This is a genomic window from Dyadobacter bucti (assembly GCF_005869225.1).
Taxonomy (GTDB): Bacteria; Bacteroidota; Bacteroidia; order Cytophagales; family Spirosomataceae; genus Dyadobacter; species Dyadobacter bucti.
Genome location: NZ_SWFP01000004.1, coordinates 115,344 through 346,029 on the forward strand (window position 1 = coordinate 115,344; position 230,686 = coordinate 346,029).

Here is a 230,686-nt window from a genome sequence, read left to right on the forward strand (position 1 = left end):
AATATGATAGGTATAACTGGACGGCCAGCCCGGCTGAAGTGCAGCGAATGTATGATCAGATGGCCGCCACCAGAGCAGCAGTAGGTCCTAAAATTGACATTTGTGCCGACATGCATGGCCGATACGACGCTCCTACAGGTGAGAAAGTTGCAAAAATCCTTGAACCTCTCAATTTGATGTGGCTGGAAGAGCCAATACCCGCAGAAAATGCGGAAGCATACAAAAGAATAGCGGATTCGACAAGTACTCCCATTTGTGCAGGTGAAAATCATTATTTAGCCTTGGGTTTCAGACCACTACTGGAGATCGGAGCTGTGGATATTATTATGCCAGATCTTCAAAAGGCAGGCGGACTGGGCGAGGCACAACGGATAGCCAACCTGGCCAATTTGTACTACGTCCCATTTGCACCACATATGGTGGCGTCATATCTGGGTGCGATGGCGTCAACTCACGTGTGCGTTTCAGTTCCTAATTTCATGATAATGGAGTGGCAAATTTACTTCCACAAGGATCCTATGTTTAAAGAGATTGTTACGTTCGAAGGAGAAATGGTGACCAAAGGATTTATCAAAGTTTCTGAAAAACCGGGGATTGGTGTTGAAATAAATGAGGAAGGTATGCGTAAATATGCAACCCCCGGCGTTCCTTTCTTTGAATAAATAGGGATTGAACCGTCCATATCCCTCTTTTGATCAGAAGGTTATGTCGAAATTCACTAACTTTTAGGCTAGTTTTGCAACTATTTCCCCGCTGGTCCGGGCATGACTCCCAGCTGCTGTAATAACCCAACAGTATCCATTATTATCCTGCTTTCGGAAAACAACTTATCGGTAACAACATCAATAACCACTCCCCAAACTTCAACTTGCTTATTTGTTGGAGGTATGCCCATGAATTCACCTGTTTGGGTTCCTGTCCAGGTAAACCTGGTTACGACCTTTTCACCTTCTGCAATTTGTTCATTCACCGTCCAATGCATATCAGGAAATCCGGTAAACATTGAATTCAAAGCAAATTTCAATCCCTCTCGCCCGGGTCCTTGCCCAGGGAAAGGTATATGTTCGATAAAATCTTCGTATACCAGATCATTGACTGCATCCAGCTTTTTTTTATTTATAACTTCTTCAATAAAAAAAGTCATAAATGTCTTGTTTTCCTCCAAGGTCATAGAACTTATTTGGTTTAGGTAAAATAATAAATACGGATCATTGTTTAACAACGAGTTAAACAGTTCTAAAATGGTAAGCTCATCATCTTTACCCAGTCTGTGACATAATATATAGTCGATTATCAGCTGTCGCTGGGGTGCTCCGGTTGCCGGCACACGTAAACCACACTAGCCAGAATCGGGTGCTTTGTCCCGCTTTTGACTCTCTGCGGAGAGTGTAATCTGGTTAAGAGTAAAATAGTGGTTCTATTTTAGTTTGTTGGCATCACGGATTTGATATAGTTACGTAAGGATAATCTCTTCATCGGGACTGGCACAAAGGAACCGAACCTCACGGCAAATCACAATAGCAAATTCTTGCTATCCGCACGGACCCATTCCGTTAAAAGCCACATTCTCGTCTTTGCTAATGGAAGGATTCCTGGCATTGCTCAGGCTATTGCCGGCAAAGATAGCGGCGGTATTTAATTGACCTCTGACTATTCTTTCATAACGGATATAAATGTCCAATAACGGACACTTTCAGTTGTTCACTTTTTCGTTAAAATATTGATTATCAAAAATATAATTAAGATTTCTTATTCCGGCAAGCTATTTGCTCAGCAAACATGTAAATAATAAAAAATCATGAATCGGACCTATTTAGGAGAGTTTGAAGAAATTGTACTATTGGGCGTGGCCGTGATGCAGGGACAGGCATATGGCGTGGTGCTCATGCATGAAATCATCGAGCAAACTGGCCGTTCCGTTAGATTGAATCAGGTGCATTCAGCTCTGCAACGATTGGAAGAGAAAGGCATGGTCAAATCTGAGGTAGGAGGATCTACGGCTGAACGCGGAGGCCGCCGAAAGCGCTTGTATACGGTGACAGCCTACGGACAACGCACCTTGCAGCAGATTCAGGAAGTAAGGGATAATTTTTGGTCAAGACTGACGAGTCTTCTTAAACCAGCATTCGGCTAATGAAAACTTCCGACAAATATCCCATAAAACCACCATTGGTTGCCGACCGGCTTCTTAAATGGATTCTCGCTTCTCATCAGTACGAAATTATACAAGGCGATCTGCATGAAGAATTCAATTATCAGGTTAAAAAGGTAGGGGAAAGAAACGCCCGCTGGCTTTACTGGCAGCAAGCTATGGGATTTATTAGGCCAAGATATCTGAGAAGACAACGAAACCTTTATTCATCAAGCTCTTATTTTAGCCATAACATGATACGTAACTATTTTAAAATCGCTTTCAGAAATCTTATTAAGCAAAAAGGATATTCTTTGATTAATATTGGCGGGCTCGCCATGGGCATGGCCGTAGTGATGCTCATAGGACTTTGGATTTATGATGAGTTGTCCTTCGACAAATATCACCAAAACTATAATCGGATCGCGAAGGTCATGCAAAGCGCATCCGTCAATGGAGAATTTGGAGCTGGGGAACACATGCCGATTCCATTAAGAGACGTGTTGGTAACGGAGTTTCAGGATGATTTCGACCGTGTTGTGATGTCGTCCTGGACCAGAGAACATATTCTGGCTTATGGCGACCGTAAATTTACCAAAACCGGCAACTATCTTGGAGCGGAGGCTCCTGAAATGCTTACATTGAAGATGATGAAAGGGACACGCGGCGGGCTACGGGAGCCAGCTTCGATTTTGTTGTCCGAGTCGGTCGCGCAAGCACTTTTTGGCCAGACCGACCCGATGGGCAAAATAGTGAAGATTGACAATAAGCTTAACGTTAAAGTGACCGGCGTTTACGAGGACTTGCCATATAATACTGCGTTTCGGGAAATGACTTTTATTGCACCCTGGGACCTGTATGTTTCATCTGAACCGTGGATTAAGAGCAATGCAAACTGGGCTAATAACTCTTTCCAGATGCTGGCTCAGATTTCACCAAACTCGGATTTTGAAGTTGTTTCGAAAAAAATTAAAAATCTGAGATTAATCCATGTACCGGAAACCGCGTCCTTCAAGCCGGAAGTTTTTTTGCACCCAATGAGCCGATGGCATTTGTATACAGGATGGGATAAAACTGGTAAAGTGGAAGGCCGTATCCAGTATGTATGGCTATTCGGGATTATCGGGATATTTGTGCTGCTGCTGGCCTGCATCAATTTTATGAATCTGTCGACGGCCCGGTCCGAAAAAAGGGCTAAGGAAGTTGGGATCCGAAAGGTAGTCGGCTCGGTACGGTCTCAGTTAGTTGGTCAGTTTTTAAGTGAATCGCTACTCGTGGTCGCGTTTGCTTTTGTTCTGTCGCTGCTCCTCACACTCCTGATGCTTCCTGTTTTCAATGAAGTTGCCGACAAGAAATTGGGTTTGCCATGGAGCGAGCCGTTGTTCTGGTTTGCCGGGTTAGGTTTTAGTTTGTTTACCGGACTGATATCTGGCAGTTATCCGGCCCTCTACCTTTCTTCCTTCCAACCTATAAAAGTATTGAAAGGCACATTTCGAATTGGCCGCTTTGCTACTATTCCCCGGAAAGTATTGGTTGTCGTCCAGTTCACAGTTTCAGTTACGCTGATTATCGGTACAATTATTGTTTTCCGCCAAATCCAGCATGCCAAAAACCGTCCGGTCGGTTACGAGCGCAATGGACTGATCACTATCGATATGAATACTCCGGAGTTGTATGGCCATTATAATACACTGCGGAGCAAGTTGAAGGAAACGGGTGCGGTTGAAGAAATGTCGACGTCCTCGGCACCTGCAACCAGTTTGAATTCGCAGAATAACGGGTTCGAATGGGAGGGCAAAGATCCGAATTTCAAAGAACAATTTGGGACAGTCGCCGTAACCCATGACTTTGGCAAAACGGTAGGATGGCAATTCGTTGCAGGGCGAGACTTTTCGCGGAGCTTTGCGACTGATTCTTCCGGAATGGTCTTGAATGAAAAGGCAGCCAACTACATGGGTTTAAAAGACCCGGTAGGTAAAATTGTAAAATGGAACGGTAAACCCTACCAGATAGTGGGTATTATCAAAGATATGCTGATGGGTTCACCCTTTGAGCCGGTTTACCAGACCGTTTTTATGTTGGATTATAACTGGGCAAATGTCATCAATATCAAATTAACCCCAGAGCGAAGCACCAGCGAATCATTAAGGAAGATTGAGTCCGTATTTCGCGAGTTCAACCCAGGAAGCCCGTTCGATTACAAGTTCTCCGACCAGCAGTATGCTCTGAAATTTGCGACCGAAGAGCGGATTGGCCGACTTGCCTCCGGCTTTGCTATCCTGGCGATTTTCATCAGTTGCCTGGGCTTGTTTGGGTTGGCGTCTTTCATAGCCGAGCAGCGTACCAAAGAGATGGGCGTTCGAAAAGTACTGGGCGCGTCGGTATTCAATCTTTGGCGCTTGCTCTGCAAAGATTTTGTTTTGCTGGTCATCATTGCTTTCATCATTGCCACACCAACGGCTTATTATTTTCTGGATAACTGGCTCAGTAAATACAAATATCGTACTGAAATTTCCTGGTGGATTTTTGCCGTATCAGGCGCAGGGGCATTACTTATTACGTTGCTGACGGTTAGCTTTCAGAGTATCAAAGCTGCCTTGATAAATCCTGTCAAAAGTTTGCGTAGTGAATAAATGGGAGGCCAAACAGATGCCTGCCAGGCTATTAAGTGATATTCTCTAATTTCAAACTGTCTGCGGTTTTGGGATACTTACACAAAGAAGGAGGATTCATCAGGCTGTATGTCAATAAAAAAAGTAAGTCCGTTATTGTTGATAAAAAATTTCCAAGGGTGAGTTTACCACCAGCAAGGTCAGGTTGAATGGAGTGCATTAAGTGAGCAAATGCGGATCTGGCTTGGCGCAGCCCGATAAAAATTTTACCACTCCTGGCTTTGCAATTGAACTAAACCCTACCTTACAACTGTAACTTGTAAGTGATTCACTTTAACTAACATCAATGGCGTCGGGTTTCTTTGCAGTTTTGGACGATATAACTGCGTTAATGGATGATGTTGCTCTGGCTACTAAAGTAGCAACGCGGAAAACGGCCGGTATTCTCGGGGATGATCTGGCGGTGAATGCCGAAAAGGCAACCGGTTTTCTGGCCGAACGAGAATTGCCGATTTTATGGGCTATTACAAAAGGCTCGCTAATCAACAAGCTCATTATTGTTCCAGTCGCACTGCTGCTGAATGCTTTTTTTCCAGTCGCGATTACATACATTCTGCTGCTCGGCGGCTGTTACCTCGCCTACGAAGGCGCCGAAAAGATCATTGAATACTTTTTTCACAAAAGCGATAAACACGCGGAAGTTCCTGCCGCCGAGCACGATGCCACCGTGGTCGTTGACGAAAAAGCGAAGGTAAAGGGGGCTATTACGACCGACTTTATTCTTTCCGTCGAAATCGTGATTATCGCCCTGGAATCGGTGGCGACCGAAAACCTGACCATACAGATCATCACCATCGCGGCGGTGGCTTTGCTGGCGACCGTAGGTGTGTACGGCCTTGTCGCTTTGATTGTCAGGTCAGATGATGCCGGTTATAAGCTGATCAACCGTTCGGATAAAAAAGGATTTCTTTTCCAAGTGGGAAAAGTACTTGTGGGCGCGCTGCCTGTGATCATTAAAATCCTGACCGTAGTGGGTACCCTAGCCCTGTTGCTGGTTGCCGGCGGAATCTTTGTTCATAACATTCATTACATCCACGATCTGTTCCCTGCTTTGCCTGCCACATTAAAGGAATTTATCGTCGGGCTGGCCGTAGGATCGGTTGTAGCCGGGATTGTTACGCTGGTCAAAAAGCTTGGGTTTTTCAAGAAACAAACACCGGCTGCCTAGTTCCTGAATGTTCCCCATCGCATATCATCCGTGCTATAAATATCCTGTTCATGAACAGCATCGTTTTCCGATGGATAAGTATGAGCTTTTGCCACAGCAGCTGCTGCGGGAAGGTATCGCCGAGCAAGCTGACTTTTTCAGCTCCGAGCCGCTGGATATGGAATCCGTCTACGCCGTTCACGAGCGCGAATATGCGGACCGCGTTGTGCAGGGAAAGCTGACGCTCCAGGAAATGCGGCGGATTGGATTTACACAAACGCCGATGCTCGCCGAACGCGAGCTGCGGATTGCGAACGGAACGGTCCGTGGTGCATTAATGGCATTGGAGACAGGAATTGCATTTAACATTGCCGGCGGCACACACCACGCGGGACCGGCCCAGGGAGAAGGATTTTGCATGCTTAATGACCAAGCTATCGGCGCGCAATACCTGCTCGATCACGAGAGAGCAGCCAAGGTACTGATCGTTGACCTGGACGTACATCAGGGAAACGGCACAGCGGCGATTTTCACGCACGAGCCGCGCGTATTCACATTCTCCATGCACGGGAAGAATAATTATCCTTTCCGAAAAGAAGCAAGTGACCTTGATATTGGTCTGGAAGATAAAACAAGTGACCGCACCTATCTGCAGATCCTTTCCGAAATCTTGCCTGCCTTAATCGCCGATGTAAAACCTGATTTTATCTTCTATCAGGCTGGTGTCGACATTCTGCATACGGACAAAATTGGAAGAATGTCGTGTACGCTCGAAGGTTGCCGGCGGCGCGATGAAATGGTCCTGCAACTTGCCCGAGAGCATAATATTCCCGTTCAATGCAGTATGGGAGGGGGCTATTCGGAGCAGCTCCGATTGATTATCGAGGCGCATGCGAATACATATCGCGTTGCTAAAAGAATTTTCTGATTGGTTTGATTTCTGAGACTTTTTACCGTTCGCCGGCAATAACAGTTCGGCATCTAAGTTCTTCGTGCAAGTACTTCCGCTTTCCTCCTCATTCTGAACGAAGCGTCTTGATCGGATTGATCGTTGATGCTTTCAGGCTTCGAAATCCAACCGTCACCAGTGCAACAAGCAACGTGATCAAGATGGCCAAGGCAAAAATGCCTGCTCCGGGTTCAAAATGATAGGCAAAATCACTTAGCCATTGTTGCATAATCCACCATCCCAGCGGGGCAGCCAGAAAAAACGCCATGCATAAGAGCATGAGGAATTCTTTGCCAAATAACCATAAGATACTGGCAGTGTCTGCACCCAAAACTTTGCGAACGCCGATTTCCTTTGTTCGTTGATTAGCCATAAAAGACACCAGCCCGTATAAACCAAGGCAGCCGACGAAGATGGCCACAGCAGCAAAGCCTTGAATAAGCCTGAGCAGCATGTTATCCAGCTTGTAAAACTGGGCGATATCTTCGTCCAGGAAGCGGTAGGTGAAAATGGACGAAGGGTAAATGCCAGTCCATGCTTTTTCAAGCTTTTCCAGTGTCGGCGCCAGATTTGCCATATTGATTTTGACACCGCAGCTGCGATAATTCTCGCTGTTCGTGGTCAAACACAACGGCTCAATGCCTGACCGCAAGGATTGAAAATGAAAGTCCCGCATTACACCGACTACCGTCCCGCGCCTGCCGTTTACATTAACCGGTTTACTGACTACTTCGTCGATCGAAGCTAATCCAAGCGATTTTACGGCAGATTCATTCAAAAGATATTCACGGACAGTGTCTGACTGATTCAGGTTTCTGCCAGCCAAAATTTCGATTTTGAAAGTGGGAGCATACTGATTGTCTGCAGCCTTGAGTGAAATTGCAAAGTCTTCCGCTTTTGGGCGTGAATCAAATTGGATGCTTGTATTTCCAATGGTTTCGGAGGCGGGCGGTGTGCTGAAAAATGTTACCCCTTCTATGCCGGCGGACTGTTGCAATTCGGCTCGCAATGCGGATATCTTCGCTATTTTATTGTCAGGAATGGGCAGGATCATAACGGCTTCTTTTTCAAAACCCATGTCGGATTGCTGAGCGTAGCGCAGTTGATTGGTTACGAACAATGTGCCTATAATCAAAAGCTGTGAAATCGCAAACTGTCCCACAACCAAACTTTTTCGAAGGGAAAAACCGCCCTGAGATTTTTGTGATAACTTTCCTTTGAGCGCCATGATCGGCTGCATTTTCGCGAGGATAAGACCAGGATAAGCTCCGGAAAAGAAAATGACAGTTACCAGCAGAACTACCACAAAACCAATCAGATATTTGTCCTTCAAGAGGTCAATGACCAATTTTATTTCAAACCATTGGTTAACAAATGGCAGCACCAGGTATGCCAGCAAAATTGCGATCAATAATCCCAAAGTCGCGATAATAGTTGTTTCGGTCATGAATTGCCAGAAAAGTGAGCCTTGCTGACTGCCCAATGCTTTCCGTACGCCAATTTCCCTGGAGCGACCAACTGCCTGTGCTGTGGCTAGATTTACAAAATTCACACATGCCGTCAATACGAGGAAAAACCCGATCCAGGCAAAGGTGCCAAGTGTTTTCTTATCTGTTTTTCCACGAAGCGTTGTGTTAAAATGAATGTCGCTGAGTGTTTGGAGCTTAAATCGGAAGTGTTTGGCATTCTCTTTATCATAGTGTGTTTCTGAGATTTTTGGCAGGACTGTTCTGGCGACCCTATCTCCGGATACGCCGGGTTTCAGGCGCACATAACATTGCATATCCTTATTGACGCTATACCACCAGTCTTTTTCGACCATCCAGGGACTGTGATTTTCCAGATTGTCAAACGGGATGAAGATCTGGGATTGAAAATCGGTGTTGGACGGAAGATTGGCCAGTACTCCGGTCACCCGAACCATCAGAGAGTCATCGATCCGCAATAATTGGCCGACTGCGTCTTCCGTTCCGAAATACTTTCTTGCAGTTTGTTCAGTGATCAGAGCTGTATTTCTATCCTTTAACATGTGGTGTGCGCCTCCTTCAATAAGAGGGAAATTGAAAATTTCCAGGAATGCCGGGTCTGCAAATGCAATGTCTTCTTCAAACTTTTTTTGGTCAGAAAGCGAAACGATCCTTTTGGACAGGAATGCAATGCGACCCACTTTTTCAGCCACACCAAATTCGGTCTGGAAAGCACGCCCCAATGGATTAGGGACGCCCGTGTTATAGTTAATTTTATCTCCATGTGTTTCAGTGTACACGCGGTAAATGCGTTCTTTAGCTACATGGAAATCGTCAAAGCTGAGATGGTATTTTATCAGGGAAAAAATCAGTATGGCGGAGCAGATTCCCAAGGTCAGGCTAATTGTATTGATGATCGTGTAGGATTTGTGACGACTTAGCTTCCTGTAAGCTACCTTGAAATGATTATTGAGCATGGCTATTGGATTGGATTTTGAATAAATAACTTCCTTTTTGTACGTTCGTTTTGCATCCTTGCGCCATAGCCGGGGATGGATCAGTAGCAGCATTTCAAGTACATATAAAATACAGGATAAAACATAGCCGTATCGCCTGCTGCGTTTTTGGAATAGTTCGGACATATCCCCCAAAATTTCCTCTCTTAGATGCCCGGCCGTTATCTGGGTTACCACCCACTCAGCCCAGCGCGGTGGCTGGGATTGATGATCACCCTGTTCGGGCTGACTTTTATTATTTTTATTTTTACCGGCCATATCAGTTTCCAAAAGCGGTTTCAGAAATGCCGTCCCAAAGCTCATTGCGAATACGCCTTGATTCACGCAGAGCCTGCTCACCTGCAGCAGTCACGATGAACAATCGTTTACGGCGACCGCCGCGTTCGGCAGAGGCCTCTCCGAAATGAGAGTGAACGAGTTTCTTTTCTTCCAGCCGCTGCATGGTGCGGTGTACAACACCTAAACTCATCGGCCTCCCAAGCCTGTCGTCGAGAGACTCCAGCACTGCTACGCTATAAGCATCGTTATACAGCAGCGCAATGGTCAGTAGAACGATCTCCTCAAATTCACCCAGATGTGTACCCTTCATCAGCAAGTTGGTCTGTTTTTCTATATCTTACCGTTTTGCATAGCAAATGACGCGCCAATACCATTAAAGCACTTTGAAATGGTTTGCTTGCACTTTTAAGAGCTTGAAGGTTTATTTAGTGTTCATATTTGAACAATTAACCGTTCAAATATGAACGACATATTTCAGTATCAGGATATCCAAGCAGATGTTAGGCCGCTCAAAATTGCAAATCAGTTACGCGGAAAATTCGCTTAACAAGCGATGCTGACATTCATAAATATTCCTGGCCTTTGTGCCAAAAAGGTTCAAAAGTGGTAGAGGTGATATAGGGCCGTTTGGGAGTCTGAATATCGAAAAGATACACACGGTGCTCAACGACAATACGGGTAAAACAGGAAAATCGATTGTTGAAGCTATAATTAGCGGAGAAAGAACTGCTATTGAATTTCCTTTCGTTAATACGAACGCGTCAAAGCAAGTTCAGACACGATATGTAAATCCTTACAAGGAAACTGGCGCGCTGAGCATCGTTTCCCGCTTAAACAGTCCTATACTATGTACAAATTTATCCAAGAGCAGATCGCCCAAATGATTCTCTGGACAGACTAATTTTTTGTTGCTCATTCCATGCATTAAGATCATTTTCATCATCAATGTCTGAAAGCTCTTTGAGCAGTGTATAAGTAAGCTTATTCCTGACACATTTTTGAAGCGTCAATTCCAGCACTTCTGAAGTGCTCCATGGTATATCTTCGAATAGACATTGCTGGAATTTTTGCATTCCAAGGAGATAATATCCACCATCCGTTGCTGGCCCTATCACCACCTGATGCGTATCAAGTGCACGAAAAGCCTCATCAATAATGGAAGAATCGAGGCCAGGGCAATCAGTCCCGATAATCAGTGCTTTCTCGGCTGACGACCCGAACACTTCTTCAAACGCATTCAACATTCTTTCTCCCAAATCGTCCCCTTTTTGTAGTCGAAGGGAGGACCGGCTTTCGATGATCGGCAAATCGTTGTGCAGACTATCTGAGAAGTAAAGGAATATATCATGTTCAGGCATGTTTACCTGCTTTAAAGTATGTGTCACCAGGCGGCGATAGACTTCCAGGGCTTGCTGGTCGCCGATGGTAGCCGCCAATCGGGTTTTAACCTTGCCCAGGGTCAGATTCTTTAAAAAAACGATTACCGTGTTGGTCATAAAAAAGATTAGATCGTATTGCCGCCACAACTTGAACCTGCGCCGGCAGTACAGCCATAGCAATGTTGACCAGTTAAAATTTCCCGGTTGTCTATCAAGCCCTGGTCATAGCGGCTGATGTGGTTATAGGCGGGATCAAATTCCATATCCAGCATTTGATTAAAATCACAATCGTACAAACGACCGTCCCAGCCAACCGAAACCATGGATCTGCACATGACGCCGGTCGCCGCTGCGGGATTGAAGGCGTTTACCAGTTTTTCCATGTATCCGTCATAATTACCCGAGCTGATTAAATAATCAAGATAACGGCTGACAGGAATATTGGTGATTGCAAACAACTCATTGAATACAATACCAAATTCGTCGTGGAGTGCCTTTTTGAACTGGCGCTGCAAGCCCTGCTGTGGGCCAGGCATGAATGCTCCGTTTGGATTGTAAACCAAGTTAAGGACAAGCCCGGTGCCTTCTACACCATAACCCACCGCATTAAGCATTTTGAGCGCCTTTACGGAATCTTCAAAAACGCCTTTGCCCCGCTGCCGGTCTGTTTTATCCGCATTATAAAATGGCAGCGAGCTGACCACTTCAATCTGATGCTGCTTAAAGAAGTCAGGCAAGTCATTATATTTTGGGTTTGCTACGATAATGGTCAGATTGCAGCGGACAATCACATGCTTGCCAAGTGCAGTCAGTTGTTCCACAAACCAGCGGAAATCCGGATTCATTTCAGGAGCTCCGCCTGTGAGGTCGACGATGGAAATGTCGGAATCCGTCAGCGTATCCAGACATTGCTGCATGGTCTGTCTGGTCATAATTTCCTTCCGGTCGGGGCCTGCATCCACATGGCAATGTTTGCAAACCTGGTTGCACATTTTACCCACATTGATCTGCATGGTGGTGGTGCGTACTGGTTTCAAAGGAAAAAGATCCGCGCTTTCCAGCTTTTGTTCAAATAGGGGCAGATGCAGATGATCGAAAACCTGGTCGTGCAATGACTTGATCTGCGATGCTGCATCTGCCAGCGCATGCCCGCTTGCTTTGAGTGATTTCATAAGGTTATCGGATTTCTAACTGCCTATCGCGCGATTACATCGAAAGATCTTTCGCTTTGTTCATCATCTGGACACCATGTACCAAGGTCGCTCCGCCTCTGATAGCCGCCGCGACGTGCACAGCTTCCATCATTTCTGCCTCCGAGCATCCTTTTTCCAGGGTATCTGTGGTGTAGGCATCGATGCAATAGGGACACTGGACGGTGTGGGAAACGGCCAAAGCAATCAGCGCTTTTTCGCGGGCGGTCAGCGCACCTTCTGCAAATACGTCGCCATAGTAAGAGAAAAATTTATCAGCCAGTTCCTTTTGAAATTCACCAATTGAACCAAATTTTTTCAGGTCTTCCGGATTATAGTAGGTGTTCATATTTGTAGGATTAAGGTTATGGTCATATACGGTAATCAGGATAATAAAGATTGCGCGGGGCCTCGTTTTACCGGTAATCCAGCATTGATTTATATTTCAACGCAATGTGCCTGGGGTCTTTTTTCAAATAAAACATGGCAAACGCAGTTAGGTTGGCAACCTGCACGCGCAACCAGCTGTTGTTTTCATACTTACGGGCAGAAACCGTTACGTTTTTGGGTATGATACTGAACCGCGCTATTTTACGGATCCTGATAATGATGTCATAGTCTTCCATAATGCTATAGTATTCGTCGAACCCATCGAGCTGGTCAAACAGTTTTCGGGTAACAAAAAGGGTCTGGTCGCCCCCGCGGCACATGAGTCTGTCAAAACGCGTAAAGTAGCTGTTGATCTTGAGGATCGCCCGGTCCGTGTCAAATTGAAAGCGGTAACAGCCGGCACCGAACCCTTCGGATACTGCATTTTCAATGTCTTTAAAATAGTCAGGATGAATACTCACATCCGCGTGGACGAAATACAGCACGTCGCCACTGGCAAAGCGGGATGCATAATTCATTTGTGCTGCCCTGCCTGGGTTGGGAGATTTGAGCACGACGGCCCCGGCTTTCGCAGCCACTTCCATCGTAGCATCTTTGCTTCCTGCGTCCGATACTATAATTTCGATCTGTCGCCCACGGGCATGTTCGGACAAGTCGTTGATCAGACCTGCAATGTTGGTTGCTTCATTATAAGTGGGAATGATGATGCTGAGCTTCATAGGCATGTGCGTACGGTGGCATTGATACGATCTAAATATTTTCACTGAACGTATGTACGGAGGCAAGTAGTAAAAAGTTTTTGTAAAAGAACCAAGACCTGGAAGTTAAAATGCGTAAGGTTGCATCCTGCGTATTTTTGATATCGATTGACGAACAAAATGAAATGGATTTTGATGATAGCTGGCCTTTTTTTAGCGCTTTGGGGAATCGGGTTATTGCCTGTGACGGATCAAACTCATACAGAGCCTGACCGCAAACTGATTGAATTATCCGGAAAACTGCTCCTGCAGGTAAAAAAGGATGAGCCTGTGGATAGCCTTCGTCAGGTTTTGGCCAATCTTAAAACCGAAGATTTAATTTCAGGCCTGCCCAATGATGACGCGCGTAAAACCTTCTGGATCAATATATACAATGCATATTTCCAGATCCTTGCCACAAAAGAGCAGAAAACCAGGCCGGCAATTTTTACAGATAAGCTAATCAACATTGGTGGCATAAAACTGAGTCTTGACCAAATCGAGCATGGAATTTTGAGACGCTACCGATCCAAATTGAGCCTGGGATATCTGCCACAGTTCTTCCCGGGGAAGATCATTAAGCAGCTGGCCGTATCTGAAATAGATTATCGTATCCATTTTGCCCTCAACTGCGGCGCTACCAGCTGTCCGCCGATCGCTTTTTATGATTACGGAAAAATCGACCAGCAACTGGGCATCGCCGCATCATCGTTTTTGAAAACGGATACCGAGGTCGATACGGTTAAAAAAGAGGTTAGGGTCAGCAAAATCATGCAATGGTTCAAAGCCGATTTCGGGGGAAATAAGCGTATAAAAGAAATTTTACAAAAATATCTGGAGCAGGATTTTTCTGAATACTCCTTAAAGTTCAAAGAATACGATTGGACGCAGAAAATGAAAAATTTTGATTCATAGTAATCATTTAAATTCACTCAAAATGTTCACTCTGGATGCAAATTTCGGGCAGCAGGGGATACATCCTGCTACGCCACAATACGATTCGATCGGCGTTAGTTCCTCACGATTTTAAAGCTAGCCGGACTTTTACAGTTGTGGCTGAAAGACAGATCGCCATTCGCATCGGATGTTACCCACTTTTTGCGATCGTTGATCAGAAGGGAATATGGTGTTTGAGGTGATAATCCTTTTACTGTAAAATGGTAAGTGTCTTTGGACGCTATTGACCAGGCCAGTTCTTCTTTTGACGTTTTTTCAAGATTGCATTTTAACTGACCACCTTTAGTCGCCGCTACCTGTAATATCAGATCTTCCCGGTTGTGCGGATAGATGACAGTCAGCTTACAGGCACTACCTGCTCCGAAGCTTTGTTTACTATTGATAAGAAAACGATCGGTGCCAAGCCAATAATCATCCACATTCAATTTTACCTGGTAAAGGGTGTCGCGGAGGCGGTAGCTGAATGCCGTGCCGTTCAGTTGCGGGCTGAGATTGGGTTCAAGCCCCATTCGGTTCCACTTGGGACGTATGCCGTAAATATCGCGGTAGAGTGCGGTAATACTTGTGCAAATTCCCGCCAGAATATCGTCGCCCAGGCCCATTTGGGTTGTGCGGCTGTAACGCTGCGACGACAGACCGTCTTTTCTGTATTGGGCAAGCAATTTGTTGATATATTTCAGGGCAATGCTTTTATCATATTGGGTGTAAGCACGGACCCCCAAGTACCCCCAGGTAGGAAATATATCGCCGTTCTCGTATTTAGGGAATGGCCAGTTGCCGGGCGATACCTCTGCCTGGGTAAATGAATCAAAACACAAAGGCCAGTGAAACAGATCTTCCTGCTTTGTACGCTGTTCGATCTGGTCGAGCAGTAAGGTGATGCGTTCCTGATCGTCACAAATACCAAATGCGATAGCCGCGAAATTAACCGGTGTAACAAGGTTGTCACCATGAACCGAGCCGTCGTTGTCGCGCCAGTAAACGTATTGCTTCTTTTCCGCCGACCAGAAGCCGCCTTCTTCAACCGGTTTATTAAATGCGGCTTTGAGTTTTGTCGCGATGGAACGGTACTGTGCTGCTTTGTTCTGATCTCCCAATATTTTTTCACAATTCGCCCATAAATTCAGGGCCTCATACATTTGTGCATTGACAAAAGCATTTTCATAACTCGCCCACACAATATCCAGCCAGTCACTGGCTTTCTTCTCGGCGATATTGTTATTCATCATTTCAAAAATACCATTCTGGTCGGCGTCGCGGCGAATAAGCCAGTCCAGCGCCTTTTCGCAGGAGACTTTGTGGGAACGCAGCCAATCGAGGTCGCCGCTAAGGTCAAATTGCTCACTCGTGTTGATCACATAGCCGGTCTGCGAATCGATGGTATAGCCCCACATGGCTTCGTAATAACCCGTTTCTGCATTGTAAGTGCCGGGTATTTCATCTCCGGGGGCGTTGTGCCAGCGCGACAGCACGCGGCCGTCCGGCTCCATAGCCAGGTCGCGTTCCTGGTTGAGTGTGGCGGCCATATTGGCGGTGTAATTGCTGTCGTAAAGCGCCATTCCTATTTGTGAAAAGAAGGGTTCATGCAGACATTTCCAATTCGTAAGCCAACCATTCGCGCCGACAATATTATTGTCAACAACACCATAGCGCCCCGTCGTATTCATCAACTCCCGGACAGCTTCTGCGTCAATCCCGGGTAAGGTCCCCCTTGAATGTTCCCTGAAATAATCAACATATTCCAATGAAAAAGTAGCTTTTACCGTACCTGCCGCCACCTGAAATGGAGCAAAAACATCCGCCTTGCCGGCCACAAACCGGCTGAGGTGATGCTGTTGTTTCAGCGGCGCCTGGCTAAGCTGCTGCGTGCAGGTGAAAACATTGTTTTCGTTTGAGAATTTGGTCGACAAATTCTGATTTCCTTTTGCCGGTGCAGCGATCCGTAATCCGCTACCCGTTTGGTCGTTCCAAAAGGTTACACCACCCGTGTGGACACCGTATGTATCGTTATTTTGTCTTAAATACTTACACCAGACCATACCGCCGTTATCCAGAATACCACCTTTCCAGACATTCAATCCTGCGAAATTCCATTTCGGAAAAGCTACTTCCTGAACCCGGGCGGCATTGCTGTAATTGCGGGTAATCGTCCAATTAATGATATTACCTACAATCCTGAAATCCCAGGTTTCATCAACCGTCAGAGTTTTGTTGCCATAGGTTATATGGGACAATGAAATCCCATCGGATTTACGCGCGAGCTTGACATCGTGAGCCGATGCTGAACTGAAAGTGCTGTCTCCCAGTTTCACCCCCGTAAATACGCCGCCCGGCGATAAGGTTTGCACGCCATGCACTGTCATTTCCCTGACCAAACATCCGGCTCCATATTCTATTACGAGTGATAGTTTCTGACCTGGAACGCTCAGGGTTACCGTTTTTTCTTTTTGCTGAAAAACAATATCCTGCCTGTGCATTTGGGCAAATGAGGTGCTGTTCGCAAAAAGAAGCAGGAGTGAAAGCAATGCTGGTTTCAAATACATATCCGGATTGGGATTTATTCAACTTAAATTTTATGCTATTATTCATGGTAAGTGCAGATGCCTTTACCCGATATATCTTTTTCTTAGTAAATCTTTCATGTAACAATTGATTTCAAATTGGCTGGCAATAGCCTGATCCGTGAACGGAATCTTCTGCATATAGGGGAATGGTCCGAATTCTGTGGTGAAAGTCAATATTTTCCTTTCCTTTTGCCTGTTAACCACTACGATTGCATCCCACCAAGTTAAAAACCGTTCAAGCGCGTACGCCCATTCCGGTGACCTGGGATCGGTGACCTGCGGGCCCTGCTCGTAGCCCACACGGGCGTGAACGTGCCGCGTCCTGGTAATGGCTTCTTGTAAAACGGGTTCGAAATGGCCCAGCATGCTTTCTGTCACACAAACCCAATGCGATAAATCAGCGGTGATTTCCAATCCCGGCCGCCGGGCGAAAAGTGGTGCCGTAGCCTGTGGCGAATAGCCCATCCGCCCACGGTGCGTTTCGTGAACGATCGGAATATTTGTCCTCTCTGCCACTTCGGCGGCAATATCGATCAGGGAAAGAAACTGATCCTGCGAAAAATGGTCTCGGCCTGTATGCGAATTGATCAGTACGGGCGACGTTTCTGCGCAGGCTATCAGATTGTTTTTGAAACTCGTTCGAAATGCTTTAAAATCATTTCCCGTCGCTTCGTGCTGATGCGCAACAAAAACGAGCCCGTTTTTTTCGATAAGATGCAAAAGTTCTTTTTTCACTGTTGGGTCCGGGGGGAGCCAGGTATCAATGCCATCAAAACCGGCATCTACAATTTTCGCAACAAAGTCATTGATACGCAGATGCTCGTTCCCCCATTGCGGACTCAGTATTTTAATATCCATTTGTTAATTGCTAACCTTGACAGGCAGTGCGATCCACGCAAGCCCGATGTTTCTTTTCATGTGGCTGATACTCTCGCCAGGCGCCGCATCGTACAGCAACGCAAGCTTGTTACCGGTTTGAATAACAGTCGGCATACCAATGGCGCCTTTCGACCAGCTGCAATTCTGTTTGTCGAGTACAATGGCCTTGTTTTCTTTTTGCCAGTGATAAATATCCTTTGTCCAATACACCCAAATCGCATCCGTGAATTCAGTCCCTTTTTCATTGATGCCAATGTGGTTGGTGAAGAGGTACCAAATCTTCTGGTCTTTATCAAAATACAAGCTTGAATTCTCGATCTGCTCGTCCAGCGGGACAATGGGATTTTCCATGACATCCCAGCTGCCGTCGAGGTTTTTGGTCCGGGCAATACCCACGGTGCGCTTGACAACCTTGCCATCCTGAGCTGATCCGCTGAAAAACTGCAAGTACTCATTGTTGTGTTTTACAATAAATCCCGGACTGGCTGTAACTGCGTAAAATGTATTGGGTTTTGTTGTAAACGGCTGTACATCATACTGTTTCGCCCACGGGCCTTCCAGCGATGCTGCTTTGGCCTTCATGGTCAGGTACGGAAAAGCAGGAACGCGGTCCGGCGCGGGCGTTGCATTTGGCGTGCCCAGATAGAACATGTGCCAGGTATCTTTATCCTTGATCACCCAGGGCGACGACGCACTTTTCGCGTCCATTTTAGTCGGGTCGCCCAGGTCGAGTATAGCGCCCTTTTTCTGCCAGTTTTGCAGGTCGGTACTCGTGGCCAGGCAGGCTTTCCAGCCGTCTTTTCCAGCGCCGTCGTAAAATAAATAATAGGTATTGCCCACTTTATTCAGAACAGCCTCCCGCGCACCGTACACATCGCAGCTATCTTTTCCATCGCCGTATTGAAGTACAATGCCCTGATCCCGGCATTCGATCCGGCGGGTCGCCGCCGGCCTGCCGTCCGGGTAGTTTTCATGCTGCGCATACGCACTGATCGTGCTGATTAGAAAGGCAAGAAGACCATATAGTGTTGCGAGATTTTTCATTCGGACGAAGGATTAGGAACGCGAATAAATCAAAGGGTTGACCGACTCTTTATTTAATAAGCTGCCAATGGATAAGGTAGCAACTTCTTCGTCGCTCAGGATATTCTGTGTGCCGTTAAATGTATTTCCATCGGGCATATATGCGCAGGTCATCGCACGCCGGTAACCCGGTGTCATGTTTGCATGCGCGCCGTGAATGGTCAGTCCGTTATGAAATGAACAGCTGCCTGCTTTCATTGGGACTGCCACGGATTTTGCTTTGTAAAACTGGGGGTAAGTCTTAAAAATAGCGCCCATATTCTTGCCGATACCAGGGTTTTCAAAAGTAGTGACCTGGTGTGACCCGGGAATAAAAAAAAGGCAGCCGTTTTCCAGGGTAGCATCGTCAAGCGCTACCCAGATCGACAATGCCCGGCGGTCGGTAAACGACCAGTAGGGGGTGTCCAGGTGCCAGGAAGTTGGATTCGCCCAGGGTTTTTTGATCAGCGCCTGATCGTGCCAGATGCGTATCCCGTCCACCTCGGCCAATTGCGCGGCCATTTTTCCAATGCGCTCGTCGAGCATCAGTTCCCGGATCCCGGCATTGTCCTGCCAGAGGTTGAGGAGCTGATCAAATACATTATCGTAATAGGATTTATCGGCATCATCGCCCTTCCCGTACACTTCTTTTCGTCCGGGCAATTTGTTACCGTTCCGGTTAGCCAAAGCTTCGTCCAATGCATTCCGCCAAACCGCCAGTTCTTGCTCGGATAAAAAATCTTCAATAACGATAAAGCCATTTTGTTGGTAACTGGTTATATCCTGAGGTGTAATTTCTGTTTTCATATTCGTAATCGACAATTAGATTGGATAATATAATTTGTTAGGTATCAATCAGGGTTTTGGATAGTGTTTCAATTAAAAAAATGAAATTGTATTTGTCTTTTTGATAGTTATTTTAAAACAATAATTTAAATGGATTTTGATAATATCTTTTCTAAAAAAAATGGTTGGCTTTATGTAAATCAGCCTTACTAAAAACAAACTATTGTTTGGTAATCTTATATTCAGAAATTGACTTAATAGTATTCTTTCCGGCGGATTGAAATTCGAAGAAATATGCAAAACTTATTTCTTCATTTTTGCTTTTCAGGATTCCGTTACAGGCACCATATTTACCGTGACTCAACACATTATCGATTGTCAGTTCGATAACGTAGATATCCCTATCCAGGTATTGTCTAAGTTCTTCGTTAGTTTCAATAGCTCTATTACCAATAATTTTAAATGCAAATTTATCTTCAAGTTTCTCGTGAATGGTTTGCCAGTCGTATTGATAACAGGCAATTATAAAATCAATAATAATTCTTCGCTTAGGGGCATTATCACAATCCTGGGGAATATTCAGTATAATGTTTTTTTTCATTTTAATAGTAGTTTTGATAAGACGCTTTGGTTATTACTAAATTAAAAAAAAGCGCTTGCCAATCACTTCGGTCAGGTAATATATTTATGGGGGTACGGAGTTTTTATTCATGCACTTTAATACAAAATCAGGATGAATGTTGCCATCCAAATACCTGTTTAATCAATCGAAAAAAATCCCCGCGAGAGCGGCATTCGGGCCCCGTACGTGATTAATCCGCACGCGAACAGAGCGGTCTACTTTCAATCGCAGGTATTTCCCATTTTGATAATGGTCAATTACCTGAACCGGTGACAGTAATTCCAATGTATGCGCGTCGAATACTTCAATGGCCGACCGCCTTTGTTTCCGATCGGGATCGACAAAATAGAGTGTCAGATCGTAGGGCCGGGGATCGCTCTGGAATATATCCAGCGTAAATGTTTGCAATGTCGGCTTGGGGTCTTGTGTGACGAACGCACTGGTGGTTTTCCATGTCTGATTGACCGCCCTGTCGATCCGTAGCGAATCAATATAAGCGGGCTTTTCAAGTATATTCTCGCTCATGCTGCGGCCGGCCAGGAAGCGACCGTCTTTACCTAAACGGGATTGCCGGTCAGGGCCGCTGGTGGAGTCGGCCGCGAGTGCTGTCAGCGCATATTCCAACTTACTTTTGTCGGTATCGGTAACCCCGGGCGTTGGTTTTCCGTAGTGGATCCTGATCCGATAATCTCCTGGCGAAAGATCCAAAAGGTAGGCGTACTGCGCGTCTTCACCCGCGATTTTTACCGGGCTACTATTGACCGTCACTTTTTTAACAGACCTGCCATTTTTAGGAAGTCCCACTTTTGTCGCGGTAGTTCCAGTTGGGATATGTACCTCGCAATCACCCGTTTTGGAATTAAAAGATGCTGAAATAACCCCCGACGGCGTGGGTACATCGCCTTTTACCCAGGTCAGTGATTTGTTCAGAAAAGGAATAATGCTGAATGTTTTGAAACCGGGAGAAAGGGGACGCACGCCCAGGATTTCATCGGACAACCACCTCGTTACACCGGCACCCCAGGGGTGCGTCAAGCTCGTGTAGCCGCATTGGTTATTGACTGGCGCACTGTTGGGTGCCAGCGCGGTATTCCACGATGGCCGGAATACTTCAAAAAATGTGGTGCCGCCGTACATCAGCTGCCCGCCCCACTGATCTCTGACCGTGGTGAGGGCTTCTTCCTGATAGCCGGCTTTGCCCATTCCTTGTAAAATGAAATACTGGTTAAAGGGCGAATAGGAGAGGCGGGCATTCCGGTCTTTGAACCATTTCAAAGCCAGTTGCATTGCCGCTGCTGTACTATCATTTCCAGCATTAAAAACTTCCGCAAGGGCGTGTACGCCGTATCCGGAAAGCTGCTCACCGGATAATTGTTTCTTTTTGGCTTCCGCATATCGGCGGTATTTATCGGAAAGGGCTTTGTTCCCGATCACCGACAAGCATTCTGCAAACTTCGACCACGCATTGATACACAACCAGCGATAGGCCCGCTGACTTTCCGGAAGGTTCGGCCGCTCAAATCCTGCCCCCAGCCGCTCGTCCCAGCCCATAAAGGCCAAGTCTGGTAATTGGTCGAAATGCGCATAGGCGGCGTCGAGGCGCCTTGCGGCGTTGTCCAGGTATGCTTTGAGCAATTCGGTATCGCCGGTATACCGGAAATAATCCACCAGTCCCAGCACCCAATACATCGAATAGGCGGCAATACCATTGTCCTGGGGTGCAGTAAATGCGATGTTCTTTTTTACAAAATCAAAATTGCCGAAAGCTGCCAGGGAAGCTGCCTGCGAAGGATAGGCATCGCCGGTCCACGAATGCCGGTCGCTGCGTTCCATCAGGATCGCGCCGAGATAATCCTGCAGCAGGTTGAGCTTGACGGTATAAGCGCCGGTGTACCAGATGCGGTTGAGCAAGGTGTCATTGCAGGAAAAGCTGCCGAGGTAGTTGACGGGTTTTATCTGGCAAACCAGCCGGAAGTTGGTAAGCTTCCACGGTTTCGAGAATGTTTTCACATGCAGCCACGCAAACCGTACCCCTTCGTACAATTGCTGGTTCAGTTCGAGCCGGTAAGTATTTCCGTAGCGGAGGGGTTTGAGTGTCTTGACAGGATGCTGCGCGCCCGCGTTCAGAATGGCGGGTTCGTTGTATTCACTGATGCTTACCTGCACGTCACCATTCAAATCTTCCGAGTCGAATTCAATCCATCCCGCATTCACCTGGCCGAAATCAAACTGCAAATCGCCTGTACCTGAGACGGTAATATTTGAATCTGCTATTTGAAAAGCATTGGAGGGACCGGGAGTTATTTGCCTGGGAAACAGCGTATAGATCTGCAAGCTATCGTCGGCCCCGGGACTCTTCCATTGATAGTTAATGATCGGATCAGGAGAATTTCTGACTGACTTTTGTTTGAACTCCCCGCCGTGCAAAGGCAGATAAGGCTCCTTTGCCTGACCTTTTCCCTGTAAGCTGCATAAGCAGAGGACGAACGCCAGCAAGTGGTTAAACGCATTCGCTCTTTCCAACATCTTTACGCTGATATGCATGTCAATGCTTTTATGTTAATTGAGGCGACAAATTAGGCTTATCCGGCGGATCATTTCAGCCGGATAAGCGATGGATATTGCATTCATTCGTTTAAAACTCATCTAGTATCCCGGATTCTGCTCCAGTTGGGTATTGATCTGCGTTTCCCTGAACGGAATCGGATCGAGCAATTTCTCGGGAGTGACGTTGAAGGCTGCCGGAAGAATCCAGCCGTACTGGGCTTTGAGCCGGTTTCCTTTGGCAGTTGCAACCTCAATTGCCTTACCGATCCGGATCAGATCCTGCCAGCGGTGATTCTCAAACGCCAGTTCGTGACGCATTTCATTGGAAACTGCTTCCAATGTAGCGGTACCCAGTGCCGGCAATCCTGCCCTGAGGCGCACCTGGTTAAGATAAGGAAGCGCTGCTGCGGCTTTGTTTTGCTGTACCAGGCACTCGGCCAGCAGCAGTAATGCCCCCGAATAGCGGTAAACCGGAAAATTGTCGGGCGTGTTGAAGGCGATATCGTAAGGCGGATGGAAGTATTTACGGATCATGTACCGGAATGCTTTTCCTGCTTTGGGGGTGTAATTGACGGGAGAAGTAAGCAGTTCGGCTGTGAAATCCTCCACGCCGCTGATGGTTCCCTCGACCACGGCAATCGACGCAGGCAATCGTAAATCACCCTTTTCGTACGAAGCTGCCATTTCATCGGTAGGGACATTCCAGCCGCTGAAAATATTCATCCGGCCACCGTCAAAACCCATCAGGAACTGCGGGTTGGTCACCTTCGGCATAAACTGCCAGGCGAATGCGCTTTGCTGCCCGCTCACCCGGTCGGCCATGTATTGCACGTCGAAAATTGACTCCTGGTGATTCTTGTTCACCGGGTCAAATACTTTGGCGTAGTCGGGCAGGAGCGCATAATTCATCTTTGTGATATCCAGCAGCTCTTTTTCGGCTGCGGCATAATCCCTGTTGTCTCCCGACATCAATGCATAAGCGAGCAACATTTTGGCTGCCCCCTTCGTCGCGCGCCCGTTTTGAGGAAAAGTGCTGGCAACAGGAAGCAGGTCAATCGCACCTTTCACATCGGTTTTGATCTGTGCATACACTTCGGCGGTCGTATTCCGTGGCTGGAAAGATTCATCCGGACTGGTAACTTCTTTCAGTAACAACGGAACGCCGCCAAAATGGGTTACGAGGCTGAAGTAATAGTAGGCCCGCAGGAAAAGTGCTTCTCCCTGTATCGCATTCTTCGCCTCAGCAGAAATGCTCGTGTTGGCTGCCAGCCGGTCGATAATCGTATTCACATAGGCGATCCCCCGATAGCTGGCGCGCCACCGGCTGCCGGGCGTATTCGGGATGGAGGAGGCGGTTGCGTCGATCAGGAACTGAGGATAGGCTTCACGCGCTTTGTCCAGACCTCTGTTGGCCTGATAAATGGTGAAGAAAGTATTATCCGACCGCATTTCATCGTCATACACACCTACATCGGTTAATTCACGCAGGGGTGTATACGCACCGTTGATCGCCTGGCGGAATTGTTCTTCATTCTGGAAGTAGGTAGCAGAACTCAGGCTGGTCGGTGGGGTAAGATTAAGAAAGTCTTCCTTGCAGCCGGACAAAATCACGGCTATGATTCCGATTAAAAATGTCTTTTTCATAATTACCATTGGTTTTTCAAAAGTGCGGGTTTAAAAATTAACGTTAAGTCCAAGTGAGTAAACCCTTGCAATTGGAAAAGCTGTAAAGTCGCGACCGAGATTCAAGCCGTTCAATCCTGCCAGGCCCACCTCGGGGTTCATGCCCGGATATTTGGTAAACATAAATGGATTTTGCGCACTGAAATACGCTCTGACGCTTTTTACGGTGGTTTTACTGCCAATAGGAATCAGATATCCGAGCGTGATATTTTTAACAGCCAGATAAGTACCGCTGAATACCTGACGCGTTGAGAAATTCCGGAAATCGGCTGTCGTACCCGCCCGCGTTCTTGGATAAATACCGTCTCCCGGATTCTCCTCCGACCGCCACCGCTGCGCTACACCTTTGCGTACATTGAAAACACCGTCTATATTCTCAGTGGATTGAAATGCATCATCGGCAATATCGTTTCCTACGGTCCCGGCAACGACCATCGAAAAGTCAAACTTCTTGTAGCTCAGCGTATTGGTCATTCCATATACGAAATCGGGATTGGGGTCGCCGATAAAGGCACGGTCGTTGATATCGATTTTTCCATCCGGTGTTCCGTCCGGCCCGCTGATGTCCGCAAAACGTGCGGTTCCCACCATGGATGTGGCACCATGCGGCTGGCTTTCGAATTCCTGCTGGGTCATGTACACGCCTGTATTGATGTACCCGTAAAAAAGTCCGATCGGATTGCCGACAGCCGTGCGGTTATCGTCCCAGTATTCCTGATACCCGCCAATTGGTGCGTCATTCGTGCCGAGCTTACGGACCAGGTTGCGGTTAAAGGAAATATTAAAGCTGGTACTCCAGCTGAATTTTCCTTCGATGTTCCGCGTGTCAATGGCAAATTCATGTCCCCAGAAATCAAACCGTCCGATATTCGAGGTAATAGCCGAGTAGCCCGACTGCACGGGAATGTCGATGGCGTACAGCAGGCCATCGGTTTTCTTTTTGTAATAATCGTAAGTGAAATTGATGCGGTTGTTCAGCAGTGAAAGGTCCAGACCGAAATCATATCCGGTGGTCGTTTCCCATGTCAGATTCGAGTTACCGATACCTGCCAGTACCCGCCCGGAAGCCAATGCATTATTAAACACATAGTTGGCGGGGCTAACGCCAGCCAGGTAAGTGTAGTTACCGATGTTGTTGTTGCCGACCTGTCCGTAACTCGCCCGCAGTTTGAGAAAATTAACAGACTTGAAGCGTTTCATGAACTGCTCATCCGAAACCACCCAGCCAAGCGAAGCCGACGGAAATGTGCCGTAACGGTTGTTGGGGCCGAATTTGGAAGAACCGTCACTGCGAAAAGCCACTGAAAGGAGGTAATTTCCTTTAAAATTGTAGTTCAGCCGGCCCAGGTAGCTGATCAGTGAATAATCGCTGGCGCCAACATTACCGATCCGGTTGGCGGCTACATTCAGCCATTCAATGCTATTGTCGGGGAACTGGCTGCCGTTGATATTGCTGTTTTCATTCGTCACCTTTTGGGTTGTGTAACCGACCAGCGCTTCCAGGTTATGACTGCCAAAAGATTTGTTGTAAGTCAGTGTGTTCTCTGATAACCACGACATATAATTAGCTGTATTATAACTCCCACTCGCCGATGCGGCAGGTGTGGGGCCTCCGAGGATCGTGGAGGGTTGGAACAGCCGGTTGATGTCATTGCTGGTGTTGATATTCATGCTCGACTTGAATGTCAATCCTTTCAATATCTGATAATCCATATAGGCATTTCCCATCAGGACCATGTATTTGGCCGGGTTTACCGTCTGCTTAAGTACCTGGTAATAGTTGGGCGTTGAAAACATGCCCGGAGGTGCAAAACCGATCGGATAAGTACCATCGTCGTTTTTGTATTTCAAGGTAGGGTCCGACAAGTAGGCGACCTGTATGATATTACGGCCTTCGCCCAGATTAGGGGTAATTTGCGTAGTGTAATGCGTAGCCCCTAAATTGAGACCAAATCGGAGCTTTTCAGAGATCGAGAAAACATTGTTCGCACGGACAGTAAACCGGCTGGCCGAGTTGTTGATCATCACGCCGTCCTGTTTGTTATAACCCAAATGCACGACCGACTGCACGGTTTTGGCATCGGTAGAAAAGGACAGGTTGTAATCCTGGATGGCGGCTGTACGCAGCAACACATCGAACCAGTTGGTACCATCATTCGGGCCGTATTGTTCGGGATTCCGGTACTGTTCAGGAACCCCGCCTGTGTAGCCCTCGTAAATGGCGGCGTCTTCGTAGTATTCCTTTTTGAACTGTGCGAATTCCCGCGCATTCATCAGGTCGGGTTTTCCGCGGTCAGATACCGACTGTACGCCGACAAAGCTGCTGAACTGAACATTCCGTTGCCCGTTCTTGGCCTGCTTGGTTGTAACCAGAATGACTCCATTGGCAGCGCGCGATCCGTAGAGCGAGGCCGCGGCCGCATCCTTTAACACCGTAATGGATTCGATGGCATCCGGGTTGATCACGTTCAGGCCGCTGGTTGTCGGAAAACCGTCTACAACGATCAGCGGATTGTTTCCCGCATTAATGGACGCGGCACCACGTATCCTGATGCTCAGTTCTGCCCCCGGCTGGCCGGTATTCTGGTTGATCTGCACGCCGGCCAGTTTTCCCTGAAGCCGCTGGCTGATATTGGTGGCGGGAATATCTTTCATCTCGGCCGCTTTGATGCTGGTCACGGCCCCGGTGAGCTCCCGCTTCGTCTGCGTACCGTAGCCGACCACCACCACTTCGCTCAAATTGGTTTCATCGGTAACTAACTGGATATTCAGAACATCCGAACTGGTGATTTTTGCGGTCGTGGTCTGATAACCGATAAAGCTGAAAGTAAGCGTGCTTCCTTCCGGAGCCTGAATGGAAAATTTTCCATCGACATCGGTAATGGTACCGGTTGTTGCATCTTTCACGACTACGCTGACACCAGGAAGCGTGGCGCCTTGTACATCACGGACGGTACCCGTAACGGTCTGGCCTTGTGCAACCAGGTTTAGGTAGCTGAAAAGGAAAAGAAATGTCAGAATGGCCGAACAGAGCGTCGAGCCACGGAGGTAATTTTTTTTCATAGGGCAAAGGATTATGGTCCGAAAATCAAATTACAGAACAGTAATTTTTCGATTCTAAATTACATTTTGCCAATATGGGGAGCCCCGGAGTGTAGTGTAATATTGTCAAAAAGTACAAAAAAATGTTTAATAATGGCAATTCCGGCGGCGCCGGAGGCGGCATGAGCGCACCGACCTCCCTGTCAACAGGAGATTTTGATGTGGTTTATACTTTTTGATATTGGCGACTGCTGATCGCACAGAAAGCACCCGCCTTTTTCCGGTAAATAACCATTCAGATGAGCAGATGATGACGAACAATTTTATCAAGTATTTGAACGTCAGCCAGACCGAGGAATTGTGGGGCCTGTACGTCACCACGGCAGGTTACTCCAAAGTTGAACCCAACCAGCAATATCCCAATGAACCGCATCCGGACAGCCACAAGCTGACCTGGAACAGGGGGCGGATCCTGAATGACTATTACATTATTTTCATCACCCGGGGAAAGGGAGTGTTTGAAGCAGAAAACCTGCCACCTACGGAAGTGAATGCAGGACAGTGTTTTTTTCTTTTTCCCGGTGTGTGGCACCGCTACAAACCGGATGTAAAATCGGGCTGGGAAGAATACTGGGTGGGTTTCAACGGATATTATATCCGGCAACTGATGAACAATCTGATCTTTAATCCGATCCGGCCTTTTGTAGACATTAAATCTAACAAGGACATCCTTGTGTTACTGCATCGGATATTTGACCAGCTGAAAGCCGCCAATGTGGGTTATCATCAGCAGATTGCCGGCATTACACTTCAGATACTGGGCATATTAAGTACAATTTCGAAATTCAAAGACTATGACAATGATCCGGTAGGAAGGTTGATTGCCAAAGCCGAGTTCATTTTGCAGGAATCCTATGAAAAACAAGTAGACGTGGAAGCACTGGCAGAACAGTTACCGATGGGCTACTCTGCATTTAGAAAAGCTTTTAAAAGGATAACGGGTGTATCGCCAAATCAATACCATCTCAATCTCCGCTTGGCCCGCGCCCGCGATCTGCTCATCAATACGAATCTCAATATCAGTGAAATCACGCACCAGACAGGATTTGAATCGGTTTTTTATTTTTCAAAGCTATTCAAGAAGAAAAACGGACTTTCGCCTGTTGCATTTCGACGGAAGGAAATATGACCTTGCGTTGCTTACACTAGAATTGCCCTGTCTTTGCCTGTTTGTACATTTTGACAACGTAATGCCATGCAACAGATGGTTTCTTATCTCATTCTTAATGCTTTTAAATTTTAAAATGAAGTACTAAGTTCTTCCATCTATCCAGGGAAATTGCACGCCGCACGACTTTTGAAGGCAATCAGACAAGCGAGTTGAATTTTCTTGCTGAACACTTGCTGATCCTTCGCTTGACTTGTCGTTCTTCATGTCGCCAATAACTGGCGAACTCTGCATGGATATGATCAGGGCCTTGCACGTGTTTTGATTGAACCGAACCCTGGGCAGGCGCGTGCCTCCTTCGGCCAGGATACTATCGATTAACCCAAACCGGTCTTTATGTTCCCGGTTTGTTTTCAGTACCCGCAATATGACCACCCATCCAGCCGCCCGCAGCTCAGCGATCAACTGGGAAAAGAATGTTGTGTTTGCCCCTGGCTTTTTCTTGGTGCCTGCGTTTTTGGGATCGGTTGTAGTGTTTCCCGAAGCATCAAAGGTCGGCAGCCAAGTACCGTCCTTGTTTTGGTCATAGTTGACAGTATTGCTGATGCAGATTCAGGCTAATTTATCAGACGTAGTGATTTTAGCCATTCCCTGCTATCCTGTAAATTTCAATGACTGTATCAATTCATCTGCAATTTTCATATGATACGTCAATACAATCGGGCTCCCTTCAAAATTTCCAGATGTTTCAGCCATCAAAAGGCTTTCCGTATCGTTTTCTTCAAAGCTGAGCGGTTTGATTGTCGCCTTGTAACGCTCGTTAGAATCCGCTATCCAGCGCTCTATTTCTTTTTTTCCATTGTGCTTTTGTCCTTCATCAAAAACGACGGCTGTCTCAGAAAAACAATCGGCATACGCAACGCTGTCAAAGCTGTTTTGCGTTTCTATCAAATCGGATACTACTTTGGGTAAGTTCATATTTTTAAGTTGTTAAATAGTTGGTACGGTTCCACCGTCAATGATAAATTCTGTCCCTGTGAGATAGCTTGCTCTTGGCGAAACCAAAAAGCCGACAAATTCAGCAACTTCTTCAGGTTGAGCAGGTCTTCCGAATGGTATTCCACCCAATGCATCCATTACACCCTGTTGCGCTTCTTCCACCGTACTATTCGCGTTTCTTGCAAGTTCGCCCAGCCATGCTTCCGATGCTGTCGTATTGATCCAGCCTGGCGAAACCGTCAGCACCCGGACACCCTTAGGAGTAACTTCGTTAGATAAACTTTTGCTGTAGTTTCTCAATCCTGCCTTTGCAGCTGCGTAAGGCAAAGTAGAATCGTATAAAGGCAGCTTACCCTGTATTGACGCTATGTGAATGATAACACCACTTTTTCTTGCAACCATCTGTGGCAAAAAACCTCTGTCAAGCCTGACAGGAGCGAGCAAATTAGCTTGTAGGGTTGATTCCCAATCCTGATCAGATAACACGCTAAAACCACCGGCGGGTGTTACCGAAGAACCAAGATTGTTCACAAGAATATCAAGCCGCCCATAAGTCGATAACACTTCACTGACTACTTTTTGTGATTCTTCCGCCTTGCTTAAATCGGAAGGGATGAAATGCAATTTGTTGTTTTCTTTTTCCATTGCGTTTCTTGCGGTAATAATCACTGTTGCACCAGCTTGCAAAAGTCTTTCTGCAATTGCCCTTCCGGCTCCTTTTGTACCTCCCGTTACCAGAGCAATCTTGCCCGATAACTCATTGTTGAAATTAAACTGTTCCATTTTATTGTCCCTCTTTTAAGAATTAAACTATACGACAAAATTGGAGCATAAAAGAAGTTTGGACAAGTACGGCATTACGATTCATATAGGGATAAATTTATCCCCTATTGTGCAGATAGGAACATACGTTTAATTTTGAAATATGTATGAAAGAAAGATAATCCCGAACCTGAATTGTGGGCTCGATTTGATCGGTGAAGTACTCTATGGCAAATGGAAAATCCGCTTGCTGTGGTTTATCCATATCGGTCATAAACGCCCAAGTGAATTGCAGCGCAAGATCCCCGATGCCTCACGCAGGGTATTGAACATTCAGTTGAAAGAATTGGAAGAACACGGACTGGTTACAAGAAAAATTTATCCTGTTGTACCGCCAAAGGTTGAATACAGCCTTACCGAATTTGGTGAAACGGTAATCCCCGTGATTGCCGCACTAGGGCAATGGGGCGATGAGCACCAAGAACGCCTGCGTGAAGTGATTTTGAAACAAACTGTAAGTTCTGATTTGGACGTACCACTAATTATTTAGTCTCACCAAACGAGCCTTTTCTGGAATTGGCAAATCTAATTCAGGATTACTAATCATTTTCCTGAATCCATTTTAGCAATTGAGAATCTTCTTTTTGTGGTTTTGGTCCTATGTCCAGGACGACGGGATGCACATTTTAACAACCCTCTTCTGATGTTTGATCTTTCATACTATCCTATCCGCAACTACAAAAGGAGGTAGTTGCGGCAAAAGAACTAGCTCCGCGAAAGATCAGGGTAAACAAGGTAAATCCCGGGCCGACCAAGACCGAGATGCATGGGACATTTGGCATGGATGAAGCAACATTACATCAATTGAAGCAATCTTCCCAAAGCCTTCTTGCGCAGATCACAGCAACTTGTCCGGCAAGATGGGCAGCTCTCTGATCCGTTTTCCGGTCGCGTTAAAAACGGCATTTGCGACTGCGGCAGACACGCCCACAATCCCAACTTCGCCCAATCCTTTTATGCCAAGCTTGTTCGCCAGTTTGTCATCTTCTTTGATAAAAATAGCCTCCATTTCTCCTATGTCAAGATTTGAAGGCACATGGTAATCCGCAAACGAGCGCGTGACGAAGTGGCCGAAACGCGGATCGACGACAGACTCTTCCGTAAGCGCCATGCCGATTCCCCAAACATTACCGCCAAAAATCTGTGAGCGAGCAGTTTTTGGATTAAGGATTTTTCCCGCGCCGGTTACGGCCAGGAAACGCTTCACCCGCACCATTCCTGTGGACTGATTCACCCACACCTCGGCGAAATTGGCATTGAAACTGTGAGAAGAATATTGCTCCGCGCTTTCCATCGGCTTGGAATCGGCACGCGTTTGAATGTTCGCTATTTTTTCAGAAACCATTAATTGCGCCGCAGTCGGACGCGCAAAAAACTGTTTGCCTGATCTGGCAATGAGCTCATCGGTAATCTTCATGCAAGCATCATTCACCACATTGGCGTAACTGGTTGCACCCACCGAACCGACGGAGCCAGCTGCGGGCGGCAGGTCAGAGTCACCGATTCGAACAGTGATTTTATTTATAGGTAAATCCAGTGCATCAGCGGCAGTTTGGGCAAGAATGGTGTAGGTGCCCGTTCCCAGATCAGCAGCCGCGAGTTCGATGATGGCCGTAACATTGCTGCCCTCACGGTTCAGTTTTATAATGGCAGAACTGTCGCGCTGATGGGCCGGGTAAGTGCCGCAAGCGACGCCGTATCCAACCCAGTAATTGCCCTGCACGTTCTGCATTGGCTCCATTTTTCGCTTTTCCCAGCCAAATGCTTTCGCACCTTCTTTTAAACATTCCACAACCTTCCGGGAAGACCACGGCTTACCATTTGAAGGATCTTTTTCAGGTTCGTTTTTGAGGCGAAATTCAATCGGGTCCATTTTTATTTTGTATGCCAGTTCATCCATCGCCGATTCCAACGCAAAGCTTCCGGTCGATTTTCCCGGCCCGCGCGTGTAGGTGGGCAGGATCAGGTTCATAGGCGTAACGCGATAAGTAATGAGCGAATTAGGCGTGTCGTACATGATTTTTGAACAGTCGCCGCAAGGCTCAACAAACTCATCCTGGATTGCCGCGTGTGTGGCTGTTTCGTGCACTAATGCGGTCAGTTTTCCGTCTTTGGTTGCAGCCAGGCTTACTTTCTGATAGTTCCGCTGCCGCAGCCCCACCGAATTGAACATTTGCTGTCGCGCCAATGCCAGCTTCACAGGCCGTTTTACCATTTTGGCTGCCACCGCAGCCAGCACCAAATTTCCCCACTGTCCGCCTTTTGAGCCAAATCCGCCGCCAATGTAAGGCGACACAATGCGCACATTTTCCGGTTTAAGATTCAATGTTGAAGCAGCTGCATTTTGTGCGCCATTTACGATCTGTGCACTGTTATAGAGGATCAGATTTTCACCTTGCCATTCGGCAATCGTCGCGTGCGGTTCAAGCGGATGGTGGTGATAAATGGGCGTCGCGTAGGTTTCTTCCACTTTAAATGCTGCATTTTCCAGGGCTACTTTCACATCCCCACGCTTTTCGTCCTCCTTATCCTTCGGTTTTACACCATTCCGATGCAGTTTTTCAAAATCGATTTTTGCTTCTTTTTGGTCATATTCCACTTTTACCAAATCCGCAGCATGCCTGGCCTGCTCAAAAGTTTCCGCCACAACAACGCCGATATGCTGCCCAAAAAACAGCACGTCCGCACTTTGTAACATAGCACCGCCGCGGATGCCGCCTTTTGTATTCAGTTTCGGGGCATTTTTATGCGTGATGACGGCCAGCACACCAGGCGATTTTTCCGCAGCCACGCTATCAATGTTCCTGATTTTCCCAGCCGCAATGGTGCTTTTAAAAATCACTGCATATGCCGGATCCTTGACGGGATGATCGGTGGAATAATCAGCTTTTCCAGTCACCTTCAGGATTCCGTCGATGCGGCTGACGGGCGAGCCTACATTTGTATTTTTGTCTTTCATGGAGTTGATGATTAAATCAGGATTTACCGCCGTTCAATGCCATTTGCAATGCTCTCACGATGCTACGACTTCCAAGTTCAACCTTAAATTTGTTGTGTTCCAATGGTTTGGCATCCGCCATTTCGGCGTTCGCTGCCAGTTTGAAATTAGCTTCCGTAGGCTCTTTCCCGATCAGCATTTGTTCCGCTTTCATTGCACGCCAGGGCTTATGAGCCACGCCGCCCATTGCTATCCGGACTTTTGAAATCAAATTCCCTTTCATTTCAAAAGCCGCCGCCACTGAGACCAAAGCAAAGGCGTACGAAGCTCTGTCGCGGACTTTGAGATAATAAGAATGGTCAGCCAGATTATTTTTCGGGATTTCAATGGAAGTGATCAGGTCGCCATGGCTCAGGTTTGTGTCTTTTTCGGGCATATCACCGGGCAAACGGTGAAAGTCCGCAAAATCAACCACACGCTCCTCACCACTCGCATTCGTGATCTTCACAACTGCGTCCAGCGCCGCCAGCGCCACCGCCATATCGGAGGGGAAAACGGCAATGCATTTTTCAGACCATCCAAAAATGGCATGCATCCGGTTAATGCCCTCCATCGCACCGCAACCCGAACCTGGCTCGCGTTTGTTACAGGGCATTGCCACATCATAGAAATAGGGGCAGCGCGTCCTTTGGAGCAGATTTCCACCATTGGTCGCCATATTCCGGATCTGCCCCGAAGCACCGGCCAATATCGCCTGTGACAGCAATGGGTAATGCTGCCGGACGAGCGGATGGTTCGCCGCATCCGTATTCCGCCCCAGTCCACCGATGGAAATTCCGCCGGAACCAGTTGCTTTAATCTGCGTGAGCCCTAACCGCGTAATGTCGATCAGCTCGTCCGGTCTCTCCACATCTTCCTTCATCAGGTCCAGCAGGTTCGTCCCACCGGCCAGGAACCTCGCATTCGGATTGCCTGCAGCCAGCTTGAGTGCCGAAGGGACATCTTTGGCATTGGTATATTTAAATGGTCTCATACAAGCAGCCAGTTTTGTTCAACAGCCTTACCACTATGCACTTCCTGGATCGCCGCAACGATATTGGGGTATGCGCCACACCTGCAAATATTGCCTGACATCCGCTCCCGGATTTCTTCCTTGGAAAGCATAGCCGGCCCCGACTTTTTGCGCAGATCCTCCGTCACGTAACTTGCATCACCATTTTTTGCTTCGTCCAGCAACGCCACGGCCGAGCAGATTTGCCCTGGCGTGCAGAAACCGCACTGAAAACCGTCGTATTTAATAAATGCGGTTTGTACCGGATGCAGCTGATTACCCTGGGCAATGCCTTCGATCGTCTTCACCGATTTTCCTTCACAACTGGCGGCAAGCGTTAGGCAGCTTAAAACCCGTCTGCCATCCAGGATTACCGTACACGCGCCGCATTGACCGTGGTCGCAACCTTTTTTCGAGCCTGTCAGATCCAGCTTTTCGCGAAGCGTGTCCAGTAATGTCATACGTGAATCAACCGTTACTTTTTGGGGAGCGCCATTGATCTTCAAAGCAACATTGACCCCATTCTCAATGGTTTCGGGATTGAATGTGACGGGTGGTGTCGGCGCCAGCGGGCGGGTTAGCACTTGCTCAGCAACCGCAGACTGCCAGGCCAGCATTCCGCCGCCGGTCAATGTCATTAATTTCAAAAAATGCCGCCTGTTAACACCCGCATCTATAATCTCCGCCAGGTCTTCCGGCATAAGATCTTCAAACAGCTTTTTCTCATCTTCGGTGAGCTGCGGTGATTGGTCGTCTTCGTTCATGGTGATGTCTGAGAAGAATTGAATGATTTTAGGTCAGGAATTGGAAAGAAGAACATTGCATACCAGCCAAAAAAGAAAATGTCTTCACCGATTGCAAAGCCGAAGACACTTCAATAACTATACCAAGAATTGGCCATTGTTTTGCAACCGTTAGTTTCCTAGCCATCAAGGCCGCATATATCAACCCATCCCAACCATTACGATCGGAGTGTCGCGGAATATTTTGCGACTATTTTCTGAAATTTTTCTGATCAATTGAATTGCGAATCGCATCCAGTGCACGGTAAACCAGCTTGTAAGCAGCGCGCGGCGTAATGTCCATGAGAAGGCTGATTTGTTCAAAATCCATATTCTCGAAAAAACGAAAGAAAATGATCTCCCTCTGGCGGACGGACAGGTTCGTGAATGTTTTGGATAAAGCTTCATTTCGGACGTGCTCTTCTTCTGTTCGGATCCAAAGGTCTTCCAATGAAGGTTCGTCGCCGGTAAATGCTTCCAAGTCGTGATACTGAAAGGCTTTCATATCGTTGCCTTTGCGAAATATTTCCCGCCGCAGCGAGCGAAAGAGATAGAATTTGATAGAGTTCGTTGCGCCAAGTTTGTATCTGGATAGCCACAGGTTTAAAAAAAGGTCCTGAATACAATCCTTTACCAGATCCTCATCCTGGGAAATTCTATACCCGTAGTGAAAAAGAACAGGCGCAAATTTTTCATAGATGAATGCGTATGCATCCTCAGATCCATCTCGAAATTTCTGCCATAATTCAGAATCGCTATCGTTAGAGTGGGCTGATTTCATCAAATAACACAAAAGCGGTACGGGAAAGCAAAAAAAGCGAAAATCGGCTAAGGAACTACTAAGGATTTTAAAAATATAAAAAAAATGGTAATCGTGGGTCACTTCTTCATTCTGTTTCCTTTTACTAAATAACGGAGGGTGGTTTGAGGCAATTGACGGCAGATAGGAGCGTAATAGAAGTGGTCCGACGACACGTTTTACGAAACAGGATTAACAAATGGATTATAAAGAATTCAGTGCAAATGATTTTGCACTCGATCATTATTTTAATGAATGGGTCAGATTCCCGACGCCGGAAAAAAATCAATTCTGGGAATTGTGGCTTGCTGAGCATCCAGAAAAAAAAGAGGAAATTGAAATAGCACGTGAGATTATTTATACTATTTATCTGCCGGCCCCGCAATTGGATTCAGATCAGTCCAGGCAATTATGGGAGAATATTCAACGTAGAAACAGGGAAGAGGAGCAAGTGATTGATGATACTCGGGTTCTTCCGATTATCCGGAAAAGGGAATGGTTTGGTTTCCAATATGTGGCCGCATCGATTACATTGCTGATCGGATTATCTGCTCTGTTTTGGTTTTATAGTTCCAATAAAGAAAATAAGACGGTAAGCTATCACACACCATTTGGGGAGATTAAAATATTGACTTTGCCTGACAGTTCAAAAGTATTTTTAAATGCAAACTCCACACTCACTTTTGGAAGTAAATGGGACAAATCTGCTGACCGTGAGGTTACTTTGAAAGGAGAAGCTTTTTTTGAAGTGACCAGGAAGCATGGCCGGGGTAATGCAAAATTCCGGGTGCACTCCGGCGGGCTCCGGGTGGAAGTGCTGGGCACGCAATTCAATGTCTACAACCGCCATGAGAAGGTGAAGGTTGTTTTGGAAGAAGGTTCGGTACAACTTTCTGCACCGGAAACGAATGGTAAAGTCCGTATGAAACCCGGCGAGCTTGTGGAATATACTGCCTCTAATACCGGCCTGATACCAACGCAAATTGACCCTTCAAGATATTCCGGATGGATAAAACATGAACTCGCATTTGATGATGCGCCATTAATGGAAGTGGCACGGTCGATTGAAGATATATTAAACCTGAAAATCAAATTTGAAGATAATTCGTATCAGGTACTTCCTTTTACAGGTACTTTATCATTTGCCAATCCGGATGAATTATTAACGGTATTGTCAAAGTCATTTAATATTAAAATAACCCGATCGGAAAACGTAATCCTATTTCATAAAAAATAGTCTTTCTAACCTAATTCCTTAATCAAATATTTATGGATCTAATTTTACGGCCCAAAAGGCTGGTGTGGTTTCTTGTGCCCATTCTTTTAGGAACATCACACGCATTTTCACAACAAATGTCAATGCTATCCGGAAAGCCAGGTTTTGCCGGAAGTAAAGTGATAAATCAGGGCAAAAGCCTCAAAGATTTTTTAAATCAGGTTGAAAAGCATCTTCATGTTCAATTCAATTACAATAGCAATATTGTTAAGAACAAAACAATCGTACTGGATGCTACTTCCTTACAGCAGGATAACATTCTTGATAAACTCAACGCTGCATTGAAACAGCAGGGTTTAATGGTGGAGAAGTTCGGCGAAAGGAAATATGTGATCAGCTTGTATCAAATTCCTGCGATTAAAGAGTTGCCGGATAAAGACAATTCGAAAGTTGAAGCAACAGAACAAAAAAACGTCATTGAAACCACCGTCAAAGGCCAGGTTACTAGCGAAGACGGCACTGCCTTGCCCGGCGCAACGGTCATGATCAAAGGAACTGCGCAGGGGACCAGCACCAACGATGAAGGCCGGTTTTCCATTGATGTGCCGGACGGGGTGACGTTGATTTTCAGCATGGTAGGTTATAATACCATTGAAAAAGAAGTCACAGATAGCGGCCCCCTGGATGTGGTACTCAACTCTGCAAACCTTAAACTGGATGAGGTGGTGGTGGTAGCTTACGGTTCGTCGACCAGAAGGAACACAAACAGTGCGGTAAGTACGATCAACATGCAAACCGTCGCGCAGTTGCCCGTCCAGTCCATCAACGATGGGGTCGCAGGCCGCATTCCCGGCGTGATCGTCACGGCCAGCAGCACAGCAAATCGATGTGACGGATTTCGGGGTTGTTCCTATCAGAGGCCGAGGACGGGGGAAGTTGAAATTAGTGGTATGAAGGCAAAGGACATCAGGTCTGGCTTGAAGTTTTTCATCTTTGGGGAAAGGGCTGGGTTACTATGCCTTACAACCACATATTAATGTGTACAACTCAACTGAAAACGTTTGTTTCAGCTAAAAATTAAACTCATAGTTTTCTGGTAGAGGGGGACTGTTGGGTACTGCTCACGCAAGTGGTTGTTTCGCATATTACCAGGTAGTGAAGCTAGAGATCCCACTCGCTAATAAAGCTTGAATCTTTGCCTTGGGCGGGATAATAGTAGAATCCGAATAGCAGCTTACTCCCCGGGGGGACTTTATTTTTCCATCCCCTGTCACTGACCCAATGTGCTTCCTTCAAAATTGTCCCAAGTTGGTTATCCAGTTCGGGACTGAAACCAGTTATGGTTTTGACAGAATCGACATGAAGACCGGTTGCAAATGTAATTTCGTAGATGGCAAATGTTTTACTGACATTGATATCGCGGAGCGTATTCAGCTTATCATGCAGGTTTGCCCCATAAAATGTCTTATCGGTGGTCTTGATGTTGTTCTTATCCAGAAAATCCAGCATTTCAAGCTCTCGAAGTTCACCTTTGAGATTTCCGTTGTTAAGCACACAATAGCCCGAACAGGAATTGAAAGTGTATTGTCCAGAGCCGTTCAGTTGAGCGTATACGAGCATTTCGGTCCCTTCTTTAAAATAAATATCACAAGAGGTACGCTTTTTACCGTCGCTGCTACCCTCGATGAGGATGGATTTTACGCTATCACCTTTGAAAAGCTGCTTAATGACAATGTTTGCCTTGTAAAAAAATGAGGAATCTTGATTAGGAAAATTTTTCACGATAGTCACACGCGCTACAAAATCAGAGCGAACATATTTCTCCATAAACTTATAGTGACTGCAGACACAAGCATACCCTTGAAATGAGCAGAACAAGCCGATCAAAATCAGCGTAAATTTTACTTTGATTATTTGTGACATTTGTTTCAGGCTATTTCTCGCTAATATATAATAAAATTATATATTGTGGTAGGTATTATTTTTCACATATATCTCTTGCTACCTGGACCTGCATTCTATATTTTGTATGCTGATCTTGCTAAACGCAAGCAATTCCTAAATGTCTTTCAAAATGACCGAGATAGAAATGCTGGTAAACCAGACTTCAAATGCCTATGAATGGGTAAACAAGCTGCTCGCCGAAATCCCGCTCAACAAGTGGGAAATCGTCCCTGATGTGATCGAATCGAATGTTGACTGGCAAGTCGGACATCTGATAGTCAGTCATTACTTCCATTCCGTTATGGTCATCAAAGGACATCAAATGGATATACTGCAAACGATACCTATGAGGGAATACAGCGATTTGTTTACTGCGTCGGCCCCCAAATCGGCACTTGGAAAAACAAGTTCAGAAACACTTTTGGTAAACCTGAAAATGATGCAGCAAAAGTCGATAGATATCCTGCGGTCTGTTTCGATATCGGAACTTAACAGTCCTCTGGAGCCAACTCCGACACCACACCCGATCGCAAAAACCAAGTTTGAGGCAATCGACTGGAATATTAAGCACACGATGTACCACTGCGGGCAGATTGGTATTCTGAGTCGGGTGGTCGGGAAACGTTTCGATTTTGGGCTAAGGGTAGCCGAGTGAATGTGCAATCAAACAATGCTCACTATCATCTGAACATCCGTTGACTGTTGCTGCTTCACCATTGTTGAATCACTACACCTAGCTGTGTGTCTTTGACAGCAAACTCCTGGGCTCCCCATGGACGTAAAGTGACTTTGTTTAGGTTAGGGTGCAGGAATTGAGGATGGCTGGCAGCGATCTTGTTATAAACCAAATGTATGTCATCCGTTACCAGCCGAAACTCCGGATGGTGTTCCTCCGCATACTTTTTATCCTGAAATAAGTTGATGCGTAAACCATCTTTTTCAATCACGCAAAATGGCTTATGTGTTTTCAGTTCATTATGCGTAATTGTGAATTCCAGACAGTCCAGCCAAAATGGGAGAGCGTCGTGGATATCTGCGTAAAATAAGTTTGGGACGAGTTTGCTGAATTTCATATTTGTAGCGTATTCTTTCTTCAAAAATATGTTCTGAACTTGATTTGACCTATTGATCCAAATCAAGAAATTGTGGTCTTCATGATAGATTTCCTGACCCTGCTCAGTGTTTCAGGGGTGAGTTTAAGATAAGACGAGATCATTTTTAAAGGAAATGCCTGGATCAGCCGTGGGCGGTTTTTCAGAATGAATGCATATTTTTCGGCAGGAGTCATCGATTGATCAAAGAACCTCAGTCTTTCTGATGCGCCTTCCAGAACTTTGTTCAGCTGCAAAAAAGCAATCGACCTTCCAGTCAGGTAATGCACGGTATCCAGGCTCAGTTCGAGAAGATCGCAGTTGGTGAAAGCCTGGATGTAAGTTTCAGAAGGGCGTTGGGAAATCAGGCTTTGGTAATCAAAAAACCACTCATTTTGAACGCGCAAATCAATGATTTTTTGATCCAGCTCAAAAACCTGTTCATATTGATAAACAGATCCACTCAACAAATAGTAAATGGATTGAGATACCTGGCCTTTGTGGAGAATGACTTCGTTTCGGTTAACATGCCGCGTCGCAACAGCTTCTTCAAAAAGCGCAACCTCTGCGTCTGTATAAGTGCCGGTTGCCCGTAATATTTCTGAATACATGGGCTCTAGATCTATATATGTGAAATTACAATAATTGTAACATTTTGTTGATGCGGGCGTTACACTTAGCAACAAATTCAGGTAGATGTCCGCTGCAAACAAGGTCGGTTTAGGAGGAAGTTGCCATTGGTGCACAGAGGCTATATTTCAATCATTGAAAGGTGTCCTCCATGTCAGCCAGGGGTGGATCGCGTCCGATGACCATCCGGCCCGATTTTCTGAGGCTGTCGTGGTTGAATTTGATGCAGTCCGGATTTCCCTGCCGACACTGATCGAAATTCATCTTCATACGCACAGTTGTACGTCCGACCATGCCATGCGATCCAAGTATCGGTCGGCTATTTATACATTCTCCGACGAACAGTTTTCCTGCGCAAACCAGGCGATTGACAAGTTGCAGACGGATTTTGATCAGAGCATTATTACCGAGGTGATCCCATTCGGAAGGTTCAAACTGAATGATGAAAAGTATCTGGGCTATTACTCAAAAGATCCTGACAAGCCTTTCTGCAAGACATTCATTGAACCCAAGTTAAAGATTTTGCTGACGAGGTTTTCTAACGAAGTCGACAAGGATAACGCTATCCGCCTTTCCCAAACTACGCCTATCCGATGAATCTGCCACTAGTCGTTACACTGTCCATCTCTGATACTGCACAGACCTATTTTGATGATTTGCGAAGGCAGCATTTTCCGAAAGAAAGGAATTACCTGAATGCACATCTGACTTTATTTAATGCGTTGCCCGACGAGCCGTGGATCTTTGAAGAGATGCAAATGCTGGCTGCGGATCAGCCCGTATTTGAGGTTAAGGTCGATCAGATTATTTCACTTGGTGGCGGGACAGCCTTTAAAGTCGTTGCGCCAGAACTGACCGTGTTGCATAGGAATTTGCAAACACATTTTCAGGAGTCCCTTACCAATCAGGATAAACAGAAAAGGAATTTTCATATAACTGTTCAAAACAAGGTGGAGCCCTCTAATGCGAAGGACTTGCAAGCCGCGCTCAGATCGACCTTCGAGCCATTTTGCTTTACGGCAGATGGCATCCATTTGTGGAGATACCTTGGCGGGCCGTGGGAGTTTATCAGGACTTTCCCCTTCAACAGCTAGCGTTGGGCAAATTGCGCCAAACTTGTGAGGATGGAGTTTCCTTTTGATCGCATCTTTTCACCGGCATCGCGGCCCATTAATTGTGTCGGGATCCGAAGTTGGCAAAATCATGCGAACTGGCGATCCTCTTATTGGAAGCGGCTGCGCTCAGATTACAATGGTTTCCATGCAATGCCGGCCTTCAATTTCCCGAATTGCAGTCGGATATCGGTTTTGTTACAGACCAAAATTTTTCATACTAAAATAATAAGCGATTTTTATAATATAACTAGATGTGGTTTTCCTTTTGAGGCTAGACTATTTTTCTATATGTTCAAATGTCAAAGGGAAAGGAGTTACTCACGGATGATGGGGTAACATGGGATGCATTCCGAAAAGGTGATGAATCAGCCCTTGGACAGATTGCTCATAAGTATTACCGAAGTTTGTTTCGTTATGGTATCAAGTTTTCGCGCGACCGTGAATTTGTAAAAGACTGTATCCAGGATTTGTACCTCGAATTGTGGGCCAAGCGCGAATCCTTAGGAGACACGGATTTTGTGAAGTTTTATCTGCTGAAATCGCTGCGCCGAAAAATACACCGGGAAAGTGTCCGCAGGCATTGGGCAGCAGAAGATGACGAGCCCAACTGGGAAATTGAAATGCCCGTCGACGACTCCATAGAAGACAGGCTGATTGAGTTAGAAACCAACGAAGCGCAATGGCACGAGCTCAACAGGGAGCTGGCTTCGCTACCTAAACGGCAGCAAGAGGTGATCCACCTCCGTTTTTTTGAAAACCTCGATAACGAGGCTATTGCCGAAGTGATGTCGATTTCGAGACAAGCCGTCGCCAACCTGATTTATCGCACCATCCGGGAACTACGGGAAAGGTTATAAGAGCGCCGGGATACGCCGTCAGCGCTTTTTTTTGGATACTATAAAAAAAAGAAGAATATTTTTGGTTATTCTTCTTGTGGCGTTGCCTATGTATATATAGGAAACAATATTTACATGAATAAGTACAAGGATTACGTCGTCGAAGATTTTGTGCTGGATTTGAATTTTCAAAATTGGGTAAGAAATCATTCGCCTGATCTGGATGTATTTTGGGAAAATTATAAAAAAGCCAATCCCGGACAGCAAAATGATATTCATAAAGCCCGGTTGTTGTTGAGTGCCGTATATTACCGGTACGATAGTAATATCAGTGAGGAGGAGATTGAAGGTGAAATTTCTGCATTGGTACAGCAAATCCGTAATGAGAAGGAGACTGTCCTGCTCACCGCGAATCGTCCCATATCCCGGTCTATTCTCACATGGTTGGCCGCGGCCGTGGTTATAATAGTCGGAGGCTTGGCCGTCTGGCTGAACCTGCGCGTGGCAGATAACAATGAAACAGCTCTGACGGATTCCAGAAAAACACTGTTTGAAAAAATAAATCAGTCAAATTCAAGCCAGACGTTAATCCTGGAAGACAGCAGCATAGTGGTGCTGGAGCCGGGTGCCCGGCTACGTATGCAGCCCAGCTTCGACACTGATAAACGTGAGGTGTTACTGACCGGGACGGCTTTCTTCAAAATACGCAAAGATGTAAAGCGGCCCTTTCTGGTGCATTCCAAAATGCTGACCACCCGTGTGTTGGGCACAAGCTTTACTGTAAAAGCCAACAGAGGGTCGGGAAAAGAGATCATAGAGGTGAAGGAAGGGAAGGTATCTGTGTATAAAACAGCGGATTTCGGGAAATCAAATGCTACGAGAGAGTCGTACGGAATGGTGGTTACATCCAATCAGAAAGTGATATTTGATGCACGGGAAGGCATATTGCTGAAAGCGCTTTCCGATAACCCGGAGATCTTGCCTGGAAAAGCGGGACGGTTCCAGTCGGGTTACGTTAACACGCCAGTCACCAAAGTATTGAAAGACCTTGCCAATGCCTATCAGGTAGATATCATTTTTGATGAGAAACTATTGGCGGATTGTCCCCTTACGGCCACGTTAGCGGATCAGCCGCTCAGGGAAAAGCTGACAATCATCTGTGAAGCCATCGAGGCCCAATATGAAATACTGGACGGAAAAGTAATGATTTACGGAAAGAGCTGCACGAACTAATCTTTATTTACAACCCTTTAAACCCAAGCTTCTATGGTAAAATAGATCTCCTAAACTCTTACAAAAAAGAGACCGGTAAGGCTTCCAACACTACCGGTCTCAAATTAACCCACCTGATGTTGTTTGCGTCAACATTCTTCTTTTCCAGAGAAAAATGGGGGGTGTTCTATCAATTCTAATTCATAAAACGTATCAAATTTATGCAAAAATGGAATATTAACCAACGGTTGATAAGGCTTATGCGGTTGTCGGTTATCCAATTGTTAATGGTTACCTGCTTTTTGGGGAATGTGCATGCCATCGACGGATATGCACAGGCTGCTCTTGATCAGAAGGTAAACCTTTCGGTAAAAAATCAACAAGTGGAAAGCCTGTTTCGGGAAATCGAGAAGCAATCTGATGTACGGTTCGTTTTCAGTGCGTCGCTGATAAAAGCCGGCCGTACGGTAAGCATTCGTGTGAAAGGCCAGCCGATCCACAAGGTCCTGGATGAAGTACTGGCGCCTCTGGATCTGAAATACCGTGCTTCGGACAACCTGGTGATCATCAGCCGTATCGATAAAAAAAATGAATCGCAGCTAAAGGATTTGCTGGAAGACGCGGCGCCGGGACTGACCAGGGCGCCTGCCGCGGCAGACCTCGCAGTGGAAGGCAAAGTATCAGATGAAAGCGGCGGAGGACTGCCTGGCGTGAACATCCTTGTGAAAGGGACACAACTGGGTACTGTCACCAATGCCGAGGGAAATTTCATTATCAATGTTCCCGATGAGAAAACAATACTGGTGTTTTCGTATATAGGCTACGTTAGTCAGGAAGTCTTGATTTCCGGCAGGACGAAGCTGGACGTAACCATGCGGATAGACGATAAGAGTCTGGAAGAAGTGGTGGTGGTAGGGTATGGGACACAGAAAAAACGTGACGTGATCGGAAGCATTTCCACCATCAGATCGGAGGTTTTCGAAAAGCCGTCGAGCTCCACTAACTTCAATTCCTTATTGCAGGGGCAGGCTGCTGGTGTAAGCGTTCAGTCGAGTTCCGGCAGGCTGGGAGCTCCGGTCGATATCAAGATCAGAGGTTTGAGCTCGGTCAGTGCCAATACGAGCCCGTTATGGGTTATTGATGGTGTGCCGATAGTTACCAGTACTGGTATCACCAACAATGGTTCTTCGGAGCAATCCCCTATGAATTTGATTAACCCGGCTGATATACAATCCATTGATGTATTGAAAGATGCCGCCGCTACCTCTATTTACGGATCCCGGGGTTCCAATGGAGTAGTGATTGTAACCACCAAATCCGGAAAAGCCGGTAAGCCTTCCCTGAGTGTTGGCTACAATACCGGGCTATCGCAGCTGCCTCTCCAGAAAGTTGATTTCCTTCTTGATTCAAAAAAATGGTTTGAGATAAAAGATGAGGCAAAAGGATCATTTGGGTTGGGAGCATTTACGATGACCGATTTTTATTCCAAAAAAGTATATGCAACAGAGTTCCTTACGCGTGAACAGGCCGAAGGGATCAGTGTCGACTGGCTGAAAAAAGGAATGCGGCAGGGCAATTTTCTGAGCGCCGATTTTTCGACCAGCGGCGGCAATGAAGGCGCCCGGTATTTTGTATCGGGTACATACCGGAAGGACAAGGGCGTGATGCTCGGTGAAGACCTTCAGCGTTACGGATTACGGGCAAATGTGGATCTTAAACCGTTGCCTTCTCTTTTGATCGGCACCAAAGTAAATGTATCGCTATCTAAAGGAAACCGCGGCAAGAACTCAGCGGGAGGCGTTGAAGATGGAAATAAAAGCGGAACAGCAGGCGGTTTTAGTTCTTTAAATACCGTAAGGGTTCCTTTTGATCTGGTTTACAGTCTGGCTGATCCCGCAAAATACTATAATCCGTTCCTGGGCAATCCGATCGCCACCAGTGATCCGGACAACCTGGTAGAAAGCCTGGACCAGTATCGTGCGCTGGTCAGCCTGTATGGAGAATATTCAATTCCTTTTGTTACGGGACTTTCCGTCAGAAGTGAATTGTCGGCGGATGTTATACAGGCAAACAGGAATTTTTGGGTATCGGATGCTATTCGCTGGGACGGCAAACTGGGCGCGGATGATGCAACCACAACCAAAAACATCAACTATAATCTGTATCTAAAATATAACAAGAGTATCGGGGACCATTCACTGGATATGGTGGTGGGTACAGAGTCTCAGCGGGGCAACAGATGGATCCGTACCATGCAGGGTCGGGGACTGGTGGGTACCTATCAGCAATTAGGCTCTCCGGCTTTGAAAGACAATATGTTTTCCGGTTTGTCCGATGAAAATATGCTGAAGTCCTATTTCGGGCGGGCCAATTACAAGTTCAAGGACAAATACATTGCAGGGATCAGCCTCCGGAGAGATGGCTCGTCGGTGTTCACCTCAGACTATAGATGGGGCAATTTCGTAGCGTTTTCAGCGGGATGGATCGTATCCGATGAAGCCTTTATGGGCAGCTTCGGGGCCAATAACCTTTTGAAAATCAGGGGAAGTTATGGGCAGACGGGAAATGCCAGCATACCCAGTAAACTGGACGTGACAAATTACAACAGCGGTTACGGCTATGGAAGCGCAGATATCCTGGGCACGGATGGTACGCTTGTATCCTCTATCGGCGTTAAAAACCTGGTTTGGGAAAAAACAAACAACCTGGATTTAGGGCTCGATTTTGGTTTTTTCAATCAACGCGTTAATGGTTCTATCGCTTATTATAACAAGTACGTACATGACCTTCTTCTACAAAGCGCCCTGCCTTCATCTGCGGGAATCAGTACCATTTGGGGAAATATCGGTGACCTCGTCAACTCAGGTATCGAATTGTCTGTCACCTCTTACAATCTTCCTCAAACGCGGAAATTCGGATGGTCAACATCCCTGAATATTGCCTTTAACCATAATGAGGTTAAGAAACTGACGCCTCAGGTTGATAAAGCCGGAACAGGCATGGTGTCTTCCCCATTTATCACCAAAGTTGGTTACGGGATCAGGGAATATTATCTGGCAGAATCTGCCGGCATTGATCCGCAAACCGGTTTAAGAATGATTTACGCCCGTGACCAGGATCATTATAATGCTACCGGCGAAACCACACGTTTGATGGGCGCGGATGGTAAGGAGGTTACCCTTTTAGCCAACAATGCCAACATGAACACGAATTTTTTCCACCAGAAAGGGAAAAGCGCAATGCCGACCTACTATGGTGGTATTACCAACAGATTTACTTACAAAGCATTTGATCTCAGCTTCCTGGTGACATTTTCAGGGGGCAACTATATTCTCGATCATGCCTGGCGCGGGCTGATTCAGGGTGGGGGAACAGGCTATGGCGCGATACCTGCAGATTTTGTAAATAATTATTGGAAAAAGCCGGGAGACAACGCGAAATATCAGCGACTGGACTGGCTGAACAATATCAAACTGGAGGATGGAACAATCGTAGGTATGGGCGACCCCCGGGTACCGTTGGATCAGTGGATGTTCAAAGGGGACTTTGTTAAACTGAAGTCTGTCAATATTGGCTACACGATTCCTTCCTCACCCAAATTCCGCAAGGTATTCCAGAATATGCGGCTGTACTGCTCTTTAGAAAATCTGTATACGATCACAAAATACCCCGGCTGGGATCCGGAAGGACAGGGTTTTGTAAATGAGTGGGATTTGCCCCAGCTATTTGCGGCAAGTGTAGGTGTAAACGTCAGATTTTAATATTGAAACAACATGAAAAAAAATACATTTTTGATCTGCATTGTACTATTGGTGATCAGCTCATGCAAAAAGGACTTTTTTGAACTGCAGAGACCTCCCGAAAGTCCCTGGAACAATATAACCGAATTTGACAGGGCTCCGCGGGGCGCATATACCCAGCTTTTCGCCCTGGGTGATTGGGGAAATATATTCAACTACTGGTATTTGTACAAAAACGCCGTGGGCGACGATGTAGACTGGTCCACACCCGGTGACGCCGCCTGGGGATGGTACCGCGATACCGAAAACAACAAAGACTGGGTGGACCAGGTGTTCACTACCTCATACCAGGTCATTGCGTCTATTAACGATGCATTGTATTTTGTGGAGGAGAAAGGAGGCGAACCGTACCCCGGTCTGAGCGCCGACGACAAAACCAATAATCTGGACAGGATTATGGGGGAACTGTACTTTCTGAGGGGATACGCATACTATATGAATGCAACCCTTTTTGTCAATGCCTATGTTCCCGGCGGACCTAATGATGCCAGGCAGATTCCGTTACGGACGGCACCGTCAAGCAGCTACGACGTTGCGGTAAAGTCCAAAATTGGTACTGTCAAAGAAACGTGGGAACAGATTCTGGAAGATTTTAAAAAAGCACATGACCTTTTGCCCGAACGCTTTATTGCCGGCAAAATGCATCCGGCGTACCAGGCGGGAAGGGCCAATAAATTTGCAGCGGCCGCGATGCTGGCACGTACCTATTTTGCCATGGGCGACTATACCAGTGCAATGCAATACGCCAATGAGGTAATTGAGGAAAACGGCGGGGACTATGATTTGAGCGAAGATCCGATCCAGGCGTTTAATAAAAGTGTTCTGGGCCGGGGTAAAGAAACGATCATGTATATTCCTTGTTACGATAACGTTGTCGGCAGACAAAATTTACATGCGACTACGTTCAGCAATCTGTTTAACGGCAATCCGTGCGACTGGACAGCAACCTATCTTGATCCCACGGTACTGAAGAGGCTTGGTTGGATGACCAATCCTAAAACCGATACTACCATCAATGCAGCCGCAAGAATTGACAAGCGGTTCACCCAGCTGATGTTTGTGCGGGAACCTGGGAACATCCCTCCTGCGCAACAACTGCCGGGCCGTTATTATGACAAGCGGGTAAACATGGGCTGGCGCAGCATTATTAACAATAAATATTTCAGAGGTCCCGGCGGTAACTATACCAACGTCCCTCAGATCAGGCTCGCTGAAATGTATCTGACCAGGTCTATCTGCGCGTTCCTGGCCGGAAATAAAGAAAGTGCTGCAAAAGATCTGAATATCGTGAGGAAACGCGCCTGGAATGCAAGTGCGGCCGGGGTGTCTTACGAAGCATCTTCCCACTTTATCACTGCTGCCACCATTACCAAACAGATCATCGGAGACGAAAGGCTTATTGAAATGTACGGCGAGGGCGATCGTATTGATTATTTAAGGGGCTTAAAAGAGGATGTCCCCAACGGAGATCGTGGGCCGGGAACGGTTCCGTATACTGATAAGGGTTTTGTCTGGAATGTACCTATCAATGAAAAGCTATTGAACGAGGGGTACGAGTAGGCAGGTAGTTGATCTTGATTATGAAAAGAAGGAAGTTCTTGACATCTGTGTCAATGCTGGCTGCTGCCTCTGTTGGTGAAAGTCCGTTATTGTATGGCGGTGAGGGTGCATATCAACCGCTGATTCCTGTTGTCGACACGCACCAGCATCTGGTTGATGTCGAACGGTTTGGGAGAGATTGGTCGCATCCGCCGGTTCCGGGAAACTACGGGGTCAAAGCGTACAAAGAAGCAATCAAGGGCCTGAATGTTGTTAAAGCAGTTTATATGGAGGTCGCTGTACCTCCATATAAACGCTTGGATGAAGCGCGTTATGCCATGGAGCTTTGCGGGGACAAAAGTGGCCCCACGGTTGGAGCTGTTATTTCGGCAGATCTGTACATGGATGACTTCCGGGGGTATATGTCGCAGTTCAGGAACTCGTCTTGTATCAAGGGTATCAGGGCCGGATTTAAGTCCAGGGAATCGCTGACGGATAGCCGTATTCTTGACAATATCCGTTTTTTGGGCGACATGGATATGAGGTTTGACTTTATTGTTCCCTCTGCCTGGTTCCCCGATATGGTAAAATTGATCCGGGCCTGCGACGGTACACAGTTCCAGGCGGATCATTGTGCAAATGCTGATCCAAAAGCGTTTTTCGACCACGATAAGCTACATAGCAAACCGGACCACGACCGCGATGAATGGATCGATGGTATAACCGCCCTGGCATCTGAAAAAAATGTAGTGTGTAAAATTTCCGGACTTGTGTCCCGCTTGTCGGGCTATCCGGTCACGGTCGAAAACCTTGCTCCTGCAATTCATCATTGTCTCGACATTTTCGGCGCGGATCGGGTGATGTTTGCCAGTGACTGGCCCTGGTGTCTCAGGGGTACGACATTAAGCGGCTGGGTAAACCTCTTGAAAGAAGTGGTAAAAAACCGGTCTCTTGAAGATCAGGGTAAATTATTCCATGATAATGCCATAAGACATTATAAAATCTAGCGATGCTTTTTTTCAAATATTTGGCTTGCCTGCTGATTTCGCTCAGTCTGCATACGGGCATCTCATTTGCACAGGATTCCCGAACGTTTAAAGTATTTCAATTCCCTCCGGATATGATTCCCGTGATGGACGGGAAAACAATCGACTGGGATATCGTCGGGGAAGAATACAGTGTTGGAATGGATCAGCTGACCGACAATCGGGACAGCATTGCGCACAAGACCCGTAATCCGAAGGACCTGGATGTGCAGGTGAAGGTAGGGTGGGTGAAAGGAATGAACAGACTGTATTTCCTGTACGAGGCTTATGACAATTACTGGGATTTTTCACTGCCCGATTTGCACAATGATATTTTTGAACTGGTGGTTGATGGTGATCGTTCGGGCGGGCCGTTGATCAGTCCTTTCCACGTGTTTAAAGATCTGGACCCTATGGATGCATACTTCTCGTTCCAGGGAGTGCATGCGCAAAACTATCACATCTATACGCCGGCCGAAGGGAAAGAATGGACGTTTGTATGGGGAAGTCAGTCCTGGATCAAAAATCTGCCTTATGCCAATGCGGCCTGCGATTTTAAATTCAAACCGGGAGAACCGGGCAGGTTAACACTGGAATTCTGGATCACACCTTTTGATTACGCAGGCCATGAAGGCCCTTCCAGGGCGGTAGAATCGGTACTGGCCGAAGACAAAACCGTCGGGCTGAGTTGGGCGGTTATTGATTATGATAATGTGAACATGAAGGGCAACCACAATAACAATGGATTCTGGACACTGAGCAAGGAACGTAAAATGTATGGCGATGCCTCCTTTCTGCTTCCTTTCCGCCTGATGCCATTGGAAAACAGATTCCTCAAACCTATCGAAGCGAGATGGTCATTTTCGGTAACAGACATGAGCCGCCGTATGGTCGCTTTTACTGACGAATCCATCGGCAAGATTACATCCTGGAAGTGGGATTTTGGCGATGGTCAAACATCCACCGAACAAGATCCCATACATAGGTATACCGAGCCGGGTATGTACGTGGTCGTTTTGTGGGTGGAAGGCCCTTCGGGCAAATCGCGCATGGCGAAAGTATGGGATGTAGCCCTTAAATGAGCTCGCGTTCAGTTGTTTATTAACTAAAATCAAACCCCGTTCAACAATTAATATGAGATACAGCAACCTGGCTTTTGCAGTGATTTTTATACTTTCCGGCCTGTCTGCGAATGCGCAGAATATGACACTGAGCAAAGATGAATTAATAGCAATAACTCCAAAATGGGAAGGTGAACGCTTCCCGGACGGGCGGCCAAAAGTGAAGGACAACATTCTGGAGCGCATGAAAAAAGTATCCCTGGAACAGGCCTGGTCTGTGTTGCGGGGAGAAGGCTACAGTCATCAGTATGAAGAGAACTGGAAAAATATCCACGCCGGTGAAACCCTGGTAGGCCGCGTACTGACTGCCCAATACATGCCGCTTCGGCCAGAAGTCAGGGAATTACTGGAGAAAAAAGGAGCAAAGGACGGCCGGATCGGGGATATGGTATCCTGGCCGATTGATATGCTGGGGAAAGGCGATGTGTATGTGGCGGATTCTTATGGTAAGGGCGAAAATGGCCCGATCATCGGCGACAATCTGGGTACTTCGATTGCTGCCAAATCAGGAAATGGTGTGATCATCAACGGGACAGTTCGCGATCTGGACGGTTTATCGGAACTACCGGGATTTACCTCTTTCATCAGGGGGAGTCATCCTTCTTACCAGCAAGAGATGATGCTCACCGGTATCAACATCCCCATTCGGATTGGTTCTGTAACGGTACTACCGGGCGATATCGTGCTGGGAAAAGGCGATGGAGTCATATTCGTTCCTCCCCATCTGGCAGAAAAAGTGGTTAAAACGGGGGAGCTGGTACTTCTGAGGGATCAGTTTGGTCACCTGCGGCTTCGGGAAGGCAAGTATACCCCGGGTCAGATCGATCGCAAATGGACCGCTGATATTGAAAAGGATTTTTCGATGTGGTTAAAAAAGAACATTGGTGAATTGCCTGTCCCCAAAGAAGAAATCGAGGAATTATTGAAAACCAGGACCTGGTAAACTTTGTCCAAACCGAGCTCGAAAATGTTTTTAAATAGCCCAAGCAGCAAGGGTACTTCACCCAAATCACTGATGTGGTTTCTTTTTTTGGTAACCGGTATTTCTTTTATCACCTGCAATTTCATGGAAAAATTGCCGGAAGGCGACGTTGACAACGGAGGTCTTGTCTTACCGGGCGGATTCGATGCGGTGGTGGTAGTGGATAGTATCGGCAATGCAAGGCACCTTGCCGTGAATAAAAACGGCGATATATATGTGAAAATGACCACCGGTGCGCGCAACACGGGCAATATCGCACTTCGGGATGTCGACCATGATGGTAAGGCCGATAGTATTGCCCGTTTTGGCGACTACCAGGAAGAGAACGGTTATGGCCCCACCAGCATGCGGATATACAACGGTTATCTTTATTTCAGTACGAAGGGGGCGGTTTATAGAAACAAATTAACGCCCGGCCAACTGGTACCCGAAAGCAAAATCGAACGCATATTGAGTGATAAATACGAAGTCGAACATATTGCCAAGACCCTCGCATTTGATGGTGCCGGACACATGTATGTCAGCTTTGGATCTACCAGTAATGTTTGTCAGGAAGTGAATAGACAGCCAGGGAGTGTGGGACAAACACCCTGCGCGGAACTTGCCGGACACGCCGGAATATGGCGCTTCGATGCCAACAAAACGGATCAGACCAAAAAGGACGGCATGCGTTATGCCACCGGTATCAGAAGTGCCATCGCGATGGAATGGAGCCATGCACACAACTCTTTATTTGCTTTGCAGCACGGGAGGGACGATCTGCAGAGAACCTGGCCTTCGTTATACACGGAGTGGCAAAGTGCAATGCTTCCCGCTGAGGAATTTTTTAAAGTGGGAGAAGGGATGGATGGGGGATGGCCCTACTACTATTTTGATCAGCTGCAAAACAAAAAACTGTTGAGTCCCGAGTACGGTGGTGACGGTAAAAAACAGGGCGACGCTGCGTCATATGCACAGCCATTGATAGGGTTTCCTGGTCACTGGGCACCCAATGACTTGCATTTCTATACCGGCGATCAGTTTCCGGAACGCTACAAAAACGGGGCTTTTATTGCTTTTCACGGTTCGGCAGGCCGCACGTCCTACCCGCAGTCCGGCTATGTTGTTTGTTTTGTTCCTTTCAAAAATGGCGCACCGTCGGGTCCGTGGGAAGTATTCGCAGATGGTTTTGCGCAGCGGGACACCATTGTAAGTTCCAGCGACGCTGTTTATCGCCCCATGGGCTTAGCAGAAGGCCCTGATGGTTCCCTGTACATCGGTGATGATGTGAAAGGGAAAATATGGCGTATCATGTTCAAAGGGAATAAAGAAGATTTTGGCGCTGATCAGTTAGCCGAAATGGAAAAGCGAAAAACGGGAACAGGGATTAAAACACCCGATGAGGTGAAGGATAACCTGGCCATCGGGATGACTGGTGGCGGCGAAAAACTGTATAAAACTTATTGTATTTCATGTCATCAGGGCGATGGGAAAGGCGACGGAAATCGTTTCCCGCCTTTAAACGGATCGGAATGGGTCAATGGTAATAAAGAAAGGCTGATCAAAGTATTATTGAAAGGTCTCGAAGGCCCGATTACGGTAAAAGGCAAGTCGTTTGAAGGGGTGATGCCGAAGCACGACTTTATGCCCGATGCTGACATTGCAAAAGTGCTGTCTTACCTCAGGTCGAATTTCACGAACAACTCGGGTCTCATTCGCGAAGCAGAAGTAGCGGCCGTCAGGAAGCAATCAAGTCCCGCGCACTGAGGCGACAGGGAATACAACTGTACGGAAATAACTCAATCAATCATTTTTCAAGCTGTATGATGATAATGCAGCACAAAAAGATATTCAAATGAGCAATGGAATTCATTTAAGAATAACGGTATTCGCTCTATTGAGCACTGTTTTTTTTACCACACGCGCACAAACAAACACCGCGGATCGCGATCAGCCGGCAAGGTTGCGGGACCATGATAAAGCAATAAATGCAATGGCTGTTGTGAAGGCCAGCAACGTACAGCTTCCTCCCGAATGGGCCATCATGCAGCGCCAACTCATTAGTGTCATGGAGCAGGGAGCACCTTATTATCTGAAAAGATTTACACGTACCGACGGCTCCACTTATGGAAAAGGGCCATACGATGACGTGTATGAGATGTTTTACAACTGGCCGGAACTCTACGCGATATCCGGAAACGAATTTCTTTATACCACGGCACAGAACGAATATAACGCCATCACCAGGAACAATACGAATTACCTGACGGATTATATCGATTACTACCATCAACTGTATAAGGAATATCCCAAAAACGACGATTTTTTCCATATCAGCGAGGGCCTGACCGCCTTCTATAATCTTGCATTGGGCGATCCTTCCCTTCCCGAGAACATCCGGCGCGCGAAACGCTTTGCAGGATTGTATCTGAATGAGGATCCCGATGCCCGGAACTTTGACGCAAAACACAAGATCATCAAATCCATATTCACAGGAAGTAAAGGGCCTTTGACCACTTCGGAAGCAACCTACAACGTCCGGTATGGGCACGCTTCCCTTTATCCTAAAATTGACATTCTTGAACCGGAATGGATTGAGAACCCGAAGAGGAAAAAACAGATACAAGACTTATACGACCAGATGATTACCCGTACCGATGTGCCCGTGAACCTCGCAGCCACCGGACTGATGACCAACGCCTATCTATATACCGGTGAAGAAAAGTATAAAGAATGGGTCCTGAATTATGTAGATGCCTGGATGAAACGTATAGAGGACAACGGCGGCTTGTTACCGGACAATATCGGGCAGACGGGAAAAGTAGGGGAATATCGCAATGGTCAATGGTGGGGTGGATTGTATGGATGGTACGGCCGGTATGGCCTGATGATGATGTTCTCTCAATTGTCCGTAGCAACTGAAAATGCTTACCTGCTTTCCGGGGATCCCAAGTACCTGAATTTGTTAAGATCGCAGATTATCAGCTTGATGCAAAGAAGCAAGACCACCAAAGAGGGGCAGCTGCTGGTACCATTCCGTTACAAAAAAGAGGGCTGGTACAGCTATCGCCCCATGATGATACAGGACCTTTCCCATTTGTGGCATGCTTCAATGGACCAGGCAGATTGGGAAAAAATAGAAGTGCTCATGAAAGGAAATAAATACCACCCGTTGTGGGACGAAGGTATTTGGGGGCAGAATACGCTCAATGAAGGCGATAACAAAGTATGGGAGCCAGCCGAGCCTTTTGACTGGAGCAAGGAAATGAGCAATGGCGACAGGACCTTCGGCAGTGCCGAGCACGCACGATTGATGTATTATGCAGGGAACAACCCCGACTGGCCCCTGGAATCTTTAAAAGCAGATTATAAAGAAGTAGTCAGGCGGATGAACTTCATGCAGAATGATCCCCGGGATATTTCTAAAATCAATTCAGATGATTTATATCCCAATAATCCGGTGATCACCAAAGCTTTGATACAAACCACGATGGGCACGCCCCAAACCATTTATAACGGCGGCCTGCTTCGCGCTACCGTGAGGTATTTTGATGCAAATAAAAAGCAACCGGGCCTACCGCAAGACGTGGCGGCTTTGGTGGAAGGTTTGAAAGCAGACGGTACCATTGTCAATCTGGTCAATCTGAGTGTTACAGAAACGCGTCGGGTTATTATACAGGCCGGTGCCTTTGGCGAACATACATTCACGACCCTTTCGTACGGAGGACAAGAGGGAGACAAGGCCAACATGCAGGCAAAGGAGGTAGTTAAGCTCGATGTCAATAAGCCCTATTTTGTTGTACAGCTACCACCAAGCGCTTCCATAAAACTGGATATCGGTATGCGGAGGTTTGCAAATAAACCCTCGTATACTTTTCCATGGGATCTCTGAAAAAAGTGAGTTCGCCGGGATTCGAATCCAAGATTGCGATACCGGGGAAAAGGTATGTTTCCTGCTTCTGCGAACATTGCGGACAAAAGCTATCTTAATCGTCGAATTTAATCTCATTTATAAGATTCAGAAGCTTTGTTGGGAAGTTGGTATTTTCGTAGAACAGAATCATGAAAGAGATTCTTCGACTGGTTTGGCAGCTGCGTGCGGTCTATCTTCGCAGTGCCTTCCAATCCTCTTCGAACTTTTGACCCGGCTTTCGATGAACGTGTAGTTGCATTCAACTCCGAATCCCGACCACAAACCACGTAGGAACTCTGAACGCCGGACTGATACCTGCCTCACATCCAGTGAGCGAAGCATTCCGGAGATTTTTGCTTTTGTCACCAGATCATCGCTGCCTTGTATACCTGCATGCGCATAAATGAGGCTGCTCTGAATAGGGCAGCCTCATTTTAATTTAAACTATATTTAATATCCCTGATTTTGTACCAAAAACCCTTCCTCGCTGGAAGCCCCGTCAATGGCTCTCTGGGGGATTGGGAATAGTCTTTTGTTGACGTTATTATCCGTTTTTCCCGTCCAGGTGCCTTCGTATTTTCCAAACCGGATCTGGTAATTTCTTCTGAATGCTTCCCAGTACAGCTCAAATCCCGACTCACGGAATAATACATCGAGATTAATGCTGGTCAACGCTTTCGGCGTCTGGGCCGGGCGGGCGTTTCTTGAAGTTCTCAATGTATTGATATCGGCCAAAGCCCCTGCATTGTCGTCATTTCTCAGCTTTGCTTCGGCGCGCATCAGATAGATCTCGCCAAGGCGTATCAGCACCAGATCGACACTGCTGTAAGCGCAGCAATTGTTACCGGTATGGCTGAACTGATACTTTGAAAACCGGTAACCTGTGTTGTGCAAACTGCCGGGACCTGTAAAGTCGACATTGCGTGTATGGTTTACATAAGTCAGGTTAGCGCCACTGGTTCTCCTGTTGATCACCGGGTAGATCCTTACCTTGCCATCGGAAGATCTTAAAATATTGCCGCTTCCGTCTTTTCTGGGCCCCCAGATGATCCCACGCAGAATTCCCCTGTCCATTTCAAACTGGGTGGCTTCTACGGAATAATAATGCTCGGCGTCATTCAATGGGGTCACTCCCGTCAGGTCTTGCAGGTTCGCAGGTATGTTTGTTTCTTTTTTGAAAAAGCGCGCATCAGCATCAGCCGGATCGACATTACCATAAGCGTCCACCCAGGTTTGATAATAATCAGAAGTGGCCGCAACCGCATCTGTTCCGCGGGTATTCGGGAACTCTGGTCTCGGGATCTGGTCACCGGAGATCGACCAGTAGGCCCAGCGCTGCTGATCGGTTTCCAGTACGCCACGCTGGTCAAGTGCAAAAATAAGTTCTTTGTTGGTATGGTTATCGTCGCTGAACAAATCGAAGTATTCAGGCGACAGTGAATACGGTCCGGCAATGATTTCATTTGTATATTGAATCACTTTATCCATATCCTCTTTTCTGAATTCTGGCGTACCATAAGGATTGCGGTAGACGGCCGCATTCAAATACAAACGCGCTAGCAAAGCCTTCACCGCACTTTGGTTCAACCTGCCCGGGTCATTGTCTTTTCTGATCAAATCAACCACCGACAAAAGCTCGCTTTCGATATAACCGATTGCTTCCTGCCCTCTCAGGATCTGAGATACGTCAGCCGAAAGCTCTTTCTTGAAAACCAGGCCCCAGTTGTCCAGTGCCAGCATATTCAGGTATGCCTTCATGGCAACCATTTCGTAATAACCAGCCTGCGCATTGGTGTTACCGGTTTCAGCGGCTTCGTTCAGTCTTTCCGCAGCAATCACGGCCCTCGACAAAGTAAGGGTAATCTGCGTCCAGGTATCGGTTACGAGGCCATTGCTCGGGGTCATCAAATGCTGGTGAACAGCGATGAACTTACCGCCATCATACCAGTCGGTACCTCCGCGATAAGGAAGGATACCTTCGTCAGAAGCTACCTCCTGAAGTCCGAATTGGTTTGTATGCAGCCATACACCCGAGCGGAGAAGACCATATACCGGGGCTATAGACCCGCTTACCAGTTCAGCCTGCCCTGTTCCCGTGAGGGATTCATCCAGGATTTCCTCTTCCAGGTTGGTACAACCGATAAAAGACATTAGAAATGCCGTTATCGTCAGTGCTTTATAAAGTCCTTTATTTTTCATTATAATTTGATTTTAAACGAATCGTAGATAATCGTTTATGTTCTGTTAAAATGTCACATTAAGCCCAAGCAGAAAAGTTCTCGCCCTTGGATAGGTAAAGCGGTCGATTCCGAATGTCTGAATTCCGCCAGAAGCTGATCCTGTATTTACTTCGGGATCAAAGCCTGAATAGCTGCTGATGACAAATAAATTCTGACCGGTTAATGTAAGACTGGCGCGTTGAATGGCATTTCCCAGCTTCGTTCCCGCAAAATTCAGGTTATAGGCCAGCGTAGCGTTGTTCAGTCTCATAAAAGAGCCGTTTTCCAGGTATCGGGTAGAGACAACATTGGCATTGCTCAACGCTTCGTTTGGATATTGAATGGCAAAGTCGGTGGTGTTGTTGGATTTGGCCAGTAATGCCCTGCTGAACAAGCTCATCGTGGTGTGGTTGTACACCTTATTGCCAGCTACACCATTGAAATTCAGACCCAGATCAAAAGCTTTGTATTTCAGGTTAAGGTTGTATCCGTAGATGACTTTAGGGATCGCACTGCCTACTACCACCCGGTCATTGTCGAGTATCGCGCCGTCCCCGTTTGTATCCCTGAAATTATTCTGACCGTTCTCCGGATTAATTCCGTCAAACTGGAACATATAGAATGCGCCCAGCGGTTGACCATTGATATAACCGTTAATCGTCGCGCCCGATTGGCCCGCACCCTGCGCCGCGCCGGTTGCCAGCACTGCGTAAGGCGATTTCTGCACCTTATTCTGGATGTAGGTGAGGTTACCTCCGATGTTGTAGGAGAAGTCCCGTTTCGGATCGCTGCCGTAATTTAATGTCAGCTCCACACCATTGTTCTGGATTTTCATATCCGGGATGTTGGTCCAGTAGGCGGAAGTAGGCTGAACGGGATCGGAGGGAACAACTTCCAGAAGGATGTTGGAAGATTGTTTGTTAAAATAATCGAGCGTGCCGGTCACCCTGGATTTGAACAACGCGAAATCAATACCCAGATCCACCTGTGTGGATACTTCCCATTGCAAATCAGGATTTGCCAATCTCGTGAAAATAATCCCGTACGGATAACCTTGCAATGAAGTAGCGTCGGTATCAATAGGATAAGTGCTTACGCTTCCCGTGCCTGTCTGCAACCGCTGCTCAAGATAGCTTGCTTTCGTGATCTTGGACGGTATCTCCTGATTACCTGTCTGTCCCCAGCTTGCGCGTAATTTGAGGTTATCGAAAGCAGAGCCTTTCATGAAATTTTCCTTGCTGATATTCCATCCCAGGGCGAACGAAGGGAAATAACCGTATTTGTTGTTCTGTCCGAACTTGGAGGATCCATCGGCACGAAACGTACCCGTGAACATGTATTTATCAGCATATATATAGTTGACCCTTCCGAAGAAAGATTGCAGCTCGTTTTTCAAAGCTTCCGAATTTACCGCCGTCGGAAATGCTGTCGTGCTGGTGTGGTCCTGATAAATAGGCTCGATATTATTATTTGCAAAACCGCGGTAGGTCGTTATTCTGGTTTCATCCAAAAACTTTTGGTAGGAATGACCCGCCAATAGCGTGACATTGTGATCATTACGTACCCAGTTATACGTCAGCGTGTTTTCAATCAGTTGATTGGTATTTCCACTTACCGCATTGTCGAGCACACCATTGGAAACGTCCGACTCATTGACAACCGCCGGGAAGGGCTTGTACTGCTGATTTCTGGTAGTTGCAGAATAATCGACACCGTAATTCAATTTATAAGTAAGTCCGTCGATGATTTCTACCGATGGTGAAATGTTCGCCAGAATACGGTGGTTAATAGCCCTGTCGCTGAACAGATCATACCGGGCAAGCGGATTTAATGCATTTGTGTTCAGCAGGGTAGGCACACCATTCGTATACGGAGCAATCGTAGGATTCAGCGTGAGCATATCGCTCATGGTGGAACCGATCTCGGGGCGCAGGTTTTCCGTGCGGGAAGCGGTCAGGTTATAGTCAATCTTTAACCGTCCGTCAAACGCCTTTTGATTTAGATTCAACTTTCCGGAATAGCGTTTGAGTCTGCTGTTTTTCAGGATACCTTCCTGATCCTGGTATCCTACGGAAGTGAAATAGGAGAAATTTTCGCTGTTGGCCCCGCTCATCGATAAGTTGACCGTGTTGGATACGCCTGTTTGCGTCAGTTCGTCCTGCCAGTTCGTATTTGCACCAAAATCCTGCAAAGTCCCGCCCGTGGCCACCACTTCCCGGCGGAAAGCGTCGGCATCGAAAACTTTTATTTTCTTAGCCATGGAAGATATTGCCGTAGACGCCGACAAAGTCATCTGTGGTTTTCCCTTGCCTTTTTTGGTGGTAATCACCACAACTCCGTTGGATGCCCTGGATCCGTATACGGCTGTCGCACTGGCATCTTTCAGCACATCAATGCTTTCAATGTCACTTGGGTTAATGAAGTTGAGCGGATTAGTGGGAACACCGGTGGAGGAATTGTCCAGCAAAAATCCGTCGACCACGTAAAGCGGCTGAGTGCCGGATCGCAAGCTGCCGATACCTCTGATAATGATGTCTTGTGCAGCCCCCGGTTCTCCACTATTGGCAGCAATGGAAACACCGGCCAATTTACCTTGCAGCAATTCGCCCGGGTTCGTGACGACGCCCCTGTTGAAGCTTTCACTGTTAATGGAAGAAATGGCGCCGGTAATGTCCGACCTTTTCTGTGTGCCGTAACCCACTACAACCACCTCATTCAATTGCGAAAGATCCTGGCTTAACTGGATGATGATCAACGATTGTCCATTTACTGGAACCTGTTTTGTAGCATATCCGATAAAAGAAACTGAGAGAACTGCATCGGCATCGGCCTCTATCACGAATTTTCCTTCGGCATTCGTGGATGTACCTCTTGTTGTGCCTTTGACGACCACGGTCGCACCTGGCAGCGGCGCCCCGGCTTCATCTGTAACCGAGCCTGAGACGGACTGTGCGACAGACTCAGAACCTGAAAGAAAGTTCTTTGCCTGAAACGAAAGCTTGGTATTGAAAAGCGCAGGGAATGCCTGGGTTGGATTAGCACTAAGTACAACCCAAGGCAAACATGCGGAAAGACATACGAGCTTTGATAGACGTAATTTTGAACGCATAGATTTAATTTTTTACTTATGATCAGGGTTCAAAGTTACCCTCAAGCAGGTAGGATGGCAGTTAAGGCGTATTACCATTTCGTTAACAAAATGTTACCTGGTTCCGGCCTCAGATGCATTTATCCCTGGTAACATAAATTTAATACTGTAGTCTTTTCTGTCCGGCCTACCTTTGCGCCGTACAAAACCATCGTCAATGAAAGCGCTATCAGTTCTGTTGCTTGCCTGCTGTCTCCCTGTTTTTGCCCAAACGGATGATCATATAAAAATCAACAAAACGCAGGTAATCGGTTCTCACAATAGCTATAAACAAGCCATCGATCCTGTGCTGTTTCAGGCATTTTTACAAAAAGATTCCGCTTCGGCAAGCTCACTCGACTATGAACACATTCCGGTCACCGCACAGCTTGACATTGGCTTGCGCAACCTTGAAATTGATGTGTATCCCGACGAGAATGGTGGAAAATATGCCAATCCGAAGGGCCTGGAAATGGTCGCCGGCCAGAAACCGTTCGATCCGCAGGGTAAAATGAAGCAGCCGGGCTTTAAGATCCTGCATGTACCCAACCTCGATTTCCGAAGTCATTACCTGACGTTAACTGATTGCCTCGACGACCTCAAAGCCTGGTCGGAGGCGCATCCTGACCATACACCTGTTTACATTACCCTTGAGGTTAAAGGAAAGGCAGCCAACGCGGGTGAACCGGAAGGCATTGCCCCAAGGCATTTTGACGAACTTGACAAAATACTTCTCGCACACCTGAACAAGGCGCATATCCTTATGCCTGACATGGTAAGGGGTGAATACGAAACCTTGGAAACTGCAGTGTTGCATGATAACTGGCCGACATTGAAGGAAGCAAAGGGTAAGTTTGTATTTGTACTGGACGATTCCGGCGCCAAGCGGGAAATGTATGTTGCCGGGCATCCATCGCTGCGCGGCAGGACAATGTTTGCCAACGCATTGCCAGGTACACCGGAAGCCGCTTTTCTGATCAGAAATAATGCCAAAGCGTCCGAAATACCGGATCTGGTAAAAAAAGGCTACCTGATCCGTACCCGTGCGGACTCGGATACGCGCGAAGCGAGAAGGAACGACAAAACTACATTCGAGGCGGCATGCGAATCGGGCGCGCAGATTATTACTACCGATTATTACCGGAAAAGCACCCGTTTTAATTCCGATTACTCCGTGAGCTTCGAAGGCGGCACCTATTTTAGGAAGAATCCGCTATTCTGAACGCAGCAAAAAATTATCTGATTGATAATTTAGATATAAGTTTCCAGCCGCTTTGGTAATTTACGGATAACGGTCCACTCATATTTTTTTAGTGAATTGTTTTGCAAATAAGGTGTATGATTTCGTTACAATTTTCCATGCATACCTACTGATTCGACTGACAGCCAATCGACAGCATTAAAAAAAATAAAAATTAATTCTACATTATTATTGTAACTTTGACACGTAACAGCGACAGTCGTTATACCATATTTACCCAAATTACTCGAATGAAAAGATATTACTATCGATTGAAGACTATCTGTTACGTTACAAGTGATGATTAGTGGGGCAGCAAGTGTTGGAAACAGCCAGATCGGTTGCTTTGCTCCCCAAACTTTATACCGGGATTTGTTTGAATCAAATCCCCAGCCCATGTGGGTGTATGACCTGCAGAGCCTTTGTATACTGGACGTGAACCGCGCAGCGTCTCTGCATTACGGATATACAAGAGAGGAATTCTTAAACCTTAGTCTGAAAGATCTTCGTCCAGCGGCTGAGATTCCCAAAATGCTTACCGCTGTAGCAAAGCTAACCACTGAAAATCTGACATCCAGCTCAGGTACTTACAAGCATAAGAAAAGCAATGGGGAGGTTATAGATGTACAGCTTCAGGGCAATATTATTTCTGTTAACGGGAACAATGCAGAGCTGGTTATCATTACAGACATTACGATTCTTCTCAGGGCACAGGAAAACAATTTTATATCCCTTGAAAGGCTCCGTGACGCACAAAAAATTGCAAGAATTGGTTACTGGAGCCGGAATCTAAATGAGGATGTGTCGAATTGGTGCAGGGAAATGTACAGCATATATGGACGAAGTCCTGAAAGTTTTATTCCGACCCACCAGAATCTGATCAACTGTTTTCATACGGATGACCGGTATCTGTTAGGTGAAGAGGCTCTGGCCAAGCTAACCAAGAACCCCAAAACTGACTTTGAGCACCGTATCATTACTGAACACGGGGAGGTGAGATGGCTATTTCAGCGGCTCGAACTTCAACTCGGACATGATGGGACCGCCATTGCAATCAAAGGTGTCGTTCAGGACATTACCGAGAAGAAAAAGACGGATGAAAAATTCAAAGCAATTTTCGACCAAACCAGTGATGGCATCATTTTAGGAAACCGCGACGGCAATTTCTTGGATCTCAATGATGCTGCGCTGATGTTGCTGGGTTACAGCCGGGAAGAATCGGCTGGATGCGCTTCCTATGAAATATTGCAGAAGATTTCAGCAGGAAGTCAAAACGTCATTTGGGACCAATTTAAGGCAAGAAAAGCAAACAGCGGCAAAACGGAGATCAGGCGAAGAGATGGCTCAGTTATCATTATCACCTTTAATTTTCGGCCTGATATCCTGCCAGGAGTTGATCTATGTGTAATAACCGACATAACAGATCGTGTTCAAAAGCAAAACCAACTTGTGGCTAGTGAAAGAAGATTTAAAGCCTTGGTGCAGGAAGGGGCAGATTTAATTGGTATTCTGGACCTTGAAGGTAATTACAAGTTTGTAAGCGAAAGTGCATACCAGATTTTGGGCTTACGGCCTGTCGAGTTTATCGGAAAAAATGCGTTTGACTTCATTCATCCAGGTGATCGGGAGGAAATCAAGGGTCAGTTTTCAAAACTTTTAAAAACGAAACAAGTAAGGATAAGTCCTTTCAGGTTCAGAGATTCAAAGGGAAACTGGCGATGGATCCGTACGGTAGCGACAAACTTGATCAGCGACCCTGCCGTGGACGGCATTGTCGTCAGTTCCAGGGATATTACCGAAACAGTACTGAAATCCAACGCATTAAAGCGGAGTAACGACCGATATAAAATGATTGTAAAAGCCGCAAACGCAGCTATTTACGATTGGGATATCGAAAAGGACAAAATAGAATTGGGATCTGGATTCCACGCTATATTTGGATATCGGTCCAGTATTGAGACTCGCGGGAAATGGTATGAAAATATCTACTGCACGGACAAACCCCAAATGCTGGTTGAATTGAAAAGCAGCATAGAAGATAAAAATATAGATACGGCCGTATCAGAGTTTAGATACACAAAAGCGAATGGTGAGGTCGTACAGGTGGAGCACAGGATAGTTTTTTTGAGAAATCAGCAAGGTATTGCGATACGGGCGGTGGGATCTTTGAAAGACATTACAGATTACAAACAAAACTTAATCACGATCCAGCTTCAAAACAAAAAATTAAGGGAAATTGCCTGGACACAGTCCCATATTGCGAGGGCACCGTTAGCCCGAATGATGGGACTTGTTGACCTGATCAAAAATTATCCCAATTCGGATATTGAGAAAAGTAATATTCTGGATCTCTTTCTGACATCCGCCTCAGAATTTGATCGGATAATCAAAACGATATCAGAACAGACTATTTGCGACAACTGAGATTCCCGGGTTCGGCATCTATATTTTAAAATCCAGTGCACCCGGTACGGCCATCTCTGAGACAACGTGATCATAGTACCACGTTGTCCGGCCATCTCGGCTGCGATTACCGAGCCGGCGTCTGCCTCCAGCCCGTATAGGTTGTCGCCCATGACCTGTACCAGGCCATGGTGTTATTGCCTTGGCTTTGCGCAACCAGCCCATTTTACCTACTTTTTCAGTAAACAAACAACGCTAACGCCAAGCGCCATCCGCCTTGTTTGAATTTCGATAGCATCCGTCTGATTGAGGTAACGTGCCGGTGAGCCAAATTGCCAAATTGTTGACCTGATACGCCAGGACTCTCTAATGCATTTGTTGCAACTTTGTATTGTCAATATCGGCAGTAAAAATCAACAGATATCAAAATGCAACGTAAAGCAAAAGCACATTGGGCGGGAAGCGTAAAAGAAGGAAAGGGTGAGCTAACCACGCAAAGTGAAATCCTGAACAAAACGAATTATAGTTTCCGGACCCGTTTCGTGGGAGATGAAAAAGGAACCAATCCGGAAGAACTGCTGGCAGCAGCTCATGCAGGATGTTTCACAATGGCTGTAAGTTATGCACTGACAGAAAAGGGAATAACCCCAACATCCCTGGATACTGAAGCGATTGTATCAATGGATGCAACAGGCATCACCGGAGTGCATCTTTCAATAACCGGAATTGTTCCGGGTGTCGGTTCAGAAGAATTTGGTTCGATCGCGAAAGGCGCAGAACAGAATTGTTTAATTTCGAAAATATTGAAGATACCAGTAACATCAGAAGCGGTACTTGTTGACGAATGATCACAGACTATAAAAAATTCGATTTGTTCGGGAAAACGCTTATTCAAAAGGTGGATTTAAAGCCGCCTTTTGAATTTTCATTTCCGGTGGCAGAGCAGGCTTGCTTCTTGTATATGTTGAAGGGTGAAATGGATTATCAATCAGGAGATGATCATTTGAAAATCAAGACCCATCAATCCTTGTTGCTGAACTGTTTAAATTCTGGCAAACAAATTCAAAGCAACGATTCAGACAGGAATGGTGAAATAGTCATTGTTACATTTCACAAGGATATACTGAAAAGAATTTATGACAGGGAGATACCTCAGATTTTTAAGCCAAACAATCAGGCATCCAATCAATCCAGAGGTGCAATCAACAATGATTTCCTTATTCAAAAATACATTGATGGGCTTCTCTTTTATTTTGAGAATCCAACACTGGTGAATGACGAAATATTGGTCTTGAAGCTGAAAGAGATCATCCTGCTTTTGGCACAAACGCAAGATGCGGAGACGGTGCAAGTCATACTGTCCCAGCTTTTCTCTGCAACAACTTATACCTTCAAACAGGTCATAGAAGCGAACCTGTTTTCTCAAATCGGCATAGAAGACCTGGCACAAAAAAGCAATCTGAGTGTTTCCTCCTTTAAGCGGGAATTCAAGAAGCTGTATAATGATTCACCCGCCAATTATATCAAAAACAAGCGTCTGGAAAAGGCGGCGGAGCTGCTTCGTGTTTCCAGCGGGCGTATTACTGATATCGCTTTTGATTGTGGTTTCAATGATCTGGCAAATTTTACCAAAAGCTTTCACGGCAAGTACGGTGTCGCTCCTTCCAATTACCGGTTAAAAGTAGAGGAATAGCTACACGTACATTCGCCAGCTGGAAGGTGTTTTTTCTTTGATCCGAATTGCCAAAAATCTGATCCTATCCACAAAACCATTCTTTTCTGATTAGCCCAACTTTGTGTTATTAACAAAACACAAAAATTATGGGACTGTCGCATTTAGGTATTTTTCACACCATTATTGGTGTCGTTGCTATTATCGCCGCATTGGTATCTCTGTTCAGAAGCGCCAGGATAGATTTAGGAAAGCTGTCCGGAAAAATATACTTCTACTTCACACTGATTGCTTCGCTAACAGCCTTGGGGCTTTCCAGTGTCAAAGGTGTCAATCCAGGACATATTCTTGCACTCTTCATTGTGATCCTGATTGCATTGGCTTACTATTTACATGTCGGGAAGCCGGGAAACAACCGATCACGTTTTTTTGAGAACTTCTTTCTGTCGCTCAGCTTTTTTCTTTCGCTGCTCCCAACTGTAAATGAGACATTCACTCGTGTGCCCGTGGGACATCCTTTGGCAAGCGGACCAACAGATCCATTGATTGCCAAGACGTTACTTACACTATTCGTGCTATTTATAGCAGGTTCCATTTTGCAATTCAGGAACCAAAGGAAAATAAACCGGTTAGCTGCCAACACTTTGCCTTGAAAGAATTGAACATTCCGTGCAACGCCGACTTTCTAACTACGAAAGATGGCATACTTTCAGAGTTGAGGATTCAGAAGAAAGATCTCAAATCGTGCCGAAAAACGTAAACTTGCACTTGCCTCAGATCTGAATGAAATTGTGAAACCAATGTATTTCGAAGGCACATTGGATTTTGAGGTAGTATGTGCCATGTGGAAAGGGTGTTTGTTGAAAAAAACAATTTATATAAATCTCCCGGGAACTGCTCGGATCTCTTACATGCTTTGCAATCTATTTTAGCGGCGGCCCGCGCAGGGCGGCCCGCGCAGGGCGGCCCGCGCAGGGCGGCCCGCGCAGGGCAGAGGTGTGGCATACTGTTTTCTGACTGAAAGAAAGCGGATAACAAAACAATGGATTCAGTTGAGAGTAAACCAGAACCACAGATATGAATAACCAAAAGATTCTGATTACCGGCGCCAGCATTGCCGGCCCGACCCTCGCTTACTGGCTTAATCGTTACGGATTTCATGTAACGGTTGCCGAGCGCGCCCCTGAGCTGAGACTGGGCGGACAAAATATTGATGTAAAAGGCCCGGCGCAGGAAATTGCCCGAAAGATGGGCATTGAAGAGATCATCCGTGGAAAAAATACAACCGAGGTCGGATTACGCTTTGTGAACACCAGTAACGAAACTGTAGCCGAGTTTCCAAAGGAAAGTGCCCTGAGCATGACCCAGGAGCTTGAAATTCTTCGCGGTGACCTGGTTCAGATCCTCTATGACCACACAAAAGACGTTGTCGAATACCGCTTCAACGAGTACATTACCAGCCTGTCACAAACGGAAACTGGTGTCGATGTCACCTTCGCCAGTGGCAAAAAGGCGCAGTTTGACCTGGTAGTCTCTGCCGAGGGAATTGGTTCGTCCACGCGCAAGCTGGCATTCGACAACCAGCCTGCATTTAAGTATCTGGGATTGTATACCGCCTATCTGACGATCGCGAAAGCTTCCACCGACAGCAGGTGGGCCCGGTGGTGCAACACAGAACGCGGGATCGTGTATATGATGCGTCCCGATAATTACGGCGGAACGAGGGCTTCCATCACTTTTACCGCTCGTGAGGATGAATATCAAGGTATGTCACTGGAAGAGCAGAAAACCGCGCTTATTAACCGCATCAAAGGCAGCGGCTGGGAATCTGAGCGTTTGATCGGGGAGATTAGAAAAACTGATGACCTATATTTTGACAAGATCAGCCAGGTGAAGGCACCGAAATACAGCGAAGGCAGGGTTGCCATCGTGGGTGATGCCGCCTATTGCGCAACGCCCATAGCGGGAAAAGGCACGGACCTGGCGATGTCGGGAGCTTACATATTGGCAGGTGAATTGTCTGCTGCCAAGACTTACCGGGAAGCATTTGAATCTTATGAAAATAAAATGAGGCCATACGTGGAAGAATGTCAAAAGCTGCCGCCCGGGATACCCAACCTGGTTTATCCGCAATCAAAATTCGGAGTAAGTATATTAAACAAAGTAGTGTCGTTAGCCTGCAGCAAGCCGGCAAAATGGGTGATGGGGCTTTTTGGAAGCAATAAAAAAACACCCAAACAGGAGATTGTTCTGCCCGACTACCATCATTAGCTGGCCTGACAGGGTAATTGCGTTAATATCGGTTTGGGTAAACCAATTTTCGAGTCACGTGGATGAAGGTAGGTTAATTGCGTTTCATTTCATCTTTTCGCATCGGCATTGCGTCAATCAGCCCAAATAACTTTTCCGCACTCACTACCTCGCTGGATCGTAACTTTTCACCGCCATCACGGCCGACTAATATAAAAGTGAATGAACTGGCGCTATCGATTTTCCACTTCTTCCATTCAGACAAATTTTTCCCTGAGGAAGGAAAATGTTGCACGGTGATATCTCGCTCGATAATGCCCTTTTGATGCGCGTCCAGGATCGCCATTTGCGCTTTCTGCTTTACTAAACCGCTGTCTGTATATAAAAGCAGTACCCGTCGAGGAGACTCAGCTGCGATGAATGTGATGATCATTATTCCCAATAGTGTTTTCATGCCACTGCATCTCAAATACTTTGCCAGAAGGATGTATCTTAGTAAATGCTATCCGAGAGATAATGAGGGACAAATTCAAAAGACAATGATAGTTTTCCGCGCAGCTACAATTGATGATCTGGCGCTTCTACGGTACTGGGATGAGCAGCCCCACACAGTTGCGTCAGACCCGAACGATGATTGGGGGTGGGAAACCGAATTGTTGCGGTCGCCCGAATGGCGCGAGCAACTAGTCGCCGAACTGGATGGTCGCCCGATTGGTTTTGTACAAATTATTGATCCTCTGCTGGAAGACAGCCACTATTGGGGCGAAGTGCCAGCGAACCTTCGTGCGATCGACATCTGGATTGGTGAAGCCAGCGATCTCGGAAAAGGCTATGGCACCGAAATGATGAGGCTGGCAATCGGGCGCTGTTTCTCATCGCCACAAGTGACCGCAATCATTATTGATCCGCTCGCCTCAAATGTCAAAGCGAGAAAGTTTTATGAAAGACTTGGCTTTTCTTTTGTTGAGAACCGTACGTTTGATGAAGATTTCTGTGCGGTTTACAAACTTTACCGCAACGATTGGGAGAAATTCCGGCACCAGGTTTAGCCCGCATTAGCTAAGTTTACCAGTCAACGCATTAATCACTTCACCGCAAATCAATTGGATTCACAGCCACTGATCAACCATCCTGAATGTTACATTGACGGAAGACGAAAAACACGACGGCGTCAGATGGGAGAAAAGACAAAAGAGTTTGTAAATAATGGCAACCAAAGCGGTTACATTTGTGTCAGCTAAACAAACTAAATCCCTTGGTTATGAGATTATTTGCAGCTACTCTTCTGCTACTATTGTCTTTGAATGCGTGCAAGGATAAAGAGATTAAGAATGTTCCCGGTGAGCTGGTTGGTAAATGGAGACTAACTTCCATGCAGGTTACAGAAAACGGGACAACCCTGTGGCAGGATGTCCAGCCTGGGAATCACTCTTTCCTGTATTTTAGCAACTATGGCGAACCAGTCAATTCCGAAGGATCACTTCTGTATTGTGGCCCGACCACTTTGAACATTAACGGAAGGCCGCTAAAAATTGAATTTCACGCCGACTTTCCTAAAGACGGCCCTATTCCTATGTGTATAGAATGTTCAACGTGGAACCTGGACTTGCAAGAAACAAACCTAGAAATCGAAAAATGTTCGCCAGATGGAAAAATGAGGTTTGTTAAAGAAAAATAGCTTCCGATTTTCATTTTTGAACCTGGATGGGTCCTCAGCTCTTTGTGGGTACAAAGACGATCCTGGTAGACAAGTGTTGTCATGCATTCCACTATCCAGCTGATAGCGCCGTGTATTACTTAAATGGCAGACGGGTTGAAAGCTGAAATGGCGCGAAAATTAGACAAGCGTCAGGTGGTAGGTTCGTCAGATTCCAGGGATGAACACGTCTGACTCAATTTACTAAGGAGATACATTAAAAAAAGCTGCCCCTTTGTAGAGCAGCTTTCCCGTATTTATTCACATAGTTAAGCCTTCGCTGTGTCACGTAATGCTTTGATCCTGTCGTGTGCCGCATTGATTAACTGTGCCTGGCTACTGACAATTTCCCGCGCCTCGAATGGAAGTTCATTGTTATTCAATGCATCCTGATAGGCTTTTTTAATAGCATCTTCACCACGTTCGGCTTCTGACAGTATGCTAGCCCGGTCACTACCACCGAACAGCGACTTTACGTCTATCCATACGCGGTGGAGCGTGCCGCTCACGCTTTTATCGTCTTCCAGGTGCGGGGCAGAGCCTGCGATCGCCGAAAGCTCCTGTACATTTTTACGGCTTTGCTGGGCATACTCTGCAAAAACGCTTTTCAAATCTACGTTTTCGTCGTTAATGTCTTCAATCACTTTCTCAAAGCCGGCTACCCGGTCATTGTTGATTTCTATCAGATCGCCTATAAGCCCATTTACACTTTCACTTGTTGCCATGTTGGTTTCTATTTATTTGTTTGTTTGTACGGCATCGCTTCCAATACCGTGCCAGGCACATATCACTTGCAACCTGACTGAATCGTTCAATTTTAAAAAACCGGTGTCAATACCCTTCCGAGAGCTTTACTTCATCCTTTAACTTAGCTCCTTTCAGAAACTGCTTCACATTTTCGGCAAACTTTTTCACTTTATCCCGATCGCGCTCCTTATGGGCCGCGCCTGTGTGCTGGGTAAGGATTACATTTTCCATTTTCCACAACTTTCTGTTCTTCGGCAGCGGCTCTTTTTCGGTCACATCCAGTACCGCGCCCGCCAGTTTTCCGCTTTCCAGTGCCTGGACCAGTTCAGTTTCGTCAGTGGTGTTCCCGCGTCCGACATTGGCGTAAAGCGATCCCTTTTTCATCGCATCAAAGAATTCAGCGGAAACGTATTTATCCAGATTACCGGGCAGGGTGTTCACAACGAGATCGGTTTCCGCCAGTTCCTTCAACAGGTCTTTAAAGGAATGAATATCTGCCTCCGGATCGCTCTTGGCGGTCATTTTCACGCTGCAACCAAACGCTTTCAATATCTGCTCAACATGCTCGCCAATGGCGCCTGAACCGAGTATAATCACGTTTTTCTCACCTAATATGGAAAGTTCCTGCTCTGCTTTTTCTCCAACCCAGCGCTGCTTCAACTGGTTTCGCACCATCAAATGCACGCCCCGGTAAAAGCCCAGTATACCGGCCACGATCGTTTCAGCACAAGCGGCGGCTGACATATCCCCGACGTTCGCCACCGTACCTTTGAATTTGACATCTTTATAATTCTCAAAACCCACCTGTTCCAACTGCCAGAACTTGAGAGAGGCAGGTAAATTTTCCGCCATCTCAACCGGCAGGTTGCCGATCACGATTTCTGAGGATGCAACCGCGCTCTTTAGTTCGGCCTCCGACAAATCGTCCCTCAAAACACATTCCGCATCCTTTGGCAATTGCTTGACCAGCTCTTCCAGGTACCGGGGCTGCAAATCGGCATATATTAAAATTTTCATAAATCTGTGGTTAAATCCGAAACGCAGTTCTCAATCCTCATTTTTCGGCATCTTCTTCCGCAGCTGCATCGGCGTGTGACTCGGCCTCAAAGCTGTCTGCGTACTTGATTTCTTCCAGCCAGTAAGTCGAGCTTACTATGTCAAAAGTGACGGCGTTCGCGCTCTTGGAAACCACATTCAGTTGCCAGAGTATATCCTTTGCCTCCTCAAATTTCTCACCAGCAAGCTGATCAGAAAACAGGCGGTGAATCAAACTTCTGTCGGACATCCCGGCGGCGAGTATCCTCACGATAGGGGCTTCCGGATTTTCTTCGAAAATGCTCACATCTCCTTCCACTTCAATGCTGAACCGGACCGCTTCCGCACGCGGAAATTTGCCGTTGAATGCATCATAAAGCAGTTGTGTGGACCGGAACAAATCGGGGTGCAAATGCAGCTCTGGATATTCTTCCCATAGTTTTTCACTCAAAATCTCGTGTGAAAGATTGTTGATCTGCCCCTCCGTCAACCGGTCGGCAATGGTGTAATCCAGTACTATTTTCGCGGCTTCTTCCGGCTCGAAATCGGTGAGCGACATCATACACATTTCCTTCAATTCCGCATCTTTGATCTCGCCGGGATTATCATAATCCATCGCATTCAGCAGGTTGATCAGATCACTTTTTTCCCAGGATCCGGGCAATTCGTGTATTTGCTCGAAGGACAAAACTTTAACTTTGAACTGGCTCATTTTAATGAAGATTAAATTGGAAAACCTGCAAAGTGAATTTCAGATGCTGAAAGTCAGCATGCGAAACTGCACACAGGTTATCCGGGTCTCTAACATAACCATGCCCGTGAAGTGTAATCTGAGCAACAATCGCACTTCCAAAGTTGTCGTGCAGGTACAGGCTGATTTTTCAGATCAAATAAGATACATTAAAATCCGGCGGAGGTAAAAATTCATTTATGAAAACATTCAGACTACAAAGGCAGGGTAGCAATAAACCAGAGGGACTTCCTGTTGATGTGAACGATAGCAAAGGGCCGGTCCGCATTCATTGAGGGATTTCTTCCACCAGAATTTCATTTCCTGTTTTATCGTAGTAAATACAGTTCATCTTCTCCAGGCAGACCTTCCATCTTTCGACGCCCGTACTTGCACATGTTTTAATGAATGCAGGGTAACTGGTTTTGCCTTGCTGATGGCTTCTTAATTCTGCTTTAAACTGCTCACTATCACATCGACCGGCTATTGTAAGCGTTTCATGCTTTACAGCTGAAGTTACTAAATAACCATTCGACCCGTAATAGTTTGTATGACCGTCCGATACAACGGTTTCATAACAGGTCACACCCAATTTTTTAATGTCCTGGATGTAAGCAGGGAAGTCGGCACCTGATTGAACTTTGCTGTGGGCTTCTTGAATTTGTTCCAATGAAAACATTTTGTTTTTCTGATTTGCTTTGATCAAACGATTTCTTGAATTACGGTCTCCGAAATGCTCCGCATTGCAGCAGCCAATTGCTATGTTAAGATGAGATTACTGCCGCATATGGGATAGGATTCCGTTGCAAATGTGCAGGAATGAAATTCCCGGTAATTGTAAAAAATCGTTTTTCCGACATTCGGGACTATACAATTTGTAATCTACATTTGTGAGGCCAGGGTAATCAACTGAGACAAAAAGATAATGGACAAGAAACTAACGGAGGACCTCGTCCTTGAACAAGAGAACAAACTTTGTAAGGCGATCAAAGATGGTAATGTATCCATGCTGGACGAATTACTGCATAAGGATTTGTTGTTTATCATTCCCAGTGGGGAAGTGATTACAAAGGAGGTTGATTTGAAAACCTATCGGGATGGGGTGTTAAAGATCGATGAGCTGGCGCCCGTGATTGAAAACCTGAACATTATTGATGATATGGCAGTCATCACCTTGACCATGACATTGAAAGGGAAGTATAATGAGGTAGCATTTGAGGCCACATATCGCTATATCCGGTTTTGGAAAAAATTCGACGGAGGGATCAGAGTGGTTGGCGGGAGTGGAATAGCAATTTGATCAGTATTACAACGAACGCTTAAAATCTTCAGGCGTTTCACCCGTGAATTGTTTGAAGTCTTTTGTGAAATGGGCCTGGTCGAAATATTGGTTCTCGTAACCGATTTCGGTGAGGGATCTGGCACTGTCCAAACTCTCGAGAACTGTATTAAAGCGAACAATGGATGCAAACTTTTTGGGCGTTGTACCAACGATTTTTCTAAATCTTTTTTCAAGCGGACTTGGGCTGATGAAAAGCCTGTCGTTGAGCTCCTGTATTCGGATCGTCCCTTTACTCTGACAGATAAGCTTTACTGCTTCCGCAATTAAATGATCTGGATTTTGATCTCTAAGCTGAGAAAATAAAAACTGCTCAACAACACTTATCCGCTGTCTGTCTGTTTCTGCAAGCGCCAGTCTCTCCTGGATTGCATTGATATGGTTTCTGCCAAAAATATCATCTAGGGACAAGCTGCGGTTGAACAATTCATCGGCCGGGGGCGATGCAAAGTGCGGAAATCCAATTTCTGTCAGATAAACCAGTATTGTCCCAATATCAGGGTAGTTTTTAAATATCTTGTAGCTATCTGAAATCCCGGTAATACCGGCCGTAGCGAGGCTAATTTCTGTCCCTCCTTCGATTGCTGCAAGCCGACCTTTGTACTGAAATCCGATTACCAATCCCGATGATGAGAAGACCTTATACTCGCCTCCCAGTTCATTCTCCGACACTACAAAATATTTAACGTAGGGTCGCAGTCGCTCGGTCGGGAAATATTTATCAAATTTCATCGATCATCATCTTTGGTTCAATACACTGATTCACAAGGATCTCAAATATACAAAAAGGTTCTTGACAGGTCTTGTGGACAGCCCATCTGAACAGAATTTCACATAACAAAATGCACCTGTAGATGGGACAGATTATTCCATTAGGAAGAGCATTTAAAACTCAGGATATGGAGAATGTTTTGAAATTCACAGGTCTATAATGTCTGGTATTCGTTCACCAGCATTTAAAATATAGGCGAAAGGTTACATAGCAACGGATAATCGTAATTAACTTGCATCGGGTTTACGCTACCGGATGTACATCCTGCTTCGCTTTTGGCCCGAAATATTTTAATCATCCCTCTCATGATCAGAACATTTACCCTTCTCAAACTCGTTGTATTGAGTTTGTTTATTGGAAGCGCATCTTATGCGCAGAAAGAATCTTTCACTTGCGGTACAATTGACGGAGACCGCCCCGCCGAGGTCGCGGAGAAACTTCAGAAGCTGCCGCAATTACTCGCCAAGTATCGTGCCCGCACTTCAGCTCCCGAAACAAGGGTTTGCCGGATAGCGGTCGATATTGATTCCGAAACCTATATCAAATACGACCGCGACACGTCAAGCATCATCTCGGCGATATACCGGAGCGTGGAGAGAGCCTCCGCTTTTTTCGGGGCTGAGATCGGTGTAAAGCTGGTCATAACCCAGATCAGGGTTTTTAAGGACAGCGAACCTGATCCTTATGCTGGGCAGAACAATATCTTCGCGCTTTTCAATATCTTGATCAATCGGAACAACGACGGGACAGGTTTTGACAAAAGAGTTTATTTCTACACCAAAACGGTGACGGGCGGAGCTACCGGTATTGCCCAAATAGGGGGCAGGTTCAATGTATCACCCCTCGAATATGTTGATACGTTTCTCCACGAGCTCGGGCACAATTTCGGGTCGATGCACACCAGCAGCTGCGAATGGCCGGGCGGCGCGCTTGATTATTGTTCATCCGTGGAGGGATCATGCTACGACAAAGCATTGGAAGTCACAGGTATGGGTAGTTTCATGAGCAGTTGTGGGAGCAGTTACAATGTGCTTCCCGCCGTGAGGGCTGTAATGATGGACCACGCTACGAATACGTTCGCAAAAGTCAGCACCACACCCACGGCACCAACTCTTTCCGGCGATCTGACCGCAGCCAGAGGCCATTTTTATACCTGGCCTGCCTCAATGGCCGCACAGTCTTACGAGATCAACTGCTCCCCCGTACCCGACTTTGCCATAGATACTACTGAGCGCTCGGGTTACAATGGCCTTTATCTGCATAATATGGCGTATGGGGGCGTATATTACGTTCGCGTAAGGGCGGTGAATGCCTTTGGCGAATCGCCTTGGTCGAATACGGCCAGGATACAGATTGATACCAGTCAGCCCGACATCCCAAGGCCTTTCGATGCTGCGCCGAATTCCTTTGTAGTGGCTAACAGGCCGGTTACCCTGCAGTTTGCGCCTGCATACGGTGCCACCGTTCACCAGATCCATATTACCTCCTGGAACGACGTCAATTTTCAATACGGTGCACCGGAGACTATCTTCAACGGAAGCAATTCCTACGTATTCTTTCCTCCCAAGGGTGGATTTCGCTGGCGGGTAAGGGCTGTAAATGGTGATAAAAAGGGCCAATGGTCAAAGCTTTCCTATCTGGCAGCCAATCCTGCTATTCACATGGCTGATCTTTTTGCGCCTATCCCGCTTAATCTGGAAAACGTTCCGCGAACGTTCCCGTTCATGTATCAGGCAAGCTATGAATCATCCACTCATATATCAGTGGCTGACAACCCAGATTTTAAAAACCCGATTTTCGACCAGAATTACACCTGGGCCGGCGGAAGTATAACGGACGTGATCCAAAACCTGCCGGCCAATTCGGAGTTGTACTTCCGGCTGCAAGACAGGAGCATGAGCTTTGATCCTGAATACAAAGATTTTAAGCTGGCCGATATGACATTCAGATTTAAAAGTGGTACAGACAATGTGCCGCAGGGACTTACCTACCTCAGCAGCGTCAACCAGGATGTGTTTGGCAGGAGTTTTCCAGAAATGACCCTGACCAGCGATTATTTGTGGACGGCGGCAGTGGGGCATGGCTTTATCAAACTCAACCAGAAATCACTTTTATTCGAAAGTTTTGACCGCGCCGGTACGAACGGGATGATCGGCGTAGGTTTGCAGCCTTCTATACGGACAGACAAAGCCGGAAACGTCCATATTCTTAGCCAGGGAAGCAACAATTCATTCTGGTCTGTGAAGTTGAAGAACGAGGTTCCTTCCGAAGAGGCGGAGATTAACCGTTTTTATTTATACGATTATGTTAATGATTTTAACCCGGAATACAAACTTCACTGGTCGGCCCATGATATTTGGAAAGAAACAACCAATGGTCTTACGTTTTTGAAACGTTTCCCGGATAACAAGGTCATCTCACAACTTCGTGTGCATGAAAACAAGGCATGGATCATTTTGCAAGACGGTACAGCGCCCTTCGAGATCAGGGTAATGGACCTCAATAACCCGGACGACACGCAGCAAATTGACATGACCAATAATCCGTTGCTGAAAGAATATCCTATGCGGCTCGAAATCCAGCCGGACGGCACGGTATGGGTATTACAAAGCTCAGTCGGGAATCAGTACTCTCTTGCTTGTTTTGACGGAACAACCTGGAAGTCTTTTGACGCGAACAACTCGCCTTTTGACCGCAGGATTGCGAGTATATCGCTCTCGCCTCAGGGAGCAATCTATGCGATGACTTCGGGTAGGGAGTCGCAGATCTGGAAGTTCGTTAACAATGCCTGGGAAAAAGCGGCGGATCCGTTGCCATATTTCAATTTCAATATGGATTTTCAGGTGGATAAGAACGAGGGTTTCTGGCTGACCGGTATGTATGGGATTGCCCGGCTCGCAGCGCAGGATGCATTACCTGTGAAGCTTATTGATTTTGGGGGAATGGTTGAAAACAGTAAGGTCCAACTTAAATGGAAAGTTCAGGAAGAAGTGGAAATGGCCGAATATGTGGTAGAACACAGCACCGACGCAAAAAGCTTTTCGCCGATCGGACGGACTGCCGCCAACGGGCAGGTGCAGTACGGGCTCGTACATACCACACCCGCCCCGGGTAATAACTATTACCGCCTCAAATCCATCGAGGTCGACGGTGACTTTGCATTGAGCAAAATGATACGGATGCTCGTACCGGCAGCACACGAACTGTCCGTATATCCCAATCCGGCCAGTCGCGAACTGGAATTCAAACCGGCTGTAAATACAATCGGACAACCAGGCAGGCTGTCGGTGTTGGGTACCGACGGAAAAAATTTACTGACCCGGGAAATCGGCGCCTTCAGGGAGAAAGAACAGATTGATATCAAAAACCTGTCCCCCGGCGCATACATTATCAGGATCGAAACCAGCGCTGGGGTGACTGTCAGGAAGGTACAGATTATGAAATGATACATGAGATTTTAGCAATTTTCACTTAGTCAATACGACTTCGTCGCTGTCTGATCTGCGATCTGAATATCTCTGGCACGGGATTTCTATAAGTGTCCTCTAAATTCACTTAAATAGATGAATCATGAAAAAGCATCATGAAAATGAGAGACGGGGCATAAAAAACGTAAATGAAGTTTACGACAACGATAGGGACGGAACATATGCAAAAGCGGGGTCAGAAGAAACGGGGTCCCTTCCCAATGACCCAGCTGAAAATGCTAAAAAGACTTCTCCCGAAGAGGACGCAGGAGAAAAGGAGGATACCAGATTATCAGCCGACAACCGTGGCTAACCGCAGTTATCCGCAACCTGAAACGGATTGATATGAATTAAAAATTTACCACTCGCACTCAGCCCGGCATTTTTGATGGGTATTCATTCTTGCCTGCGCTGAGGCGATATGGTGTGCCCTTGCTTGCGATCGACCTTTCCCTATCTGACACCCATCACGTAAACTCCATCCCCCGGTTAGAAGTACAGCTCAAACTGCGAGCTTTTGTAACTTATTGCTTACTCGGGGGAATGTAAAAAAGGATATAAATCTGATAGAAGCGAACACTAAAAGCCTTTAATAAAAAACGTGTTTTTGTTTTACTTTTTTAGGCTGGCATCATTCCCATCGCATTGTAATATCTAATCTATCAGTTTATGTATCGGAGAAATACAAAATATAAAATAAGGATTCGCTGGTCGACCATTGCGCGCGTCCTGTTGTTCGTCGTACTGATGACCCCCGGAATTTTCGCTCAGGATAGCTGGACCAATCCAATCGTGAAACAAGGTCGGATGGGCTCACCACTTGTGGAAACTTCTCCTTTTGTGTTTAAAGACCAGCTGTACGTTCTCGAAAATAATCAACGGTTCTGGGATGTAAAAGGCGCGAAGCCGGGCGACCACTTTCACGACGACGAGATCAGGATACGGGAAGTGAAGTCGGGCAAGCTGGTTTCGGTTCCGTTAAAAAATCACGGTTTTGGTACCGTGCTGGTGCACAACAACCAGGTCTATGTATTTGCCGGAAGCTACGGTGACGGGAAACCCTGGCGCCGGATGACAGAAATTACCATGACCAGTTCCTCCGACCTGAAAAACTGGACCAAGCCTGTGACCGTGCTGAAGGCGCACGAAAAGGAGCATTTTTTCAATACCGCCGTATGCCGGGGCAAAGATAAATTTGTCCTGCTTTATGAAACCGATGATCCCCGCTGGAAGGCGTTCACTTTCAGGTATGTGGAGTCAGATGACCTGGTGCATTGGAAAGGAATTCCGGAAGCTATCTATGGAAAAGAAAAATACGTTGGAGGCCCGGCCCTTTATTATGAAGGCGGATGGTATTACACATTGTATCTGGAAGACCTCAAAAAAGGGTATGAAACGAGAATCACGCGTTCGAAAGACCTCGTCACCTGGGAAGACGCTCCGGCAAACCGTCCTTTCGTAACTTTTGACCCGTCGATACGCAACATCCCGCTGCTGGACCCCGGAGTTCCCGAGAGCAATGCATCCGATGTGGAATTGTGCTACTACGGCGGGCAGACGATTTTGTACTTCACCGGGAGCGATCAGACTACCGCCGGAGACCTCCAGTGGGCAACGTACAAAGGTACCCCGAAGCAGCTTTTTGAACACTTTTTTATCAAACCAACCGCTGCCGAAAAACCGCCGAAACATGAAGGCAACTGGACGCCCGTGCTGATTGCTCCCGACCAACAGAGTTCAGCAGGAGGCAGAAATCCTTCGATCGATGAGGACGTACCTTCCAGGCAGCAGCTCGAATTTCAGCAACGTCAGCTGGGGGCATTTATCCACTTCGGTCCTGCTACTTATGTTGCGTCCAATATGATGACGGTGCCAAAGGCCGACGTTTTCAACCCCACCCGGTTAGACGCCGAGCAGTGGGTTAAAACCGCTGCATCTTTTGGAGCAAAGCACGTTGTACTCACCGCCAAACACCATAACGGTTTCTGCCTGTGGCCGACGAAGACAACCGACTACTCTGTAAAAAGCTCGCCCTGGAAAGATGGTAAGGGGGATGTAGTGGCTGAATTTGTGGCTGCCTGCAGGAAGTACGGGGTCAAGCCGGGCCTTTACATTTCGGGTGGGGACAAAAATGAGAATTGCACAAGTACTCCCGACCCGATGGGAAAACGCAAGGTCGTTGGGGATGTGGATGCGTATTTCCCTAAGTTCATTACACAGCTTCAGGAGCTTCTCAGCAACTACGGCGAAATTGATTATATCTGGTTTGATGGTGCTTACGACCCTTTTGGCTGGGATGTAATGAATGCCAAAACGATGGAGCGCAATGGATCCGGCTATGGAGATGCGATTAAAACAATGGTGCGCAGTCTCCAGCCTCAGGCGGTGGTGTTCGGCGGTACAAGGCCCGATGTGCGTTGGTCGGGAAGTGAACAGGGATGGGCATCTTATCCGCTGTGGAATAGCGTAGGGAAGGAAACCTGGGCCGATAATTGGGTGGGGCCTGAAAATACGGGGTGGCTGCCCGCCGAGGCAAACATTCATACCCGTGACAGATGGTTCTGGTATCCAGATTCTGACAAGACACTGAGGAGTGTGGACTTTCTGACCAAGGTTTATCTGGAATCAATTGGTCGGGGCGCCAACCTCCTGATCAATATGACACCCGATACCAGTGGATTGATCGTGCCCGCAGAAACGCAACGCCTGGCCGACTTCGGCAAGCAAATAGAGACTATGTTTTCCAGGGAAGTGAAAGCCATGCATTCCGTCAGCGCGGAAAAGGAAACGATCGTCGATTTACGGGGGAAGACAAAACTGGGATGGTTTGAAATGGAGGAGGATATTTCCAAAGGCCAGCACATCAGCTCCTACAAGCTGGAAGCCTGGACAAACGGCAAATGGACACCGGTAGCAACAGGTAGCAGCGTGGGGCGCAGACGGATTCAGCAACTTGAAAATCTGGAAACCGACCGCCTCAAATTCAGTGTCACTTCTGACAAGCCCGACATTCCCGTGAAAAAGCTTGCCGTGTACGGGATTTAAACATCGTAAAGACAAATGCTCTGTATTAACTAATCAGGAGGCTTTGTTTCAGGGCCTCCTTTTTTGCGGCATGCTTTTTGTGAAATTAATTCGCCGTTCAACGCGGTGCCAATTGTGGAGGGTATTTCGAAAGGCAGTCCGATTCCGGGCTGCCTTTTTGTGTTCCGAAATTCCCGGCCTGATTTTAGTAACTCACTGTTATTAAGTATAACAGCAGAAGTGGATAAATCGAAAGTGAGGGCGGAATTCGGCTCTCACTTTTTATAAAACCATAATTGAATCAGGACATAGTCAATGATAGATTTTAAATCCGCCGTACTTTTACAGGAAATAGATGTATATGCTTCACGTAAAATTACTGGCCCTCCTGATTTTCGCTTTTAAGATTTGTCAGGGGCAGGAGGTTGATATAGATCGCATCAAAATTGCCATCCGGGACACTGCTCATCAATATCATTATCCAAAGCTGATCGCGGAGTTTGTCAGCCAACCGCAGTACTTTTCAATGGAAAAAGGGATTAACCTTTATTACGGTAATCTTTACGCACCGAACTATAAAACCTTCGACTTTAAAGCAATGACGGAGTTCACGCCCCTTGTTAAAAAAGGTCGTTTACGAAAAGCCATTTCCGTAGGAGAAGAGCTCTTCAAGGAAAATCCGGTCAATCTTTACTTGTTATTGGGATTAGGGTATTGCTACAAGCAAAGTAACCAAACTGACAAGGCGGAGCTTACAAGAGAGATGGCCGCCGTTCTTATTCGCGCAATTGAGGCAAGCGGAGATGGTAGCAGCACTGAGAAAGCGTACAAGGTGATTTCTGTTAATGATGAATATACATTGATGGAGAAAAATAATTGGACGGGCAAAACCCGCACATCAAAAAAAACTCAAAATTCAGTTTTTGATGTTTGGGAAATAAAGGAAAATACGTCCGCACTATATTTTGAGGTACTCTACAATCTACAAGAAAAGTTTATTTTTCCTGAGTAAATATTACTATGCATGTATTCTGGCCCTGGAGTGTGAAATGATTGCTTTGTTGGTGAGTAAATCAGGAAAATATTCCAAAATGCATGGGTAAAACGGGGAAATGCGGAGCCGGCTTTGTTGATCCGTCATTATGGGTCAGCCGGGAAACGGATCCAACTACACTGCGGCAGGACTTTGACGGGCTGAAAAGGCGGAGCTGGCTGATGAAATGGCTGCCTGCGCGCGCCTGTGACAATGCGGTTTACGCCGTGTTTTCCAACTCCATCGGTATGGACGATGATCAGCTCAAAAATGGCTGTTCGATGATCCTGGATCTGTTTGGGGATATTATTGCAGAGTGCCGCAAGCTGGACAATGACATCACGATCGCCACCCTGACGCCTGAAAAGCTACAAGTAGCCGGAGGAACCAGATATATCAACGCAGGCAAACTGGCTTTGTACAGCGACATCCTTAGCCAGGCGCATGTTTCAGAGCAAAAAGGTGGTCTGGCTGTAAAATGCATTGGGTTCTTTCAACTCTCGATTGCTTTAAAAAAGTCTTTCAGTTTTTGCGCATCGAGCTTTCCGTCCGTCCGGACGCCGCTGCAAAGGTCGAGGCCGAAAGGTTGAACTGCTTCAATGGCTTGTTTAACATTGTCTTTGTTTAATCCGCCAGCCAGGAATAATGGAATCTGAATCGATTCCCTGATTTGTTTACTGACCTCCCAGTTATGTGTTCGGCCTGTTCCGCCTAGTTCCTTAATGGATAGATTCGGGTTTCCGCTGTCAAGTAAAATAGCGTCAACATATCGAGCAATTTCAAGGGCTTCTTGCTTTGAATTCTCATCGATGACATGAATGACCTGGACCAACTTGACGTTTGGCAATGCTTGCCGAAGCGCTTCATATTCCCGTTTCTCCAGCGCATCCACAATTTGGATCGTGGTTGTGTTTACCCTTTTGTAATGTGCAATAATGTCTTTCGGTTTGGTCTCACTGGTTAACAAGAAAGTCGAAACAGGCGGTGGGACTTTCCTGGCTATTTGTTCGATAAGCGCATCACTGATGACGCCTGGGCCGCTCGGCATGTGGCCTACCAGGCCCAATGCAGAAGCGCCATGTTCAATTGCGGTCATTGCTTCGTCAATACTGCTGATGCAACAGATTTTTACCCGGGGTTTAATCATCATCCAGTCAAATTTTTAGTGGTATCATGCAGCAGCTGCGGTACAAATTTTCGGATTTAGAAAGTATTTCCTATCTATTTCGGACAAAACTAATATCAAACCGGTATTCAGGGCTATTGCTATCGCCCCAAAAGCTTGCATGATGGTTTTGCCATCTGCACCTGAGGAAAAAATCGATAGGGCAATTCTGCCAGGGCGTTACTTGTTATTTTTAATCGCGTAGCCTGCATAGAGCAGGTTCATGTCGGAATCTTTTATAGAACAAAAGTTTTGTTCAGGCTCAACAAACGACCATTCGCCCTTGGCACGCTTTCCAAATATCCAACCCATTTGGGCAGCGTGAAATGCCTGGCCCGGGAGCCCATGCTTTTTTGGTCAAACTGTGTTTTCAGCAGCTTCTTCATACTTCGTTTGCCACAACCGGCAGTTCCTGGCGACGAATACGTATCATCAGTTTTGTCGTCAAATTTGTCTCGCTCCTCCATCTTTCATATTAGTCCTTTGCCAGTCAGCGGTTTATAAGTTTCCCAGGAGTTAAAATATTTGTCACTGATTGTTATATATAAAGATTATTTATAACTAATTTAAAATGCGTAAACCATACTTTGAATGCATTCCTCTCCGCTGAATTTGTCACATTTTCATCTAACACAATCTCAACGCATTCATGAAAACACTTTTCGCGCAACCTGTTTACGGACTTTCGGGTAAAATACTGCTGCTCTTCTTCCTCGCTCTCTCTTATTCACTTTTTTCAAAAATTATTGCGCAACCCACAGTTGCATGGGACAAGACCTTCGGTGGCTCAAACGTCGACGAGGCCAAAGCCCTTAGTCCTACCAGCGATGGCGGCTTTATTGCAGGCGGAATTTCCTACTCGGGCGCTGGTGGCGATAAATCGCAGGTTGGCCGGGGAAATGCAGATTACTGGGTCGTAAAAATGCGGGCAGACGGTACCAGGGAATGGGACAAAACTTTTGGAGCATCGGGTTTCGATTACCTGGTTACGGTAAAACAAACCTCGGATGGCGGTTACATCCTCGGCGGCTGGTCGCAGTCGGATGCCGGTGGTGACAAAACCGACAATGACCGTGGCGCTGCTGCTTCTACCCGGGGTGACTACTGGCTCGTGAAGCTGAATGCGGGCGGGGTAAAGCAGTGGGACAAAACACTGGGCGGGACTTCTGCTGAAATACTTAAGTCAGTGATACAAACATCCGATGGCGGGTATATTGTCGGAGGTGTGTCGGACTCACCTGCGGGGAGCGATAAGACAAATCCACGTCTTGGTACGGTCAATATGCAGGATTACTGGATTGTAAAGCTCGCTGCCAATGGGTCAAAAGTCTGGGACAAAACCCTCGGCACTGCCGACTGGGACGAACTCGGCGGCCTGGATCTCAATCAGGAGGGCGGATATACGCTGATTGGAACCAACATCGGCTCAGGCTCGCCCAATCGCAAGTGGCAGATCATCAAGCTGAATACCACGGGGGCCGTACAATCCCAGCAATCACTTACACGCAGTACCAACGGTACCATTTCGGAGATCCATAATACAGCCGATAATGGCTATATTGTCGGTGTCAAAACGGAACCGCTGAGCCTCGGTTATCAGGCGGTCAAGCTCGATGCGGCGGGCAACCCGGTTTGGGAAAAGTTTTTCCGAGGGGTTAACAATCAGGGTACCGCTAACTCTGAGGAGCTGACATCCATCGTCCAGACACCCGACGGCGGGTACCTGCTTGGCGGCGATACTTTCAGCGATGCCGGGCGGGACAAAAGCGAAGACAGCCGGGGCCAGGAAGACTACTGGCTGGTGAAGCTGGCACCAGACGGCTCCAAGCAATGGGACAAAACTTTGGGCGGCAGTCGGCTGGACGTAGCCAACGCGGTAACTACACTCGCCGACGGAGGCTACATTGCGGCGGGTTATTCATTTTCGGGTTCGGAAAACGAAAAGAGTGAAAATGCCCGGGGTGAAAGCGACTTCTGGATCGTGAAGTTGGATCCTAATGCAAACAAACCAGCATTGTCATTTTCGGCCAGCCAGCTGAATTTTACCGTAACGCAGGGTGGCTCCACCCAGCCGAAAACATTGCTGCTGGCCGCTATACCGGGCCAGCCGCCGGTCACGCTGTCCAAAACTGCCAACAGCAACTGGCTTGTGCTGCCTACGCCAAGCCCCGGTGCGCTCTCTTTCGGGATCAATACCGCAGGGCTCGCGCCTGGGGTCTACACTTCGGAGGTGACCGCTTCGGCGGCGGGCTACACGAGTACCCGGCTTTCCGTAAGCCTGACCGTTCTCAACACAACCATGGGCACGACCGTGCGTATCAATGCAGGCGGCAATGCATTTACAACGAGCGATGGCCGTGCATTCAGCTCGGATATGTATTTTGGGGGTATCAACCGCGTGCATTCGATACCATCAGGCGATATAAAAGGAACGGTCGATGATGAGCTGTACCGCACCGAAAGGAGCTCGACGGGTTTTACGTACAATATTCCAGTCAAGAACGGGGACTATATGGTAGTACTCCATTTTGCCGAAATCTGGTTTGGCGCACCCGGCGGACGGCCACTCGGGCAGCGTCAGCGGTTGTTCAACATTGATTTGGAGGGAACCCGAATTTTTACGGAATTCAATGTGGTGGCCCGCGCAGGCGCGCCGATGAAGATGACCCGCGAGATTTTCCCGGCGACTATCAGTGATGGTGTAATGAACTTTAATTTTTCCAAAGGCTCCGCCGATTTGCCAACATTGGCCGCTATTGAAGTAATTCCATTGTCCGAGTTTTCCGGCGCGGTGGAGCTCCCCGTGTTGGCGGATGCTACCGTCCGGGATGGAAGTTTTGCAGATCAGAACGCAGGTTCCGCGCCGCTCCTGGATGTGAAGAACGGGGCGGAAGACGGGATTACCCGCTACACGTATCTGCAGTTCTCGACCCAGGCATTTAACGATATATATGAAGCCCGGCTGCGCATTTACGGGAATAATGTGGAAGCGAATGCGAGCGTGAACTTGTCGGTGTATGGTGTGGACAACGACGCCTGGACCGAAAGCGGCATCACATGGAACAACGCCCCGATAGGCACAGCTGCCGCGGACGGTTACGTGAACGTAAACAATACGCTCGGTTATTACGAAGTGGATGTGACCCGGTACGTGCGGAGCCAATCCGCTACCGACAGGCTGGTAAGCCTTGTCTTGAAAAATCCCACTGCTAAAAACCGGAAACTCGCTTTTCACAGTAAAGAAAACCCTTCCGGAAACGCTCCGAAACTAATCGTGGTGACCAGGGAAGGATTTTCCGATACGCATAGAAAAGGGGCCGCGGAAGAAATAGTGGCAAAAGCTGCGCCGTTGGAAGGCGGGTCGGTGATTTTCCCGAATCCGGTATCCGGTTCCTTTAATATCCATGTTTCGGCAAGTCACCACGGAAAAATTTCGCTCGCGACGGTAAGCGACCTGGGCGTTGACACCGCAATTCGATTTGAAGAAGTGGGCACCAGTGCTTCACCCAATGAGATCAGCGTAGCAAACCAAAAGCTGGGAGCCGGACTGTACCTGTTGAAAATCCAGTCCGAGTCGTTCACGGAAGTTCTAAAAATGGTCGTTGTGGAATAGGTCACGTTTTTTGATCACCCCGAAATTTTTGTACTGATCCGAAATTGAATCTTTTGGTAAAATAGGGCAAGAAACGCCTGTTAATCATTGATTTGCAGGTTTTTCTTGTGTTTATACACCGCACCGATTATCGGAATTATCAAAAAGCTTCACATATGGACCGGCATTGATCCTGTTTAGATAAAAATTTAAAAAAGAATAGTATTTAGTGAAATAAACTAATTTTACCGGTCAAACTTTCAGAATATTGTGACCATTCATTCCACACATGATGCAGAGCAATGGAATGCCTTTCGTCTAGGTGATAAAAGTGCATACGCACAGATTTATGAGCGTTATTTTGACGCTTTGTATGCTTATGGCAAGAGATTTGTGTTGGATCATACGCAGGTGGAAGATGCCATTCAGGATCTGTTTATCAACCTGTGGCGCACGCGTGAGAAATTATCTGCTGTCGACAATATCAAATTCTATCTGTTCCGGAGCCTGCGCCGTGATATTCGCCGGTTGTCAGAAAAGGAAAAGTTCTCAGAGACAATCGATCTCGAAAATCTGTTATTGATAAATGAGTATCCAGCTGAGGAACAGGCTTCACCTGAAAGCCAGGAGGAATTAACGCAGCGGTTGATCGCTATCCTCAAAAGTCTTCCCAAGCGCCAGCTGGAAGCCATCATGTTAAGATATTATGAGAATTTCGGTATCGACGAGATTGCTTCCATCATGAATGTATCCGAAAAAACAGTCAGGAATACACTTCATAATTCGATTACACTGCTTCGCAAAAATTCAAATCTCTTTTACCCGCTCCTGAAACTGGCCGCCATTTACTTCTGGTGGTAGCGGTCCTTTTCCCATGCCGAAATTGATTTATTAGTTTTTTTGAAAAAAATATCAAAATTCTTTGGGTGAAATTGGATAAAGCCTCCTTTGTATATATATAATGCAACTGTCGCTACTATTAACGATCCGGATTTGAATAATTACAACGAATATAGTTCGGAAGATTTTCTCCTGGATGAGGACTTTGTCAAATGGGTGAAGTCGGGAGGGAATGAAGGCGCCTTATTTTTCGAAACTGTCAGAACTCAGTTTCCAGACAAAATCAGTGAGCTTATGCTTGCGAAAAGTATTTACAGCTCGCTGCATACGATTCAGGAAAATCCGGACTCCGGAACAAAGGCGAAAATCTGGATAAATGTTGAAGATGCGATCGGTGAGGATCAGCCCGAAGAACAGGCGGATCACCCGGTGCGTCTGCTGCAAATATGGTGGAGGGTGGCGGCCATCCTGGTTATTGCCGGCGGATTATCCTGGTTGGCTAAATCAACGTTTATGCGTGTACCGGTAGTTTACCAAAAGCAGGTTGCTCAGGCGGAGGTTAAGTTGGATGAGAAGATCAATGCCGATAAGTCACCGCAAACAATTTCGCTGTCAGACGGGTCGACTGTCAGGCTTGTCTCCGGGAGCAAACTGAGTTATTCCGATTTTTCAGGTGCACAAAGAGTGGTTTATTTAGATGGAGAAGGTTATTTTGATGTGGCGAAGGACACCTCAAAACCCTTTGTCGTTTATGCAGGGCAGATCAGAGTGCAGGTCCTGGGTACCAGTTTTAAAGTAGTGTCCCATACCGGTCAATACAAAAGTAATGTGACAGTTACAGCAGGAAAAGTGAAAGTGTCCGCTGTTGATAAAAACAGTAAAATGATGGACGGGCAAGAGGACGAAATATTTTTGACCCCCAATCAGCAGGTGGTTTTCGATGCTAAAAAGCGGTCTTTTTCGAAAGGTCTTGTTGCGCAGCCTGTTCAACTTGCAGGAGTAGCGGCTGAATTTGATTTTACCAACACCACGATCAAACATGTTCTTTCCACCATCGCAACCGCCTATGGGGTGACGATACGTTTTGAAAACACTGCATTTGAATCCTGCCTTTTCACAGCACCTTTGGATGACATGCCGTTGTTCCGGAAGCTGGATATCATTTGTCAGACGGTGGGAGCAACTTATGAGGTCTTTGGTACCGAAATCATTATTTCAGGAGGAGAGTGCAGTATCTAAACTATGTTTCACGAAATTTCAATGTATGCGTAAAATTATTCAGAAATAAAAAAAGCTGGAAGCGCGGCCACGCTCCCAGCTTTAAATAGCTCCCACAAACATCGACTTAAGACATTCCTGCAAAAAACAGGAGGCGGGAATTGTATGTCCAATTTTAAAATCAATTAAAACAAAACATGGGTTAAAATTATGGAAAAGTTTTGCAATACTGGTCCTAAACTAACGCTAATAATGAAAATTCTAGGTGTTCCTATCCTCCTCATTCTGATGCTTGCAACTTTGGGTTTTGCCAAAAACAGCCATGCACAGGACTTGATGAAAAGAACGGTTACAGCTCAATTCAATCAGAAAGAAATTACCCGGGTGCTTACCATGATTGGCAGTAAGGCCAACGTACGGTTCACCTATTTGCCGGGCATTTTTCCTGCGAACACCAAAGTTTCAGTCAAGTTTAAAAACGAGCCGCTCGAAAATGTGCTGCGGCAATTGCTGGAACCTCATCGTATCGGCTACGAGACAAGCGGGCAATTTATCATTCTGAAAAAAATCAGTTCCGGTCCTAAATCTTCCACACTCGATTCGAGGATGAATGTGCCGCCCGTGAATGAGGAAATAACGATATCCGGTAAAGTCACTGATGATAAGGGTGAAGGACTTCCTGGTGTAAGCATCATCGTGAAAGGAACCCAGCGCGGAACTGTAACGGATGTGGAAGGCGCATTCGTGTTCAACGTTCCTGACCAATCTGCCGTGCTCATTTTCAGCTATGTCGGATACCTTCAGAAAGAAGTTGTCGTAGGTAGCCAATCCAACATGACGGTACAGTTACTGGTAGACAATAAGACGCTGGATGAAGTCGTCGTTGTGGGTTATGGAACCCAGTCAAAACGTAAAGTGACGGGCGCGGTGAGCAGTCTCGACATGTCGGTGCAGGAAAGCAGTCCTTCCGTAAATGCGGGCCAGGCTCTGCGGGGCAGGGTAGCGGGTGTTCAGATTCTCGATAATGGTCGTCCGGGTCAGGATCCCAGCATTCTGATCAGGGGACAGCGGTCGCTGAGTGCCAATAATGCACCGTTGATCGTTCTGGACGGGATCATATTTGGCGGAACACTCAGCGATATTAACCCGAACGATATCTTATCGATGGATGTACTGAAGGATGCAAGTGCCGCTTCCATTTATGGGTCCAGGGCTGCTAACGGCGTAATTCTGATTACATCTAAAAAAGCTGATAAAGAGGGTGTTGTCATAACGGTCAATACGAGCATTTCTTCCTATGGCTGGGGAAAGAAAATGAATACGTTCGGTCCGGAGAGGTATCTTCAGAGTAAGCTGGACTACAGGGCACAGTCAGGGCTGGATGCCGATCCGTCCAAAATACTGACTTATCTGTACCGCACGGAGGCAGATAATTATGAAAAAGGCCTGATCACAGATCCGTACCAGCAGGTTTCTCAGAATGCCGGACTGTTCAATTATGATGTTAATCTGGCAGGACGAAGTGCGAAGACTAATTACTTCCTTTCCAGTTCGTTTTCAAAAGAAAAGGGCTTGCTGATAAATGATAATTTCAAGCGTCAGACTTTTCGTGTGAACCTGGAAACAGAAGTTAACTCCTTCATCAAAGTGGGTTTAACTTCCACCTATGGGCATAGGGATATGTCGGGCGTAGCGGCATCGGTGGCAAGCCTTTATACGAGCAGTCCTTACGGTACATGGTTTCATGCGAACGGAGACCCTACCCGTTACATAGTGGAAGAAGATCAGGTAGCTTCAAATCCGTTATACAATTCGCTGATGACGACCAACGAGGAGGTTTACAATAACCTGCTCAGTAATTTCTACACCGATATTACGGTTCCGAAAGTAGAAGGTTTGAGTTTCAGGATAAACTTTTCTCCTAATATTAGGTGGAACCGCAATTATAATTTCTTCCGACAGGATCAGTTTTTGCCGAACAATACCACGTTTGCCAACAAGCTGAATCAGAATGGGTTTGACTGGGTGTGGGAGAATATTGTAAAATATAACCGAAACTTCAACGAGCATCATTTTGATGTGACGCTTTTATTCGGGAAAAACTATATGCGGCAGGAGCAGACACTGGCCAATGCCAATCAGCTGAGTGCCGATGCCCTGGGTTTCAATGATCTCAGCCTGGGTACCATTCTGACCAATACCTCTTCTGCATTTGTGATCAGAGGCGTTTCGTCTATGGCCAGATTAAACTACGACTATGCCGGAAAGTACATGGTTACCCTCACCACAAGGCGCGACGGAAGTAGTGTTTTTGCAGCCAATAATAAATATGCTCTGTTCCCTTCAGTTGCTCTTGGCTGGAATATGGCCAGTGAAGATTTCATGCAGGATCAGCAACTGTTTAATAACCTGAAGGTAAGATTATCTTACGGGTCGGTAGGAAATCAGGGAATTGATCCTTATCAGTCGCTTAGTTTGTCCGGCATCACTCAGTATGTGTACGGAAATGGCGCAAGCATGTCTATCGGGGCTTTTCCAAACATCATGGGCAACGATAACCTGCGTTGGGAAACCACCTATTCAGGAAACGTGGGGATTGATTTCGGCATGCTGTCCAACCGCATTTCGGGTTCGGTCGAACTGTACAACACCCGGACGAAGGACCTTTTGGTAAGAAGATCCATTCCGGCCATGAACGGTTACCTCAACGTATTGACCAACATCGGAGAGGTACAGAATAAGGGAATAGAAATTACGCTGAATACTACCAATGTACAAACCAAAAAATTTAGCTGGAATACAGGATTGAACTTTACCTTCAACCAGAACAAAATCACAAAACTATATGGTCAGGATCTGGACAAAGACGGCGTGGAAGATGACGATATCAGCAACCGCTGGTTTATCGGGCAGCCGATTATGTCCTATTTTGATTATGTTTTTGATGGAATATACCAGCAGGGCGACGAGCTTCCCAGCGGATTTCGCCCGGGTTACGTCAAGCTTAAAGATCTGAACGGCGACAAGAAAATAGATGCAAATGATCGTACGATTATAGGCTCCGGCGGTCAGCCGAGATTTAAGTTCGGACTTTCTAATGATTTCCACTACGGTAATTTCTCGGTTTCTACTTTCATCAATGCGATGACAGGATGGATGAGCAATTTTCCGCTGTTGAACACAGCTGTGAGCCCGAATGCTCCCGGAAGAGGGCTTAATCAGCTGGACGCCGGATACTGGACACCGGAAAACGCCTCAAATACCCGTCCTTCTCTCCTTTATACCAATCCGCAGGGACATGGATGGTACGTAAGCAGAAACTTTGTCCGTCTTCAGGATATTTCTGTTTCTTATCAGGTGCCGGCATCCGTCCTGAAACGGGTGATGTTAAAATCGCTTCGGGTATTTGCCAATGCAAAGAATCTGGTAACGCTCAGCGACTGGCCTGGTACAGATCCTGAAATCGGGGGAACAACATCGGATCAGCTGTATTCGTTGCCGCGGATTTATAATGTGGGATTGGGTTTTAGTTTTTAATCATTAATGATTCATACATGAAACGCATTTTAATATTATTGACAGGAATAGTATTATGGGGGTGTAATGAGAACGACCTCAAAGAAACTCCGTTGTCCAACCTGAGTGCCGAGCAGATTCTGACTTCGCCCAACGGGTTCAGAATGTACCTTACCGGACTTTATGCGGCTTCCAGAGAAGAAATGTCCATGGGAGACAATACTTACTTTGCTCTCAATATGGCATCCACTGATATTGGCTCAGATGCGGGTGTGGAATATGTAGGTCTGCGCAATTATCTTACCACGTTTACACCTACGAACAACAACCTTAATATCCTGTGGAACTGGGCCTATACGGCGATGATCGTACGGGCCAACACGCTGATCCACTACGGAGAAGCCCGCCCCGAGGTATGGGTTACGGAAAAGGAAAGAAATCAGGTGTTGGCCGAAGCCAGATTTTTCAGAGCCTATACGTATAATCTGCTCGTAAATTCCTTTGGCGGGGTGCCTTTGGTAGATCAGATAAGCAGCTCTCCGAAAAATGATTACGTGAAATCCAGTAAAGAAGAGGTGCTGAATTTTGCGAAAACTGATCTGGAGTTTGCCGTGCAATGGCTTCCTGCGGTAAGTGAAGGCAATTTCGACGGAAAACTAACGAGAGGAGCCGCTCAGCATCTGCTTACAGAAGTTTACCTGAGTTTAGGCGATGCCGAGAATGCTGTTCGTATTTCTTCCGAATTAATTTCGTCGGGTAATTACAAGATCATGACCGGCAGATTCGGTTCCAAAGCCACTCAGCCCGGAGACGTATTCGCTGATTTGTTTTTAGATGGAAACCATAACAGAGCCTCTGGCAATCAGGAATCGATTCTGGTATGGCAGTTTGAAAACAACGTTCAGGGCGGAGGAAGCAGTTTGAACGGAAATGTTCAGATCCGTAACTGGGCTCCTTTTCTCAGCAAAATCACCGATCCCGATGGAGTTGCCATGCTGGTCGTGGATACACTCGGAAGAGGTGTGGGAAGGGTGAGGGGTACCAATTACTTCCTGTACGATATATGGAGAGAAAACCCGCAGGATATGCGGAACTCTTCCTATAACATGAGAAGGAAGTTTTATTACAACAATCCACGGTCTAAATACTATAATCAGCTGGTAGAACCTAAGGTAGTTTACGACGACACCATGCGGAATATTTATCCGTATTCAAGAAAAATAGACGGTACGCCCTGGGCAAATAATCCTACCTCGGGACGTACAGCCAAGGATGTAATGGTTTTCAGATTGGCGGAAACATATTTATTAAGAGCGGAAGCCTACTTCAAACTGGGGCGCACCGGTCTGGCGGCAGATGATATCAACGTCATCCGCAAAAGGGCCAATGTCCCCGTCATTGCTGCCGATAAAGTAAGCATTGATTTTATTCTGGATGAAAGAGCCAGAGAGCTAACAGTGGAGGAACCGCGGAGAAGAACACTGGTACGGCTTGGGAAACTGGTGGAGAGAGTCAGAAAATATAACCTGCTGGAAGAGACCAGAAGTTCCATTCAGGACTATCATCAATATTTTCCGATCCCGCAATCGGTTATTGACGCAAATTATGGACAAGTAATAGAACAAAATCCGGGATACTAACCAACAATTAATTAAAAATATGATTAGCTTATTGAATGTCAAGAAGATAGCAGGTGTAGCCATGCTGATCTCATCTGCGTATTGTTCTTTCGGACAGGATTTTAAAATTCCCGAATTAGCAACAGCAGGAAAACAGGGTGTGGTAAGTTCAGAGCTGGTATATGGTATGGACCAGAAACCAACCGCCCAGTGCCATGCATCTACCATTATTGAAACCAGTGAGGGACTTATGTGTGCTTTCTTTGCGGGTACAAACGAAAAAAACCGGGATGTGGGAATTCGGGTGGCACATTATAAAAACGGACAGTGGAGCTGGCCCGTGGAAGTAGTCAATGGCTTTCTGACAGATTCGGTTAAGCATCCGGCCTGGAACCCGGTACTGTTCCAGCCGAAGGGCGGTCCTATCTACCTGTTTTATAAAGTCGGGCCGGATGTTGACAACTGGTGGGGCGTGTATACTACCTCATCGGATGAAGGCAGAACCTGGACAAAACCGGTAACCATGGGCAAGCATAAACTAGTTGGTGACTTACTGGGCCCGGTGAAAAACAAAGCGGTTCAGCTGGCAGACGGTACGATCATCTCTCCGACAAGTCTGGAAAGAAGAGGTACACCCAATGGAAGGGATTGGAGAATTTATTTTGAAATCTCCAAGGATAACGGCAAAACCTGGCAGGTGATTCCGCCGATAAACGATGGAGTGGAGTACGATGCCATTCAGCCGAGCGTACTTATTCACAAAAACGGAGATCTGCAGATTATGGCAAGGACTATCCAGGACGTACTGGTGACGAGCTGGTCAAAAGACAATGGGCAGACCTGGTCCAAGTTGGAAAAATCCGGCTTGCCGAACCCAAATTCAGGGACCGATGCGGTAACATTGAAAGACGGCAGACATCTATTGGTATATAACCATTCAACCAAATCCGGACCGGAGCCGAAAGGAAGAAATATTCTTAATCTGGCTATATCGGATGACGGTAAAAACTGGAAAGTGGTAACCACACTGGAAAACCAGCCCATCCAGCACGGATATTCCTATCCTGCCATTATTCAGACCAAAGACGGAAAGGTCCATATAACTTATACCTACGACAGAAGATCGGTGAAACACGTAACAGTTGATTCTTCCAAGCTTTAAAAATGACGCTTTAAATCAGCAATGATATCGTATGGAAAAGCTGCCTGACTATAGTGTCCGGGCAGCTTTTTTCGTACAATTAACCGCCAGTTTTTGCCAATGACAAATCCATTTTTTTAACGGAATGCACGATGTGCCGCACACTCATTTTGACGACGTATTGACTTCACCTGCATTGAAAGCCGTTCTAAGTATTAAGAGGCGACTTTTTGCTTTTCCAGACAAAGTCGTTTCGTCTGGCTTTATGAACAAAATGCGACCAGGTCAATAGAACATTTCAGCTATGAGAAAATTTCACATTTCCTTCGCCCTCGTATTGTTTGCCTGCCTTGCCTCAGCGCAAAATGTAAAACCTTGTAAGCCCTGCGAGGAGTTGAAAAAGCTTCAGCTTCCGGATGTAGCGATTTTGGTCGCTGAGGCCAATGCCGGGGACACGATCAGCAATCCGAATGAACCGTGGCGCGGAACTGTCGTCATCAAAAAGCCTTTCTGTCGAATATTGGGCAGGATAAGCAAGGAGATCAATTTCGAGATCCTGCTGCCCGAGGAAAGTAACACACGCTTTCTGATGTCGGGCGGAGGTGGTTTTGTCGGAACGATCCAGAATGATTTCCAGAGAAAGGTGGACGAGGGATTTGCAACAGCAGGAACGGACACAGGGCACGAAGGAGGCGCCGACGCAAAATGGGCTTACAACAACATGGAGCGACAACTCAATTTTGGGCGGCTTGCCATACATCGTACCGCGGTTGTATCCAAAGCCATTATGCAAAATTATTATTGTGCCGGACCATCCAAATCGTATTTTGTCGGTTGTTCACGTGGTGGCGGACAGGCGATGGTTGAGGCCCAGTATTACCCGGAGGATTTTGATGGGATTGTGGCAGGGGCACCCGCATTTGCATGGCCAGCTATTGCTGCGAAATTTCTACAGCACAGCCAGCTCAATTATCCGGATCCAAAAGAACTGACTCCGATCGTCACGAAAGAAAATCTTAAACTTTTACACAAGGAAGTTCTTACACAATGCGACCAGCTCGACGGGTCGGCTGATGGGATCCTGAACAACCCCGGTAAATGCAGGTTTGATTTCTCTAAATTACCGATGTGCCCCAACGAAAATCCAGGAAGTACATGTTTTACAAAAGCCCAGATCGCAGCAATTAAGTCGATTTACAGTCCATTGGTGGTAAATGGAGATCAGATTTACCCGGGCTTTCCGTTTGGTGGAGAAGCAGAAGATAATTCCTGGGACCCATGGATTACCGCACCGGGTTCTACCGGGCAAAAGGAACCCAGCCTGCATTATATGTTTTCCACGAACATTTTTAAGTATCTCGTTTTCAACGACTCCACCTTTAATTATTCTCGGTACGACTTTAAAAATTTTGCCACGGAAACTGCATATGCCTCATCCTATCTGGATGCCACCAGTACCGATTACAGCGAATTTAAAAAACGCAAGGGTAGGATTATTTTTTTCCATGGATGGAATGATGCTGCACTCTCGGCAAACGCAACCATTGAGCATTACAATGGGATATTAAAAAATGACAAAGATGCGCAATCCTATGCAAGGCTGTTTCTGCTTCCGGGAGTTTTGCACTGCGGGGGCGGGCCAGGTTGTGACAATGTGGACTGGATCAGCCTGATCATTGATTGGGTAGAAAAAATGAAGGCGCCAGACCAGATCGTTGCGTCGAAAATGGCTGGGGGCAAGACTACTACGAAGAATATTTTCCCGTATCCGAAAGAGTAAGAGCTACAATGTGCGGTTTTAATGATAAGGATTAGATTTCTTCTATCGAAAATTGAGGTCTTTGTCTGTGGAATTTTTGCTTATTTCTGCGTGAATTTTCGGGTGGTTTTTTGATGCAAATTCAGGCTTAGCGATAAAGCCGGTAAGTTTCCGGGAATTTTGTGATCGTTTATCAATGTGTTAACCTGGCATCGACATTTCCAGCTTATATCCCTTCCCATGAACATTCGTTATTCTCAGTTCCGGATCAAGGCTTAATTTCTTTCGGAGTTTTGACACAAACATATCCAGGCTGCGACCGGTGAAGACCCCTTCATTGATCCAGACTTCCTGCATCAGCGTTTCGCGGGGGGTGAGTTCGCCGAAATTTTTATGGAGCAATTCTAAAACCTTGCATTCCTTGTCTGTGAGCGTAATCGCCTCGCCTCCGAAAAGCAAGTGCTGCGCCTTTGTGTTAAATAAAAAACTTCCGAGCGCAGCCACCTCCGTGATGGGCTCATTTGTTATGGTGGAATTTTGATTTTGTCCAGGTACCGGTGTTGAATTCTTTCTAAAACGCCCGATCACCAAGGTAGCACTCAGCAACATGAGAATGCCGCCATAAACCACATGCATCAATGGAAAGTCAAAGGTTGTCGTTTTTGATTTTTCAGTCCGCTGGTCGATGTCAGAGGCGAAGGATGCTGTTTTTGATTCTTCAAGGTTTTCATGGACTACCTGGGTATCCGCTTCAACTGATTCCGTCAGCCGGCCGAGGTCAGCTTTCTTCTGTTTTACTTTTTCATAAAAATCAGGAAAGGTAAATTCGATGGTATAACAACCTGGGGGCTGGCTTCTGCCACTGCAAGCCAGGATGTCCGGCGAAGTATTATTTACCTGGAAACCATACACAATGCCGCCTTTTATGCAATCATGTACTGTAACGGTGTAGCCGGAAGGGAACTGTGCTTTGGGAAGTAAGCGTTGCGACAGCGCCATGAGCGAGTCGTGGTTAAAAACGAATTCGTTTTCAAACCTGAGCAGAAAAGTGCCTTCTTTAATCTCGGTAACGGGTAATACGCGCGAGGTCGAGTCGCCTGCCAGCAGCAGCAGCCGATGACCGGTCTGACGGATCATGAGGTTGACTTGCTTCGCCCGTAAGTTGAGGCCTGAATGTTCTGTGAAAGATGAGGCGATCAAAAAAATAGCCAGCATCACCGGGGCAATGCCGCACCCAACAACCAACCGGTTACTGAAAAAGCCGGTAAAAGCAGAATTTACACGCATTTACATTTCTTTTTACAATTGACTGACAAGATTTTACAGTTGATTTGCAAGCATGGTTAAGCAGGTGCCTACATTTGGATATGTGAAGTTAAACACAATTTTATTCTATTATTTCACTAAACCAAGTTAGTCATGAAAATCCATAACCTTGCTTTTTTGCTCCTTTTTCAATTCTTATTTGCCTTTGATCTGACTTTTGAATTTCCACAGTCACCACTCCCGGATAGTAGGCAAAAACTCAAAAGAGCTAAATCAAAAACTGCAGACATTATTTTTAAGTCTGCGGATGGCGGACAGACCTGGCAGGACATTAGCGAAGGGCTGCCTGAAGATTTACCAGAAGACGGTATCCCGAGAGATGGTTTCCTTGCAAATGATAGTGGAATGTATCTGAGAGCCGGAGATGGGATGTTTTACAGCAAACCACATTCCACTGCTCCTTTTTGGGAAAAACAGATTTTTCCAGACAATCATAGCAGCATTGTCCCTGGCAAGACTGGCATGCTTGCATTCAACTACGGTGGTCAGTTTATGCAAAAAGCAAACGGAACGGGTTTCTGGTTGCCGGTATACGAGGATTTTAAAGGGAAAAGCGTTCGCACCGTTTTTGAAGCCAGAGATGCCGTTTTTATCGGTTGCGATTGGGGGCTTTATAAATATGATGACAGTGGGAAAAATTGGGAGCGAGTCTATGACGGAGGCTGGGTAATGAAAGTGGTGGAGTCAGATGGAGTGCTGCTGGCGACCAGCCAGCGCGGCATCATTCGGTCGACAGATAATGGTGAAAATTGGGTTAGTGTAATTAACGAGGGCGGAGTGGGCATAGCAATAGAACGCATCAAAGGTGGATTTGCCGCCATCACTTGCAATACGGAGACCGAGACCAGAAGAGTGCGGACATCCTACGACGGCGGCAAAACCTGGCAGCCTGTCGATGCGAACCTGCCGGCAAGCCTTTATATTGCCTCTATTGCGGAAGTTGGTGAATACATGTTCTGTGGTCATCCCGCAGGTATTTACAGGTCTCCGGACAAGGGAAAAACATGGCAACTGTTACTTCCTTCTATAAACAATAAGGTCTTCAATTTGTTTGTTTCTGGCAACGCGATCTATGCCATACCAAAGGGTGGAGGTTGTTGAAAGTTGGTATCACACAGTATACTGATATAATATTGATACCAATTGCTGTATACCTTTGTCAGAAAATAATTCAAGAGACAAATGGAAAATTTAAAAGGGAAAAAAGCCCTGGTTACCGGCGGGAATAGCGGCATTGGGTATGCAGCTGCAAAGGAATTGAAAGCACAAGGAGCGGAGGTGATCATTACAGGCCGACGCGAAAATGTGATCCGGGAAGCGGCAGCAGAACTTGGCGTGACAGGTTTTGTAAGTGATCAGAGTAAAGTTGCGGATATCGAAGTACTGGCAAAACAGGTTAGCGAGCAATTTGGCAAACTTGACATTTTATTTATCAATGCTGGCGTGCTGGGGGGCGCGGGAATTGAAACTGCGACGGAAAAGGATTTCGATTATGTGATCGATGTGAATTTTAAGGGAGCCTATTTTACGCTCAGCAGATTTATCCCGATCCTGAATGATGGCGCTTCGGTCGTGTTTTTGTCGTCCAATGTTGTAGGCATGAATGGCGCTAATTCTTCCATGTACACTTCCAGCAAAGCGGCCCTGAATGCGGTCATGAAAATTGCGGCGATTGAACTGGCACCGCGGAAGATCCGGGTGAATGCGATCAGTCCCGGTCCGACTCAGACTGAAATTTTAAATAAAATGGGCTTGGATCCGGCAGCCCGCCTGGCACTGGACGACTGGATGATCGAACGCATTCCATTGAAAAAAATCGGAAGTGCCGACGATGTGGCGAAAATGGTAACCTATTTCTCGGGGGACGCTTCGAGCTTTATTACAGGCGCAGAAATCGTTATGGATGGCGGGATGAGTCTTTGACCATTTAGCTTAACTTAGCGCAGCATTTGAAGCAAGCGCAGGTGCGAAACACCTGTGCTTTTTTGCATGTTAAGTGAAATCAGTAGGACCGAAAGAAGCAGGAAAATGGATGAAGAACAGATCAGGAAAGCTGGAGAGATCCTGTCCGATCCGAGAAACCAAAAGCAGGAAGTTCAGGCATTGCAGGATACCATGTACGTCATTGGCGGCAAATGGAGGCTCTTGATTATCAATTCAATATGCAATGGAAACAGGCGTTTTCGTGATATTCAAAGAAGCATTCCCGGCATTACGACGAGGATGCTGTCCAGGGAGTTGAAGGATATGGAAGCCAATCAGCTGATCAAACGCACGGTGACGCCCGACACGCCCGTTTTGGTCGAGTATACGGAAACGGATTACTGCATGTCGTTTGGCGGCATCATTCTGGAAATGATCAGCTGGGGGAAGCAGCACCGGGAAAAAGTAATGAAAAATCAGGGCGTCTAACTCACCTTTGGTTATGTCTATTTCAAAGGCATGTTTGTCTGAATCGGGGCCTGGTTAATGGTTGATTTTTGCATCTGGATATACATTTGATCATTAGTATTCAGATAATTACGCGAGAATGAAAAAGCCAGGGTTAAAATTTTACAAAAGTGCAGCAGTTGTGCTGACATTGATCTTTGTGGGAATGCAGATCAGCTCGCCCGACATTGAGAACCCGCCTGTGACGAGCGAGATTGTGGCTCCTGCGGATGTGAAGCAGATATTGGAGCGGGCTTGTTATGATTGTCATTCCAATGAAGCGAAGGTGGAATGGTTTGATAAGATCGCCCCGGCCTCTTTCCTCATAAAGCGCGACATTGAGGAGGCGCGCTCGCGGTTTAATTTTTCGGAATGGGACAAGAATCCGGCGGGTGTGCAGGAGCTGTTGCTTTGGGAAATGGTGAATGCGATCGAACAGGGGAAGATGCCTTTGAAACGTTACCAGCTGGCGCATCCAGGTGGCAAAGTGTCTGAATCTGAGCTTGCGGTTTTGAAAAAATATGTAAATACGCTTCCCGGACGGCATAAGGTTGATACAGCCAGGATCGTTGCGCAACCTTCTTCAAGTCAAAAAGTTTCCACTCCAAAGACGCCGGTTTCCTTAAATGGCATTCCCTATTCTGCGGACTACAAAAACTGGAAGATCATCAGCGTCACAGATAAATTCGACGGCGGCAGCATGCGGATCGTCTACGGAAATGATATTATGGTGAAGGCCATTGGAAAACGCCAGCTTCCTTTTCCTGATGGGGCACGAATTGTAAAGGTTGTTTGGGGCAAACAGGCAGAGGATAAAGAAGGTAATGTGCTGCCCGGAAACTTTCAAAATGCACAATTCATGATCAAAGACAGCAAAAAATACAGCACCACCGAAGGCTGGGGATTTGCCAAATTTGATGGTCTAGACCTGAAACCCGCTGGCAAAACGATCCTCTTCGAGCAGACTTGCGCCAACTGTCACCGGCTGCTAGCCCCTGAAAATGACTTTGTATTCAACGTTCCGACCAAATAAATCTTACCAAAATGAAGTCGACTATTTCACTATATATCATCGCGCTGCCACTTTTGATGCTGTCCTGCGACGACCGCAACACTGCTCAGCTGGCACCTGAATATCTGTACGATGCCGGAAACCAGAAGGTGATCAAATCCATCATTAATAACAAAAAGGGCACCATTGCAATGCTTTATGGGAATGATCTTGCGCTGGAAAACGCTTCTAAATCGTTGCCCAAACCAAACATTGGCGCAAACTATACATTGGTAACCTGGAAACAAAAACCAATGCCGCAATGGTACGGTACCAAAATGAATGGAGAGATTTATTCCGTCGAGCATTTGAAAGTTGTGCAGAGAAATGCAACGCAATTTGCATTTGACTATGATTTCCAGACTGGAAAAGGTTATCAGCCTGGCGACGGCCGACCGGAAGAGCAACAGCGGATCAAGTTTATAACTTCCCAACGCGCTGCTGTTTTTCCTTAATATTGAGTAAAATCGCGCATTGACGCACTGATTTGATATGGTAACAAAAGCAGCTTTTAAAGTCTCTAATACAATCATATGGACGAGCTCCATCGTGATTGGCTTGCTTTCCTCGGTGCCGCAGCTGGCTTCGAACCAGTTTGTGCCATTGGAAGCGGCTGTAAATGCGGGCATTACGGCTGCGTTTGCGGTGATTATGTGGTATTTCAATATTTACATGCTTTCGCAAAAGAGTAACCGGCCGCAGGGACAGCAGATATCCTATGCGAAATTGCTGAACTCCCTGGCGTTCGGCCTTGTCCTGATGCTCGGACTGGCTTACATTCAGCAGCTTATCCTTTCGCACATTGATTTCGGCCCCGCCATGCTGATGGTGGAAGTCCGCGGGATTCTGATCAACCTTGTATTTTATATGTTCCTCAATATGCTGCAACAGAATTATGAAAACCAGCATGTGAGCATGGAACTGGAACGGTTTCGGAACGACAACCTGAGTGCGCAATATGATCTTTTGAAACAGCAGGTGAACCCACATTTTCTGTTCAATAGCTTGAATACGCTCAAAGCAATGGTCGAAACCGGCGATCAGCAGTCGGTGGATTTCATATTAAAACTCGCCAACTTTTACCGCTACACGCTCGAAAGCCGGAAGCTGGACCTGATTCCCTTGAAAGAAGAAATGGAGATTTTGAATGCGTATCTTTTTTTGCAAAAGGCCAGGTTTGAAGATGGTTTTATTTTCCAAAACAAACTTGATGATGCCGTTTTAGATACATTAATCCCTCCATTTACATTGCAATTATTGGTTGAAAATTGTCTCAAACACAACATTGTATCATTAAATCGGCCCTTACATATCCGCATTTTCATGGAAGGGGAAAGCATTGTTGTCGAAAACCAGGTCCAGCTCAGAAAGAACAAGGAAGATTCCCTGGGCGTGGGATTGAAAAACATTGAGCTCAAATACAGTCATTTATTAAACAAAAAGGTGGAGGTGATCAACGCCCAAGACCTGTTTCAGGTTAGACTTCCTATCATTTATGAACATCGTAATCATTGAGGATGAGCTGAAAACAGCCCGATCCCTTGAAAACATGCTCCGGCAACTGCGTCCGGCGGCCAAAATCACCGGTCCATATCAGAGTGTCGAAGAATCTGTTGAAGCACTTTCGGCGGGACCGCAACCAGACCTGATTTTTATGGACATTCAGCTGGCTGACGGGCTGAGTTTTGAGATTTTTAAATCGGTGGAGATCGTTTGTCCCGTCATTTTCTGTACGGCCTTTGACGAATATTCGCTGGAAGCATTCAAGCGGAATGGCGTGGATTATGTCCTGAAACCATTATCACAAGAAGACATTGCAGCCGCACTCGGTAAAGTGGACGACCTGAAAAACTTTTTCCAGCAAAAAGCAATTCCCGACCTGAGCGAGTTACTTAGCAGAATGGCTCCCCAGGCCGAGAAAACAAGTTTTTTAGTATTTAAACATCAAAAATACACGACAGTCCAAACCGCGCAGATCGCCTTTTTCTACATCCGGAATGAGACTTCGATGATCATGTGTTTCGACGGACAGGAATTTTCATTAAGCCAATCCCTTGATCAAATCGTAGCGTCTGTGAGCCAGAAGCAATTTTTCCGGATGAACCGGCAGTATCTGGTCAACTTTTCAGCGATCAAGGAAATCGAGCATTATTTTATGCGAAAACTATATGTCAAGCTGGTCATAGAAACGCCGGATCAATTGCTGATCAACAAGGAAAAAGCGCCGTCGTTTCTGGCGTGGATGGAGAATCGTTAGTGCTTGAAATTTCTCACTCCCGGCATGCCTGATTGACGGCTTCGTTCGTCCTGTTCAACCTGAATTTCTTCGTTTTAGCCCGGGTCGACCATAAGAAGTACTGGAAAAATGGATAGCCAGTAGATCTTTTCAACCGGAGTATAGAAACCTGGACGACGGCTATTTTGGTTGCGCGACCGCAGGTTGCTTGTCTGCCCTTTGTGAGCCTTGTTACCAAATCAAGCTGTTCTAGGTGGCGGCCTGCTTTCTTTTGTTATTGAAGGAACTCACATGTGGATTAAATGCTTTTACTAATAAGCATTATAGCATTACAATCAACATGGCAGACAAACTTATTCAGGATATACCATTTTCCATCCTTGATCTTGCACCGATCACGGAGGGTAATAATGCAGCGGCAACTTTCAAAAACAGCCTCCGGCTCGCGCAGCGCGTCGAAGCGCTTGGCTATAACCGTTACTGGCTTGCAGAGCATCACAATATGGCAAGTGTCGCCAGTTCCGCTACCTCGGTGCTGATCGGCTATATTGCCGGCGGCACCAATACAATCCGTGTGGGCAGCGGCGGCATAATGTTGCCCAATCACGCGCCGCTGGTGGTTGCCGAGCAGTTCGGTACACTTGCGTCGCTATACCCCGGCCGCATTGACCTGGGACTTGGACGTGCGCCTGGAACGGACCAGGTGACGGCCCGCGCGCTCAGGCGTAACTACATGGAATCCGCTCAGGATTTTCCGGATGATGTGGTGGCCTTACAAACTTATTTCTCAGCAGAGAACAGCAGTTCCAAAGTTCGCGCTATTCCCGGCGAAGGGCTGGAAATTCCGATCTGGATACTCGGATCAAGTACCGACAGTGCGCGGCTGGCTGCGCATCTGGGACTGCCCTACGCCTTTGCGAGCCACTTCGCACCCACCCAATTCATGACCGCGATAGAACTTTACCGCCGGAATTTCAGGCCGTCGCGATACCTGGAGCAGCCTTATGTAATGGCTTGTGTGAATGTGATCGCCGCAGATACCACGGAGGAAGCTGAGCGGCTCGCGACTTCCTTTTTCCAGCTGGCTACGGGAATTATCACAGGCAAACGCCAGCCTCTGCAGCCACCAGTAGAGAGTATGGACGGACTTTGGGGAGAATACGAAGAAGCTGCCGTGAGGGAAATGATGAAATACACGTTTATCGGCGACAAGCAAAAAGTAGGCACCGATCTGGCCTATTTTCAGCGGCATACACAGCTCAACGAGTTAATGGTGACCAGCCACATCTACGATCCGGGCGCGCGAATTCACAGTTATGAAGTTTTGAAAAGTGTGCAGGGGGAGCGTGTTTTCAGCTAATGCTCACCCCCGGTTAAATTGCGCGATCTGATCATCACAAATCCGCTCCTTCAGGTCTTTCGATACTTTCAGCCGATCGCTCAGATCTTTCAACTCTCACCATTTCTTCCTGGCATTGCATAATGCCAGGACTTCTATCAAATGTGCCGGTTACTTTCACCGAAAGCCGCCAGCTCGTCGGAAAGTCATTTATCCGGGTTGTGCGGCCCGAAGTTGAACATTATCCCGCCGGTTCCCCGACGCAATTCGTCGGAAATTTCTGAGAAAATATGACGTTTTCATATGTCACCAAAAGTTTCAAATTTACCTGCAAAGTGCCTAATTATGTCGAAATGACACTTTTGTTAAATTTCAATAAAAATTTGTACTCGTGTGTGAATAAAATTTTAAAATTTATTATTAACTCTGCATTAGAATTAGCTGCAATCAGACAACAGTTAAAATTTATACCTAACTATATGAAAACAATTTTTACTCCCAATGATGTTGTTCAACGACATCAATTATTCCTTAGTTGCCGTCTTCACCTACGTTTTATTTTCATTGGATCGGTGGTTTAACCAGCGTATTCTATCATTTCATTCAATTAAGAGCCTGCTTTTAATTACAACCCATTGAGAGTTTAACACTCACTCTATCACATTTCTATTTACCAGAAAAATCATCGGAGCTGCTGTATGGTATGTGTTCCAATGTGTTCATCTATTTCTGTTTTATAAACCTGTGCCTATGACAAAACAAAAAACTTAACAACACTTAACTCCTTGTGAGACAATGACCGATTTTTTGGTCGGGAAGACTTCTTGTGCCCAAAAAATAAAAATGGAGGTATTCTAAATCATTTATTAACTGAAATTTATGACCCAAATTCTTTACTTAAAAAGGCTGTGCCCACCTGCAAGTGTGTGCCTGGCTATGATGGCTGTCGCTGTATGCCAACCTTTGCCGCTTCTGGCAACTGGTCTGCCCGGCATTAAAACAAGCCTTTTAAAGGCAGATATTACTGTGAAAGGAAAAGTGGCCGAGGAAAACGGAACCCCGTTGCCCGGTGTAAGTATCCTTGTAAAAGGAACAAATTCAGGTACTACCACGGATGCTGCCGGACAATATAGTATCACGGTTCCTAACGGGGAAGCTGTCCTCGTATATAGCTACGTTGGTTTTCTCAGGCAAGAAGTGACAGTAGGCGCAAGAAATTCGATTGATGTGACACTGGTTGGAGATTCACAAGCTTTGAGCGAGGTGATTGTAGTGGGATACGGGGAACAGAAGAAAGAAACATTAACCGGAGCTGTAACAACAGTGAAGGGATCCGACATTGTAAAATCACCAGCTGTGAACGTTAGTAACAGCCTTGCCGGACGTTTACCAGGGGTAACGCTGGTTGCACGCAGTGGCGAGCCGGGACAGGATGGATCGACAATCCGTATCCGTGGGATGAATACATTAGGTAACAACGACGCTCTTGTCGTTGTAGATGGTATTCCAGGTCGTTCACTTGACCGTATTGACCCGAACAGCATCGAAACAATTTCGGTTTTGAAAGATGCTTCTGCTGCGATTTATGGAGCTCAGGCAGCAAACGGGGTTATTCTGATCACCACCAAACGCGGTAAAACAGGAAAACCTACGATCACATTTAATGCCAATCAGGGTTTCAGTCAGCCTACCATTCTGCCTAAAATGACGAACTCATCAGAGTATGCACAGGCGTTGAATGAGGTGGACCTTTATAGAAATCGTCCGCCGCGTTATACTTCGGAGGACATTGCCAAGTTTGCAGATGGCTCGGACCTGTGGAAATATCCGAATACAGACTGGTTTGATGAAATCTACAAAAACTGGTCAGGTCAGCACTTTTATAACACAACTGTATCAGGTGGCGGCGAGGCTGTGCGCTATTTTGTTTCCCTGGGTACAAAAACCCAGGATGGATATTACAAGAATAGTGCTACCAAATATGTGCAGCACGATTTCAGAACAAACCTGGATGCAACCATTACCAAGAATATAAGCCTGCGTTTTGATGTGTCCGGCCGTATGGAAGACAAAAACTACCCGACGCGCACAGCCGGGGACATCCTATGGATGGTGATGAGGGGCAAGCCGAATATGCCTGCTTACTGGCCAAACGGAGCAACGGGTCCGGATATCGAGTACGGAAATAACCCTGTGGTAGTCAGTACAAACCAAACTGGGTACGACCGTGACAAATGGTACGTTCTGAACAGTACGCTACAATTGAATGTCAAAATTCCCTGGGTAGAAGGACTTTCATTTACCGGAAATGCGGGGATTGATAAAGGATTTAATTTCAGAAAGCGTTTCCAGACTCCGTGGTACCTTAATTCCTGGGATGGAACAAGCCGCGATGCGAACGGAGAGCCGATACTCGTGCGCGGAAAGAAAGGCGTTGGAGATCCTAACCTTACGCAGTACACCGAGGACAAGCAGGATATTTTGCTGAATGGTTATCTTAACTATGACAAAACAATAGGATCTAACCATATGGTGAAGTTTTTGGTCGGTAGTGAAAGAAGAACGGGTAACGGTGACAGATTCAATGCTTTCCGCCGCTATTTCGTATCCACTTCCCTGGATCAGCTGAATGCAGGTGGAGATGCTGAGAAAGACAATGCAGGAACAGCATACCAAAGTGCACGGCTTAACTATTTCGGACGTGTCAACTATAGCTTCAAGGAAAAATACCTGATGGAGTTTGTATGGAGGGTCGATGGATCCTACATCTTCCCGGAAGCAAAACGTTTCGGATTTTTCCCTGGCGTATCCGCGGGATGGCGCGTTTCGGAAGAGAACTTCTGGAAAAACAATTTAAGTTTTGTTAATCAGTTCAAACTTCGCGCTTCGTGGGGACAAACTGGTAACGACCGTATCGAAGAATGGCAGTACCTTGGAACCTACGGCTTCCAGACCCAGAATATGGTATACGGGGTCAACACGGAAAATAAAACATTGGGAGAAACCCGTATCCCCAATCCGAATGTAACCTGGGAAGTAGCCAGCCAGGGAGATATCGGTTTTGATGCCAGCTTATTGAATGATCGTATCAACATTACTTTCGACGTATTTGATTACCGCCGCTCGGGATTGCTTTGGAAAAGAAACGCATCCGTTCCTACGTCTACCGGTTTGACACTGCCCAGCGAGAACATCGGTAAGACATCCAACAGAGGATTTGACTTCAATGTTTCATACCGTGGCGATGTGAAGGACCTGAAATACACGTTCTTTGTGAATGGAGGTTATGCGATCAACAAAGTGAACTTTATTGATGAAACTCCGGGCCGTCCGGATTACCAGCAAGTTACCGGTCATCCGCTACCCACTAAACCTAGCGATCCGAACGCACCTTTCGATCCGGACCGTGACCTTTATTATCAGTCAATCGGTATCTTCAAAGACCAGGCTGCCGTTGATGCATATCCACACTGGGGAGGTGCCCGTCCGGGTGACGTAATCTTCAAAGATGTGAACAACGATCAGAAAATCGATGCGAATGACCGTGTTCGTAACTACAAAACAGACGTGCCGCGCTTCCAGGGAGGTATTGGTGCTAATCTGAGCTTCAAAGGGTTTGACCTTTCTGTTCTATTCCAGGCAGCTACGGGTGCGCTTCGTTATCTGTCTCTGGAAAGTGGTGATTTCGGAAACTACTGGAAAGAAGATTTCGATGGTCGCTGGACTCCCGAAAACATCAATGCTACCAAACCACGTGCAAGTAACAGAAGTGATGAGTACTGGAGATCACAGCGGAATACGCATCTGCTTTACAACACCAACTACGTAAGGCTGAAAAACCTTGAATTCGGTTACACTGTACCAATGGGGCTAGTCAACCGTCTTGGCCTGCAGAACGTTCGTTTCTATGTAAATGGGAATAACCTGGCTACCTATTGCCCTGGTCTGAAAGGATTCGATCCGGAAGACAACAACACTGGTGGTATCAATTACCCACTTTCCAGAGTTGTGAATGGCGGTTTATCATTGACTTTTTAATTGATTACATATGAAAAAGATTGTAGCTTTTTTAACAGTTGCGCTGAGCATTGGCAATTTGACTTCCTGTAATCAGGATTTTCTTGACAAGCAGCCGCAGGACCAGTTTTCGGAAACCGCCGTATGGAATGATCCGGCACTGATCCAGACATTTATCAATAATACCTATCGCGGACTGGGACACGGTTTCAACAACGTGATGTTCTCTACTTACAGCGACGAATCCATGGCTGTATGGGGGCCTGTTGTGAACGTGACCAAGGGACTTATCAACGCCAGCGATATCAATGACTGGGCATGGGACCGCGCCGGGTATTTTGTGTGGGACAATGTTTACAAAAATATACGTGCGACAAACCTTTTCTTCAGCAAAATTGACCAGGCAACAACACTGGATGCTGCCACGAAGAATATGTACATGGGCGAGGAGCATTTTGTACGGGCATACCTGTATCACAATCTGGTATCCGTTTATGGCGGTGTGCCGCTGGTGACCCAGGCGTACGGCCTCGGCGAAGAGTATGCTATGCCGCGTAATACCTATGAAGAGTGCATCAAGTTTATTGCAGATGAATGTGATAAAGCAGCTGCGTTGCTGCCTGAAACACAATCGGCTGCTAACGCCGGCCGCGCTACCAAAGGTGCTGCCCTGGCGCTTAAAGCACGTACGCTTTTGTATGCTGCCAGTGATTTATATGCCAACCCCACCTGGTCACCCGGATATGCCAATACCGAGCTGATCGGTTACAAAGGCGGTGACCGGGCGGCAAGATGGAGAGCAGCCAAAGATGCTGCCAAGGCGGTTATCGATATGAACGTTTACAGCCTGAACGCACCTAACCCGGCTTCATTGGCCGAAGCCTCTAAAAACAGAGCTGATATGTTTGTTTCAAAACAATCACCAGAGGATATACATGTGCGTTTCTTCCTGGCGAAGCTGGATAACGACGGTGCCTGGCCGGGACGTTCTAACGGCCCCAACGGTTATCACAACTGGGGTGGAAATACTCCGCTTGGCCAGCTGGTGGATGATTATGAAATGAAAGATGGTACCAGATTTTCATGGTCGAACCCAGTGCACGCCGCAGATCCGTATGTTGGTCGCGATTCCCGGTTCTATTCCGATATCCTGTTCGAAGGGGCACCATGGAGACAACGTCCGGCTGATGTGATTGATAAAGATCCCAAGGGTATCATTCAAACAGGTTATTGGGAAAAATGGAACGCCGCTACTTCAAAAGTGGAAGTTGTCGCGGGACTTGATACCAGAAAAGGCCCTATTGAAGACTGGAACGGGACCTATTCAGGGTATTATCTGAAAAAGTTTATGGATCCGGCAGTGGATGCTCAGTTCTTCAGATCTGAGGTGCCCTGGCGATTTATCAGATATACAGAAGTGTTGCTGAACTACGCAGAAGCGTGTATCAATCTGGGTGAAGAAGCTGAGGCTAAGAAGTATCTCAACATGATCCGCAAACGTGCTGCAATGCCTGATATCACTGAAACAGGTGCAGCGCTGATGAAACGTTATCAGAATGAGCGCCGCATTGAAATGGCTTATGAAGAACAGCGCTTTTTCGACGTTCGCCGCTGGATGATCGCTCCCCAGGTTTATTTCAACGCACGTGGCGTCGAACCGACCTATAAATTAAATCCTGATAAAACAACTGCTACCAAAGCTACTTACAAGATCATCGAGGTTCAGGAGCGTAAATGGGTAGACAGAAATTACTTTCTGCCCATTAAACTGGATGAAATGAACAAGAACAATAAGCTTATTCAGAATCCGGGATATTAATCAAAAGTGCAAATAAAAAGGAATGCCGGTCACTCTGATCGGCATTCCTTTTTTTATATAAGGCTGTCTGATTGTTGCTGAAACTGATTGTAAGCCAGAAATTCCCATATCCTGAACAGCGAAATACGCCCATGCACGGGGGAATTGATTTCCTTATCCCCAGGCCCGTAAAATTGAATTCAGGAGCGAGTAGGGGTACAGAAGCATGGTGATGATGCTACCGGAAACTTTTAAATCACGGCCAATAGCATTATGTCCACAATACTTTGGAGATATGTTCAAAAATGTAACATAGATAATGGTTTTTGTAACATAATTTGTTTACAAATTGCACTATGTAAATATATATTTGTGCTCAATTGTGCTGGCAGGAAGAATTGAGAGGTAAAATGTCAACCTCTTATTTACAGAAAACCTCCCAGTATATAATCTCTGCTTAGTGCCAATGGCCACCAGGCCATTGTGAAGAATGCTTCTATAACCATTAATTCATTTTCATTATGAAGAGAAAATTACGGCTTTTTTTACAATTGTCATTTCTACAATTAACGAGCCTCGCCGGGGCCTCCGATTTGTTTGCAGAACATCTCTTTGCCCCCGTGGAAAATGACAGAAGTACGCTGGTAACATCAGTTGATCGAAAACTGAGCGGCAAAATTACCGATGAGGCCGGACAGGGACTGCCGGGAGTTAATGTTACCATAAAAGGTAGCACCCGTGGGACGTCCACCGACGTGAATGGGCTTTATTCACTGGAGTCTGTGGACGATCAGGATGTACTGGTTTTTTCTTTTGTCGGATATCTGGCCAAAGAAGTTAAGGTAGGAACGGTGAGTAAGCTGGATATCGTGCTGGCGCCGGATACGAAGGCATTGGAGGAGATTGTGGTCGTAGGCTATGGTACGCAGAAAAAGGCAACGGTCACAGGATCGATCAGCAGTATCAAAGGGGATGCCATCGCGCAGGTTCCTGCCCCTAACATATCGCAATCACTGGCTGGACGCGTCGTAGGCGTAAGCATGCGGCCCAATGGCGGACAACCTGGAAAAGACGATCCGGATATCCACATACGCGGGATCGTTACCACAGGCAATAACAAGCCTCTTGTCGTGGTGGACGGTGTAAGAAGGGATAACATCCGGCAGGTGGACCCAGCCAGTATTGAGACGATCACCGTCCTGAAAGATGCGGCAGCGGTGGCACCCTATGGGATCGGTGGTGCGAACGGGGTGATTATGATCACCACTAAAAAAGGTAAAAGCGGAAAGCCGCAGATAAGGATCAGTTCCTCCTATGGTTTTCAAAATCCGACATACCTGCCTGATATGCTCAATGCTAGGGATTACATGGCATTGCAAAATGAGGCCTACCTGAATCAGACACCTGGGGGGACAAGTCTTCCCAATGATCCGGAACTTGTTCAAAACTATGACCAGCTGCATGCAGACGATCCCTGGAAATATCCGAATTCCAGCTTCGTGGATGTATTTAATAAGAATGTTCCTGTACAGAACCACGGTCTCGAACTCAGCGGTGGGTCGGAAAACGTTACTTACCATGCCGGAGTGAGCTACTTCGACCAAAAAGGGATATTCGACCCAGTTGGTTACAAGCGCTACAATTACAATCTGAGCCTCGAAATGGCTGCGACTAAAACTACAAAAGTGGGAATGTCGCTCTTCGGGAGCGTTGAAAACACCAAAGATGTGGATGCCGACGAAACAACATCCGGACACCTTTTCCGAAGTTTTTACAAATTTTTGCCTACCCAAAGTCTAATATACCCTGAAGGGGACAAATGGGGCGAATCTTCGGCCAGTACACCGATAGGGGTTTTGCGGTCTGAGGGGTACAGACGGACAAACGGGAACACGTTGCTGGGTACTTTGTTTGTCGAGCAGCAAATCGCAAAAGGTTTGAGCGCGAAAGCGGTGTTCAGTTATGACCCCTGGCAGCAAAATGTGAAGTTATGGCACGTTCCTTTCGTTTATCACAAAATTGATCTCTCCCAGAAACCATACACATATACAAACGCGATTTCTCTTCAGGAAGGAAACGGAAGGCCTTTCAGGTGGCTGGGTTTACAAAATCAAAGGCGGGTCAACTACACGTACCAGGGCTACCTCAACTACAACCGCACGTTTGGTGCCCATGCTTTCACCGGGCTGGTCGTTATGGAAATGCGTCAAACGAAAGCGGATTCTATGGCAACCCGTCGCAACAATTTTGCGATTGGCATTGATGAACTGAGTTTCGGTAGTTCCGACAAATTGGATTATGACAATGCGGGTATTTCGTCAACAGGTACGGAACTGGGGTACGTATACAGATTAGGGTACACTTATAAAGATAAATACATCCTGGAAGCCGCCGGACGCTACGACGGGCACTACTATTTTGCCCCGGGCAGCAGATGGGGATATTTCCCGGCATTTTCTGCTGCGTGGCGCGTATCGGAAGAGGGTTTTATGAAAAATTTCCGCTTCATCGACGAATTAAAGATCAGAGGATCATGGGGTAAGGCTGGTATGCTGGCGGGAGGGCCATTCCAATACCAGTCCGGGTATGATCTTCGGGGTGCGGCTTATGCTTTTGGCGGAGGATCGCTGGTTCAGGGATCCAGGGTCCCACGGGAAGCAAATTCTAAAATTACCTGGGAGATTTCTACCAAAACAGACATAGGCTTCGACCTTAGCATGTGGAATTCGTTGCTGACAATGGAATTTGACTATTTCCATGAACAGCGTACCGGCATGCTTCTGGCACCGCAAGTGACATTGCCGGTTGAATACGGGCTTTCACTTTCGCAGGAAAATAAAGGAAGGATGAGCGCCAACGGTGTGGAAATCAACCTGGGGACGCGCAAAAGAATTTCAAAGGATCTGGACTTCTCTTTGAATGCCAATGCCAGTTATTCCATCAACCGCATGCTTGAAGTTTTCCAGACCGACGCAGAGGCAAAGAATCCAAACCGCACGAAGGTGGGACGGCAATTCGGCACACCATACGGATTTAAATCGCTCGGTTTGTTTTCATCTGCGGATGATAAAAATGGCGATGGCATAGTCGGTTCTGCTGATGGATACAATGTTGTTCAGTTTGGCGATTTACACCCCGGCGACATTAAATATGCTGATTTGAGCGGCCCTGACGGCACGCCCGATGGTCTTATCGATAATTTTGACCTTGCAGTTATCGGAAATCCCGTTTATCCCGCCTTGACTTTCGGCCTCACGCCAAGTGTTAACTGGAAAGGATTTGATTTGAGCTTGTTTTTTCAGGGATCAGGGAAGTCGAGCATCAGTGTCAGACAATTTATGACTGTTCCATTTGAGAACAACGGCAGTAACACGGGCTACGAATACTACGATAACCGCTGGACACCCGAACATCAGAATGCCAAATATCCACGATCGACCCCGGCCCCTTATGCGAACAACACCAAGGACTCGGATTTCTGGTGGGTTAATTCGAGTTACTTACGGCTGAAAACGGCAAGCATTGGTTATACAATTCCCAAAAATGTGCTGGGCAAATTGAAAATAAGTTCGGCCAGGGTGTATTTCTTGACGCAAAATCTATTCACGATCAGTAAAATCAAACACATAGACCCGGAAATGGGATATACGGATCGTGAAACCGCATACCCGGTTATGAAAGCGAGCACATTTGGAATTGATCTGACATTTTAACGACAACCATTACAATGAAAGTTGCTATAAACTGCTTCAAAATAATAGGTCTGGGCTTTTTGATGCTCACACTTCCGGTATCCTGCGATACAGACGAGTTCTTGGAAAATGCCAATAAGGCTAATCTCACAGATCAAACGCAATGGGAATCTGAAACCAATGCCGATGTTTTTCTGAATGATGTATACAGCGAATTACCCAATAAGCTGAACCAAACTGAGACACTGGATTATTTCAGCGACGATTACAACATCAGTCACTATTATACTGCGTCGAACTGGCGGCAGGGTGTAACACAGATACCATCCAGCAGTACCGACAATCCCTGGGGAGGAACGCAGGGGCCAACTTACGGTTACACCTGGCAGAACTTCTTTGTCAAGATCAGGAAAGCCAACACCTTTATCCAGAAACTGACGGAAAACAAAGCCAATTTTTCGGAAGCTTACTTCAACAAACGGATCGACGAAGCCAGGTTTCTCAGGGCCTTCTTTTACAGCGAGTTTTTTGTGCACGTAGGAGGCCTGCCCATCATTACGGTGCCGCTGGACAGAAATACCATGAGCCCTGCCGAGTTGTTACAACCCCGGAAGACCTTCCAGGAAACATTTGACTTTATCGTTACAGAGCTTGATCAGATCGTAAAGGGTGAGTATCTGGCAGTCAAATACAATTTGTCGGACCGGGATGCCGGTCGGGCAACCCTGGGAGCTGCATTGGCAGTTAAAGGCTGGATTGAGCTTTTTGGCGCCAGCCCGTTGTTTAACACTGCGACACCCTATCTGGCCGATCCCGGAAAGTTCGTACATTTCGGTAACTACGATCCTTCGCGCTGGGCAAAAGCTGCCGCTACCAACAAGCAGTTCATTGATAAATACGGCAACGGACAGAAATACAACCTGTTTGGCGACCTTAAGAACATTTTCAGGGTCAGCAACGAATACAATGTTGAGGTCATCTGGGACCGGCAGGTTGTTGCCAATGTCGGAGGCATGGGGTCGAGCTACGAGCAGCGCGGCGGGCCAACCTACGTATTGGGCGAATATCGTTCGTGGGGGAATTATAATCCCACGCAGGAGCTTGTCGATCAGTTTGCGATGGCTAACGGAAAAACGATTACCGATCCTGCTTCGGGGTATGACCCGCAAAAACCCTATCTCAACCGCGAGAAAAGGTTTTATGACGCTATCGTTCACGACGGGGCTGTTTACAAACAGGACTGGATGCCGCGTGCCGACACGATATACACCCGTATCGACGCAACCTATCCGAATCCTGACCGGACCAACCAGATTGATCTGGCCGGGAAAACCGACGTGGGCGATTCGGGATACTATCAGAAAAAACGTCTGAATCCCGACGCAGCGCCAGGAAGCGACGCCAGCGGACAGAACTATATTTTTTTCCGGTACGCAGAGATCCTGCTGAATTTTGCAGAGGCACAAAACGAAGCAAATGGTCCGGACGCCTCCGTGTATGACGCCATCAACAAATTGCGGGCACGGTCGGAACTGCCTGCGCTCGCCAGTGGCCTTTCCAAGGATGCCATGAGAGCTGCTATTGCCCGGGAGCGCAGGGTTGAACTGTGCTTTGAAGACAAGCGCTTTCTGGATAACAAACGTCTGGCCACCGCAGCCTCCGTAATGAGCAAACCACGTCATAATATGGTGATACGGAATTCGGTACCTGCCAACAATTCGGGTGTTTGGGTATACAGCATAGAACAGGAGAAAAAATACAATGTGAAATTCGAGCTTAAACAGTATATGAGCCCGATTCCGCAGAATGTTATCGATCAAAATTCCGGTATCAGACAAAATCCGGGATATTAATCGCGGCGGGCGAACCGGAGGCTTGCAGTAAGCAGGCCTCCGGTTTGTCAATTTATTTACCGAAATTGAGTCCCATGGGAAATGAAGGGAATTTTAACAGCAAAACGGCATACCGAGCGATTCCAGCAATTCGGGCGGCGATTGTTTGCCTCTGTTTTTTATCAAACGCATGGGGGCAGTCAGCCAAGCTGTTCAGCGTTGAAAATGGGCTGTCAAGCAGCATGGTCACTGACATTCATCAGGATAGAAGTGGTTTTATATGGGTTGCTACGGAAGACGGACTGAACCGTTTTGACGGGATAAAATTTACGGTTTACCGGCAGGATAAAGCTAATAATGAAGGTATGTCCAGTAATTTCATTCATGTGCTCTTTGAGGATGATGCAGGAAAAATGTACACCGGATCACTCCATGGGCTGCAATGCTATGACGAGGCGACGGACTCTTTCCGGACCATACCGCTTATGATCGGCCAAAACAAAATTGCCAATGTTCGGGTACTCGCAATGTGTCAGCGCAGGAACGGCGATATTTTGATAGGCACTTCCGGGCACGGCATATTCAGGATAGAGCGCAATGGCCCCGAACTTTATGCAAAACCGCTGCCCTTGAAGGTTCCCAGCAATCTCATCATTCAGCTTTTTGAAGATAGTGAACGCAATCTTTGGGTGTCAACCGAGGACCAGGGATTGCATCGGTTTACGGATGCATCTTTAAAATCCAGTAAGGCCTACTTCGTCTCCAAAAAAATCCAGAACAATATTATCACGAGCTTATGCCAGGACAAATACGGTCGTGTCTTTGCCGGCAATATGGTAAGTGGTCTCTACCGGTACAACGCTGCCGGCGATGCTTTTCAAAACGTGCCGCACGTAGGAGAAGGTAATCTTCAGATAGCCGATCTGAAAGTCAATGACAACGGGCAGATCCTGATCGGGACCCGGGGGAAAGGAGTGAAATATTTCGACTCCGGCTCGGGCAAAATCCTCGATATGAACCATAATGTCGACACTTTTGATTTTGCAAAATCAAAAGTATTCTCGATTTGTGAAGATAACTCGGGTAATACCTGGCTGGGTATTTATCAGAAAGGTTTAGTGCTGCTGGGCGTGAACACAAACCGATTTGGCTATATGGGTTACAGGTCGGCAAGTAAAAATTTAATTGGTTCAAGTGCCGTGAAAGCATTGTTTGAGGATAGCAACTGTACAATCTGGGTTGGGACGGACAATGATGGCCTGTATGCATTGCCGCACGGAGGTAAATCAAGTATTCATTATCAAAAGGGTGACGACAATCCTTTTGCACCGGAGAATGTGATGACTGTTTTTGAAGATTCCGAAAAAAATCTTTGGACAGGCTCGTATCTCAGCGGCTTATCAAAACTGGATCGTAAAACAGGGAAATTCACTTATTCCGATAAATTATCAGACAAGAATGGCGACAACGTACAGCGGGTTTTCGATATCAGGGAAGATTCAGAGAAAAGACTCTGGATCGCCACGATGGGTTCGGGTATTTTTTGCAAGGATCTCCGAACGGGAGCAGTTGAGCATTTCGATGCCTTACCGGGGAGAATCAGCCTCCCCAAAGAGAATTTTCTTCCCAATAGCTGGGTTAACTGCTTGTTGATTGCCAAAGACAACAAGTTATTCATCGGCACTTTTAACGGATTAGCCTGCCTGGATCTGGACACTAAAAACTTCGTATCTACATTCGGGGCAAACAGCCTTTTAAAGGGAGTGGTAATTTATTCGCTGTTTGATGATGATAAAGGCAACTTATGGGCAGGAACTTCTCAGGGGTTGAAAAAGATCGACCGGGCCTCGAAAGTGATAACAACCTTTGCCGTGGGCGACGGCCTGCCTAGCAACCTGATTGGCGCGGTAAGAGGGGATAAGGCCGGAAACCTTTGGCTCAGCACCAACCGGGGCCTGTCGAAAATGGATCTTGAAACCAATACTTTTGTCAACTTCTACTCAGCCGATGGATTGCAGGGAAATGAATTCAGTCAGGGTGCGTCCATGGTTGCGAGGAATGGAGAGTTCTATTTCGGGGGGATTAACGGATTGACCTATTTTAAGCCGGAAGAAATAAAAATGTCCAGCAGGCGCCCGGCGGTCCGCATTGTTGATCTTTACATTCATGATAAGGCTGTCAAGAAAGGGATGAAATCGGGCGGCTACATGATTGTGGACACAACGGTTAGCAGTGCAAAGGAATTCAATCTGGCCCATCATGACAATTCTTTCAGCCTTGAATTTTCCACAATGGATTTCATCGACGCGGAACGTGTTTCTTATATGTACGCTATCAATGACAATGACTGGACAGTTCTGCGAGCGGGAACCAACCGATTGACATTTGACAACCTGGCCCCCGGTGCGTATCACTTTCGGCTGAAAGCAAAGTCCAGCAAAACGGACTCAGAAGAAACAAGGGTGACGATCATCATACATCCGGCCTGGTATTTTTCTTTTTGGGCGTGGTTTGCTTACGGCCTGTTTACGCTTTTCGCCGCTGCTTATATTTTCAAAACGTTTAAAAACAGGCGGTTGGCTAAAAAAGAAGCGTTGGCGCATCAGCGACGTGAAGAGGTCAATGAAGCGAAGCTTGCATTTTTCATCAACATCGCACATGAGATACGCACACCGCTGACCCTGGTGGTCAGCCCGCTTCAAAAACTGTTAAGTCAGGATTACAATGCAGAACGTATGCATCTGTATGAGATCATGGGGCGGAATACAAAGCGCATATTGGACCTGGTTAATCAGCTGATGGACATCCGGAAAATCGAAAAAGGACAAATGTCCCTGCAATTTTCGACTGTGGAAATGGTAGATTTTACCAAAGAAATATGTCTGCTATTCGAGGAACAGATTGAAGCGAAAAAAATCGAGTTCCTGGTCGATGCGCCTTCACAAAAGATCTTTGCCCGGGTGGACCCGCTGAACTTTGATAAGGTTTTGATCAATGTCCTTTCCAATGCATTCAAGTTTACCCCCACAGGTGGCGCGATCCGCGTTGCACTTTCGGTCAGCGATGCAAGGAATAGCAACGGGCAGTCTGCGTTAAGGCTGGCTGTTGAAGACTCGGGGCCCTTCATCGATCGGCATGAAACGGAACGCATCTTCGACTGCTTTTATCAGTCGGACCACCACCGCGACCATAACAGGTACGGGACGGGCATCGGCCTTCATCTTGTGAAACAATTGGTAGAGCTGCATGGTGGCAAGATCCGGGCTGAAAATATGGCCGACAAAGGATGCAGGTTTGTGATCGAAATGCCGCTTGAAGAGGTAAGCAATTCAGAAATTGATTCCTCGGGGAAAATTTCGTCGGCAGACCATCTGTTGCATGACATTACGGTACATACCGGGCCGAAAAGTAAGTCCGGGAAAAAAGCAAAACGTCTGGTCGTGGTGGATGATGACAGCGAGATCTGCAATTATTTGACAGACGAAATGTCGGGTGAATTCACGGTCTTTGCCTATGCCAACGGCGAAGAAGCATACAAAGCCATTTTGAGGGAAGTTCCCGACTTGATTGTCACCGACGTGATGATGCCGGTGATGGACGGTATGACGCTCTGTAAAAAGGTGAAGGCCAATCCATTGGTTAATCATATTCCGGTCATCTTGCTAACTGCGAAAACGGCGGAATCAACTAATGCGGAAGGCTTGGAAATGGGTGCGGATGCTTACATCACCAAACCCTTCAACGTTCAAATATTATCGAAGACGATCAAGGGTCTTATCAGGAACAGGCAAATACTGAAAAACAATGACAACGAGCAGCACTACCAGGAAGAATTCATTTCCAAAGTAAATCTCAAGGCTTCGGAAGAAAAGCTGCTGGAAAAAGTACATCTTCTGATTAACAAACATCTGGCAAATCCCGACTTGAGCGTAGAGATGATCTCTAATGAAATCGGAATCAGCCGGGTGCACCTGCATCGCAAGCTTAAAGAGCTTACTAATCTGACAACCAGGGATTTGATTCGAAACATCAGGCTGAAGCAAGCCGCGGATCTGATGACCGTGAAGGGGTTGACGGTTTCGGAGGTGGCTTTTGCGGTAGGGTTTGCCAATGTGAACAGCTTTTCAGTGGCTTTCAAAGAGTTACATGGCGTCTCGCCCACCATGTTTGCGGACAATTATTTGGAAAAGGCATGACCAATTTAAATTTTATATTAAATCTGAATGATGAATCTATCTGGAAAAAAGGTACTGGCCGCGCTATTGTTAACGGGAGCGGTTATCTGCCAAAGTTTAGGACAAACTATAAAATCCTCTGTAAAGCCACTGGTCACTGACCTGTACACTGCCGATCCGTCGGCGCATGTTTTCAATGGCAAAATCTATATTTATCCTTCCCACGACATCGAAGCGAATGTGGCTCAGGACGACGAAGGCGGGCATTTTAATATGCGTGATTACCACGTGTATTCGATGGACAAGATTGGGGGTAAAGTGACCGACCACGGCGTAGCGCTCGATCTGAAAGATATTCCCTGGGCTGGCCGACAGCTCTGGGCTCCGGATGCGGCCTTTAAAAATGGGACTTACTTTCTTTATTTTCCGGCGAAGGATAAAGAGGACGTTTTTCGCATAGGGGTGGCAACGAGCAAGTCGCCGACAGGTCCGTTTAAGCCGGAACCAAAGCCTATTCCCGGCAGCTACAGTATAGATCCGGCCGTTTTCACTGACAATGACGGCAAGTCCTATATGTATTTCGGAGGCATTTGGGGTGGCCAATTGCAGCGCTGGCACACCGGAAAATACGACGCAAGCCTGAAAACCGATCTCGGGAAAGGTCGTGAAAATGACCCCGCGTTGAATGCGAAGGTAGCCCGGATGAAGGACAATATGCTGACATTTGATGAACCACCAAAAGACGTTACGATCCTGGATGAACACGGTAAGTCGCTGCTGGCTAAAGATGCCGGCCGCCGGTTCTTTGAAGGGGCGTGGATGCACAAGTTTGGCGACAAATACTATTTTTCCTACTCCACAGGAGACACCCATTTCCTGGCTTATGCAGTGGGAAGCTCGCCCTACGGGCCATTTACTTACAAGGGCATCATTATGAAGCCGGTTTCCGGCTGGACAACCCACCATTCTATCGTTGAATTTGAAGGGAAGTGGTACATCTTTTACCATGACGCTGAACTGTCAGGTAAAACACATTTACGGAATATAAAGGTTAGGGAGCTTGTCCGTGAAGCGGACGGCAGCATTAAAACCATCGATCCCTGACCGCACTGCGAATGTGTTATCATGTGTCAGGCCGGCTTTCATGAAAGGCCTGAAATCCGGAGACACTTTCACAGCTCTCTGCGCGACTTGCTGTTATCCTACCATAAAAAAACCTAAGATCTAAACCGATGAGAAGAGTTATCTTGTTAGTAATGAGCCTGCTGTCTCTGGCAGTTCTTGCCCCTGCTCAAAACATCCAGTTGGAAATGCCCGCCGGTTTCGACTCGGTTCGCGAGGGCATCGCTGCCGGAAAAGTTGACACTATCCAGTATCAATCCAAAACAGTCGGCAATGCGAGAAAAGCGCTGGTTTATACACCGCCGGGTTATTCCAGAAAGAAAAAGTACCCGGTCCTGTACCTGTTGCATGGCATTGGAGGCGATGAAAAGGAATGGCTCAAAGGCGGGAATCCACAGTTGATCCTTGATAATCTGTATGCCGATAAGAAGATCGAGCCGATGATCGTGGTGATGCCCAACGGAAGGGCGATGAAGGACGACCGGGCAACAGGCAATGTGATGGCACCCGATAAGGTGGCAGCTTTTGCGACATTTGAAAAAGATCTGCTCACTGATCTGATCCCGTTTATCGAAAAGAAATACTCGGTGCTTACCGACAGGGAACACCGCGCGATTGCCGGGCTTTCGATGGGAGGCGGGCAGTCTCTGAACTTTGGACTGGGTAATCCGGATCAGTTTGCCTGGGTGGGAGGGTTTTCGTCTGCTCCCAATACCAGGATGCCTGAGGAACTGATGCCTAATCCGGAGGAAGCAAAAAAGAAGCTGAAATTGCTCTTTTTGTCCTGCGGAGACGACGACCGGCTCATCACGTTCACCAAGCGTACACACGATTATCTCTTCGAGCACGATGTGCCGCATGTGTATTACATCGAGCCGGGCGTACATGATTTTAAAGTATGGAAAAACGGTCTGTATATGTTCTCGCAGTTTTTGTTTAAACCGGTGGATGTGCGCTCGTTAACCAAATATACCATCCTCGGCACACCGGCTTCGACCAATATCCGCTCGGCAAAATACCCGCAAATTTTGCCGGACAACCGAGTCGTTTTCAGAACAAAAGCACCGCAGGCACAGAAAGTCCAGGTGGATCTGGGCAAAAAATATGATATGGTCAAAGACACGGCGGGGGTCTGGTCGGTAACAACCGATTCGATCGGGGAAGGTTTTCATTACTATTCACTGCTGATAGACGGTCTGGCATTGGCCGATCCGGCCAGCGAAACCTTTTACGGTATGGGCCGGATGGCCAGCGGGATTGAGATACCTTTCCGGCTTGGCGGCTACTATGCTTTGCGCGAGGTGCCGCACGGTGATGTGCGGATCCGGCGCTACCTGTCGAAGGCCAGCAATACCTGGCGGGAAATGTACATATACACTCCGCCGGGTTACGACACTACAACCGAAAAATATCCCGTGCTTTACCTGTTACATGGTGGCGGAGAAGACCAGAGAGGGTGGGCAAGCCAGGGCAAAACAAACCTGATTCTTGATAACCTGATTTCCGAAGGCAAAGCCAAGCCTATGCTGATCGTGATGATGGACGGAAATCTGGGTGGTCCGCTCGGCCCGGGCAGTATGGCCACGGCAGGCGACAATTTTTTAAAAGTCTTCGAGAAAGAATTGAAGCTGGGCGTAATTCCATTTGTTGAAAGTACTTTCCGCGTGGAGGCTGATGCGGCGCACCGGGCGCTGGCGGGCCTTTCTATGGGCGGGATCCAGACACTCTATGCAGGGGTCAAAAATACGGATCTGTTTTCTTCGCTGGGTGTGTTCAGCTCGGGCTGGTTTGCGAATAACAACGCGTTATCAGGGCCACATTATGAATTTGCGAAAGCCAATGCCGCCAAAATCAACACCGACCTGAAAAACTTCTGGATTTCTATGGGCGGGCCGGAGGATATTGCTTACAAGAACTGCAAGATCATGCTTTCGAAATATGACGAGCTGGGTATCAAGTATAAATACAGTGAATACCCTGGCGGACATACCTGGCCGGTATGGCGGCATGATCTTTTTTTATTTTCACAGCTCCTGTTCAAATAACATTCTTCCATTCACAGATTTTGATTAAATACATGAAGAAATCAGCTGATATCCAGGTCTTTATTATCGGTATTTGCCTTTTTACGGTTTTGTTCAGTTCCACAGCGGTGCGTGCACAAAAGACCCTAAAAGAAGCATACAAAAATTACTTTCCTGTTGGCGTAGCGGTGGCCCCCAGGAATCTGACAGGCCGGGAGGCGGAGCTGATCGTAAAACAATTCAGTAGCGTAACCCCGGAAAATGCGATGAAGATGGGGCCGATCCACCCGGAGCCGGACCGGTACAACTGGCAGGATGCAGATGCAATTGTAGCATTTGCCCAGAAGAATGGTATGAAAGTGCGCGGGCATACCTTATGCTGGCACAATCAAACGCCCCGATGGTTTTTTACCGGCGATGATGGAAAACAGGTAACCCGGGAAGTACTGCTTGAACGGCTCAGGCAACATATCAATGATGTAGTAGGTCGCTACAAAGGCAGAATTTATGCCTGGGACGTTGTTAATGAAGCAGTGCCGGACACAGGTTCGGGAATATACAGGCAGTCCAAATTCTATGAGATCATCGGAGAAGATTATATTGAAAAGGCATTTGAATATGCCCATGCTGCCGATCGGGATGCCCAGTTGTTTTACAACGATTACAATACCGAAAGCGCCGCAAAAAGAGAGAAGATCATTCAGCTGTTAAAAAAGCTGAAGGCGAAAAATATCCCTGTACATGGCGTAGGGTTACAGGGGCATTGGTCGATAGACGAGCCTACTGCCAGTGAGCTGGAAAAATCGATCCAGGCGTTCTCGAGCCTTGGCCTCGTGGTCCAGATCACCGAGCTGGACGTTTCTGTTTATCCCAAGGAACACGAACGGCGGGAGAGAAAATCATCGGATAACGGTGTTCTGACGCCGGACATGGTCACGAAACAGGCTGCTCAGTACAAAATGTTATTCGATATTTTCAGAAAATACAAGCAAGATCTGACTGGTGTCACTTTCTGGAATGTTTCCGACAGATCCAGCTGGCTCGACAATTTTCCCGTGCCGGGGCGGAAGGATTATCCATTGCTATTTGATCAGAATTATGAACCCAAGCCAGCGTTTGACGGAGTAGTAAACTTTGAATGAAAGTGAGCGTGTTGCGGCATCTCATCAAATAAACATCAATTCGGTCTTCTTTATGTTTAATATGCATGGGGCACGATTTACCCATTTATTAAGATGAGATTGGGGAGTCATTATAATGGAATTAGAGCAGATTAAGGGTCACTGTTGGTTACTTTAAAACAAGTAATTATTTTTAGTACTAAATTGAAAAAGTCCTGTACTGTATAAAGAAAGTGAAGTATTAGGAGCGATTTTTGGAGATTTGCTGGGTTATATTTGTGGTTGCGTAAGTGGCGTCCTCAATTGGAGTTTCAGCCACTGTTGCCATTGACCATCTCTATTATCGTAAAATATTAATGGGTAAAAAATACAAGGCCGAAGTTCCCACCCCATGGCAGCGGCTCATTGCAATGCTTGATGTTGAACGTTCAACGATCAACTATATCTTCATTTACGCCATTCTGATTGGCTTGATAGGGCTAACCCTTCCGCTGGGTACCACAGCAGTTTTTAACCTGCTTTCCAATGGCGCATTATACAGTTCCACTTATGTATTGATCGGCGGCGTGCTGATCGGGGTGATGATCGGCGGGGTTTTACTGATCGGCCAGCTTTCGCTTGTGGAGCTGATCGAGCAGAAAATATTCACAAAAGCGACGCTGGAATTCGCATACCGTTTTCCCCGGATCAAGAAGTCGGAGCTGGAAGGTGAACATCCACCGGAGCTGGTGAACCGCTTTTTCGATGTGATCACCATTCAGAAGGGGCTGACGAAACTTCTGGTAGACATTGTGGCGTCAGGTGTGCAGATCGCCCTGTCGGCGATTTTGCTCTCGTTCTACCACCCTGTTTTTATGGCTTTCGGATTGCTGACGGTTGTAGCTACCATCGTCGTGCTCTTGCTGTATTACAAAAGAGGTGTTCAGACCAGCATTGAGGAATCGCATTATAAATATGAAGCAGTAGCTTATCTGGAGGAAGTTGCCGCAGACCTTGACAGGTACCGTGGCCAGCCCGACAAACTCAGGCAGGTCATCGTGAATACCGACCGCATCACGGCCAATTACTTACAGGCAAGAAATGACCATTTCCGAATTCTCAGAAAGTTTTTCGCCAGCTCGGTCATCGTCAGGACCATGCTGATGGGCGGGCTGCTTTTTCTGGGCTCTTATTATGTTGTACAACGAGAAATGACACTCGGGCAATTTGTTGCAGCGGAGGTGATCATTGTGCAGATCAGCTACGCACTTGAAAAATTTATGACCAACCTTGATACGATTTTTGATATGGTGACAGGAAGTGAGAAGATTGCCGCAGTCACTGACCTTGAATTGGAAGAAAGTGAGGTGCGCCATGGCTAGACATCAGACGGATCTCACCAAACGCATCGACTGGGAGGAACTGGGAACCCTTTCCGATCAGAAAATCCTTAAAACGCACGGCTCCCGGTTACTCGGCCGCATCATGCTGATCATCCTGTTTCTGTTCGCGATCATGCTTTTTTTGCCGTGGCGCCAAACTATTCCAGGCAGGGGTACCGTGACCGCACTAACACCGGAGGACCGGCCGCAAACGGTTCAAAACCAGATTGGCGGCCGTATTGAACATTGGGCCGTCCGCGAGGGCCAACAGGTGAAAAAAGGTGACACTATCCTGGTGATCTCGGAAACCAGCCAGTCTTATTTCGACCCGCAGCTTCCCCAGCGGTTGCAGGAGCAACTTCAGGCGAAAGAAGGTTCTGAAGACGCTGCGGTACAAAAAATGAATGCCACGCAGGCTCAAATCAATGCACTGACGCAGGGGCTTAGCATTCAGTTGTCAGCGGCAAAAAACAAAGTGGAGCAGGCTGTAAATTCCCTTCAGGCGGACAGCGCGGACCTGGTAGCGATTAATAAATTTTTCGAGATCAGTCGTGCCAGGCTTGAAAGATATGAAGCTGGTTACAAGAATGGTTTGTTTTCGCTTACTGACATCGAAAGCAGGCGCCTGAAATTACAGGAAGACAATGCCAAAGTGATCAGCCAGATCAATAAAGTGAACAACTCACGGCAGTCGCTGCAGAATGCGCGCATTGAGCTGGATAACATTCAGGCAAAATATCTCGAATCTGTCGCAAAGGCCCGCTCTGACCTGAGTTCAGCTTTATCAAGCAAGGTGAGCGCACAGGGAGAAATTTCCAAGCTCCGAAACGAGATCTCAAACATTGATATCCGTCGCGGACTGTACGTGGTACGCGCGCCTCAAAGTGGTTTTGTTGTCAAAACTCTGAAGGCGGGTATTGGAGAAAATATTAAGGAAGGGGAGTCAATTGCGACCCTTCAACCTTCCAAACCGCGTGTAGCAGCAGAAATTTATGTGGATGGAATGGATGTGCCGCTGATCCTTGACAGCAGCGACGTCCGTCTGCAGTTCGAAGGCTGGCCGTCTGTACAGTTTGCGGGCTGGCCATCTGTGGCGGTGGGTACGTTTGCGGGTAAGGTCACCGTGATTGATCTCGTGAGTAGTGAGAATGGCAAATATCGCCTGTTGGTAACCCCTACCAACCCGGTACCTCACGATGACGAGCCATGGCCTAAACAGCTCCGCCAGGGGTCAGGTGTATACGGACGGGTCATATTACGTCCTGTACCGATCTGGTACGAAATATGGCGGCTGCTGAACGGTTTCCCGCCAAGTCTGGATAGGGAGCCCAAAAATGCCGTAGCAGGAAGTGAAAAGTAGAGTTAAGCTGATGCAAATGACTAAATTACCTAGATGGGTTTTGACCGGCCTGTCAATCTTTTCCTGGCTGTTTGTACAGAATGCGAGTGCCCAGAATGGTCATGCTTCGGATTCTTTAAAGATATTTTCGATCAAGGATCTTCAGGAGCATGTTTTGCTGAACAATCCGGTCGTGAAACAGGCCGAACTGTTGAGTGAAGCGGCGCGCGCAAGGGTAACGCAAGCGCTGGGCAGTTTTGACCCGAACCTGAAAGCAGCCTTCGACAGGAAGCATTTTGGCGGCACGGATTATTATAACCGCTGGGCCAGTGAGTTGAAAGTCCCGCTATGGCTTGCCGGAGCTGATCTGAAAATCGGGTTTGACAGAAATGTGGGTACTTACACCAATCCTGAAACCGCTACTCCGCTGCCGGGCCTGCCCGGGGTAGGTATTAGTGTGCCGATCGGCCAGGGACTGCTGATCGATGCGCGGCGCAACACCCTGCGGCAATCGCGGGTGATGGTGAATTATGCCGAAGCAGAGCGGGTCAATGAAATCAATAAGGTCTGGTTTCAGGCTGTAAAAGACTACTGGAACTGGTTTTATGCGAACCAGCAATACGACCTGATCCGGCGTGGCGTCGAGCTTGCCAATACGCGGTACATTGCTACGCGTAACCAGACTTTGTTTGGCGACAAGCCCGCGATCGATTCCGTGGAAGCTTTTATTACGGTCCAGGAAAGGTCGATCCAGCTGGCCAGGATTGAGATCGAGGTTCAGAATACGAGACTGCTGGTATCGAACCATCTTTGGGATGAGAAAGGAAACCCTGTGGAATTGCCCGAGGATGCGGTGCCCGTAAATGCGGACTCGGCCATAGTGGAGATCTCGGCCCGGCAACTGGATACGCTGCTGAACAGCGCCGAGGACAATCATCCCAAACTTCAAATGCTGCGCAATAAAGGCCTCCAGCTTGATATTGAGAGGAATTACTTGCGCGAAATGCTGAAACCCAAGCTGAATGTGAGCGGCTCGCTGCTCACTACCCGCAGGGATTTTACTTCTTACGTACCGGAGTATTACGATATCGGATGGAGCAATTACAAGGTCGGATTTGACTTTTCATTTCCGCTCTTCCTGAGGTCTGCGCGTGGCAAACTGAATGAGGTAAGGGTGAAGCAAATGGACTTGAACCTTAACCTGCGAAATGAAACGCGGGTAATCCTGACCAATGTCCGTAGTTCTTTTAATGAGCTGAAAGCATACCAGGCCCAGCTGGCGATCCAGACGCAAAGTATCACGAACCAGGAAATTCTGCTCCGTGGCGAGCTGCAGAAATTTGAGTTGGGCGAAAGCACGCTGTTTTTGATCAACAGCCGTGAAACAAAGCTGATCGATATGATGATGAAACGGGCAGAGCTTGTCACCAAGTATCAGCAGTCATTGGCAGACCTGTATTACAAAGCGGGTATTCTTAAAAATTAAAAAAACACACTTCACAGTGTGATAGCATTGCAAGGCCATAATTTTTCAGCTAAGGCTGAAAGGCCTGCCTTCTTTATGCATTTCCCTTTTGATGCCTGCTAAAACATCCTGCAGGCAGATCTCCGATTTGTTCTTTTCAAATGCTTTCAGGCAGGCATACTGGACAATGTTAATAATGTTCCCACCAGAAACTTCGTATTTCTTGACCAGCTCGGGAATGTCCATATTTTCCGAAAAATCTATCGACTTCGGAAAGGACTTTTTCCAGATCAGCAGGCGATCATCCTCGGTAGGCAGGTTGAAATGCACGATGGCATTGAACCTGCGGATAAATGCGTCGTCAATATTATTTTTCATATTGGATGCCAGTATGATCAACCCGTCGAAGTCTTCCATCCGCTGCAACAGATAAGATACTTCCTGGTTCGCATATTTGTCATGTGCGTCCCGCACGCCGGTCCGTTTGCCGAAGAGTGCGTCCGCTTCGTCAAAAAACAGGATCCATTTCTTGGCTTCGGCCCTTGCAAACAGGTTTTCGAGGTTCTTCTCCGTTTCTCCAATGTATTTTGAGACCACCATGGACAGGTCTATCTTGTAAACATCCCGGCCGGTGAAGTTTCCGAGCAGGTTGGCGGTGAGTGTCTTGCCTGTACCGGGGGGGCCGTAAAATAATACCCTGTATCCCTTTTTAAACTTGTTTTTCATTCCCCATTCATTCAACAGCCTTTCGGAATGTAACAGCCAGTGTTCCATTTCTTTCACCTGGACCAGCACATCTTCGGCCAATACCAGGTCGTCCCAGGTCAATTCGGTTTGGATCAGCCTTGCGGGAAAGTTTGAACTAAAATGCGGCTTTGAAACCTTTCCGGTAGTGAACAGCTCCACATACTCTTGCGAAAGTACAAGCCTGCCGCTCATCCGCGGTTCGCCAGGCGGCACATCTTCCAGCGATACTATCCGGTTTTTGCCAAATAAATGTTCAGCTTCGAACAACCGCTGCAACTGGAACCGCCGGTGGAAATTTTCTCCGGCCAGCAAAAAAAGAGCAGTCTCTCCGGTAGGCATAAAACCCCGGAAGTTTTTCCCCCGCATACCCCCGATAGCCGGCAGATCAACGGAATCTTTGAGCATTTCCTGGATCGCCTCGTCGTACAGGTCCGACTTTACATGGGGCGTCAATGCAATCCAAAGCAGTATGATCTCCTCAGCGTCCAGGTGGTACTTTGCTGCAAATTCGATCAGATGCAGCTGCCATGAAGCAGGCTGGGGAAATACAGGCTCATCCAACGGCGCGCCCTGCAGCATGCCGATCCGGTATTGGACCAGTTCCCGTACGAATGCCAATTCCGCCGGCAAGGTTTGTATGATGTTAAAATCGACCATTTAAGACTGTTTTTCTTTGTCGTTCTTTTGCCGCTCGTCGTTGGTGGAAGTTTGTTTGTCTTCCTCCGGAGTTGCCAGCTTCTGTATCGTTTCATCTTTTTTGTCTTTCACAGCATCCTGTTCAGCCAGGGCAGTTGCCGATTGCTCGGCTTCTTTCTCAAGTGCATCCCCGCCACCGGGTGTGTCATCTGATTTCGCCTGGAAGAAGGCATTTTTAGTGCCATTCCCATTTGATTTCTCGCTCGTCTTGCTAAAAAATTTGCCCCGGTCCCTGGACTGGTCGCTCTCGTTCTGTTGGGTGTTTCGCTGACGATATACCCGGCTTCTGTATGACATAATTTTTGGTTTTAACTGTTATAGAAAATAATGACCTGATCCGCCTCCTAATCTCGTATTCCCCGCACGATACAATGGTTGTCCTCCCGGGCTTCGGTAAGCAAGTAATGCGGCCCGTATCTTCGCGATAATGGCCGCTTCACCGGAGGAAAGATCGGCCCTGACGGCAGCCTGGTTTTTTGAAGCCGGGGCGGAAGTGCAGATATTGAGAAATGTAGCCTCATATTTTGCCGTATCTCTCTTTGCCGCCAGCAGCGTTGACCAGTAAAAAAGAGGCCCTTGGTTCACATGCCCCGATGCGGCAGTCACATATCCCGGTGCCGGGGCTGCCCGTATGATCTCGTCCATAAAATACCTGCCTTGTGCTGCATAGGCGCCTGTTTCGAGATCCAGCGAGTCCACTAACTGTTCTGTCGACCTGCTGAGATCATCTTCGGCATGTGTGAGTTCGTGAATAATTAGGGCCCGGGTCCCCAGTTCGAAGATGTCGATGTTTGTCGGCAGATAAATGGTGTTCGCCTTGCTGATATCTTCGTCTGTGGAATAGTTGTAAGTAGCATCCCCCGTCTTATTCAGTCTCCGGTAAACGGAAGGTATGAGCGCATCCACTTTCAGCTTACCGCTCAGTATATGAGGGGCAGTTGAATGCCCTGATTTTCTCGCGACAACGTAGACGATCCCTGCCATGATCTGATCGCCGGGCGTACTGTCCGCCGCTGCATTGACCATGGCCGTGAGGACTTCGGGCAGCGGGATGACCGGACTGCTGAAACTGGCGTGGATTATCAACCTTTCGGCCTGCTCGCTGAATTGTTTTCCCCCGATTTCCCTGATACGATCCTGCGCAGTACGATTCATTGCTTCTACAGCTTCTGTCAATGTTTCTCCGGATAAACCGAACAATGCTGATGCCAGTCGGGATACGGGGTCTGCCAGTTCGGGTGGGAGCCCGGCGCGATCAAAATTGATGACATAGGCTTTATCTGCTTCCAGGATATTACGCATCGACAGGATCAGCGAACCGCCGCGGTGCGCCTGCATCAGCGCAACATTTACGGGGTTTCTCATCGCAGCCATCAGCAGTAGTTCTGCATGCAGGACAGATCCGTTCCGGCGGATCGCATCTTTCCTCAACTGGCGGATCTCTGTATCTGATAATGTTCCCCTGGAAACGAACCGCTTGACCATGTTGAAAAAACCGCTGCTCAGGCCGTCGTGTCCCGGATTGAAGATGTAATTGCCGGTATATGTGGTGCCAGTCGGATCTTGTTCGGCCACGCGTTTTACCGGCTTTCCGTGACCCTGCTGCAGCACGTGTGTCAGTTCATGGGCTAGCAGCTTCCTTCCTTCCGGAGAGACTGGGTCATATTTGCCATGATTGAAAAATATGTGGTTTTCATGTGTGAACGCCTGCGCGTTGGCCTCACTGGCGAGCGCAACGGCCTCGTTGTCATAATGAACTTTTACCTGAGAAAAATCTGCGCCAAATTGCCGGCCCATTTCCGCTCTGATCTCGATTGGAAGCGGTAGTCCATGCCCCTTGGCTGCTTCCATTTTATCGGCAAAATCATCCGGCACTGCGTAGCCATGTTCACCGGGTATTTCTTTTTTGAGTACGAGCGGGTCGCTTGACGAAGGTGCCGGTGTGGAATTTACGGAAGAGGAATTGGCTGCCGGACTGCTTGAACCTCCAGTGCCGTTTGCCGTCGCGTCCAACTCCGCTCTATCGCCTGGACCAAGGGTAGGGCGGTAGGTCATAAAGTCGCTGATGATCAGTTGTTTCTCACTGGGATTGAAAGTCGTGTCGATCTGCAGCCACTTTAAAAAGGCGTTGTATTCCTCTCTTTCGTATTGAATGATCTCTTTCTTTAATAATTCTTTAAGCTCCGGTTTAAGGGTTTTATGTTCGTTTACTACTTTCCACCCTTGTATCCTTTTGGTAAAATAGTCAGGGCTCATTGTAGAGTTGAAAGCGAATACTTCGTTGATGTGCGCACCGCGATAGGCCGCCGCCAGGCCATCCTTGATCCTTTTTTCCGTTTTGGCGTTTTCAGCATTGGGATCGGGGCCTTTGCCGTTAATGCCGCTGTCTACCCCGCTTTTGTACGTCTCTTCATCTTTGGCATGCTCGTCTATTTTACCTTTCAGGCCGGCACCCACATCATCAGGTTTGAGACTGTTATTTTCTCCGAATTTGAGTGGTACCAGCAGCGCGCCGTCAAACCAGCTGAAACTATACTCACCTTTCAGATCGTCGGGCTTCCAGGTGTGTTCCCATAATGTGACATCGGTAACCAGCAGGTTGAGATATACTTCCACGCCCACTTCCACATCGTAACCAATCTTTGACTTCACATCGAATTCCATTTCAGCGGTTTTGAATTCGAGACCTTTGTCTGCCGAGAATCCTGCCCCTACCTTGGCCTTTGCAGTGGCATCCAAAGCAGTCAGTTTTAAATTCACGCGGCCTTTGCCCTTGATACCCGCTATCAGAACTTCCAAGCCTGCACTCGCCTCGATAAACGCATCCACCCCGGCCTTCACGCCCGTGCTCAGCGAGATATCTGAGCTGACCTTGGCTTTGCTCAGGTCGTTTAAGCTTACAGGCTCGAGCGTGACATTCGTGCCTTTGCCCAACGTAAGCCCTTTGAACTCATAGAATAAACCAACGCCCGCTTTCAACTCCAGTACGACCGAAGCAACGCCGCATGAAGCAACCGGTATTTTCTGGCCGAACGAAAAGATTTTAAGGGACGGATCGGTCTTCATATTGGCCGATTTTCCATCAACAATGCTTTTATCTTCTTTAACTTCAACCTTTCCCCCGATGATAATATCGCCGTCTTTCGTGATCTTCACCAGCAGCTTGCCGTCCACCCCTTTTACAATATCCAGGGTTACCTCGCCGGAGGCGTAAAAGGCCAGTTCTTTGCCGATCCCTTCCGTCTTTTTACCTTCCGCGTCCAGCACGCCGTTGGTTACGCCCAGGTCGAAATCCCCTTTAATTTTGCCTTTTTCAAAATGCACTTTGGCCGACACGTCGAATATTCCTTTTGCGAAACCAGCCTTTACTTCGGTGATCTTTAGCCCTCCAATATTGACATTCGGGTTCAGCGTTCCCTTGATGCTGACATCCCATCCTGCTTCACCTTTTTCAAAAACCGCCTGCACTTTGGCATCGGATTTCAGTTTGCTGCCGAACTCGATGTCCCCGGCGATCAGGATACCGCCATTATCCTGTTGTTCTACTTTAATACCGATCTCTTTTACCCCGGGAATGTTCAGTTTTGCCTTGCCATCACCACCGACTTTTTCATCTGCGTATTTCGCGTTAATGGTAAGTGACTGTACGCCCGGGATCTTTTCTTTCTGTAATGTTACCGAACCGTCAAACTTAAACTCCTTATCGATGTAGGATGCTTTGATCTTCGATGTGAAAAGTGCCGGATCGAACTCGAAACTCCCTTCAATACCGAAACCTTTTCCGGAGCTGGCGATGCCTTTCAACTGACCTTTACCAATCTTTGTCAGTTCAAAATTCATATTTCCTTCTACGCCCAGCCCCTTTTGTGTACTGGCAAAAATGACCAGACTTACATCGTTAACCACAAAAGGTTTTGGGAACTTGTCTTTGAAATCGCCCAGTTCCAGTTCTTTGCTCACGGTGAAATCATCACCGATAAGACTGAAAGATATAGGCGTTTTATCGATGATGGGAATATTGGTAATGATATTCCCGGTTAAAATAAACCCCTTGGTTTCGTGTAAGCTGAACTCGGTAATCACAATCGGACTGAGACCATTGAACTGAAGAAAACCTTCAAGGCCTTTGTCTGTGGTGGTATTAAAGTTTAAATAGCCCGCATTGGTCAGGAAAGGAAGTGAAGTGAACGGGACAGTAAATTCTCTGTCCTGCCTTAAAGACTTTGTCAGTCTGGTGTTAATTTTGAAAGTGATGGATTTCTGCTGATCATCGAAGCCCGTCAGATCTATGCCGGGCAACCAGTCCTTTTTTGCTTTAAACGGCAGCTTGATCTTGATCGGCGTACCCCCATCCTTTCTCATGTACAACACGTACTCTTTCCCGACTTCTCCCTGCGACGCCTTGATCTCCTGATCGGTCATGCTGCGCAGTTGCTCCAGATGGCTTACATTCTTTATTTCGCTGATCTTCCAATATATCCCGCCCTTGTCACTCCCGGTATGCGGGAGGTCCCATCCGTCAATCTGATGAAAGTGCGTTATATATTTTGAATTGAGAGTTTGTCGGGACGGTATGTTCGGATATTTTGTCGTCAATGCGTCCCGTGCCGCGTCCATTCTCCGAAAACGTTCCCTCATGATGGCACTACCTGAATTGATGTTTGCGTAGGCATCCATCAGTTCAAAATTGTTTTCGGTATTGTCCCCACCCAGCTGAACTTCTACAATATGGTCCACCTGGTGTATGGTAGGATTGCCGAACCGGCTCCATTTCGGATTGATCGCGGCCTCTTGTATCGTCACCAGGTTTCCAAAGAGGCGGAAATCAGAGTTTTTTGATTTGAGGAAGTAGATATCCTCATCCCCGTGTTTGGTTTTCTTTTTATCGGTCAGCCAGGAACCGGTTTTATTAAATACGTCTTTACGGACAAATTTATCCCATACTTCATTATGGTTCCATGCTGCCGGACGTGGTGACAATGAATGTAAAGGTGTCGCGAACTTTTCTTTGTTTCTGTTTTTAAAAGCCGGCAGTTTGACCTTGTCCACATGAAATTCCTTGGCAGTCTCATTAAAGTCCGGAACCGGTGGCGTGGTAGTGGCTGTTTGCGTATTGGTTCCATTCCCGTTTCTCTGCACTATTTTCCGCTGTGCCGAGGCGCCCTGCTGTATCGTATGCGTCAGCTCATGTGCCAGCAAATGCTGCCCATCCTTACTCGCCGGATTGTATTTGTCCCGGTTGAAATAGATATCCTTTCCATGCGTAAAAGCCTGCGCGTTGAGCGCGTTGCTCATATCCGCAGACGAATGATCGTGATGTATGCGCACATCGCTGAAATCGGCCCCCATGGCCGAACCCATGGAGCTTTGCAGCTTCCCGGGAAGCGGGGCGCCCTTGCCTTTGCTGGCGGAAATAGACTGTTCTACCGAAGCGGGGGCGGTGGCAGGCTCACCATTCCCTTTGCGCTGCAATTTTGATTTTTTCTGAACGGCACCACCCGAGCCGAATGCGGTGAAAAAACCCGTATAGGTGCTCAGAGGCCTGGTGTTTTCTTTCACCTCGCTGTATAATCCGCTGTTTCCGTCAATGCTGTGCACATTATTGCCATCCACTTTTACAATGATGCAATGGTGCTGATAGGGCTGGTCTATATAACCAATATCACCTGGTTGAGGACTGGTTGTCTGTTGCAGCGTCCCGAAAGCCGAAACTCCCTTCCCGATCTGCCAGGTCCCGATATCTTTCCCGGCCCGTTTGTGCGCCCAAACGGAGAATATGCCACACCAGGAGGGCATTTTTACGCCCGCAGTCTGAATCACCGAATCGTCCCAGACGCCCGGTGCCGCTAAATGGAAAATGTCGAGCAAATGTTTCGCCCCGACCCGCTGACTTCCCTCTGCATGCTTGGCCTCGATCTTCCCGATCATCGACCTGGCAGCCGCCACTATGGATTCACGCGAGCCGTTTCCGTCAATATCTTCTCCCAGCCGTTGTATGCCTGCGGGTTTCAGAAACACGTAATCGCCTTCTTCACGCTCTCTGCCAGTTTGCGATGGTTCTTTTTTGGTTTGGACTGATGCTCCGTTCGGGATCGTGCTCACGGCCTTATCAGCCATCTGATCGGCCTCCAGTTCATAAGGATCGTCTGGTGCACCCACTGCCAATTTGGCCTGCACGTGATCTGCGACCTGCTCGGCTTCCTGTTCCAGCGCGTCATCTGCTTTTCCGATCGCCAGTTTTGTTTGTATTTCATTGTTGTGTGCAAAAAATGAAGCGGCCGCCGGAGCAGTGCCGCCGTTCTTTTCAAAAAACGGCGTGCTGCTTTTCGAAGCGGCTGAGGAGGATCGTGCTATTTCAGAAATTTTACCCATAAGAACTTTTATCTCCAATCCACACGGATCAATTTTTCAAGCCAGGGGAGTTTGATCAGACTTAAATTCCAGGGGAGCTGGTCCAGTAACATATCAATGCTTTTGGACTCTATCCTGAACGTTATCCCGTTTTCACCAAACTGCAGCTTTCCATTTCTTGCCAGAAAACCTTCCCTCAGACCTTCCGGGGACGTATTATGGATGATCTCCCACTGTTCAATGGCTGCATGCATCATGTTCAGGCCTTCTTCTTTTTCAGCGTCTGTCAGAAAAAACGACTCATCGCCGACGGTTTCTTCGGGTCGCATTCCGCAAAGTACCTTAGGCACAACCAGCTCATGGTCAGTTGCCGCCGTTTTACCTGTCGCAATGAAATACAGTAACACTATTGCTTTCCCCCGGCAATCATGATCCCTGAAATCCCCGTTGTCCAGCAAGTGCAGGCGGTTGAAAAGCTGTGTAAAAAATACATGGAGCAGGACCAACCCCGCATACTGACAGAACAGTCCTTCCTGAGTGATTTCCTGGTGGTCCGGGATAGCTGATACGGCTGGTGTCCGGTTTTTTTGCGGTGCTGTGTCAGCCATATTGATCTCAGCTTTCCCGGCGGCATATTGCGTTAATACGCTTTTCCAGATCTGTTGTGTTTTAATCTGTTCTGCAACAGGGCTGGCGTCAAATTGTTTCGCTAGCTCTCTCACCATTTCAACGAGGTCGGGGTGCCGCCTGGCTGTGATGATCTCTACCAGCTTTTGCAGGAATTCTTCACGGTGCTCCCGAACGAGCCTGGCCAGAAACCAGGGGTTAGCGGTGATCAATGCCCTGGTTTTGCTGATCATTACATGGTCAATAGCCAGTTGATGGAGCACGTGTTCAGGCCATTTTTCGTCAAAAGTGACTATTTCCCAGGGGAGCACACCTTTTTCCATGTAATGCAGCCAGTGCATACAGGCGTTCTCTTCCCGAGTGCTATGCTTTACAAAAACACTGGGGGCAGACTCACTTCCGGATTGGGAAAGTGTCTTCGCGAGCGTCTTTTTAACGATCTGATAAACAGCGTCGGCGCCAAGTGTGAAGCAGTTGTCTTTCCAGCCGAGATCGCCCAGGTCAACCTCGAACCGGTCGATATGGGTAATCTCATTTTCGGAAGACAGTTCATCAAACAGTTTTTCCAGAGCGGGTGCGATACACTGGTAATAGTAATCACTGCTTTGCCGCTGGACAGCGAACGCATCCTGGCCCGCATCCAGTTGTAACATGATCACCTGTTTTCTGATCAAATGCTTCATTCCTGACTATCGTTTTCCTGTGTTGCCAGCGGGTACTTATTTTACACTGGTATCTTCGACTGCAATCCTGGGATCACTTAGGCGGTTGACGCTTCGTTTTCCGGGTTGCTTCCTTTTGTTTTTCATCTTTTTTACCCAATGGCTGTTCCTTTGGCCGGTCTTTGGGTTCTTCATTAGGCTGATCTTTTGGTTCCTCCCGGGGTTTCTCCGCCGGATCCCTTTCTTTCCTGCCGCAGTAATCCTCGAAGCAATAGATCTCATTGATCTGGTCGACGAACCCGAGCGGCCGTAGGATCCGGTCTTTTTTATCCCAGCAGTCCGGTTTCGCCGGCTTGGGATCTTTACAGGGAAGACATTCCGAGCATTCGGGAAGGCAATCGTAGTACGTGTTGAAAAGCAGATCGATCAAGTAGCAGAGTGAAAAATTGGTATTGCAAGCCGCATATCCTGCTATCCATCTCTGCCAGTCGAACATGGTGGATTCGAGCCGGCAAAAATCAAAAGGCCTGAGCCAGATAATCCTCAGCAGCACATGTGCCGGTGCTTCGCGGTACAATAATTTCTCAAATAAAAGCCGCTGTTTTTCGTCCCTGAACCTTTTCCCCCAAGCTGGCAGGAATATCGTTGCGATGAATGAATAGGGGTCGGTGCCGGGTTTGAAACAAACGTGCAGATCTCTGCCCTCACATTCCGTGTCCTCCTGCACCCAATGCGGGAAATCGCAGTCTGAACCACAAGCGGCCAGCTCGCGTCTGCACCTGCAGTCTTCCTCCTTGAACGGGCGGAGCAGGATATGCTCGATCAGGTGCAAACCCTGGATATTGATCAGCCTGTTGGCCCGGTCCACTGCTTCGCAATCCGCCTTCATGGTTGGATAGCATTGCGGATTGATGGCAATGATGTCGGATTCAAAAGGGTTTTGATTACTTCCTATTAACGACGGATTGAAACTATGGAGGGCGATGCCGTAGCTTTTATCGGTGCAGTCGAAAACGAGCCGGTAGTCTTTCTTTTCTTTAAGGATATTCCAGGCTTCCTGCAGTGCCGAGGCGGCCAGGCTGCAACTAGTAAAACAGCATACGCTTTTCCAGGCGATATGGCATAACCCTTTTCCTTCACTTTTACCGCATTCACTGAATCCCGGATATTTGATCTCGATACAATACTTGAACCTTTCCGGCTCGCCTTTGGGTGTTTTTAGCTTTGTTCTGACAATAGGGAAGTAGCAAGCCCAGTTGGCCAGTTCTTTTTCCCACGCCTTGATCCATTCGGCAGCCTCGTCATCGGAAAGCCCGGTTCTTTTTTCAATCGACCGGATGGTGATGTTCTGAGACAGTGTTTTTGTTAAAAAACCGATTTTGGGACTGTATGAAGTGTTGCTGTCGTCTTTTGCCAGGAGTTCGGCAAGCGTGATGAAGATATCGCACCGGTCCTGACCGGGGATATTGTCGAGGTCGAGCCTGGCGAACGGCTTGCCCTCGGCGTCGAACAGATCTCCATTGATATGAAAGAAATAGGATTGTTTGGCGACAAAATCAGATCCCGTTTTGAACAGTTCGTTGACTGCTTTTTTCCTGATTTCCTCTGAATCGTACTGACAGGGATGTTCCAGCAATCCACGTCCGCAGGTCACATAGAATGAAAAGCATTCTTTGTTGCGCTGGTATGTCCAGAATGCCTTTTCTCCCTGGGCAGCGCAGATAAATTTTTCAATTCCCAGTGGCCCCCAGGCGTCCTCCATTGTTTGAAAAACATCGGTACTTTGGGCCAGCACTTCGCGCATGAAAATCCTGAAAGAGAACTGATGGACAAAATGATCTTTTCTGAACTGACCGGTGCACGCGCAATCTGCATCATAATTGCCCGGATAATTTACCAGCATATTAAAAAATGCAAATTCTTCGAAGAGCTCCTCTTTGGTGTCGAAATGCGTTGTACTGATCCAGTTGCCCTGGATATTGTCGTCCAACGGCAGATTGAAATAGTATTTGATATTCTCCGGTTTGTTTTCTTCCCCCGGCTCAGGCTTTTCGTAATCCGTGCAATAGATTGATGCATACTGAATGGAAGTGATATCGATCTTCCTGAAAGGATAAAGCGCCAATTGTTTAACGAGCTCATCCAGCCAGGCGGCCCCAAAAACGTTTTCCAGGATCACTAGGGTCTCTTCCGGGATAAAGGCGATCGTTTTGTCGGAAGCAGGTTCGCTGCCGGAGATGATATACGTTCCGTAATTTGATTTTTCCGCTGCGTAGGTCAGCAGGTCGATCAGATTGTTTTCAAAGGCCAGCATTGCTTCCTCCGCCGAGCCATATTTTTCTATGCCAATGAACAGGCTCAGCTCACCGGATATCCCTTGCAGATTATTGACAGGAACTACGAAACTGAAAACCCCCTGACTTACCTCCTTGAAATGGTCCTGTTCAAAATTTATCCGAGGAATGCGATCGATCAATTTCCTTGTGAACTCCGACAACGGCACCCGTGCGGCCAGCGCAGCGGCTTTGTCATTGAAATTCATGGAAAACATAGCGGGTACATGCTCCTTATCCACCAGCCTGTACACGTAGCCTAGTTTGTTTTCTTTATCGTTGTTGGTGCTGAAAAGGGCCTTTTTACCGGATCCCGCGGCTTTCAGAAAGTCTGTTCCTTTGAGCAGGGGATCAAAAAAGTAGGTTTCGTCAAATGGCTCTACCACGAAATGGCAGAGGCGATTCTTTTTACCGGAGTAAATCCCCGCAATCGCCTTCACTTTCTTCTCGAACCCGGAAACATTGTGATTGATCAGCCCGTCCAGCAAGTAATTATATGCACGTCCACGGTTCCGGCTCAGGTCGGGATATTGGGAGAGGTAGTTTTCGGCGGCATAAATGTCGCTGACACCCGTGGCGGATTTCCAGTTGTAGATCACAAAGTCGGAAAACTGCTCTGCAAATCTTGACAACAAATGAGTTAGAAACCCTGTCCTACGTTTCTGGTACAGATCTTCATCTTCCACCAGGATACCCAGGTAATCGGTATAGGTGATGAGATTTAATTCCAGGTTGAAAGTGAACTGACTCGCGGAGGTGACCAGACTTCTGTAATTTTTCTCAAAAACACCCGAGTACTGGATACTGGATGCATGTTTTTGAGCATCTTCTTCGGTATCAAACACTTTATTGCCAAGCATCAGAAAATCGCCGGCAGACGAAGCGATCGCATAGATCCATTTCAGATCCTGCGCCTGCTTTGTGATCCCCGTTGACTCTCCTTCATTGATCAGATCATTCCGCAGCAGGTCGGTCGCTTCATATACATCAAAAAGGCTGGGGAAACTATATGGAACGAAACCGGCGATCAGCGTTGCGGCTGGCTGGGCATTGAATACGGTAGTGGCCCACACAGCTTTGTCTACCGGAAACGCGAGCACCGTACCCGCAGGCCCCAGCCCGTTACCCTCGCCAAACCGCAGGAGCTTGTCCATTTCGGGAATAGTGGTGATGGTGTTCAGGAAATAGGTATGCTGGGACAGCAGCGTGGCAGGATGGGAAAATGAAAAAAGTTGCCGGATGTTTTGCAGCTGTGACAAGTAATTGGCCAGCATCTGATCAAAAAACATCAGGTATCCGCGCAGTTGCAGCATCTGCGCCTTGCGGAGGTCGGTAACATCCTCGGGAAGGTCGCCGTCGCCGATTCCATAAACTGCCGGAAAATCATTTTGAATGGAATAGTGCTCGCCCAGGTCCGGATGGTATTGTCCTTTCGGTAATTCTGCATCCAGATAGGGCGAAGGCATTTTGTACAGGACCTTCCCATTATAAAGCCAGGCCAGTTCCAGTTGGGTATCGTATTGCTCCTGGTCGAATGTGATCGGCAGACCGTTCATCGTGAATTCAAAGCCGGAGCACGCCAGTGAGAATACCGGCACATGGTTTTGGGGGAGATGGAATACCCAGTCCGAATTCTTCTGGCCATCTGTTGCAAAGCAGGCCTTGCCGCAATTCCTGAATTTTAGCCTGCTTACCTTTCTCACACCTTTTACATCAAAAATGGTATGATAGATATCCGAGGTATGGATCTCTTTTTTCAGTTTGATCGATTCCAGCTCGTCCGTATCAATGAAACCGTGACTTTTGGGGCTGAAAGGCCTGCCTGCAAATGCTTCATCCATCGACCGGCCTTTGCTGAGGAGCTGATCCAGTGTATAAAATTTTGGCGTTGCTGAAAAATATTCACGGAGCTGATTGGCTACCTCCAGATACACCTCTTCCACATTTGCCCCCGCTTCCAGTTCAATTGTTGCGCAAACGCCTGCATCCAGTTTGCAGAGGATGTATATATCGGCAAAGTCCTCGCACAAATTGCGATGCGCCATCAATACTTTTCTGACATCGCTGGTAATTTTGTTAATAAATTTTTGTCTGTCGGATTGCTCAACGGCAGGGTCTTCATTTTCGAAATCTTTGTCAATATCTACTTCCGTATCGATGTATACATGATAAATACCATTCAGGAATTCCTCACAGCTGGCACGGCCAGTGTTATTGTCGTCGGGATTTTTCCGGCGGCAGATATCCGTGATGTCATGGGCGGGTTCGAGCCAGGCATTCCTGATCCCCGGAATATCTATGAGCAGCTTCCGGTAATCATTGATCGTCAGCGGATTGTTGGTGAGTATCTGTGCAGGCGTGAAGAAGTTATCTTCGGGGGCAAGCAATGCGGGGTCCGTTGCAAGTATGTCGGCTACCGGCAAACTGGTGCGGTATCCCAGGTCGAGCATTGCATAACACAATTCTTCCAGTATGGTAATGCCCGGGTCATGCAGGTTATGATCACTCCATACCTTACCTGAAAGCTGTCCCAGATATTTGATTCCTTCGGCGCGCAGTTTCTGGAAGTCGAGATAATCCGGGAACCCCGCATTATTCTTACTGATGGTCAGCGCTTGTTCTATATCTCCAATCATGAATAGAATGTTAGAGGATAATGAGTTGATCTGATTTTGTTCTGGTTACCGGTCTCCTTATTGTTACCGGCTCATGGTCGCAGCAATCTTCGCCCCGGCATCTGCACCAGCTTTCGCATCCGGGATTATCGATGCACACATCTACGGAGCCTGCAATAAGAATGCTCCTGGCTGTAACAGGCTGAACGATTTCAAGTTTGCCCGCGATGGATAATGTTGCCATTTTCATTTCATCGTGGACCATGTGCAGCTCAATGATGTAGTCGACGTAATCAAGGGTTTCCAGGAACCTGATGATGTCAGACCGGTACACTGGTTGTCCGAACGAAAGTTTTTCATGTTCGCCGATCGCCCAGGGAGCCAGGAAGTTTCTGATGTCACGGTTGAGTTTCTCCTTGTAATATACCTCATCCTTATCCGGCAACAGTTTGACCCTGATGCAGAGGTTCACTTTCTCATACCTGGGGTTCATTACTTTCAGACGGACAAAAGGGGATATGATCTTTCTCAGGTTCTCTTCAATGGCTTCGATCAGACTCACCGGGACTTTCGGTTCAAATGATCCCGCGGCCTTTAGTTTGGTCATATCCGGGATCACCGCTACCAGGACGTAACCCGGGGCAATGGTGAAATCGTTAATATATTCGTTAGCATTCAGGCCGTAGGTGTGGTTGATACATTTTGTTTTGAAGACAGAAGGGAAGTTCTCGAGAACCAGGCGCTCATAGTCAAACTTCTGAATGCCCCTGTTCTTATGGCGTAACAATTCACTCACCCGCACATAAAAATGCCCTTCCTCTTCGGGACGGGTGCCGCCAAACGATTCGTAAGGCTGCCCGATCTTCGATACGGAAGAGTCCGCTTCCTGCAATTTTGAGATCGAACCGGCAGGCAATGCAGTGTCCAGCCTGAGCTTGTCGTTGGTCGCCTCATTGGTAAACGTAACTTTGACCGCCTGGGCATGGATCCCCATCAGCTCACTGACCGAAGTCGTTTTGCAGGGGACCGAAACCCTCAGCCAATGCAGTGAGCCCGGTAGGATGGTATTTTCCTTGCTGATGTTACCGGGTATCGTAAATCTTACAATCCCCGAAGTCGTCAGTCCGTTTGTCGCATCGCTCAGTACCTCAAAACCTTCCCGCATCAGTTTCCACCTGTTGTTTTCCAGATAGTACCATACAGGTTTTTCCCGCTCCGATTCCGAGTCGGCAGTGGCCTCTGCAAACTGTAAAAGCATGCTCAGCGTGGATCCTGGTACCAATTCTTCCAGGCCTATGTAAAAATTTCCCTCATCGCAGAAGCTTGGAAAAAGCATGGCGCCCTGTTCAAGTTCTTCCGGTTTGAATGTGCCCGCATAAGGATACAGGTGGATCAGGTCGATATTGTCCGCCGTGGCAGTCGCCGTATAGTCCAGCGAGATGGATTTGATAATAGGGGTCCATGGTTCGTTAGGGATTACTGCCTGGAATTTATCGCTGTTGCCTATCACATTCTCTACTGAAATAATTCTGGCTTTCAGCGCAGCCACGTCCAGCATCAGATTTTCGCCTGCCGGGAAACTGGCCAGTATCCTCCTGATCTCAGTCGCATCGGACGCACTGATTGGACCCGCCAGTCCCGATCTGTCGGCGATGTTGTTCGGATCGTTAACATTTGATCTGACCCGCTCGGCAATCGTGTTTGCGATCAATACATCTGTTTTGATCAGATTGGTATTAAATACGATCAGGTTGCCGGTAGTCGCATCATAATAAATGGCATCCTCTATTTTTCCATCCGGCAATTTTCCGAGCGCCATCATCTGACGTGCAAGCACATACGAATATTCTTTATGACAAAAATCCTGCACCTGTAAATTCATGCGGATGAAGCCGTCCCGGGTGCTTACTTCATAACGGTCCGCCTTGTTTTTGTTAAGTTTAAATCGCTGCACAAGCGGGAAAAACTGGTTTTGCAAAGCAATGGTCTGTCTTCCGGCAACATGGCCGCATACGTTGTTGTTATTGTGATCAAATAACTTCCGGTCGTGGTAGGGCTGTCCCATAATAGCGACGGTGGAGGTGACGGGGCCGTGCGGCTGTTCTTCTTTCCACCTGCCGTTTTCCAGGACGGCGATATTGATCAGGAAGCGATTCTTGTCCAGACCCGGTAGCGCGCCTTGTTTCAGGTAACCTTTGTAATATTCGTGAAAATCATTCGGCAGGTCCTTCCAGTCGATATTCACACAAATGCTGTTCCATTTTTTCAACAGGATTTCCCTGCTGCCGATGTAAAAGTTCGGCCCTATGAGGTTCAGGTTGCCCAGGTTGTTTAAAGGAGGAAGCGGTTTTTTGATGTCGAAATCAATGACTTCCGGTCTGGTACCGAACGGGTATACCGGCGCATTCACATTCTGAAGGCTTTCGTCATTCTGAACGACAAATTCTTTTACCCCACACACCTGGACATCGATTTTTGTATCAGAACTTGCCTTCACATCCCTGAAAAAATGGTACAGGGACACTTCCTGTGTCTTTGCTTCAAATGGTTTTCCGCAGCAGGATGTTTTGGTATCGCGGCAGTTGTCGGCGGGTATTTCTATTTTGATCTTGTCATCCAATTCGACTTTCACCACCGGCAGTTCGGCGTGCAGGTCTTCTTTCAGTAAATCTGCATCGTAAAACCCGATCTTGTCTTGTTCAGGAAGGATAGTGGAAATGATTTCCAATGTGAAATTGGTACCGCTGATGTTGGTGATGCTGATCTGCAGGTTCTGATCCTCGGGCTTAACCCAGCCTTTTTCGCCGCTGAACATTACATTCAGCGCTTTGCGCGGATAAATCAGTTCTTTCATGATATCCTGCTCCACGGCATTGAACTGGCCCGTGTACTCTCCGGCAGTCAGAACGGTTTCAAAAACGTATTCCTCTCTGCCGCAGTAGCATAGGGCCGGGTCTTCTTTCTCCCCGGCTTTAGTGTCCGCCTTGCCGGGTCTTCTGTATCTGGTCAGCAACAATGCTTCGAGTTTATCCCTGAGGTCGTTGCTTATTCCTTTGGCGACCAGCGAAGCAATGATCGGCCTGCTGATATGATAATAAGTGTTCTTCAAAGCATTTTGAACCAACCCAAGAAACAGGCGGGAAGGCAGTGCGTCCTGGCAGGTATTTTGAGCTGACAAAACAGGCAAAGTAGCGCTGGCGGCAGCTCCGGATAAAGCGGAACGGTCGTCACAGCAGGGATTGGCGACGGGTCTTTCGGGCTGCTGCGAAGCGCAAAAATCGGGGAGTGACTGGCAGGGGATAGAAATGGTTACCTTCCTGGTTCCTTCCTGCAGGTACAGGACGGGCGAAGCCAGCACAAAACCCAGCCGCGCATTGGGGTAGGGGTATAGGAAATCGTTTTCCGGGTCACGGTATTTGCTCCATTTGGCACCCAGCGTCTCCCGCGAACCCGGTTCGGCAAAAGGCTTGTCGACTCCGTTGGCCATGGTGGCATCAGGCGCAATATGCACGCCTTCCAATACCGAGAAAGTCCTGCAGTCTTCTCTGCCAACGCTGAACCTGACAGGCGCGTGCTGAAGGAATAATGTCCGCTGCTCTTTTACCTTAGCCTTGTTGGCTACCAGTTCGTCATCGGATGCAAAAATGATATCCGTTTTGTTTGCGTCCTTACCATCTTTGAAAGCAATACCTTTTTTCAGGAGATAACTGTCAAGCTGTTTCTGGATCTCTATTACAAGATGTGCATGGTCCGGCTTGCCAGGCTTGGGTTTGAGTCGGAGAACCTGCTGATAGAAATGGTCGAGGTGCTTTTTTGTAAACCTATTCAAATCGCTTTGCAGGTGTTTGAAAAGGCTTAGAAATGAAAAGATAATGGCCAGGTGGGGTGGGTGCCTCTCCCTTAACTCTTCCTGTAACGGAATGAGGCTTTGTTCCAGTCCCATTTCTGCGGAAGTCGAAAACAGCCTTAAGCTATCTTCAAAAATTGGAAGCAACTGATAAATCTTGTCGTAGAGGCCGAGCAGCCTCTGGAGATATGTGCTGCCCGCTGCCTGATAGCTCGTGTCTTCTATTGTAAGATCGGAGGGGTGGAGCATCCACGCCGGATTAGCGGCCAGGGTTGTAAAATCAATGCTGTTGGTGCCGAATTTGTTGGTTGCTGCATTGGCATAGGAAATGAACTGCTTAAGTGCCGAACCCAACTTATCCTTCATCATTTTCTCCATCACAGGGTCCAGCGCAGATTGTTTTCCCGCTACCTGCTGATGCCAGCCGTTGATTTTTTTGATCAGCACAAAAAGCGACCGTAATTCCAGGAACAGGCCTCCTTTGGTAGGATGTTTCAGGAAGCGTTTTCGCTGGCCAAGAAACCGGTCTGCTGCTTGCTTTCTGTTGTATTTCGCTATGGCCGCCAGCGTAAATGGCAGACTCGACGAGAAGAATGCCTGCCAGTCACTAATTTGAAGATTCTCGTCATAATATTGGACATGCCGTGATAACTGTACGAAAAAATCCAGGAGGTCGGCGAGCGATCTGTTGTCGATGGCAGTTTTCCCGGAAAGGAGTTCCGGATCGACCCTGTCCCGCTGGCTGGTACCCGGATCATTTTTGAACGGGTGGATAAGTTTGATACAGTCGATCATGCCGCAGTTTATTAAATAGGTTTTACAGCTTCATTCTTGTAGAAATTGTAGACGTAGTTAAATCTTGAGTTCGTACCGGGTATGCTGTAGCTTATATCGATCAGGAAGTTGCCTTCCAGGTTGTCCGAAGATCCTGCGCTGGTCACTTCGATCTTGTCCACCACGATCCGCGGTTCATAGTAAAGGATGGAATTGGCGACCCGCTCTTTGATATATCCGATCGTGCTGCTGCTCAGTCCTTCGAATACATAGTCGTTCAGGTTGCAGCCGTAATCTGGCTGCATTACCCTTTCTCCGAGTGAGGTCGATAGCAGTATGTAGAGGCTTTGCCGGATATCCTCCTCGTCGCGGACCATATCAACGGTGCCGGTTGCGATGTTGAAAGCAGGGGGGAAGGCCCAGCCTTTGCCCAGAAAACTATTTTTACTATTCTCCATATTATCCTCCGATTTGAACTGTTGGGTTTCCGGCTACGATCACGCCGCCATGCGCGGTAAGATCTCCTTGTCTTGCAGCAGGCCTGCCACCGATCATCACAGTGGCGGAACCTTTTGCGATACTGTCCGGCGGACCTGTACACACTACAATGTCCCCCGCAACAGCCGCAGGCATACCGCCGATGATCACCGACGCTACGCCCGGCCCTACCACCGGCCCCCCGACATGCGGAACTCCGCCCGGGTTGACCATGGGACATGTATGCAGATCGGTAATTCTTGCTGCTGCCGGCATCAGTTGATCTTTATCAGCGAACCTGTTATTTCGGCAATACCGTCAGCGTTGATCTTGAGCATGGAACCGCCTATATCGACGGAACCATCAGCTTTGATCTTCATCGTGGAGCCTCCGACCGTCAGCGCTGCGCCTGCTTTCAGGATCAGGTCTGCGCCTGCGTCTATTTCAATGTTCTTTTTGCTGCTGAGCTTGATCCCTGTGCTGTCGAGCGAAACTTTGTTATTGTTCTGATCTTTGATCTCGACGCTTTTGCCGGATTCATCCAGCTTTATACTGTTTCCCTTCGGTGTGTCTATGGTGATGGTCTTGGTGTCGTCGTTGAAATGGATACGCATTTTGCTGCGCGTAAAAATTCCCTTTTCATGGTTGTCGTCCGATGCCACCAAAGGGGCTTTCATGGCACTGCTGTTCAGCATTCCCAACACCACGGCATCATTCGGGTCGTCATTAATAAACCCGACAATGACCTCGTCGCCCCGCTGGGGCCTGAAAAAAGTTCCCCGCTCGGCGCCGGCGTCCAGGCAAGCCACTCTTGACCAGATCCCGTTCGCATTGTTATCGAGTGTGGCGATCCTGACCAGGATCCGGTCTTCTCCGTCCGGGTCGCCTGCAAGCTTCACGACTTTTCCAATCTGAAGCCCGCGGATACCTCCGACCAGCCCCGATGCAGGTTCATCGTTGATATCCTTATAGAGTTTGGAATAGGTTTCCGGATCAAGTCCGAACTGGATATTGGTTTCCCATACACCGTTCCCAATATCATGCTTGACGCCGGTAACGAAAGCATTGCCGTTGTAGCGGTCACCAACACCATCCAGTTTCAGCATATCACCGGGTTTTATTCCCGAGAAACCCGTGATCTTTACCCTTCCCCTGATCTTCGAAAGCCGGCTTCTCATCATTACACTGTCGGTCCATACCTTCAGTTCCTGCTGCGTCACGAAGCCACTGTGGTGCAATTCATATTCCTCCAGGTTGATCGTTTCCGCAAGCCTGGCTCCTGCAAGGTTTCCCAGTTGCTCAATGTCTTTTGCTTCTTCGGTATCAGCAGTGAACAATGCCTGGTTGCTGTAATCCCAAGCGATTGCTTTCACCTGTTTCCACTGGTTGCGTGCATCCATTTCTGCTTCAAATTCCATAATGGAGCTTCCGAAGCTGGCCTGCACGACGGGCTCGGCCTTGGTGTCCGGTTTGAATGTTTTGAGCGTCCCGTCCTCTACGGATACGAGCAGGCCGCTTGCTTCTGCACGAAGCAGCAGAAAGTCCCAGTCGGTGATGTGATGCTGCACCAGTTCCCTGTGGAGTATGGTAGTTTCTGTTGCGTCAGCCTTGAGTCCCTTGTAGGCTTTGACCAATTCTTCGGTTGCCTGACTGTCCTTTACATTTTCAAAGTATTTACTTTTTCGCCCGACGGTCATTTTAACGGTTTCGTCCCGGCATTCCACCATGAGCTGGGAATTTCCGCCGGATTTCACCTGTATGGCCTGCCTGGTGATAATGCCGCTGAAAACCTGTTTGTTATCGCCGTCGTAGCCCAGCTTGACCACAATTTTTTTTCCCGGAATGAACGTATCGCTGTTACTGATCTCAAAACTCTTCCCGGCTGCATCTCCGTCCCTGAGAGATAGCTTTACCATAGGAATCCGGTTGAGTTCTTTGATCACGCTGAGCATGGTCAGCTGATAGGATGCATTCATGGCCTGCCCGTCGATGATCACATCGAAAGAAGAAACGTCGTGCTTGGAAGGATTTGGAATAATAAGCTCCTGCATTATCGTTCGTTTTTGTCAAATGGAGGAAAATTCAGCTGGCTGGCGGGCCGGATCTTTCTGATGCTCGTCAACCGGTTCGCTTTTGCTACCTGCATGAGGTGCCTTGGATCATTGTAGATCGTATAGGTCAGCCAGTCGAGCCGGTCGCCCTCCACTACAATCCTGGAATGTGTCAGGTCGGGGGACGACGCTCTCGATTCGGCGAGCAGCTGTTCACGGGATTTGTGCGCGATGAATGTGGCTGTAACTTTGACCCTGAGCGGAGAACCGTCGGGTTCGAACAGGGTGTAGTTGAGGTCCAGGTTTCCGAGGATGCATTTGAAATTCATGTCCGAACCCCACATCACGATCAGGAAGCGCGGGCGGTGGATCTTGCCATCAAAATTATAGACACATTTTTTCAGGTCTTCGATCTGATCATGCACCTTCCGGCTCTTGTACCCGGTATTGGCCCCACCGTACCCCTCCATAGTTTTGGTGCCGTCCAGGATAAATTCGAGGCGCAGCTGTTCGGGTTCGGTTGATTTGTATTTGGCTTCCGATCCGGCATTGCCGTGCCCTCCGGAAGTGTCTGCATTCACCTTAAGTGTTTGCATGAATGACTCCGGATTGATAGGGGTGGTGAAAGCCTTCGACGGGTCTTCGTTTTTGAAGTCCCGTTGCTCGAAAGTGCGGATCACCAGCTTTTCAAGTTTTTTCCTATCGCTCATTTTGTTCTCTTAAAATGGCTAGCACTTTATCGACACATTCTCTGATAACGTCCTCTCCGGCACCGGCGCTGGACGAAGATCCTTTGCCGGCGGCGTTACCACCAGTCCCGGAACCCTGCGCCTGGTCTACGGTTGCTTTGATCACGAGTTCCCTTATTTCAATCGGCATATAGGAAATTATTTAGCGTTAAAAGCTTTTAACTCGGAGAAAATCAGTCGGTTGTAATTCAATTCGAGGGTTTCGAGCAAAACCTCGCTCCGTTCGGCGTTCAGCTCGGCTATCTTCCAGCTTCGCGGCCAGACATTCGTTGCCGTCCAGCTCATCAGCGGCTGATGGTCTTCTCCCAGCAGGTCGATGATCACCGTGTCAATCACCTGAAATGCTTCTTTGCCGGTGGCCAGGTCGAAGGGTTCGCCTTCAAATGTCTTTTTCAGCCAATCGGAGACTGGGGAACTTTTGGGGCCTACCAATCCTCTCTTCAGTACGAGCGGTCCGAACTTCCTTCTCGTCGGGATCACATGTTCGAAACGGTTTTCACCTCCTTCCTTGATGGTTTCAATATCAATGGTCGAGTCCAGTCCTGCCACGGACTGGAACCTGATATCCACCGAACCGCTGTCGCCGGCAGAAAAATGTACGGCGAAGTGAAATCCAACTGCCTGATAACCATTCTCCATTGTGCTATTTTTTAGCTTCCACGATCGTCAAACCTTCATGGGCCAGCTCCATACTTTCAATAGCGATCTCGCTGGCGTCTGCTTTGAGGTCGGTGGAGGTAACCTTTGTGGGCCACGCCTTTGCCACCGACCAGGATATGACCGGTTGATGCTCTTCGTTCAATAGCCTGATCGTTACGTCCCTTCTGAACTTTTCTTTGCCTTCCTGGAACATCATCGTTTTTTTCCATTGTTCGAAAAATTCGAAGTCGCCGTCGAAGGTGCCGCGCTTGAGCGTGATGTTCTTATACTCAGTAAGTCCCGGCTGCTTGCCCTTGTTGAACAGGGGACTGCTTCCTTCGCGGTATTCGATCACTTTGGTTTCGAAGTCCAATCCGCTGACTTCTGTAAATCCGATCCGGGTACCTCCCCAGTCAAGCTGGAAATGGAACTTGGGCAGCGGATATGCTTTTTTTGGGTCATCTGCCATGTTATCTGATTTTTATAAATGAATGAATTAGGCTTCCTCTAACATTTTGTGCATGAATGTCAGGATGATAAATTCAGCCGGCCTCACCACCGCGAGTCCGATCTCCACAATCATTCGTCCCTCCCAGATGTCCAGCTCCGACATGGTTTCGCCCAGTCCGATATGAACATAGAACGCTTCTGCCGTCGAAGCTCCCATTAATGCACCATCGTTCCATTGTTTGGTGAAATAGTTTTCAAGCATAGCTTTCACTCTCGTCCAGGTATTCTGGTCATTGGGCTCGAATACGAATTGTTCGGATGCGTTTTTGGAAGATTCTTCCGCCATGTTGAAAAAGCGCCGTACGGGGACGTAGCGCCATTCGTTATCGTTCCCCGCCAGCGTTCTTGCGCCCCAGATGATCGCCGGGCCGCGGCCGGGGAATGAACGGATCACGTTGACTGACTTTCCTGATACGTCATCGACGTTCATGCCAGCCTGCTGCAACCCTGTTACGATGATCTCGGGCCGGATCGCCAGACTGATGTTGACGTTTGCCGGCGCTTTCCATACCCCTCTTAATCTGTCCGTTGTCGCATATTGGCCGACAACGGCCGGGGCGGCGGGGAGCAGCATTTCCAGATTGCTGATCGCCGCGGTTGCCATGTTGTACAAGGCATTATTGGCAGCTTTAAGCAAGCTCAGGTTTACCGACGGGCCTGCCCCGGTGATCGTAACCTGCGTTTCGACAGAATGGTCATAGGTGAGCAAGGTGTACAGTCGCGGATAATACGCAGCCCCGTATTTTAGCTTTACCAGGTCTCCCGGTGTTGTGCTCCGGAGGTCGGCGATGGGGTTAGCCGTAGGGAACACATCCATGACTGTGAACCTGTCCTGTAAGGCGACACACTGGGTCAGCGCATGATCAAATACGCCGTAATAATTGCCGAGGGCACCGGCGCCTTTGATGTTGACGCTTTCGGGTACAACCAGGAGCGTTACTTCATTAATCGTCCCTGCATCGTCGATCCCGTTCCTCAGGTCGAGCGGTGTGATCGTACCTGCTGCGCCGGTGTATGTTTTTACGGCGACGATGTAACAAGGCCCTCCTCCGTTCGCAAAAAACATCTGGAGGGAATAATACAGCAAATGCACCGAGGCTGTGGCCGGGTTGATTCTGGCTGTCGCGACCTGGTTTGGGGCTACGCCTGTGAAGTCGACCACAATGCCGGTTTCCGGTTGCGCTTTCCCAAAGTACTGTTCGTACTCCATCATGGAAGTAATTCTGGTAGGTACCCTCAGAAGATCGTTCGCAACTTTTCTTTGCGCTTTCTCGGTATAGCCAACAAACGCGGGAATCGCTGTTTCCACGGACGCTATTGAAGGGGGAAGTTTGGGTATTTCCTTGATGTAAACACCCGGCGTTTTAAATTCTGACATCTTTATTCAATTAAGGTTAAATGAATGGATGATTTATACTAAGGGGAATAAATTGGAAGCGGCGACCTGCATGTTCAGGAAAATCTTGTTTCCTTCTCTCTTCGCCTGCATTGTCGGTTCAGGATTCGGGAGAAACTGAAAGCTGTTATCGGGCTTTTTCAGATTGACCGGCGTGTACGTCATCGGTATCGGGTTCTTGGAAACCAGGACGCCGGAATTATCTGCCAGCAGGTCCTGGGTGGCCGGAGTGAGCTTGAATTTCCTTTGGCGATTGTTGGCATACTGCCAGAAGGCAGACTTACTTTTCATCCAGAGTTCAAAGACCGGGGCGGGCTGCCTTATTCCGGCCGCGCTGATCCGGGTAAGCAGATTGCCGCTGGCGTCCAGCAGACGGAAAGCTGCCACGGCAGGTTTAACGACGAGGTCGATTACACCTGCATACCGCTCGGCTTCCAGCTCATCGTGGGCAAAAAGGAGATTGATAAAGGTTTTGGCGTAACCGCCATTGCCTGTCACTTCCAGCTTATAAAGCTGGTCGGCTGAAACCGTGTCGTGCCTTACCGCTTTGATCACCTCTTCGCTGGTACGAAAACTGACAAATACATTTTGCATAGCCGCCGCAGACTGCATGTCTATCTTTTTCACAATAGCATTCGTCGAGTCTTTGAGGGTAAAGGTGGCGGTGGTAATGTTTTCAAATGCACTGAACGTGTACACAAACGACAACGGCAGCAAGTGGGCGTCGTTCGTGTTGACATAATGCTTGCCTGGTAATGCGAGCCAGGGGTTTGGGGCACCGTTATTGAGAAATGCCTTGGCCACCCCGGCCTGCATCGCAATTTCGCTTTGCACGTATTGCTGGGCAGGGACGAGAGCGGGTAGGGGCGAAGACAGAAACGGAAATGTTTTGACGAACGGGATGTCGTTGCTGCTGAAATACCACAATGGATTCAAGGGTTTTGGGCTTAATTCCGCCGAAAACCGCCGAATGTCGTTTTTGTACCTGACCAGGAGCCGCAGGCAAAGCTGATCAGGAAGCGGTACGATAGGCGTATACAGAACGGCACCGCTGGCCAGCTTTTTTTTCTTGCACTTTATGGCCAGCTTGAAACCTGCATAGGCCGGTAATACCCGGATATGATAATTTGCAAAAGTCAGATTGAATGGATGTTCAAGGAAGTCGAGGTCTTCATGAATGGAAGGAAGGTCCTTTGCAAACCGCTCAGATAGAAAATCGAGACGGTCAGCTTGTGCCGGCATTTCAAAAATGGTTTCACCCTTATCCCTGGTGAGATAATATTCATGGAGCCACTTTACTTCACATAATATTTTATAGATAGTCATATTATGAGATTTGATTTGGTAACCAGGTTTGTCTCTATTTCTTCGATCAGCGGTACTTCTCTCCGTATACTCCTTTCCGTAATGCTTACGACGCGGACCTTGTACATCACGAAAGGGATTTGCCGTCCTCCCAGCGACCCCCAGAGATGGTTGATCTGTTCGAATGTCAGGGTGTACATTTCAAGTTTGAGCTTCAGCGAAGCGATATCGGGGTCCGCAAGGTTGCTCAGTTCGGGTGGCAGAGGTATGGACGAGGAGGCAGGTGTAAAAATGTTTTTGCCCTGGAAAAACTCAATGACAAGCGAAATACGCCGAAGCGCCTCAACATAACCGTTGTTCGGCGTCACCCCACCTTGAAAATTGGCTGTGAAAAGAACATACAGGTTCAGGTACACCGGCCTGTTCTCGTACCTAGCCCGGTTGTCCGGCCATTTGCTGAATGTCTGACCATTTTTGAGGCTGCTCTCTTCTTCGATATTGACGAGGGTTACGATGATGTTTTGCGGCAGAGCGCCTGCTCCGCCGGTTTCGAATAACCCGATATTTTCTATAATCACTGGTACGGGATCTCCCTGGGCGATCAGGTAGGCCGTAAGTTCTTCCCGCAACAGAATCAGGGCGCTGGCTATCATAACTTTGGTGGATACAGGTAATAATCTTCTCAAAGATATTGCTCGCCCGGGCGCCCGGAAATCATGGAAAACATGATTTTTGGATCAGATAATATGATTTTGTTTCATGGTTTTAATGAATGCACAACCCTTATAATTGCGGGTTTTTATTTGATCCATCCTCTCCGGATAGCTTCTTTCAAAAGGGAGACCAGGGAGTGGGTATTTGTTTCAGACATCAGCGTCTCAATAGTCGCCCGCACCGAGCTTTCCTCGATTTCCAGACAGGTCCCGATCTCAGATTCAGTAAGTTCTTCGGCAAGCAGTTCGAGTATGGCGACTGAAATTGGAGGTAACATCTCTTGGTCTTCTGATAGCTATTCAAATTTCAAATAAATGCAATCGGGGATCAATCATGAAAACCATGAGCTTTTAAGCCCATTCAATGACTTTGAACCGAAAACAATTAATAGAAACCTGGGTATGTGTGGGCCGGATGAGGTGACGAAACCCGGAAAGAGCGGAAATAACTGCTTTTTAAATGATGTGATGCCTTACCGCGTAAAGTGCCAGCCCGACGGTTCCTTTTACACCCAGTTTCTGGATGAGGTTCCTGCGATGAGATTCCGCAGTCGGCTGACTGATAAAGAGCTTATCGGCAATTTCAGTAGTTGAAAATTCCTGGGCGATCAGACGCAGCACTTCCAGTTCCCGGCTTGATATTTTGGACGGAAAAGTTTCAGCATAGGTCTCTGTCTTGTTTTCTGTGTTCTGGGCCAGTTCCATGAGGACTTTGCTGCAAAAATATTTCTTGCCGTCCATCACCGTTTTGATCGCATAATATAACTCTGCCGAATCGGTATCTTTCAACACATAACCTTCCACGCCGGCAAGTACTGCATTACATATCTGTTTCTTTTCTTCGACCATGGTGAGCATAATCGTTTTTACCGGCGGAAACCGCTGACGCGTCTGCAGGCACAGATCGATACCGGAAAAATCAGGTATCTGGCAGTCGGCGATAAGCATGTCTATCTCATGGAGTTCCATAAATTGCAGCGCTTCCTTTGCAGTCAACGCGGTACCCAGCACATTCAAATTATCATTTGCTGATAACAACAGGGAGAGGCTTTCCAGAATAATGCGATGTCCGTCTACCAGAAGAATACGTGTCTTTTTCATTGCAAAGAAGTGAAATGTGAAGATGCAACAATAGAAAGATGTGGAACTTTTGCTTTTTATAGCAGACAAGTAAAGTGCAAATACCAGGTTCAAATACCACCTTGCACCTTTGGCTTTTGCAAAGGCGTCATTCGGTATTTAATAAAAAAAGTCGGGAGCACAAAAGAACACAATAACACCGGCAAAAGACAACCGTTAACTAAATTTGGTTTATGCACTTATTCTGGCGATTTTTTCATAAAAAGAGGCCGGCTTCACTGCCTGCTGACGGACTAAAAAGTACAAGGGATTTACGAATTTTTCGGATTACAATATGACTATCAGGTGTACGGTTTTATTCGCACTCTTCTGGCTGGGAAGCCTCTCCGTTATGGCAGATTTATGCCAGCGGGTTTCTTCGGTCGGGGCTCAGCAGGACACGGTGTTGCCGGGAAGTGATCCACTGGCTTTCGACAAAGATCTTTCGTATACGCTGCTCAATGAGGCACATGGTTTTGCGGATAAGAAAATGGCGGAAAGTGCGCAGAAACGCGGGCAATACTGGAACCGGGATTTTACCTCCCGCAGCGCCTACGAAACGTCCGTTGAACCCAATCGCAAGCGGCTTAGAAAGGCAATAGGGATTGATGAAAGAGGTTCTGAGAGGGGTAATTATAACCTTGGCTTACCGGACCCCCGACCGCAGGTTGGAATGGAGCGGTTTGCTTATGACCGCGATTCGATCCTTGTGGCAGAGACTTCAAAGTATCGTGTCTATCAGGTTCGCTGGCCAGTACTGAGCCGGATTTCGGGAGAGGGGTTGCTGCTTGAACCCAAAAACAAAGCAACCGGAAGTGTGATCGCTATTCCCGATGCAGACCAGACCCCTGAACAACTCGCCGGACTTGCGGCAGGTATTGCTCCGCAGTCTCAGTTTGCCCGTCATCTCGCTGAAAATGGCCTGCGCGTGCTCGTTCCTGTCCTCATCGACAGGTCGCCTGTATTTCCAGGAGAGACTAAAGAGCAAACAAAACGGGAATGGCTTTACCGACAGTCCTATCATATGGGTAAACACCTGATCGGATTTGAGGTGCAGAAAGTACTTGCGGCGGTAGATTGGTTTAAACAGACCTATGGAAGCAAGGAAAAAATTGGTGTTGCCGGTTATCTCGAGGGCGGGCTCATCGCCTTTTATGCAGCGGCCGTCGATCCGCGTATTGATGTAACTTTGGTCAGCGGGTACTTTCAGTCACGCGAAAATGTTTGGAATGAGCCCATATACCGCAATGTATGGGGGCTGCTTAATGAATTCGGGGACGCAGAAATGGCGACTTTGATCGCTCCCAGAGCATTGATTGTTGAATATAGCGCCATACCGGAAATATGGGACGGCAAGCGGCAGGACCCGACCAATTTGTATAATTACTCCGGATACAAAGGCCATCTGAAGACACCGGATTTTGAAAATGTATCGAATGAGTTCAAAAGAATCGATCAACTTTTGAAGCCTGACTTCCAGTTCCGCGAGCTGGTAGCAAAAGGTAAAAATGCGCCGACAGGGTTCGGGTCAATAGAAGCGCTGCATGTGTTTTGCAAAAAAATCGGGAAAGACAACATCCTGCCGTTATCCGGTGAAACCCCCAAAGACCAACGGGGATCGTTCAAACCGGCCGACCGGCAGTTCAGGCAGGCGAAGGAAATAGACAATCACGTGCAGTGGCTGCTGAGAGTTTCCGACTATGAGAGAAATAGCTTTTTTCTATATAAAGTCATACCTGAGATCGGCAACAGAACCTGGAGCACCAAAACCTACCATCCCTATTATCCTGTCGGGCCGTTCATCGAAAAGTCAAAGCCTTACCGGACTATTTTTCAAAAGGAAATCATCGGAGAATTTGATGACGAGCTTACGGATCCGTCGCCCCGGACACGTAAAATATACGACACCGTAAAATGGACCGGATACGAAGTGGTACTGAAAGTGTTCGATGGATTATCCGCAGCCGGGATTTTATTAATTCCCAAAGACATTCAGCCCGACGAAAAACGGCCGGTCGTAGTTGTACAGCATGGCCGTAACGGTGTGCCGGCTACTGTGATCGAAGGTAACACGAGCTACAACGATATCGGTGCCCGCCTGGCCGATCAGGGGTTTGTCGTTTTTGCACCATTTGGGATTTATAACGGTGAAGACAGGTACCGATGGTTGGGGCGTAAAGCAAATACGCTGCAAAAGACGATGTTCTCTTTCGTTCTTGCCCAGCACAGGCAGATTCTCAACTGGTTACCGACGCTTTCTTATGTGGATAAAAACAGGATAGCATTCTATGGCAAAAGTTACGGAGGCGAAATGGCGATGCGCATTCCTTCAATTCTGGAAGGATATTGCCTGTCGGTGTGCTCGGGTGATTTCGGCGACTGGAGCCGGAAGGTGACGGACACCTATTGGCACAACAGCTTTATGAACACCATTGAATGGGAAATGCCTTATTTTAATATGGGAAGTACATTCAGCTATGCCGAAATGGCTTACCTGATTGCTCCCAGGCCATTTATGGTGGAGCGCGGCCACGACGATCTGGTACAGCCGGATGAATGGGTCGCCTATGAATATGCCAAAGTAAAATACCTCTACGATCGGCTGAACCTGGGCGATAAAACTGATATCGAGTATTTTAACGGAGGGCATGCATCACGGAACGAGGGTGTTTTTAAATTTTTGCACAAACATTTAAACTGGCCCTGAGCCATGTCAATGAGCAAGGCGAGATCCCGGCTCGAAGATCACCCGGGTCATGAAACTCATCCCGTCGGTCCGGGAGTTTGTGGGAATGCCTGTTACGAAGCCGAGCGACAGGTTGGACGCCAGGATCAATTTTATTTGCGGACGCAGCACCGTATGGTGGCTCGTGCCGGAGAACTCATCATTTACCTCAACACCCACGAAATTTCCGCCAGGCAGCACATAATGCATACTGGCGTTGGTCTGATAAAACAAGTCGCGCCTCGATTCCCCCGGTGTAATCTCCCATTCAGGCCCGGTATAGATCATGCTGTTTATCCTGTTCCCCCATTTTTTAGCAACGATAAAGAACGGACTGATGGAATTTCCTTTCAGCATTCCCCGCCCATGATCGATCGAGTAAAATGAATGTGCGCGAAATTCATGCATATATCCCCCGGCCATGGACATCTGATGTTTTTCGGAAACCAGGAAAGTGTATTGCGCGGCCAGTTTCAATCCTTCAATGCGGTTTCTGGGTATCTCTGCGCCTTCCTGCGCATGAGCCGATTTGTAAAAAGCAAATGGAACTTCCACTTCCAGCCCAAGCCGGTTTACAGGTGAAAATTCATATTCGACGAAAGAGTGGTTGATCCTGTAATCTTTGTGTGCCTCTATGCCATAGCCGACATTCCATTCTTTTTCCCCCTTTCTGGCGCCGAGGTCGCGGATCAGGTCCATGTAAAGTGGTTCGGCGTGGTGTATTTTCAGGGGCTTTGCTTGCTGTGTTGAATCGGTCTGTGCGGTAACCGGCATACTTGCCGAAACGAAAAATAGGATGGTGATGATGATGTGTTTCATGTCTTTAACGTTTTTTAATACAAGGTTAAAGGCTAAAACCGGAAGGAATTGGGAAAGAATAAGTGATTTTGGGCTAATCAGAATTATTTACAAATACTTTTATCGCATGTTTTCCATCAAAGTCATAGGTAATGCGGAAGCCGTACAAATCCGCGATCGCTTTGACGATCGCCAGCCCCAGGCCGGTATTGTTCTTATCCCCCGATTCTTTGTGAAAACGGCGGAATATTTTCTCCTGATCCAGGGGTATAGCCGATCCTGAATTTGAAATTTTGAAATAACCCGTACCAATTTCTATGTCCAGCACTCCATTCGTGTGGTTATGTACAATCGCATTTTTCATCAGGTTTGAGATCAACATGATCGCCAGGTCCCTTTGCATCACCACATTCAACTGGTTTTTTTCCGCTATTGAAATTACGACGCCTTTATACGCTGCAAAATCGGCGAATTCTTCTCTCAGGCCCGACACTACTGCATTCACCGACACCGTTTCTGTTTCACCAAACTGCCGGTTCTCTATTTTCGAAAGCAGCAAAAGGGATCTATTCAGCCGGGTCAGCCTTTCCAGCGTCTGGATCACCTGCCCGATTGTTTCCAGGCCCGCTTCTGTGAGTTCATTTTTTTCAGCGAGCAATTCCAGTCTGTTCATACTGATCGCGATGGGTGTCTGCAATTCATGCGATGCATTCTCGATAAACTGCTTTTGGCTGTTGTAGGTCTCTAAAGCATGTTGCACCAGCGAAGTGACCGACTCACTCAGCACCTTGAACTCCTTGACATTGGTATCCTCCGCCTGGAAAGACTGATGTTTCCCGAGCCTGAAATTTTTGAGCTGATCAACCAGCTTGTAAAATGGCTTCCAAACCTTTTTCAGAAGAAAGTTATTGACGATCAGAATACTGGCGAGCAAAGCAATGTAGAGCCAGATAAGGGCGAAAAACAAATCCTCGATCAGGTCGTCCTCCTCTACCATGGATGAAATAACCTTCAATTCGTAGTATTTTTTGTCAAGCTTAAATGATGTGGTCAGCAGACGGACCGGCTCCATGTCCTCTTCGTACGGCATGTACATCAGCGTGTCTTTATGGACGTCCTTGATTTTTTTCGCACTTTCCCTGCTGATCTCCCGGATCTCGTAGTTCCCCTCGGCGAATTCCGTCTTGTGCAACGTGCTGCGATCGGCATGTGCCTTTTCGATGATCAGCATTTTGTAATTATCAAGCCCATCGTCCAGGCTGTCGTACACTTCGTCGAGCATATTCACATAAAAAATCACCGCCCAGACGCTCAATATCCCGAACAATGCAAATGCGAGGTATTTTAAGGTATGATTGAGCAAATTCATAACTGTACCAATTTGTAGCCGATCCCGTAAACAGCCTGGATTTCTACATCAGCCTGATTGTCTTTCAGCTTCTTCCGGAGGTTCTTTATTTGTGAGTAAATAAACTCATAATCGTCTGCCTGGTCCATATAATCTCCCCATACATGTTCGGCCAGAGAAGTTTTGTTTACGAGCCGGTTCTTGTTGACGATCATATACGTGAGTATGTCAAATTCCTTCCGGTTCAAAAGCAAGGGCTCTCCGGCAATCGCCAGTGTCCTTTCTTCCGGATCCAGTACGAGGTTACCGATCACGATCCGGCTTTTGCCCTGAAAAGATTTTCTGCGTAATACCGATTTGACGCGGGCAGTAAGCTCTGCCATGTGAAAAGGCTTGGTGAGATAGTCGTCCGCTCCGAGATTCAGGCCTGCCAGCTTGTCATCCAGCGAATCCTTAGCGGAAATGATGATCACGTTATCCGATTTGTCCAGGTTTTTCAATTCCTGCAAAAGGTCGAGCCCGCTGCCGCCTGGCAGCATGATATCCAGCAAAATGCAGTCGTAATGAAAGGAAATAATCTTATCCAGCGCCGAGTGGTAGGTGCCCGCCGTTTCAACCAGAAAGTTTTCCAGTTCCAGCGACTGCCGGATCACGTCCAGCAAGTCGGCTTCGTCCTCAATGATCAGAATTTTCATAGACCGTAAATTTGAGATACAAAACTGGAAAGAATCTGGAAAGATTGTCGTAACCCACTTTGATCGCATCCGTTTTTCTGCAATTTAGGAGAGTTTGCCGCTTCCGGCTGACTTTGCGTGGGGCAAGGCTGCGGCCACAGACCTGCCTGCTTTTATTTTTTCTTTTTCGGAGGTGCCGTATTCAGGGAGGTTGCAAAATAAGGTTCCAGGTGTTTGAACATCGCTTGTCTGAAATCATCCGAGGTTCCTTTCCGTATCACTTCCAGGATGTCCCTGTGCGTCACAGGGTTGGGTAATTCTACATGTGCCCTCTTTTTAGAATAATCGGTGAACACATGATTGAAAACGGGCATTAACAAAATTTGAAATCTCTTGAAAGTACTGTTGCCGGTCATTTCATATAATTTTCCATGAAAAGCTATCTCTTCTTCTTTCGTTACTTCGAAGTCATTGCTTTGCAGGTTGACTATCGCTTCCAGTTCTTCAATATCTTTCTTCGTTTTGCGTGCGAAGAGGAACTCTGCTATACCCATTTCGAGGATCAGGCGCAATTCAAAAATGTTTTTCAGGTTTTTTGTCCCCAGGATAAATGGATTGAGGACTTTCTCCATGCCAGTCAACAGATCGGGCTGGGACATCACCATCCCTTTTCTGGGACGAGTTTCAATCATGCCCAGCATGCGGAGACGGCTCAGAGCCTCGCGGACTACATTGCGGCTCACATTCAGCTTTTGGGCCATTTCCATTTCATTCGGAAGAGGGTCCCCCGGTTTGAAGGCGTTTTCTTCAAAATATTCGCGGAGGATATTCTCCACGCGATCCGTCATGGACAAACTTTCAAGGGGTGCAAGCATAGTAGTGAAGTGATTATTCGGGTCTTTTCATTCAAATTGACGCCCAAAATTAGCATGATTAGAGATGTGAATATTTAACAATTATTTTCAATACAATTTGGCTTATATTAAAATTCAATTATTAGATTTGTTCTACAAATAAACATAAAATTTAATGATTATCCATCGGTTAGCTTCTCGATCGCACAGGAATGTTGTGTTTGATGCGAGACTGGCGTGCGTAAGGGTATCGATTGGATTGTAGCAGGATCAAACATGAGTGTAGGAGCTGAGTTTTTTGAATACAAAAAGTTTTCCGGCGGGCGCCCTGGGCCGCGACTTTTACTGATCGCCGGCATTCATGGTGATGAGTATGAGCCCATGCTGGCGGCAACTGCTTTGATACAAGAACTTCCGGAGCTGTTGTCGGCCGGAGAGGTGGTAGTGGTGCCCGTCGCTAATTATAGCGCTTACCTCGGTCAGGCACGTTGCGGGGCCGATGGCCTCGATCTTGCCCGTACATGCCCTGGCGACCTGAATGGGAGTATCACGGAACAGACAGCCCACCATCTCAGTGCGCTCATCAGGAATTCCGATTATTTGGTGGATATGCATACCGGAGGTCTGATGTACGATATTTCACCATTGGCCGGTTACATGCTGCACCCTTCTGCGGAAGTGCTGGAAAAACAACGGCAGATGGCAGCAGCCTTCAACCTCCCGATCATGTGGGGAACAGAACCCGGGCCGGAAGGCAGGACGCTGTCCGTCGCGCGTGACGCTCATGTTCCGGCGATATATCTGGAGTACGGCGGCGGAACGGGTTTGCGACCGCAAGTCATAAAAGCATACAAAGAAGGCGTCATCAATTTGCTGAAGAGCCTGCGGATGATCGATAGCCCGCCCGATATCCTACCGCTGGTAAACCGATACTGGGTAGAAGACCATCGGCTCGACAGCGGTTTTCTGCAGGGAAAAATGCCTTCTCCGGCTGACGGGATTTTTGAAAAGAATGTCGGAATAGGAAACCTGGTGGTGCAGGGACAAAAATGGGGTAGCGTCATCAATCCGGTTTCAGGTGAACACACGCCGGTATATGCTGATATCAACGGCCTGGCCTTTCTGATCCGTGATATTGTAAAAGTTAAAAAGGGCGATTCGCTGGGAGGGATTTTACCTGTTCAGGAAACCGGGAAAATAGTCACCTGCGAATGATCAGAAAGCAGCACTTATTGTCGGTTTATCAATGTGATGTATGACAGGTTCAGATCAAACCTTCGTAACTATCCAGTCAAAAAAGGACAATTCTCCGGCGAATTTTGAGCTCGATCCGGAAAACATGGGCAGCGTCTGTATTCTCAAGTCGTAAGGCCGGTACTTTTTTGCTCCCCGACGTGTAAGCAAATACGTCAATGTGTTTTTGGCCCCTTACCATTGCCGTGCAGATCTACTTTGGAGAAAAAGTGCCAGGGGGTAAGTAGGATTTAGGTAAACGCTTGTTTACTAACATGTAGTAAATGACACCATCATATGCCGGAATTCTCCTTTTAACACCGGATAAACCCTTAGGCCATGAAATATTTTCTTATTACAACTTCCCCATTTTCCCGTGCAGGGGCAGAGCCCCGGCTTCAGATCAAACCGCGACGCCAGACATCTGCCCATTTTCGTTAACGCACCCGGGATCTCAATTTTGCCATAAAAGCTGGTTTTGCAAAGATCTGTGATCTTTTGCGAGTCCATACTTAGCCTAAAATGAACTTCCACCAAACCCCCATGATCCAACCTATGTAAAAACCAAAGCATGTCAATTGTGGACGGAATTGCGAATGCAAGTCCACCCGTTTACTTACTTAATCCATTTTTACTCATCTTAAATCAATTAAAATGAAGAGAAGATTACCACTACTCCTCTTGTTTTGCATGTTTATGTGCTTGGGCGCATATGCGCAAATCCAGGTTTCAGGGAAGGTTACCGACGCGGCAGGCGGGGAGCTGCCTGGCGTAAGCGTCGCTGTAAAGGGAACCTCTACCGGAACCACGACCAATCAGGATGGTACGTTCACGATTTCAGACGTACCGGGTCAAACTTCAGTTATGATTTTCTCATTTGTTGGATACACGGCACAAGAGGTTGTCGTAGGCAGTAAAAAAGTATTCAATGTAACGCTGGTGGAAGAAAATCAGCAGCTGAACGAGGTGGTGGTGGTTGCTTATGGAACCAGCAAGAAGAAAGACCTTACCGGCGCGGTAACTTCCGTCGATTCCAAAACCATTGCAGTTCAGGCTAACTCAACCGTAACGCGCGCGCTAGAAGGTGTGGTGCCGGGATTACAGGTTTCCTCCGTGGACGGACAACCGGGTCTGGATATGGGTATCCGTCTGAGGGGTGCCGGTTCTACCAGCCAAAACAGCTCCAATGCGCTTATTGTAATTGACGGCGTTCCGGCAGAACATGAAAATGCCCTGGCGTCGATCAGCCCGAAAGACATAGCAAGTATCAGCGTCCTGAAAGACGCCGCATCTACTGCTGTGTATGGATCCAGAGGGGCCAACGGAGTTGTAATGGTAACTACAAAAAGAGGTTCCAAAGGAAAGACCAGGATAGGGTTTGAAGGGCGCTGGGGTGTGAACTATGCCGGCGCACTTAAGTACGACAAGATTACCGACTCGAAGGACATATATGAATATGCGTGGCAGGCTATCTACAATTCGGTTCGCTATGGAGTAGGCGGTGGTCCCTCTACAAACGGAACATCGACCACCAACCTGCAAAACCCCAATATGTCGCATGAAGATGCAGCACAATTCGCAAGTGCGCATTTGTTCGACTATGCGGGTTCCACGACCAATTTTCAAACCAACTTGCTGGGTAACTGGATGCTGTACGACGTGCCTGGTGCCATATATACCACAACCGGCAGCGGAACATCCGCCAGCTCTACGATGTCAGGCGCGTATCTGGTAAATCCGGATGGAAAACTGAATCCAAATGCGAGGGAGCTTTACCAGGCGGGAAGTTATGATAACTTCTTTCTGGAAAAGAAGCTTCGTCAGGAATACAACCTGTCGGCAAGCGGCGGAACGGATAAAATCGATTATTTCACTTCCCTGGGGTATCTGGAAGACCCTTCTTACATCCGCGGATCAAAATTCGCCCGCTACAACGTGCGTTCCAATATCAACGCACAATTGTTCGACTGGGTAAAGGTGGGGGCCAACATCGGTTATACCAACCGTAACACACAGTCGCCGGCCACCCGCTTTGGACGTAACGCAGGGTCGGCAACGGCCAACGTTTTCCGCTGGATCAACGGACAAAGCCCTCTGATCTCATTGTATGCAAGGGATAAAGACGGAAATATCAAGAAAAATGCGGACGGAAGCGACATGGTGAACGTGAAATTGGGGGATTCCTACTCCCCGGTCGGGCCCACCAAAACACCTACTTCGGAAGCAAACCTCATCAAGTTACTCGATGACGATATCGACACGCGCGCGTCGAATGACCTGAATCTGAAAGGGTATGCAACTTTCAGCTTTCTGAAGGATTTCAGCCTCACTACAAACATTTCGTACGATCGTTTCTCTGAAACAAGGACCCGCTACGGCAACAGCGGCACGGGGCCTTACGTAAACGTCGGCGCGTTCGGAAAAACGTATCAGAACGTTGGCATTCTGGACGCTCAGCAGTTACTTAACTGGGCGCACACCTATGGTAAACATGCCGTAACCGGTATGGCAGGCCATGAGTACTACGAATACAATCTGGACAATTTGAACTATAACTCGGCATACGGCCTGATAGACGGCTTTCCGGCTTACGCCAACTTTGTGGGCCGCTACACGGGCGGTACTTTCGCTTCTCCGGGAGGAAATATCATCAAGACTGCCATGGAAAGCTACTTTGGCAGGTTGAGTTACATTTATGATGAAAAATATTACCTCGAAGCATCTATCCGTCGTGATGGTTCGTCCAAATTCAAATACAAGAATAACCGCTGGGGAACATTCTGGTCCATTGGTGGCGGATGGAGAATCAGCGCAGAGGATTTTATGAAAGGTACTGAATCCTGGCTGAACGATCTTAAAGTTCGTTCCAGCTATGGTTTGATCGGTAATCAAAGCGGTATCGGTAATTACTCAGGATACCAGTTGTGGTCGTACGGAGCGGTATATTCTTCAAGTACGTCCGGTACCGGTATCCCTGCTTCTTTCACATTGAGCCAGGGAGCATTTGTAAATGACGGCTTAACCTGGGAAAATACGAGAACATTCGACGCAGGTATCGACTTTACGATGTTCCAACGTGTACACGGGTCGATCGACTGGTACAACAAGCACACCATCAACTCTGTTTACAACCAACCCATTGCGATTTCTCTGGGGCAAAGCACTCTCACGAAAAACTCGGCAGGTTTGCGCAACCGCGGAATTGAAGTGGATGTGAATATTGATATCATCAAAACCAAGAATATCAACTGGACCGTCGGCGTGAACGGCACACATTATACTACGGTCCTCACCAAAGTACCGGCGGGTATAGGCTCCAGGGAACTCAACGGGAACTGGACTGCCGGTGTTGACGGATGGGCAGTGAACGGAGGAGGTTCAACAGGGGAGACGGCCTATCTTCGTGGTGTCGGAAAGGATTTTTACAACCTGTATTTCTTCAAATACGGCGGGGTTGATACCAACACCGGGTTACCGTTGTTTTACCACCGGGTCACAGAGGCCGACCAGGCAGCAGGTAAATATGGTGATGCAACAGTGGGCTCGGATGTCAAAATTACAGACTACTCACAGGCAAGCCGTTACGAAATGGGGAGTGCGCTCCCAAAATGGATCGGTGGATTTACAACCTCGTTCCGTTACAAGCAATTCGATTTCTCAGCCATTCTTGCGTATCAGCTGGGGGGGAAATTCATGAGTGTCGAATATGCCAACGGACTTTATGTAAATGGTAACATCGGAAGCGCATTGTCGTCAGAGCTGATTGGAAACACCTGGACGCCTGAGAACCCGAATGCAAAATTCCCGATGGCATTTTACGGTAACACCTACTACACCAACGGCGCAACTATAGGAAGCTGGATGTACTCGGATCTGGGCTTGTTCAGCGCTTCATACCTGAACGTTAAAAACCTGTCGATCGGCTACAACCTGCCTGCATCATTGCTTTCAAAAATCAAGGCTAGTAATTTCCGGGTGTTTGCGTCTGCCGATAACGTTGCTATGATTACGGGGCACTCCGGGTACGATCCCCGCATGTCATTGGTGGGTGGTCTTGAAGTGGGCGCCTATGGCTATCCTTATATGAGTACGGTATCAATGGGTATTAACCTTACTTTCTAAGAACCTTTAAAAGCAAATACACATGAAAAAATATATTTTGGCACTTGTAGCCGCGACCATATTCAGTTCTTGTGCAGACAAGCTGGAAATAACTCCGCCCAACAACATTACCGATGAGCAGATACAGCAATTGCTGGCTTCTGGTAACGCCGAGGCTATTAAGCTGGTGATGGGCAGTATGGCCAACGGCATGCCGCAACTGTTCAATTTTGCCGGAATTTCCGGTGTTGGTGGTGCAGACATGTATTACAGTAATCAGGGACTGGACATGATGCGCAATCTGGAAGGAAATGACATCGTATTGGGTGACGTCTCGGGTTTGTCTGCACTGGTGGGTGCCCCCGAGTATGGATTTGATAACTTTATTTCTACCTCTACCAATAAAAACGCAGTGTACTGGAACTACGCATGGAACTGTATCAACCAGGCCAATAAGATGCTCAACTTCCTGACCGATGAGATCGTCGGGACCAATGCATTTCTGATGAATTGCAAGGCGAGGGGATTGGTGGTACGGGCTTACGGTTACAACTATCTGATGGAGAACTATCAGGATGCCTATCTGCAGGGAGGAAAGGACAAGCTTGGTGTGATGCTGTATGACAGGTTTTCGCCCACGCAGGCGAATAAGCCGCGTGCAACTTCGGTTGAAACCTACGCATTTATCAAAAACGACCTTTCTGTCGCGGTTAAATTGCTGACTGATGCGGGTACCGGACACACGGCCGACGTTACAGATATTGATCTGGGTGTGGCCAACTTTATGCTCGCACGGGTTTCGGTATGGACCGGCGACTGGGCCGCTGCCGTTACAGCCTGCGACAATATTCTGAACAGTTACCCAAACCTGATGAGCCAGGCCCAGTATGGCGGTCGAAACACCGGAACTGCAACAGACCCGGTCTTTTTGCCGGAATCAAACGGTTTCCTGAACAATGCTTCCAATCCGGAAGTGATCTTGGGTTTCCCTGTCGGACAATCTAAAACCTACCACAACGCCTACACGAATCCTTTTGGTGAAGGGAACGGCGGAGTAACGCGGGTTTACAAGCGAATCGACAACAGGCTCTATGAAAAAATGGCCGCAACCGACTATCGCAAGGATAACTTTATGGCCGAAGACTTCGGAAATTACACTTATCCAAGCAATCAGACGATCGCATTCATTCCGAAATATACCAACACCAAATTCGCTGCCACGCATGGAATTGGCAGTGCCAACAAAATCGAAGTGGGAACGGTTACCTGTTATTACATGCGTACCTCGGAGGTACTGTTAATGAAGGCGGAAGCGCAGGCGCAGCTGGCTGACGAAGCAGGGGCAAAAGCGACGTTGAACAAACTGCTTGCAGCTCGTACCAAAACAGGGGCCGCTCCGCTCACTGTAGATACTTATCCTTCGATGGCCGGTCTTACAGTTCTTCAGATGGTTTATCTGCAAACCCGCATCGAACTGTGGGGAGAAGGTGGCCGGGAGTTTTACAACAACAAGCGCTGGAATATCCCTGTGGACCGAACCAGTTCACAGAACCACCTGGCTAAAATCACCTACCCGGTTGCCAAAATGACTCTGGAGATTCCCGAAGGAGAAATGCTGTATAACCCGTTGGCTGTTCAGAACTAACATCCGATGTCTGGATTGTTACAAGAATAAGGTGGGGCCTCAAGGGCTCCACCTGCCAATGCAAAAAAGCAAATTCCTGCTGTACATTCAACCTCAATGTCATCTTTTACAGCATACTGCTCAATATTTTCATGAACTCAGTCTTCCCTGGCGTGCTGCGCGAATTTCCGAATTTTAAGCTCCTTCGGTTACCGTTGAAAACCCATCTGTTCGCAGTATTTTTTTTAGTGTTTCAAAACGGCGTCAGCACCTGCCTGGCACAGGCGCCGCAGACCCGTATCAACATTCAGCTACTGGGGCCTGAACAAGGATTGCCCAGCAGGAATACACGTTGCCTGGCACAGGATGGCCGCGGTTTTATGTGGGTGGGTACGGGCCAGGACCTTTGGCGCTACGATGGGTACGCCTTTCAAAATTTCACGGAAATGCTCACCCGCTCGATAGGCAGTCGCACGCTGATCAACCAGTTACGGACCGGCCCCGCCGGCGAGATCTGGGTGGCGCATAACAATGGAGTCAGTGTTGTTGACCCGGTGCAGCTGACCTGCACAACAATTGATCCTTCCCGCCGCATCAAAGGCGTGGATTCCAAGCAATACCTTGATGTTTTTTTTGATAAGGATCAGAATGCCTGGGTGGTGATTCCGCGGGGTAAGCTGGTCAAGATCAATAAGGATCACATCCCTGTGGCGGTATACATTCCACCGGCAGCCTCTCCGCATGTTTTTTCAGCTGAAAACCTGGTTACGCGGATTTTTTATGATGATCAAAACAATGGTTATGCAGTTATTGACAATACTTTTCTGGATGAAATCGATGCGAAAGCAAAGTTTGCCCGACGGATCAATTTACTGAGTGAAGATCTCCGTGCCCGCGGCTTCAGGGTTTTCAGTGTTGTGCAGCAAGATGCGGAAGGACTGGTCGTTTACTACGAGCACAGGGGCCGTAAGAAAAGCCTGATGCGTAAATACTCCTTCGGAAAGCGAACTTTCGGCCCGCCAGCGGACATCGGTGCCCCTATGGTCCCCGATTTGATTTTCCCTGATAAAAAAGGACATATATGGTATAAATCGTCAGAAAAAATTGGGTTCATGGACCAGAAGACGGGTGGATTTACCGACCTGACAACCCGGCTGCAGCAGAGATCGGGCGCAGCTACCTATCTTTTTACAGCCTTGGTAAGCTCCGACGGCTGTTTCTGGATATCGTGTGTGGACGGTCTTTTTAAAATCACGCTCACCGGAGAAGTATTCCAGAAATACCTGAGCGTCCCACTCGAAAAACCAGGTGATATTGGCAGCAGCGTACGGGGCATTACGGAGGACAGCTCAGGCAAAATCTGGGTAGGCTCCTATGGTTTCAATGTAGCCGGTAAAACATACCTGCTCCACCAGATTGATCCGCAAAAAGGCTCCGTCAGGCATTTGATGTTGCGGCGACCTAAAAATATTCCTGGCGATGTGGTACTTCCTTACAAGCTTTTGTTTGCAAAGGACCAGATATATGCAGTGACCGATGGCACCCAATTTCTCCGGATCGATCCCGTCAGTCTGGAGTATTATCCGGTAGAGTTCCCATTTGTGAGCGGTCGCGGATTTACATCTTTTTATCAACTGAATGAGCAGACTTTCTGGTTGGGTACCTGGGGTGGAATGGGCGTTATTGATACGCGAAATCTGAAACCAGTGCTGCTCAATGACGAGGCAGGCCGGTACATTAAAAACGAAAGGGTCAATTACTTCATGCCTTGGCCCCATCATCGCATTTTGGTCAGTACGACCAATGGTTTGTATGTTTTAAATCAGGATGCCACCATTCAAGAGCATTACGGACAAGCTGCGGGAGACAAGATCCAACTTCCTGCATTGCAGATATTCCATACCGTTTGGCACGAGAATACATTGTGGGCGGCATCAGGACAAGGATTGATCCGCATTGATACCGTTCAGAAAAAAGCGCGGCTCTTTGTTGTCCAGGATGGCCTGCCCGATAACAACATCTATGCAGCTCTGCCCGACGAACGCGGAAATCTTTGGCTAAGCACCAATAAAGGAATATCGCGCTTCAATGCCCGCACGCAGAAATTCCATAACTACGGGCTGTCCGACGGGTTGCCGCACACGGAGTTCAACCACGGATCATATCTTAAATCAAAGGATGGTACCCTTTACTTTGGCGGCCTGAACGGTATCGTCGCTTTCGATCCGGCACGGCTTGATACCAGTGCCCAAAAAGAGCGCGCATTGCAGCTGATCTCATACTCCAAGTACGCCTCCGACCGCAACCGTACCGACACTGTTACAAACCATCAGTCGGGTATGGAGATCGTCTTTAAACCAGGTGACCGCCTTTTTGCATTTTCCTTCATGAGCCCCGATTATCAAAATACCGCGCTCAACCGGTTTCGATACAAACTGGAAGGGTGGGACGATGATCGCTGGCAGATGTTTGAAAACGGCAATAAATTGCTTTTGAACAGTTTGCCGGCCGGCAAGTACCAGCTCAGGGTGCAGGTTTCTGTGGCTGGCGCGGACTGGGGTTCGCAGGAATGGCGGGCCGCTGTGAGAGTACTGGCGCCCTGGTACAAATCTCCCTGGTTTTTTATCCTCTGCACACTGGGGATCGGCATCATGTTCTACCTGTTCTACCGTTACCGGCTCAGGCAAGTCCTGCATATCCAGCAGATACGGAACGGCATCAGCGCTGATATGCACGATGAGATCGGCAGCACGCTCAGCAGTATTACCTTTTACAGCCAGGCTCTGTTGATGCAGATCGATAAAGTCGAACATCAGCAGGTGGTCCGGAAGATAAAAGACAATGCCCAGCAAGTGCAGGAAGGGCTCAGCGACATTATCTGGAGTGTAGAAGCCGGTAGTGACGAGATCGAAGATGTGTTTGCCCGCATGTTCCGCTTTGGCAGTGGCTTGGCAGAGTCCCGGAGCATTGCTTTTCATTTTGAAACAGATCCGCGGCTTCAAAACACAAAGCTGGACATGCAGACGCGTAAAAACCTTTACCTGATCTTTAAAGAAGCCATGAACAACGCGGCCAAATACGCCGAATGCAATGTTTTGCGTGTGCATATAAACTATGAAGGAGGCCATGTACAAATGGTTATCACAGATAATGGCAGGGGATTTGATCCGCTTTTTGTCAAAAAGGGCAATGGGCTTACCAACATGCAGCAGCGTGCCACCCAGATGCACGGTCAGCTCACGATCCGGTCCCGGGCAACGGAGGGTACGGTGGTCACATTGATTTTCAAAACATAATGAGTATGGCAAATATTTGCTATGTATTACTTTCTGCCAAGTCGTTAATTTTACTGTATGGCATTCAGGATCATTATTTTTGACGACAATCAGGAAAGGCTCAACAGCGTGGCAATGCTGCTGAACCTTTCTGCTGATTTTACTTGTACAGGCACTTTTCACAATGCAAAAAACGTGGTCAACGATATTTCAGGCTCAAAGCCCGACCTCGTCCTCATGGACATTGAAATGCCAGGTATCAACGGCATTGATGCAACCAGGCTCGTGCGAAAGCACTTTGGCGCTTTACCTGTGCTGATCCAGACGAATTTCGAGGAAGACGAGCGTATATTCGACAGCCTGCGTGCGGGTGCCAACGGATACCTCCTGAAAAAGACAAGTCCTGAGCGGTTTCTGGAAAGCTTGAAGGAAGCGCTCGAAGGCGGAGCGCCTATAACGGGTAGCATTGCTGCCAAGGTGCTGCGGTACTTTTCTGCTGAAAATCAGGAAAAAAAAGATTACCATCTCACCGACCGCGAAAAGCACATTCTTGGATTTTTGGTGAAAGGTTACAGTTACAAACTGATCGCAGCTGAATGCGGTATTTCCTACAACACGGTCAACAACCACATCCGGAATATCTACGACAAGCTTTACGTAAATAGCGCTACCGAGGCTGTCAGTCTTGCAATTAAGGAAAGGCTGGTATAAAAGGCCAGACCGGGGAACTGATGCACATGCTCGTTCGGCCCGTTTTCGTGACGCATTGTCCAGCCAAACTCATCAGATTTTAAGAAATTCGACCCTGCGGTTTTTGGCCTTGCCAACCGGCGTGTCATTTTTATCCGGGGGCTCGCTTTTTGGGTTTTCGCGGCATTCTTATCCTGTTACGGGTGAAGAATGAGCTTGGTTATGACAAAATTCCCCGGAATGCAGTTGTTGGTGACGGATTTCGCAGGATGCTGTGCGCTCTGCTACCGGGGTACCATGGGCAAATCCTGTATTATAAATGAGCAATCTATCATTAATTTATAGGACTTCGTTGTTGTAAGTTTGCATTATTCTTGGGGGTGTCCGTAGCATTCGGATGGGTCCCTCAGGCGACCTGTTATTACCGAAATTATTTAGCTTAAATGAACGCTTTACACGTCAGATATTGGATTCTTGCTACTGTTGTCATTGGCATTTCTATTGTATTCTGGACGAGGATCCCGTCAGGGAAAAAGTCTTCAGGAAATGATATTTCTTATAGCTTCCAGATACGGCCGGTTCTTTCAGACAAATGTTTTGCATGTCATGGTCCCGATGCGAATAAGCGCGAAGCGGGACTCAGGCTCGATGTGGCTGAAAATGCATATGCAAAACTAAAAGATGGAAAAGGGTTTGCAATCGTTCCGGGAAACCCTGAAGCTTCCGAAGTGTACCGGAGAATTACCTCGGTAGATCCTGAATACCAGATGCCCACCCCGGAATCACATCTGGGGCTTTTAAATGAAAATGAGATTGACCTCATCAAGAACTGGATTGCGCAGGGTGCCAGATATGAACAACATTGGGCCTTTTCGGTTCCTAAACAAAGTCCGCTGCCGGAGGTGAGCAACCAGTCCTGGACAAAAAACGAGATCGACTACTTCGTGCTCGCTAAAATGGACGGGTTGGGACTGGAACCCAATGAGGTGGCCAGCAAAGAACAATTACTGAAAAGAGTGTCGATTGACCTGACCGGCCTGGTCCCTTCCCTGGATCTTCAGCGAAGATTTATGAATGATAAATCGGAAGGAGCCTATGAGAAAATAGTCGATGAGCTGATCTCTCAGAAAGCCTACGGAGAAAAAATGGCAATCCACTGGCTTGATGTCGCGCGATTTGCTGATTCTTATGGTTATCAGAATGACGATGCAAGGACCCAATGGGCCTGGCGGGACTGGGTTATTCACGCTTTTAACCGAAATATGTCTTATGACCAGTTTCTGGTCTGGCAACTCGCCGGTGACATGCTGCCCAATGCCAGTAAAGAGCAGATCCTGGCCACTGCGTTTTTAAGAAACCACAAGATCACAGAAGAAGACGGTGTTATCCCCGAGGAATACCGGGTAGAATATCACCTTGATAAAACCAGAACATTCAGTTCAGGTCTCCTCGGGCTGACCGTGGAATGTGCACAGTGCCACGATCATAAATACGATCCGGTATCCCAGGAAGATTATTACAGACTGTTTGCTTTTTTCAACACCTCCAAGGAAAAAGGATTTGACGGTAGTGCGGGAAGCGGTCCTGCCAAAACCCCCGTCCTGACCATTTCCAGCGCCGAGGTAAAAAATCTGCTCACGTTCATCAATAGCAAAGACACAAGCCGCATTACGGTTTCAGTGATGGGTGAAGATGAGACGCTGCGCCCGACCCATATTCTTAACCGTGGCGTTTACGACGCCCCCGGAAAGGTCGTGACAGCCAGTGCATTGCCTGCAGTCATGAAATTTGACTCTTCAAAATATTCGCAGGACCGGCTGGGACTGGCAAAATGGACTGTAAGCAAAGAAAATCCGCTCACTGCCCGTGTGTTTGTCAACCAGATCTGGCAGGAGATATTTGGAAGAGGGTTAGTAAAAAGTACCGGCGATTTCGGAATGCAAGGTGACTTGCCCACACATCCTGAACTTTTGGACTGGCTTGCTGTCGATTTTATGAAGCATGGATGGGACGTCAAAAGGCTGGTGAAACAAATGGTCACCTCGGCGACCTACCGGCAGTCTTCCAAGCTGAGCGGGGAGAAGAAAGAAAAAGACCCTGAAAATATATACTTATCCAGAGGTTCCCGATATCGGGTTCCCGCCGAATCGATACGTGATATCGTTTTGTCAACCAGTGGCTTGCTGAACCCTGAGATAGGCGGCCCGAGTGTCAAACCTTATCAGCCCAAAGGAATATGGGAGGCGACCACCGCCAACCGCGGCAGCCTGGCCCGGTATATCCAGGACAAGGGCGGGGACTTGTACCGAAGAGGCCTTTACACGTTTATCAAACTGACACTTCCGCCGCCGTCCATGCTCATTTTTGACGCCAGCAACAGGGACCATTGTGAAGTGAAGCGGCAAAAGACGAATACGCCCCTACAGGCGCTTGTGATGCTGAATGATCCCACTGTGCTGGAAGCTTCCCGCGTGCTCGCTGAGCGGATGAGCACGGGAAAAGTATCCGTTGACGACAAAATTGAGGAGCTGTTCCAGCGTATCGTCTGCCGTAAGCCGACTGAGGGAGAGATGCAGGTATTGGTAGCTTATTACAATGAAGAATTAGCCACATTCTCGAAGGATACCCGTAAAGCGAAAACAGTATTGAATGTTGGGGACCGCACGCATGAGAAACGACTGGATGTGAGCAGGGCAGCGGCTCTGATGCGCGTGATCAGTGCGATTTACAATATGGAAGAAACGATCACCAAGAGCTGAACATAAGCTGCATGGAGATCAAACAGTTAAATGATTAAAACACTATGGAAAAGCCGATTTTTGATTTTGGGATGAACGCCAACCGGAGGCATTTTTTATCGAAACTTAGTCTCGGTTTGGGCAGTGCAGCACTAGGGTCATTGCTTATTCCCGATATCTTTAAGTCTGGTGCGGAAAACAGCGTCAATGACATCGTATCGGGTTTGCCGCACTTCGCGCCCAAGGCAAAGCGCGTCATTTATCTTTTTCAAAACGGGGCTCCTTCCCAATTTGAGCTTTTTGACCACAAGCCGCTGCTTAATAAAATGTTTGGGGAGGATTTGCCGGAATCCGTCCGGGGCGGGCAAAGGCTTACGGGTATGACGTCGAACCAGACCCGCTTTCCTCTTGCAGGATCTGTGTTCAATTTTGCCCGGCATGGTAACTCTGGCACCTGGATCAGCGAACTGCTTCCGCATACCGCGCGGATCGTGGATGATATCTGCATTATCAAATCGATGAAGACCGACGCCATAAACCATGATCCGGCCCTTACCTTTTTTCAAACCGGTGCGCAGGTAGGCAACCGGCCAAGTATGGGGTCGTGGCTGAGTTATGGCTTAGGTAGTGAAAATCAGAATTTGCCTGGCTTCTGCGTCCTGCTTTCCAGGGGCAAAGGAAATGGGCAGGGGGTTTATTCCAAACTATGGACCAACGGTTTTCTTGACTCAGTACACCAGGGGGTGCAATTCAGCAGCGGGGAGAACCCGGTATTGTACCTGGGTGACCCGGAGGGAATGGACCGGTCTGAGCGTCGGAGAATGCTCGATAAGCTGGCGGCGCTCAACCAGAGCACCTTCAACGAATTCGGGGATCCCGAGGTCACCGCAAAAATCCAGCAATACGAAATGGCATACCGGATGCAGACAGCTGTGCCCGAAATTACGGACATGAGCAAGGAACCGGAATCGATCGTGAAAATGTACGGGCCAGAATGTCTTGTGCCGGGAACTTACGCTGCCAATTGTCTTTTGGCCAGAAAGTTATCGGAGCAGGGAGTGCGATTTGTTCAGCTTTATCACCAGGGTTGGGATGGACATGCCGGGTTGCCGAAAGAAATCAGCGGGCAATGCAAAGATGTCGATCAGGCATCAGCCGCATTGATAACCGACTTGAAACAAAGGGGCTTGTTGGATGAAACCCTGGTAATCTGGGGAGGAGAATTTGGCAGGACAAACTTTTGCCAGGGTACATTTACGAAAGACAATTACGGCAGGGACCATCATCCGAGGGCATTCACAATATGGATGGCCGGAGGCGGGATAAAGCCGGGGCTTGTTTACGGCGAAACGGATGACTTTGGATACAATATTGTAAAGGACCCGGTCCATGTCCACGATTTGCACGCCACCATTCTGAATCAGCTCGGGCTTGATCATGAAAAGCTTGTTTTCAAGCATCAGGGACGCCGGTACAGGCTGACTGACGTGGCGGGAAGTTTGGTGAAAGGGATTATCGCTTAATTGTTACAAGATCGTGCGTCACTACTTATCTGACTGGAAGGCCATCATCTACAACCTGGCCTTTTTCCTGAATGGTTTACTTATTTTTTTACTGGTTTTTGAGAGCCGGTTTGACGTTCCGGGTTGGATGTTTCCGCTCGGACGGCTGCATCCGGTTGTATTGCATTTTCCACTTGTTGCCCTGCTGATCTACGGATGCTGGACGATTATCGTTGAAAAACAAGGTTCGGCCCGCTGGAATGCAGACCTGGCCGGCATTTTATTGTTGCTGGGGACTTTCACAGCTACAATTGCTGCATTCTCCGGATTTATCTTGTCAAAAGAAGACAGTGAGGTTTCTTCAACGCTGCTGTGGCACAAGTATCTTGGCGTAGGCATTTCCATCGGGAGCGTTGCCTGGTATGGGCTTGCCCGTTACCTTTCGCCCTGGAAGATACCTGCCAAATCTGTTTCGTTCTTATTTATCGTGTTGCTGTTGGCGGCGGGCCACCTGGGTGGGAATCTCACGCATGGAGAAGATTTTCTGATCATTCCATCAAATTTCTCGGAAGAAACGGCTGGCAAAGTGTCCTTCGAAGAGGCGCAAGTTTATGAAAATCTTATCCGGCCGGTTTTGCAGCAGAAATGCTACTCCTGCCACAATGCGGACAAGTCGAAAGGAGGGCTGCAAATGCATACTGCGGAGCTGCTGCTGAAAGGTGGCAAAAGCGGAATGCTCTGGGATACAACTCAAAAAGACCTGGGACTTCTGCTCGGCCGGGTTCACTTGCCGCTGGACGATAAAAAACACATGCCTCCGAGGGGTAAGGTGCAGCTCACAGCAGAGGAAGTGGTGTTAATTGCTGAATGGGTGAGGGCAGGTTCGGATTTCAAACAGAAGGTACGTACGCTGTCGCCGCAAAACCCGGTATACAGCTATGCGAAAAACACCCTTGGCGGACACCGCGTTGGTGACATTTACACTTTTGAAGCCGCCGACGCCGAAGAGGTCAGAGCATTGAATACCAATTACCGGGTCGTGAAGCCCTATGCTCCGGAGTCCCCGGCCTTGTTTGTAAATTTTTATAACAAAACAGCATTTAAAAGCAGTGAAATCAGCGATTTGCTGCCTCTCAAAGGGCAGATCGTATCCATGGATTTCAGCAAAATGCCTGTCAAAGACGAGGATTTGAAAATCATTTCGCAATTCACAGAGCTACGAAAACTACTCCTTAATTTCACAGAGATACAAGGCAAAACGCTTCCTGAGCTTAAAAAGTTACCTAATCTCAAGGAACTGGCGCTGAGCGGAACGGCCGTTCAAATTTCCCAAATTAAAGCCCTTGAAAGTTTTCCCTCCCTTACAAAAGTGTACCTGTGGAGTACCGCGTTGACAACAGAAGAGCAACAGACCCTGGTGAATAAAAAAATCCGCTTCGAGACAGGGTTCCGGAGCGATACCGTGATCATAGCGCTCAACCCACCGGTTATTGAAAACGAACAGCAAATCGTGATGGGGAGTACCGGCGTGAAGTTGAACCATCAGATACCCGGTACTGAAATCCGGTACACGCTCGATGGAACATGGCCCGACAGCAGCAAAGCGCTGATTTATTCGCAGCCGATCCCGATCACTAAAAACACCACCATCAAGGCGCGTGCTTTTAAGGCTGGCTGGTACGGGAGCGCACCAGTAGATAAAATGTTTATCAAAGCAACCTATCATATCGACAGTGTAAGACTGATCCTGCCTCCTGATACGAAGTACAAGGGAAAAGGGCCAGCAAGCCTGACCGACGGAATTAAAAGTTCGACTGAAACCGGCAGTGGCAACTGGCTGGGGTATCGGGATACAAATTTTGAATCGCTATTCTTTTTTGATAAGCCTGCAAAGGTAGGATCATTGACAATAAGCACATTGTGCAATGTAGGCGGGTCTGTATTTCCGCCGGCTCATGTTGAAGTTTGGGGTGGCAGCGATGAGCATTCGCTTCAACTCCTGAAAACCATCAAACCTTTGCTGCCCGGTAAAATGATCGAGGGAAGCAGGGAGCTGCTGATTGATGCAAATTTTGACCCGCAACTATTGAGTTGTCTGAAGATCATTGCCAGGCCGCTTTCGAAGCTTCCCTCATGGCATCCGGCAAAAGGAAAAAAGGCCTGGGTCTTTTTGGATGAAGTGATTGTCAATTAAACAACAAAGGATGTCAGGATCACTTACACAGGGAGAGAGACCCGGTCTCAAAGAAGGGAATTTACAAAGCTATCACGCGGAGGCTTTTGAAAGAGATTACAAAAGCGGCTTCGTACTGCTTTTCAAAACTTACTATGCTCCTCTTTGCAGCCATGCCATGAGATTGGTGCATTCCCGTCAGGTCGCTGAGGAGTTGGTTAGTGAAGTATTTTATCAGTTTTACATTACCCAGGCCCATAAAAGCATTACTTCTTCCTACTGCAGCTATCTGTTTGGCTCGGTGCGAACCGGGTGCCATGCCTACATGCGGCAGAAATTTTACGTAGCAGAGGAATTTTCGTAGCCCGGCTTGATCAGCAGCAGCATGTATATACCGCAACCGATAAAAAAAGTGGAAAATGTCAATGCCCCTCCGATGAACTTATGCACCGCAAACGTATCGATTTTATAATATCTTGCTCCCGGCATTTTTCCAATTTCCTTCACATCCTTTACCGTCACCATTTTACTCTCAAAGGTGGAAAGGTACGCCTGTGAGATTGCAAGCATTCCAAAAAGGGTAAAATAGCCGATCAGCTGCAATTGCATCACCATCTCCTTCGGTTTTTTACTAAAAGTCAGCCGTTCGAATTTCATCCAGAACCAAATGGGCGCAAAGGCAATAAATGCAGGAATGTATATCTCCCACATTTCCTCATTCATTTCGAGGGCCTGGTATTTTCTCGAAAAGAAACACCACCTTACCACACCGAGCACGAGCACAGAGCCCCAGGCTACGACTGCGAACAGGGGCAAAACAGATTTTATTTTTAAAAAGTATGGGTTGGCAGCAGGCATCCGGTTTCAATTCGTACAGCTCATGTTTTATAAGTATTTCGAAAGTTACTTATTATGAAGAACGGAAGAAATACTTCATGAAGATTTGACAAGGCAGACATGCGCCTCTGCCCAGGCGACACGCCGCCCGTCTCCCTGTCAACATCAGAAAAACCCTCAGGGAATACTCCGGATATTATATATATGTTAAGCGACAGCCTTGCTTTTGCAATGGCATAGACCCGTTTTCATCGATATGCTATCGAATTTGCCTGGATTCTGAGAAAGAGGCATTTCTACTTAACAATAAATTAATTTCAAACAATTGGCTACTACACCGGAAAATGTTTAGTATTGTTTAATTTTAAGAATTCCAGTAACCCTTTATCGTGTCAGACAGGCATTTCCTGTCAAATTTGTCCAATATTTATAAACAATTATGGTCGATTAAAATCTATTTGCTTGGCAGAACTTCTAAAACAAGGATCATGAAACTACTCCCTAAACACTTTTGCAAATTTGCAGGTGTTTTTCTTGCCTCATCGATCGGGATGAGCCAGGTGCATTCCCAGGACGTACTGGTGATGGATAGCCTGGCCACTTCAAGTCGGAGCGGGATCGAAAACAGTCTGCTGGGAACAGTAGCCGGATTAAGAGTGAAGAGCTGGACCGGTACATCCGGAATCCAGTCGATCATCAATCTTCGAGGCTTAAGTCTGGACCCCACCAATGATTCAGCTTTACCGCTCATTCTGATCAACGGAGTACCCGTGATCACCAACCCTTCCAGTGTCACGGGAATCAATCCGCTGAGCTACTATTCGCCGGAACAGATTGAGCGTGTTGAAATTATCAAATCCATTGACAGGCTGGCAGCCTATGGTGTACAAGCACCCAATGGCGCTATCAACCTGATCATGAAAGGGGGGAGGACCGGCCCGCTGCATTTGAGGGCATCGGCCTCAGCGGGGGTAAATGTCCTGAACGACTTTGATTACCGGAAAGATGCTTTCTATGATTTCAATACCATCGCGCGGCGTAAAACGCTGGGCAGCGGTTCTATCGTGCATGAACAAAACGTGCTGGTAGATGGTGGAGGAGATTACGGTTCTTATTTGTTTGGATTGAACAATTATTCGGACGAAGGGTTACTGAAATCCACGAAGTTTGGCAGGCAATCCTTATTTCTCAATGCCAAATACCACATTACCCCGAAATTTACAGCACACTTTTACAATAACCTGGCCCTGACGAATAGGGACAGCCGGTATGCAGGAGAGTACAATCGCGACCTTCCTCTTCCGGTTATCGGCGATGAGACCTTCTTTATGGATAAAAAGCGGAATATCGCGTTTCTTTCATCGGTTGGCCTCGGGTATCAGCTCACACCCGGCCTCAGTATCAACTCGGTGGCGGGAATATCCTACGAAGGGGCGAGCAGGGACCTGTATATTCCTTCCAATATCCTTAAAGGGAGTATTTATGCGTCGAGCGAGGCTTACAGGCGCCAGCTTATCACGATCAATAGTTCTGTAAATTACCTCCACAGCTTTTCCGACGATTGGAAAATGGATGTGAAAGTAGGCCACGAACTCCGGGCCACCGACAACAGGCTTACTTCGGTAGACGGGGCACGCAGCCTGGAAAGCGGGGGGTCGAACTACGTGAAAGTAGTTACCGGCTACAATGCCAGCCAGACAGACGCCCTTTCTGACCATGATGTGGAGCAGCTGATCGGTTTTTACGGAATAGGGAAGTGGAGCTACCGCGATGATCTGAAACTGGATATCGTGCTACGAACTGACGGCAGCTCGCTCTACGAAAAGAAGTGGGCATTTTACCCGGCAATTGGTCTCGTATATAGCTTAGCGAACACACTTAAATTGCCGTTGTCGGTCAACCTCTCGGTTGGGAAAATGGGCATGCTGAACCGGCCGCAGGCATACAATGGTGAGCTGGTTGCGAAAGGCGATTATTATAATGGCAATATTTTGGGTGTGGGTCAATTGTATCCCGCCTTCCGGGATGCTAAAAGTGTGGATGTGCTCCAGATAGATGCCGGACTTTCTTTCCGGATCAAGCCATCTATTACACTATCGGTTAATTATTTCAACAAGACATACAGCGATTTTATTTACAGACGCTATACGTCCAACATTCAGGGATTTGACTATCAGTACGAAACAGGCGGAAAGCTTGGTCTTTCCGGATTTGAGTTCACGCTGAACAGTTCCTGGATCCATACCGATCATTTCACCTGGACGAGCAACCTGAACCTGGCTGCTTACAACAACAAGGTGAAGGAACTTCCCGGCGATATCCTCAACACGAGTATCTCGCATTTAAGAGGACTCTCCAAGGGCGATCCTGTCACATCTGTTGTTGCCTACGAAGGTAGCCAGCAGAAAGTGATCGGAAATACCGAAGCGAAGCTGTTTGGCGGTTTCAGCAATACATTGCGCCTGAGGAACCTTTCACTGGCCTTTACTTTGTCTTACGCCTCAAAAGCCGATGTAGTTACGGAATCATTTGACAGCCGCTATAATGTAAATGCAGCAGGAAGCGAATTCCCGCTGAAAAGCGCGGAAACCCCATACTACTTCATCCAGGGTACTGATCGCCAGCCGGTTTACCAGGGGATACGCACGATCGAGCCCGGTAGTTTTATCCGTCTCAACAGAGTGGTGCTGACCTATCATCTGGGAGCACTTGTAAAGAAATTCCCAAGCGTGGAGGACGTACAGCTGTTTTTAAAGGGTGAAAATCTGCTAACCTTATCCAGATACAGCGGCATCAATCCGGAAGAGAATATAGGAGGTATACGGAGAGCTGATCTCAGCAATACCGGAACGCCGCTGCCTGCTGTTTTTTCACTCGGTTTCAAAATTGCATTTTAAATAATGGCCATCATGAACATAAAGATTTACTCAAAACTCTGCCGTCTGATACCCATTGTTGTCCTATTGCTTTCTTCCTGCTCTGATTTCCTGACGGTCACTCCTGATAACAGAACAGAAGAAGAAGGATACTACGATTCTCCGCAAAGGGTGGAACAGGCGGTTACAGGTGTTTATACCGATCTCAGAAGAGCCCTGCTGCACAACTATTCCTGGCTTATGTACGGAGAGGCGCGGGCGGGCGATCTGGTCGTCGATGTTGATTATCTGTCGTACGTAACAGCTCAAAACCTCAAAGCCAACCAGTATGATCTGGTGCAGCTGACCGACTGGGGATATTTTTACGATGTTATTAAAAGCGCCAACGATGTGCTGGATATCGTCGGTAAATCGGACGACGAAGTACTTTCGGAATACCAGCGCAACTTGTATAAAGGAGAGGCACTCGCACTTAAATCCACGGCCTATTTCTACCTGACCCGGATCTGGGGGGATATCCCTTCTGCCGAAGCAGCCGATTTTGGTCAGAAAATAACCGGCGCCGCGGTTATTGAACGGGCGGTGGCGTATGCCGCCGAAGCCCGCGGATTGCTGCCCTGGGTATTGCTCAACAACGATGGCATTGAAAGCGCTTCGCTGACGGCCATCCGGTTCAACAAAACAGCTGCTACTTTGTTGCTGGCTCAGGAAGAACTATGGAGAGGAAAGGGTGCGGAAGCTTTAACCGCTTTGCAGGGACTTTCAGCAGACGGCGCAAGTTTGTCAGGACTCGGTTTGTCGCTGGGCAAAGACAGGCGTACCGAAATACCGACGCTTCCACTGAGCGCCGCGATGGTCAGTATGCCGCTTGCCCGGCTCAATGCGATTTATCCCGAGGGCGACCAGCGCCGTGCCGCTTTGTTCACCATTTCTGCTACCCAGGCTACATTGATCGTGCGGGACCAGACCATGCTTGAATTGCTGAAATTAAGCGAAATCAACCTGCTTCAGGCCGAAGCCGCCTGGCGTTCGGGCAAACTGACCGAGGCGCGCCAATTTCTGATCACTGCCGCCCAGGGAGCTACCGAGGATTATACGGGATTGACGGAGCAAACATTTGCCGATGCGCTGCTGCTGGAACGTCAAAGACTGCTTGTAGGAACAGGGCAGCGATTTTTTGACCTGGTCCGGTTCGGTAAGGTTACCCGCTTTATCCCTGCTCTCAGTGAAGCTGCGGTACAGAACGGAGCTGCATACTGGCCCTTGTCTGCAAGAAGTATCAGCGGTAATTCGCTGAGCCAGAATAGTTATTGGGCAAATTAACGATAGCGTTGACGTTCTAAAACAAAATCCTATGAAGACAATCATACAACGAACCTGTTTTCTCTTCACGGTGCTGATGCTTCCCGTGCTGGTAGTTGCCCAGAGGGTGCACACCGGCAAAGTCACAGACGATAGCGGAGAGATACTGATAGGGGCGACCATCGGGGTAAAAAGTACCGAAAATTTTACGACTACGAATGAAAAAGGTTTTTATACCCTGACCCTGAAAGTGGGCGATACGCTGGTATGCTCCTATGTCGGGTACAAAACGGCTGAGGTGGTATACCGCCAGGCGTCCAACCTCACCATCAGGCTGGAATCCAATGTCAAGGAACTGGACGATGCCATAGTAATCGGATACGGATCAAAGATCAGGCAGGAGGTTACCGGCTCCATCTCCGAGATCAAGATGGACAAGATCACGGAAACACAGGTGGCCGATTCTTTTGAGTCGATGCTGCAGGGAAAGGTTGCAGGGATGAACATCCAGCTCAATTCCGGAGAGCCGGGTTCCACCCCGACCATCATTATCCGGGGGCTTGCAGCCGTGAGCCGGGGCGATGCTTCGTCCGTTTCGGAACCCCTGTATGTCATTGACGGGGTGCCCATTATTTCCCGCTCATCCGATGAGTTTAATATTACCAGTACCAACGTACTGGCCGACCTGAATCCAAGTGATATCGACGACGTTGTGGTACTGAAAGATGCCTCCGCAGCGGCAATATATGGTTCAAGAGCAGCAAACGGCGTTATCCTGATCACCACCAAAAAAGGGAAACGGGGTAAGCCGCAGATCAGCTTCAACGCCCGCACGGGAATCAACTTTGTTCCCCAGCTCCTCGACGTGGCCGGTGGAGTTAAAGAACGTGAACAGGTGTCCCGCTTGTATCAGTTGTATGCCCCGTACGGCGTTTCCATGCCCGCGATGTACACCGATATCACCAATCCATTTTACAACAATTCGTCGGACTGGCAGGGATACCTTTACAATACTTCTGTAACACAGGATTACAGCGGCTCCATACGCGGCGCCGGTGATTTCGGACAATACAGTATCAGTATGGGGCACATGGATAACAAAGGGATTTTGTTCAACACGGGCTTCAAACGTTACAGTACCATGGCCAGCACCAGCTTCAATGCGCTGAAAAACAAAGTGGTGATTAACAATACACTGGCCGTTTCCCGCACAAACCAGAGCCGGAACGTTGGTGCGCTATCTACCGGCTTCTCCTCGCTGTTACCGCTTCCCGATGCCCCCGTGGTGAAGGGCGCCGAAGTATTTAAGCCGGGCAAGGACTCCAATGTCAACGACCGGATACGGTTCAGCTCGGATGCAACACTGAATGTGATCAAAGACCTGGTTTACAAAGTGAGCCTGAGCCTTGAATATACACGCAGTATGCACGATTCGCTGGGCGTGTCGCGACGTACACTGCGGGCTTCCAATACAAGCGGAAACCTCGAAAGCCGGAATCTTTTATTTCAGAACACGGTAACCTACTCACCTAAATTTGGCGACGGGCATAGCCTGAGTTTCCTGCTCGGACAAAGTGCAGAGAAAATTGAAACCAAGCTCACCGAAGTCAGCAGCGTAAGTGCGGCTCCCACGCTATCCGAAACGGTAAAATGGCCGACAGGAAATTCCATCGGTTCGAGTAACTACACTGCCAGCTCTATTTTGTCTTATTTCAGCCGTCTGGATTACGCTTACCAGCAGAAGTATATGATAGGCGGGTCTCTCCGGGCCGACGGATCTTCCAAGTTCGGACAAGCTAATCGCTGGGGTATATTTCCCTCCGTTTCGGTGGGATGGAACTTTGCCAAAGAAGGTGTTTTTGAGGGTATGGATTGGCTGGTCAACGGTAAGATCCGCGCCAGTCACGGAATTTCCGGTACCACATGGAGCAACGACTATCTTGCCCTGGGGATCATGGACGGTGGAAAACTCGACCAGTACAATTCTCTGCTGATGATTTCTTATGGTGGCATCGCGGGGTTCTCGCCCTCCTGGTACGACGGGTTCAAGAACGAAAACCTGACCTGGGTAAAAAGCCAGATGAGCAACATAGGTATGGACGTGTCGCTGTTCCGTAATAAAGTCGAATTTGTCTTTGATGCTTATGAAAAACTGACCAAAGGATTGCTGCTCACGACTTCGCTGCCCACAACATCCGGCTACAACGAGGTATACCGTAACGCAGCCAATGTATTGAACAGGGGGCTGGAATTTACCGTCAATACCAACATGAGCTCGCGCAAGCAATTCAACTGGAACACGGGGCTCAACTTTGCCCTGAACCGGAACCGGGTGGTAGCTTTGCCCGACGGTAATGCCGATATCATCAAAACAAGTACCTCGGGACAGGATTTCGGTTCCGTTGTACGCACAGGCGCTCCTTTGAATGGATTTTTCTTCTACCAGTCGCAAGGCATTTATCAGACTGAGGACCAGATTCCTGTCAACCCTAAGACCGGTGCGAGGCTGGTAGGGCTGCAAAGCAAGAAACTTGCTGTGGGCGACCGTAATTTCAAGGACCAGAACGGCGACTATATCATCGATGTCAGGGACAGGATCTTTGCCGGCGACCCCAACCCCAAATGGACAGGCGGGTGGACGAATGATTTTACCTACAAAAATTTTGGCCTGAACGTGATCTCGACCTTTGTGGCAGGCAGGAAGATCGTAAATACTGCATTACTGGACAGGTTGAAATACGGTAAGGGTTTTGCCGGAACCAAGTCGATGCCCAATTTCGATAACTATTCGATTTGGGAAAAAAGCGGCGACATGGCAAAATATCCGACACTGAATCCCTGGAACGACGCTTCCCAGATCGTGTCTTACGATTCAGAATACATAGAGGACGGTTCCTACTTCAAGATCAAAACGGCGACATTGTCTTATAACCTGAAACCCAAGATGCTGAGCCGTATCGGTGTGGGCCGGGCACGTGTGTACTGTACGCTGGATAACCTTGTGACCTTCCAGAAATACAGCGGCCCCGACGCCGAGCTGATTACCATCGATGGCTTTGACGACTCCAAAGGATATCCCATGCGGAGAATGATGCTGTTTGGAGTTTCCCTGGGATTATAGTTTTGAAAAGATAAACAGAAGCTAACAATGAGAAACAAGATATTTATCACATGCTTAACATCCCTGATGTTTGTTTCACAGGGCTGTAAAGACTGGCTGGACGAATTGCCCATCAACACAGTGACAGAGGACCAGGCCTGGAAAAGCGGAAGTGATGCGGAAGGTGCCGTTGCCAAAGCATTTGCTATTTTCCGCCGTGCACTGGCAGGATTGACGAAAGCAGACACGCCTTCTACCACCAGAAACGGAGCGTGGGGCGACTATTATTTCTGGGGAGATATGCGGTCGGGAGACTGGATTACACCCAACAATGACGGTGACTGGCAGGCCGGGTTCGAAAATCGCCTGATCTCCCGTACCGAACTGGAACCTATGACCAACTGGAGGCTCTTTTACCGGGCTATCGAGCAATGTAATCTCGTACTCGAGAATGTTCCTAATATCACAGAAGGGTTCACCGCCGAAAGAAAGGCGCAGTTGCTGGCCGAAGCACATTTTATGCGGGCGATGGCGCATTTTTATGCTGCACGTATCTGGGGCGATATCCCTATCAACCTGACAGCCCGTAACGTACAGCCACTGGGCCGCGAACCGCTTGCTGATGTCATGCGGATGGTAGTGGCGGAAGCTGACGAGGCAATAGCCGTACTTCCCTGGCTATACGATGGCACCAGGAAAAAATCAACTTCCCGTGGGACCAAGGGCGCAGCTTTGGCATTGAAAGCACATGCTCTGATGTGGTTGAAGGACTATCAGGGTGCATCAGATGCAATCAAGCAGATTATTGATGAGGGTAAATTCAGTCTGGCCCCCATCGAAGGGTTTCGGGATATGTTTGATAAAGGCGAAACAAACGAGATGGTTTTTCAGATGTTCTATGATGCCAGCATCGGCGAATTCTCGGATTACTATGGGCATATCATGACGTATTACCTTACCAACCCTTATACGGACAGAGGCAACCTGTCACTGGCTGTGCCGAGGTCGCGGATTCTGCAAATTTATCCGGATTACGCACGTGACCAGTCAGACAAACGCGTCGCCGAATTTTTTCAAAGCATTGACTTCTCGGTAGGCGAAAACGAGCTCCGCCCCATACTTGCCGATCCTATTGCAAATGGCGAGCGGCTGATCATGTTTGCCAAATTCAGGAAAGCAAAGGACCGTACTTACAATCTGATGGACGGACCCGTGCCCATCTTCCGTTATGCAGAACTGCTGTTGCTGAAAGCCGAGGCCGACGCCAGGCTAAGCAATTTAAATGAATCATTAGCCAACCTAAACCTGGTTCGTGCCCGGGCCGGCATTCCGCTTTTTGAAAAAGCGGATCAACCACTGCTGATCGAGGAAATTCTCGAAGAGCGCCGCCGTGAACTGATCGGAGAGTTTCAGCGCGTATATGACCTGGTTCGTCTGGGACGTCTCCATGAATTCAATTCGTCGGTATCGGAGAAGGATGAAAAAGACGGAGCGGGTTTCTTTCCGGTCAGTGACGAAGCCTTCGCGAATAACCCGAACATGACGCAAACCTATTACTGGCAGTTCAACCAATAATCGTAAAACAAGCAGTCAAAATGAAGAGATCAATTATCGCCATTTTATTTGCCGGTGTCGTTTTTATATGCGGATGTAACGACGATTATTTTACCGATGGAGGCCTGCCGGACGAAAAGGCAAGTGTGCTGAACGTTTCGACCCTGGATTATCTGGATAGTCAGAAGGGACAATTCGATACACTGGCTACCCTGATCAAGCTGTGCGGACTCGAAGCTGAGGTGAACAAGCCCGGGAATACTTTCCTGGCCCCTCAGAACTATTCGATACATAATTATTTCAAACTGTTGTTTCCCGAAGATAACTGGCCCCCGCTAACTGCGCTCACAGCTGAGCAAAAAGAGGAAATTGCCGGCATCATCAGGAATTATATCATACCCGACAAGCAGGTTGAGAGAAGCGGACTGTCGCCCGCCTATAGCTATGAGACGACCCGCGGAGGTACAAAGGCCCGGTTTAACCTGATCAGGGAAGACTATCTGGAAAACGTAAATATGGGGGCGGCTTACCTGGTGTTTGGTCTCAACGTAGGTGCCGGTAACGTGGAGCAATACCGTTCGGTAATCGTGGTAACGTCGGGGTTGCGGTCAACCAACGGAATTATTCATGTGCTGGATTCAAATACTCACATCTTCGGATTTAACTAAGATACAGGGATGAAACATCAAAATACAATGAAACATTTTTGGGGCATCGCCATTTTTATGGGATACCTGGTGTCGCTGTCCGGCTGTGTAGAAGTACCTGCAGAAGGGAGCCTGGCGCCGGATATCGGCTACAAGAACAGGAAACAATATGCTGTATCCGGATTGGAGCAAAATATAGGCGACTTCCTTTCGTCGAGCTCAACACTGCCGTTGAAATTTGAGATTATCAATATTACTGAGACAAACGGCGGGGAAGTTGCTGCTCTGAAAGAAGAGTTGTCGGTTGTTCGCTACAAAGAAGCGATTGTCGGGAACGAAAGCGCGGAAGAACTTGCCCTGAAATCCGTGGTCGTAAAACAACCCGCGATCACCATCAATCAGAACACCGGCAAGATCGAACTGCTGGAAGGTAATAAAATCCCGGCAGGCGAATATCGCTTTGATGTACAGGTAAGCAATACTTCCGGTAGCAAGGTGCTGAAAGACGCGATCGTGATCGAGTTTGTTGAGTTTGAAGCTCCCAGCTGGTCAGCCGGGATGGCCAAACCGCCCGTCATAGAACGTGTTGCCGCTACGCCCAATCAGATCCTGTTTGTCGGTTATCTGGACGGTAAGCAAGTACCCGGAAACCGTATCGATTTCACCAAAAACCGCAGTGCCGGATTTAAAGGAACGTTTGTCGACGATAAGCCGGAAGGAGAATTATGGAACGTCAGGTTTCCGGTGAAATATTCCGATACCTATTGCAGCTGGAAAGTCATCAAAAACGAAAATGGTGCCGAGCAGGTCAGCTACGTCAGTGAAAATTTCAATTTCGTCTTGGGGATCCCCGGCAGTTATGTTATCCGACTTTACAAGTAAAAATATGAAACGATATAGCTATTACTCCGGCCTGATTTTTATCTTCCTGATGGGAACGGGCAGCCTCGCACTGGCGCAGGACAAAGCCAGGAAAATATTGGTGATCGGTGTGGACGGTATCATTAATACCGCCATCGATTATGCCACCACACCGGGAGTCGATGAACTTCTGGGAAATGCATCGTTCAGCATGAACGGATACAGCGGCGTACCCGCTTACTCTACTACCGGCTGGTCTACTTTGCTGACCGGTGTCGGTGCCCAAAAACATGGTGTTGTTACCAACAAAACGTTTGCAGGTAATCGTTTTGCGACTTACCCTTCGGTGGTGAACCGCATCAAATCGGTTACTCCGGCGGCTAAAATTGGTTCTGTCGTAAGAAATGCAGGAATTAACGAGCTGCTGAACAGCGCTGCCGACTACAAATTTCAGTATACCTCCGACCAGGGCGTTTTCGAAAAGTCTGCCGAGCTGATCAAGCAGTCTGATATAGGCGCGGTGTTTGTTCAGTTCAGCAGCCCGGCAGAAATCGGGGCGGCAACAGGCTACCAGCTGCGGGAAGCACAATATGTCCTGGCGATTCAGCAGATCGACAAATACGTCGAGCAACTGCAGGCGGCCATTAAGTCCCGGGGCACTTATGCCAATGAAAACTGGGCTGTTTTTCTGGTGTCTACACATGGGGGCACAGAATCCGGCGTCACGCTGAACAACAGTGTTGAAGAATTCAATGTGCCCATCATTCTGGCAGGCGGTGAAATGGATAAAAAAGAATTGATAGGAACATCCATAGCTGCCAGGGAAAACAATGACAACATCCTGACCCTGAACCAGGCACCTTCCGGTGACAAAACCTACGTAAGGGTACCGATTGCCAACACGGCCCTCAAAGGGATGAACAAATTTACTATAGAACTCTGGGTGAAAGCAGGAGCCAATTCCAGTGACCCGTCCATTATTGGCGACAAGGATTGGGATTCTGGCGGTAACCCTGGCTTTACCCTCTGCCGCAGCGGGTCCAGCTGGAAGATCAACATCGCAAACACCAAGCGCGAACGGTATGACATAGGCTCCACAAAGGCACTCGAAGACGGCAATTGGCACCATATGTGCGTGACTTTCGATAAGACCAACGCATGTATTGTATACCAGGATGGCGAGAAGGTAGCAGAGTCCAAACTGACCTATAAAGCAGAGGACGATATGTCTTCTCCTTTCAATTACATCTGTCTTGGTCAGGAGGGTACGCAGAAATACAGCGGAGGTGCACCCAACTGGGCCGGGTCTTTCAACGAAGTGAGGATATGGACGGATGTCCTTTCCCCGCAAACCATCAAAGACTATATGTATTTGCGCAATATCGAAACCAGCAACCACCCTAACCGGGCTTCCCTGAACCTCTACCTGAAACTGGATGAAGTCCGCGGAACCGCCGTTCAGGATTATAGCGGTAAGGGTAACAATGGCGAGCTGGTAGGCCCGGCCAGCGAGCGCCACCCGCTTTACCCGATCGGCCTGACCGATGTTGCAGTAAATGTGCTGAGCCATTTAGGTATACGTGCTGACGGCACCTGGGGGTTAGAAGGAAATTCCCTGAAGTCAAATGTTCCTTTTCGTCTGTTTAAAGTGAAATAACCGAACTGTCATGCAAACAAGATTGAAATTAATGGCACTTTTCGTGCTGGTCGCGATGGGGCTGAGCTCCTGTAAAGACGACTCTTTATTAGCAGAAATGGATGCGGCCCAACTCGCCTCTGGGAGGCTGGGAGGGACCTGGGCGAAACCGACAAGCATCGTAACACCCGAGGGAGTTCCCGCAGAAGTTTTTGGCGCCATGAGGCTGGTGTTCACCACCGATGAAGATGGCAAACCGTCCGAGTTTCTGGCAAAGGACTGCCCGATTGTTTTTGGCGGATCTGCCGGTACCTGGGCTGTGAGCGGATCTCAGGAAAACGCGAAGGTAACATTGACAGGTGTAACGCCGGTTGATGAGTTCACTGCAAAAGTATCCTCAGGTACGCTTACCATTTCATTTAAAATGGGGTGGGAGAACACCGATACCGGAGCTACCGGACAGGGCGATTTCAGTGTGACATTGAGCCGTCAGTAGTTTAAAATCAAAAAAACTGATCAATTATAAAAAGCACTTTGCTAAAAAAGCTGATATGAAAATCCTTAGTTATACCACCCTCGGCAGGTTGCTCCTGCTTGTCCTGACGGCCTCCTGCTGTTTATTATCATGTAAAGAAGAATACAACCACACAGTGGATGTAGCCAATCCTGTTGTCGTGAGTTTCAATCCTGTATCGGGTATTGAAGAAATATCGGTAAACAGTAACCTCGTACTGACATTTGACGAGCATGTGAAAAAAGGAACCGGTAACATTATCATCAAAGGAGAGTCTTCGACAAAAACCATTGACGTAGCATCCGAAGCGGTTGTGATCGGCGAAGATGCGCGCGTGGTTACCATCAAGCCCGGCGAACTGGAGTCAGACGAGCAGTATACGGTTACTCTGGACCCCGGAACCCTTACCGATCTTTTGGGCAACAAATTTATGGGAAGCAATGCCGCAGCTCCCTGGACGTTCACCACAGCTGGTACCAGCGGGCCGATGGTACTTTCGCTGTTACCTGCCAATGGAAGTAAAGACGGCTCTTTGTTTAAACTGGAACTTAACTTTTTGGCGGCTGTAAGCAAAGGGGCAGGGAATATAGCCATTTACGGCGCCAACAATTCAAAAGTAGCTGAGGTTTCGGTAGCCAGTGCGGCTGTGATGTTTCAAAACACCAAGGTCGTTGTGAACCTGGGTACGCCCCTGGCTTTCGCAACAGCCTACTATGTGACGATTGACAATGGTGCTATCCTGGACGCAGCCGGGAAGAAATTCAAAGGATTCAAAGGAAGCACAGAGTGGAGCTTTACCACCACAAGTGGCAGCGGAAGTGATCTGATAGTACACCTGCCTCTTGATCAGGATCTGACAGATGGCAGTGGAAATAAATTCGATGCAAGCAATGGCAGTACTGCGTCGGCACAGGTTGAGTTTATCAACGATCCGGTCCGTGGCAAAGTCGCCAGCTTTGTGGCAGGGTCGTATGCGGTATTGCCTAAGCATAACCTGCTGAGACCTTCACTGACACAGGACTTCAGCTTCAATATCTGGATGAAATTGCCCGGTATAGGTTCTGATCCTGCACTTTTTTCCAATTCCGACTGGGATTCGGGTGGTAATCCGGGTTTGGTGCTGTGTACCGACGGCGGTGCTACCTATGCCGGCCCTGGCTCTACGGAACGGGGATGGATTGTGAAAGTAGCGGGTGGAGGAGGCCGCATGGACTGGAGAGCGGGACAAATGGCGCCGCAAGCTCCTGCATTGTCCGACAACAAATGGCACATGGTTACTGTCGTTTTTAATCAGAAAACCAAAATACTGCATGTGTTTATTGATGGTGTTGAATATAACCAGGCGACCAATGCCTTAAGTTATAATCTGAATACGTTGTTGGGCCCCTGGTGGGATGCGGCTAAGGACTATCCGTTTACGATCTGGGAAGATGGTACAGGTAAATACAATGCGGGCGACGACACCCGTAAAAACCTGGCTGGATTTGTAGATGATATCCGGATCTACAACAAGGCCCTGACCCCGCAGGAAGTTACGGCTCTGTTTAAGAACTAGGGAGGCCGGAGTCTTGAAAGGCGCATGAACCGAGCATGGTTCATGCGCCTTTTTTTATTCGTTCTTCAGAACTTCCGCCGGATTACTCGCGGCAGCCTTCATCGTCTGCGACCCGATCATGATGATTGCGATCAGCAATACCGCCAGCAAACCGACGAGCATTTCGACGACCTGCACGGGTGTGTGATACGGAAATCTGGTGAGCACAACGTTTTCGAAAAAAAAGTAGGTTACTGGCAGGGCGATGAGCGCGGATATGGACAGCAGCGATATAAAACCGTGGCTCAGTAGGTAGACAAGGCTGCCGGAACCGGCCCCCATGACTTTGCGGATGCCGATCTCTTTTAGCCGGGTTTCAGTTGTGAACACCACCATTCCGAACAGTCCCATCGATGCAATGGAAATGGCAAGGAACGAAAGGAAGCCGATGATCTTGATCATCGCTGAAAATTCGCTGTATGCTTCCTCTATTGATTCGTCATAGAATTCAGCCTCAAACGGATGAACGCGATCTATCTTCTTCCATGTTGACTCGATCTTGGCGATGGTCGCCGGCATGTCAGAGCTTCGGATTTTGGCATTGATGATTGCCCTGTCGCCGGGTGTCCAGGGCATGAATGCTACCGGGCCGATGAGATTGTCTACCTTGCCGTAGTGAAAATCTTTCATCACACCGACAATGGTCATCTTTTGCCCGTTTACCTGGAAGTTACTGAATGTTATCTCCTCTCCGACTGCCTTTTCCGGATCGCCGGTGCCGATGTTGAATCGTTTCAGGAATTGCTGATTGACGATCACTTCACCTGCACCTCTGGCCGTAGTGGGCCTTGTCATAAAATTTCCGCCCGCAATGAGCTTGTATCCATGCACGGGCAAATAGTTTTCGTCTACGTTGTTGGTCATGACCAGCACGGAGTCTCGGGAATCCTTGTATTTCATATAGCCGCCCCAGGCATTTCCCACACTGGTGATGATCATTGACCGGGACAGTGCTGTTACTTCCGGCATCTCGCCCAGTTCTTTGAGAAGTTCATCTGGTTTATTGTCCTGCATATTGATATTCAGGATGTTTTCCGTGTTGAATCCCAGGTCGAAAGCAAGTATATTTTTATACTGCACATATCCGATGGCGGTGGTTGTTATAAAGATCAGTGTAACTGTGTATTGAACCACTGCCAAAGTACGCCGGAGTGTTACGTGTGTAAACCCTTTCGCTGACCGGAACGCCGGTGCAGACACATTCCTGAGCGCATGGATCGCACTGGTTTTCGAAAAGAACATGGCAGGCATAAATCCGGCAATAACACCCACAGCAACCGAAAAGACGATAAAGGCAACGATCACAGACGGGGTGAGGTCCAGTTTCACCATCCGCTGAATTTCCGGGGCCGTGCCGATCAGCTGCGGCCGCAAGATGAGAAATATGAAAAATGAAAGAAAAAGGGCTGCCAGGGAGATCAAGACCGCTTCCGCGAGGAACTGCTGCCGTACCTGGCTCTTTCCCGCACCGATCGCTTTACGAAGCCCTACTTCCTTAAAACGGCGCATGCCGCGTGCGATCGAAAGATTGGTATAGTTGAAACAAGCGGACAAAATAACAACCAATGCAAGCCCGCCTAGTATCCAAAGTACAACGGGAGGCATGTGAGGACCGGTGGGGCCCATGGATCTGCCGAGATCCTCCCCGACTACGATGTTATGCAAAGGAAGAAGTTCGAGCTGGATCCTGGTGCTTTCTTCGGCGCGGTTTTCCTGTTTTGCAATTGCGTCGAGCTGTGACTGGATTGCGGTCATGTCGGCATGCTCCGGCAGCAGGAGATATACGTAGTTTGACCACATGCTGGTCCATTTTTCAAAATTTTTATCGTTCCTGTTGAGCTGTTCGGCCGTCGATAGTGATACCAACGCTTCGAACTGGATATGCGAAAAGAAGGGGACGTCCTTCATCACTCCGGTTACCTGGTAGTCAAGCGTGTCGAATTTGATCGCCTTTCCTAGTGCAGGTCCGTTGCCGAACAGCTTTTTTGCGGCCGTCTCCGTGAGGACGATCGAGTAAGGATCTTTCAGTGCAGTTTCGGGATTGCCTTCCAGCATCGGGAATGTCAATGTCCTGAACAGCGACGGCTCCGCCCAGAAGCCTTTGATTGGGAGAACATTGTCGCCGACTCTCGCATCCTGCGAAAAGTCACTGCGCATAATAGCCACTTCTTCAATGCCGGTCACTTTTTCCCGGATCAGCTTGCCGGTTTTAATTGATGTCGATCCAAACTTGCCGCTTTGTTCACCTTTGAAAGTCGCTATGTTCGTGATGCGATAGATCCTCTTGCCATTCTGGTGGAACTTGTCGTACGAAAGCAGGTCGAGCACAAAAGCGATCAGCAGTAACCCGACGGACATACTGATGGCAAGGCCAACAATATTGATGGATGAGAACAGCTTATTGCGCATGAGGCTGCGTCCTGATGTTTTGAAGTAGCTTCCGAGCATGATCCAGGTAATAAAAGGTTGACAAGTTTTACCGGCCGAAATATTCATGCCTTCGTTTCAAATGACTTTAAATCAAATGATTACCGTATAGGTTATTGTCGCAGCTGTTCGATAATGAACAATTCCGGCGGAATCGTACACCATTGTTACAAATGCCTCTTTCTTTTCGCATTAACGGAAAAAGGGGAGGTGCTTCGAATGATTTGAAGCACCTCCCCTTACTTTGAAATTTATCAATTTAATTCGTTATGGCAAGTGTTTCAATGGCTACTGTCCCGTCGGTTTTTGCAAATTGGACAGTATATACTCCACGTGTCAAAGAATTGGTAACGATGCCTTCTATTATGCTGGAAGTTTCAGTTACGGTCAATCCATGCGGTCCCGGATATCATTATGGCTTACAGTTGGTTTATTCGACCGGAAACAAAGCGATGTGTTCACCGGATCGGCGGACGCCCGCCGGCCCGACTACCGAAGCTGGAAGTACTGTATTCTGGGGCCGGTCCATGTTGTGAGCTTTACGTGCCCCTATTTCGTGTCGGGGGCAAGGACAATGCGGGCAAAAAAACGCAATACCTTCGATTGGTAAAGGAAGAATCCTATGGATGCGCAGTTCCGTCCTCAGACGGAGTGAAGAGCCGGATCAGCTGGATAATGAATACGGGCATTATTCCCCCTGCCAATATCAGTTCCAAAGATTGTATGCTTATCAATTCCACAGCGAGTATCTGTCGTAAAAATGGAATGTAATAGGTTGCAAAAAGGATCAAAATGCAAAGCAGAATAGCGAGCCAGATATATCTGTTGCGCGTGATTTCATTGTTGAAAAATCGGTGTTTGCCGGAATACAGATTGAACACATGCAGCAATTGAGCCAGCGACAATGCGTAAAATGTAATGGTGTTGCCTTCCTGATGGCTTAACCCCAGCCGCTGAGTACCATACCCGTAAACACCTAGCACCGAGGCGGTCATGACCAATGCGTAGAAGACAATTTTCTTCCAATCCCTGATCTGGACGATCGGTTTTTTGGGATCTCTGGGCGGGAAGGTCATCAGCTTGTCGTTTTCTTTACCCACACCCAGGGCCAGGGCGGGAAAGACATCTGTGATAATATTGAGAAACAGTATCTGGAGGGGCAGGAGGGGAGCGCCCACGTCCAGGAAGCCCGCGAAGGTGACCACAAAAATCTCGCTCATATTACATGACATCAGAAAGACAATAAACTTGCGGATATTTTCAAAAATTACGCGTCCCTGTCCGATTGCGTAAACAATTGAAGCAAAAGAATCGTCTTTCAAAACCATATCAGAGGCTTCTGCGGCAACGGCTGTGCCGCGTAATCCCATAGCAATACCGATGTCTGATTTCTTCAGTGCGGGGGCGTCGTTCACGCCGTCGCCGGTCATACCGACAATAGCGCCCTGATCCTGATAAAAACCGATCAAATCCAGTTTCTGGGAGGGGCTCACACGCGCAAAAACCTGGCAGTCCAGCATTTTTTTTCTGTCTGTATCAGACGAAAGATCAAAGGACTCAAGATCTTTCCCCGTTAGGGCAAGACGGTAATCAGGTCCGACCAGATTGACCTGCCTCGCGATGCTCAGGGAAGTGGCCGGGTGGTCGCCCGTGACCATGATGACCTTGATACCTGCCTCACGGCAGGCCTTTAAAGCCGGTGTGACTTCGCTGCGTGCCGGGTCCTGAAAGCCTATCAGTCCCAGGTAGGTCAGTTTGTTTTCCCTGACAAAATCATCTGCCGGCGCAGTCTCAGCCTGCCGGAAAGCAAAAGCCAGCGTACGAAGGCCGTCAGCTGCCATGCGCTCGGAAATTTCGACCTCCCGGTCACGATCTGCTTCACTGGTCCACTGGCAAAGTGCCGATACCTCCTCAATCGCGCCTTTTACTGCTATCAGATAACTAGATCCTGATTTTTGCAAGGTACCCATGATGCGGGTGTCAGAGCTAAAAGCTTTTTCGGCTTTTCTCTCATATTCAGTATGCAAAGCATTCAGATCGATGCCGGTTGCCCGGGCGTACGAAAGCAGAGCGATTTCCACCGGATCGCCGATTTCTTTGCTATCATTATTTTCGCTATTGAGTTGCGCATTGTTGGCCAGAGCGCCTATGCGAAGGAGCATCTCAAAGTCCGACTTGCCCGCCGGTTTCGCATCATCGGTTACAGCTTCATTGTCCTTAATCTCCGTTTCTGTCCCGACGGTCAGGTCGCAGGCAGCAGTATGCAGGGAGTGCACGGAGATCTTATTCTGGGTCAGCGTGCCTGTTTTATCTGTAAAAATAACATTGGTGCCTCCCAGTGTTTCCACGGCCGACAAACGTTTTACCACTACTTTCTTTTTTGCAAGCCTGAGCATACCATAGGCCAGGGCAATGGTTGCCACCACCGACATGCCTTCCGGAATGGCTGCTATGGCCAGGGCAATGGCGGTTTCTATGAGCTGTTTGGTGTTTTCTCCACGGAGCAGGCCCACCATCAGAAACAGCACGGCAAGTCCGGTGGTTACCCAGATCAGCACCTTCGCCAGAGCATCCAGCTTGGTTTCCAGGGGCGTGGCGCTGCGCTTGGACTGCTGTACCAGCGTTGCGATCTTGCCAAGTTCCGTGTCCTGGCCGATACCGGTTACAATGGCTTTTGCATTTCCACTGGTAATGGCCGTCCCTTTAAACAAGCGGTTGTGCTGGTCGCCGAGCGGGGCGTCTCTTTCAGACGGTGAGGTAGTTTTGGCCGAGGGGATCGACTCGCCGGTCAGCGCAGATTCGTCTGTTTCAAGCTGGTTGGCTTCTAAAATACCGGCATCCGCGGGGATCAGGTCACCGGCTTCTAAAACAAGGATATCGCCGGTCGTGACATATTCGGAAGGGACTTCGGTAAGCTGTCCGTCCCGGAGCACGCGGGCAGGGGTGGTATCGAGTTTTTTCAGGGCCTGCATGGACTGCCGGGCGCTGTATTCCAGTAAAAACCCTGTCACTGCATTAATTACAATAACGGCAAGAATGGCATATCCTTCGAGTGCATCACCAAGTACAAAAGAGATGATTGCAGCTGCTGCCAGTATCCAGACGATCAGGCTGTTGACCTGCCTGAGCAAAATGGACCATATACTTTCCTGCTCCTGATGTTCCAGCTGGTTCAAGCCGGAAAGTTTCGTACGTGCACTGGCCTCCCGGGCCGATAAACCTTCGTGCGGATGGGTATCCAGCTTTTGTGTCAGCTCCTCAGGAGTGAGCTCGTGAAAGTGTTTCGGCATAGGAAATTGAAAAGTGTTGGCGGGGATATTATTTTAGGTCTTGCAAAATGACACGGTCTCCTGGTGATCAGTCGTTTCAATTCCCCGGGTCGATCGGAAAAGTGATACAGGTGGCGATAGTCCTCATACCGAATGTAGGCAATAAACTTTTCCCTGGTTTCGGCGAAAGGTCTATGTCTTTAATCGAGGTCATAAAGCCTGCTTGGTCAGTTTCAAAGATCAAATCTACCTTCCGCATTCTGTAAAAACGATGATTATCCGCACGAAATAACCTGACCCGGATCATTTTCAGCCAAGATAACTAAACGGATGCTGGTGATTGAAGACCGGATTTTATCCAAAACTGTATCCAATGTGAAGGTTCAGAAAGTTGGCTTCAAGCAATGAAGTAGATGCAGCCACTGTACAATTATTCAAATTGGACTACTTGTATTTATTTCTTGGACTATTTAAGTGATCCGGTCAAGGGGTACTTTTTTATTGAATTCCAAACGTTCTTAATCAATCGGATGAATCAGATAACGATCACAAAAGCCACAACCTACGATCTGACAATTGTACAGCAGCTCGCCAGAGAAACCTTTTTTGAGACATTTGCAGAAGCCAATACCAAAGATCTCCAGGATATTTAACCCGATCGGACAGCCTTTCTCAACTCATTTTTTGCCAAAAAAACGTTGTTTGGGGCTGTCCTTTTTTATAAATTCCTGAACAGCTTCTGCCAGTTCGATGGGATAATCGGATTCGATGATAGAAGCCCCGTCTTTCGCTATTGACCGGTAAGCCGCTTTTCTTTCTCCGGCACTTTTCAGTTTATCGTAGGACGATGCCGCCGATATCATACACATGGCGCCTTTTTTATTCAGCAAACCGTATAATTCCTGGTTACCGGGTTTCACCAATGGGCCGATATAAGCGATCAGCTGGGTAAACGGAACCCCGGCTTTTTCATATTCATCAAACTCTTTTTTTGACCTGATAAAAGCGGAGAACATACTGGCCTTGTTTTCTGTCAGGTAGTAAAGCGCTTCATCGGGGCTATGGACGGTTTTCATGACGAAAGCTTCGGCCCGGTGCTTCCGTATGAGCGCTGCCGTCATTTTCAGCGGTACATCTTTGTGGTCCAGGTTCAGGATTGTTTTCCCGCGCGCCCATTCAATGACTTCGGATAGGGTGGGGATCGGAAAGTCGGTCACATTTCCGTCAGCATCTTTCAGCCGGAAATTTTTCAGTTCGGCATAGGTGTAATCCGAGAGTTTTCCTTTGCCGGTGGTTGTGCGATCCAGGGTGGCGTCGTGCATGAGTACCATTACGCTATCCTTTGTCAGCCGTGGGTCTATTTCAAAAAAAGCAGGCGTGTACTTCAGTGTATTTTCGAATGTGGCAATGGAGTTTTCGGGAAACCCTGTCACCATGCCGCCCCGGTGACCGGCGATCAGCAGCCTGTCATTTCCGGTAAATTTGAAAAAAGCGTGCAGGTCTTTTGCAGATTTCAGTTTGAGCACGTTGCTATTGCCCTGCGCTTTTACGTAACAGGCAGATAATAAAAGGATTGCGCTTAAAATCAGATCAATTTTTTTCATTTCGACATTTTAATTGTTGATAATAAAAGGCATTGCGTTTCAACAAACTGAATTCCGTTTTTTTCATCCAGCTGAAACATCGTAACTGCGGATTTTCCTGAACGAGCCGCAGGTAGTTTTTCAAAGGCATGCCCAAGTTTCCAGGCCAGATACTCCGTTTTATTCAGCATAATCAATAAAATCCGTCAGTACTGTGACGATGATAGCTTTGTCCGTTTCAAATTTTTCAGGTTTCCGCGCAGAATCGTTCTGACCAGAAACCATGAATCCGAGAATGGCCACAAGCGTGCATGATAGCATCCGGCATCTTGTGTTCCTGTATGGGATCTCTTCATAATCATGTCATTTTTATGTTAATGATACACGCAAATAGCACTACATACAAGATAGGCCTCTGTATCTCTAATCAAAACCATCGAATGTCTGCTGCCGATGCAGCCATTTCCAGATCCGAAATCCTCAAATCTTTACGGTTTTTTTAATCAAATGATATAGGAAAAAGCATACATTTGTTTTTTATTTATAATCAGTCTACTTAAATACAATGAATATGAAAAGACTTTATGCCCTCGTATGCATCTTCATTTCTATGCAAGCCACAGCCCAAACGGGCACTATAAAAGGAACGATCACCACGTCAGACGGAGCACCGGGGGAATTTGTAAATGTGGTTCTGGAGAGAACCAGCCGTGGAGCCGTAGTGAACGAAGCGGGCCATTATACGATCAACAAAGTTCCGGCGGGAACGTATACCCTGATTGCAAGCCTCACCGGTCTTTTGACCCAAAGAAGTGAAGTAACCGTAGCTGCCGGCGAGACCAGCACCATAGATTTTACGCTGATCGAAGACAACAAACAATTGCAGGAGGTCATTGTCAGGGGAAACAGCCGGCTTGTGAACAAGGAGAGCGAGACGGTAGCCAGGATGCCGCTTAAAAATCTTGAAAACCCGCAGGTTTACAACGTTGTGGGCAAAGAGCTTTTAAAAGAGCAGGTTGTAACGGTGATGACCGACGCTTTGAAGGCCGCTCCGGGCGTGGTGGCGGTTTCTTACCCCAGCGGCGGAATTGGCGTGATGTCCCGTGGATTTGGTACGAATGTCGGGGCGCGTAACGGTCTGCAGTCCGATCTGGGGCGTTCCAGTGCTGACGTTTCCAATATTGAACGTATCGAATTCGTCAAGGGGCCATCAGGAACTTTATTTGGTGCAGGTATTTCATCTTTCGGCGGGTTGGTAAATTTAGTAACCAAAAGACCCGGCGAGGGCTTTTTTGGAAATGTAGGTTTAACAGTGGGGAGTTTCGGCCTTTCCCGTATCACAGCCGACATCAACAGCCCTTTGAATAGAGAAAAAACGGTCATCGCAAGGATCAATACTGCGCTGCATCGTCAGAATAATTTCAGTGAATTCGGCCGTATCAACAGTTTTGCTTTTGCGCCGAGCCTGTTGTTCAAAGCAAGCGAAAAGTTGTCTGTACTTTTTGATGCTGAGATTTTTAATGCCAATTCGTCACGGCCGACCTACACCAGGTTTGGTCCGCAGTCCGGGATCACCAACTACAAAGATATCCCGCTGGATTACAGAAAATCCCTTTATGACAATGATCTTGACGCCAAGACACAATCTCAAAAATACTTTGTAGAGGCCAAATACAGGATCAGCGATCGCTGGACTTCCTCTACCAACATTTCCTATGTAAATGAATTTACCGACTACAGTTATCAAACGTATAACACCTGGGTTGCCAGGGACCGGGTGGCGAGATATGTGGGTATCTGGGGGCCGATCAAGAACACATATATCAATGCGCAGCAGAATTTTGTAGGGAAATTCAGTACGGGTTCTGTGAAGCACACTTTACTGGCGGGCCTTACCTATACCAATTTATATGCGAACGGGATGAGCAAAAGCGGTTCCAATTTTGATACGGTCAATGTGTTCCAATCGTACAAACTGATCGATAAGGTTTACACAGATCGACTGTTACTTCAGCCGGCGAGGGTCAGCAGCCGCGGAACCACCAAGAACCAGTATATGGGCGCCTATGTGTCGGAAATGGTTAATTTGGGCGACCGCGTGTATGCAATGCTAAGCCTTCGCGTGGACAAGTTTAAGCAGGCGACCGGAGGTTTTACGCCGGGCGGATATGAGCAAAACTCGGTTTCCCCCAAGCTGGGGTTGGTTTATCAGCTCATCAAAAACAAAGTATCGGTATTCGGGAATTACATGAATGGCTTCCAGAATACGAACCCGCAGGTGGAACAACCGGATGGATCTATTACGAATATCAAACCACTTTATGCCAACCAATGGGAGGCCGGCCTGAAAACCGAGTGGCTCGACGGGAAGGTAAGCGGGACTTTGAGCTACTACACGATCAATATTGACAATGCCCTGCGTACTGATGACAGCGGCTTTACCCGCCAGGACGGACAGCAGCAAAGCAAAGGTGTTGAGGTAGACATACTGGCTAATCCGGTGAGCGGGCTTAACATTGTGCTGGGCTACGGCTACAATGAAAACAGGATTGTAAAAGCTGAACTGAATCAGGGCAATCTGGTAGCCGGGGCACCCCAAAATATCGCTACATACTGGCTTAGTTATAAATTCAGGACGACGGCATTGAGAAACGTCGGTGCCGGATTTGGGGGCAACTATGCAAGCAGTTCGTACTTCAGTGACGCCAATACCATCACGATCCCTTCTTACAGCGTGGTAAATGCGACCCTTTTTTACGAAAATAATAAGTATCGGACGGGACTTAAACTGAATAACATCGGGAATACAAAATACTGGGATTCTTATGGCATCTATAACCCGACCAGGAATTTTTCTGTGGATCTGGCAATAAAGTTTTAATACCGATGACATTAAAAAAACTGATCGGAAAATTACACCTCTGGCTCGGACTTGCGTCCGGGCTGGTGGTATTTGTCGTGGCGGTAACGGGCTGCATTTTTGCTTTCGAAGAAGAGCTGTTCCGTGTTTTTCATTCCAAACTTGTACATGTCCGGGTACCTTCTGATGCAGGCAAGAAGCTTCCGGTCTCGGTTTTGCAGGAAAGGGCGCAAACGGCACTCGGAGGCAGCGATTCCATAACGCTCATCAACATTTATCCGCAAAACGACCTGGCCTGGGAGTTTGATGTGTTTCGGTATAATGAAGAAAAATCGGCGAACAGTTTCTGGGACCAGGCCGGGCTGTATTGGAAAAAAGCCTACGTTGATCCCTACACCGGCAATGTGAACGGCATCATGGACATGCAATATGAGTTTTTCATTGTAACACGCTCCATACACCAGAATCTTTTTATCAACCCGAAAATAGGAAGCCCGATAGTAGGAAGCGCGACAATCATTTTTGTTGTTTTGCTGTTATCCGGCCTGGTTTTATGGTGGCCCAAAAACAAAGCAGCGGCCAGGCAGCGGTTTGCTTTTCGGTGGAAGGATACCACCCGGTGGAAGCGAAAGAATTATGACCTGCACAATATTTTAGGGTTTTACATGCTGGTATTCGGTATTTTCATCGCGCTGACGGGAATTGTATGGTCGTTCGATTGGTGGGAAAATGTGGTTTACCGCGTACTGGACGGGAAAGTGGTGCAGTTTAAACTGCCCAAAAACCCGGATAAAACAGTAAGCGCCAACGAACCGGTACATTTACTGGATCAGGTCGTGGCAAGGATTCAAAAAGACAATCCGGAGTATTACCGGATATTTCTTTCAAAAAACAAGCCAACCAATACGCTTACCGCCGGTGCTAACTTTAAGGACAATACATTGTGGACTGCCTACAACTACTACATGTACAATCTTTCTACAGGCAAGGAATATGGCGCGCTGCTGCAAAAAGACAAAACCACCGGCCAGAAGTGGCGCAACAGCAATTATGATCTGCACACCGGCAAAACGTTGGGGTATGTCGGTATGACGATCGCGTTTTTTGTATCGTTGATCAGCGCCTTATTGCCCGTCACCGGCTTTTACATCTGGTGGGGAAGGAGGAAAAAAGCAGAGAAAAGGCCGGAGACTCTTGGTAAGATAGCGCCGCAAATAAGGTCGCGTGAGCGGGTGAAGTCGTGATGAGCCGGCATTGGTACTGGGCGAAAAAACCAAAGGTATTTATCAAACATCAAACGCATAGATCGATGCGGGGTTTTCGATCATTATCTTATTCCAGTAAATGTGTAACCCCCTGTTTTCGAGATCTTTTCTGAATGTGGTGAGTAAAAAATCAAGGCCGGGTGCGCCGCCGAAGGATTTCCAATAGGTGTTCTTAGCAGCGTCCATGCCCACTGTGATCTGGTCGGGAAATTCGGGCAGTAACTTTTCCAGCAGCGCGTAAGTTCTGTTCGTTTCCCCGGATTTCCACCTGAATGCGCTGTCAAACTCGACCCTGACGCCTGTTTGTAACACATCTCTCACATATTCAGGATCAGGATGTTTGTCGACGTGCGAGATCACAACGTGTGAGAGGTTGACGCCCAGCTTCTGGAAAAGCTGTGCCTGTGCCAGGGCGTGTTTTCCCGAATTGGTATGCGTCAGAATCGGGGCACCGGTGGTTAAGTGCGCACTGGAAACTGCGTGAAAAATCTTTGTTTGATGCCCGTTAATGCTTTCGTCTGCGGTCGCCAGTTTGATAAGCCCCGCCTTGTGTCCGGTTCGTTTGATGATCGGGCCATTGTAATCGTAAAGGTCTACGCCTTCTTCGATATCCGCGACGAAAAGTGCGGCCAGCTGGTCTGCAGAGTAATCGTACCGCCAGTGATTGGAGGGATAATACATTTCCAAATGCAGGCCCGTCGGGGCAACGATATGGATTCCCGAGAGGGTTGAGACTTCTGCCAGTTTGGTGACATTACGCCCGCAGTTGGCAGGCATGGTGTCGACCATCGTCCGGCCGCCCAGGTCGTGCACCATTTGCAGTTCCAGCGTTATTTTTTTTACATCATTGAGTAAAAAGGCCGGGTTGGCCTGTGTTGGAAAACTTTCTTCAATAACAATGTGCTCGTGGGAATAGGTGGTCCCCATTTCCCGGATGTCGATGTCGCCGTTGACCGTTCTGATAAATGCCATGCTACCTGTTTTAGGGTCAATTAGAAATTTTTCCGCCAGTCGTCCCTGCCTGTGTATGCTTCTTTTTCCGGAATTTCCAGTACGGCACCAATGTCGTGAAGGTTTTCCCGCAAGGCATTAACAGACAGTTCGTTGGCAGCTTCGTCGCGTTGCAGCGAAAGCACTGCCGCGATACCTGCAGCCTGGCCCATGGACATGGTCTGCGCCATCGACCTGCACGAAGCGTGGGCGTCGTGCGTGGCCGAAAAACACCGTCCGGCCACCCATACGTTCCGGCTGCCTTTTGGTACAATACAACCGTAAGGAACTCCGTATATCCCTGTCCCCGGAATGTATTCCCAATGTGTTTCCTGCCCGCTCTGTTCGTCGAGCCGGTGGTCTTCAATAGGCGCCCCGCACAGGAAAATGCTGTCGTTCGGAATGTTGGCTTCCATGCACTCTGCCTTGGTCAACCTGTGTTCCCCGTAAACGCGGCGGGTTTCACGCACGCCGATCTGGTGGGAAAGACCAATGAGATCCGATTGGCTGTATCCGGGTACTTCGTCCTGGAAAAAACGCTCGTAAATAAAAGCCTGTTTGCGGCCTTCTATTTCAGCCTGCGTCAATTGGGCGGCGTCCAGGCCTGAAAATCCTGAGACTTTAACAGCCACAGTCGAGATACATTTACGGGCGTTCATTTCATGGGCGGAACCTTCTTTGCGCGGCAGCTGATGTCGCCCGCTTTGCACAGCCTGGCGCATTTTTTCTGTAAGCATTTTCTTTCCGCCTGAACTCTGAAATAATTCAAGGTCCACGTTGCTCATGCGAAAAGTAGTGGTCATACTTTGCGCCGGTTCGAGCTGGCCGGCGATTTCATATTCCATTCCCGCCAGATGACAAAAGTCTGCGTCTCCGGAGGCATCAATGACGCGCCGGGCAATGATTTTACCAAACCCGCCTTTATGCCACACGATGCAGCTGTAATTTTCATTCCCACTGTCCACATCAATCAATGTGGTATGGAGCAGATAAGTGATATGCTGGTTACCAATAAGATAGTCCCATGTGCTTTTCAGCTTTTCGGGATTATAGTTCACGCCCGTTCCTGCACCGTAGGTATTGGGTCTCAGGAAAATGGCTTTCTCTCCGTCCAGGGTATTGACGACCTTGTCGGGCCAGCCGCCTGCTATTTTTTTCGGTGATCCGCCAGGCGTGAAAAAGCCGTAAAAAGTGTCCAGCATTTGCGTTGAAGAGCCTCCCGGAAAACCGTATCGTTCCAAGAGCATTACCGAATGCTTTCCCGGCATTGCCCCCGCTGCGATAGCCGCTACGCACCCCGCCGATCCGGCCCCGACCACCAGTATATCGACCTCCCGGATAACGGGTACGAGTAAATGATTGATTATTCCTTTCATATTGAAGCTTTCAGATTCCGGGAACAAGGTCATTTTTGCTTACGTATGAGCTGTACCCTACACCTTCGTAGAGCTTGGCCAGCCTGTGCGCATGTTCATCATAGGCACTTTCAAAAAGCTCTTTTGCTTTGTCGGCGCCTACATTTACTTCCGCAGTAAGGACTTTGGGAGGCCTGCCCGCCTCGATTAACAGTTTCGCCGTTTCCGCTTTGATACTATTGATGATAATCGCCCCTCCGACGGTCGAGCCGGGGGCGACGGGAGTCTGCAAACCGGGGATTTGTATCATTGCATCGCCCGCCGGGGCACCTGTGTCGAGTATGAGGTCGGCGAAATCGGTCAGTTTCTTGCCATCTGCGCGTTTGCTGCGGCTTTTCTCTGCATGCCGGGAGGTTACCAATGCCACTACCTTTATACCCGATTCGGCAAACAGCTCCGCCATTTCTACAGGAACTACATTGCATCCGCTGGAAGAAATGACAAGGGCAGTATCGACGTCCGAGAGCTTGTAATTTCTCAGGATCCTGGCTGCGAGCCCGGGCACATTTTCCAGAAACATGGCCTGGCGCTGGCCATTGGCCCCTACCACCAGGTTGTGAAATGTCAGGGAAAGCTCCACGATGGGATTAAAACCCGGAAAAGAACCATATCTCGGCCACATCTCTTCCACCATGATCCGGCTGTGACCGCTACCGAAAACATGGACCATCCGCCCCGCCAGAATGGACTCCGCAAACCACGAGGCAGCTTTTTGAATGGCTTCTTCCTGCTGTTCGATGACGGTCAGGATCTCTTTTGTTTTATCAATAAATTGTTGGGTCGCACTCATACTGTCTGATTAAATTGAAATGTTTTTACACTGCAAACTGCCGCGCCGATGGATCCTGAAAGATCTGTAAAACTGGCCTTTTTGATAGGTACCGCAGTTCCTTTCGGCCGCCATTCGTAAATATCCATGAACGTAGCCAGCGGCCCGAAAAGGGCATCGTCGGCCTGGGTGATACCGCCTCCCAGCACGATGACCTCGGGCGAAAATATGTTGATCAGGGATGCCAGCCCTGCCGCAAGCTGCCGGACTGCATCCAGCCAGGCCCTGGTAGCAATGGGCTCGCCCTGGCGATATGCCGCCACGAGTTCACGGGTATCTTTGTATTTGTAAAAAGTACGCTGCGGGACTGTTGCATTGCCGATCGCCTGTTCGAGGCTGCCCGGTACGTTGGTGATATCAAGTTCAGGGTTATGGACGTCGAGGATCATGTGTCCCAGGTGTCCCGCGCGGTTCGCATTTCCCTGGAAGAGCTTTCCGTTGAGCCATAATCCACCGCCTACACCCGTTCCAAGCGTAAGCATCAATGCATGGCTATGGCCGGTTGCACTTCCGTAATGCGTTTCTGCCACCAGAGCGGCATGTGCATCGTTCAATACAAAAACGGGATGCTGAAGCAATGCCTGCCAGTTGAGACCTTCCAGTCCCTGCATACGTCCGGGCATGTTGATAATCATTTGGTTATCTGCGGATGCAATGCCCGGCGCGGCAAGGCCTATCCCTTTGACTTCGTCAAAACACAGCTGTTTCAGCGCAGACACCATTTCTCTGATCTCCTGTTTCCAGTTACCGGCGTTGCCGTCGCGCGTATCTACAGACAATTGCTGAACCAGTTCGCCACTTTGCAGATCAATCAATACGCCTTTGATCCTGGTACCGCCCAGGTCGATTCCAATGGCATACCCATCAAAAATTGTTTCTCTCATAATCATTCAGATTTGGCCTTCGCTGACACTCCAGCCGCCGTCTACCGATAATATTTGTCCCGTAGTGTAGCCGGACAAGTCAGACATAAAATATACAGAAGCACCATTCAGGTCTTCCGGCGTTCCTACTCTTCCGCCATTCAGGGGCTGTTTTGTTTTAATAAAATTGACGATCACCTCATCTTCGGAAGCTCTTTTGGACATAGGGGTTTGCACCAGTGCAGGAGCGACCACATTGATCCTGATGTTGTCCTTGGCATAATACGACGCAATCGATTTTACAAAACCGAACACTGCAGACTTGGCCGCTGCATAAGCATGCGTGGCGAAATAGGCTGGGGAAGGGGCATATCCCAAAACCGATGACATGTTCAGGATTGTGCCGGATTGTTTTCTTGCCAGAAACTCCCGGACAGCCGCCTGATTGGAGAGCATCATGGATGTCAGGTTGAGATCAAATGTGTATCGCCAGCCTTCAAGCGACAGCTCGTGCAAGGGCCCGTCTCCGAATTTGCGGCCACTTCCTCCGGCTACGTGGTACAGACCGTCAAAGCCCCCGAAGGTTTCGGTACAAAGGCGGATCGCCTCTGCGGCTGTTTCGGGCTGAGTAGCATCTCCCTGGTAGCCAACGCCTTTTTCTTTGAGCGCTGCCTGTGCTTTCTCGCAGTTTTCCTTGTCGCGCCCCACTACCACAACCTGCGCCCCCTCATTCACAAATTCCAGGGCGGCAGCGAGACCGAGGCCGGTGGTGCCGCCGATGACAACGATCTTCTTATTTTGCAGCCATTGATGCATATTGTTCAGGCTTTTAGGGTCAAAAATTCATTAAGTAGGCTGCTATATCTGCCAGATGCTGCTCTTTCAGGTCCAGTGTAGTGGGGTCGGGCATCATGGTACGGGCGCGTTCGCGTTTCACAATGTCCTTGCTCACCAGACTGATCTGCTTGCCGGTAGCATCTTTGAGCAAGACCGTTTCTCCCTCGCTTTGCAAAAAGCCGTAAACCGTCTCGCCGCTTTTGGTCGTGATCATCCACGGCTCATATCCGAAAACAATGTCGGCGTCGGGGTGGATAATCGCATCCAGCAAGGCACGCTTGTCCAACTTGTTTTTTATGTTGGTCAAATCCGGTCCGATCTGCCCGCCGTTGTTGCCTGTGCGATGACAGGAGCTGCATGAAGCGGTAAATGCCTCCTTCCCGCGGACAGGCTCGGGTTTTAGTTTGAGGATCTCCGAGATGTTGTAGCTTTTGGCATCCCCGTTCTTGAAATACTCTCCTGCCAATACCCTTACCGATTGATCGGGATTTGAGAAAATATGCTGAGCTGTGACTGCTGTCAGTTCCGGCGAAAGCCTGTTTCCGGCCGCCATCTGGATCAGCATTTTTGCCCCGGCAGGATCTTTGGCAAGTGAGGCGGCAGCGGCTGATTTTTCCTCCTGGGTTGAGCCGGATTTTGTCAGCTGCGTTTGCCAGTTTTTAACTTCTGCAGACAATTCAGGTGTTTTTTTATCAACCTGATAATAACCCGACCAGTCGTTTCCACTCCTGAATTCCAGCCACCAATCCACCATGGGCGCCATTTCTTTCTGGTCCTTCATCTTTTTAATGTCTATTACCGCAAAAGCTGCTTCTTTCGAAGGAATAAAACACAATGCAGTCAATGCCTGCTGGCGCTGCTCAAAAGTCAGTTCGGGAGAAGTTACCCGTTGCCGGAGGGCGCCAATCGATTCCTGTGGGTGAAGCCGCCATGCCAGTGTCGCCATACGGTCGTCCCATTTCAGAGGGGCTTTCCCGAATTTTTCAAGAAGTATTTGATAAAAAGCCTTTTCCTTACCGTCCATCGCAGTGCCCAACGCTTCGAGATACCATCGGTCTTTGCCGTCGTACCCCTCGCATAATTTTACCACAATATCCCTGGCGGCAGCAAACGGTACATCCCTTAGCGAAATAGCCACCTCCCGTCTCACGGCCGCAGAAGGGTCCGAAACTAGCATTTTCGCCTCAGGCAAAACGTCCCTCACGCTGCGGATGGCCCTGAACGCAGTCAATCGTATCTGTTCGTTGGGATGTTTTAAAAGAGATTCCACTTTCTTTATCCCACTGCCGGGTATATTGGCCAGTAACCATAGTGCCCGCGACTGGTGATACGGATTTTCGTCCTTTTCAATGATCTGGACGAGATCGGGCACTACTTTTTCACCCTGTGCCAACAAGCTGACAAATCCCTGGTTCCGCACATTGACCGCCGGGCTTAGCAATGCCTGGATCTGGCCTTTCTTAGTTTTGAGATCGATGACAGGTGTTTTCAGAGATTTGTTTTTCGGTTTAACCCTGTATATCCTTCCAAAACCCTCCTTGTCGTGCATGGCGTGGCCGCCCACGATGGGGTCGTACCAGTCGGCAATGAATACAGATCCGTCGGTTCCGGCCGTTACGTCGCTGGGCCTAAACCATTTTCGCGTGTCTGTTTCCTCGTTGTCCCACCGGTATTTTTCGGTGGAAGCTCCTATGGATGAAGCAAAATCGAAACGGTTGGAGAGATCAAATCCGGCCCCTGTCGCAGTGGGCTTGTAACCGAATATCACGTTTCTGCCCGCGTCGGAGCTCAGCAGCATTCCCCGGTAATTTTTACCCAATGCATCGCCCTCATACACGCTCACGCCTGTCGGGGACCCGGAGCCGATCTGATTTCCCGGAGGCATAGTGCCCGGGTCTTCCTGGTGCCAGTGAGCCGTAAAAATGGATTGTCCCGGACGCTGGTTGGCACGCCACGAACGTGTGCCGTCCGCGCTGAAATACCCGGCATTCCCATTCTCCATAACCCAGGTGGTCCGGCATCCCGCTACTTCGTCGTCGTTATCATTCTGCCACATATTCCCGTGGGAGTCAACCGCCAGCTCGTAGGCATTTCGGAAGTTATGCGCGACTACTTTGAGATTTTTCCCGGTCGGATCTACCCGCAAAGCGAGACCTCCTGTATACAGCCGGTTGTCATCACTTTTCATGCCCGGCTTGTTGGTCGTATTGTAGGGCGTGCCTCCATTGTAAATACTGCCCGACCGCAGATTCCATCCGCCTTTGTCGGTAACGATATGCGGCCCGGCGTTGCCGGTGTTGAAATACAGTTTCCCATCCGGCCCAGCAATGAGCGAATGCAGGGAATGGTCGTGATCGTAGCCTCCGAAGCCGGTGAGAAAAACTTCTTTTTTATCTGGCTTGTCGTCTCCGTTTTCATCCGTATAAACGATCAGGGACGGTGCCGAGGAGACAATGATTTTATTCCCCAGAACCGCCACGCCCATGGGTGCCTGAAGATCCTTGTCTTCCACGAACACTGTGGTTTTGTCGGCCTTTCCGTCACCGTCGGTATCTTCCAGGATAAGTACCCGGTCGCCTTTTTCGTGGTGCAGAACATCCTCGCCCTTGTTTTTGAAAGCCCGGTAGTTGACCGCTTCCGTGACCCAGACCCGGCCGCGGTGATCCACGTCAATGCTGGTAGGGTTGTACAGCTGCGGCGACTCGGCCCAGACGGCCACTTCGAGATCGTCGGGGACATACAGCGCCCGCTTGTCGTCTATGTTTCCGATACCGGTCAAGCCCAGCGAAGCCCATAGGGAAGTCGCCAGCAATGTTTTCCGGACCGGTTTCTGCAACAGTTTTATGATTGTATCCATGCTTTTGATTTGTTCAACTTTTGTATAGCTGGCGCAGGTACTGGTTGTTGGCGATGTAGCTCGTGAGCATATCGCCTCCCTTGGGAACTGCCCCTTCTATTTGCACCCAGCCCTGATAGGAGATATCGTCCAGCGCTTTTTTTACTTTTTCAAAATTCACAAGCCCTTTCCCCAGGAGCTGCCCGTTTTCCTTCATGTGCACTTCACAGATCTGCTTATTGAGGAAGGGTATTTCTTCAAAAATATCGTAGCCCATCTGGGTTGAATTGGCGACGTCGTAATAGACCTTTATATTGGGTGAACCCACGGCGTCGATGATTTCCATATGCTCACGTGCACTCAGCCAGGATTCTATTCCCAAAACAATCCCTTCATTTTCTGCTTTTGAGGCTACTTTTTTGAATCTTCGGATCACCTCTTTTTTGCCGGCGGGATCATTTTTCAGATCGCCTTCCGAAAAGAATGCGAGCAAAATCACGCGGCAACCCATGGCTTTGGCGACATCGATACTGTCGCTGACCCATTTTTCTGTGCGCGGGTCCGATTTGTAAGGGATGCTATTCAATTCACCGATCGCCAGGCCGCCAATGGCCACGCCGGTTTCCGCAGAGGCTTTTTTGTATAATTGCTGAATTTCCGGTCTTCTCAAATGCATATCGTTGGCCACTGTGCCCAGGCTGATCTGAACGCCGTCGAGGCCAATTTTTTTGGCAGTGTCGAGGGCTTCGATTTTGCTGTGCCCGTTGATAGACCAGTCGCAGGCGCCGATCTTTATTTTTGATTTTGTATGTGTGGAAGCATGTACTTCCGGGATGATGGCAGCGGCGGCCAGGCCAGACAAATGGCGTATGGCATCACGCCTGTTAATGGCCTGAATCATGAATATGGATGCGTTTTAATGACAGGATATCTACTTGTCGGATACAGCGGTCCTGTGTTACGAAAAGGGATTTCATAACCAGCGTGCATTCACTCTTTGGTCAACTGTAAAGGTCAGGTCGGCAGCTCCGGCTTTTCGGTCATGCCCTTTTTTGTAATAAATGGATTTGTTTCTTGAATTCCCTGGGCTGCATATTGTAAATGGTTTTGAAATGGCGGTTAAAATTGGAAAGATTATTAAAGCCGCATTCGTAGCAGACTTCCCCGACCCTTCGTTCCGACTGCATTAATAATTTGGCAGCATGCCCGATCCTCAATTCGAGCAGAAAAGATGAAAAAGTCTTGCGGGTCCTGTATTTAAAATACCTGGAAAAAGCCGAAGGCGTCATGTTCGCGAGCTCGGCAGCCTGTTCGAGCGAAATATGCTCCTTGAAACGTTCGCCTACATAAGAGAACACCCCGTGTAACCGCTCTTCATCCGTTTCGTGCAGTTCCAGCAGGCTGGATGATGAGATCGCGCAACATTCCGATTCGTCGCATGTGGCCATGAGCTGAAGAATTTCCATGAGGGTAAGCCAGCGTTCAAATCCGTTGGTGGTAGCCACGATCTTTTTCAGGGTCGATGCGATTTTCCGGTTGGCTGTGCCTGTGAACTCCAGCCCGTATTTGCTCCTGTGCAAAAGCTTGCGGATCCGGTCCATTTCGGGCAATTTCAAGGTTTCGCCCAGGGAGTCCTCAGAAAAATGGATCACTATGGATTTGGCCCTCAGTTCGGATTCAATGTTGTAATAATGTTCATCGTTTCGGTACATATGCGGGAGGTCAGGGCCTACCAACACCAGATCTCCCGGCTCGAAAGTTGTGATGCTGTCTCCTACATACCTGGTTCCGCAACTTTCCGTTACCAGCACGATCTCATATTCCGGATGATAGTGCCAGGGGGTCGGATAATATGGATAGTCAAAATCACAAATGACGAATGACTGTCCCGACTCTTTGGGTAAACGTTCCAACATTGCCTTCATAATGTTCGCTAGTGTTGCATGTATTTGTACATAATAAAGAATTACTTAACCTATTTGTGAAATTATGGCACTTACTAATAGTATTCTAGCATCTTGGAGATAAAAATTGATACTATTTTGATAAGTTGATAACTCTTTACTGAAATTGCGTTGCAAACGTTTGAAATGTATGTTTTTGGGAAAGAGCCGGGCCAGTCGGTTACTATTGGTACAAAGGGTTTTGTATCAGTGCTTTGTTTCGGTTCATCTCGTTCATGCGGATCGGTACGAAGTAAAATTTCGGGTTCCACTGCCGCTTCTGTACCGACGCAATTGTTGCATATACCGGGGTCGTTGTCACCTTGTCAGCGTTCAGCTTGTGGAGAATATCGACACCCCTGGCATCCTTATATGCCTGGTCTGCGATCATCCATTGTCTTACGTCGAAGAAACGATGCTCCTCAAAAGCCAGCTCAATGCGGCGCTCCCAGCGGTAAGCCGCTACCAGTGCGGCGCCCGTTGCGGTAACGGCAGGCATTCCTACTCTTTCCCGGATCATATTGATGTATTTTTTTGCCTCAGCTTCTTCGCCCATGCCAATGCAGGCTTCGGCGTAGTTCAGCAATATCTCGGTGTACCGCATAAAGCGCCAGGGTGACTCCTGTCTGAAAACCTGGGCATCGTAAGCCGGGTCTATTCCTTTTTTCAGATAATAGCCGGAATAAGTGCCATTCCAGTCTTCGATGGGGCTTTTTCTGGTATCGACCCCGGGTACTACCGTCACTGAATTGGACTGGGCATTCCATCTTTCGTAATTTCCTGTTTGTATGATCCCGACCGGATCTACCCCCTTCACATCGGCAGTGCGCGCCCGCCATGACGCACCATCATATAGTATGGAGGCATAAAAGCGAGGGTCCCGGTTGGTATAGGGTTTGGCTGCATGCAAGGGATTGGTCCAGCTGAACCTGGTGCCGTCGCGCATCGGGTAATCATCCACGATCTGCCCGATCGGCGTGTTTCCGCCCCAGCAATGGTATCCGTTCGGACCGTTGAACAAACCCGGATTAGCTCCGTCGCCGTCCAGCCGCTGAATAAAATACCTTACGAAAATATCCTCTGAGGTTTCTTTAAGAAGGAATATCTCACCATAGGTTTTTGCCAGGTCTTCGTCGATGTTCGAGTCTGTTTTATGCAGATTGTATATGCCTAAATCGATCACGGCCTTAGCCGCATCCTTGGCCGCCTTCCAGCGTGCAGCGCGGCTTCCGCCTACATATCCTATCAATTCCTTATTGGCATAACCGGTTGCCCAGGCACCTTCATTATTGAAGAGGTCGCGTGCCGCATACAACAATACCCTCGATTTGAGTGCCATTGCCGCGCCTTTGCTCGCATGACCTTTGTCGGCAGGAACGATCAATTCTGCTGCCTTGTCACATTCTGACACGATGAAGTTGATACATTCCTCAAAGCTGTTGCGTTTGATTTCGTAGCTGTCGTTCAGTTTGTAAGCTTTGTCAATAATCGGAACACCGCCGTAAACGGACACCAGCATGGAGTAGAGATATGCTCTCAGGAAATGTACCTCGCCCCTGAACCTGTTTTTCTGTGCATCATCGACAGCGGTGGCGGATTCTATTTTTTCAAAAAACACATTGCAGGCACGGATGTTCAGGTAGGCATTCTCCCATAAATAACTGGAGCTGTATCCCAGGCCAAACGCTGAATAATCGCTGGGACTGATATTGCTCATGTTCAGGTTGCTCGTACCATGGTCCCAGACAACCATCGATTCGTCTACAAAACTGGCGAATTTATGTTGTTTTTGTCCATGACCTATACCGCGGTAAATATTATTGACAAAACCCTGGATCAACGCAGCGTCCTCTCCGTTCCAGACATTCTGGTCTGAGAACTGGTCCAGGGGCTGTAATTCCAGGGTATCTTTGCAGGACGTCCCCGAAAGGATCAGTGAGATCAGCATTGCAAAACAAACTATTTTTCTCATCTCCATATTTTTAAAAAGTGACTAATATTCCACCATTGACAACTCTCTGCAACGGATAGGCGTAACCATTTACATGGTTGTCTTCCGGATCAAAATCGGTCAGATCGGGGCTGTATGTGAGCAGATTGCTCCCGTTGACGTAAATCCGCAGATTCTGCATGCCTAGTTTTTGCGTGAATTTCGGAGGCAGCGTATATCCCAGTTCCAGGTTTTTAAGCCTTACGTAATCGGTTTTCCGGAGATAAAAGGTATTGCGGTTGGCGCGCCAGTATTCGTCGAGACGGTTGGACGCCCGTGGTTTTTCAGCATTGGTGTTTTCCGGCGTCCAGCGACCGTCGTGGTCTTCTTTCAGGTAATTTCCAAAGTCGCCTGTGCTTTCAAAGGAAAGGAACCGCACTGCGCCTGCTGCACCCTGGAACAGGAAGGAGAGGTCGAATCCTTTGTAGTTAACGTTAAGTCCCAAACCTGCCTGGAACGTGGGGATATCCCCTTTTTTGTTTCTCACGCGGTCGTTGGCATTGATGACGCCGTCTTCATTCACGTCTTTAAAAATGATATCCCCCGGTCTTGCATTCGGCCAGTGTATGGAATTATCGATTTCCGTCTGGTTTTTGTAAACGCCGGTGGCTTCGTAGTAAAGGTCGTTGTTAGGGTTGTTGGGGTCGGAAGGAGCCGGCCGGCCGGTCGACCGCTGGTATTCAGGCGCACCCGGGGCTTCGTCCCAGAAAGTGATTTTGTTCTTGGCATAACCCCCGTTGACCGAAATTCTGTAATTCACGTCCCCGATCTTATCGTCGTAACCCGCTTCGAAATCGAAACCTCTGTTGGTCATTTTTCCGATATTCTCCCTCGGCAGAGTAAGGCCCGTACTGGCGGGCACCGACGCATTCCGCTGCCATAGCATTTGTGAACGTTTATACTGGAATACGTCGAGCGTCGTATACAGTTTGCCTTTCAGAAAGCTGAGGTCGATGCCCAGATTCGATTGATTGGCCACCTCCCAGGTTACATTCGGGTTAGGGATCCGCGATTCGGCCAGCGTGATCTGCTCTTGTGTCTTGTCGAAAATATAACTTTGAGCAGTAATACCGTAGGAGGTCAGGTATTGCCATTCGGCGATGCGGTCATTGCCGGTTTTGCCGACAGAAGCCCTTAGTTTAGCAGTGGTAATACCGCTGAGGCTGGTTTTCCAGAATTCTTCTTCTGAAAGCCTCCATCCGACTGATAGTCCGGGAAAGAAGCCGTACCGTTTTGTTTCGGGGAAAATGTAAGACCCGTCCACTCGCCACACAAATTCAGCCAGATACTTCTCCTTAAAGTTGTAATTGACGCGTCCGAAATAATTCAGACGCGCATTGTGGTTGGCAGTTCCCTGGTTGTCTTTCGCATCGCCCCCGCCCACATTCATGATATCCAGTGCGGCAGACGCGAAATATCTCCTGTAAGCTCCAAACGATGCCCCGTTGCCTCTCCGGTTTTCCATCCCGGCCAGGAACTTGATATTATGGGAAAGTCCTATTGTTTTCTCATAGTTGAAAAAACCGTTCAGCAGGATGTTCTGCACATCGCCCATCGTCTCGAACAATGCTGCGTCGGGCTGGCCCATTTTGTTTCTGGACAATACAGGTATCTCATTTTGATCAACAGTCTGGCCGTCCCACGAATACAGGTACCAGGGTTTCTGGAACCGCTTGCGGGCCGTAATCGTTTTGTCGAGACTCGCATTTCCTGTAAAAGAAAGGCCCTCCACACCTGGAATGGTCACATTGATCCTGAAATTGCTGTTTACCACATAGTTTTTCTCCCTGTCATATCCACCGGCATCCGTTGCAATTACAACCGGGTTCATACCATAGGCCAGGTCCGGCCCGGGCATTCCGTTCGGCCAGAAACCGTGGGAAGTCGGTTTGCTCAGCATCAGCATCCAGAACAGGTCGGTAGCCGAATCGTCCCGGTTGCGGGTTGCCGCCCGGTGCCTGTCTTCCATGCGGGCTGCCATGTCAAAACCAAGCTTGATATGTTTGCTGACCTGCGCGTCCAGGTTAGTCCTGAAATCGTACTGGTTGAATTTCGTAGCACTGTTGTTATACATAGCGCCCTGGTTTTTGGCTCCAACCGACACAAAATACTTCACAGATTCGCCGCCTCCGGAGACATTCATATTGGCGATGGTCTGAGGCGACCATTTACGGAACACAACGTCAAACCAATCGGTATTCGGGTAACGCCACGGGTCCGAACCGTCGGCAAATTTCTGAATGGCCTCGTCACTGAATCTGCCCGGCCTGCCGCGGTAAGAATCCACCTCGTTGAGCGCCGTGGCATATTCCGCAGCATTGGTCATAGACGGAAGCCGTGTGGGTTGCTGGATGCCCTGGTTGAGACTGAGTGACACCTGCGGCTTGCCGGAAGCCCCTCTTTTTGTTGTGATCAGGATAACACCGTTGGCCGCCTGTGAACCATATATCGCGGCAGAAGCGTCTTTGAGGACCGTTATGGATTCAATGCTGTAGGGATCGATACGGTCCAGCGAACGTCCGGGCACTCCATCCACAACAATGAGCGCACTGTTGTCGCCCAGGGTATTGATCCCTCTGACCCTGATCGTCGTACCATCGCGTCCGGGCTCTCCGCTCCTCGTGACAGCTGTGACACCGGCCATCCTGCCTGCAAGACTGTTGCTGACGTTCACAGCCGGCGATTGCAGGATTTCAGTTCCTTTGACCGTGGTGATGGATCCTGAAAGGGTTTCTTTTTTGGAAGAACCATATCCTACCACGACGACTTCTTCCAGCGACTTATTGTCTACCGCCAATACTACATCCATGCTACCGGAAGCTGCGGGTACAGACACCTCCTTGGTTGTATACCCGATGAATGAAAATATTAGTATGGTCTCTCCATCAGGTATTTGCATGTCATAATTTCCATCATTGTTGGTGATGGTCCCTCTTTGAGTGCCTTTGATGACGACGCTCACGCCCGGTAGCGTTTCTCCATTTTCTCCGGTAACTTTTCCTTTGATATTTTTATCCAAAATTACTTGTGACTGCCCTTCGGACGGCGCGCCTGCTTTTTTTTCGCGGGCGTTCTCAAAATCCGGACTTAATGACGAGGCTATATATACGTCATCCGTGATTGCATTGTCTTTAACGGATGCGGCGTATCCGCTGGTACCGGCAAACAGAAGCAGACAGACCAAAAATAGAAAGGCAGGCCACTTGGGAGCAGCACCTTTCGGGACACAATCCTTTTTCTTTTTCATTGGTGATTGATAAGTTGGTTAAAGGTTCAGGAATCGTAGTAGTGGGCAAAAAGGTGTCGGGCTAGCGGTTTCATGAAACCGCTAGTCATTATCGTAAAGTCATACAAAAGCTAATACAATGCAGATCTAACAAGATCGGCGCAAGGGCAAAAGGAACTCCGTTTCGTGTGTGAATGGAATTGGACCATAAACTTTCTTGCATTTCAGGTACTACAAAGATGTATCTATTGATGTAATTATTCCAATAAGTTTTAGGCGATTATTGATACTTTTTTATCGAATATGAATATTTACATTAGGTTACATATTTCCTATAGTTCTCTGATCCAGATATTTCTGAAACCTACTTTGGCACCGTGCTCCTGTAACATCACCGATGCCTTACCGTGCGGTTCATAGCGGGGGATACCTGCGTGCTGGATGGTCCCCTGTATTTCAAAATGGTTGATGATCAGAACACCGTTCTGGACGACAGTGACATATGCAGGTTTTTCAACCGTACCATTGTACCTGAATTTCGGAGCGGTATAATAAATATCGTACACATTCCACTCGCCCCGTTTGTTGGTGGAGTTTACGAGCGGAATTGCCTGCTTGTAAAGGCTTCCGCACTGGCCGTTGACGTATATTTTGGAAGCGTCCTGATGGGAATCATATATCTGCACCTCATAGCGTTCCTGAAGGTATACGCCACTGTTGCCTTCATTGAGGTGGCCGGGATCTGAGCCCGGATACATCATGAATTCGATATGCAGCTGACAATCGCCGAATTTCTGTTTGGTCTGGATATTACCGGCTCCCTTTTTGGTGACCAGAAAGCCGTTTTGCAACTCCCACTGACTGGCTGCCCCGTCTTTGGCCGACACCCAGTTCGCCTGATCTTTACCGTTGAAAAGTACGATGGCGTCCGAGGGAGGGGCACCATATTCTTTCCCTGACGCTACGATTTTAGGCGTCGGGCCCCATACCTCGGTGGCTTCCGGTTTAGAATAATCCTTCTGAGTATCCTGTGCGGAAGCGGTGAAGCCGAGGGCGGTCAATCCGATGTAAAAGCATATTTTCTTCATTTTAGTGATATTTAAATGGGAAATTATCGGCCGGTTGAAAGGAGTTTGCTGTCTATAAATGACTTGGCACGAGGGACGTCGCTTTCGGCCAGATGTTCGATAATGATGGGGATATTCGGATGATCCCTGCCCAGACGGTCCAAATAAAGGTGATAATTGAGTGTGCCCAGCCCGGGAGCTGGCAGCTCGATCATGCCTACGCCCCGCAGGGCGTGGGCCTCATCCGCGTCGATATCGGCAAACTGGATCCCCTGGTGACTATCCGCCAGTTTTACATCTTTTGCGTGGGCGATTTTGATCTTGTCGGACAATGCATTGAATATCTGACCAAGCGTTTTGTCCATCTGGCCGATATTGTGCTCTTCGAAATAATTGGTAGGGTCCATTAACAATCCCAGGTTGGGTGAATGAATATCTGCAAAAAGCTGCAGGGTTTCCTCCACCGATCCGATCACATTATTTACATAGGTTTCAACCAGGAATGTCACACCATGCTCGCGCGCAAACCCAACAATATCCCGGATAACATCGCGGCACTCCGAGTATCCTTCCTCCGTTTTATTTTTCGGATGGTATACCCAATCGCTGTCAGGGTCGAAAGTGCCCGTTTCACTGATCACGTAGGGGGAGCCCAGGTCGCCGGCAAAACGGATGATCTGTTTCAGGTGGGCAAGGTTTGCCTTCCTTTTTACCGGATCGGGGTGGACAAGGTTGGTATAGCCCGAAATACAGCAGACAGGCAGGTTATGTTTTCGGAACGTGTCCCTTATCTTCCGGCACTTGTCCTGGCTGATATTCTCTGTTGAAAGATCCATATCTTTAAAAGTGACGTCCAACTGTACCGTATTGAAACCTAGTTCACGAATGCGCTCTGCTGTTTCTTCTAATCCGTAAGGAAAATATCCTGTAAATATTCCAACCTGAATCATAGTAATGAAAGTTAGTGATTAATGGATCAGGCGCTCTGACCAGCCAGTACTTCGTCTATTGCAATGGCCCTGTGCTCCCTGAATGAGCGGTAGCAGGCCTCGACCAGCGCCATGGTTTTAAGGTTGTCTTTCCCGCTGATCTCGGGCTCGCGGTTCTCTTCAACGGCGCACATAAGCTGCGCCATGGGTCCTGCAAAGGCATCAGGGAACCACACTTCCTTCCAGCGAGGCCTTTGCCAGCCGGCATGTCGGGTCGTGGTGAAATCGAGGGTGCTGGGTACCGGGAGCGGGTAGCTGGGCCAGCCGATGTTTCCTGTGGCCATTCCCTCGGTACCTTCCACCCGCCAATTGATGTAAATATCGCTTTCGGCACCTTCCCGGGCCGGGCCTGTCCAGACGTCATCCCAGGCAGAAGCGCGGAAGCCGTTTTCATACTCAAGAATGTAAAGCGCGATCCCGTCTTCATGTTCAAACGTAGCCGCATTTCTGGGATCCTGTGCAACACTGGCATACACACGTTGCGGGTCGCCGAAAAGAAAGCGGAATGTATCCAGGTGGTGAATGCTCATGGTGCGGAGTGTGGCCCAGCCGAGCTCCTTTTGCCAGGGCATCCAATGAGGAATGGCGCGCATATCGATGGACGCAAATACGGGTTTGCCGAGATAACCTTTATTTAAAATATCCTTGCAGGCCCGGATCGACTGATCATACCGCATATTCTGGTTGACGCCCAATGCGATACCGGCTTCTTCGCAAAGCCTCACGATTTCCTGTGCCTCTGCAAAGTTGATCCCCAATGGTTTTTGTGCCAGAATACCCTTAATGTGGCCTGCATGTTTGACAGCCTCTTTTACAACTTGGAGCAGAAGCTGCGGGGGCACGGCTACGTCTACAATGTCCACTTTCGGATCTTGCAGGAGTTCCTGATAGGTATCGTACACCGTTTTGATCCCATGGCGATCCGCCACTGCCTGGCTGTTTGCGCGGTTGCGCGAGGCAATAGCAACGGGGTTAAAGCCTGCATTCCTGTAAGCAACAAGGTGGCAGTCGGCCATGATGAATCCCGAACCGATGCAACCGATTCCTATGCTTTTGTCCCGGGGCAGTCGTGGGAGATAATCGAGATCTGGGCTGGGAGAAATATCCATGCGTCTATGGGGTCAGGTTTATTCCGGAGAGCACAAAGTTTACCTATTTAATGTTGTATATCTAGTACTTTTATATCAAAAAATTAAACTTTTTTGATATAAAATTTACTTATTGTTTACTAAGAAGATCAACTTCAATTACCAAGGCCGCAGCTGGTTTAGATTAAGAACAAAATCTAAACTTAGAAAGATTTAAGTTTAGATTTTCATGTAAAAACTAAACTAACAAATATTTAAGTTTAGATTTACAGGTAAAATCTAAACTAACAAAAATTTAAGTTTAGATTTTTTGTCATTTCTAACCTTAAATCTTAACATCCGATTTTCTATGAAGCGTTTTGAAGCCGGCAAATACGTAAACCAGGGATACTATAAAAGCTTCAGCCAGAAAACATAAATCGTGACTGGCAAATAGATGATATGCAGCTACTCAGCCTGCTGAGCAAAGCGGACAGGTATCTTGGCAGGCTGGATATGTATTCTGAATATGTCCACATCGATCTTTACATCCGTATGCACATCGCCAAGGAAGCGACCCAATCTTCCAAAATAGAAGGCACGGAGACTAATATGGAAGAAGCCTTTTTGGACAAGGAAGAAATTTCGATGGAAAAACGTGATGACTGGGAAGAGGTACAAAATTACATCAGTGCAATGAACGACGCTGTCAAACAATTGCATACGCTTCCATTTTCATCCCGGCTTATACGGCAAACTCATAAAATTTTACTGAGAGGTGTCAGAGGCAGGCATAAGCAGCCGGGAGAGTATCGTACTAGCCAAAACTGGATCGGTGGAGCAAGTGTGAACGACGCAGTGTTTGTGCCGCCGGTACACACGTCCATTGCCGACCTGATGTCTGATATTGAAAAATTTGCCAACGATGAGCTAAACCCCTTACCGGACTTGCTCAAAGTGGGCTTGATCCATTATCAGTTTGAAACGATACATCCATTTTTGGATGGCAACGGCAGGGTCGGCAGATTGCTCATTACGCTTTATCTTGTTAACCGGGGAATACTGAAGCAGCCCATACTTTATCTGTCGGACTATTTTGAGCGAAACAGGACCTTATATTATGATAATTTAATGAGAGCCCGGACCCATAATGATATTAACCAATGGCTGAAATTCTTTTTGGTCGGAATAATCGAGATATCGAAAATCGGTGTCAAAACTTTTGATGGAATCCTGCAGTTGCAACGAAACCTCGAAATCAAAATCCAGTCTTTTGGCAGTCGCAGCGGCGAGGCAAAAAGGGTGATCGAGTATTTGTATGCGCAACCCCTCATCGATGCATCCAGAATTGAAACGATCACGGGAAAGTCTAAGGCTACCAACTATAAACTGTTGGCAGACTTAGAAAAATTGGAGATCCTGCAGGAAGTTTCCGGCGGACAGCGTAATAAGTTATATGTTTTTAAGGACTATCTCGATCTGTTCCGATCATCATAATGTGCCGAGGTGTGGAGTATTATTCCGTTCCGGTGGTTGTTTAAGTCCCACATGGAGGGGCCCTAATGACCACTCTGCATGTCTGGCATTGGGAGACAGATGGTATCAAAAAGGCCAGGTTTCATTATGACTACACTGTTCACGTCGTCACAGAGGATGTAGAAAGGTGCCTGCCCATGGAAATTATAAATACCTGTCATCGCCTGCTGCAGGAAAACATCCAAAAGTCCCCGTCATGCTGGCTATAGTCGCACAGCGAGGTCGAAGCTACTGCCAGAAGCAATGTTAAAGCGACGGCTGTGAGGGGTACCGTTTTTGCCAGGAATATGCAGTAACTGAATTCTTCCAGAAGTACTTTTCGGCAGCTGTGTGGCCTTTTTCCATAAAGTATGCATGAACCAGTCTCAGTCCGTCTTCAAAAGGAAGCCATTTGTCACTGTTCGGCCAGTCGCTGCCGTATAACAACCTGTCCTGGCCAAAGGTCGCGTAAAGCTCATCCAGGCGCCCACGATAGAAATCCAGGTTGGTGGGGACCTGTCCGTTCACCCGGCGCAGGACCTCGGAGATCTTGATATACACTTTGGGCCTTTGGCCGAGTTCCCGCAGATCAGCTTCATATGTCTTCCGTATAGCTTGATCTGTGGGGAGCGTCATCTGGGGCAAATGATCTATCACCACCTTTAAATCGGATACCTGGTCTGTCAGCTTCACGATTGCAGCGAGCAATGCGGGGTTTGGATTTGCTGTGTCCAGCACCAGCCCGGCCCCGGCCAGGGCTTTAAGGTCCGATACAAACCTGAGATTACCCGCTTGACCGGCAATATCATTTCCCCAAAGGTTTCCGCAGCGGATACCGCGAAAAAGAGGGTTTTTCTGAAACCGTTCGAGATGTTTGCTGAAATCCGGCTTGCCCGGTTCCAGATTACCTATTATCCCCACAATAATTTTATCCTTCTCGGCAATGTCAAGGACCCACTGGTTGTCTTCGAGCCACGGGCTGGCTTCCACCACAATTGCGCCGGTGACGCCAAGTTTTCCTGCGATCTTGCGGTAACGTTCCGGAAGTGCAGGTTTGTAGAGGACCTGATCATTTTTGTCGGGCCATGGTATGCCCTGGGGCCGGTTGGTATCGAACAGGTGTATGTGGGTGTCGATAATTGGTATGGCTGGGTTTTGTGCTGCGCCCGCAGCCTGAAGTCCGGCTGCGAGGGAAGCTCCCGCAGATACGGCAAGAAATTTTCTCCGGTTCATGCGTGGAATGTTTTATGGCTAAAACGGCTGTTTGTCATCGTTTACTTGACTTGCTCTTTAAGAATCAGATATTCTTCCCGCAAGTCCATGAGTTGTTTGGCATACCTGGAATCTGACGCCAGATTCTGTTTTTCCAGCGGATCTTTTTTCAGGTCGTAAAGCTGTTCATAATTGTGTTCGGTGAATTTCATGTATTTGATGTCCTTTTTGACAACACCTTCGACCTTTGGTAATCTGGGACTTCCCAGAAAGGTATGCTCGTAAAAGAACTCATTTCGGCCCGCTGGCTTTTTTGTCAATAAATCTACACCCTGCATTTGCCGGGGTACCTTTAATCCCGCCAGGTTCAGGATCGTTGGCGCAATGTCAATGTTCAGGGCAATTCGTTCTTCAACCGAGCCCTTTTTACGTCGCGGATCGTAAATAATCATGGGGACACGAATGGATTCTTCAAAGCCAAACCATTTCCCTTCCAGCCCGTGTTCGCCCAATGCAAAACCATTGTCGCCCATAAAAATGATAACTGTATTGTCGGCAATCCCCAGGCTTTCGAGCTGCTTGCGGAGCTTTCCGACAACTTCATCAACACCTGTAATAAGGCGATAGTAATCTCTGACCGTTTGCTGGTGCAGTTCCGGTGTGGAGAGCAGCGGTTTCCACCGGTCACGGCCAATGTTCTGGTCGGTACGGAAAAAATCCGGGAAAGCATTCCAGTACGACGGATCGGCTGTTTCCGGTTGTGGAACGGTGATGTCTTTGTATAAATTCTTGTAACGTTCCTGAACAGGGTAGGTGGGAGGGTTTCCGTCGAGTTCATGCGGTGCCTTAAAACTCACTGAAAGGCAGAAAGGCGACTGGCCGCCGAATTTTTGTAGAAACTGGTTGATTCCATGCGCCAGACTGTCGGTGTGGTGGATTTTGCTACCGTCCGGTCTTTCGTATTCGTAGGGCGGCTGTCCTTCCTTGTTGCAGGCCCAGAAGTCAAATTCATGCGCGGGCGGGTTGTTCCCCACACCATATTTCCCGATAAACCCGATTTTGTAACCACTGGCTTTCAGGAGCATAGGATAGGTGTCGGACAGCCCTTCCGGGGTGAAATTTTTGACAAAATCATCGATTTTATGGCGTGAGAGATACTGTCCGCTTAAAATACTGGCCCTGCTTACCGAGCAGATGGATGTAGTGACATAGGCATTCTTAAAACGTATCCCTTGTCTCGCCATCCGGTCCAGATGAGGAGTTTTGATATAGGGGTTTCCGGCAACACCCAGAGCGTCGGCCCGGTGGTCATCGGTCAGTAAAAAAATAACATTGGGGCGCTGTGCGGCGGCTGGGTTTCCGGTCACCGCCAAGGCCAGGAGAAAACTGAAAATGATCAATCTATTCATGTTATTCAGGCGCTATCGACTCGCAAGTTTACACATAAAAAAGCCAGCTAGTTTTTGGAGCTTACCGGTAATTTCTGTTTAAGACTCTTTGCACCGCGAAAAAAATCTACTGTAATCATTAACTGGCTTTTTATTGCGTCTTTTGTGAAAAGGTCTCTTGCCCGATTTTTACAAAAGCTTTAACCAGATATCTTATGCAGCTCGAAAGACGTGATTTTTTATCCACATTGTCGCTGGCTGGCGCAGCCACGTTGTTTTCCGGACATCCGCTTTTGGCCTCCACAGGCCCCAAAAAGGACAAGCTGGGCATTGCGCTCGTGGGGTTGGGCTATTACAGCACCGATCTGCTGGCCCCGGCTCTTCAACTGACCGAAAAGTGCTATCTCGCCGGAATCGTGACGGGTACCCCGGCCAAAGCCGAAACCTGGAAAGCCA

The 230,686-nt window shown here is 47.8% G+C and carries 166 protein-coding genes (2 of these 166 only partly in view); 88 read left to right on the plus strand and 78 right to left on the minus strand.

What is annotated here, in order from left to right:
- Window positions 1–662: the 3' portion of a mandelate racemase/muconate lactonizing enzyme family protein gene (locus FBF61_RS14435; protein WP_138478344.1), read on the plus strand. Its footprint begins 622 nt before the window's first position; only the last 662 of its 1,284 coding nucleotides appear in the window; its start codon lies beyond the left edge, outside the window; its stop codon occupies window positions 660–662.
- 80 nt (window positions 663–742) lie between these two features.
- Here the strand turns inward: FBF61_RS14435 and FBF61_RS14440 are convergent, their stop codons facing one another.
- The gene (locus FBF61_RS14440) at window positions 743–1,171 is read right to left on the minus strand and encodes an ester cyclase (RefSeq protein WP_138478346.1); all 429 of its coding nucleotides are present in this window, start codon (window positions 1,169–1,171) and stop codon (window positions 743–745) included.
- Window positions 1,172–1,798: 627 nt separating this feature from the next.
- On the opposite strand from FBF61_RS14440, the gene FBF61_RS14445 reads away from it, so the two are divergent.
- From FBF61_RS14445 to FBF61_RS14460, 4 genes are all read left to right on the plus strand, one after another.
- Complete coding sequence (locus FBF61_RS14445) at window positions 1,799–2,134, plus strand: PadR family transcriptional regulator (RefSeq protein ID WP_138478348.1); 336 nt, start codon at window positions 1,799–1,801, stop codon at window positions 2,132–2,134.
- Window positions 2,134–4,764: an ABC transporter permease gene (locus FBF61_RS14450; RefSeq protein ID WP_205748285.1), complete on the plus strand. Its 2,631-nt coding sequence runs from the start codon at window positions 2,134–2,136 to the stop codon at window positions 4,762–4,764. Before FBF61_RS14445 ends, FBF61_RS14450 begins: the two co-directional genes overlap by 1 nt.
- Before the next feature lie 325 nt (window positions 4,765–5,089).
- On the plus strand, window positions 5,090–5,971 hold the full coding sequence (locus FBF61_RS14455; protein ID WP_138478350.1) for a DUF808 domain-containing protein: 882 nt from the start codon (window positions 5,090–5,092) through the stop codon (window positions 5,969–5,971).
- A 70-nt stretch (window positions 5,972–6,041) separates the two neighbouring features.
- The gene (locus FBF61_RS14460; RefSeq protein ID WP_310590274.1) at window positions 6,042–6,878 is read left to right on the plus strand and encodes a histone deacetylase family protein; all 837 of its coding nucleotides are present in this window, start codon (window positions 6,042–6,044) and stop codon (window positions 6,876–6,878) included.
- 88 nt (window positions 6,879–6,966) lie between these two features.
- On the opposite strand, the gene FBF61_RS14465 is transcribed toward FBF61_RS14460, so the two are convergent.
- From FBF61_RS14465 to FBF61_RS14490, 6 genes are all read right to left on the minus strand, one after another.
- Entirely contained in the window at window positions 6,967–9,684 is a 2,718-nt protein-coding gene (locus FBF61_RS14465; RefSeq protein WP_229215053.1) for an ABC transporter permease, read from the minus strand.
- Entirely contained in the window at window positions 9,641–9,970 is a 330-nt protein-coding gene (locus FBF61_RS14470; RefSeq protein ID WP_138478356.1) for a PadR family transcriptional regulator, read from the minus strand. Before FBF61_RS14470 ends, FBF61_RS14465 begins: the two co-directional genes overlap by 44 nt.
- Before the next feature lie 547 nt (window positions 9,971–10,517).
- Complete coding sequence (locus FBF61_RS14475; protein ID WP_138478358.1) at window positions 10,518–11,156, minus strand: TIGR04282 family arsenosugar biosynthesis glycosyltransferase; 639 nt, start codon at window positions 11,154–11,156, stop codon at window positions 10,518–10,520.
- 8 nt (window positions 11,157–11,164) lie between these two features.
- Complete coding sequence (gene arsS, locus FBF61_RS14480; protein WP_138478360.1) at window positions 11,165–12,211, minus strand: arsenosugar biosynthesis radical SAM (seleno)protein ArsS; 1,047 nt, start codon at window positions 12,209–12,211, stop codon at window positions 11,165–11,167.
- A 34-nt stretch (window positions 12,212–12,245) separates the two neighbouring features.
- A complete protein-coding gene (locus tag FBF61_RS14485; protein WP_138478362.1) occupies window positions 12,246–12,578 on the minus strand; it encodes an arsenosugar biosynthesis-associated peroxidase-like protein in 333 nt (110 codons plus the stop codon).
- Between the two features lie 67 nt (window positions 12,579–12,645).
- Window positions 12,646–13,338, minus strand: coding sequence for a TIGR04283 family arsenosugar biosynthesis glycosyltransferase (locus FBF61_RS14490; RefSeq protein ID WP_138478364.1), 693 nt, complete (start codon window positions 13,336–13,338; stop codon window positions 12,646–12,648).
- A 159-nt stretch (window positions 13,339–13,497) separates the two neighbouring features.
- Here FBF61_RS14490 and FBF61_RS14495 point away from each other — a divergent pair, with 159 nt between their 5' ends.
- Entirely contained in the window at window positions 13,498–14,271 is a 774-nt protein-coding gene (locus tag FBF61_RS14495) for a DUF547 domain-containing protein (protein ID WP_138478366.1), read from the plus strand.
- 95 nt (window positions 14,272–14,366) lie between these two features.
- Here the strand turns inward: FBF61_RS14495 and FBF61_RS14500 are convergent, their stop codons facing one another.
- From FBF61_RS14500 to FBF61_RS14535, 8 genes are all read right to left on the minus strand, one after another.
- Window positions 14,367–16,856, minus strand: coding sequence for an alpha-L-rhamnosidase-related protein (locus tag FBF61_RS14500; RefSeq protein WP_138478368.1), 2,490 nt, complete (start codon window positions 16,854–16,856; stop codon window positions 14,367–14,369).
- Between the two features lie 63 nt (window positions 16,857–16,919).
- On the minus strand, window positions 16,920–17,735 hold the full coding sequence (locus FBF61_RS14505) for a sugar phosphate isomerase/epimerase family protein (RefSeq protein ID WP_138478370.1): 816 nt from the start codon (window positions 17,733–17,735) through the stop codon (window positions 16,920–16,922).
- 3 nt (window positions 17,736–17,738) lie between these two features.
- A complete protein-coding gene (locus tag FBF61_RS14510) occupies window positions 17,739–18,800 on the minus strand; it encodes a glycoside hydrolase family protein (RefSeq protein ID WP_138478372.1) in 1,062 nt (353 codons plus the stop codon).
- A 12-nt stretch (window positions 18,801–18,812) separates the two neighbouring features.
- On the minus strand, window positions 18,813–19,625 hold the full coding sequence (locus FBF61_RS14515; RefSeq protein ID WP_138478374.1) for a phytanoyl-CoA dioxygenase family protein: 813 nt from the start codon (window positions 19,623–19,625) through the stop codon (window positions 18,813–18,815).
- Window positions 19,626–19,824: 199 nt separating this feature from the next.
- A complete protein-coding gene (locus FBF61_RS14520) occupies window positions 19,825–20,205 on the minus strand; it encodes a hypothetical protein (protein ID WP_229215054.1) in 381 nt (126 codons plus the stop codon).
- Window positions 20,206–20,367: 162 nt separating this feature from the next.
- Window positions 20,368–22,770, minus strand: coding sequence for an alpha-L-rhamnosidase C-terminal domain-containing protein (locus tag FBF61_RS14525; RefSeq protein WP_138478376.1), 2,403 nt, complete (start codon window positions 22,768–22,770; stop codon window positions 20,368–20,370).
- Between the two features lie 102 nt (window positions 22,771–22,872).
- Window positions 22,873–24,417 (minus strand): RagB/SusD family nutrient uptake outer membrane protein, encoded by a 1,545-nt coding sequence (locus FBF61_RS14530; protein WP_138478378.1) that lies wholly within the window; start codon window positions 24,415–24,417, stop codon window positions 22,873–22,875.
- 30 nt (window positions 24,418–24,447) lie between these two features.
- Window positions 24,448–27,519 carry a SusC/RagA family TonB-linked outer membrane protein gene (locus FBF61_RS14535; RefSeq protein ID WP_138478380.1) on the minus strand — a complete coding sequence of 1,024 codons (3,072 nt, stop codon included), beginning with the start codon at window positions 27,517–27,519 and terminating at the stop codon, window positions 24,448–24,450.
- 286 nt (window positions 27,520–27,805) lie between these two features.
- On the opposite strand from FBF61_RS14535, the gene FBF61_RS14540 reads away from it, so the two are divergent.
- Window positions 27,806–28,687 (plus strand): helix-turn-helix domain-containing protein, encoded by an 882-nt coding sequence (locus FBF61_RS14540; protein ID WP_229215055.1) that lies wholly within the window; start codon window positions 27,806–27,808, stop codon window positions 28,685–28,687.
- Between the two features lie 123 nt (window positions 28,688–28,810).
- Here FBF61_RS14540 and FBF61_RS14545 read toward each other — a convergent pair whose 3' ends face one another.
- The 3 genes from FBF61_RS14545 to FBF61_RS14555 all read right to left on the minus strand — a co-directional run bounded on the left by FBF61_RS14545 (window position 28,811) and on the right by FBF61_RS14555 (window position 30,448).
- Window positions 28,811–29,131 carry a hypothetical protein gene (locus tag FBF61_RS14545; protein ID WP_138478382.1) on the minus strand — a complete coding sequence of 107 codons (321 nt, stop codon included), beginning with the start codon at window positions 29,129–29,131 and terminating at the stop codon, window positions 28,811–28,813.
- A gap of 189 nt (window positions 29,132–29,320) precedes the next feature.
- Complete coding sequence (locus tag FBF61_RS14550) at window positions 29,321–29,644, minus strand: nuclear transport factor 2 family protein (protein WP_138478385.1); 324 nt, start codon at window positions 29,642–29,644, stop codon at window positions 29,321–29,323.
- 12 nt (window positions 29,645–29,656) lie between these two features.
- Entirely contained in the window at window positions 29,657–30,448 is a 792-nt protein-coding gene (locus tag FBF61_RS14555; protein WP_138478387.1) for an SDR family oxidoreductase, read from the minus strand.
- Window positions 30,449–30,590: 142 nt separating this feature from the next.
- Between FBF61_RS14555 and FBF61_RS14560 the strand changes: the two genes are divergently transcribed.
- The gene (locus tag FBF61_RS14560; protein ID WP_138478389.1) at window positions 30,591–30,977 is read left to right on the plus strand and encodes a winged helix-turn-helix transcriptional regulator; all 387 of its coding nucleotides are present in this window, start codon (window positions 30,591–30,593) and stop codon (window positions 30,975–30,977) included.
- 167 nt (window positions 30,978–31,144) lie between these two features.
- Entirely contained in the window at window positions 31,145–31,363 is a 219-nt protein-coding gene (locus tag FBF61_RS35575; RefSeq protein WP_138479216.1) for an SDR family oxidoreductase, read from the plus strand.
- On the opposite strand, the gene FBF61_RS14570 is transcribed toward FBF61_RS35575, so the two are convergent.
- The 4 genes from FBF61_RS14570 to FBF61_RS14585 all read right to left on the minus strand — a co-directional run bounded on the left by FBF61_RS14570 (window position 31,326) and on the right by FBF61_RS14585 (window position 36,039).
- Entirely contained in the window at window positions 31,326–33,446 is a 2,121-nt protein-coding gene (locus tag FBF61_RS14570) for a xanthine dehydrogenase family protein molybdopterin-binding subunit (RefSeq protein ID WP_138478391.1), read from the minus strand. The genes FBF61_RS35575 and FBF61_RS14570 overlap by 38 nt on opposite strands.
- 16 nt (window positions 33,447–33,462) lie before the next feature.
- The gene (locus tag FBF61_RS14575) at window positions 33,463–34,458 is read right to left on the minus strand and encodes an FAD binding domain-containing protein (RefSeq protein ID WP_138478393.1); all 996 of its coding nucleotides are present in this window, start codon (window positions 34,456–34,458) and stop codon (window positions 33,463–33,465) included.
- Window positions 34,455–35,240 carry a 2Fe-2S iron-sulfur cluster-binding protein gene (locus tag FBF61_RS14580; RefSeq protein ID WP_138478395.1) on the minus strand — a complete coding sequence of 262 codons (786 nt, stop codon included), beginning with the start codon at window positions 35,238–35,240 and terminating at the stop codon, window positions 34,455–34,457. Before FBF61_RS14580 ends, FBF61_RS14575 begins: the two co-directional genes overlap by 4 nt.
- 229 nt (window positions 35,241–35,469) lie before the next feature.
- Entirely contained in the window at window positions 35,470–36,039 is a 570-nt protein-coding gene (locus FBF61_RS14585; RefSeq protein WP_138478397.1) for an RNA polymerase sigma factor, read from the minus strand.
- Window positions 36,040–36,256: 217 nt separating this feature from the next.
- Here FBF61_RS14585 and FBF61_RS14590 point away from each other — a divergent pair, with 217 nt between their 5' ends.
- Both FBF61_RS14590 and FBF61_RS14595 read left to right on the plus strand, forming a co-directional pair.
- Entirely contained in the window at window positions 36,257–37,294 is a 1,038-nt protein-coding gene (locus tag FBF61_RS14590; RefSeq protein WP_138478399.1) for a FecR family protein, read from the plus strand.
- Between the two features lie 32 nt (window positions 37,295–37,326).
- The gene (locus tag FBF61_RS14595; RefSeq protein WP_138478401.1) at window positions 37,327–38,310 is read left to right on the plus strand and encodes a carboxypeptidase-like regulatory domain-containing protein; all 984 of its coding nucleotides are present in this window, start codon (window positions 37,327–37,329) and stop codon (window positions 38,308–38,310) included.
- 124 nt (window positions 38,311–38,434) lie between these two features.
- On the opposite strand, the gene FBF61_RS14600 is transcribed toward FBF61_RS14595, so the two are convergent.
- On the minus strand, window positions 38,435–39,100 hold the full coding sequence (locus FBF61_RS14600; RefSeq protein WP_138478403.1) for a hypothetical protein: 666 nt from the start codon (window positions 39,098–39,100) through the stop codon (window positions 38,435–38,437).
- 247 nt (window positions 39,101–39,347) lie between these two features.
- Here FBF61_RS14600 and FBF61_RS14605 point away from each other — a divergent pair, with 247 nt between their 5' ends.
- Complete coding sequence (locus FBF61_RS14605; protein WP_138478406.1) at window positions 39,348–39,872, plus strand: DinB family protein; 525 nt, start codon at window positions 39,348–39,350, stop codon at window positions 39,870–39,872.
- A gap of 55 nt (window positions 39,873–39,927) precedes the next feature.
- Here the strand turns inward: FBF61_RS14605 and FBF61_RS14610 are convergent, their stop codons facing one another.
- The gene (locus FBF61_RS14610) at window positions 39,928–40,290 is read right to left on the minus strand and encodes a VOC family protein (protein ID WP_138478408.1); all 363 of its coding nucleotides are present in this window, start codon (window positions 40,288–40,290) and stop codon (window positions 39,928–39,930) included.
- Window positions 40,291–40,352: 62 nt separating this feature from the next.
- On the minus strand, window positions 40,353–40,919 hold the full coding sequence (locus FBF61_RS14615; protein ID WP_138478410.1) for a Crp/Fnr family transcriptional regulator: 567 nt from the start codon (window positions 40,917–40,919) through the stop codon (window positions 40,353–40,355).
- A gap of 85 nt (window positions 40,920–41,004) precedes the next feature.
- Here FBF61_RS14615 and FBF61_RS14620 point away from each other — a divergent pair, with 85 nt between their 5' ends.
- From FBF61_RS14620 to FBF61_RS14670, 11 genes are all read left to right on the plus strand, one after another.
- Window positions 41,005–41,535, plus strand: a complete 531-nt coding sequence (locus FBF61_RS14620; protein ID WP_138478412.1) for a peptide-methionine (S)-S-oxide reductase — start codon at window positions 41,005–41,007, stop codon at window positions 41,533–41,535.
- The gene (locus FBF61_RS14625) at window positions 41,532–42,032 is read left to right on the plus strand and encodes a 2'-5' RNA ligase family protein (protein ID WP_138478414.1); all 501 of its coding nucleotides are present in this window, start codon (window positions 41,532–41,534) and stop codon (window positions 42,030–42,032) included. The genes FBF61_RS14620 and FBF61_RS14625 overlap by 4 nt, the downstream gene beginning before the upstream one ends.
- Before the next feature lie 317 nt (window positions 42,033–42,349).
- Window positions 42,350–42,910, plus strand: a complete 561-nt coding sequence (locus FBF61_RS14630; protein ID WP_138478417.1) for an RNA polymerase sigma factor — start codon at window positions 42,350–42,352, stop codon at window positions 42,908–42,910.
- Window positions 42,911–43,024: 114 nt separating this feature from the next.
- Window positions 43,025–44,122 (plus strand): FecR family protein, encoded by a 1,098-nt coding sequence (locus tag FBF61_RS14635; protein WP_138478419.1) that lies wholly within the window; start codon window positions 43,025–43,027, stop codon window positions 44,120–44,122.
- A 200-nt stretch (window positions 44,123–44,322) separates the two neighbouring features.
- Window positions 44,323–47,862, plus strand: a complete 3,540-nt coding sequence (locus tag FBF61_RS14640) for a SusC/RagA family TonB-linked outer membrane protein (protein ID WP_138478421.1) — start codon at window positions 44,323–44,325, stop codon at window positions 47,860–47,862.
- Window positions 47,863–47,874: 12 nt separating this feature from the next.
- On the plus strand, window positions 47,875–49,461 hold the full coding sequence (locus tag FBF61_RS14645; RefSeq protein WP_138478423.1) for a RagB/SusD family nutrient uptake outer membrane protein: 1,587 nt from the start codon (window positions 47,875–47,877) through the stop codon (window positions 49,459–49,461).
- A gap of 20 nt (window positions 49,462–49,481) precedes the next feature.
- Window positions 49,482–50,447: an amidohydrolase family protein gene (locus FBF61_RS14650; protein ID WP_138478425.1), complete on the plus strand. Its 966-nt coding sequence runs from the start codon at window positions 49,482–49,484 to the stop codon at window positions 50,445–50,447.
- A gap of 2 nt (window positions 50,448–50,449) precedes the next feature.
- Window positions 50,450–51,547 (plus strand): PKD domain-containing protein, encoded by a 1,098-nt coding sequence (locus tag FBF61_RS14655; protein WP_138478427.1) that lies wholly within the window; start codon window positions 50,450–50,452, stop codon window positions 51,545–51,547.
- A 52-nt stretch (window positions 51,548–51,599) separates the two neighbouring features.
- The gene (locus tag FBF61_RS14660; protein WP_138478429.1) at window positions 51,600–52,529 is read left to right on the plus strand and encodes an RraA family protein; all 930 of its coding nucleotides are present in this window, start codon (window positions 51,600–51,602) and stop codon (window positions 52,527–52,529) included.
- A 24-nt stretch (window positions 52,530–52,553) separates the two neighbouring features.
- A complete protein-coding gene (locus FBF61_RS14665; protein WP_229215056.1) occupies window positions 52,554–54,314 on the plus strand; it encodes a PQQ-dependent sugar dehydrogenase in 1,761 nt (586 codons plus the stop codon).
- An 88-nt stretch (window positions 54,315–54,402) separates the two neighbouring features.
- A complete protein-coding gene (locus FBF61_RS14670; RefSeq protein ID WP_138478431.1) occupies window positions 54,403–56,439 on the plus strand; it encodes a DUF8034 domain-containing protein in 2,037 nt (678 codons plus the stop codon).
- Window positions 56,440–56,910: 471 nt separating this feature from the next.
- Here FBF61_RS14670 and FBF61_RS14675 read toward each other — a convergent pair whose 3' ends face one another.
- Entirely contained in the window at window positions 56,911–58,659 is a 1,749-nt protein-coding gene (locus tag FBF61_RS14675) for a RagB/SusD family nutrient uptake outer membrane protein (RefSeq protein WP_138478433.1), read from the minus strand.
- A gap of 45 nt (window positions 58,660–58,704) precedes the next feature.
- Window positions 58,705–61,788: a SusC/RagA family TonB-linked outer membrane protein gene (locus tag FBF61_RS14680; RefSeq protein ID WP_138478435.1), complete on the minus strand. Its 3,084-nt coding sequence runs from the start codon at window positions 61,786–61,788 to the stop codon at window positions 58,705–58,707.
- A 196-nt stretch (window positions 61,789–61,984) separates the two neighbouring features.
- Between FBF61_RS14680 and FBF61_RS14685 the strand changes: the two genes are divergently transcribed.
- From FBF61_RS14685 to FBF61_RS14710, 6 genes are all read left to right on the plus strand, one after another.
- Complete coding sequence (locus tag FBF61_RS14685) at window positions 61,985–63,028, plus strand: phosphatidylinositol-specific phospholipase C1-like protein (RefSeq protein WP_138478437.1); 1,044 nt, start codon at window positions 61,985–61,987, stop codon at window positions 63,026–63,028.
- Between the two features lie 318 nt (window positions 63,029–63,346).
- Window positions 63,347–65,470: a PAS domain S-box protein gene (locus FBF61_RS14690; protein WP_138478439.1), complete on the plus strand. Its 2,124-nt coding sequence runs from the start codon at window positions 63,347–63,349 to the stop codon at window positions 65,468–65,470.
- 407 nt (window positions 65,471–65,877) lie between these two features.
- Entirely contained in the window at window positions 65,878–66,297 is a 420-nt protein-coding gene (locus FBF61_RS14695; protein ID WP_205748286.1) for an OsmC family peroxiredoxin, read from the plus strand.
- The gene (locus FBF61_RS14700) at window positions 66,294–67,142 is read left to right on the plus strand and encodes a helix-turn-helix domain-containing protein (protein ID WP_138478443.1); all 849 of its coding nucleotides are present in this window, start codon (window positions 66,294–66,296) and stop codon (window positions 67,140–67,142) included. Before FBF61_RS14695 ends, FBF61_RS14700 begins: the two co-directional genes overlap by 4 nt.
- A 128-nt stretch (window positions 67,143–67,270) precedes the next feature.
- Entirely contained in the window at window positions 67,271–67,774 is a 504-nt protein-coding gene (locus FBF61_RS14705) for a hypothetical protein (RefSeq protein ID WP_138478445.1), read from the plus strand.
- A 424-nt stretch (window positions 67,775–68,198) separates the two neighbouring features.
- Complete coding sequence (locus tag FBF61_RS14710) at window positions 68,199–69,392, plus strand: FAD-dependent monooxygenase (protein ID WP_138478447.1); 1,194 nt, start codon at window positions 68,199–68,201, stop codon at window positions 69,390–69,392.
- A gap of 73 nt (window positions 69,393–69,465) precedes the next feature.
- Here FBF61_RS14710 and FBF61_RS14715 read toward each other — a convergent pair whose 3' ends face one another.
- A complete protein-coding gene (locus FBF61_RS14715) occupies window positions 69,466–69,825 on the minus strand; it encodes a DUF4174 domain-containing protein (RefSeq protein ID WP_138478449.1) in 360 nt (119 codons plus the stop codon).
- Here FBF61_RS14715 and FBF61_RS14720 point away from each other — a divergent pair.
- Both FBF61_RS14720 and FBF61_RS14725 read left to right on the plus strand, forming a co-directional pair.
- Complete coding sequence (locus FBF61_RS14720) at window positions 69,824–70,420, plus strand: GNAT family N-acetyltransferase (protein ID WP_229215057.1); 597 nt, start codon at window positions 69,824–69,826, stop codon at window positions 70,418–70,420. The two genes, FBF61_RS14715 and FBF61_RS14720, sit on opposite strands and share 2 nt — an antisense overlap.
- A 212-nt stretch (window positions 70,421–70,632) precedes the next feature.
- On the plus strand, window positions 70,633–71,049 hold the full coding sequence (locus FBF61_RS14725; protein ID WP_138478451.1) for a hypothetical protein: 417 nt from the start codon (window positions 70,633–70,635) through the stop codon (window positions 71,047–71,049).
- A 287-nt stretch (window positions 71,050–71,336) separates the two neighbouring features.
- On the opposite strand, the gene FBF61_RS14730 is transcribed toward FBF61_RS14725, so the two are convergent.
- The 4 genes from FBF61_RS14730 to FBF61_RS14750 all read right to left on the minus strand — a co-directional run bounded on the left by FBF61_RS14730 (window position 71,337) and on the right by FBF61_RS14750 (window position 74,285).
- Window positions 71,337–71,792 carry a ferritin-like domain-containing protein gene (locus tag FBF61_RS14730; protein ID WP_138478453.1) on the minus strand — a complete coding sequence of 152 codons (456 nt, stop codon included), beginning with the start codon at window positions 71,790–71,792 and terminating at the stop codon, window positions 71,337–71,339.
- Window positions 71,793–71,898: 106 nt separating this feature from the next.
- A complete protein-coding gene (locus FBF61_RS14735) occupies window positions 71,899–72,831 on the minus strand; it encodes a D-2-hydroxyacid dehydrogenase (protein WP_138478455.1) in 933 nt (310 codons plus the stop codon).
- Window positions 72,832–72,868: 37 nt separating this feature from the next.
- Window positions 72,869–73,561, minus strand: coding sequence for a hypothetical protein (locus FBF61_RS14740; RefSeq protein ID WP_138478458.1), 693 nt, complete (start codon window positions 73,559–73,561; stop codon window positions 72,869–72,871).
- Between the two features lie 307 nt (window positions 73,562–73,868).
- Window positions 73,869–74,285, minus strand: a complete 417-nt coding sequence (locus tag FBF61_RS14750; protein ID WP_229215058.1) for a DUF1398 domain-containing protein — start codon at window positions 74,283–74,285, stop codon at window positions 73,869–73,871.
- Between the two features lie 219 nt (window positions 74,286–74,504).
- Here FBF61_RS14750 and FBF61_RS14755 point away from each other — a divergent pair, with 219 nt between their 5' ends.
- Window positions 74,505–74,879, plus strand: a complete 375-nt coding sequence (locus FBF61_RS14755; protein ID WP_138478461.1) for a nuclear transport factor 2 family protein — start codon at window positions 74,505–74,507, stop codon at window positions 74,877–74,879.
- Between the two features lie 6 nt (window positions 74,880–74,885).
- Here FBF61_RS14755 and FBF61_RS14760 read toward each other — a convergent pair whose 3' ends face one another.
- Window positions 74,886–75,650, minus strand: coding sequence for a helix-turn-helix domain-containing protein (locus FBF61_RS14760; protein ID WP_138478464.1), 765 nt, complete (start codon window positions 75,648–75,650; stop codon window positions 74,886–74,888).
- 345 nt (window positions 75,651–75,995) lie between these two features.
- Here FBF61_RS14760 and FBF61_RS14765 point away from each other — a divergent pair, with 345 nt between their 5' ends.
- The 5 genes from FBF61_RS14765 to FBF61_RS14785 all read left to right on the plus strand — a co-directional run bounded on the left by FBF61_RS14765 (window position 75,996) and on the right by FBF61_RS14785 (window position 83,804).
- The gene (locus FBF61_RS14765; RefSeq protein WP_138478466.1) at window positions 75,996–79,136 is read left to right on the plus strand and encodes a M12 family metallo-peptidase; all 3,141 of its coding nucleotides are present in this window, start codon (window positions 75,996–75,998) and stop codon (window positions 79,134–79,136) included.
- Between the two features lie 124 nt (window positions 79,137–79,260).
- The gene (locus FBF61_RS14770) at window positions 79,261–79,470 is read left to right on the plus strand and encodes a hypothetical protein (protein WP_138478469.1); all 210 of its coding nucleotides are present in this window, start codon (window positions 79,261–79,263) and stop codon (window positions 79,468–79,470) included.
- 356 nt (window positions 79,471–79,826) lie between these two features.
- On the plus strand, window positions 79,827–82,202 hold the full coding sequence (locus FBF61_RS14775; RefSeq protein ID WP_138478471.1) for an alpha-L-fucosidase: 2,376 nt from the start codon (window positions 79,827–79,829) through the stop codon (window positions 82,200–82,202).
- A gap of 340 nt (window positions 82,203–82,542) precedes the next feature.
- Window positions 82,543–83,193, plus strand: coding sequence for a DUF4919 domain-containing protein (locus tag FBF61_RS14780; RefSeq protein WP_166444534.1), 651 nt, complete (start codon window positions 82,543–82,545; stop codon window positions 83,191–83,193).
- An 83-nt stretch (window positions 83,194–83,276) separates the two neighbouring features.
- Window positions 83,277–83,804, plus strand: coding sequence for a nitrilase-related carbon-nitrogen hydrolase (locus tag FBF61_RS14785; protein ID WP_138478475.1), 528 nt, complete (start codon window positions 83,277–83,279; stop codon window positions 83,802–83,804).
- Here FBF61_RS14785 and FBF61_RS14790 read toward each other — a convergent pair.
- Together FBF61_RS14790 and FBF61_RS14795 are read right to left on the minus strand one after the other, a co-directional pair.
- Window positions 83,708–84,364 (minus strand): phosphoribosylanthranilate isomerase, encoded by a 657-nt coding sequence (locus tag FBF61_RS14790; RefSeq protein WP_510185891.1) that lies wholly within the window; start codon window positions 84,362–84,364, stop codon window positions 83,708–83,710. The genes FBF61_RS14785 and FBF61_RS14790 overlap by 97 nt on opposite strands.
- A gap of 251 nt (window positions 84,365–84,615) precedes the next feature.
- Window positions 84,616–84,846: a hypothetical protein gene (locus tag FBF61_RS14795; RefSeq protein WP_138478477.1), complete on the minus strand. Its 231-nt coding sequence runs from the start codon at window positions 84,844–84,846 to the stop codon at window positions 84,616–84,618.
- Window positions 84,847–85,028: 182 nt separating this feature from the next.
- Here FBF61_RS14795 and FBF61_RS14800 point away from each other — a divergent pair, with 182 nt between their 5' ends.
- The 7 genes from FBF61_RS14800 (at window position 85,029) to FBF61_RS14830 (ending at window position 98,085) form a co-directional block, all read left to right on the plus strand.
- A complete protein-coding gene (locus FBF61_RS14800) occupies window positions 85,029–87,992 on the plus strand; it encodes a CBM96 family carbohydrate-binding protein (protein WP_138478479.1) in 2,964 nt (987 codons plus the stop codon).
- Window positions 87,993–88,241: 249 nt separating this feature from the next.
- Window positions 88,242–88,832 (plus strand): RNA polymerase sigma factor, encoded by a 591-nt coding sequence (locus FBF61_RS14805; protein ID WP_166444535.1) that lies wholly within the window; start codon window positions 88,242–88,244, stop codon window positions 88,830–88,832.
- 132 nt (window positions 88,833–88,964) lie between these two features.
- Complete coding sequence (locus FBF61_RS14810; RefSeq protein ID WP_138478484.1) at window positions 88,965–90,050, plus strand: FecR family protein; 1,086 nt, start codon at window positions 88,965–88,967, stop codon at window positions 90,048–90,050.
- Between the two features lie 231 nt (window positions 90,051–90,281).
- Window positions 90,282–93,566, plus strand: coding sequence for a TonB-dependent receptor (locus FBF61_RS14815; protein WP_166444536.1), 3,285 nt, complete (start codon window positions 90,282–90,284; stop codon window positions 93,564–93,566).
- 17 nt (window positions 93,567–93,583) lie between these two features.
- Window positions 93,584–95,185: a RagB/SusD family nutrient uptake outer membrane protein gene (locus FBF61_RS14820; protein WP_138478488.1), complete on the plus strand. Its 1,602-nt coding sequence runs from the start codon at window positions 93,584–93,586 to the stop codon at window positions 95,183–95,185.
- A 19-nt stretch (window positions 95,186–95,204) separates the two neighbouring features.
- The gene (locus tag FBF61_RS14825; RefSeq protein ID WP_205748287.1) at window positions 95,205–96,326 is read left to right on the plus strand and encodes a sialidase family protein; all 1,122 of its coding nucleotides are present in this window, start codon (window positions 95,205–95,207) and stop codon (window positions 96,324–96,326) included.
- A 283-nt stretch (window positions 96,327–96,609) separates the two neighbouring features.
- Window positions 96,610–98,085: a tannase/feruloyl esterase family alpha/beta hydrolase gene (locus tag FBF61_RS14830; protein ID WP_138478490.1), complete on the plus strand. Its 1,476-nt coding sequence runs from the start codon at window positions 96,610–96,612 to the stop codon at window positions 98,083–98,085.
- 180 nt (window positions 98,086–98,265) lie between these two features.
- Here FBF61_RS14830 and FBF61_RS35095 read toward each other — a convergent pair whose 3' ends face one another.
- Complete coding sequence (locus FBF61_RS35095; protein WP_229215059.1) at window positions 98,266–99,351, minus strand: winged helix-turn-helix domain-containing protein; 1,086 nt, start codon at window positions 99,349–99,351, stop codon at window positions 98,266–98,268.
- Between the two features lie 132 nt (window positions 99,352–99,483).
- Here FBF61_RS35095 and FBF61_RS14840 point away from each other — a divergent pair, with 132 nt between their 5' ends.
- The 19 genes from FBF61_RS14840 to FBF61_RS14930 all read left to right on the plus strand — a co-directional run bounded on the left by FBF61_RS14840 (window position 99,484) and on the right by FBF61_RS14930 (window position 130,413).
- Window positions 99,484–100,491, plus strand: coding sequence for a sialidase family protein (locus FBF61_RS14840; RefSeq protein ID WP_138478493.1), 1,008 nt, complete (start codon window positions 99,484–99,486; stop codon window positions 100,489–100,491).
- 81 nt (window positions 100,492–100,572) lie between these two features.
- Window positions 100,573–101,313 carry an SDR family oxidoreductase gene (locus FBF61_RS14845; protein WP_138478495.1) on the plus strand — a complete coding sequence of 247 codons (741 nt, stop codon included), beginning with the start codon at window positions 100,573–100,575 and terminating at the stop codon, window positions 101,311–101,313.
- A 66-nt stretch (window positions 101,314–101,379) separates the two neighbouring features.
- Window positions 101,380–101,802, plus strand: coding sequence for a winged helix-turn-helix transcriptional regulator (locus tag FBF61_RS14850; RefSeq protein WP_374756616.1), 423 nt, complete (start codon window positions 101,380–101,382; stop codon window positions 101,800–101,802).
- A gap of 118 nt (window positions 101,803–101,920) precedes the next feature.
- A complete protein-coding gene (locus FBF61_RS14855) occupies window positions 101,921–102,853 on the plus strand; it encodes a heme-binding domain-containing protein (RefSeq protein WP_138478499.1) in 933 nt (310 codons plus the stop codon).
- A gap of 11 nt (window positions 102,854–102,864) precedes the next feature.
- Entirely contained in the window at window positions 102,865–103,326 is a 462-nt protein-coding gene (locus tag FBF61_RS14860) for a hypothetical protein (protein WP_138478501.1), read from the plus strand.
- A 37-nt stretch (window positions 103,327–103,363) separates the two neighbouring features.
- Entirely contained in the window at window positions 103,364–104,386 is a 1,023-nt protein-coding gene (locus FBF61_RS14865) for a sensor histidine kinase (RefSeq protein WP_138478503.1), read from the plus strand.
- Complete coding sequence (locus tag FBF61_RS14870) at window positions 104,367–105,128, plus strand: LytR/AlgR family response regulator transcription factor (protein ID WP_138478506.1); 762 nt, start codon at window positions 104,367–104,369, stop codon at window positions 105,126–105,128. The genes FBF61_RS14865 and FBF61_RS14870 overlap by 20 nt, the downstream gene beginning before the upstream one ends.
- A 319-nt stretch (window positions 105,129–105,447) precedes the next feature.
- Window positions 105,448–106,467 carry an LLM class flavin-dependent oxidoreductase gene (locus tag FBF61_RS14875; RefSeq protein ID WP_138478508.1) on the plus strand — a complete coding sequence of 340 codons (1,020 nt, stop codon included), beginning with the start codon at window positions 105,448–105,450 and terminating at the stop codon, window positions 106,465–106,467.
- 858 nt (window positions 106,468–107,325) lie between these two features.
- Window positions 107,326–110,484 carry a SusC/RagA family TonB-linked outer membrane protein gene (locus FBF61_RS14880; RefSeq protein ID WP_229215060.1) on the plus strand — a complete coding sequence of 1,053 codons (3,159 nt, stop codon included), beginning with the start codon at window positions 107,326–107,328 and terminating at the stop codon, window positions 110,482–110,484.
- Window positions 110,485–110,494: 10 nt separating this feature from the next.
- Window positions 110,495–112,282, plus strand: a complete 1,788-nt coding sequence (locus FBF61_RS14885) for a RagB/SusD family nutrient uptake outer membrane protein (protein ID WP_138478510.1) — start codon at window positions 110,495–110,497, stop codon at window positions 112,280–112,282.
- 500 nt (window positions 112,283–112,782) lie between these two features.
- The gene (locus FBF61_RS14890) at window positions 112,783–115,974 is read left to right on the plus strand and encodes a SusC/RagA family TonB-linked outer membrane protein (protein ID WP_229215061.1); all 3,192 of its coding nucleotides are present in this window, start codon (window positions 112,783–112,785) and stop codon (window positions 115,972–115,974) included.
- A gap of 14 nt (window positions 115,975–115,988) precedes the next feature.
- On the plus strand, window positions 115,989–117,806 hold the full coding sequence (locus FBF61_RS14895) for a RagB/SusD family nutrient uptake outer membrane protein (protein ID WP_138478512.1): 1,818 nt from the start codon (window positions 115,989–115,991) through the stop codon (window positions 117,804–117,806).
- A gap of 221 nt (window positions 117,807–118,027) precedes the next feature.
- Window positions 118,028–121,981 (plus strand): hybrid sensor histidine kinase/response regulator transcription factor, encoded by a 3,954-nt coding sequence (locus FBF61_RS14900; protein ID WP_229215062.1) that lies wholly within the window; start codon window positions 118,028–118,030, stop codon window positions 121,979–121,981.
- A gap of 30 nt (window positions 121,982–122,011) precedes the next feature.
- Window positions 122,012–123,064 (plus strand): glycoside hydrolase family 43 protein, encoded by a 1,053-nt coding sequence (locus FBF61_RS14905; protein WP_138479234.1) that lies wholly within the window; start codon window positions 122,012–122,014, stop codon window positions 123,062–123,064.
- Window positions 123,065–123,192: 128 nt separating this feature from the next.
- A complete protein-coding gene (locus FBF61_RS14910; protein WP_138478516.1) occupies window positions 123,193–125,127 on the plus strand; it encodes an alpha/beta hydrolase-fold protein in 1,935 nt (644 codons plus the stop codon).
- 32 nt (window positions 125,128–125,159) lie between these two features.
- The gene (locus tag FBF61_RS14915) at window positions 125,160–126,248 is read left to right on the plus strand and encodes an endo-1,4-beta-xylanase (protein ID WP_138478518.1); all 1,089 of its coding nucleotides are present in this window, start codon (window positions 125,160–125,162) and stop codon (window positions 126,246–126,248) included.
- 269 nt (window positions 126,249–126,517) lie between these two features.
- Complete coding sequence (locus tag FBF61_RS14920) at window positions 126,518–127,588, plus strand: ABC transporter transmembrane domain-containing protein (RefSeq protein ID WP_310590275.1); 1,071 nt, start codon at window positions 126,518–126,520, stop codon at window positions 127,586–127,588.
- Complete coding sequence (locus FBF61_RS14925; RefSeq protein WP_138478522.1) at window positions 127,581–128,948, plus strand: HlyD family secretion protein; 1,368 nt, start codon at window positions 127,581–127,583, stop codon at window positions 128,946–128,948. The genes FBF61_RS14920 and FBF61_RS14925 overlap by 8 nt, the downstream gene beginning before the upstream one ends.
- A gap of 16 nt (window positions 128,949–128,964) precedes the next feature.
- Window positions 128,965–130,413, plus strand: a complete 1,449-nt coding sequence (locus tag FBF61_RS14930; protein WP_138478524.1) for a TolC family protein — start codon at window positions 128,965–128,967, stop codon at window positions 130,411–130,413.
- A gap of 45 nt (window positions 130,414–130,458) precedes the next feature.
- Here the strand turns inward: FBF61_RS14930 and FBF61_RS14935 are convergent, their stop codons facing one another.
- The 18 genes from FBF61_RS14935 to FBF61_RS15020 all read right to left on the minus strand — a co-directional run bounded on the left by FBF61_RS14935 (window position 130,459) and on the right by FBF61_RS15020 (window position 157,985).
- Window positions 130,459–131,796 carry an ATP-binding protein gene (locus FBF61_RS14935; protein ID WP_138478526.1) on the minus strand — a complete coding sequence of 446 codons (1,338 nt, stop codon included), beginning with the start codon at window positions 131,794–131,796 and terminating at the stop codon, window positions 130,459–130,461.
- Window positions 131,797–132,132, minus strand: coding sequence for a hypothetical protein (locus tag FBF61_RS14940; protein ID WP_138478528.1), 336 nt, complete (start codon window positions 132,130–132,132; stop codon window positions 131,797–131,799).
- An 18-nt stretch (window positions 132,133–132,150) separates the two neighbouring features.
- Complete coding sequence (locus FBF61_RS14945; protein ID WP_138478530.1) at window positions 132,151–138,207, minus strand: eCIS core domain-containing protein; 6,057 nt, start codon at window positions 138,205–138,207, stop codon at window positions 132,151–132,153.
- 8 nt (window positions 138,208–138,215) lie between these two features.
- Window positions 138,216–139,496 carry a contractile injection system tape measure protein gene (locus tag FBF61_RS14950; protein WP_138478532.1) on the minus strand — a complete coding sequence of 427 codons (1,281 nt, stop codon included), beginning with the start codon at window positions 139,494–139,496 and terminating at the stop codon, window positions 138,216–138,218.
- Window positions 139,497–139,569: 73 nt separating this feature from the next.
- Window positions 139,570–144,444 (minus strand): hypothetical protein, encoded by a 4,875-nt coding sequence (locus tag FBF61_RS14955; protein WP_138478535.1) that lies wholly within the window; start codon window positions 144,442–144,444, stop codon window positions 139,570–139,572.
- Window positions 144,445–144,454: 10 nt separating this feature from the next.
- Window positions 144,455–149,065 carry a baseplate J/gp47 family protein gene (locus FBF61_RS14960; protein ID WP_138478537.1) on the minus strand — a complete coding sequence of 1,537 codons (4,611 nt, stop codon included), beginning with the start codon at window positions 149,063–149,065 and terminating at the stop codon, window positions 144,455–144,457.
- Between the two features lie 11 nt (window positions 149,066–149,076).
- Window positions 149,077–149,502 (minus strand): gp25 family contractile injection system sheath assembly initiator, encoded by a 426-nt coding sequence (locus tag FBF61_RS14965; protein WP_138478539.1) that lies wholly within the window; start codon window positions 149,500–149,502, stop codon window positions 149,077–149,079.
- Window position 149,503: 1 nt separating this feature from the next.
- A complete protein-coding gene (locus tag FBF61_RS14970) occupies window positions 149,504–149,797 on the minus strand; it encodes a PAAR domain-containing contractile injection system baseplate protein (protein ID WP_138478541.1) in 294 nt (97 codons plus the stop codon).
- Window positions 149,797–151,572, minus strand: a complete 1,776-nt coding sequence (gene vgrG, locus FBF61_RS14975; RefSeq protein WP_138478543.1) for a type VI secretion system tip protein VgrG — start codon at window positions 151,570–151,572, stop codon at window positions 149,797–149,799. Before vgrG ends, FBF61_RS14970 begins: the two co-directional genes overlap by 1 nt.
- Window positions 151,572–152,282, minus strand: coding sequence for a CIS tube protein (locus FBF61_RS14980; RefSeq protein ID WP_138478545.1), 711 nt, complete (start codon window positions 152,280–152,282; stop codon window positions 151,572–151,574). The genes vgrG and FBF61_RS14980 overlap by 1 nt, the downstream gene beginning before the upstream one ends.
- Window positions 152,272–152,451 carry a DUF5908 family protein gene (locus FBF61_RS14985; protein WP_138478547.1) on the minus strand — a complete coding sequence of 60 codons (180 nt, stop codon included), beginning with the start codon at window positions 152,449–152,451 and terminating at the stop codon, window positions 152,272–152,274. Before FBF61_RS14985 ends, FBF61_RS14980 begins: the two co-directional genes overlap by 11 nt.
- A gap of 8 nt (window positions 152,452–152,459) precedes the next feature.
- Window positions 152,460–152,960, minus strand: coding sequence for a phage tail protein (locus FBF61_RS14990; RefSeq protein WP_138478549.1), 501 nt, complete (start codon window positions 152,958–152,960; stop codon window positions 152,460–152,462).
- Window positions 152,961–152,964: 4 nt separating this feature from the next.
- Window positions 152,965–153,429 carry a phage tail protein gene (locus tag FBF61_RS14995; RefSeq protein ID WP_138478551.1) on the minus strand — a complete coding sequence of 155 codons (465 nt, stop codon included), beginning with the start codon at window positions 153,427–153,429 and terminating at the stop codon, window positions 152,965–152,967.
- A gap of 27 nt (window positions 153,430–153,456) precedes the next feature.
- Window positions 153,457–154,848, minus strand: coding sequence for a phage tail sheath family protein (locus tag FBF61_RS15000; RefSeq protein WP_138478553.1), 1,392 nt, complete (start codon window positions 154,846–154,848; stop codon window positions 153,457–153,459).
- A 33-nt stretch (window positions 154,849–154,881) separates the two neighbouring features.
- Window positions 154,882–156,192, minus strand: coding sequence for a hypothetical protein (locus FBF61_RS15005; RefSeq protein WP_138478555.1), 1,311 nt, complete (start codon window positions 156,190–156,192; stop codon window positions 154,882–154,884).
- The gene (locus tag FBF61_RS15010) at window positions 156,189–156,824 is read right to left on the minus strand and encodes a contractile injection system cap protein (protein WP_138478557.1); all 636 of its coding nucleotides are present in this window, start codon (window positions 156,822–156,824) and stop codon (window positions 156,189–156,191) included. Before FBF61_RS15010 ends, FBF61_RS15005 begins: the two co-directional genes overlap by 4 nt.
- A gap of 146 nt (window positions 156,825–156,970) precedes the next feature.
- Window positions 156,971–157,162, minus strand: a complete 192-nt coding sequence (locus FBF61_RS15015) for a hypothetical protein (protein WP_138478560.1) — start codon at window positions 157,160–157,162, stop codon at window positions 156,971–156,973.
- A gap of 178 nt (window positions 157,163–157,340) precedes the next feature.
- Complete coding sequence (locus tag FBF61_RS15020; RefSeq protein ID WP_138478562.1) at window positions 157,341–157,985, minus strand: response regulator; 645 nt, start codon at window positions 157,983–157,985, stop codon at window positions 157,341–157,343.
- 313 nt (window positions 157,986–158,298) lie between these two features.
- Between FBF61_RS15020 and FBF61_RS15025 the strand changes: the two genes are divergently transcribed.
- The gene (locus FBF61_RS15025) at window positions 158,299–160,710 is read left to right on the plus strand and encodes an alpha/beta hydrolase family protein (RefSeq protein ID WP_138478564.1); all 2,412 of its coding nucleotides are present in this window, start codon (window positions 158,299–158,301) and stop codon (window positions 160,708–160,710) included.
- A gap of 6 nt (window positions 160,711–160,716) precedes the next feature.
- Here the strand turns inward: FBF61_RS15025 and FBF61_RS15030 are convergent, their stop codons facing one another.
- The 4 genes from FBF61_RS15030 to FBF61_RS15045 all read right to left on the minus strand — a co-directional run bounded on the left by FBF61_RS15030 (window position 160,717) and on the right by FBF61_RS15045 (window position 164,423).
- Window positions 160,717–161,547, minus strand: a complete 831-nt coding sequence (locus FBF61_RS15030) for an HAEPLYID family protein (RefSeq protein WP_138478566.1) — start codon at window positions 161,545–161,547, stop codon at window positions 160,717–160,719.
- 73 nt (window positions 161,548–161,620) lie between these two features.
- The gene (locus tag FBF61_RS15035) at window positions 161,621–162,895 is read right to left on the minus strand and encodes a sensor histidine kinase (protein ID WP_138478568.1); all 1,275 of its coding nucleotides are present in this window, start codon (window positions 162,893–162,895) and stop codon (window positions 161,621–161,623) included.
- The gene (locus FBF61_RS15040) at window positions 162,892–163,569 is read right to left on the minus strand and encodes a response regulator transcription factor (protein WP_138478570.1); all 678 of its coding nucleotides are present in this window, start codon (window positions 163,567–163,569) and stop codon (window positions 162,892–162,894) included. The genes FBF61_RS15035 and FBF61_RS15040 overlap by 4 nt, the downstream gene beginning before the upstream one ends.
- Window positions 163,570–163,721: 152 nt before the next feature.
- Complete coding sequence (locus FBF61_RS15045; RefSeq protein WP_138478572.1) at window positions 163,722–164,423, minus strand: FadR/GntR family transcriptional regulator; 702 nt, start codon at window positions 164,421–164,423, stop codon at window positions 163,722–163,724.
- A gap of 255 nt (window positions 164,424–164,678) precedes the next feature.
- Here FBF61_RS15045 and FBF61_RS15050 point away from each other — a divergent pair, with 255 nt between their 5' ends.
- The 9 genes from FBF61_RS15050 (at window position 164,679) to FBF61_RS15090 (ending at window position 182,102) form a co-directional block, all read left to right on the plus strand.
- Window positions 164,679–165,617: a succinylglutamate desuccinylase/aspartoacylase family protein gene (locus FBF61_RS15050; RefSeq protein WP_138478574.1), complete on the plus strand. Its 939-nt coding sequence runs from the start codon at window positions 164,679–164,681 to the stop codon at window positions 165,615–165,617.
- A gap of 672 nt (window positions 165,618–166,289) precedes the next feature.
- On the plus strand, window positions 166,290–169,757 hold the full coding sequence (locus FBF61_RS15055) for a SusC/RagA family TonB-linked outer membrane protein (RefSeq protein WP_138478577.1): 3,468 nt from the start codon (window positions 166,290–166,292) through the stop codon (window positions 169,755–169,757).
- A gap of 22 nt (window positions 169,758–169,779) precedes the next feature.
- Window positions 169,780–171,381, plus strand: a complete 1,602-nt coding sequence (locus FBF61_RS15060; protein ID WP_138478579.1) for a RagB/SusD family nutrient uptake outer membrane protein — start codon at window positions 169,780–169,782, stop codon at window positions 171,379–171,381.
- Between the two features lie 131 nt (window positions 171,382–171,512).
- Complete coding sequence (locus FBF61_RS15065) at window positions 171,513–174,656, plus strand: sensor histidine kinase (RefSeq protein WP_138478581.1); 3,144 nt, start codon at window positions 171,513–171,515, stop codon at window positions 174,654–174,656.
- A 57-nt stretch (window positions 174,657–174,713) separates the two neighbouring features.
- On the plus strand, window positions 174,714–175,346 hold the full coding sequence (locus FBF61_RS15070; RefSeq protein WP_138478584.1) for a response regulator: 633 nt from the start codon (window positions 174,714–174,716) through the stop codon (window positions 175,344–175,346).
- 422 nt (window positions 175,347–175,768) lie between these two features.
- A complete protein-coding gene (locus FBF61_RS15075) occupies window positions 175,769–178,084 on the plus strand; it encodes a PSD1 and planctomycete cytochrome C domain-containing protein (protein ID WP_138478586.1) in 2,316 nt (771 codons plus the stop codon).
- Between the two features lie 44 nt (window positions 178,085–178,128).
- Window positions 178,129–179,586 (plus strand): DUF1501 domain-containing protein, encoded by a 1,458-nt coding sequence (locus FBF61_RS15080; protein ID WP_138478588.1) that lies wholly within the window; start codon window positions 178,129–178,131, stop codon window positions 179,584–179,586.
- A gap of 13 nt (window positions 179,587–179,599) precedes the next feature.
- The gene (locus tag FBF61_RS15085) at window positions 179,600–181,759 is read left to right on the plus strand and encodes an FN3 associated domain-containing protein (RefSeq protein WP_138478590.1); all 2,160 of its coding nucleotides are present in this window, start codon (window positions 179,600–179,602) and stop codon (window positions 181,757–181,759) included.
- Window positions 181,760–181,769: 10 nt separating this feature from the next.
- The gene (locus FBF61_RS15090) at window positions 181,770–182,102 is read left to right on the plus strand and encodes a sigma-70 family RNA polymerase sigma factor (protein ID WP_138478592.1); all 333 of its coding nucleotides are present in this window, start codon (window positions 181,770–181,772) and stop codon (window positions 182,100–182,102) included.
- Here the strand turns inward: FBF61_RS15090 and FBF61_RS15095 are convergent.
- Window positions 182,078–182,554 (minus strand): hypothetical protein, encoded by a 477-nt coding sequence (locus tag FBF61_RS15095; RefSeq protein ID WP_138478594.1) that lies wholly within the window; start codon window positions 182,552–182,554, stop codon window positions 182,078–182,080. The genes FBF61_RS15090 and FBF61_RS15095 overlap by 25 nt on opposite strands.
- 509 nt (window positions 182,555–183,063) lie before the next feature.
- Between FBF61_RS15095 and FBF61_RS15100 the strand changes: the two genes are divergently transcribed.
- The 9 genes from FBF61_RS15100 to FBF61_RS15140 are packed head-to-tail and all read left to right on the plus strand — an operon-like array spanning window position 183,064 to window position 196,620.
- Window positions 183,064–185,472, plus strand: a complete 2,409-nt coding sequence (locus FBF61_RS15100; RefSeq protein WP_138478596.1) for a TonB-dependent receptor plug domain-containing protein — start codon at window positions 183,064–183,066, stop codon at window positions 185,470–185,472.
- 12 nt (window positions 185,473–185,484) lie between these two features.
- Window positions 185,485–186,774: a RagB/SusD family nutrient uptake outer membrane protein gene (locus tag FBF61_RS15105; RefSeq protein ID WP_166444537.1), complete on the plus strand. Its 1,290-nt coding sequence runs from the start codon at window positions 185,485–185,487 to the stop codon at window positions 186,772–186,774.
- Window positions 186,775–186,805: 31 nt separating this feature from the next.
- A complete protein-coding gene (locus FBF61_RS15110) occupies window positions 186,806–189,874 on the plus strand; it encodes a SusC/RagA family TonB-linked outer membrane protein (protein WP_138478600.1) in 3,069 nt (1,022 codons plus the stop codon).
- Between the two features lie 27 nt (window positions 189,875–189,901).
- Window positions 189,902–191,428: a RagB/SusD family nutrient uptake outer membrane protein gene (locus FBF61_RS15115; protein WP_138478602.1), complete on the plus strand. Its 1,527-nt coding sequence runs from the start codon at window positions 189,902–189,904 to the stop codon at window positions 191,426–191,428.
- A 20-nt stretch (window positions 191,429–191,448) separates the two neighbouring features.
- A complete protein-coding gene (locus FBF61_RS15120; RefSeq protein WP_138478604.1) occupies window positions 191,449–192,075 on the plus strand; it encodes a fasciclin domain-containing protein in 627 nt (208 codons plus the stop codon).
- A gap of 27 nt (window positions 192,076–192,102) precedes the next feature.
- Window positions 192,103–192,936, plus strand: coding sequence for a DUF5007 domain-containing protein (locus FBF61_RS15125; RefSeq protein ID WP_166444538.1), 834 nt, complete (start codon window positions 192,103–192,105; stop codon window positions 192,934–192,936).
- Window positions 192,937–192,940: 4 nt separating this feature from the next.
- Window positions 192,941–194,572: a LamG-like jellyroll fold domain-containing protein gene (locus tag FBF61_RS15130; RefSeq protein ID WP_166444539.1), complete on the plus strand. Its 1,632-nt coding sequence runs from the start codon at window positions 192,941–192,943 to the stop codon at window positions 194,570–194,572.
- A gap of 10 nt (window positions 194,573–194,582) precedes the next feature.
- A complete protein-coding gene (locus FBF61_RS15135; RefSeq protein WP_138478610.1) occupies window positions 194,583–195,047 on the plus strand; it encodes a hypothetical protein in 465 nt (154 codons plus the stop codon).
- A 55-nt stretch (window positions 195,048–195,102) separates the two neighbouring features.
- Window positions 195,103–196,620 carry an Ig-like domain-containing protein gene (locus FBF61_RS15140; protein WP_138478612.1) on the plus strand — a complete coding sequence of 506 codons (1,518 nt, stop codon included), beginning with the start codon at window positions 195,103–195,105 and terminating at the stop codon, window positions 196,618–196,620.
- Between the two features lie 54 nt (window positions 196,621–196,674).
- On the opposite strand, the gene FBF61_RS15145 is transcribed toward FBF61_RS15140, so the two are convergent.
- Window positions 196,675–199,155 (minus strand): ABC transporter permease, encoded by a 2,481-nt coding sequence (locus tag FBF61_RS15145; protein WP_310590276.1) that lies wholly within the window; start codon window positions 199,153–199,155, stop codon window positions 196,675–196,677.
- A 200-nt stretch (window positions 199,156–199,355) separates the two neighbouring features.
- Here FBF61_RS15145 and FBF61_RS15150 point away from each other — a divergent pair, with 200 nt between their 5' ends.
- A complete protein-coding gene (locus FBF61_RS15150; RefSeq protein ID WP_138478614.1) occupies window positions 199,356–199,622 on the plus strand; it encodes a hypothetical protein in 267 nt (88 codons plus the stop codon).
- 84 nt (window positions 199,623–199,706) lie between these two features.
- Here the strand turns inward: FBF61_RS15150 and FBF61_RS15155 are convergent, their stop codons facing one another.
- Window positions 199,707–202,376, minus strand: a complete 2,670-nt coding sequence (locus FBF61_RS15155; protein WP_138478617.1) for a cation-translocating P-type ATPase — start codon at window positions 202,374–202,376, stop codon at window positions 199,707–199,709.
- A 509-nt stretch (window positions 202,377–202,885) separates the two neighbouring features.
- Between FBF61_RS15155 and FBF61_RS35275 the strand changes: the two genes are divergently transcribed.
- On the plus strand, window positions 202,886–203,008 hold the full coding sequence (locus tag FBF61_RS35275; RefSeq protein WP_262712815.1) for a hypothetical protein: 123 nt from the start codon (window positions 202,886–202,888) through the stop codon (window positions 203,006–203,008).
- A gap of 24 nt (window positions 203,009–203,032) precedes the next feature.
- Here FBF61_RS35275 and FBF61_RS15160 read toward each other — a convergent pair whose 3' ends face one another.
- The gene (locus tag FBF61_RS15160; RefSeq protein WP_138478619.1) at window positions 203,033–203,959 is read right to left on the minus strand and encodes a glycerophosphodiester phosphodiesterase family protein; all 927 of its coding nucleotides are present in this window, start codon (window positions 203,957–203,959) and stop codon (window positions 203,033–203,035) included.
- 159 nt (window positions 203,960–204,118) lie between these two features.
- A complete protein-coding gene (locus tag FBF61_RS34650) occupies window positions 204,119–204,259 on the minus strand; it encodes a hypothetical protein (protein ID WP_166444540.1) in 141 nt (46 codons plus the stop codon).
- Between the two features lie 250 nt (window positions 204,260–204,509).
- Between FBF61_RS34650 and FBF61_RS15165 the strand changes: the two genes are divergently transcribed.
- Window positions 204,510–206,819 carry a TonB-dependent receptor gene (locus tag FBF61_RS15165; RefSeq protein WP_138478621.1) on the plus strand — a complete coding sequence of 770 codons (2,310 nt, stop codon included), beginning with the start codon at window positions 204,510–204,512 and terminating at the stop codon, window positions 206,817–206,819.
- Between the two features lie 5 nt (window positions 206,820–206,824).
- A complete protein-coding gene (locus FBF61_RS15170) occupies window positions 206,825–208,042 on the plus strand; it encodes a PepSY-associated TM helix domain-containing protein (RefSeq protein ID WP_138478624.1) in 1,218 nt (405 codons plus the stop codon).
- Window positions 208,043–208,084: 42 nt separating this feature from the next.
- On the opposite strand, the gene FBF61_RS15175 is transcribed toward FBF61_RS15170, so the two are convergent.
- The 13 genes from FBF61_RS15175 to FBF61_RS15235 form a co-directional block, all read right to left on the minus strand.
- The gene (locus tag FBF61_RS15175; protein ID WP_138478626.1) at window positions 208,085–209,035 is read right to left on the minus strand and encodes a phosphotriesterase family protein; all 951 of its coding nucleotides are present in this window, start codon (window positions 209,033–209,035) and stop codon (window positions 208,085–208,087) included.
- A 20-nt stretch (window positions 209,036–209,055) separates the two neighbouring features.
- The gene (locus FBF61_RS15180; protein ID WP_138478628.1) at window positions 209,056–210,429 is read right to left on the minus strand and encodes an FAD-dependent oxidoreductase; all 1,374 of its coding nucleotides are present in this window, start codon (window positions 210,427–210,429) and stop codon (window positions 209,056–209,058) included.
- A gap of 10 nt (window positions 210,430–210,439) precedes the next feature.
- The gene (locus FBF61_RS15185; protein WP_138478630.1) at window positions 210,440–211,258 is read right to left on the minus strand and encodes a sugar isomerase domain-containing protein; all 819 of its coding nucleotides are present in this window, start codon (window positions 211,256–211,258) and stop codon (window positions 210,440–210,442) included.
- Window positions 211,255–212,181 carry an ROK family protein gene (locus FBF61_RS15190; protein WP_138478632.1) on the minus strand — a complete coding sequence of 309 codons (927 nt, stop codon included), beginning with the start codon at window positions 212,179–212,181 and terminating at the stop codon, window positions 211,255–211,257. Before FBF61_RS15190 ends, FBF61_RS15185 begins: the two co-directional genes overlap by 4 nt.
- Window positions 212,182–212,187: 6 nt before the next feature.
- Window positions 212,188–212,976, minus strand: a complete 789-nt coding sequence (locus FBF61_RS15195; protein ID WP_138478634.1) for an SDR family NAD(P)-dependent oxidoreductase — start codon at window positions 212,974–212,976, stop codon at window positions 212,188–212,190.
- A gap of 19 nt (window positions 212,977–212,995) precedes the next feature.
- Window positions 212,996–215,854, minus strand: coding sequence for a PVC-type heme-binding CxxCH protein (locus FBF61_RS15200; RefSeq protein ID WP_138478636.1), 2,859 nt, complete (start codon window positions 215,852–215,854; stop codon window positions 212,996–212,998).
- Between the two features lie 13 nt (window positions 215,855–215,867).
- Window positions 215,868–216,734 carry a sugar phosphate isomerase/epimerase family protein gene (locus FBF61_RS15205; protein ID WP_138478639.1) on the minus strand — a complete coding sequence of 289 codons (867 nt, stop codon included), beginning with the start codon at window positions 216,732–216,734 and terminating at the stop codon, window positions 215,868–215,870.
- 139 nt (window positions 216,735–216,873) lie between these two features.
- The gene (locus FBF61_RS15210) at window positions 216,874–217,758 is read right to left on the minus strand and encodes an AraC family transcriptional regulator (protein ID WP_138478642.1); all 885 of its coding nucleotides are present in this window, start codon (window positions 217,756–217,758) and stop codon (window positions 216,874–216,876) included.
- Between the two features lie 202 nt (window positions 217,759–217,960).
- Window positions 217,961–219,748 (minus strand): RagB/SusD family nutrient uptake outer membrane protein, encoded by a 1,788-nt coding sequence (locus tag FBF61_RS15215; protein WP_138478644.1) that lies wholly within the window; start codon window positions 219,746–219,748, stop codon window positions 217,961–217,963.
- A gap of 10 nt (window positions 219,749–219,758) precedes the next feature.
- Window positions 219,759–223,013, minus strand: a complete 3,255-nt coding sequence (locus tag FBF61_RS15220; RefSeq protein WP_138478646.1) for a SusC/RagA family TonB-linked outer membrane protein — start codon at window positions 223,011–223,013, stop codon at window positions 219,759–219,761.
- A 311-nt stretch (window positions 223,014–223,324) separates the two neighbouring features.
- Window positions 223,325–224,080: a 3-keto-disaccharide hydrolase gene (locus FBF61_RS15225; RefSeq protein WP_138478648.1), complete on the minus strand. Its 756-nt coding sequence runs from the start codon at window positions 224,078–224,080 to the stop codon at window positions 223,325–223,327.
- A 23-nt stretch (window positions 224,081–224,103) separates the two neighbouring features.
- Window positions 224,104–225,009, minus strand: a complete 906-nt coding sequence (locus FBF61_RS15230) for a sugar phosphate isomerase/epimerase family protein (RefSeq protein ID WP_138478650.1) — start codon at window positions 225,007–225,009, stop codon at window positions 224,104–224,106.
- A 26-nt stretch (window positions 225,010–225,035) separates the two neighbouring features.
- Window positions 225,036–226,157 (minus strand): Gfo/Idh/MocA family protein, encoded by a 1,122-nt coding sequence (locus tag FBF61_RS15235; protein WP_138478652.1) that lies wholly within the window; start codon window positions 226,155–226,157, stop codon window positions 225,036–225,038.
- A gap of 420 nt (window positions 226,158–226,577) precedes the next feature.
- Here FBF61_RS15235 and FBF61_RS15240 point away from each other — a divergent pair, with 420 nt between their 5' ends.
- The gene (locus FBF61_RS15240; RefSeq protein WP_229215063.1) at window positions 226,578–227,612 is read left to right on the plus strand and encodes a Fic family protein; all 1,035 of its coding nucleotides are present in this window, start codon (window positions 226,578–226,580) and stop codon (window positions 227,610–227,612) included.
- Window positions 227,613–227,897: 285 nt separating this feature from the next.
- Here the strand turns inward: FBF61_RS15240 and FBF61_RS15245 are convergent, their stop codons facing one another.
- Together FBF61_RS15245 and FBF61_RS15250 are read right to left on the minus strand one after the other, a co-directional pair.
- A complete protein-coding gene (locus FBF61_RS15245; RefSeq protein ID WP_138478654.1) occupies window positions 227,898–228,863 on the minus strand; it encodes an amidohydrolase family protein in 966 nt (321 codons plus the stop codon).
- Window positions 228,864–228,904: 41 nt separating this feature from the next.
- A complete protein-coding gene (locus tag FBF61_RS15250; RefSeq protein WP_138478656.1) occupies window positions 228,905–230,251 on the minus strand; it encodes a sulfatase family protein in 1,347 nt (448 codons plus the stop codon).
- Between the two features lie 194 nt (window positions 230,252–230,445).
- Here FBF61_RS15250 and FBF61_RS15255 point away from each other — a divergent pair, with 194 nt between their 5' ends.
- A protein-coding gene (locus FBF61_RS15255) for a Gfo/Idh/MocA family protein (RefSeq protein ID WP_138478658.1) crosses the window boundary here: on the plus strand, window positions 230,446–230,686 show its beginning. It continues 848 nt past the right edge of the window; the window shows 241 of its 1,089 coding nt (coding positions 1–241); the start codon lies at window positions 230,446–230,448; its stop codon lies off the right edge, out of view.

Coding starts and splice junctions, on each gene's coding strand:
- FBF61_RS14440 (WP_138478346.1), bottom strand. CDS start 1,171: ATGACCTTGGAGGAAAACAAGACATTTATGACTTTTTTTATTGAAGAA.
- FBF61_RS14755 (WP_138478461.1), top strand. CDS start 74,505: ATGGACAAGAAACTAACGGAGGACCTCGTCCTTGAACAAGAGAACAAA.
- FBF61_RS14645 (WP_138478423.1), top strand. CDS start 47,875: ATGAAAAAAAATACATTTTTGATCTGCATTGTACTATTGGTGATCAGC.
- FBF61_RS15025 (WP_138478564.1), top strand. CDS start 158,299: ATGACTATCAGGTGTACGGTTTTATTCGCACTCTTCTGGCTGGGAAGC.
- FBF61_RS14820 (WP_138478488.1), top strand. CDS start 93,584: ATGAAACGCATTTTAATATTATTGACAGGAATAGTATTATGGGGGTGT.
- FBF61_RS14580 (WP_138478395.1), bottom strand. CDS start 35,240: ATGAACGAAGACGACCAATCACCGCAGCTCACCGAAGATGAGAAAAAG.
- FBF61_RS14735 (WP_138478455.1), bottom strand. CDS start 72,831: ATGAAAATTTTAATATATGCCGATTTGCAGCCCCGGTACCTGGAAGAG.
- FBF61_RS14885 (WP_138478510.1), top strand. CDS start 110,495: ATGAAAAAGATTGTAGCTTTTTTAACAGTTGCGCTGAGCATTGGCAAT.
- FBF61_RS15210 (WP_138478642.1), bottom strand. CDS start 217,758: ATGAAGGCAATGTTGGAACGTTTACCCAAAGAGTCGGGACAGTCATTC.
- FBF61_RS14610 (WP_138478408.1), bottom strand. CDS start 40,290: ATGAAATTCAGCAAACTCGTCCCAAACTTATTTTACGCAGATATCCAC.
- arsS (WP_138478360.1), bottom strand. CDS start 12,211: ATGAAATCACTCAAAGCAAGCGGGCATGCGCTGGCAGATGCAGCATCG.
- FBF61_RS15250 (WP_138478656.1), bottom strand. CDS start 230,251: ATGAATAGATTGATCATTTTCAGTTTTCTCCTGGCCTTGGCGGTGACC.
- FBF61_RS14620 (WP_138478412.1), top strand. CDS start 41,005: ATGTCCGCTGCAAACAAGGTCGGTTTAGGAGGAAGTTGCCATTGGTGC.
- FBF61_RS15180 (WP_138478628.1), bottom strand. CDS start 210,429: ATGAAAGGAATAATCAATCATTTACTCGTACCCGTTATCCGGGAGGTC.
- FBF61_RS14980 (WP_138478545.1), bottom strand. CDS start 152,282: ATGAGCGATAGGAAAAAACTTGAAAAGCTGGTGATCCGCACTTTCGAG.
- FBF61_RS15110 (WP_138478600.1), top strand. CDS start 186,806: ATGAAGACAATCATACAACGAACCTGTTTTCTCTTCACGGTGCTGATG.
- FBF61_RS15005 (WP_138478555.1), bottom strand. CDS start 156,192: ATGACTATCTATAAAATATTATGTGAAGTAAAGTGGCTCCATGAATAT.
- FBF61_RS15155 (WP_138478617.1), bottom strand. CDS start 202,376: ATGCCGAAACACTTTCACGAGCTCACTCCTGAGGAGCTGACACAAAAG.
- FBF61_RS14945 (WP_138478530.1), bottom strand. CDS start 138,207: ATGGGTAAAATTTCTGAAATAGCACGATCCTCCTCAGCCGCTTCGAAA.
- FBF61_RS15175 (WP_138478626.1), bottom strand. CDS start 209,035: ATGGCATTTATCAGAACGGTCAACGGCGACATCGACATCCGGGAAATG.
- FBF61_RS15160 (WP_138478619.1), bottom strand. CDS start 203,959: ATGAAAAAAATTGATCTGATTTTAAGCGCAATCCTTTTATTATCTGCC.
- FBF61_RS14525 (WP_138478376.1), bottom strand. CDS start 22,770: ATGCATATCAGCGTAAAGATGTTGGAAAGAGCGAATGCGTTTAACCAC.
- FBF61_RS15020 (WP_138478562.1), bottom strand. CDS start 157,985: ATGAAAAAGACACGTATTCTTCTGGTAGACGGACATCGCATTATTCTG.
- FBF61_RS14890 (WP_229215061.1), top strand. CDS start 112,783: ATGAAGAGAAAATTACGGCTTTTTTTACAATTGTCATTTCTACAATTA.
- FBF61_RS14465 (WP_229215053.1), bottom strand. CDS start 9,684: ATGAGCTTTGGGACGGCATTTCTGAAACCGCTTTTGGAAACTGATATG.
- FBF61_RS14990 (WP_138478549.1), bottom strand. CDS start 152,960: ATGGAGAATGGTTATCAGGCAGTTGGATTTCACTTCGCCGTACATTTT.
- FBF61_RS14625 (WP_138478414.1), top strand. CDS start 41,532: ATGAATCTGCCACTAGTCGTTACACTGTCCATCTCTGATACTGCACAG.
- FBF61_RS14535 (WP_138478380.1), bottom strand. CDS start 27,519: ATGAAAAAAAATTACCTCCGTGGCTCGACGCTCTGTTCGGCCATTCTG.
- FBF61_RS15075 (WP_138478586.1), top strand. CDS start 175,769: ATGAACGCTTTACACGTCAGATATTGGATTCTTGCTACTGTTGTCATT.
- FBF61_RS14555 (WP_138478387.1), bottom strand. CDS start 30,448: ATGGAACAGTTTAATTTCAACAATGAGTTATCGGGCAAGATTGCTCTG.
- FBF61_RS15185 (WP_138478630.1), bottom strand. CDS start 211,258: ATGAGTGCGACCCAACAATTTATTGATAAAACAAAAGAGATCCTGACC.
- FBF61_RS14505 (WP_138478370.1), bottom strand. CDS start 17,735: ATGGATATTAAAATACTGAGTCCGCAATGGGGGAACGAGCATCTGCGT.
- FBF61_RS14870 (WP_138478506.1), top strand. CDS start 104,367: ATGAACATCGTAATCATTGAGGATGAGCTGAAAACAGCCCGATCCCTT.
- FBF61_RS35095 (WP_229215059.1), bottom strand. CDS start 99,351: ATGCGTGTAAATTCTGCTTTTACCGGCTTTTTCAGTAACCGGTTGGTT.
- FBF61_RS15030 (WP_138478566.1), bottom strand. CDS start 161,547: ATGAAACACATCATCATCACCATCCTATTTTTCGTTTCGGCAAGTATG.
- FBF61_RS14765 (WP_138478466.1), top strand. CDS start 75,996: ATGATCAGAACATTTACCCTTCTCAAACTCGTTGTATTGAGTTTGTTT.
- FBF61_RS14530 (WP_138478378.1), bottom strand. CDS start 24,417: ATGAAAAAGACATTTTTAATCGGAATCATAGCCGTGATTTTGTCCGGC.
- FBF61_RS14825 (WP_205748287.1), top strand. CDS start 95,205: ATGATTAGCTTATTGAATGTCAAGAAGATAGCAGGTGTAGCCATGCTG.
- FBF61_RS35275 (WP_262712815.1), top strand. CDS start 202,886: ATGAATCAGATAACGATCACAAAAGCCACAACCTACGATCTGACAATT.
- FBF61_RS15220 (WP_138478646.1), bottom strand. CDS start 223,013: ATGAAAAAGAAAAAGGATTGTGTCCCGAAAGGTGCTGCTCCCAAGTGG.
- FBF61_RS14695 (WP_205748286.1), top strand. CDS start 65,878: ATGCAACGTAAAGCAAAAGCACATTGGGCGGGAAGCGTAAAAGAAGGA.
- FBF61_RS14630 (WP_138478417.1), top strand. CDS start 42,350: ATGTCAAAGGGAAAGGAGTTACTCACGGATGATGGGGTAACATGGGAT.
- FBF61_RS14985 (WP_138478547.1), bottom strand. CDS start 152,451: ATGCCGATTGAAATAAGGGAACTCGTGATCAAAGCAACCGTAGACCAG.
- FBF61_RS14665 (WP_229215056.1), top strand. CDS start 52,554: ATGTTTTTAAATAGCCCAAGCAGCAAGGGTACTTCACCCAAATCACTG.
- FBF61_RS15050 (WP_138478574.1), top strand. CDS start 164,679: ATGAGTGTAGGAGCTGAGTTTTTTGAATACAAAAAGTTTTCCGGCGGG.
- FBF61_RS14680 (WP_138478435.1), bottom strand. CDS start 61,788: ATGCGTTCAAAATTACGTCTATCAAAGCTCGTATGTCTTTCCGCATGT.
- FBF61_RS14955 (WP_138478535.1), bottom strand. CDS start 144,444: ATGATTGGAGATATAGAACAAGCGCTGACCATCAGTAAGAATAATGCG.
- FBF61_RS15055 (WP_138478577.1), top strand. CDS start 166,290: ATGAAGAGAAGATTACCACTACTCCTCTTGTTTTGCATGTTTATGTGC.
- FBF61_RS15040 (WP_138478570.1), bottom strand. CDS start 163,569: ATGAAAATTCTGATCATTGAGGACGAAGCCGACTTGCTGGACGTGATC.
- FBF61_RS15125 (WP_166444538.1), top strand. CDS start 192,103: ATGAAACATTTTTGGGGCATCGCCATTTTTATGGGATACCTGGTGTCG.
- FBF61_RS15205 (WP_138478639.1), bottom strand. CDS start 216,734: ATGATTCAGGCCATTAACAGGCGTGATGCCATACGCCATTTGTCTGGC.
- FBF61_RS14515 (WP_138478374.1), bottom strand. CDS start 19,625: ATGAAAACAGAAATTACACCTCAGGATATAACCAGTTACCAACAAAAT.
- FBF61_RS14915 (WP_138478518.1), top strand. CDS start 125,160: ATGAAGAAATCAGCTGATATCCAGGTCTTTATTATCGGTATTTGCCTT.
- FBF61_RS14875 (WP_138478508.1), top strand. CDS start 105,448: ATGGCAGACAAACTTATTCAGGATATACCATTTTCCATCCTTGATCTT.
- FBF61_RS14475 (WP_138478358.1), bottom strand. CDS start 11,156: ATGACCAACACGGTAATCGTTTTTTTAAAGAATCTGACCCTGGGCAAG.
- FBF61_RS14590 (WP_138478399.1), top strand. CDS start 36,257: ATGGATTATAAAGAATTCAGTGCAAATGATTTTGCACTCGATCATTAT.
- FBF61_RS15090 (WP_138478592.1), top strand. CDS start 181,770: ATGTCAGGATCACTTACACAGGGAGAGAGACCCGGTCTCAAAGAAGGG.
- FBF61_RS14740 (WP_138478458.1), bottom strand. CDS start 73,561: ATGAGCCAGTTCAAAGTTAAAGTTTTGTCCTTCGAGCAAATACACGAA.
- FBF61_RS34650 (WP_166444540.1), bottom strand. CDS start 204,259: ATGCTATCATGCACGCTTGTGGCCATTCTCGGATTCATGGTTTCTGGT.
- FBF61_RS14510 (WP_138478372.1), bottom strand. CDS start 18,800: ATGAAAAATCTCGCAACACTATATGGTCTTCTTGCCTTTCTAATCAGC.
- FBF61_RS14910 (WP_138478516.1), top strand. CDS start 123,193: ATGAGAAGAGTTATCTTGTTAGTAATGAGCCTGCTGTCTCTGGCAGTT.
- FBF61_RS14725 (WP_138478451.1), top strand. CDS start 70,633: ATGAGATTATTTGCAGCTACTCTTCTGCTACTATTGTCTTTGAATGCG.
- FBF61_RS14470 (WP_138478356.1), bottom strand. CDS start 9,970: ATGAAGGGTACACATCTGGGTGAATTTGAGGAGATCGTTCTACTGACC.
- vgrG (WP_138478543.1), bottom strand. CDS start 151,572: ATGCAGGAGCTTATTATTCCAAATCCTTCCAAGCACGACGTTTCTTCT.
- FBF61_RS14780 (WP_166444534.1), top strand. CDS start 82,543: ATGCTTCACGTAAAATTACTGGCCCTCCTGATTTTCGCTTTTAAGATT.
- FBF61_RS14960 (WP_138478537.1), bottom strand. CDS start 149,065: ATGATCGACTGTATCAAACTTATCCACCCGTTCAAAAATGATCCGGGT.
- FBF61_RS14485 (WP_138478362.1), bottom strand. CDS start 12,578: ATGAACACCTACTATAATCCGGAAGACCTGAAAAAATTTGGTTCAATT.
- FBF61_RS14970 (WP_138478541.1), bottom strand. CDS start 149,797: ATGCCGGCAGCAGCAAGAATTACCGATCTGCATACATGTCCCATGGTC.
- FBF61_RS14795 (WP_138478477.1), bottom strand. CDS start 84,846: ATGGAGGAGCGAGACAAATTTGACGACAAAACTGATGATACGTATTCG.
- FBF61_RS14965 (WP_138478539.1), bottom strand. CDS start 149,502: ATGGAGAATAGTAAAAATAGTTTTCTGGGCAAAGGCTGGGCCTTCCCC.
- FBF61_RS14790 (WP_510185891.1), bottom strand. CDS start 84,364: ATGATGATTAAACCCCGGGTAAAAATCTGTTGCATCAGCAGTATTGAC.
- FBF61_RS14880 (WP_229215060.1), top strand. CDS start 107,326: ATGACCCAAATTCTTTACTTAAAAAGGCTGTGCCCACCTGCAAGTGTG.
- FBF61_RS15065 (WP_138478581.1), top strand. CDS start 171,513: ATGAACTCAGTCTTCCCTGGCGTGCTGCGCGAATTTCCGAATTTTAAG.
- FBF61_RS14690 (WP_138478439.1), top strand. CDS start 63,347: ATGATTAGTGGGGCAGCAAGTGTTGGAAACAGCCAGATCGGTTGCTTT.
- FBF61_RS14900 (WP_229215062.1), top strand. CDS start 118,028: ATGGTCACTGACATTCATCAGGATAGAAGTGGTTTTATATGGGTTGCT.
- FBF61_RS15230 (WP_138478650.1), bottom strand. CDS start 225,009: ATGATTCAGGTTGGAATATTTACAGGATATTTTCCTTACGGATTAGAA.
- FBF61_RS14905 (WP_138479234.1), top strand. CDS start 122,012: ATGAATCTATCTGGAAAAAAGGTACTGGCCGCGCTATTGTTAACGGGA.
- FBF61_RS14860 (WP_138478501.1), top strand. CDS start 102,865: ATGAAGTCGACTATTTCACTATATATCATCGCGCTGCCACTTTTGATG.
- FBF61_RS14660 (WP_138478429.1), top strand. CDS start 51,600: ATGAGATACAGCAACCTGGCTTTTGCAGTGATTTTTATACTTTCCGGC.
- FBF61_RS14700 (WP_138478443.1), top strand. CDS start 66,294: ATGATCACAGACTATAAAAAATTCGATTTGTTCGGGAAAACGCTTATT.
- FBF61_RS14855 (WP_138478499.1), top strand. CDS start 101,921: ATGAAAAAGCCAGGGTTAAAATTTTACAAAAGTGCAGCAGTTGTGCTG.
- FBF61_RS14840 (WP_138478493.1), top strand. CDS start 99,484: ATGAAAATCCATAACCTTGCTTTTTTGCTCCTTTTTCAATTCTTATTT.
- FBF61_RS14730 (WP_138478453.1), bottom strand. CDS start 71,792: ATGGCAACAAGTGAAAGTGTAAATGGGCTTATAGGCGATCTGATAGAA.
- FBF61_RS15115 (WP_138478602.1), top strand. CDS start 189,902: ATGAGAAACAAGATATTTATCACATGCTTAACATCCCTGATGTTTGTT.
- FBF61_RS15060 (WP_138478579.1), top strand. CDS start 169,780: ATGAAAAAATATATTTTGGCACTTGTAGCCGCGACCATATTCAGTTCT.
- FBF61_RS14950 (WP_138478532.1), bottom strand. CDS start 139,496: ATGAAGCATTTGATCAGAAAACAGGTGATCATGTTACAACTGGATGCG.
- FBF61_RS15150 (WP_138478614.1), top strand. CDS start 199,356: ATGGCAAGTGTTTCAATGGCTACTGTCCCGTCGGTTTTTGCAAATTGG.
- FBF61_RS15015 (WP_138478560.1), bottom strand. CDS start 157,162: ATGTTACCTCCAATTTCAGTCGCCATACTCGAACTGCTTGCCGAAGAA.
- FBF61_RS14710 (WP_138478447.1), top strand. CDS start 68,199: ATGAATAACCAAAAGATTCTGATTACCGGCGCCAGCATTGCCGGCCCG.
- FBF61_RS14495 (WP_138478366.1), top strand. CDS start 13,498: ATGAAATGGATTTTGATGATAGCTGGCCTTTTTTTAGCGCTTTGGGGA.
- FBF61_RS15035 (WP_138478568.1), bottom strand. CDS start 162,895: ATGAATTTGCTCAATCATACCTTAAAATACCTCGCATTTGCATTGTTC.
- FBF61_RS15245 (WP_138478654.1), bottom strand. CDS start 228,863: ATGAACCGGAGAAAATTTCTTGCCGTATCTGCGGGAGCTTCCCTCGCA.
- FBF61_RS14450 (WP_205748285.1), top strand. CDS start 2,134: ATGAAAACTTCCGACAAATATCCCATAAAACCACCATTGGTTGCCGAC.
- FBF61_RS14930 (WP_138478524.1), top strand. CDS start 128,965: ATGACTAAATTACCTAGATGGGTTTTGACCGGCCTGTCAATCTTTTCC.
- FBF61_RS15215 (WP_138478644.1), bottom strand. CDS start 219,748: ATGAGAAAAATAGTTTGTTTTGCAATGCTGATCTCACTGATCCTTTCG.
- FBF61_RS15120 (WP_138478604.1), top strand. CDS start 191,449: ATGAAGAGATCAATTATCGCCATTTTATTTGCCGGTGTCGTTTTTATA.
- FBF61_RS14760 (WP_138478464.1), bottom strand. CDS start 75,650: ATGAAATTTGATAAATATTTCCCGACCGAGCGACTGCGACCCTACGTT.
- FBF61_RS15000 (WP_138478553.1), bottom strand. CDS start 154,848: ATGTCAGAATTTAAAACGCCGGGTGTTTACATCAAGGAAATACCCAAA.
- FBF61_RS14925 (WP_138478522.1), top strand. CDS start 127,581: ATGGCTAGACATCAGACGGATCTCACCAAACGCATCGACTGGGAGGAA.
- FBF61_RS14685 (WP_138478437.1), top strand. CDS start 61,985: ATGAAAGCGCTATCAGTTCTGTTGCTTGCCTGCTGTCTCCCTGTTTTT.
- FBF61_RS14940 (WP_138478528.1), bottom strand. CDS start 132,132: ATGTCATACAGAAGCCGGGTATATCGTCAGCGAAACACCCAACAGAAC.
- FBF61_RS14830 (WP_138478490.1), top strand. CDS start 96,610: ATGAGAAAATTTCACATTTCCTTCGCCCTCGTATTGTTTGCCTGCCTT.
- FBF61_RS14445 (WP_138478348.1), top strand. CDS start 1,799: ATGAATCGGACCTATTTAGGAGAGTTTGAAGAAATTGTACTATTGGGC.
- FBF61_RS14715 (WP_138478449.1), bottom strand. CDS start 69,825: ATGAAAACACTATTGGGAATAATGATCATCACATTCATCGCAGCTGAG.
- FBF61_RS14600 (WP_138478403.1), bottom strand. CDS start 39,100: ATGGAGAAATATGTTCGCTCTGATTTTGTAGCGCGTGTGACTATCGTG.
- FBF61_RS14720 (WP_229215057.1), top strand. CDS start 69,824: ATGCCACTGCATCTCAAATACTTTGCCAGAAGGATGTATCTTAGTAAA.
- FBF61_RS14575 (WP_138478393.1), bottom strand. CDS start 34,458: ATGAGACCATTTAAATATACCAATGCCAAAGATGTCCCTTCGGCACTC.
- FBF61_RS14845 (WP_138478495.1), top strand. CDS start 100,573: ATGGAAAATTTAAAAGGGAAAAAAGCCCTGGTTACCGGCGGGAATAGC.
- FBF61_RS14670 (WP_138478431.1), top strand. CDS start 54,403: ATGAGCAATGGAATTCATTTAAGAATAACGGTATTCGCTCTATTGAGC.
- FBF61_RS14605 (WP_138478406.1), top strand. CDS start 39,348: ATGACCGAGATAGAAATGCTGGTAAACCAGACTTCAAATGCCTATGAA.
- FBF61_RS14540 (WP_229215055.1), top strand. CDS start 27,806: ATGATGACGAACAATTTTATCAAGTATTTGAACGTCAGCCAGACCGAG.
- FBF61_RS14895 (WP_138478512.1), top strand. CDS start 115,989: ATGAAAGTTGCTATAAACTGCTTCAAAATAATAGGTCTGGGCTTTTTG.
- FBF61_RS15140 (WP_138478612.1), top strand. CDS start 195,103: ATGAAAATCCTTAGTTATACCACCCTCGGCAGGTTGCTCCTGCTTGTC.
- FBF61_RS14785 (WP_138478475.1), top strand. CDS start 83,277: ATGGGTAAAACGGGGAAATGCGGAGCCGGCTTTGTTGATCCGTCATTA.
- FBF61_RS14815 (WP_166444536.1), top strand. CDS start 90,282: ATGAAAATTCTAGGTGTTCCTATCCTCCTCATTCTGATGCTTGCAACT.
- FBF61_RS14570 (WP_138478391.1), bottom strand. CDS start 33,446: ATGAAAGACAAAAATACAAATGTAGGCTCGCCCGTCAGCCGCATCGAC.
- FBF61_RS15130 (WP_166444539.1), top strand. CDS start 192,941: ATGAAACGATATAGCTATTACTCCGGCCTGATTTTTATCTTCCTGATG.
- FBF61_RS15105 (WP_166444537.1), top strand. CDS start 185,485: ATGAACATAAAGATTTACTCAAAACTCTGCCGTCTGATACCCATTGTT.
- FBF61_RS15145 (WP_310590276.1), bottom strand. CDS start 199,155: ATGAATATTTCGGCCGGTAAAACTTGTCAACCTTTTATTACCTGGATC.
- FBF61_RS15235 (WP_138478652.1), bottom strand. CDS start 226,157: ATGGATATTTCTCCCAGCCCAGATCTCGATTATCTCCCACGACTGCCC.
- FBF61_RS15170 (WP_138478624.1), top strand. CDS start 206,825: ATGACATTAAAAAAACTGATCGGAAAATTACACCTCTGGCTCGGACTT.
- FBF61_RS15190 (WP_138478632.1), bottom strand. CDS start 212,181: ATGAGAGAAACAATTTTTGATGGGTATGCCATTGGAATCGACCTGGGC.
- FBF61_RS14705 (WP_138478445.1), top strand. CDS start 67,271: ATGGGACTGTCGCATTTAGGTATTTTTCACACCATTATTGGTGTCGTT.
- FBF61_RS15200 (WP_138478636.1), bottom strand. CDS start 215,854: ATGGATACAATCATAAAACTGTTGCAGAAACCGGTCCGGAAAACATTG.
- FBF61_RS15165 (WP_138478621.1), top strand. CDS start 204,510: ATGAAAAGACTTTATGCCCTCGTATGCATCTTCATTTCTATGCAAGCC.
- FBF61_RS14800 (WP_138478479.1), top strand. CDS start 85,029: ATGAAAACACTTTTCGCGCAACCTGTTTACGGACTTTCGGGTAAAATA.
- FBF61_RS15225 (WP_138478648.1), bottom strand. CDS start 224,080: ATGAAGAAAATATGCTTTTACATCGGATTGACCGCCCTCGGCTTCACC.
- FBF61_RS14935 (WP_138478526.1), bottom strand. CDS start 131,796: ATGGTCGATTTTAACATCATACAAACCTTGCCGGCGGAATTGGCATTC.
- FBF61_RS14520 (WP_229215054.1), bottom strand. CDS start 20,205: ATGAAAAAAAACATTATACTGAATATTCCCCAGGATTGTGATAATGCC.
- FBF61_RS14850 (WP_374756616.1), top strand. CDS start 101,380: ATGTTAAGTGAAATCAGTAGGACCGAAAGAAGCAGGAAAATGGATGAA.
- FBF61_RS15080 (WP_138478588.1), top strand. CDS start 178,129: ATGGAAAAGCCGATTTTTGATTTTGGGATGAACGCCAACCGGAGGCAT.
- FBF61_RS14490 (WP_138478364.1), bottom strand. CDS start 13,338: ATGAAGCTCAGCATCATCATTCCCACTTATAATGAAGCAACCAACATT.
- FBF61_RS14560 (WP_138478389.1), top strand. CDS start 30,591: ATGTATGAAAGAAAGATAATCCCGAACCTGAATTGTGGGCTCGATTTG.
- FBF61_RS15070 (WP_138478584.1), top strand. CDS start 174,714: ATGGCATTCAGGATCATTATTTTTGACGACAATCAGGAAAGGCTCAAC.
- FBF61_RS14500 (WP_138478368.1), bottom strand. CDS start 16,856: ATGTATTTGAAACCAGCATTGCTTTCACTCCTGCTTCTTTTTGCGAAC.
- FBF61_RS15195 (WP_138478634.1), bottom strand. CDS start 212,976: ATGCATCAATGGCTGCAAAATAAGAAGATCGTTGTCATCGGCGGCACC.
- FBF61_RS15240 (WP_229215063.1), top strand. CDS start 226,578: ATGCAGCTACTCAGCCTGCTGAGCAAAGCGGACAGGTATCTTGGCAGG.
- FBF61_RS14550 (WP_138478385.1), bottom strand. CDS start 29,644: ATGAACTTACCCAAAGTAGTATCCGATTTGATAGAAACGCAAAACAGC.
- FBF61_RS14995 (WP_138478551.1), bottom strand. CDS start 153,429: ATGGCAGATGACCCAAAAAAAGCATATCCGCTGCCCAAGTTCCATTTC.
- FBF61_RS14650 (WP_138478425.1), top strand. CDS start 49,482: ATGAAAAGAAGGAAGTTCTTGACATCTGTGTCAATGCTGGCTGCTGCC.
- FBF61_RS14865 (WP_138478503.1), top strand. CDS start 103,364: ATGGTAACAAAAGCAGCTTTTAAAGTCTCTAATACAATCATATGGACG.
- FBF61_RS14675 (WP_138478433.1), bottom strand. CDS start 58,659: ATGAAAAATAAAGGACTTTATAAAGCACTGACGATAACGGCATTTCTA.
- FBF61_RS15045 (WP_138478572.1), bottom strand. CDS start 164,423: ATGCTTGCACCCCTTGAAAGTTTGTCCATGACGGATCGCGTGGAGAAT.
- FBF61_RS14770 (WP_138478469.1), top strand. CDS start 79,261: ATGAAAAAGCATCATGAAAATGAGAGACGGGGCATAAAAAACGTAAAT.
- FBF61_RS15100 (WP_138478596.1), top strand. CDS start 183,064: ATGAAACTACTCCCTAAACACTTTTGCAAATTTGCAGGTGTTTTTCTT.
- FBF61_RS14655 (WP_138478427.1), top strand. CDS start 50,450: ATGCTTTTTTTCAAATATTTGGCTTGCCTGCTGATTTCGCTCAGTCTG.
- FBF61_RS14775 (WP_138478471.1), top strand. CDS start 79,827: ATGTATCGGAGAAATACAAAATATAAAATAAGGATTCGCTGGTCGACC.
- FBF61_RS14460 (WP_310590274.1), top strand. CDS start 6,042: ATGGATAAGTATGAGCTTTTGCCACAGCAGCTGCTGCGGGAAGGTATC.
- FBF61_RS14615 (WP_138478410.1), bottom strand. CDS start 40,919: ATGTATTCAGAAATATTACGGGCAACCGGCACTTATACAGACGCAGAG.
- FBF61_RS14595 (WP_138478401.1), top strand. CDS start 37,327: ATGGATCTAATTTTACGGCCCAAAAGGCTGGTGTGGTTTCTTGTGCCC.
- FBF61_RS14455 (WP_138478350.1), top strand. CDS start 5,090: ATGGCGTCGGGTTTCTTTGCAGTTTTGGACGATATAACTGCGTTAATG.
- FBF61_RS14635 (WP_138478419.1), top strand. CDS start 43,025: ATGAATAAGTACAAGGATTACGTCGTCGAAGATTTTGTGCTGGATTTG.
- FBF61_RS14640 (WP_138478421.1), top strand. CDS start 44,323: ATGCAAAAATGGAATATTAACCAACGGTTGATAAGGCTTATGCGGTTG.
- FBF61_RS15010 (WP_138478557.1), bottom strand. CDS start 156,824: ATGATAGCCAGCGCCCTGATTCTGTTGCGGGAAGAACTTACGGCCTAC.
- FBF61_RS14585 (WP_138478397.1), bottom strand. CDS start 36,039: ATGAAATCAGCCCACTCTAACGATAGCGATTCTGAATTATGGCAGAAA.
- FBF61_RS15135 (WP_138478610.1), top strand. CDS start 194,583: ATGCAAACAAGATTGAAATTAATGGCACTTTTCGTGCTGGTCGCGATG.